The organism is Rhodobacter sp. 24-YEA-8 (genome assembly GCF_900105075.1).
Lineage (GTDB): Bacteria > Pseudomonadota > Alphaproteobacteria > Rhodobacterales > Rhodobacteraceae > Pseudogemmobacter.
In genome coordinates, this window is the sequence record NZ_FNSK01000001.1 from 1 (window position 1) to 220,717 (window position 220,717).

At 63.4% G+C, this 220,717-nt stretch carries 229 protein-coding genes, 1 tRNA gene, 5 pseudogenes and 1 riboswitch (1 of these 236 cut by a window edge); of the genes and pseudogenes, 111 read left to right on the plus strand and 124 right to left on the minus strand.

Features of this window, described 5'->3' with window-relative positions; genetic code table 11:
* A partial coding sequence (locus tag BLW25_RS00005; RefSeq protein ID WP_253188117.1) for a DNA translocase FtsK occupies window positions 1-993 on the plus strand: 993 nt, incomplete at its 5' end.
* A 121-nt stretch (window positions 994-1,114) separates the two neighbouring features.
* Here BLW25_RS00005 and BLW25_RS00010 read toward each other — a convergent pair.
* Window positions 1,115-1,540 carry a winged helix-turn-helix transcriptional regulator gene (locus BLW25_RS00010; RefSeq protein WP_216279302.1) on the minus strand — a complete coding sequence of 142 codons (426 nt, stop codon included), beginning with the start codon at window positions 1,538-1,540 and terminating at the stop codon, window positions 1,115-1,117.
* Window positions 1,541-1,639: 99 nt separating this feature from the next.
* Between BLW25_RS00010 and BLW25_RS00015 the strand changes: the two genes are divergently transcribed.
* Window positions 1,640-2,497: an SDR family oxidoreductase gene (locus tag BLW25_RS00015; RefSeq protein ID WP_092895217.1), complete on the plus strand. Its 858-nt coding sequence runs from the start codon at window positions 1,640-1,642 to the stop codon at window positions 2,495-2,497.
* Between the two features lie 106 nt (window positions 2,498-2,603).
* Complete coding sequence (locus BLW25_RS00020) at window positions 2,604-3,005, plus strand: nuclear transport factor 2 family protein (protein WP_092895219.1); 402 nt, start codon at window positions 2,604-2,606, stop codon at window positions 3,003-3,005.
* Between the two features lie 39 nt (window positions 3,006-3,044).
* Here BLW25_RS00020 and BLW25_RS00025 read toward each other — a convergent pair whose 3' ends face one another.
* Window positions 3,045-3,656: a class I SAM-dependent methyltransferase gene (locus tag BLW25_RS00025; RefSeq protein ID WP_092895221.1), complete on the minus strand. Its 612-nt coding sequence runs from the start codon at window positions 3,654-3,656 to the stop codon at window positions 3,045-3,047.
* Between the two features lie 596 nt (window positions 3,657-4,252).
* Between BLW25_RS00025 and BLW25_RS00030 the strand changes: the two genes are divergently transcribed.
* The gene (locus BLW25_RS00030; RefSeq protein WP_092895223.1) at window positions 4,253-4,867 is read left to right on the plus strand and encodes a LolA family protein; all 615 of its coding nucleotides are present in this window, start codon (window positions 4,253-4,255) and stop codon (window positions 4,865-4,867) included.
* A gap of 108 nt (window positions 4,868-4,975) precedes the next feature.
* On the opposite strand, the gene BLW25_RS00035 is transcribed toward BLW25_RS00030, so the two are convergent.
* Window positions 4,976-5,560, minus strand: a complete 585-nt coding sequence (locus tag BLW25_RS00035; RefSeq protein WP_092895225.1) for a transglycosylase SLT domain-containing protein — start codon at window positions 5,558-5,560, stop codon at window positions 4,976-4,978.
* Window positions 5,561-5,780: 220 nt separating this feature from the next.
* On the opposite strand from BLW25_RS00035, the gene hspQ reads away from it, so the two are divergent.
* The 7 genes from hspQ to BLW25_RS00075 all read left to right on the plus strand — a co-directional run bounded on the left by hspQ (window position 5,781) and on the right by BLW25_RS00075 (window position 12,846).
* Window positions 5,781-6,107, plus strand: a complete 327-nt coding sequence (hspQ, locus tag BLW25_RS00040) for a heat shock protein HspQ (protein ID WP_092895227.1) — start codon at window positions 5,781-5,783, stop codon at window positions 6,105-6,107.
* Window positions 6,108-6,764: 657 nt separating this feature from the next.
* Window positions 6,765-8,348, plus strand: coding sequence for a gamma-glutamyltransferase family protein (locus BLW25_RS00045; RefSeq protein WP_092895229.1), 1,584 nt, complete (start codon window positions 6,765-6,767; stop codon window positions 8,346-8,348).
* 1 nt (window position 8,349) lies between these two features.
* On the plus strand, window positions 8,350-8,802 hold the full coding sequence (locus BLW25_RS00050; protein ID WP_092895231.1) for a GAF domain-containing protein: 453 nt from the start codon (window positions 8,350-8,352) through the stop codon (window positions 8,800-8,802).
* A complete protein-coding gene (locus BLW25_RS24575; RefSeq protein ID WP_216279303.1) occupies window positions 8,802-9,572 on the plus strand; it encodes a GFA family protein in 771 nt (256 codons plus the stop codon). The genes BLW25_RS00050 and BLW25_RS24575 overlap by 1 nt, the downstream gene beginning before the upstream one ends.
* A gap of 4 nt (window positions 9,573-9,576) precedes the next feature.
* Window positions 9,577-10,473, plus strand: coding sequence for a homocysteine S-methyltransferase family protein (locus BLW25_RS00065; RefSeq protein ID WP_092895233.1), 897 nt, complete (start codon window positions 9,577-9,579; stop codon window positions 10,471-10,473).
* Window positions 10,470-11,135 (plus strand): RluA family pseudouridine synthase, encoded by a 666-nt coding sequence (locus tag BLW25_RS00070; protein ID WP_092895235.1) that lies wholly within the window; start codon window positions 10,470-10,472, stop codon window positions 11,133-11,135. The genes BLW25_RS00065 and BLW25_RS00070 overlap by 4 nt, the downstream gene beginning before the upstream one ends.
* A gap of 82 nt (window positions 11,136-11,217) precedes the next feature.
* Window positions 11,218-12,846 carry an FMN-binding glutamate synthase family protein gene (locus BLW25_RS00075; RefSeq protein ID WP_092895237.1) on the plus strand — a complete coding sequence of 543 codons (1,629 nt, stop codon included), beginning with the start codon at window positions 11,218-11,220 and terminating at the stop codon, window positions 12,844-12,846.
* Between the two features lie 99 nt (window positions 12,847-12,945).
* Here BLW25_RS00075 and BLW25_RS00080 read toward each other — a convergent pair whose 3' ends face one another.
* The 3 genes from BLW25_RS00080 to BLW25_RS24585 are packed head-to-tail and all read right to left on the minus strand — an operon-like array spanning window position 12,946 to window position 14,602.
* Window positions 12,946-13,485, minus strand: a complete 540-nt coding sequence (locus tag BLW25_RS00080) for an NADPH-dependent FMN reductase (protein WP_092895239.1) — start codon at window positions 13,483-13,485, stop codon at window positions 12,946-12,948.
* A gap of 20 nt (window positions 13,486-13,505) precedes the next feature.
* Entirely contained in the window at window positions 13,506-14,162 is a 657-nt protein-coding gene (locus BLW25_RS24580) for an LrgB family protein (protein WP_198836120.1), read from the minus strand.
* Window positions 14,163-14,209: 47 nt separating this feature from the next.
* Window positions 14,210-14,602 carry a CidA/LrgA family protein gene (locus BLW25_RS24585; protein ID WP_216279304.1) on the minus strand — a complete coding sequence of 131 codons (393 nt, stop codon included), beginning with the start codon at window positions 14,600-14,602 and terminating at the stop codon, window positions 14,210-14,212.
* Between the two features lie 246 nt (window positions 14,603-14,848).
* On the opposite strand from BLW25_RS24585, the gene smc reads away from it, so the two are divergent.
* Both smc and BLW25_RS00095 read left to right on the plus strand, forming a co-directional pair.
* Complete coding sequence (gene smc / locus BLW25_RS00090) at window positions 14,849-18,304, plus strand: chromosome segregation protein SMC (protein WP_092895243.1); 3,456 nt, start codon at window positions 14,849-14,851, stop codon at window positions 18,302-18,304.
* A complete protein-coding gene (locus tag BLW25_RS00095) occupies window positions 18,304-18,648 on the plus strand; it encodes a hypothetical protein (protein WP_092895245.1) in 345 nt (114 codons plus the stop codon). The genes smc and BLW25_RS00095 overlap by 1 nt, the downstream gene beginning before the upstream one ends.
* A 17-nt stretch (window positions 18,649-18,665) precedes the next feature.
* Here the strand turns inward: BLW25_RS00095 and BLW25_RS00100 are convergent, their stop codons facing one another.
* Genes BLW25_RS00100 through cbiB form a run of 4 tightly spaced genes read right to left on the minus strand, consistent with a single transcriptional unit; the run spans window position 18,666 to window position 22,264 of the window.
* Window positions 18,666-19,217: a hypothetical protein gene (locus tag BLW25_RS00100; protein WP_092895247.1), complete on the minus strand. Its 552-nt coding sequence runs from the start codon at window positions 19,215-19,217 to the stop codon at window positions 18,666-18,668.
* Entirely contained in the window at window positions 19,214-20,140 is a 927-nt protein-coding gene (locus tag BLW25_RS00105; RefSeq protein WP_171909433.1) for a glycosyltransferase family 2 protein, read from the minus strand. Before BLW25_RS00105 ends, BLW25_RS00100 begins: the two co-directional genes overlap by 4 nt.
* Window positions 20,137-21,354 (minus strand): lytic murein transglycosylase, encoded by a 1,218-nt coding sequence (locus tag BLW25_RS00110; protein WP_092895251.1) that lies wholly within the window; start codon window positions 21,352-21,354, stop codon window positions 20,137-20,139. Before BLW25_RS00110 ends, BLW25_RS00105 begins: the two co-directional genes overlap by 4 nt.
* 10 nt (window positions 21,355-21,364) lie before the next feature.
* Window positions 21,365-22,264: an adenosylcobinamide-phosphate synthase CbiB gene (gene cbiB, locus BLW25_RS00115; RefSeq protein ID WP_092895253.1), complete on the minus strand. Its 900-nt coding sequence runs from the start codon at window positions 22,262-22,264 to the stop codon at window positions 21,365-21,367.
* Window positions 22,265-22,468: 204 nt separating this feature from the next.
* Between cbiB and BLW25_RS00120 the strand changes: the two genes are divergently transcribed.
* The gene (locus tag BLW25_RS00120) at window positions 22,469-22,825 is read left to right on the plus strand and encodes a hypothetical protein (protein WP_092895255.1); all 357 of its coding nucleotides are present in this window, start codon (window positions 22,469-22,471) and stop codon (window positions 22,823-22,825) included.
* A gap of 108 nt (window positions 22,826-22,933) precedes the next feature.
* Here BLW25_RS00120 and BLW25_RS00125 read toward each other — a convergent pair whose 3' ends face one another.
* Window positions 22,934-23,467, minus strand: coding sequence for a L,D-transpeptidase family protein (locus BLW25_RS00125; protein WP_092895257.1), 534 nt, complete (start codon window positions 23,465-23,467; stop codon window positions 22,934-22,936).
* Window positions 23,464-24,645 carry a MalY/PatB family protein gene (locus BLW25_RS00130; protein ID WP_092895259.1) on the minus strand — a complete coding sequence of 394 codons (1,182 nt, stop codon included), beginning with the start codon at window positions 24,643-24,645 and terminating at the stop codon, window positions 23,464-23,466. The genes BLW25_RS00125 and BLW25_RS00130 overlap by 4 nt, the downstream gene beginning before the upstream one ends.
* Window positions 24,646-24,791: 146 nt before the next feature.
* Between BLW25_RS00130 and def (BLW25_RS00135) the strand changes: the two genes are divergently transcribed.
* Genes def (BLW25_RS00135) through fmt form a run of 3 tightly spaced genes read left to right on the plus strand, consistent with a single transcriptional unit; the run spans window position 24,792 to window position 26,720 of the window.
* On the plus strand, window positions 24,792-25,313 hold the full coding sequence (gene def, locus BLW25_RS00135) for a peptide deformylase (RefSeq protein ID WP_092895261.1): 522 nt from the start codon (window positions 24,792-24,794) through the stop codon (window positions 25,311-25,313).
* The gene (gene def, locus BLW25_RS00140; protein WP_092895263.1) at window positions 25,313-25,816 is read left to right on the plus strand and encodes a peptide deformylase; all 504 of its coding nucleotides are present in this window, start codon (window positions 25,313-25,315) and stop codon (window positions 25,814-25,816) included. The genes def (BLW25_RS00135) and def (BLW25_RS00140) overlap by 1 nt, the downstream gene beginning before the upstream one ends.
* Window positions 25,817-25,826: 10 nt before the next feature.
* Window positions 25,827-26,720 carry a methionyl-tRNA formyltransferase gene (fmt, locus tag BLW25_RS00145; protein ID WP_092895265.1) on the plus strand — a complete coding sequence of 298 codons (894 nt, stop codon included), beginning with the start codon at window positions 25,827-25,829 and terminating at the stop codon, window positions 26,718-26,720.
* Between the two features lie 179 nt (window positions 26,721-26,899).
* Here fmt and BLW25_RS00150 read toward each other — a convergent pair whose 3' ends face one another.
* Window positions 26,900-28,129 carry an MFS transporter gene (locus BLW25_RS00150; RefSeq protein ID WP_092901178.1) on the minus strand — a complete coding sequence of 410 codons (1,230 nt, stop codon included), beginning with the start codon at window positions 28,127-28,129 and terminating at the stop codon, window positions 26,900-26,902.
* A gap of 66 nt (window positions 28,130-28,195) precedes the next feature.
* A complete protein-coding gene (gene recO, locus BLW25_RS00155) occupies window positions 28,196-28,999 on the minus strand; it encodes a DNA repair protein RecO (protein WP_171909434.1) in 804 nt (267 codons plus the stop codon).
* Between the two features lie 133 nt (window positions 29,000-29,132).
* On the opposite strand from recO, the gene BLW25_RS00160 reads away from it, so the two are divergent.
* Window positions 29,133-29,366 (plus strand): GlsB/YeaQ/YmgE family stress response membrane protein, encoded by a 234-nt coding sequence (locus tag BLW25_RS00160; RefSeq protein WP_092895267.1) that lies wholly within the window; start codon window positions 29,133-29,135, stop codon window positions 29,364-29,366.
* A 17-nt stretch (window positions 29,367-29,383) separates the two neighbouring features.
* Here the strand turns inward: BLW25_RS00160 and BLW25_RS00165 are convergent, their stop codons facing one another.
* The 5 genes from BLW25_RS00165 to BLW25_RS00185 form a co-directional block, all read right to left on the minus strand.
* On the minus strand, window positions 29,384-29,896 hold the full coding sequence (locus tag BLW25_RS00165) for a TetR/AcrR family transcriptional regulator (RefSeq protein ID WP_092895269.1): 513 nt from the start codon (window positions 29,894-29,896) through the stop codon (window positions 29,384-29,386).
* 31 nt (window positions 29,897-29,927) lie between these two features.
* Entirely contained in the window at window positions 29,928-30,407 is a 480-nt protein-coding gene (rnhA, locus tag BLW25_RS00170; RefSeq protein WP_092895271.1) for a ribonuclease HI, read from the minus strand.
* 122 nt (window positions 30,408-30,529) lie between these two features.
* Window positions 30,530-31,492, minus strand: coding sequence for a 4-hydroxy-3-methylbut-2-enyl diphosphate reductase (gene ispH / locus BLW25_RS00175; protein WP_092895273.1), 963 nt, complete (start codon window positions 31,490-31,492; stop codon window positions 30,530-30,532).
* A 116-nt stretch (window positions 31,493-31,608) separates the two neighbouring features.
* The gene (locus BLW25_RS00180) at window positions 31,609-32,070 is read right to left on the minus strand and encodes a YqaA family protein (RefSeq protein ID WP_092895275.1); all 462 of its coding nucleotides are present in this window, start codon (window positions 32,068-32,070) and stop codon (window positions 31,609-31,611) included.
* Between the two features lie 140 nt (window positions 32,071-32,210).
* Window positions 32,211-32,786, minus strand: coding sequence for a LabA-like NYN domain-containing protein (locus BLW25_RS00185; RefSeq protein WP_092895277.1), 576 nt, complete (start codon window positions 32,784-32,786; stop codon window positions 32,211-32,213).
* A gap of 125 nt (window positions 32,787-32,911) precedes the next feature.
* Between BLW25_RS00185 and folK the strand changes: the two genes are divergently transcribed.
* The 8 genes from folK (at window position 32,912) to era (ending at window position 40,328) form a co-directional block, all read left to right on the plus strand.
* Window positions 32,912-33,508, plus strand: a complete 597-nt coding sequence (gene folK, locus BLW25_RS00190) for a 2-amino-4-hydroxy-6-hydroxymethyldihydropteridine diphosphokinase (RefSeq protein WP_092895279.1) — start codon at window positions 32,912-32,914, stop codon at window positions 33,506-33,508.
* Window positions 33,509-33,683: 175 nt separating this feature from the next.
* Entirely contained in the window at window positions 33,684-34,037 is a 354-nt protein-coding gene (gene rpoZ, locus BLW25_RS00195; RefSeq protein ID WP_092895281.1) for a DNA-directed RNA polymerase subunit omega, read from the plus strand.
* Between the two features lie 100 nt (window positions 34,038-34,137).
* Window positions 34,138-36,255, plus strand: coding sequence for a RelA/SpoT family protein (locus BLW25_RS00200; protein ID WP_092901183.1), 2,118 nt, complete (start codon window positions 34,138-34,140; stop codon window positions 36,253-36,255).
* 152 nt (window positions 36,256-36,407) lie between these two features.
* Window positions 36,408-37,160: a pyridoxine 5'-phosphate synthase gene (locus BLW25_RS00205; protein ID WP_092895283.1), complete on the plus strand. Its 753-nt coding sequence runs from the start codon at window positions 36,408-36,410 to the stop codon at window positions 37,158-37,160.
* A 114-nt stretch (window positions 37,161-37,274) separates the two neighbouring features.
* Window positions 37,275-37,676, plus strand: coding sequence for a holo-ACP synthase (acpS, locus tag BLW25_RS00210; protein ID WP_092901186.1), 402 nt, complete (start codon window positions 37,275-37,277; stop codon window positions 37,674-37,676).
* 208 nt (window positions 37,677-37,884) lie between these two features.
* Window positions 37,885-38,694 (plus strand): signal peptidase I, encoded by an 810-nt coding sequence (gene lepB, locus BLW25_RS00215; RefSeq protein ID WP_092895285.1) that lies wholly within the window; start codon window positions 37,885-37,887, stop codon window positions 38,692-38,694.
* Window positions 38,695-38,698: 4 nt separating this feature from the next.
* On the plus strand, window positions 38,699-39,388 hold the full coding sequence (gene rnc / locus BLW25_RS00220) for a ribonuclease III (RefSeq protein ID WP_092895287.1): 690 nt from the start codon (window positions 38,699-38,701) through the stop codon (window positions 39,386-39,388).
* A complete protein-coding gene (era, locus tag BLW25_RS00225) occupies window positions 39,381-40,328 on the plus strand; it encodes a GTPase Era (RefSeq protein WP_092895289.1) in 948 nt (315 codons plus the stop codon). The genes rnc and era overlap by 8 nt, the downstream gene beginning before the upstream one ends.
* Window positions 40,329-40,333: 5 nt before the next feature.
* Here the strand turns inward: era and BLW25_RS00230 are convergent, their stop codons facing one another.
* Window positions 40,334-40,528: a hypothetical protein gene (locus tag BLW25_RS00230; RefSeq protein ID WP_092895291.1), complete on the minus strand. Its 195-nt coding sequence runs from the start codon at window positions 40,526-40,528 to the stop codon at window positions 40,334-40,336.
* A gap of 88 nt (window positions 40,529-40,616) precedes the next feature.
* Between BLW25_RS00230 and BLW25_RS00235 the strand changes: the two genes are divergently transcribed.
* Window positions 40,617-40,952 carry a DUF1491 family protein gene (locus BLW25_RS00235; RefSeq protein ID WP_092895293.1) on the plus strand — a complete coding sequence of 112 codons (336 nt, stop codon included), beginning with the start codon at window positions 40,617-40,619 and terminating at the stop codon, window positions 40,950-40,952.
* Window positions 40,953-41,466: 514 nt separating this feature from the next.
* On the opposite strand, the gene BLW25_RS00240 is transcribed toward BLW25_RS00235, so the two are convergent.
* The 3 genes from BLW25_RS00240 to BLW25_RS00250 form a co-directional block, all read right to left on the minus strand.
* Window positions 41,467-43,140 carry an acyl-CoA dehydrogenase family protein gene (locus tag BLW25_RS00240; protein WP_092895295.1) on the minus strand — a complete coding sequence of 558 codons (1,674 nt, stop codon included), beginning with the start codon at window positions 43,138-43,140 and terminating at the stop codon, window positions 41,467-41,469.
* 127 nt (window positions 43,141-43,267) lie between these two features.
* Window positions 43,268-43,810 carry a DUF3859 domain-containing protein gene (locus BLW25_RS00245; RefSeq protein WP_171909435.1) on the minus strand — a complete coding sequence of 181 codons (543 nt, stop codon included), beginning with the start codon at window positions 43,808-43,810 and terminating at the stop codon, window positions 43,268-43,270.
* An 83-nt stretch (window positions 43,811-43,893) separates the two neighbouring features.
* Window positions 43,894-44,724, minus strand: a complete 831-nt coding sequence (locus BLW25_RS00250; RefSeq protein ID WP_092895299.1) for a protein-disulfide reductase DsbD domain-containing protein — start codon at window positions 44,722-44,724, stop codon at window positions 43,894-43,896.
* Window positions 44,725-44,940: 216 nt separating this feature from the next.
* Between BLW25_RS00250 and BLW25_RS00255 the strand changes: the two genes are divergently transcribed.
* The 7 genes from BLW25_RS00255 to BLW25_RS00285 all read left to right on the plus strand — a co-directional run bounded on the left by BLW25_RS00255 (window position 44,941) and on the right by BLW25_RS00285 (window position 51,929).
* Window positions 44,941-45,498, plus strand: a complete 558-nt coding sequence (locus tag BLW25_RS00255) for a YqgE/AlgH family protein (RefSeq protein ID WP_092895301.1) — start codon at window positions 44,941-44,943, stop codon at window positions 45,496-45,498.
* A 274-nt stretch (window positions 45,499-45,772) separates the two neighbouring features.
* On the plus strand, window positions 45,773-46,801 hold the full coding sequence (locus tag BLW25_RS00260) for a Hint domain-containing protein (RefSeq protein ID WP_253188120.1): 1,029 nt from the start codon (window positions 45,773-45,775) through the stop codon (window positions 46,799-46,801).
* 268 nt (window positions 46,802-47,069) lie between these two features.
* Complete coding sequence (gene rpsD, locus BLW25_RS00265; protein WP_092901189.1) at window positions 47,070-47,690, plus strand: 30S ribosomal protein S4; 621 nt, start codon at window positions 47,070-47,072, stop codon at window positions 47,688-47,690.
* 221 nt (window positions 47,691-47,911) lie between these two features.
* On the plus strand, window positions 47,912-48,442 hold the full coding sequence (locus tag BLW25_RS00270) for a TIGR00645 family protein (protein ID WP_092895305.1): 531 nt from the start codon (window positions 47,912-47,914) through the stop codon (window positions 48,440-48,442).
* A gap of 64 nt (window positions 48,443-48,506) precedes the next feature.
* The gene (gene hisC, locus BLW25_RS00275; protein WP_092895307.1) at window positions 48,507-49,592 is read left to right on the plus strand and encodes a histidinol-phosphate transaminase; all 1,086 of its coding nucleotides are present in this window, start codon (window positions 48,507-48,509) and stop codon (window positions 49,590-49,592) included.
* On the plus strand, window positions 49,589-50,614 hold the full coding sequence (locus BLW25_RS00280; protein ID WP_092895309.1) for a prephenate/arogenate dehydrogenase family protein: 1,026 nt from the start codon (window positions 49,589-49,591) through the stop codon (window positions 50,612-50,614). Before hisC ends, BLW25_RS00280 begins: the two co-directional genes overlap by 4 nt.
* Window positions 50,615-50,663: 49 nt before the next feature.
* Window positions 50,664-51,929, plus strand: coding sequence for an extensin-like domain-containing protein (locus tag BLW25_RS00285; RefSeq protein ID WP_253188122.1), 1,266 nt, complete (start codon window positions 50,664-50,666; stop codon window positions 51,927-51,929).
* 46 nt (window positions 51,930-51,975) lie between these two features.
* On the opposite strand, the gene BLW25_RS00290 is transcribed toward BLW25_RS00285, so the two are convergent.
* Complete coding sequence (locus BLW25_RS00290) at window positions 51,976-53,007, minus strand: DUF2125 domain-containing protein (RefSeq protein WP_092895311.1); 1,032 nt, start codon at window positions 53,005-53,007, stop codon at window positions 51,976-51,978.
* Between the two features lie 64 nt (window positions 53,008-53,071).
* On the opposite strand from BLW25_RS00290, the gene BLW25_RS00295 reads away from it, so the two are divergent.
* The 3 genes from BLW25_RS00295 to BLW25_RS00305 all read left to right on the plus strand — a co-directional run bounded on the left by BLW25_RS00295 (window position 53,072) and on the right by BLW25_RS00305 (window position 56,677).
* Window positions 53,072-53,629 (plus strand): gamma-glutamylcyclotransferase, encoded by a 558-nt coding sequence (locus tag BLW25_RS00295; protein ID WP_092895313.1) that lies wholly within the window; start codon window positions 53,072-53,074, stop codon window positions 53,627-53,629.
* Window positions 53,630-53,779: 150 nt separating this feature from the next.
* A complete protein-coding gene (locus BLW25_RS00300) occupies window positions 53,780-55,057 on the plus strand; it encodes a biopolymer transporter ExbB (protein WP_092895315.1) in 1,278 nt (425 codons plus the stop codon).
* Between the two features lie 3 nt (window positions 55,058-55,060).
* Window positions 55,061-56,677, plus strand: a complete 1,617-nt coding sequence (locus BLW25_RS00305; protein ID WP_092895317.1) for a peptidoglycan -binding protein — start codon at window positions 55,061-55,063, stop codon at window positions 56,675-56,677.
* Window positions 56,678-58,033: 1,356 nt separating this feature from the next.
* Here the strand turns inward: BLW25_RS00305 and clpA are convergent.
* Entirely contained in the window at window positions 58,034-60,352 is a 2,319-nt protein-coding gene (gene clpA / locus BLW25_RS00310) for an ATP-dependent Clp protease ATP-binding subunit ClpA (protein ID WP_092895319.1), read from the minus strand.
* Window positions 60,353-60,520: 168 nt separating this feature from the next.
* The gene (gloB, locus tag BLW25_RS00315; protein WP_092895321.1) at window positions 60,521-61,288 is read right to left on the minus strand and encodes a hydroxyacylglutathione hydrolase; all 768 of its coding nucleotides are present in this window, start codon (window positions 61,286-61,288) and stop codon (window positions 60,521-60,523) included.
* 112 nt (window positions 61,289-61,400) lie between these two features.
* On the opposite strand from gloB, the gene BLW25_RS00320 reads away from it, so the two are divergent.
* The 7 genes from BLW25_RS00320 to BLW25_RS00350 all read left to right on the plus strand — a co-directional run bounded on the left by BLW25_RS00320 (window position 61,401) and on the right by BLW25_RS00350 (window position 67,980).
* Complete coding sequence (locus BLW25_RS00320; RefSeq protein WP_253188124.1) at window positions 61,401-62,270, plus strand: class I SAM-dependent methyltransferase; 870 nt, start codon at window positions 61,401-61,403, stop codon at window positions 62,268-62,270.
* A 374-nt stretch (window positions 62,271-62,644) separates the two neighbouring features.
* Complete coding sequence (locus tag BLW25_RS00325; protein WP_092901196.1) at window positions 62,645-63,205, plus strand: F0F1 ATP synthase subunit delta; 561 nt, start codon at window positions 62,645-62,647, stop codon at window positions 63,203-63,205.
* Complete coding sequence (gene atpA / locus BLW25_RS00330) at window positions 63,205-64,743, plus strand: F0F1 ATP synthase subunit alpha (RefSeq protein WP_092895323.1); 1,539 nt, start codon at window positions 63,205-63,207, stop codon at window positions 64,741-64,743. Before BLW25_RS00325 ends, atpA begins: the two co-directional genes overlap by 1 nt.
* Before the next feature lie 21 nt (window positions 64,744-64,764).
* Window positions 64,765-65,637: a F0F1 ATP synthase subunit gamma gene (locus BLW25_RS00335; protein WP_092895325.1), complete on the plus strand. Its 873-nt coding sequence runs from the start codon at window positions 64,765-64,767 to the stop codon at window positions 65,635-65,637.
* A 21-nt stretch (window positions 65,638-65,658) separates the two neighbouring features.
* Complete coding sequence (gene atpD / locus BLW25_RS00340) at window positions 65,659-67,098, plus strand: F0F1 ATP synthase subunit beta (protein ID WP_092895327.1); 1,440 nt, start codon at window positions 65,659-65,661, stop codon at window positions 67,096-67,098.
* A gap of 9 nt (window positions 67,099-67,107) precedes the next feature.
* The gene (locus BLW25_RS00345; RefSeq protein ID WP_092895329.1) at window positions 67,108-67,509 is read left to right on the plus strand and encodes a F0F1 ATP synthase subunit epsilon; all 402 of its coding nucleotides are present in this window, start codon (window positions 67,108-67,110) and stop codon (window positions 67,507-67,509) included.
* A 123-nt stretch (window positions 67,510-67,632) separates the two neighbouring features.
* Complete coding sequence (locus BLW25_RS00350) at window positions 67,633-67,980, plus strand: H-type lectin domain-containing protein (protein ID WP_092895330.1); 348 nt, start codon at window positions 67,633-67,635, stop codon at window positions 67,978-67,980.
* Window positions 67,981-68,043: 63 nt separating this feature from the next.
* On the opposite strand, the gene BLW25_RS00355 is transcribed toward BLW25_RS00350, so the two are convergent.
* A complete protein-coding gene (locus BLW25_RS00355; RefSeq protein ID WP_092895331.1) occupies window positions 68,044-69,000 on the minus strand; it encodes a phosphatase PAP2 family protein in 957 nt (318 codons plus the stop codon).
* Window positions 69,001-69,105: 105 nt separating this feature from the next.
* Window positions 69,106-70,125, minus strand: a complete 1,020-nt coding sequence (locus tag BLW25_RS00360) for a ribose-phosphate pyrophosphokinase (RefSeq protein WP_092895332.1) — start codon at window positions 70,123-70,125, stop codon at window positions 69,106-69,108.
* Window positions 70,126-70,304: 179 nt separating this feature from the next.
* On the opposite strand from BLW25_RS00360, the gene BLW25_RS00365 reads away from it, so the two are divergent.
* Window positions 70,305-71,135, plus strand: coding sequence for an alpha/beta fold hydrolase (locus BLW25_RS00365; protein ID WP_092895334.1), 831 nt, complete (start codon window positions 70,305-70,307; stop codon window positions 71,133-71,135).
* Between the two features lie 15 nt (window positions 71,136-71,150).
* Here BLW25_RS00365 and BLW25_RS00370 read toward each other — a convergent pair whose 3' ends face one another.
* The 5 genes from BLW25_RS00370 to BLW25_RS00390 all read right to left on the minus strand — a co-directional run bounded on the left by BLW25_RS00370 (window position 71,151) and on the right by BLW25_RS00390 (window position 75,214).
* Entirely contained in the window at window positions 71,151-72,173 is a 1,023-nt protein-coding gene (locus tag BLW25_RS00370; RefSeq protein WP_092895336.1) for a threonine aldolase family protein, read from the minus strand.
* Window positions 72,173-72,625, minus strand: a complete 453-nt coding sequence (locus BLW25_RS00375; RefSeq protein WP_092895338.1) for a YcgN family cysteine cluster protein — start codon at window positions 72,623-72,625, stop codon at window positions 72,173-72,175. Before BLW25_RS00375 ends, BLW25_RS00370 begins: the two co-directional genes overlap by 1 nt.
* A 93-nt stretch (window positions 72,626-72,718) precedes the next feature.
* Window positions 72,719-73,642 (minus strand): bifunctional riboflavin kinase/FAD synthetase, encoded by a 924-nt coding sequence (locus BLW25_RS00380; protein ID WP_092895340.1) that lies wholly within the window; start codon window positions 73,640-73,642, stop codon window positions 72,719-72,721.
* A gap of 68 nt (window positions 73,643-73,710) precedes the next feature.
* Window positions 73,711-74,163, minus strand: a complete 453-nt coding sequence (locus BLW25_RS00385) for a MaoC family dehydratase (RefSeq protein ID WP_249496474.1) — start codon at window positions 74,161-74,163, stop codon at window positions 73,711-73,713.
* A gap of 145 nt (window positions 74,164-74,308) precedes the next feature.
* On the minus strand, window positions 74,309-75,214 hold the full coding sequence (locus BLW25_RS00390; protein ID WP_092895344.1) for a TIGR01459 family HAD-type hydrolase: 906 nt from the start codon (window positions 75,212-75,214) through the stop codon (window positions 74,309-74,311).
* A 221-nt stretch (window positions 75,215-75,435) separates the two neighbouring features.
* Between BLW25_RS00390 and purE the strand changes: the two genes are divergently transcribed.
* Window positions 75,436-75,930, plus strand: coding sequence for a 5-(carboxyamino)imidazole ribonucleotide mutase (gene purE / locus BLW25_RS00395; RefSeq protein WP_092895346.1), 495 nt, complete (start codon window positions 75,436-75,438; stop codon window positions 75,928-75,930).
* Entirely contained in the window at window positions 75,923-76,999 is a 1,077-nt protein-coding gene (locus BLW25_RS00400; RefSeq protein WP_092895348.1) for a 5-(carboxyamino)imidazole ribonucleotide synthase, read from the plus strand. The genes purE and BLW25_RS00400 overlap by 8 nt, the downstream gene beginning before the upstream one ends.
* Window positions 77,000-77,046: 47 nt before the next feature.
* Here the strand turns inward: BLW25_RS00400 and BLW25_RS00405 are convergent, their stop codons facing one another.
* Together BLW25_RS00405 and BLW25_RS00410 are read right to left on the minus strand one after the other, a co-directional pair.
* On the minus strand, window positions 77,047-77,763 hold the full coding sequence (locus BLW25_RS00405; protein ID WP_092895350.1) for an esterase/lipase family protein: 717 nt from the start codon (window positions 77,761-77,763) through the stop codon (window positions 77,047-77,049).
* Window positions 77,757-78,155 (minus strand): low affinity iron permease family protein, encoded by a 399-nt coding sequence (locus BLW25_RS00410; protein ID WP_216279305.1) that lies wholly within the window; start codon window positions 78,153-78,155, stop codon window positions 77,757-77,759. The genes BLW25_RS00405 and BLW25_RS00410 overlap by 7 nt, the downstream gene beginning before the upstream one ends.
* A 108-nt stretch (window positions 78,156-78,263) precedes the next feature.
* Between BLW25_RS00410 and BLW25_RS00415 the strand changes: the two genes are divergently transcribed.
* Window positions 78,264-78,767, plus strand: a complete 504-nt coding sequence (locus BLW25_RS00415; protein ID WP_092895354.1) for a GreA/GreB family elongation factor — start codon at window positions 78,264-78,266, stop codon at window positions 78,765-78,767.
* A 105-nt stretch (window positions 78,768-78,872) separates the two neighbouring features.
* Here BLW25_RS00415 and groL read toward each other — a convergent pair whose 3' ends face one another.
* On the minus strand, window positions 78,873-80,510 hold the full coding sequence (groL, locus tag BLW25_RS00420) for a chaperonin GroEL (RefSeq protein ID WP_092895356.1): 1,638 nt from the start codon (window positions 80,508-80,510) through the stop codon (window positions 78,873-78,875).
* Between the two features lie 89 nt (window positions 80,511-80,599).
* Window positions 80,600-80,887, minus strand: a complete 288-nt coding sequence (locus tag BLW25_RS00425; RefSeq protein ID WP_092895358.1) for a co-chaperone GroES — start codon at window positions 80,885-80,887, stop codon at window positions 80,600-80,602.
* Between the two features lie 292 nt (window positions 80,888-81,179).
* Here BLW25_RS00425 and BLW25_RS00430 point away from each other — a divergent pair, with 292 nt between their 5' ends.
* The 4 genes from BLW25_RS00430 (at window position 81,180) to BLW25_RS00445 (ending at window position 85,346) form a co-directional block, all read left to right on the plus strand.
* Window positions 81,180-82,190: a TraB/GumN family protein gene (locus BLW25_RS00430; protein ID WP_092895360.1), complete on the plus strand. Its 1,011-nt coding sequence runs from the start codon at window positions 81,180-81,182 to the stop codon at window positions 82,188-82,190.
* A gap of 206 nt (window positions 82,191-82,396) precedes the next feature.
* Entirely contained in the window at window positions 82,397-83,833 is a 1,437-nt protein-coding gene (locus tag BLW25_RS00435; RefSeq protein ID WP_092895362.1) for an NAD-dependent succinate-semialdehyde dehydrogenase, read from the plus strand.
* Window positions 83,834-83,956: 123 nt separating this feature from the next.
* The gene (locus BLW25_RS00440; RefSeq protein WP_092895364.1) at window positions 83,957-84,205 is read left to right on the plus strand and encodes a hypothetical protein; all 249 of its coding nucleotides are present in this window, start codon (window positions 83,957-83,959) and stop codon (window positions 84,203-84,205) included.
* Between the two features lie 220 nt (window positions 84,206-84,425).
* A complete protein-coding gene (locus BLW25_RS00445) occupies window positions 84,426-85,346 on the plus strand; it encodes a manganese-dependent inorganic pyrophosphatase (RefSeq protein ID WP_092895367.1) in 921 nt (306 codons plus the stop codon).
* A 56-nt stretch (window positions 85,347-85,402) separates the two neighbouring features.
* On the opposite strand, the gene BLW25_RS00450 is transcribed toward BLW25_RS00445, so the two are convergent.
* Window positions 85,403-86,644 carry an Hsp70 family protein gene (locus BLW25_RS00450; protein ID WP_092901199.1) on the minus strand — a complete coding sequence of 414 codons (1,242 nt, stop codon included), beginning with the start codon at window positions 86,642-86,644 and terminating at the stop codon, window positions 85,403-85,405.
* 91 nt (window positions 86,645-86,735) lie between these two features.
* Window positions 86,736-86,954, minus strand: a complete 219-nt coding sequence (locus tag BLW25_RS00455; RefSeq protein WP_092901202.1) for a YdcH family protein — start codon at window positions 86,952-86,954, stop codon at window positions 86,736-86,738.
* Between the two features lie 224 nt (window positions 86,955-87,178).
* On the opposite strand from BLW25_RS00455, the gene BLW25_RS00460 reads away from it, so the two are divergent.
* Together BLW25_RS00460 and BLW25_RS00465 are read left to right on the plus strand one after the other, a co-directional pair.
* Window positions 87,179-87,601 (plus strand): Hsp20 family protein, encoded by a 423-nt coding sequence (locus BLW25_RS00460; protein ID WP_092895369.1) that lies wholly within the window; start codon window positions 87,179-87,181, stop codon window positions 87,599-87,601.
* A 4-nt stretch (window positions 87,602-87,605) separates the two neighbouring features.
* Window positions 87,606-87,833 (plus strand): DUF1150 family protein, encoded by a 228-nt coding sequence (locus BLW25_RS00465; RefSeq protein ID WP_092895371.1) that lies wholly within the window; start codon window positions 87,606-87,608, stop codon window positions 87,831-87,833.
* 137 nt (window positions 87,834-87,970) lie between these two features.
* Here BLW25_RS00465 and BLW25_RS00470 read toward each other — a convergent pair whose 3' ends face one another.
* From BLW25_RS00470 to trxB, 3 genes are all read right to left on the minus strand, one after another.
* On the minus strand, window positions 87,971-89,677 hold the full coding sequence (locus tag BLW25_RS00470; protein ID WP_092895373.1) for a bifunctional sulfate adenylyltransferase/adenylylsulfate kinase: 1,707 nt from the start codon (window positions 89,675-89,677) through the stop codon (window positions 87,971-87,973).
* 43 nt (window positions 89,678-89,720) lie between these two features.
* On the minus strand, window positions 89,721-90,827 hold the full coding sequence (locus BLW25_RS00475; RefSeq protein WP_092901205.1) for a 2OG-Fe(II) oxygenase: 1,107 nt from the start codon (window positions 90,825-90,827) through the stop codon (window positions 89,721-89,723).
* A gap of 164 nt (window positions 90,828-90,991) precedes the next feature.
* A complete protein-coding gene (gene trxB, locus BLW25_RS00480) occupies window positions 90,992-91,933 on the minus strand; it encodes a thioredoxin-disulfide reductase (protein WP_092901208.1) in 942 nt (313 codons plus the stop codon).
* A gap of 254 nt (window positions 91,934-92,187) precedes the next feature.
* Here trxB and BLW25_RS00485 point away from each other — a divergent pair, with 254 nt between their 5' ends.
* Window positions 92,188-92,688, plus strand: coding sequence for an Lrp/AsnC family transcriptional regulator (locus tag BLW25_RS00485; protein ID WP_092895375.1), 501 nt, complete (start codon window positions 92,188-92,190; stop codon window positions 92,686-92,688).
* A 703-nt stretch (window positions 92,689-93,391) separates the two neighbouring features.
* On the opposite strand, the gene BLW25_RS00490 is transcribed toward BLW25_RS00485, so the two are convergent.
* From BLW25_RS00490 to lgt, 4 genes are all read right to left on the minus strand, one after another.
* Entirely contained in the window at window positions 93,392-93,631 is a 240-nt protein-coding gene (locus tag BLW25_RS00490; RefSeq protein ID WP_092895377.1) for a hypothetical protein, read from the minus strand.
* Between the two features lie 198 nt (window positions 93,632-93,829).
* Window positions 93,830-94,588, minus strand: a complete 759-nt coding sequence (pgeF, locus tag BLW25_RS00495) for a peptidoglycan editing factor PgeF (protein WP_092895379.1) — start codon at window positions 94,586-94,588, stop codon at window positions 93,830-93,832.
* On the minus strand, window positions 94,581-95,684 hold the full coding sequence (locus BLW25_RS00500) for a class I SAM-dependent methyltransferase (RefSeq protein ID WP_092901211.1): 1,104 nt from the start codon (window positions 95,682-95,684) through the stop codon (window positions 94,581-94,583). The genes pgeF and BLW25_RS00500 overlap by 8 nt, the downstream gene beginning before the upstream one ends.
* Window positions 95,681-96,586, minus strand: a complete 906-nt coding sequence (gene lgt, locus BLW25_RS00505) for a prolipoprotein diacylglyceryl transferase (protein ID WP_092895381.1) — start codon at window positions 96,584-96,586, stop codon at window positions 95,681-95,683. The genes BLW25_RS00500 and lgt overlap by 4 nt, the downstream gene beginning before the upstream one ends.
* Window positions 96,587-96,805: 219 nt before the next feature.
* Here lgt and BLW25_RS00510 point away from each other — a divergent pair, with 219 nt between their 5' ends.
* The gene (locus tag BLW25_RS00510) at window positions 96,806-97,066 is read left to right on the plus strand and encodes an accessory factor UbiK family protein (protein WP_092901214.1); all 261 of its coding nucleotides are present in this window, start codon (window positions 96,806-96,808) and stop codon (window positions 97,064-97,066) included.
* Between the two features lie 97 nt (window positions 97,067-97,163).
* Here BLW25_RS00510 and BLW25_RS00515 read toward each other — a convergent pair whose 3' ends face one another.
* A complete protein-coding gene (locus BLW25_RS00515; RefSeq protein WP_092895383.1) occupies window positions 97,164-97,625 on the minus strand; it encodes a hypothetical protein in 462 nt (153 codons plus the stop codon).
* A 213-nt stretch (window positions 97,626-97,838) separates the two neighbouring features.
* Between BLW25_RS00515 and BLW25_RS00520 the strand changes: the two genes are divergently transcribed.
* A complete protein-coding gene (locus BLW25_RS00520) occupies window positions 97,839-98,324 on the plus strand; it encodes a VOC family protein (protein WP_092895385.1) in 486 nt (161 codons plus the stop codon).
* Window positions 98,325-98,327: 3 nt separating this feature from the next.
* On the opposite strand, the gene BLW25_RS00525 is transcribed toward BLW25_RS00520, so the two are convergent.
* The 5 genes and pseudogenes from BLW25_RS00525 to BLW25_RS25450 all read right to left on the minus strand — a co-directional run.
* Window positions 98,328-99,179, minus strand: coding sequence for a TIGR02186 family protein (locus BLW25_RS00525; RefSeq protein ID WP_092895387.1), 852 nt, complete (start codon window positions 99,177-99,179; stop codon window positions 98,328-98,330).
* Window positions 99,176-100,096, minus strand: a complete 921-nt coding sequence (locus tag BLW25_RS00530) for a sulfite exporter TauE/SafE family protein (RefSeq protein WP_092895389.1) — start codon at window positions 100,094-100,096, stop codon at window positions 99,176-99,178. Before BLW25_RS00530 ends, BLW25_RS00525 begins: the two co-directional genes overlap by 4 nt.
* Before the next feature lie 85 nt (window positions 100,097-100,181).
* On the minus strand, window positions 100,182-100,376 hold the full coding sequence (locus tag BLW25_RS00535) for a phosphorylase family protein (protein ID WP_092895391.1): 195 nt from the start codon (window positions 100,374-100,376) through the stop codon (window positions 100,182-100,184).
* Window positions 100,377-100,400: 24 nt separating this feature from the next.
* Window positions 100,401-100,631 carry a nucleoside phosphorylase-I family protein gene (locus BLW25_RS00540; RefSeq protein WP_092895393.1) on the minus strand — a complete coding sequence of 77 codons (231 nt, stop codon included), beginning with the start codon at window positions 100,629-100,631 and terminating at the stop codon, window positions 100,401-100,403.
* An 86-nt stretch (window positions 100,632-100,717) separates the two neighbouring features.
* Window positions 100,718-101,377: pseudogene (locus BLW25_RS25450) on the minus strand (ABC transporter permease); the annotation flags it as partial.
* Window positions 101,378-101,473: 96 nt separating this feature from the next.
* Here BLW25_RS25450 and BLW25_RS00550 point away from each other — a divergent pair.
* Window positions 101,474-101,707: a hypothetical protein gene (locus tag BLW25_RS00550; RefSeq protein ID WP_092895397.1), complete on the plus strand. Its 234-nt coding sequence runs from the start codon at window positions 101,474-101,476 to the stop codon at window positions 101,705-101,707.
* 174 nt (window positions 101,708-101,881) lie between these two features.
* The gene (locus BLW25_RS25455) at window positions 101,882-102,160 is read left to right on the plus strand and encodes a hypothetical protein (protein WP_394328416.1); all 279 of its coding nucleotides are present in this window, start codon (window positions 101,882-101,884) and stop codon (window positions 102,158-102,160) included.
* Window positions 102,161-102,561: 401 nt separating this feature from the next.
* On the opposite strand, the pseudogene BLW25_RS25460 reads toward BLW25_RS25455, so the two are convergent.
* The 7 genes and pseudogenes from BLW25_RS25460 to BLW25_RS00580 form a co-directional block, all read right to left on the minus strand.
* Window positions 102,562-102,903, minus strand: a pseudogene (locus BLW25_RS25460) (ATP-binding cassette domain-containing protein); the annotation flags it as partial.
* Window positions 102,904-103,113: 210 nt separating this feature from the next.
* Window positions 103,114-103,815 carry a BMP family ABC transporter substrate-binding protein gene (locus tag BLW25_RS00560; protein WP_253188126.1) on the minus strand — a complete coding sequence of 234 codons (702 nt, stop codon included), beginning with the start codon at window positions 103,813-103,815 and terminating at the stop codon, window positions 103,114-103,116.
* A gap of 165 nt (window positions 103,816-103,980) precedes the next feature.
* On the minus strand, window positions 103,981-104,442 hold the full coding sequence (gene rimI / locus BLW25_RS00565; RefSeq protein WP_253188134.1) for a ribosomal protein S18-alanine N-acetyltransferase: 462 nt from the start codon (window positions 104,440-104,442) through the stop codon (window positions 103,981-103,983).
* Window positions 104,443-104,458: 16 nt separating this feature from the next.
* Window positions 104,459-105,193 carry a tRNA (adenosine(37)-N6)-threonylcarbamoyltransferase complex dimerization subunit type 1 TsaB gene (gene tsaB / locus BLW25_RS00570; protein WP_092895403.1) on the minus strand — a complete coding sequence of 245 codons (735 nt, stop codon included), beginning with the start codon at window positions 105,191-105,193 and terminating at the stop codon, window positions 104,459-104,461.
* A gap of 21 nt (window positions 105,194-105,214) precedes the next feature.
* Entirely contained in the window at window positions 105,215-105,778 is a 564-nt protein-coding gene (locus tag BLW25_RS00575; protein WP_092895405.1) for a NifU family protein, read from the minus strand.
* Between the two features lie 145 nt (window positions 105,779-105,923).
* A complete protein-coding gene (locus BLW25_RS24170; RefSeq protein ID WP_171909437.1) occupies window positions 105,924-106,088 on the minus strand; it encodes a hypothetical protein in 165 nt (54 codons plus the stop codon).
* Between the two features lie 149 nt (window positions 106,089-106,237).
* Window positions 106,238-106,660 (minus strand): diacylglycerol kinase, encoded by a 423-nt coding sequence (locus tag BLW25_RS00580; RefSeq protein WP_092895407.1) that lies wholly within the window; start codon window positions 106,658-106,660, stop codon window positions 106,238-106,240.
* Between the two features lie 165 nt (window positions 106,661-106,825).
* A riboswitch (yybP-ykoY riboswitch) is annotated at window positions 106,826-106,956 on the plus strand.
* Window positions 106,957-107,014: 58 nt separating this feature from the next.
* Here BLW25_RS00580 and BLW25_RS00585 point away from each other — a divergent pair.
* Entirely contained in the window at window positions 107,015-107,572 is a 558-nt protein-coding gene (locus tag BLW25_RS00585) for a manganese efflux pump MntP (RefSeq protein WP_092895409.1), read from the plus strand.
* Between the two features lie 97 nt (window positions 107,573-107,669).
* Here the strand turns inward: BLW25_RS00585 and BLW25_RS00590 are convergent, their stop codons facing one another.
* From BLW25_RS00590 to BLW25_RS00605, 4 genes are all read right to left on the minus strand, one after another.
* Window positions 107,670-109,544, minus strand: a complete 1,875-nt coding sequence (locus tag BLW25_RS00590) for a S1C family serine protease (RefSeq protein WP_092895411.1) — start codon at window positions 109,542-109,544, stop codon at window positions 107,670-107,672.
* A 178-nt stretch (window positions 109,545-109,722) separates the two neighbouring features.
* Window positions 109,723-110,178, minus strand: coding sequence for a universal stress protein (locus tag BLW25_RS00595; RefSeq protein ID WP_092895413.1), 456 nt, complete (start codon window positions 110,176-110,178; stop codon window positions 109,723-109,725).
* 108 nt (window positions 110,179-110,286) lie between these two features.
* Window positions 110,287-110,745, minus strand: a complete 459-nt coding sequence (locus tag BLW25_RS00600; RefSeq protein WP_092895415.1) for a PaaI family thioesterase — start codon at window positions 110,743-110,745, stop codon at window positions 110,287-110,289.
* Window positions 110,742-111,221 (minus strand): PaaI family thioesterase, encoded by a 480-nt coding sequence (locus tag BLW25_RS00605; protein WP_092895417.1) that lies wholly within the window; start codon window positions 111,219-111,221, stop codon window positions 110,742-110,744. The genes BLW25_RS00600 and BLW25_RS00605 overlap by 4 nt, the downstream gene beginning before the upstream one ends.
* A 166-nt stretch (window positions 111,222-111,387) precedes the next feature.
* Here BLW25_RS00605 and BLW25_RS00610 point away from each other — a divergent pair, with 166 nt between their 5' ends.
* On the plus strand, window positions 111,388-111,786 hold the full coding sequence (locus BLW25_RS00610; protein WP_092895419.1) for a MerR family transcriptional regulator: 399 nt from the start codon (window positions 111,388-111,390) through the stop codon (window positions 111,784-111,786).
* Between the two features lie 37 nt (window positions 111,787-111,823).
* Here the strand turns inward: BLW25_RS00610 and BLW25_RS00615 are convergent, their stop codons facing one another.
* Window positions 111,824-112,678, minus strand: a complete 855-nt coding sequence (locus BLW25_RS00615) for an alpha/beta hydrolase fold domain-containing protein (RefSeq protein ID WP_092895421.1) — start codon at window positions 112,676-112,678, stop codon at window positions 111,824-111,826.
* 381 nt (window positions 112,679-113,059) lie between these two features.
* Between BLW25_RS00615 and BLW25_RS00620 the strand changes: the two genes are divergently transcribed.
* From BLW25_RS00620 to BLW25_RS00645, 6 genes are all read left to right on the plus strand, one after another.
* Window positions 113,060-114,631, plus strand: a complete 1,572-nt coding sequence (locus tag BLW25_RS00620; protein ID WP_253188136.1) for a di-heme oxidoreductase family protein — start codon at window positions 113,060-113,062, stop codon at window positions 114,629-114,631.
* Window positions 114,631-115,641, plus strand: a complete 1,011-nt coding sequence (locus BLW25_RS00625; protein WP_092895423.1) for an imelysin family protein — start codon at window positions 114,631-114,633, stop codon at window positions 115,639-115,641. The genes BLW25_RS00620 and BLW25_RS00625 overlap by 1 nt, the downstream gene beginning before the upstream one ends.
* 5 nt (window positions 115,642-115,646) lie before the next feature.
* On the plus strand, window positions 115,647-116,705 hold the full coding sequence (locus BLW25_RS00630) for a DUF1513 domain-containing protein (protein ID WP_092895425.1): 1,059 nt from the start codon (window positions 115,647-115,649) through the stop codon (window positions 116,703-116,705).
* 487 nt (window positions 116,706-117,192) lie between these two features.
* The gene (exbB, locus tag BLW25_RS25185; RefSeq protein WP_171909438.1) at window positions 117,193-118,248 is read left to right on the plus strand and encodes a tonB-system energizer ExbB; all 1,056 of its coding nucleotides are present in this window, start codon (window positions 117,193-117,195) and stop codon (window positions 118,246-118,248) included.
* A 3-nt stretch (window positions 118,249-118,251) separates the two neighbouring features.
* Entirely contained in the window at window positions 118,252-118,707 is a 456-nt protein-coding gene (gene exbD, locus BLW25_RS00640; RefSeq protein ID WP_092895429.1) for a TonB system transport protein ExbD, read from the plus strand.
* Entirely contained in the window at window positions 118,704-119,570 is an 867-nt protein-coding gene (locus BLW25_RS00645; protein WP_092895431.1) for an energy transducer TonB family protein, read from the plus strand. The genes exbD and BLW25_RS00645 overlap by 4 nt, the downstream gene beginning before the upstream one ends.
* A 65-nt stretch (window positions 119,571-119,635) precedes the next feature.
* Here the strand turns inward: BLW25_RS00645 and BLW25_RS00650 are convergent, their stop codons facing one another.
* From BLW25_RS00650 to BLW25_RS00690, 9 genes and pseudogenes are all read right to left on the minus strand, one after another.
* Window positions 119,636-120,052 (minus strand): PaaI family thioesterase, encoded by a 417-nt coding sequence (locus BLW25_RS00650; RefSeq protein WP_092895433.1) that lies wholly within the window; start codon window positions 120,050-120,052, stop codon window positions 119,636-119,638.
* 545 nt (window positions 120,053-120,597) lie between these two features.
* Entirely contained in the window at window positions 120,598-120,918 is a 321-nt protein-coding gene (locus BLW25_RS00655; protein ID WP_092895435.1) for a Dabb family protein, read from the minus strand.
* Window positions 120,915-121,106 carry a hypothetical protein gene (locus BLW25_RS00660; RefSeq protein ID WP_092895436.1) on the minus strand — a complete coding sequence of 64 codons (192 nt, stop codon included), beginning with the start codon at window positions 121,104-121,106 and terminating at the stop codon, window positions 120,915-120,917. Before BLW25_RS00660 ends, BLW25_RS00655 begins: the two co-directional genes overlap by 4 nt.
* A gap of 67 nt (window positions 121,107-121,173) precedes the next feature.
* Window positions 121,174-121,638, minus strand: a complete 465-nt coding sequence (locus tag BLW25_RS25275; RefSeq protein WP_092895437.1) for a GMC family oxidoreductase N-terminal domain-containing protein — start codon at window positions 121,636-121,638, stop codon at window positions 121,174-121,176.
* Window positions 121,639-121,663: 25 nt separating this feature from the next.
* Window positions 121,664-122,077 (minus strand): annotated as a pseudogene (locus BLW25_RS25280) (GMC family oxidoreductase N-terminal domain-containing protein); the annotation flags it as partial.
* A 262-nt stretch (window positions 122,078-122,339) separates the two neighbouring features.
* On the minus strand, window positions 122,340-123,452 hold the full coding sequence (locus BLW25_RS00675) for an ABC transporter ATP-binding protein (protein WP_092895441.1): 1,113 nt from the start codon (window positions 123,450-123,452) through the stop codon (window positions 122,340-122,342).
* Window positions 123,453-123,456: 4 nt separating this feature from the next.
* Window positions 123,457-124,335, minus strand: coding sequence for a carbohydrate ABC transporter permease (locus BLW25_RS00680; protein ID WP_092895443.1), 879 nt, complete (start codon window positions 124,333-124,335; stop codon window positions 123,457-123,459).
* The gene (locus tag BLW25_RS00685) at window positions 124,332-125,228 is read right to left on the minus strand and encodes a carbohydrate ABC transporter permease (RefSeq protein ID WP_092895445.1); all 897 of its coding nucleotides are present in this window, start codon (window positions 125,226-125,228) and stop codon (window positions 124,332-124,334) included. The genes BLW25_RS00680 and BLW25_RS00685 overlap by 4 nt, the downstream gene beginning before the upstream one ends.
* Window positions 125,229-125,368: 140 nt before the next feature.
* Window positions 125,369-126,622: an ABC transporter substrate-binding protein gene (locus tag BLW25_RS00690; RefSeq protein WP_092895447.1), complete on the minus strand. Its 1,254-nt coding sequence runs from the start codon at window positions 126,620-126,622 to the stop codon at window positions 125,369-125,371.
* 258 nt (window positions 126,623-126,880) lie between these two features.
* Between BLW25_RS00690 and BLW25_RS00695 the strand changes: the two genes are divergently transcribed.
* Entirely contained in the window at window positions 126,881-127,939 is a 1,059-nt protein-coding gene (locus BLW25_RS00695; protein WP_216279306.1) for a LacI family transcriptional regulator, read from the plus strand.
* 312 nt (window positions 127,940-128,251) lie between these two features.
* On the opposite strand, the gene BLW25_RS25285 is transcribed toward BLW25_RS00695, so the two are convergent.
* Window positions 128,252-128,533 carry an enoyl-CoA hydratase/isomerase family protein gene (locus tag BLW25_RS25285; RefSeq protein ID WP_092895451.1) on the minus strand — a complete coding sequence of 94 codons (282 nt, stop codon included), beginning with the start codon at window positions 128,531-128,533 and terminating at the stop codon, window positions 128,252-128,254.
* Between the two features lie 555 nt (window positions 128,534-129,088).
* Here BLW25_RS25285 and BLW25_RS23830 point away from each other — a divergent pair.
* The gene (locus tag BLW25_RS23830) at window positions 129,089-129,577 is read left to right on the plus strand and encodes a hypothetical protein (protein WP_143040406.1); all 489 of its coding nucleotides are present in this window, start codon (window positions 129,089-129,091) and stop codon (window positions 129,575-129,577) included.
* Window positions 129,578-129,645: 68 nt separating this feature from the next.
* Here the strand turns inward: BLW25_RS23830 and BLW25_RS00710 are convergent, their stop codons facing one another.
* Entirely contained in the window at window positions 129,646-130,008 is a 363-nt protein-coding gene (locus BLW25_RS00710; RefSeq protein WP_092895455.1) for a hypothetical protein, read from the minus strand.
* A gap of 103 nt (window positions 130,009-130,111) precedes the next feature.
* On the opposite strand from BLW25_RS00710, the gene BLW25_RS00715 reads away from it, so the two are divergent.
* Entirely contained in the window at window positions 130,112-130,972 is an 861-nt protein-coding gene (locus BLW25_RS00715; protein WP_171909439.1) for a CHAD domain-containing protein, read from the plus strand.
* Window positions 130,973-130,979: 7 nt separating this feature from the next.
* Here the strand turns inward: BLW25_RS00715 and BLW25_RS00720 are convergent, their stop codons facing one another.
* Window positions 130,980-131,753, minus strand: coding sequence for an alpha/beta fold hydrolase (locus tag BLW25_RS00720; protein ID WP_092901220.1), 774 nt, complete (start codon window positions 131,751-131,753; stop codon window positions 130,980-130,982).
* Between the two features lie 95 nt (window positions 131,754-131,848).
* Between BLW25_RS00720 and BLW25_RS00725 the strand changes: the two genes are divergently transcribed.
* Entirely contained in the window at window positions 131,849-132,217 is a 369-nt protein-coding gene (locus tag BLW25_RS00725; RefSeq protein ID WP_092895459.1) for a hypothetical protein, read from the plus strand.
* On the opposite strand, the gene BLW25_RS00730 is transcribed toward BLW25_RS00725, so the two are convergent.
* The 6 genes from BLW25_RS00730 to BLW25_RS00755 form a co-directional block, all read right to left on the minus strand.
* On the minus strand, window positions 132,141-133,088 hold the full coding sequence (locus tag BLW25_RS00730; RefSeq protein WP_253188138.1) for a DUF817 domain-containing protein: 948 nt from the start codon (window positions 133,086-133,088) through the stop codon (window positions 132,141-132,143). The two genes, BLW25_RS00725 and BLW25_RS00730, sit on opposite strands and share 77 nt — an antisense overlap.
* Before the next feature lie 145 nt (window positions 133,089-133,233).
* Window positions 133,234-135,396 carry an esterase-like activity of phytase family protein gene (locus BLW25_RS00735; RefSeq protein ID WP_092895461.1) on the minus strand — a complete coding sequence of 721 codons (2,163 nt, stop codon included), beginning with the start codon at window positions 135,394-135,396 and terminating at the stop codon, window positions 133,234-133,236.
* Window positions 135,397-135,474: 78 nt separating this feature from the next.
* The gene (locus BLW25_RS00740) at window positions 135,475-136,518 is read right to left on the minus strand and encodes a magnesium transporter CorA family protein (RefSeq protein ID WP_092895463.1); all 1,044 of its coding nucleotides are present in this window, start codon (window positions 136,516-136,518) and stop codon (window positions 135,475-135,477) included.
* A 139-nt stretch (window positions 136,519-136,657) separates the two neighbouring features.
* Window positions 136,658-138,844: a 3-hydroxyacyl-CoA dehydrogenase NAD-binding domain-containing protein gene (locus BLW25_RS00745; RefSeq protein ID WP_092895465.1), complete on the minus strand. Its 2,187-nt coding sequence runs from the start codon at window positions 138,842-138,844 to the stop codon at window positions 136,658-136,660.
* Window positions 138,837-139,319, minus strand: a complete 483-nt coding sequence (locus BLW25_RS00750; RefSeq protein ID WP_092895467.1) for a cupin domain-containing protein — start codon at window positions 139,317-139,319, stop codon at window positions 138,837-138,839. Before BLW25_RS00750 ends, BLW25_RS00745 begins: the two co-directional genes overlap by 8 nt.
* Entirely contained in the window at window positions 139,319-140,530 is a 1,212-nt protein-coding gene (locus tag BLW25_RS00755; protein ID WP_092895469.1) for an acetyl-CoA C-acetyltransferase, read from the minus strand. The genes BLW25_RS00750 and BLW25_RS00755 overlap by 1 nt, the downstream gene beginning before the upstream one ends.
* Window positions 140,531-141,591: 1,061 nt before the next feature.
* Here BLW25_RS00755 and BLW25_RS00760 point away from each other — a divergent pair.
* A complete protein-coding gene (locus BLW25_RS00760) occupies window positions 141,592-142,455 on the plus strand; it encodes a hypothetical protein (RefSeq protein WP_143040407.1) in 864 nt (287 codons plus the stop codon).
* Entirely contained in the window at window positions 142,452-143,477 is a 1,026-nt protein-coding gene (locus tag BLW25_RS00765) for a GSCFA domain-containing protein (RefSeq protein WP_092895473.1), read from the plus strand. The genes BLW25_RS00760 and BLW25_RS00765 overlap by 4 nt, the downstream gene beginning before the upstream one ends.
* 65 nt (window positions 143,478-143,542) lie before the next feature.
* On the opposite strand, the pseudogene BLW25_RS00770 reads toward BLW25_RS00765, so the two are convergent.
* Window positions 143,543-144,712, minus strand: a pseudogene (locus tag BLW25_RS00770) (IS3 family transposase).
* 65 nt (window positions 144,713-144,777) lie between these two features.
* Window positions 144,778-144,993 carry a hypothetical protein gene (locus BLW25_RS00775; RefSeq protein WP_092895475.1) on the minus strand — a complete coding sequence of 72 codons (216 nt, stop codon included), beginning with the start codon at window positions 144,991-144,993 and terminating at the stop codon, window positions 144,778-144,780.
* A 144-nt stretch (window positions 144,994-145,137) separates the two neighbouring features.
* Between BLW25_RS00775 and BLW25_RS00780 the strand changes: the two genes are divergently transcribed.
* From BLW25_RS00780 to BLW25_RS00815, 9 genes are all read left to right on the plus strand, one after another.
* Window positions 145,138-145,308, plus strand: coding sequence for a hypothetical protein (locus tag BLW25_RS00780; protein WP_253188140.1), 171 nt, complete (start codon window positions 145,138-145,140; stop codon window positions 145,306-145,308).
* The gene (locus BLW25_RS00785; protein ID WP_092895477.1) at window positions 145,299-145,487 is read left to right on the plus strand and encodes a hypothetical protein; all 189 of its coding nucleotides are present in this window, start codon (window positions 145,299-145,301) and stop codon (window positions 145,485-145,487) included. Before BLW25_RS00780 ends, BLW25_RS00785 begins: the two co-directional genes overlap by 10 nt.
* Window positions 145,488-145,628: 141 nt before the next feature.
* Entirely contained in the window at window positions 145,629-147,821 is a 2,193-nt protein-coding gene (locus tag BLW25_RS00790) for a phage tail tape measure protein (RefSeq protein WP_092895479.1), read from the plus strand.
* Window positions 147,818-147,994 carry a hypothetical protein gene (locus BLW25_RS24175; RefSeq protein ID WP_171909440.1) on the plus strand — a complete coding sequence of 59 codons (177 nt, stop codon included), beginning with the start codon at window positions 147,818-147,820 and terminating at the stop codon, window positions 147,992-147,994. The genes BLW25_RS00790 and BLW25_RS24175 overlap by 4 nt, the downstream gene beginning before the upstream one ends.
* A gap of 325 nt (window positions 147,995-148,319) precedes the next feature.
* Complete coding sequence (locus tag BLW25_RS00795) at window positions 148,320-148,760, plus strand: hypothetical protein (RefSeq protein WP_092895481.1); 441 nt, start codon at window positions 148,320-148,322, stop codon at window positions 148,758-148,760.
* 63 nt (window positions 148,761-148,823) lie between these two features.
* Window positions 148,824-149,384 carry a hypothetical protein gene (locus tag BLW25_RS00800; RefSeq protein ID WP_092895483.1) on the plus strand — a complete coding sequence of 187 codons (561 nt, stop codon included), beginning with the start codon at window positions 148,824-148,826 and terminating at the stop codon, window positions 149,382-149,384.
* 159 nt (window positions 149,385-149,543) lie between these two features.
* On the plus strand, window positions 149,544-149,738 hold the full coding sequence (locus tag BLW25_RS00805) for a hypothetical protein (protein WP_092895485.1): 195 nt from the start codon (window positions 149,544-149,546) through the stop codon (window positions 149,736-149,738).
* A 246-nt stretch (window positions 149,739-149,984) separates the two neighbouring features.
* Window positions 149,985-150,287: a hypothetical protein gene (locus tag BLW25_RS00810; protein WP_092895487.1), complete on the plus strand. Its 303-nt coding sequence runs from the start codon at window positions 149,985-149,987 to the stop codon at window positions 150,285-150,287.
* Window positions 150,287-150,649, plus strand: a complete 363-nt coding sequence (locus BLW25_RS00815; RefSeq protein WP_092895489.1) for a hypothetical protein — start codon at window positions 150,287-150,289, stop codon at window positions 150,647-150,649. Before BLW25_RS00810 ends, BLW25_RS00815 begins: the two co-directional genes overlap by 1 nt.
* A gap of 394 nt (window positions 150,650-151,043) precedes the next feature.
* Here BLW25_RS00815 and BLW25_RS00820 read toward each other — a convergent pair.
* Window positions 151,044-151,118: transfer RNA gene (locus tag BLW25_RS00820), tRNA-Gln, on the minus strand.
* A 75-nt stretch (window positions 151,119-151,193) separates the two neighbouring features.
* Between BLW25_RS00820 and BLW25_RS00825 the strand changes: the two genes are divergently transcribed.
* Entirely contained in the window at window positions 151,194-152,381 is a 1,188-nt protein-coding gene (locus BLW25_RS00825) for a BaiN/RdsA family NAD(P)/FAD-dependent oxidoreductase (RefSeq protein ID WP_171909441.1), read from the plus strand.
* Between the two features lie 88 nt (window positions 152,382-152,469).
* On the opposite strand, the gene BLW25_RS00830 is transcribed toward BLW25_RS00825, so the two are convergent.
* The 3 genes from BLW25_RS00830 to BLW25_RS00840 form a co-directional block, all read right to left on the minus strand.
* Window positions 152,470-154,215, minus strand: a complete 1,746-nt coding sequence (locus tag BLW25_RS00830) for a KpsE/RkpR family capsule polysaccharide export protein (protein ID WP_092895493.1) — start codon at window positions 154,213-154,215, stop codon at window positions 152,470-152,472.
* A complete protein-coding gene (locus BLW25_RS00835) occupies window positions 154,202-154,852 on the minus strand; it encodes an ABC transporter ATP-binding protein (RefSeq protein WP_092895495.1) in 651 nt (216 codons plus the stop codon). Before BLW25_RS00835 ends, BLW25_RS00830 begins: the two co-directional genes overlap by 14 nt.
* Window positions 154,853-155,071: 219 nt before the next feature.
* Window positions 155,072-156,310 carry a Na+/H+ antiporter NhaA gene (locus tag BLW25_RS00840; protein WP_092895498.1) on the minus strand — a complete coding sequence of 413 codons (1,239 nt, stop codon included), beginning with the start codon at window positions 156,308-156,310 and terminating at the stop codon, window positions 155,072-155,074.
* Between the two features lie 192 nt (window positions 156,311-156,502).
* Here BLW25_RS00840 and BLW25_RS00845 point away from each other — a divergent pair, with 192 nt between their 5' ends.
* From BLW25_RS00845 to rpsI, 4 genes are all read left to right on the plus strand, one after another.
* Window positions 156,503-157,105 (plus strand): uracil-DNA glycosylase family protein, encoded by a 603-nt coding sequence (locus tag BLW25_RS00845; RefSeq protein WP_092901226.1) that lies wholly within the window; start codon window positions 156,503-156,505, stop codon window positions 157,103-157,105.
* Complete coding sequence (locus tag BLW25_RS00850; RefSeq protein ID WP_092895500.1) at window positions 157,102-157,908, plus strand: SseB family protein; 807 nt, start codon at window positions 157,102-157,104, stop codon at window positions 157,906-157,908. The genes BLW25_RS00845 and BLW25_RS00850 overlap by 4 nt, the downstream gene beginning before the upstream one ends.
* A gap of 154 nt (window positions 157,909-158,062) precedes the next feature.
* A complete protein-coding gene (rplM, locus tag BLW25_RS00855; protein ID WP_092895502.1) occupies window positions 158,063-158,527 on the plus strand; it encodes a 50S ribosomal protein L13 in 465 nt (154 codons plus the stop codon).
* A 5-nt stretch (window positions 158,528-158,532) separates the two neighbouring features.
* Window positions 158,533-159,036 (plus strand): 30S ribosomal protein S9, encoded by a 504-nt coding sequence (gene rpsI, locus BLW25_RS00860; protein WP_092895504.1) that lies wholly within the window; start codon window positions 158,533-158,535, stop codon window positions 159,034-159,036.
* 202 nt (window positions 159,037-159,238) lie between these two features.
* Here rpsI and BLW25_RS00865 read toward each other — a convergent pair whose 3' ends face one another.
* The 6 genes from BLW25_RS00865 to BLW25_RS00885 form a co-directional block, all read right to left on the minus strand.
* Window positions 159,239-159,943 carry a M48 family metalloprotease gene (locus BLW25_RS00865; RefSeq protein WP_092901229.1) on the minus strand — a complete coding sequence of 235 codons (705 nt, stop codon included), beginning with the start codon at window positions 159,941-159,943 and terminating at the stop codon, window positions 159,239-159,241.
* A gap of 41 nt (window positions 159,944-159,984) precedes the next feature.
* A complete protein-coding gene (locus BLW25_RS00870; RefSeq protein ID WP_092895506.1) occupies window positions 159,985-161,034 on the minus strand; it encodes an aromatic ring-hydroxylating oxygenase subunit alpha in 1,050 nt (349 codons plus the stop codon).
* 78 nt (window positions 161,035-161,112) lie between these two features.
* A complete protein-coding gene (locus BLW25_RS00875; RefSeq protein ID WP_092895508.1) occupies window positions 161,113-162,294 on the minus strand; it encodes a vWA domain-containing protein in 1,182 nt (393 codons plus the stop codon).
* A gap of 17 nt (window positions 162,295-162,311) precedes the next feature.
* Window positions 162,312-162,479 carry a hypothetical protein gene (locus tag BLW25_RS24180; protein WP_171909442.1) on the minus strand — a complete coding sequence of 56 codons (168 nt, stop codon included), beginning with the start codon at window positions 162,477-162,479 and terminating at the stop codon, window positions 162,312-162,314.
* Between the two features lie 57 nt (window positions 162,480-162,536).
* On the minus strand, window positions 162,537-163,916 hold the full coding sequence (locus BLW25_RS00880; protein WP_092895510.1) for a DUF2927 domain-containing protein: 1,380 nt from the start codon (window positions 163,914-163,916) through the stop codon (window positions 162,537-162,539).
* Between the two features lie 739 nt (window positions 163,917-164,655).
* Window positions 164,656-165,495, minus strand: a complete 840-nt coding sequence (locus BLW25_RS00885; protein WP_092895512.1) for an AAA family ATPase — start codon at window positions 165,493-165,495, stop codon at window positions 164,656-164,658.
* A gap of 183 nt (window positions 165,496-165,678) precedes the next feature.
* Between BLW25_RS00885 and dksA the strand changes: the two genes are divergently transcribed.
* Together dksA and BLW25_RS00895 are read left to right on the plus strand one after the other, a co-directional pair.
* On the plus strand, window positions 165,679-166,101 hold the full coding sequence (dksA, locus tag BLW25_RS00890; RefSeq protein ID WP_092901232.1) for an RNA polymerase-binding protein DksA: 423 nt from the start codon (window positions 165,679-165,681) through the stop codon (window positions 166,099-166,101).
* A 142-nt stretch (window positions 166,102-166,243) separates the two neighbouring features.
* Window positions 166,244-167,425: an FAD-dependent monooxygenase gene (locus BLW25_RS00895; RefSeq protein ID WP_092895514.1), complete on the plus strand. Its 1,182-nt coding sequence runs from the start codon at window positions 166,244-166,246 to the stop codon at window positions 167,423-167,425.
* 6 nt (window positions 167,426-167,431) lie between these two features.
* On the opposite strand, the gene xth is transcribed toward BLW25_RS00895, so the two are convergent.
* Complete coding sequence (xth, locus tag BLW25_RS00900; RefSeq protein WP_092895516.1) at window positions 167,432-168,211, minus strand: exodeoxyribonuclease III; 780 nt, start codon at window positions 168,209-168,211, stop codon at window positions 167,432-167,434.
* Between the two features lie 54 nt (window positions 168,212-168,265).
* A complete protein-coding gene (pheT, locus tag BLW25_RS00905) occupies window positions 168,266-170,686 on the minus strand; it encodes a phenylalanine--tRNA ligase subunit beta (protein ID WP_092895518.1) in 2,421 nt (806 codons plus the stop codon).
* A gap of 300 nt (window positions 170,687-170,986) precedes the next feature.
* On the opposite strand from pheT, the gene BLW25_RS00910 reads away from it, so the two are divergent.
* The 3 genes from BLW25_RS00910 (at window position 170,987) to BLW25_RS00920 (ending at window position 173,053) form a co-directional block, all read left to right on the plus strand.
* Window positions 170,987-171,703, plus strand: a complete 717-nt coding sequence (locus BLW25_RS00910; RefSeq protein ID WP_092895520.1) for a hypothetical protein — start codon at window positions 170,987-170,989, stop codon at window positions 171,701-171,703.
* Window positions 171,704-171,876: 173 nt separating this feature from the next.
* Window positions 171,877-172,650: a DUF6478 family protein gene (locus BLW25_RS00915; protein WP_092895522.1), complete on the plus strand. Its 774-nt coding sequence runs from the start codon at window positions 171,877-171,879 to the stop codon at window positions 172,648-172,650.
* A 10-nt stretch (window positions 172,651-172,660) separates the two neighbouring features.
* A complete protein-coding gene (locus tag BLW25_RS00920; RefSeq protein ID WP_092895524.1) occupies window positions 172,661-173,053 on the plus strand; it encodes a hypothetical protein in 393 nt (130 codons plus the stop codon).
* A gap of 117 nt (window positions 173,054-173,170) precedes the next feature.
* Here BLW25_RS00920 and BLW25_RS00925 read toward each other — a convergent pair whose 3' ends face one another.
* From BLW25_RS00925 to map, 3 genes are all read right to left on the minus strand, one after another.
* Window positions 173,171-174,655, minus strand: a complete 1,485-nt coding sequence (locus tag BLW25_RS00925) for an acetyl-CoA hydrolase/transferase family protein (RefSeq protein WP_092895526.1) — start codon at window positions 174,653-174,655, stop codon at window positions 173,171-173,173.
* A 134-nt stretch (window positions 174,656-174,789) separates the two neighbouring features.
* A complete protein-coding gene (locus tag BLW25_RS00930; RefSeq protein WP_092895528.1) occupies window positions 174,790-175,260 on the minus strand; it encodes a YbaK/EbsC family protein in 471 nt (156 codons plus the stop codon).
* Window positions 175,260-176,069, minus strand: coding sequence for a type I methionyl aminopeptidase (gene map, locus BLW25_RS00935; protein ID WP_092895530.1), 810 nt, complete (start codon window positions 176,067-176,069; stop codon window positions 175,260-175,262). Before map ends, BLW25_RS00930 begins: the two co-directional genes overlap by 1 nt.
* Window positions 176,070-176,273: 204 nt before the next feature.
* Here map and BLW25_RS00940 point away from each other — a divergent pair, with 204 nt between their 5' ends.
* From BLW25_RS00940 to BLW25_RS00950, 3 genes are read left to right on the plus strand one after another with little or no spacing between them, the layout of a single operon-like run.
* A complete protein-coding gene (locus BLW25_RS00940; protein ID WP_092901235.1) occupies window positions 176,274-176,993 on the plus strand; it encodes a competence/damage-inducible protein A in 720 nt (239 codons plus the stop codon).
* Window positions 176,990-177,697, plus strand: a complete 708-nt coding sequence (locus tag BLW25_RS00945; protein ID WP_092895532.1) for a GNAT family N-acetyltransferase — start codon at window positions 176,990-176,992, stop codon at window positions 177,695-177,697. Before BLW25_RS00940 ends, BLW25_RS00945 begins: the two co-directional genes overlap by 4 nt.
* A 55-nt stretch (window positions 177,698-177,752) precedes the next feature.
* Window positions 177,753-178,781, plus strand: coding sequence for an OmpA family protein (locus BLW25_RS00950; RefSeq protein WP_092895534.1), 1,029 nt, complete (start codon window positions 177,753-177,755; stop codon window positions 178,779-178,781).
* An 86-nt stretch (window positions 178,782-178,867) separates the two neighbouring features.
* On the opposite strand, the gene BLW25_RS00955 is transcribed toward BLW25_RS00950, so the two are convergent.
* Window positions 178,868-179,773: a LysR family transcriptional regulator gene (locus BLW25_RS00955; protein WP_092895536.1), complete on the minus strand. Its 906-nt coding sequence runs from the start codon at window positions 179,771-179,773 to the stop codon at window positions 178,868-178,870.
* A 479-nt stretch (window positions 179,774-180,252) separates the two neighbouring features.
* Here BLW25_RS00955 and BLW25_RS00960 point away from each other — a divergent pair, with 479 nt between their 5' ends.
* Together BLW25_RS00960 and BLW25_RS24185 are read left to right on the plus strand one after the other, a co-directional pair.
* Window positions 180,253-180,516 carry a penta-EF hand family protein gene (locus tag BLW25_RS00960; protein WP_143040408.1) on the plus strand — a complete coding sequence of 88 codons (264 nt, stop codon included), beginning with the start codon at window positions 180,253-180,255 and terminating at the stop codon, window positions 180,514-180,516.
* A gap of 798 nt (window positions 180,517-181,314) precedes the next feature.
* Complete coding sequence (locus BLW25_RS24185; protein ID WP_171909443.1) at window positions 181,315-181,746, plus strand: c-type cytochrome; 432 nt, start codon at window positions 181,315-181,317, stop codon at window positions 181,744-181,746.
* Between the two features lie 234 nt (window positions 181,747-181,980).
* Here BLW25_RS24185 and BLW25_RS24835 read toward each other — a convergent pair.
* The 4 genes and pseudogenes from BLW25_RS24835 to BLW25_RS24190 all read right to left on the minus strand — a co-directional run.
* Window positions 181,981-182,421 (minus strand): annotated as a pseudogene (locus BLW25_RS24835) (IS5/IS1182 family transposase); the annotation flags it as partial.
* A 91-nt stretch (window positions 182,422-182,512) separates the two neighbouring features.
* Entirely contained in the window at window positions 182,513-182,815 is a 303-nt protein-coding gene (locus BLW25_RS00970; RefSeq protein ID WP_092895542.1) for an I78 family peptidase inhibitor, read from the minus strand.
* Window positions 182,816-182,851: 36 nt separating this feature from the next.
* Window positions 182,852-183,157: an I78 family peptidase inhibitor gene (locus tag BLW25_RS00975; RefSeq protein ID WP_171909444.1), complete on the minus strand. Its 306-nt coding sequence runs from the start codon at window positions 183,155-183,157 to the stop codon at window positions 182,852-182,854.
* Window positions 183,158-183,185: 28 nt separating this feature from the next.
* Window positions 183,186-183,356 (minus strand): hypothetical protein, encoded by a 171-nt coding sequence (locus BLW25_RS24190; protein ID WP_171909445.1) that lies wholly within the window; start codon window positions 183,354-183,356, stop codon window positions 183,186-183,188.
* A gap of 132 nt (window positions 183,357-183,488) precedes the next feature.
* Here BLW25_RS24190 and BLW25_RS00980 point away from each other — a divergent pair, with 132 nt between their 5' ends.
* Window positions 183,489-184,619 (plus strand): S-(hydroxymethyl)glutathione dehydrogenase/class III alcohol dehydrogenase, encoded by a 1,131-nt coding sequence (locus tag BLW25_RS00980; protein WP_092895544.1) that lies wholly within the window; start codon window positions 183,489-183,491, stop codon window positions 184,617-184,619.
* Window positions 184,620-184,742: 123 nt separating this feature from the next.
* On the opposite strand, the gene BLW25_RS00985 is transcribed toward BLW25_RS00980, so the two are convergent.
* On the minus strand, window positions 184,743-185,660 hold the full coding sequence (locus BLW25_RS00985; protein ID WP_092895546.1) for an oxygen-dependent tRNA uridine(34) hydroxylase TrhO: 918 nt from the start codon (window positions 185,658-185,660) through the stop codon (window positions 184,743-184,745).
* Between the two features lie 96 nt (window positions 185,661-185,756).
* Between BLW25_RS00985 and pncA the strand changes: the two genes are divergently transcribed.
* From pncA to BLW25_RS01000, 3 genes are all read left to right on the plus strand, one after another.
* Complete coding sequence (gene pncA, locus BLW25_RS00990) at window positions 185,757-186,371, plus strand: bifunctional nicotinamidase/pyrazinamidase (protein WP_092895548.1); 615 nt, start codon at window positions 185,757-185,759, stop codon at window positions 186,369-186,371.
* Window positions 186,372-186,447: 76 nt separating this feature from the next.
* On the plus strand, window positions 186,448-187,740 hold the full coding sequence (gene pncB, locus BLW25_RS00995; protein WP_092895550.1) for a nicotinate phosphoribosyltransferase: 1,293 nt from the start codon (window positions 186,448-186,450) through the stop codon (window positions 187,738-187,740).
* A gap of 43 nt (window positions 187,741-187,783) precedes the next feature.
* Window positions 187,784-188,092, plus strand: a complete 309-nt coding sequence (locus BLW25_RS01000; protein ID WP_249496553.1) for a DUF2834 domain-containing protein — start codon at window positions 187,784-187,786, stop codon at window positions 188,090-188,092.
* Between the two features lie 165 nt (window positions 188,093-188,257).
* Here BLW25_RS01000 and BLW25_RS01005 read toward each other — a convergent pair whose 3' ends face one another.
* From BLW25_RS01005 to BLW25_RS01025, 5 genes are all read right to left on the minus strand, one after another.
* Complete coding sequence (locus tag BLW25_RS01005) at window positions 188,258-188,734, minus strand: GNAT family N-acetyltransferase (RefSeq protein WP_253188141.1); 477 nt, start codon at window positions 188,732-188,734, stop codon at window positions 188,258-188,260.
* Entirely contained in the window at window positions 188,727-189,149 is a 423-nt protein-coding gene (gene arfB, locus BLW25_RS01010) for an alternative ribosome rescue aminoacyl-tRNA hydrolase ArfB (RefSeq protein WP_092895552.1), read from the minus strand. Before arfB ends, BLW25_RS01005 begins: the two co-directional genes overlap by 8 nt.
* 251 nt (window positions 189,150-189,400) lie before the next feature.
* Window positions 189,401-190,021 carry a queuosine precursor transporter gene (locus BLW25_RS01015; protein ID WP_092895554.1) on the minus strand — a complete coding sequence of 207 codons (621 nt, stop codon included), beginning with the start codon at window positions 190,019-190,021 and terminating at the stop codon, window positions 189,401-189,403.
* 264 nt (window positions 190,022-190,285) lie between these two features.
* Window positions 190,286-191,206 (minus strand): penicillin-insensitive murein endopeptidase, encoded by a 921-nt coding sequence (gene mepA / locus BLW25_RS01020; protein ID WP_253188146.1) that lies wholly within the window; start codon window positions 191,204-191,206, stop codon window positions 190,286-190,288.
* Complete coding sequence (locus BLW25_RS01025; RefSeq protein WP_092895556.1) at window positions 191,203-192,681, minus strand: MFS transporter; 1,479 nt, start codon at window positions 192,679-192,681, stop codon at window positions 191,203-191,205. The genes mepA and BLW25_RS01025 overlap by 4 nt, the downstream gene beginning before the upstream one ends.
* A gap of 620 nt (window positions 192,682-193,301) precedes the next feature.
* Between BLW25_RS01025 and BLW25_RS01035 the strand changes: the two genes are divergently transcribed.
* Window positions 193,302-193,589, plus strand: coding sequence for a YggT family protein (locus BLW25_RS01035; RefSeq protein WP_092895560.1), 288 nt, complete (start codon window positions 193,302-193,304; stop codon window positions 193,587-193,589).
* Window positions 193,589-195,652: a DNA helicase RecQ gene (recQ, locus tag BLW25_RS01040; RefSeq protein ID WP_092895562.1), complete on the plus strand. Its 2,064-nt coding sequence runs from the start codon at window positions 193,589-193,591 to the stop codon at window positions 195,650-195,652. Before BLW25_RS01035 ends, recQ begins: the two co-directional genes overlap by 1 nt.
* Before the next feature lie 23 nt (window positions 195,653-195,675).
* On the opposite strand, the gene BLW25_RS01045 is transcribed toward recQ, so the two are convergent.
* From BLW25_RS01045 to BLW25_RS01065, 5 genes are all read right to left on the minus strand, one after another.
* Window positions 195,676-196,947, minus strand: coding sequence for a P-loop NTPase family protein (locus tag BLW25_RS01045; protein WP_092895564.1), 1,272 nt, complete (start codon window positions 196,945-196,947; stop codon window positions 195,676-195,678).
* A complete protein-coding gene (locus tag BLW25_RS01050; protein WP_171909446.1) occupies window positions 196,944-199,079 on the minus strand; it encodes a dynamin family protein in 2,136 nt (711 codons plus the stop codon). Before BLW25_RS01050 ends, BLW25_RS01045 begins: the two co-directional genes overlap by 4 nt.
* Before the next feature lie 328 nt (window positions 199,080-199,407).
* Entirely contained in the window at window positions 199,408-199,764 is a 357-nt protein-coding gene (locus BLW25_RS01055) for a hypothetical protein (protein WP_092895568.1), read from the minus strand.
* A 576-nt stretch (window positions 199,765-200,340) separates the two neighbouring features.
* Window positions 200,341-200,958 (minus strand): aminotransferase class IV, encoded by a 618-nt coding sequence (locus tag BLW25_RS01060; protein WP_092895570.1) that lies wholly within the window; start codon window positions 200,956-200,958, stop codon window positions 200,341-200,343.
* Window positions 200,916-202,073 (minus strand): aminodeoxychorismate synthase component I, encoded by a 1,158-nt coding sequence (locus BLW25_RS01065; protein ID WP_092895572.1) that lies wholly within the window; start codon window positions 202,071-202,073, stop codon window positions 200,916-200,918. Before BLW25_RS01065 ends, BLW25_RS01060 begins: the two co-directional genes overlap by 43 nt.
* 202 nt (window positions 202,074-202,275) lie before the next feature.
* On the opposite strand from BLW25_RS01065, the gene carB reads away from it, so the two are divergent.
* From carB to BLW25_RS01080, 3 genes are all read left to right on the plus strand, one after another.
* Complete coding sequence (gene carB, locus BLW25_RS01070) at window positions 202,276-205,605, plus strand: carbamoyl-phosphate synthase large subunit (protein ID WP_092895574.1); 3,330 nt, start codon at window positions 202,276-202,278, stop codon at window positions 205,603-205,605.
* 219 nt (window positions 205,606-205,824) lie between these two features.
* Entirely contained in the window at window positions 205,825-206,412 is a 588-nt protein-coding gene (locus tag BLW25_RS01075) for a PRC-barrel domain-containing protein (RefSeq protein WP_092895576.1), read from the plus strand.
* 299 nt (window positions 206,413-206,711) lie between these two features.
* The gene (locus BLW25_RS01080) at window positions 206,712-208,073 is read left to right on the plus strand and encodes a DEAD/DEAH box helicase (RefSeq protein WP_092901250.1); all 1,362 of its coding nucleotides are present in this window, start codon (window positions 206,712-206,714) and stop codon (window positions 208,071-208,073) included.
* 50 nt (window positions 208,074-208,123) lie between these two features.
* Here the strand turns inward: BLW25_RS01080 and BLW25_RS01085 are convergent, their stop codons facing one another.
* Window positions 208,124-208,576, minus strand: a complete 453-nt coding sequence (locus BLW25_RS01085) for a hypothetical protein (protein ID WP_092895578.1) — start codon at window positions 208,574-208,576, stop codon at window positions 208,124-208,126.
* Window positions 208,577-209,090: 514 nt separating this feature from the next.
* Here BLW25_RS01085 and BLW25_RS01090 point away from each other — a divergent pair.
* The gene (locus BLW25_RS01090) at window positions 209,091-209,672 is read left to right on the plus strand and encodes a thymidine kinase (protein ID WP_092901254.1); all 582 of its coding nucleotides are present in this window, start codon (window positions 209,091-209,093) and stop codon (window positions 209,670-209,672) included.
* A 54-nt stretch (window positions 209,673-209,726) separates the two neighbouring features.
* Here BLW25_RS01090 and BLW25_RS01095 read toward each other — a convergent pair whose 3' ends face one another.
* Window positions 209,727-210,656: a DMT family transporter gene (locus BLW25_RS01095; RefSeq protein ID WP_253188148.1), complete on the minus strand. Its 930-nt coding sequence runs from the start codon at window positions 210,654-210,656 to the stop codon at window positions 209,727-209,729.
* A 164-nt stretch (window positions 210,657-210,820) separates the two neighbouring features.
* Between BLW25_RS01095 and BLW25_RS01100 the strand changes: the two genes are divergently transcribed.
* Window positions 210,821-211,891: a hypothetical protein gene (locus BLW25_RS01100; RefSeq protein WP_143040410.1), complete on the plus strand. Its 1,071-nt coding sequence runs from the start codon at window positions 210,821-210,823 to the stop codon at window positions 211,889-211,891.
* Between the two features lie 60 nt (window positions 211,892-211,951).
* Here the strand turns inward: BLW25_RS01100 and BLW25_RS01105 are convergent, their stop codons facing one another.
* From BLW25_RS01105 to BLW25_RS01130, 6 genes are all read right to left on the minus strand, one after another.
* Window positions 211,952-213,223, minus strand: coding sequence for an SPOR domain-containing protein (locus BLW25_RS01105; RefSeq protein ID WP_092895582.1), 1,272 nt, complete (start codon window positions 213,221-213,223; stop codon window positions 211,952-211,954).
* A 146-nt stretch (window positions 213,224-213,369) separates the two neighbouring features.
* Complete coding sequence (gene upp / locus BLW25_RS01110) at window positions 213,370-214,005, minus strand: uracil phosphoribosyltransferase (RefSeq protein WP_171909593.1); 636 nt, start codon at window positions 214,003-214,005, stop codon at window positions 213,370-213,372.
* Between the two features lie 15 nt (window positions 214,006-214,020).
* Window positions 214,021-215,007 carry an adenosine deaminase gene (locus BLW25_RS01115; RefSeq protein ID WP_092901260.1) on the minus strand — a complete coding sequence of 329 codons (987 nt, stop codon included), beginning with the start codon at window positions 215,005-215,007 and terminating at the stop codon, window positions 214,021-214,023.
* 57 nt (window positions 215,008-215,064) lie between these two features.
* On the minus strand, window positions 215,065-216,261 hold the full coding sequence (locus BLW25_RS01120) for a phosphopentomutase (RefSeq protein ID WP_092895586.1): 1,197 nt from the start codon (window positions 216,259-216,261) through the stop codon (window positions 215,065-215,067).
* Window positions 216,262-217,617: a thymidine phosphorylase gene (locus BLW25_RS01125; protein ID WP_092895588.1), complete on the minus strand. Its 1,356-nt coding sequence runs from the start codon at window positions 217,615-217,617 to the stop codon at window positions 216,262-216,264.
* A gap of 1 nt (window position 217,618) precedes the next feature.
* A complete protein-coding gene (locus tag BLW25_RS01130) occupies window positions 217,619-218,038 on the minus strand; it encodes a cytidine deaminase (protein ID WP_092895590.1) in 420 nt (139 codons plus the stop codon).
* A 163-nt stretch (window positions 218,039-218,201) separates the two neighbouring features.
* Between BLW25_RS01130 and BLW25_RS01135 the strand changes: the two genes are divergently transcribed.
* On the plus strand, window positions 218,202-219,074 hold the full coding sequence (locus BLW25_RS01135; protein ID WP_092895592.1) for a 50S ribosomal protein L11 methyltransferase: 873 nt from the start codon (window positions 218,202-218,204) through the stop codon (window positions 219,072-219,074).
* Window positions 219,075-219,194: 120 nt separating this feature from the next.
* Window positions 219,195-219,554, plus strand: a complete 360-nt coding sequence (locus BLW25_RS01140; protein WP_092895594.1) for a hypothetical protein — start codon at window positions 219,195-219,197, stop codon at window positions 219,552-219,554.
* A 266-nt stretch (window positions 219,555-219,820) separates the two neighbouring features.
* Here BLW25_RS01140 and BLW25_RS01145 read toward each other — a convergent pair whose 3' ends face one another.
* Window positions 219,821-220,024, minus strand: coding sequence for a DUF1127 domain-containing protein (locus tag BLW25_RS01145; protein ID WP_092895596.1), 204 nt, complete (start codon window positions 220,022-220,024; stop codon window positions 219,821-219,823).
* A gap of 322 nt (window positions 220,025-220,346) precedes the next feature.
* Here BLW25_RS01145 and ruvC point away from each other — a divergent pair, with 322 nt between their 5' ends.
* Window positions 220,347-220,717 carry the 5' portion of a crossover junction endodeoxyribonuclease RuvC gene (gene ruvC, locus BLW25_RS01150; protein ID WP_092901263.1) on the plus strand. The gene runs 142 nt beyond the window's last position, so only the first 371 of its 513 coding nucleotides appear in the window; its start codon is at window positions 220,347-220,349; the stop codon falls past the right edge of the window.

A 220,717-nucleotide genomic window follows, 5' to 3' on the forward strand; every position in this document is an offset into this window, starting at 1 on the left:
CTCTACAAGCTGACGCCGGATGAATGCCGGCTGATCATGATCGACCCGAAGATGCTGGAACTGTCGGTCTATGACGGCATCCCGCATCTGCTCAGCCCTGTCGTGACCGATCCGAAAAAGGCGGTCGTCGCGCTGAAATGGGTCGTGGGCGAGATGGAAGAACGCTATCGCCGCATGTCGAAAATGGGCGTGCGCAACATCGAGGGCTATAATGGCCGCGTCCGTGAGGCGCTGGCCAAAGGCGAGATGTTCAAGCGCACCATCCAGACCGGCTTTGACGACGAGACCGGCGATCCGGTCTTCGAGACCGATGAATTCGCGCCGCAGCCCTTCCCCTATATCGTGGTTGTGGTAGATGAGATGGCCGACCTGATGATGGTGGCGGGCAAAGAGATCGAAGCCTGCATCCAGCGTCTGGCGCAGATGGCGCGGGCCTCTGGTATCCACCTGATCATGGCGACGCAGCGGCCTTCGGTTGACGTTATCACCGGCACGATCAAGGCGAACTTCCCGACCCGGATCTCCTTCCAGGTGACGTCGAAAATCGACAGCCGCACGATCCTTGGTGAGATGGGGGCCGAACAGCTGCTGGGCCAGGGCGACATGCTTTACATGGGCAATGGCCAGCGCATCTCGCGGATCCACGGGCCTTTCGTCTCGGATGAGGAAGTCGAGGAAATCGTTAACCACCTCAAGAGCTTTGGCCCGCCGTCTTATATGTCGGGCGTGGTGGAAGGTCCGGATGAGGACAGCGCGTCTGACATCGACCAGGTGCTGGGCCTTGGTGGCAATACCGATGGCGAGGATGCGCTTTACGATCAGGCGGTGGCGATTGTCGCGCGGGACCGCAAGTGCTCGACCTCTTACATCCAGCGCAAACTGGGCATCGGCTATAATAAGGCCGCGCGTCTGGTCGAGCAGATGGAAGAGAACAGCGTTGTGACCCCGGCAAACCATGTCGGCAAGCGCGAGATCCTGATCCCCGAGACCTGAACTCTGAGACCTGGCCGTTGAGACACGGGCCCCGGGCCATCCGGATCAGAGCGCCGCGCAACCCTGCGCGGCGTTCTGATTTTTTCACGGGGTCGCCTGTCTCAGTAAAACGCGCGCAGTGTTAAGCCCCGTGATCAGTGGCCTGGGTGCTGGCTGACAATGCCCGGTGTTCCTTGCCCCAGTCCGCCAGCATGAACACCACCTTCTCCAGTGCCTTGCCCGAGGGGGTCAGCTGATATCTGCCGCCTCTGCCGGCTTGCGCCACACCCTGTCTGGCCTGACCGTGCTGCGCGGGATCAGGCCGCGTGATCGCGCCATTGACCTCGAGTTCGCGCAGTTCGCGCGCGAGCATCCGGGGCGAGATCGTCGCCAGCAGCCGCTCGATATCGGCGAACCCTTTGGGGCCGCTCAGCAAGGTGCAGATGATCGCCAGTTTCCACTTGCCGCTCACCACATTCAGGGCGTCGCGGATCGCCATCACAAAGGCCTTCTTGCAGAGCTCGTTATCTTCCGGCTCCAGCTCCATCTGGTGGATCATCCTGTTCATCCCGTGGCTCCTCACATGCGCCGCACAACACTATACAAGTTGATAGTTCTTTGACCTTTTGCGGCCCCTATACCGGCGGGGCAGCAAAGGGAGTGTGTCATGATCCTGATCGGCGGTTCAACCGGCCAGCTTGGTAAAGAAGTTGTGGCCCAGCTGCTGCGCCGCGAGGCGAAGGGGCAGTTCGCTGTTCTGGCACGCGATCCGGAAAAGGCAAAAATCTATGCCGACCAGGGGATTGAGGTGCGCCTGGGGGATTTCGACAGTCCTGAAAGCCTCGGGCCGGCCTTTGCCGGGATCAGTCGCTTTCTGTTCATTTCGACCATGTCGCAGGATCGTGGCGCGCAGCAGAGCCGTGTCGTCGATGCGGCAAGGGCCGCGGGGATCCGTCACATCGTCTATACCGGTCTTGCGATCCGTGACATCGCGACCTCGGCTGTGCGCGACCTGATGGCCAGCCATTTCGAGACCGAGGACCGGATCCGCACCTCGGGGATGCAATGGACCTTTCTGCGCAACGGCATGTATGCCGAGGCGATTGCGCAGATCGCCGGGCCAAAGGCGCTGACCGATGGCCTTTCGCTGCCGGGCGGCGCGGGCCGGGTGCCCTATGCTTTGCGTGCCGAGATGGGCGAGGCGGCGGCGAACCTTCTGCTGGGCGAGGGGCATGAGGGCAAGACCTATAACATCACCGGCAGCGATGCCTGGAGCTATGCCGATATCGCAGCGGGCCTGCAGCGGCTGACTGGCCGTGCAATCGGTTATCAGGACATCCCGGAAGAGGCGCTGGCCGTCGGGATGCGCGCCGCCGGCATGCCCGATTTCGTGATCTGGCTGACGCTGGGCACGGTCAGGGATATCCGCGATGGCCAGTATGACATCGCGTCGCGCGATCTCGAGATCCTTTTGGGACGGGCGCCGAAATCGTTGGATCAGATGCTTGCATCGGTCTTTGCCTGACGCCCGCCCCGACCAGTCAGTGCCGTAACGAGTGACCAGTTTTCCGGATCGGGGGCCTGCTCCCGATCCACCCCCCCGTTTCCAGTTTGACAGGACAGAGGAAGCCATGACCCAGACCAAAGCACGCGCCGTCGTTGACCGGATGTTCACCGCCTTCAACGCGAAAGACCTGGACGGCGCCCTTGCCACCGTGTCGCAGGAAACGCTCTGGATCCATCACGGATCGCAGAAAATGCCCTCGGTCCGGTTCGAGGGCAAAGGCGGCGCTGCCAAATTCTTCGGCACCAGCTTTGCGGCGATGAAGATCGACTATTTCCGCCCGCTGACCTTTATCGAACAGGGCGACCAGGTCGTGGTTCTGGGCGAGGAGAGCTATGTCATGGACGGGATCGAGGGAAAATTGTCCAATAAATGGGTGCAGGTTTACACCGTCACCGATGGGCTGATCAGCAGGATGGAAGAATTCGCCACTTCGGCGGATCCGGCCGCTTACCTGGTCGTGAGCTGACGGCCCGGGCGGCCCCCCTTCTCCCCCGGGGGGGCTGCCTCACACCCGCTCCAGCACCAGCCAGGTCATGACACCCATAGGCGGCAGCGGCCGGCGTTCCACCAGTTTCAGGCGCGCATCCCCCAGCACCCGGGCAATCGGGAAATCGGCCTGCCAGCCCAGATGATGCTGCAGCGGCTGGATCAGACGTTCGGCGACTTTCAGCGCGCCTTTTTCGGCGGCAAAATGATTGGTGATCAGCACATGCGCGCCGGGACGGCAGACGCGGGCGATTTCTGACAAAGCGCGTTCGGGATCCGGCACGACCGAGAGCACATGCATCGCCGACACCGTATCGAAACTCGCGTCCGGGAAGTCGAGCGCCTGAGCATCCATCTGCCGCAGCGTGACATTTCTCAGCCCACGCTCTGCGACCCTGCTTTCGGCGCGGGCGAGCATTTCGGCGGAAAAATCAATGCCGGTGATTGTGACCCCCGGCCCGTAAAGCGGCAGGGCGAGACCGGTGCCGACCCCGACCTCCAGCACGTCGCCACCGCGTGCTGTGGCATGGGCGGCGGCGCGGTTGCGGCCCTCATGCAGCAGCTTCCCAAAGACGGAATCATAGACCGGCGCCCAGCGTTTATAGGAGGCGGTGACGGCGGCGGCTTTCATGCGGAGGACTCCTGGTTGGTCATGCCCGGTTTGTTATATGCGGCGGCCGCTGCGATCTGCTGAGGCAGGCCCGATGCCGCCCCATCATCCGCGCCGGCCTGGCGCCCGGTTTACAGTCGCGATTTCTGTCAGAGACTTGAGCAAGGTCAAGTGTGGTTTTACGCCATATGTCGCATCAGGGCGTAAGATCGCCGGTTTTGATAAAGCACTGAGTGCCCGGAATTATCGCGAAAAGTGCGGATCAAGTCCGGTTCCTGCGCCGCGGTGGCCTTCCGACCGCCAGATAAGGCTGCATTTTGCATTGGGAAAAGGACGCGTCGCCGCTGCCGCTGAGCGGCGTGCCGGTGCTGGCCCGCCGCCCGGGCCAGGTATCGGTGATCCAGGATCGGGCGGCACAGGTCGGAGACCGGTCGGACGGCGCATTTCCGCCGGCTGCTCACGCCACGCTATCTGCCAGCGCAATGTGATGCAGGCGCTGCCGTTCCGGTAAGGCGCGATGCCTCTCTCAGGCCGCGCCGCTCACAGCCCCGGCACAAAGCCGCGAGTATTGTTGCAGAGGGATTTCCGCAAGCCGGGCGGGCGGTTATACTGTTGTCATGGATCGTCGCACCGCATTTCTCGCCCCGCTCGCCCTTGCTCTGCCTGTCGTGATGGCCGGTCGGCCCGCACTTGCGGACAAGATCTCCCTCAACACGCTGTCGAAATACCTGAACGACCTGTCCACGGTTGAGACGGATTTCACCCAGATCAACGGCGACGGCTCTGTCTCGACGGGCAAGCTGTTCATCCGTCGCCCCGGCCGTGTGCGCTTTCAATATGCGCCGCCCGACCGGTCGCTGGTGCTTGCCAGCGGCGGCAATGTCGCGATCTTTGACGGCAAATCGAACTCCGCGCCCGAGCAATACCCGCTGCGCCGCACGCCGCTGAACCTTATCCTCGCGCAGAATATCGATCTGGGAAAGGCGCGGACGGTGATCGGTCATAAGGAGGACGGAACCTCAACCAGGGTGACCGCGCAGGACCCGGAACATCCGGAATATGGCACGATCGAGCTGGTCTTTACCGGCGGCCCGACCGAGCTGCGGCAATGGGTGATCACCGATGATCTCGGGCAGCAGACCACCGTGATCCTTGGCGAGATGAAGAAGGGCGGCAGGCTTGGCGACAGCCTCTTCTCGATCCCGGTCGAAATGAGCAAGCGCAAGGGCTGATCCGCCTATCGCAGCGGTGCCGGCTACAGAATGGAAAAAGGCGGGCAATGGCCCGCCTTTTCGTGTTTTTGCCTTGCTCCAGCCCGGTGTCTGACCCGGGTCCCGGGTTCAGCGGCGGCAATCCGCCAGCTGGGAGCGATACATTTCCGCACGAGTGCCAACCTTTCTGGCCACTTCAACCAGCCAGGGCTTGGCCAGATAGCTTTGCCGGGAATAGCCGGCGCGGCCCTCGTGATAGGCGAGATACTGGTTCTCGGCATCGGTTTTGGGAATGCCAAGCCGGCGGGCCGAGCCGTCCATATACCAGCCCATGAAATCGGTCGCGTCGCGGATATCGTCGCGTTTGCGCCGCCCGCCCTGGTCTTTGAGATATTCCTCCCAGGTGCCGTTGAGCGCCTGGCTGTAGCCATAGGCCGTGCTTTGCCGCCCCATCGGAATCACCCCGAGCGCCCAGCGATGCGGCGTCTGCGCATTGCCGATGAACTTCGATTCCTGGTGGATCGAGGCCATCTGCACATGGACGGGAATGCCCCATTTCCGTTCGGTAGCCTGCATGGCCCGCATATATTGCGGCCGCTCGCGGATGATCGCGCAAGCATTGTCGAGTTCGCGTGGCGCCGTGAAGCTCGCTTTTCCGCCCCCGCAGGAGGCCAGCAACAAAAGCAACAGCGCCGCACGGAGAAACCTGCTCATTTGCCCCTCGTGCATCTTGTTTTTTGCGACTATAGCGCAAGCCGCAACAGGTGGAAACCGGTTGGCAGGGGCCTCTGTTCAGTTCTGCGCGAGCAAAAAACGTGCGCGTTTAAAGCGAACTGTGAGGATACATTCCACAGACTGTTTCCCTTTGATTCGGTCTCACTGGTGGACAAGGGCGCGCTCCCGGCGTTAGGAACTTTTTGGGGGACTGTGACTGATGCTTAAGACACACGCCAAATATCATATCGGACAGGTGCTGATGCACCGCAAACACACCTTTCGCGGTGTGGTTTTCGACGTGGACGCGATGTTCTCCAATACCGATGAATGGTATGAGAATATTCCTGAGGAAAGCCGGCCTGATAAGGACCAGCCGTTCTATCATCTCCTCGCCGAGAATGATCAGAGCTATTACGTTGCCTATGTCTCGGAACAGAACCTGATTCCGGATGATACCGGCGAGCCGGTGGGCCATCCTGATCTCTGCGATCTGTTCGGCGATTTCGAGGATGGGCGCTATCCGTTGCAGTTCCAGCTGAACTGAACCGGGTCCGATCCGGCAGGAGCAGCCGGCTCTGAGGGTCTCCTGCCCTGTTCCCCTGAGATCGGGCCATTGTTACAAGCGGCTGCCATAACCTGCTGCAATCATCTTCGGCTTCGGTGCGCGCCGGACCGGGCTTCGACTGGTTCTTGATTCGCGCCATTATCAGCGACGTGGCATATGCCAGGCGAGGCAGAAGTAACCGTCTGGATACCACCGTGGGCTGCGAACAATAGGTGTTTTGCCGGGGTATTGTTTTAGCCTGGGTGGAAATGACGCGGTTTGGCCGCAATTTCCCCCTAAAACTGCCAGGTCCTGCACCCATAGATTGAGGTGTAGCTGCATAAGGCTTCACCCTGGTGCCGGGATCAACAGCCCCCACCCAGTTCCGGCACCGGGGTTCAATCTTCTCATGCGGCTCGCCACTTACTCTGTTCCCCCGCCGTGGCCGCTTGCATCCCCCGCAATCCGGCTGTTTCAGCGGATTGGCTTTGCCGCAACCCTCCCCTAAATTCGGCTCCGAACTTGCTGTGTGCGGCCTCTGCTCTGGCCCCGGCGGGATCGCTGTGGCACCGTGCCGTCAGCCATAAATCCGGAAACAGGGCCAGAAAGCCCGGGACGCCGGAGCCACCAGGCTGACAGGAGGTTACGAGGGGGACTATGCGCGATTTTGAAACACCCGGCCGCTCGGAAGTCATGGCTTTGAACGGCATGGCGGCGACATCGCATCCGCTGGCCTCGCAAACCGCCATTGCAGTCCTGCAGGCCGGCGGCAATGCGGTCGATGCTGCCATTGCGGCAGCCATGGTACAAAACATCGCCGAGCCGCAGATGTGCGGCCTTGGCGGCGATGCGTTCATCCTGCTCAAGCCTGCCGGTCAGGAAGACGTGCTGGCATTGAACGGATCGGGCCGCGCGCCGGCGGGATATTCCGCCGAAAAGTTGCGCGCAGCAGGGCATGACACCGTCCCGACCCATGGAATCGAGCCGGTCACGCTGCCGGGCGGCGTCGATGCGCTTTGCCGGCTGCATGCCGCGCATGGCCGCCTGTCTCTGGAAGAAATCCTCGCTCCTGCAATTGGTTACGCAGAAGACGGTATCCCTGTCGCGGCCCGCGCCGCGTTTGACTGGGCCGATGATATCAATATCCTCCGGGGCGATGCGCTGAAATTCTACAGCATTGATGGCCGCGCCCCGCGCCCCGGCCAGATCTTCCGCGCCCCCGGCCAGGCCGAGGTCATGCGCCGCATCGCCCGCGAAGGCCGCGCCGGGTTCTATGAGGGCGAGGTCGCAGAGGATATGATCGCCTCGTTGAACGCGCTTGGCGGCAGCCATACCGAGGCAGACCTTGCCGCAACCAGTGCAACCTGGGGGGAGCCGGTCGCAGGCCAGTATTCCGGCATTGAATTGCTCGAACATCCGCCCAATGGCCAGGGTGCGACGGCGATTCTGCTTCTGAAGATCCTGTCGCATTTCGACCTCGCCGCAATGGACCCGCTGGGACCCGCGCGCGCGCATATCGAGACCGAGGCGGCCAAGCTCGCCTATGATGCAAGGAACCGCTTTATCGCCGATCCCGCGCATATGGATCCGGCGCGGCTTGCCACTTTCCTCGACGATGATGCTGCCGCGCGTCTGGCCGGGCTGATCGACCCGAACCGCGCCATGGCCGACCCTGCGCGCCTGTCCGAAGCGGTGCATCGCGACACGATCTGCCTCTCGGTGGTGGATCGCGACAGGATGGCGATCTCGCTGATCTACTCGATTTTCTGGGGGTTTGGCGCGGGCCTTGCCTCGCGGAAATTCGGCATCAACTTTCAGAACCGCGGCGCGGGTTTCAGCCTGACCCCGGGTCATCCGAACGAGGCCGGGCCGGGCAAGCGGCCGATGCATACGATCATCCCCGGCATGCTGCGCCGCGAGGGGCGTGTGACCATGCCTTTTGGTGTGATGGGGGGCGCCTATCAGCCAACCGGCCATGCCCGCCTCATCACCAATCTCAGAGATTACGGAATGGAGCTGCAGCAGGCGATCGACGCGCCGCGCCTTTTTGCAGGGCCGGACGGGCTGGAGGTCGAGCGCGGCTATTCCGACGCCACCCGCGCGCGGCTGGCGGAACTGGGCCATAAGATCGTCGCGCCTGAACACCCGTTGGGCGGTGCTCAGGCCATTGTGATTGGCGAAGATGGTGTGCTGACCGGCGGATCGGATCCGCGCAAAGATGGCTGCGCTTTGGGGTATTGAGATGGATTACGAGACCGCGACGAAAGACATTCTTGCACTGACCCATGGCGAGACAGACAGCGTGGCGCTGATGGCGACGCTGGCCTGCGAGATCCATGCCCGCCATCCGCTGTCGGACTGGACCGGTTTCTACCGCGTGACCGGGCCGGAGCTGTTGAAGATCGGCCCCTATCAGGGCGGTCATGGCTGTCTTGTGATCCCGTTTTCGCGCGGCGTTTGCGGGGCTGCGGCGCGCACGGGCGAGGTGCAGAATGTTCCCGATGTCGATGCCTTCCCCGATCACATAGCCTGCGCCTCCTCGACGCGGTCTGAACTGGTGATCCCGGTTCGGAACGGGGCCGGGCGACTTCTTGGGGTGCTTGATCTCGACAGCAACACGCCAGCGGCCTTTACGCAGGCTGATGAAGACTGGCTGATCCCGCTTCTGGCGCAAGTTTTTGAAAGGGCAGAATAATGCGTGGGTCCTGCCATTGCGGTTCTGTGGTGTTCGAGGCCGATCCTCCGCTGCGCGGGGTGGTTGCCTGCCATTGCAGCCAGTGCCGCAAGGTTTCGGGCCATTACTGGTCGGCAAGCTCGGTGCCGCTGGAACGCTTTCACCTGATCGAAGACCGCGGGCTGGACTGGTATCGCTCCTCGCCTTCGGCAGAGCGCGGATTCTGTCGGGATTGCGGCGCCAGCCTGTTCTGGAAACCGACGGGGGAAGCGCGGATCTCCTTTGCTGCCGGGGCGCTTGACGGGCCGACCGGGTTGAAGACCATCGCCCATATCCATAAGGAAGATCGCGGCGATTATTACGAGCCGGAGGGCCCGCCCTGCGCCCCGCAGCCGGCAGAGGATTTGCACGGCGCCTGTCTTTGCGGCGCGAACACCTTCAGTGTTGCAGGCCCGATGGGGGATGTCGGCGCCTGCCATTGCGGCCAGTGCCGCAAGCTTTCGGGCCACTACTCTGCCAGTTTCTGGACCGAAGAAGACAGCGTAACCTGGACCGCGCGCGAGACCTGCGAATATGCGACCCCGGGCGGCGGGCGGCGTGGCTTCTGCCCGAAATGCGGCTCTTCTTTGTGGTTTCGCGCCAAAGATGGCAGCTTTTCGATGGAGGCCGGCGCCTTTGACCGCCCCACCGGGGGCCGGTTGACCGGGCATATTTTCATGGCCGAGGCGGGGGATTATTATACGCCCGACGACAATCTGCCGCAATGGCAGGGCTGGGAAGAGGAGGCCTGAGGCAATGGCAAAGATCACGCTGCTTGATGGCGGTATGGGCCAGGAGCTGATCGCGCGTTCCGGGGACGAGCCGACGCCGCTCTGGGCGACGCGGGTGATGATCGACCATCCTGGCCTCGTGAAGGCGATCCATGCCGATTACTTTGCGGCCGGGGCATCGGTTGCGACCACCAATACCTATTCCGTGTTGCGCGACCGGCTGCAGGGGTTCGGGCTGGAGCCCTGGTTCCAGGCGCTTCATGCCCGCGCTTTGTCCGAAGCGCATGAGGCCCGCGCCGAGGCCGGGCGCGGCATTATCGCGGGGTCAATGGGGCCGCTTGGCGCCAGCTACCGCCCCGATCTGACGCCGCCGGTGGCGGACTCGCGCGCTGCTTATGCGGAAAAGGTGCGGCTGCTGGCGCCCTATTGTGATGTGATCCTGCTGGAGACGATCTCCTCGTTGGGCCTCGCCGAAGGTGCTTTGGCCGGGGCGGCAGAGGGCGGGATCCCGGTCTGGCTCTCGGTTTCGGTCGACGATCATGACGGGGCGAAACTGCGCTCGGGCGAGGCAGTGGCGGATCTGGCGGTGCTGGTCGCGAAATACCGTCCGGCTGCGGTACTGGCGAATTGTTCGATCCCCGAGGCAATGGGGGCGGCGATGGATGTGATCCGGGGTTTTGGTCTGCCCTTTGGCGCCTATGCCAACGGCTTTACGCATATTTCCGGCAACTTCCTGAAGAATGCGCCGACGGTGAAGGAACTGACCCATCGTCACGATCTGAGCCCGGAGAAATACACCGCCTTCGTGCTGGACTGGATCGGCCAGGGCGCCACCATCGTCGGCGGCTGCTGCGAGGTCGGTCCCGCCCATATCCGCCACCTGGCCGGGGCCCTGCGCGCGGCGGGGCACGAGATCCTGTGACCGCCTCCGCCCTTCCCGATTTTGTTTATGACCCGCCGGATGTGGCGCTGTCGGTTCTTTATGAGGACCGGCAGATCCTGGTCGTCGATAAGCCTGCGGGGCTTTTATCGGTGCCCGGCAAGCTTGCCGGGCGCGAGGATTGCCTCGTCTCGCGGCTGCAGGCGGAATACTGGGATGCGCTGCTGGTGCACCGGCTGGACTGCGATACATCGGGCGTGATGATCTTCGCGCGCACCAAGATCGCCCAGGGGTTTCTGGGCCAGGAATTCGAAAAGCGCCGTGCGAAGAAGTCATATATCGCAAGGGTTTATGGCGATGTTGACGGTGAGGCAGGCCATATCGACCTGCCGCTCTCGGCTGATTGGCCGAACCGTCCGCGCCAGATGGTCAATCACGCTGACGGCCGCCCCGCCCAGACCGATTGGGAAGTGGTTGCCCGCGCCCCCGGCGAGACGCGGATGCGGCTCTGGCCCCGGACCGGGCGCAGCCATCAGCTCAGGGTGCATATGCTGGAACTGGGTCATCCGATCCTCGGCGACCCGATCTATGCTGTCGGCCCCGCCCGCGAGGCCCCGCGCCTGATGCTGCATGCGGAAACGCTGGGCCTGCACCATCCGGCCACCGGCGCCTGGATGGATTTCGCCGCCCCGGTTCCGTTCTGAAACGGGACCGCACAATTGTTCTGTTAACTCTATGTCAAAATCCGTGGCTAATGCTGCGGCAGTTACGCTTTCGGAGCCAGCGATGAACGCCAGTCCAGCCCTGTTTCAGGTTCGTTATGCCCTGCTGACCTGGCCCGCGATCCTTTTCCTGCCGCTTGTCGGGCTGTCATTTCTGGTCCCGTCCTGGCGCTGGGTGTTTCTGGCTCTGGCGGGTGTGGCGCTGACCCTCGCGCTGCTCGGGCTGCGTGATATCACGCAAAAGCGGCATGCGGTTTTGCGCAATTATCCTGTCGCGGCGCGGCTGCGCTTTTTGTTCGAGGGCATCCGCCCCGAGATCCGGCAGTATTTCTTTGAAGATGACAAGGACGGCACGCCCTTTGCCCGCGACAAGCGCGCCATCGTCTACCAGCGCGCCAAGAAAGAGCTGGAGACCCGGCCCTTCGGCACGCAATACGATGTTTATAAAGAACAATATGAATGGCTGCATCATTCGGTGGCGCCAAAGCCACCGGTCACGCATGAGGAATTGCGGGTTCTGATTGGCGGCAGCTGTGCAAAACCATATTCGGCGAGCCTGCTGAACATCTCGGCGATGAGCTATGGCTCTTTGTCGTCAAATGCGATCCTCGCGCTGAACAGGGGTGCGAAAGCAGGCGGGTTTTACCATGATACCGGCGAGGGGGGTGTCTCGCCCTATCACCGCGAAAACGGCGGCGATCTCGTGTGGGAGCTTGGCTCCGGTTATTTCGGGGCGCGCGGCGGCGATGGTACATTCGATCCGGTCCGCTTTGCCGAAGGGGCATCGGATCCGCAGATCCGGATGGTCGAGCTGAAGCTGAGCCAGGGCGCCAAGCCCGGTCATGGCGGCATGTTGCCGGCCGCGAAAATCACCCCCGAAATCGCGGCGATCCGTCATATTCCGATGGGGCAGGATTGTATCTCGCCGCCCTCGCATTCGGCCTTTTCGACACCGGTGGGGCTGCTGGAATTCATCGCGAGGATGCGGGAGCTGTCGGGGGGGAAACCGGCAGGGTTCAAGCTTTGTATCGGGCATCGCTGGGAATTCATGGCGATCTGCAAAGCGATGCTGGAAACCGGGATTGCCCCCGATTTCATCGTGATCGACGGCAAAGAGGGCGGCACGGGTGCGGCTCCGATGGAATTCATGGACCATATCGGGACGCCTTTGCGCGACGGGCTGAGCTTTGCCCATAATGCGCTTTTGGGCGTGGGGCTGAGGGATCGGGTGCGGCTGGGCGCGAGCGGCAAGATCGTCTCGGCCTTTGATATGGCGCGGGTGATGGCGCTGGGGGCCGACTGGTGCAATGCGGCGCGGGGCTTCATGTTTGCGGTCGGCTGTATCCAGGCCCAGAGCTGCCATACCGGCGCCTGCCCGACCGGAGTGGCAACCCAGGATCCGGCGCGGGCGCGGGCGATTGTGGTGCCGGATAAGGCGGCGCGGGTGACCTCGTTCCAGCGCGGCACATTGCATGCGCTGGCGGAACTGGTCGGTGCGGCGGGGCTGTCGCATCCGTCGGAACTGCGGCCGCATCATTTCCTGCGGCGCGCCGATGCGGATCGGGTGCGGTCCTTTGCCGAGCTTTACGACCAGCTGGAGCCGGGGCAATTGCTGGCCGATCCGCGCGCGGTCCCGGCTTTTGCCGAGGCCTGGGCGCTGTCCAGGGCGGATACATTCGCGCGGACGGGCTGAGCCGGGATCTGGGTCTGCTGTCAGGCGGGGGGCTGTCTGCCCCCCGGGAAGCGGCTTTGGCCGCTTCCTCCCCCCGAGGATATTTCAGGACAGATGAAATCAGCTGGCGGCGGCGCGAAGTTTGGCCATCAGCTGGTCGAGGACTTTCCGGTAGCGCGGGTCTTTGAGATGGCCTTCTTCGTCGAAAGCGTTCGAACTGTCTGCGACGAGAAGTTCGGGGCCAGTCAGGAGGCGCGGCTGGAACGGGGTCAGCATCAGGCGCAGCGCGAATTGCGACCGGTCGCCGCCGCCCCGGCCACCGGCGGCGGAAATGATGGCGACGGGCTTGTCTTCCCAGGGATTGCCTTTGATCCGGCTGACCCAGTCGAGGGCGTTTTTCAGCACTCCCGGCGGGGCCTTGTTATATTCCGGCGTCGAGATCACCACCGCATCCGCTTCGGCGATCTGGTCGTAAAGCCGGGTGACACCGGCGGGGTAGCCCTGAGTGCTTTCGAGATCGCCGTCATAAAGGGGCAGATTCAGGTCGGCCTCGAGCTGGCGGGCCGGGCCGAAGGCCGCGCGGGCCTCGCGCAGCAGCATCCGGTTGGTCGATCCCTGGCGGAGGGCTCCGGCAATGCCGAGAAGGGTGAGGCTGGTCATATCGGTCTCCGGAACAGGGATCAGACGAAAAGGCGCAAAAGGAGCGGGGCGAGGATCGCGGTCATCAGCGCGTTCAGCCCCATGCCGAGCCCGGCAAAGGCCCCGGCGGTCGGGTTGACATGGAAGGCGCGCGCCGTGCCGAACCCATGCGCCGCGAGGCCGGTGGCAAAGCCGCGTGCGCGCCAGTCGCGGATCCGCAGGGCATTCAGCAGGGGGGTCGCACAGGCCGCGCCGCAAAGCCCGGTCAGGAAGACCATCAGCGCTGCCTGGGTGGGAGAGCCGCCGCTTTGTTCGGCGATGCCAAGCGCCACGGCGGCGGTCGCGGATTTCGGCGCCAGGGCTGCAAGTAGCTCTGGCCCGACGCCGAAAGCATGGGCAATCAGCAGCGCGGTCAGGATCGCGGTGACCGAACCCGCCAGCAATGCGGTCAGGATCGGCAGCGCGGCGCGGCGCACCCGCGCGAGATTATCGTAAAGCGGCAGGGCAAGGCAGACCGTCGCCGGGCCCAGCAGGAAATGGACGAATTGCGCGCCCTCGAAATAGGTCTCGAAACTGGTTCCGGTCGCCAGCAGCACAAGCGACAGTGCCGCCATTGCGACAATGGCCGGGTTGAGGGCCGGCATCCGCCCGGTGTAATTGAACACCACGAGCCCGAAAGCATAGGCTGCCACCGTCATCGACAGCCACAAAAGCGGATCGCGGGCGAGATAGGTCCAGATATCGGTCACAGCATGCCCTCCTTGCTGTCTTCTTTGCCGCTGACATCTCCGGTCAGCCGCGCCACCAGCACGAAGGTCAGTGCCGCCACCGCAATCGCCGCCAGCGCCGAGATGACGATGGCCAGCAAAAGCGGCAATGTATTCCCCCCGAGGCTGCCAAGCTGCAGCATCGCCCCCACACCTGCCGGCACGAAGAGCAAAAGCAGATTGCCGAGGATTGTCCCCGCCATTGGCCGGATGACGTCGCGCAGCCGCTCGGAGGTGATCAGACCGGACAGCATCAGCGCCATGCCGAGCACCGGGCCCGGGATCGGCAGGTGGCTGGCCTGGGAGATGACTTCCCCGGTCAGCTGGCAGGCGAGGATTGCGAGGATTGCAATGATGGTGGGCGGGACCATGGATCTTGTTTCCGGGGTTGAGGAGCCTCCTCCCATGCTGCGATTTTGCGGGGGCGGGAACCAGTGGCGAAATGGGCAGGGCTGCTATGTTTCGGCGCATCGCCCTGTCGCTTTGGCCCGGGCGCGCGTCTTTTATGGGGATAACCCCGGGAAATCCGGCTTATCGCCGCGACACGCATTGACCTTGCCTGCTCAAATTCCGAGCATGTCCGGCCATAACAGAACAACGACTCGTGAGGGCGCGGCTTGCGCTTCAGTAAACTCAGGCTCAACGGTTTCAAAAGCTTTGTCGACCCCACGGATCTGGTGATCCATGAGGGGCTGACAGGCGTGGTCGGGCCAAATGGCTGCGGCAAATCCAATTTGCTGGAAGCGCTTCGCTGGGTGATGGGCGAGAACCGCCCGACCGCGATGCGCGGGTCGGGCATGGATGACGTGATCTTCAACGGCGCGGCGACCAGGGGCGCACGCAACTTTGCCGAAGTGTCGCTGGTTCTCGACAATGCCGACCGGCTGGCGCCTTCGGGGTTCAATGACAGCGATACGATCGAGATCGTGCGGCGTATCACCCGCGATGCGGGCTCGGCCTATAAGGCAAATTCGAAGGATGTGCGGGCGCGCGATGTGCAGATGCTGTTTGCCGATGCCTCGACGGGTTCGCACAGCCCGGCGCTGGTGCGGCAGGGCCAGATTTCCGAACTGATCAATGCGAAGCCGAAAGCGCGGCGCCGGGTGCTGGAAGAGGCGGCCGGGATTTCGGGTCTTTATGCCCGCCGTCATGAGGCGGAGCTGAAGCTGGCGGGGACCGAGACGAACCTGACCCGTGTCGATGACGTGCTGGAACAGCTGGCGCAACAGCTGTCGGTTCTGACCCGTCAGGCGCGCCAGGCCGCGCGTTACCGCGAGATTTCCGATGATCTGCGGCAATCGGAAGGGATGCTTTTATACCGGCGCTGGCGTGAGGCGGATCTGGCGCGGGGCGAAGCGGAAGGCGCGCTGCGCGACCGGCTGATCGCCCAGGGCCGTGCCGAGATGGCGGCGCGGGACGGCAGCAAGGCCCGTGAAGCGGCGGAAGAGGGTCTGCCCGCGCGGCGCGAAGAAGAGGCGGTGGCGGCGGCGATCCTGCAGCGGCTCATGTTGCAACGCGATGCGCTTGGCGATCAGGAGAGACAGGCGCTGGCCCGGATCGAGACGTTGCGCGGCCGGATCGGCCAGCTTGGCAATGATATCGAGCGCGAGGCGGGGCTGAACCGCGATGCGGGCGAGGTGATCCAGCGGCTGCAATGGGAAATCGACCAGATCGTTAAGGCGCATGAGGGCCATGACGAACGCCTTGCCGAGGCGGTCGAGGCGGCGCGCGAGGCGGGGGCGATCCTGACCGACCGCGAGACGCTGATGTCCGAGGCAACCGAGGATTCGGCGCGGCTGGCGGCACGGCATCAGTCGGCCACGCGGCTGGTGCAGGAAAGCCGGTCTGCGGTCGACCGCGCCGAGGCCGAGGCGCTGCGCGCCCGCGATGCGGTGGCGGGGGCCGAAGAAACCCTGGCCGGGGCCGGTGAGGCTTTCGAGGCCGCCGAAGAGGCGCGCGAGGCGGCGGCAGAGCTGACGGAACAGACCGAGGCCGCGCTGGAACTGGCCGAAGAGGCCCGCGCCGAGGCGCAATCGCGCGAGGCCGAGGCCCGCGCCGCGCGCTCGGGGGCCGAGGGCGAGGCCAATGCCCTGCGCGCCGAACGCGCGGCTCTGGCAAAGCTCGTTGATCGTGAGGCCCAGGCCGGGCATCAGCTTCTGGACCGTCTGGTGGTCGAGCCGGGATATGAAAAGGCGCTTGGAGCGGCTTTGTCGGATGACCTGCGCGCGCCGGAAATCGCGGCGGGAGAGCGCACCGGCTGGGGCCTGCTTGATCCCTATGTCACACCGCAGCCGCTGCCGGCGGGAGCGGCGGCTCTGGGCGCGCGCGTCGAGGCGCCGGCAGTGCTGGCGCGCCGTCTGGGCCAGATCGGCGTGGTCAGCCCTGAAGACGGGTTCCGGCTGCAGGCGGATCTGAAACCGGGCCAGCGTCTCGTCAGTCTCGAAGGGGATCTCTGGCGGTGGGACGGCTATCGTTCGGGTGCCGAGGATGCGCCCTCAGCCGCGGCGCTCAGGTTGCAGCAACTGAACCGGCTGCAACGGCTGAAACAGGATCTCGAAGAGGCGAGCGCCCGGGCCGAGGGCGCAGCTCAGGCGCATGAGGTGCTGCAGACCCGGCTCCAGGACCTGGCCCGCGCCGATCAGATGGCGCGGGAGGCCCGCCGTTCTGCCGATCAGCGCCTTGCCGAGGCCGACCGTGCGCTGTCGAAATCCGAGGCCGAGCGCACGCTTGCCACCGGTCGGCTTGAGGCGGCGCGGATCTCGGTCGCGCGCTATGAGGATGACGCTATGGGCGCCCGCGCGCGGCTGCGCGAGGCCGAGACCGCCATGGCCGGTCTGCCCGATCTCGACCAGGCCCGCGAGGCGGTTGAGACCACGCGGATGACGGTCGAGGCTGCGCGCATCACCATGATGACCCGGCGCTCGGGTCATGACGAACTGCGCCGCGAGGGCGAGGCGCGGGTGCGCCGCCGCCAGGAGGCGCAGAAGGAATTGTCCGGCTGGAACCACCGGCTTGAGACCGCCGGCAAGCGCAGCCAGGAGCTGACCGAGCGTCGCGCCGGGGCCGAGGAGGAGCTGGCCGAGGCCAGTGAGGTCCCCGAGGAAATCGCCGCCAGACGCGAAGAGCTCAGCGATGCGATCCTTGAGGCCGAAGCCCGCCGCAGCGAGGCCGCCAGCGCATTGATAGCGGCCGAAACCGCGCTGCGCGAAGCGCAGATCACCGAACGCGACGCCGAGCGCCTTGCCGGTGAGGCCCGCGAAACCCGCGCCCGCGCCGAGGCGCGTCTTGATGCCGCCCGCGAAGGCGTGGCCCATGCCGCCGAGCGTATCGCCGAAGAAGAAGACCGCACGCCGCAGGAATTGCTGGCCTCGCTGAAGACCGATCCCGAGAAGATGCCGGATGCGGATAGCCTCGACCAGGACGTTCAGCGCCTGAAGCGCCAGCGCGAGGCCCTTGGTGCCGTCAATCTGCGTGCCGAAGAGGATGCGAAGACGATTGATGCCGAATATCAACAGCTTGCGACCGAGAAAACCGATCTCGAAGAAGCTGTCCGCAAGCTCCGCGCCGGAATTCAGGGGCTGAACAAGGAAGGCCGCGAGCGCCTGCTGACCGCATTCGAACAGGTCAACAGCAATTTCTCAATGCTCTTCACCCATCTTTTCGGTGGCGGCGAGGCCCGCCTCGTGCTGGTCGAATCCGATGATCCGCTGGAAGCCGGGCTCGAAATCATGTGCCAGCCGCCGGGCAAGCGCCTTGCGACGCTGTCGCTCCTCTCCGGCGGCGAACAGACGCTGACCGCGCTTGCGCTGATTTTCGGGGTCTTTCTGGCCAACCCGGCGCCGATCTGCGTGCTCGACGAGGTCGACGCGCCGCTTGATGATGCGAACGTCACCCGCTTCTGCGATCTGATGGACGAGATGACCCGCCGCACCGAGACCCGCTTCCTCGTCATCACCCACCATGCGGTGACTATGGCGCGGATGGACCGGCTTTTCGGGGTCACCATGCAGGAACAGGGCGTCAGCCAGCTGGTCTCGGTCGATCTGCGCAAAGCCGAGGCTCTTGTCGCCTGATGCAGTCCCTTCTCGAAAAGGCAGGCTTTCCCGGCATCGAGGCCGATGGCGACACGATCTGGGCGCGGCTTTCGGCCACCGGCCCCGAATTTCGCGCTGATCCGGAAGGCGGGGCCTGGATACTGACACTTCTCTGGCCGGTGCGGCTGGACCCGAAAACGCTGGCCCAGTGGAACAGTCAGAACCCGGGCGCCTTTCTCGATCTCGCCGGCGGCGAGACCCGGCTGCGCATGGGGGCAGAGAGCACTGCCGATCTCGATATCTGGGCCAGAGCGGCTGAAGATATGGTCCAGACCTGTCTCAGCTTCCGCCGCGCCCAACGCGCGCGCGGCGAGGGGATGTAGGCCCCCGTCAGACCCGGTCAGCCGCGTGAGATCACACGGATCGCATCCCCCTGGCGCAAAACCCCGTCGCGCTCGATCGAGCACAGGATCCCGCGCAGCCTGAGCGCGCGATGTTCGGGCAGGTTCACCCAGGCCATGGCATCTTCGCCATAGCGTACTTTCCATTTCACACAGCCATCATTGAACACGTCCGACACCCGAAGCACCGCCGTCCCCGCCTCAAGCAGGGAGCCGACCGGCAGATTGGCCTCGGATGTGTCGAGATCGGCGACCACCGGATCGCCCGGATGGACCACGGCTTCCGGGTCGGGCCGCACCAGATCATACACCCGCGCCGGCAGGATCGAGACCTGGATCGCGGGATCGGGCGCACCATTTTCCAGCCGGAGCCAGGGCTCTTTCGACCAGCGCTCGCCGGGAATGCCGCCCGCAACGGTCAGGGTCAGGCTGTCCGGATGTTCGCGCAGATTGCGCCCGGGGCGGAAGGTCAGCTGCCGTGCAACCGTCTCTTCTTTCGGCGCAGCGGCCACATGGCCGACCGCCGCCATCAGGCTTTCCATCGGGGTCATGTCCCGCTCCCTTCCGATCCGCTTTCCGGCAGTTTCGCGACCCGGGCGCGCAGGTCAAGCCGTGCCTCGGTCAGACGCCCGGCCTTGCGCAGAAGATCTGTCCCCCGACCCGGCATCTGGGTCACCTGGTAGAAATCCGCGATCTGCCCGGGGTTGGCCGCCATCAGCCAGGCCTGCATTTCGGGCCGGTATTGATAGGCGCCGCGCGTCAGGCGGAAGGGCAGGGCCGAAAGCCAGTCCTCCCGGTCCTGGGCGTGGAAATGCAAAAGCTTCAGCCCGGGGTGAAACTCCGGCCCCGGCAGCCGCTCGCCACCGATAAAAGCTCCGTGGAGCCGCGGCGACAGCCCCGGCACGCCTGATCGGAAAAACACCTTGCCGGCGGAATGCGACAGCATCGCTTCGGGCAGGATTTCGGCATAATCACCCAGAGCCGGCCCGCGCAGCCCCTTATGACGCGGTTTCAGCGCGCCGCGAAAGACGCGGGCTGTATAGATGTCATCGGAAAGATCCGGTTCATGCAGCGCCTCGAAAGGTTCGATCCGGCACAAAATCTCTTTGGCGGGCAGGCTGCCCAGCACTTCGGCCACCGGCCGCACCGGCCAGATGAATTCGTCGACATCGATATGGCCGAGCCAGTCACTGCCGCACGCGCGGTAGACCATCCCGGCATTCTTCGCCTGGCGGTTCTGATGCCGGTCGGGTCGCCCGCCAAGCGCCTGCCAGTGCCCCGCGTCGCAGGCGACCAGCCGCACATGCGAAAGGCGCCGCGCTGCGATCGCCGCCAGCGCCGGGTCGTCAGGATCGTCAAAGCAAAGCGTGATCCGATCCGCGCCAAGATCCAGATGCCAGGCGAGAAAGGCGAGGATCTTTTCCTCGGGGGCTTTCACCGTGGCAACCAGCGCCCAGCTGGCGGTCTGTTTCACAGGAGATCCAGCAATTCCCGCGTCGGCCAGGCATCCGCCGGCAGGCCGAGGCGTTGTTGTTCCGCCTGGATCGCGCGCCGCGTGCCTGCGCCGAGCACCCCGTCAATCTTGCCGACATCATATCCAAGCGCCTGCAGCTTTTCCTGCAGCGCCTTCATATCCTCATCAGGCAGCAGCGGGTCGGGCGAGATGTTCAGCGCAGGCTCCGCCCCTTCGATCAGGGTGGCGAAATAGGCGGCGGTGGTCACATAGGTCAGGCTTTTGTTCCATTCCAGCAGGACCTGGAAATTCGGAAAGACCAGGAAAGCCGGGCCCTTGCGACCCTGAGGCAGCAAAAGCGAGGCCTCAAGTTCCGCCGGCAGCGTATTGCCGCGCCGGGGCGCCACGCCAAGCGCCGCCCATTGCGCGACGGGCAGGTCCTTGTCCAGCCCGCTCAGCGCCCAGTCGAAGGTCTCGGGCAGCACGACCTCGGTCAGCCAGGGCTCGCCCGCGCGCCAGCCGTGGTGTTTCAGCATATTCGCGCCCGACATCAGCGCATCCGGGACCGAGGTTTTCAACCGCACATGTCCGTCGCCATCGCCGTCAATGCCGCGTTCCAGAATATCCTTCGGCAGCATCTGCACCATGCCGATTTCGCCTGCCCAGGCCCCTGTCGTGTCGAGCGGCAGATCGCCATTCGCGAAAAGCTGCATCGCGGCAAAGGCCTGGGGGCGGAACATCTCGGGGCGCCGGCAATCCCAGGCGAGGGTGAGGATCGCGGCGCGGGTGTTGTAATTGCCCTGGAAGCGGCCGAAATCGGTTTCAAACCCCCAGATCGCCAGCATCACCCCGGGCGGAATGCCATAGGTGCTTTCGGCTTTCGCAAAAAGCGGCTGATGCGCGTCCCAGGCGAGCAAGGCATCGGGCAGGCGCTTGTCGCCGATCAGGCTCTGCGCGAATTCGAGGAAAGGTTTGCGAAACACACCCTGACGCTGATCGGCTCTGAGAACCTCGGGCTCGGCACGGGCATCTGCAAGCCAGCCCTCTATGGCCGCCTCAGGAAGACCCTCGGCCAGGGCTTCATCGCGCAGACCCGCAAGGAACCCGGGAAAGCTGCCACCGCAGGGCACTGCGGCTGTTGCCTCAGATGCTGGGGCCTCGGGGAGGGCGGGCGGAGTTTCTGCCCGGGCAGAAAAGGGGGCCAGCAATGCGGCTATGATCAGGGGTCTCAGCATGGGCGCGAAGCTAGACGAGCGCGGCCATGAGGGCAATTGCCAGCATCAGCCCCCAGGCCCGCCAAAGCGCGCGGCAGGCGGCGTCTATATCTTCGGGCCCGGCATCGCGGCGGCCCTCGGGCCAGACCCAGGGATACCAGCGCATTTCGCCATTATAGCTGCGTGGGCCGGAAAGTGCGACATTCAGAATGGGCGCGAGGGTGGATTCCGGCCAGCCGGCATTCGGGCTGCGATGCTGCGGCGCATCGCGCAGCACCGGGCGCGGATCCAGCCAGCCATGTGACAGCGCGAGTAACAAAGACGTCAGCCGCGCGGGGATGAGGTTCAGCAGGTCATCAAACCGCGCGGCGGCCCAGCCGAATTCGCGATGGCGCGGTGTCATATGGCCGATCATCGAATCGGCGGTATTTGTGATCTTGTAGATCAGAATGCCCGGCAGACCGGCGATAAGGAACCAGAAAACCGGCGCAATCACCCCGTCGGAGAGGTTCTCGGCCGCCGATTCAATCGCGGCGCGGGCGACGTCAGGCTCGCGCATATCGCTGGTGTCGCGCCCGACGATCATCGCAACCGCCCGCTTACCCTCGTCCAGCGAGCGGCGCAGCCCGTCGGCCACAGCCCGCACATGATCAACCAGCGAGCGCTGCGCGATCAGAATGGCGGCGATCACGGTCTCGATCGCGCCGTGATATGGCAGCCTGCCGATGAGCCAGCCCGCAAGACCCGCGCCTAGGACCAGGGCGGCCATCACCAGCGCTCCCTTGAGCCGCCGCGCGGTGCCTTCGTTGAACCGCCGGTCTGCAAGGCCGATCAGCCGGCCCATCAGCACCGCGGGATGCGGCAGGTGGCGCCAGATCCAGGCGGGCTCGCCAAAGGTGGCGTCGAGAATCATGGCAAGAACCAAAACCATGCCGGACCCCGTGCTGGTGGTTGCGAATCATCTGACAGGGAAGTGAACCGGATCGGCCCCGCGGGCAAGCGGGCATCGAGCGTCCCCGGCCTGCGGCATTGTCGCCACGAAGGCTTCATCTTTTTGTGGTAAAGTGCTGGCATGGTGAGAGGGGCTTGATTTCACGGGCTTTCGGGTTTGTGCTGGGCTCAGGAGGGGACGGACATGCTGGAATATCTGCCCAAGGAGTTGCGCGATCATCTCGATGCCGCCCGCAAGCGTCAGCAAAGGCGCAAATCGCGGATGCGGGTCGAACTTGGCGATCTGCTGGTCTACCCGGTGTTGCGGTTCTGGCAGGGCGGCTTTTCGCTTGACGCCGATCTGGTGCCGGCGCGGCTGCGGGGACTGGTCGACATTTATGACGGCCCGCGCCATGTGTTTCAGTGCCTGATCGTTGCCACGGAAATCGTCGATGGCGAACTGGTCTGCGACTTCAAGCGCCTGACCCCGGTAACAAATCGCCCGGCACTTGATTACTGGCGCGAAGATGAGGGGCCGGCGGGCTATTTGCCGTCCGCGTAAGGGGGTCTGCGCCCCAAACGCCCGAAGCATTGGGATCAGGAGGAAGATCGCATTCCTCCTGACTGAAATATTCCCGCTTCAGGCTTCGGCACCTGACCAGAGGCGCCATCACGGCCGGATCTCGACCATGGTTCCAACAGGCGTCGCCGCCCAGATTTCGCGCATTTCCGAATTGCTTATTGCGATGCAGCCTGCGGTCCAGTCAGTTGCGATAAGCGTGTCATCGGGCAGTATATTCGGCTGACCATGGATCATGATATCACCGCCGGGCGAATAGCCCCCGGCCCGTGCGCGGGCGCGGTCGGCAGGCTGCGGGTAATCGAGCCCGAGTGAGAGGTGATAGGCGGATTGTTCATTGCGGCGGTCGATGCGGAATTCACCTTCCGGTGTCCGGCCATCGCCCTCGCGCATCTTATCGCCGGTCGGTGAGAACCCAAGTGCGATGCGATAGACGCGGACCTCGCGCCCGTCCTGGATCAGCGCCATTCGCCTTGCGGCTTTTTCGATCACGATGCGCTCGATCTGGCCGGTCAGCGGTGCGGGCGGTGTGACGGGGCGCGGCGCGGGTTGCCAGAGCATCCAGGCCGCCAGCGCCAGCGCGCCGAGGCTGAAGAGCGTGAAAACCCGCGCCAGTCGCCTCATTGCAGATCGGCAAAGACGCCTTGCAGCCGGGTGATCGCCTCTTCGATCTGCACCCGCGGAGCGGCGATATTGAAGCGGATGAAATTCTCGCCGCCCTTGCCGAAGCTGTCACCGTGGTTGGTCGCGATGGCGGCCTGAGTCTCGACCCGCGCCAGCATTTCGGATTTGCTCAGCCCGGTGCCGGAAAAATCCACCCAGGAGAGGTAGGTGGCCTCCAGTGGCATGGATTTCAGCCCGGGGATCGCATTGACCGCCGCGTCAAACAGCTGCCGGTTGCCGTCGAGATAGGTCATCAGATCATCGACCCAGGCGGCCCCCTCGGGCGAGCAGGCGGCGGTCACCATATGCATCCCAAAACTATTGGGAGAAATGCCGATCGCACCCATGACGCTTGCGAACTTCTTCCGCAGGACCTCATCCGCGATGATGACATTGCCGATATGGGCGCCCGCGATATTGAAGGTCTTGGTCGTCGCGGTCAGCATCACCAGCCGGTCGCTGACATCGGGCGCGGCATTCGGCATCACGATATGGCGCTGACCGGGGTAGGTCAGGTCGAAATGGATCTCATCCGAGACGAGGATCAGGTCATGGCGTGTCGCGAAATCCGCAATCTCGCGCAGCTCGGCCGCAGTCCAGACCCTTCCGCCGGGGTTATGCGGTGAGCAGAGGATCAGCATGGTCTCGCGCCCGGTCAGCTGCGCATCCCAGGCGGCGATATCCAGCTCATAGCGGCCTGCGTTGTTGTTCAGCGCGCATTCCACCACCTCACGCCCCGAGGCGCGGATGGTGCGGGCGAAGGCGTGATAGACCGGCGTCATCAGAACGACGCCGTCGCCGGGCTGCGTGAAAGCCTGCAGGCAGAGGCCCACCGCGTTCACCAGGCCATGGGTGGTGAAAATATGCGAAGGGTCGGGCTTCCAGCCATGGCGGGTTTCCATCCACCAGGTCAGCGCCTCAAGATAGGGGCGTTCATCGCCGAAATAGCCGTAAATCCCGTGATCGAGCATGTTTTGCAGCGCGGTCTGCACGGCGGCTGGCGGGCGGAACTCCATATCCGCGACCCACATCGCGAGACCCCGGTCATGCGGGATGCCGTAAAGCGTCTCCATCATGTCCCATTTCACGCAATGGGAGCCGAAACGGTTGATGGGCGTATCGAAATCGGAGCGGGTCATGCGGGCGTCTTTCTGTACAATACCCCGAAATGGCTAGCCGCAGACGGGGGCCGGATCAAGCCGGGGGCAGGCGGTCCGCGCCCACCCTCACGCAGATATGCGCGAATCCCTTGCGCGAATGGGCGGGGATGACCTAAATCCCCCCCATGTTGCGCTCCATCCTGATCCATCCCGATCCCCGCCTGAAAAAGCTCTGCGATCCCGTGACCGAGGTCTCGGACGAGATCCGCAGGCTGGCCGATGACATGCTGGAAACCATGTATGATGCGCCGGGCGTTGGCCTTGCCGCGCCGCAGATTGGTGTGATGAAGCGGCTGCTGGTGATGGATTGCATCAAGGAGGGCACGCCCGAGCCGATGGCGCTGATCAACCCCGAGGTCATCTGGTCCTCGGAAGATCAGAACATCTATGAGGAAGGCTGCCTCTCGATTCCGGATCAATATGCCGAGGTGAAGCGCCCGGCACTGGTCACGGTGCGCTGGACCGGGCTGGATGGCAAAACCGATGAACGGACCTTTGACGGGCTCTGGGCCACCTGTGTCCAGCATGAGATCGACCATCTGAACGGCAGGCTCTTCATCGATTATCTCGGGCCGCTGAAGCGCCAGATGATCACCCGCAAGATGGAGAAACTGAAGCGCGAACGCGCGCGGTCGGTGGACGTCTGATGGCGGTTCGTGCCTGTGTGCCCTACCCGAACCCGGTGCTGAAGGCACCGGCGGCGGATGTGGCAGAGATCACCGATGAGGTCCGCGCCATCTGGCGCGATATGGTCGATACGATGGAGGCGATGCCGGGCTACGGCCTTGCCGCCGTGCAGATCGGGGTGTCTTTGCGGCTTGCCGTGGTCGATTGTTCCGAAGCGCGCGGCCAGGCGGTGCTGATGGCGAACCCCGAGGTGATCCATGCCTCGGTGCAGCCGCGCGACCATGAAGAGGCCTCGCCCAATCTTCCCGGGGTTTCGGCTAAGGTGACGCGGCCGCGTGCGGTGACGGTCAGGTTCCTGAATGCAGATGGCGAGATCGAAGAGCGTGATTTCGTGCATCTCTGGGCGACATCGGCGCAGCACCAGATCGACCATCTGGCGGGTAAGATGTATTTCGACCATCTCTCGCCCCTGAAACGGAAAATGCTGATCGCGAAGGCGGAGAAGATCCGCAAACGCGGCTGAGGAGACGCGGATGCGGGTGATTTTCATGGGCACGCCGGAGTTTTCGGTGCCGGTGCTCGAAGCGCTTCATGCGGGCCATGAGATTGTCGGCGTCTGGTCGCAGCCGCCCCGGCCCGCCGGGCGCGGCAAAGAGCTGCGCAAAACCCCGGTCCATGCCCGTGCCGAGGCGCTCGGGCTGACGGTCCATACCCCCGAAAAGCTGCGTGCGCCCGAAGATCAGGCCGTGTTTGCAGCACTTCAGGCCGATGTGGCGGTGGTGGTGGCTTACGGGCTGATCCTGCCCCAAGCGGTGCTGGACATGCCGGCGCGGGGGTGTCTGAACATCCATGCCTCGCTCTTGCCACGCTGGCGCGGCGCGGCACCGATTCAGCGCGCGATCATGGCGGGGGATGCGGCGACCGGCATCTGTATCATGCAGATGGAGGCGGGGCTTGATACCGGCCCGGTTCTGTTGCGCGAGGAAACCCGGATCGGCGCGGAGGAGACGGCCTCCGATCTGCATGACCGGCTGTCCGCGATGGGTGCGGCTGCGATGATCGCGGCGCTTGACCAGCTGGACGGGCTCGTGCCGGTGCGCCAGCCCGAAGAGGGCGTCAGTTACGCCGCGAAGATCGACAAGGCCGAAGCAAAGATCGACTGGACACGCCCCTGCTATGAGGTCGACCGTCAGATCCGTGGTCTCTCGCCCTTTCCGGGGGCCTGGACACAGGTGGGCGCGGAACGGGTGAAACTGCTGCGGTCCCGGATCAACGCCGGTGCGGGGGCACCCGGCGAGGTTCTGTCCGGCTTCACCATCGCCTGTGGTGAAGGGGCGGTGGCGGTAACCGAGGCGCAGCGCGAGGGCAAGAGGCCAATGCCTTCGGCCGAGGTGCTCAAAGGCCTCATCCTGCCGCCCCGTCTTTAAGGGCGGGGCCAGCCGCCGTCTGCAGAAGCAGGCGCGCCCGGGGGGATCAGGGGCAGATAAAAAAAGCCGATACTGCCTGCTGCGGTATCGAAGAGAGATGGCCCGGCTCCATCAGCCCCTCGAAGGCGCGCGGCTGGCCAGGGGCCCGGTTTTCGCAGCGAAAACCGCGCAAATTTCTTTTAAGAAATTTGATCCCCACCGCCGCGCGAGGGGCGTTCCACTCCCAGCCGCGGATGGAGTGCGCCTGCGATCCACCAGCAGCCAAGAAAGCCGAGACCCGCCACGACAAAGATCCCCGGAACCGGCGCGAAGAACAGGATGAGCCAGGCGATCCCGGGCGTCAGAATGCCCGATACATCGCGGAAACTGGCATAGACGGCCGCCATTTCGGTACGCTCAGAGGGTTTGACCGACATCAGAAAGGGCAGCCCGCCGACCACATCAAGAGTCACAAAGCAAAAACTTGCCGCGAGGCACAGTGCCACCGCGACCCAGGGCAGGACCGACAGCATCGCTGCCGCCAGCATCAGGCCGCCGCCCGCCAGAAAAGCCAGCCGCACCGAGCGGCGCACAGAGAACCGGCGCGCCGCGCGGTTGATGGCCGGTGCCAGGAACAGGAACGTGTTCGAGACCGACAATACGATGCCGCCGGTCTTGTCGCTCAGACCCGACTGGACGCAATAGATCGGCAGATAGACGATATAGACCCACCAGCCGCAGGACCGCATCACGGCGAAGGTCCAGCCGGCGATCAGCCTCGGCTGGCCCAGAAAGCGCGACAGAAACCCCAGCGGGTTGACCGCCGGCCGTCGCGCCCGCGAGATCTGGCGGCCATTGCCCAGCCTCAGCCACCAGAAGACCCCGATCAGCACCAGCGCAAAAAAGCCCGACAGCAGAAAGGGGGCCGGCGCCCATTGGTGATGCAGCCAGACCCCCAGCACCGGCCCCACCGCCCAGGGGATAGCGGCATAGGCCATCTGCACCCCCTGACTGTGCCCAAGCCGGGTGCGCTCGACATAATCCAGCACATAGGCGTTGAGACAGATGAACACTGTTGCGGTCGCCATCGCATTGCAGATCAGAGCGAGCGAGATTGTCAGCGGCGTGCCACTGACCGCCAGCGCTGTGCCGACAAGATAAAGCGCGGCCCCTCCGGTATAGGTCCAGCGGCGCGGCACGAAACGGGTCACTGCCGGCACCATCAACCCGCAAAACAGCGCGACAAATCCCGCCGCCAGATAGGCGACCGAGGTCATCTGCGCATCGCCAAGGCTCTGATAGACCGCCAGGGGCATGGCCGAGACCAGCATACCGCGGACAGCGGCCTCAAGCCCGGCAAGCAACGCGAAATGCTCAACCTTCGGCACCGGGCTGTGTTTGAGAGCAAGGGGAAGATCGTAATGGCCCATGCTGCCGACCACACTCCGAAAGAGAGGCGCGGTCTGCACCATTTGCGACAGAGCGTGTCGCGGGCATCAGGTGGCCGGTGGTGCCCCCGCCTCCGGGCGCGCCGTCTCTGTGCGGGCCAGAAGGTCAATGAGCCGGCCCCGCGCGGCAGGCAGGGCCGCCGGGCCAGGCGGCGCTTTGTCATCGGCGGGCCGGGGTCTGTCGTTCAGCAGTTCGCGCGTCAGGAAATGCCCGGTCAGCGCGAGGCCTGGCAGGATGTCGGCTTCGCCCGGCATGCCGCCTGCCGCCAGCGAGGCCGGCAGCGGCAGGAGGCGCGCCGCCCAGTCCCCCGCGCCCCGGGCCGAAACCGCGCGGCCGGTCCTCGGACTGACATAGGCCAGCCCCTCCGTCGCGCCGGTCACCGCACAGGAACCCAGATCCAGGCCATAGCCGGTCTCGCTCAGCAATCTGAGCTCCCACAAAAGATAATATGCGGGCCAGCCGGCATTGACCGGTCCGGTCCGTGTCATCTGATCCAGAAGATCCTGGGTCTCCTGCCACAAAGCGCCATTTGCCTCGCGCTCGGGCAGGCAGAGCTGCAACAGCGCCGTCACCGCGCCGAGGCCTTCCAGCGCGAGCCGGTCCGCCAGCACCGCGGCACGCGAGCGCAGCGGTTCGACACGAAAACTGCCCAGCTGGTCCTCAAGCCTTGCGGTCCATGTCAGGTCAAGCTCATTGCCGGGTTGCAGATGCGCGGCGAGGCGCCGGGACGCGCCGCCCCTGACCAGCCCGGAACACCGGCCATGTTCGCGCGCGAAAACGGTAAGAATGGCGGATGTTTCGCCATGCGGCCGCGCCGCCAGAACCAGAGCCTGATCATGCCATTCCATCATCGCCGGAGTTTCGCCTGTGGCCGGTCCGGGGACAAGAGGGGGCCGCCGGAGGCTTGCCCCGGAAATCAGGGGCACAGTCTTTCGTCAGGCGTACGGCGCCCCCATATGTTCAGGGACAGCAGAGGAGGGAAGGGTGCCGTTCATCGGACTTTTGATCATCGGGGTCGCGGCCGGGTTTCTGGCCACACGGGTCATGCGGTTGCAGACGGATGTGCCGACCACCATCGCGATCGGCGTATTCGGTGCCCTGATCGGTGGGTTTGCGCTGCGGTTTCTTATCTGGTCGCTGGGCGCCGCTGCGGGATTTGTGGGTGCATTTCTGGGGGCAATGGCGCTGATCTGGGCCTGGAAGACCTGGATGCGGTAAGGGGTGGGCGTCAGACCTTACCCGAGACGTTTCACCAGATCTTTCAGTCGCAGATCCCCGATCCCCCAGACGAGTTTCCCCTGCCAGGCGGCAAACAGGATCTGTGCTGCCTGACGCGCCTTTTCACCCTGGCCGATCCGCAAAGCCAGCTGCATCTCGACCTGGCAGCGCCAGGTTGTGGCGGCCTCCAGGGCCGCAGGGTCGCGCTGGCTCAGCAGGATGAGGCCGGCGATATGGACTGAACGACCCTCAGGCCCATCCTCCAGCGCTTTCAGAAGCGCCTGTGGCCCTTTGCCCTGGCTGGCCTGATCTGCGGCCTCAAGCCGGGCACCGATTTCTTCCCAGCCATTTCGTGCCGCCGCGCCCTGCAGCCTTTCGACCGAGCCAAAGCGCTGCGCCAGTGTTGACGCCGCGAGACCCGTCGCGCGCGACAGATTGCCGAAACTGATCGCCTTTTCGCCCCCCGTGGCAAAGAGCTGGCGGGTCGCTTTCAGGACTTCGGCGTCAGAGAGGAGCTTGCGGCGTGGCATGGGCCCAGCCTGCGCGAGGCAGAGGGCGCATTCAAGCCCTTTCCTGTGACCCTTTTGCGGCGGTTTTGTAAGGTGCCATACCTGCACGGGCCAGTTCATCCGCGCGCTCATTCTCGGCATGACCGGCATGGCCCTTGATCCATTGCCAGGTCACCTGATGCCGGGTCTGCGCCTGTTCCAGCCTTTGCCAGAGATCGGCATTCTTCACTGGCTTTTTATCAGCGGTCTTCCAGCCATTCCGCTTCCAGCCATGGATCCAGCTGGTCACACCGTTTTTCACATAGGCGCTGTCGGTGACCACGGTCAGCGCCGAGGGCCGGGTCAGGCTTTCCAGCGCGTGGATCGCCGCCAGCAGTTCCATGCGGTTATTGGTAGTATCCGCTTCGCCGCCAGAGAGCGTGCGCTCTTTCAGCACGGTGTCGCCATCGCGTGCGATCAGCAAAGCGCCCCAGCCACCGGGGCCAGGATTTCCGGAGCAGGCTCCGTCGGTAAAGGCGAAAAGATCAGGCATAAGCGGGTGATGTCACGGCGCGGGCTCTAGCGCAAGCGGGGTGCCGGGCGCGGCCAAAGATACCGCGAAGCCGCGCCGGACCTAAACAGACACGCCGGGCTCAGGCCCTCTGTGACCGGTGGTCAGGCTGCGGGCACACGCAGGATGCGCGGCACCTTGAATTCGATATTCTCGACGGCGGTTTCGACCATCTCGACTGTGACGTCAAAGCGGTCCCGGACAGCGTCGATCACCTCATTGATCAGGATTTCGGGCGCCGAGGCACCGGCGGTGACGCCGAGCGCGCGCGTCCCTTCCAGCGCACGCCAGTCGATATCGCCGGCACGCTGCACCAGTTGCGCATAGGAGCAGCCGGCGGCGCGGCCAACCTCAACCAGACGTTTCGAGTTCGACGAATTCGGCGCGCCCACGACCAGCAGCGCATCGATCTTTGGCGCGATCGCCTTCACCGCCGCCTGGCGATTGGTGGTGGCGTAGCAGATATCCTCATGCCCGGGTCCGGTGATGGCGGGGAAACGGGCGCGCAAGGCTTCGACAATCGCTGCCGTGTCATCGACGGAAAGCGTGGTCTGGGTGGCGAAGGCGAGCTTCGTCTCGTCGCGCACGGTCAGGGTCGCCACATCCTCGGGCGTCTCGACCAGCAGCACCTCGCCGCGGGGCAGCTGGCCCATGGTGCCGACGGTCTCGGGGTGGCCTTCATGGCCGATATAGATCAGCTGGAGGCCATTGGCGTGATGGCGCGCGGCCTCGCTATGGACCTTGGTGACCAGCGGGCAGGTGGCATCCACCGCGATCATCTGGCGGCTTGTTGCTTCTGCCGGCACCGATTTCGGCACGCCATGCGCAGAAAACACTACCGGCCGGTCATCGGGGCATTCACTCAGCTCTTCGACGAAAACCGCGCCTTTCGCGCGCAGCCCGTCGACCACATAGCGGTTATGGACGATCTCATGGCGGACATAGACCGGCGCCCCCCATTTCTGCAGCGCCATCTCGACGATCTGGATCGCCCGGTCGACACCGGCGCAGAAACCGCGCGGCGCGGCGAGGTAGAGCATCAGTGGCGGGCGGGTGGTCATGGGCATTTCCGGATATGGCGCAGCGGAATGGTCGGCGGACTGGCTTGGATGAGAGGTAGTGTCAAAGTGTCTCCGGGTCCAGTGCTGCAACTCCCCTCAGGCGCTCAGCCGCCAGAAAAACATCAGAGAAAAGCGCTGGAAAAGCTGTCGAACACCCCGGCCCCGATCAGCGCGAGCACCATATAGCGGGCGGTTTTCGCGATGGTGACCAAAGCGAGGAACAGCAGGGGATTGACCCGCATCAGCCCGGCCAGCGCCACGATCAGATCACCTCCGGGTGCCCAGCTGAGCAGCAAGGACCACAATCCCCAGCGGGAGAACCAGGCACGGGCGCGGATCAGCCCCTGATCGGTGAAGGGGAACCAGCGGCTGCCGCGCAGGCGCTCGCCCTGCAGGCCGCACCAATAGGTGACGCAAGAGCCGAGGATATTGGCGACAGACGCCACCAGCACCAGAAGAACCGGATCATGCCCCGCGCCTTGCAGGGCAATGAAAACCAGCTCGGAATTCATCGGCAGCGGAGTGGCGGCGATAAAGGCCGCCAGCGCGAGGCCGACCAGGCCAAGGGGCATCAGAAAATCCATAAGGCGCGCTCCTGGAGAGAAGCGCGCCCTGTGGCAAGTGCCAAATGCCCGGCCTGACGGCGCTTTCCTGGTATTTTCCCCGAGGGCTCAGGTCGGGAAAACAGGGCAGGGCCGCAGGCGGGTCAGATCAGAATGGCGGTTCAGCTTGCGCCGACACTGACCTCTTCACCATCAGCGGGGCGCGGCTCGCGCGGCGGCCGGCCGATCACATCGCGCAGTTCGTCAAGCTCGATGAAATTGTCAGCCTGACGGCGCAGCTCATCCGAGATCATCGGAGGCTGGCTGCGGATGGTCGAAACGACCGAGACGCGGACGCCCTGGCGCTGGAGGCTTTCGACCAGCGGCCGGAAATCCCCGTCACCCGAGAAGAGCACGATATGATCCAGCCGCGCCGCGAGTTCCATCGCGTCGACCGCCAGTTCGATATCCATATTGCCCTTCACCTTCCGGCGGCCCTGGCTGTCGGTATATTCCCGCGCCGGCTTGGTCCGCATGGTAAAGCCGTTATAGTGCAGCCAGTCCACCAGCGGACGTATGGGCGAGTATTCCTCGTTTTCCAGAAGTGCCGTGTAGTAAAATGCTCGCAGCAGCTTGCCCCGGCGCATGAACTCCATGCGCAGAAGCTTGTAGTCGATGTCGAAGCCAAGCGCCTTTGCAGCCGCGTAAAGATTCGATCCATCGATGAACAGCGCGAGCCGTTCGTCTTTATAAAACATTCTCATTCCCCTCGAACAATCACAGCAGTATCGAAAACGCCGCCAGCCAACCCCGATGAATCAATCGATCCGGCGCGGACTGAAAAGTGTTTTCGAGACGTGATGCGACTGGTAAACGATACGGTATGAAATTGATCGGCGACAAACCTGCAACCCCTGTTATTATCGCGCTCGGCGCAAACCTGCCATTCGCAGACATGTTTCCGGTGGAAACACTCCGGTCTGCCCTGACCGCAATCAGCGAGGATGCGTTAACGATTTCAGGGGCAAGCAGCTTCTGGAGTACCCCCTGTTTCCCCCGGGGGGCGGGGCCTGATTATGTCAATGCAATCATTTTGGCTCACGTGGATGTGCAGGCCAGTCCGGCCATGATTTTGACGATTTTGCACCGAATTGAGGCGAAATTCGGGCGGGAACGGCAGGAGAGATGGGGGGGGAGGACGCTGGATCTTGATTTGATTGCCTGGGGTGATTCGGTTCTTCCAGACGCGGAAACCCAGGACGCCTGGCGCAATCTTTCTGCCGCCGAACAGGCGCAGCGGGCGCCGGATCAGCTGATCCTGCCGCATCCGCGGATGCAGGATCGTGCCTTTGTTCTGGTGCCCATGGCCGAGATCCTGCCCGACTGGCGCCATCCTCTGCTGGGGCTGACCGTGCGCGAGATGCTGGCCGCCCTGCCGGAAGAAGACCGGGAGGCGGTGAAACGGATCGCAGTGACGTGAGAAGTGATCGGGTTTTCCTGTTGACAGCGCTTGTCAGCAAGGCGAAATCCGCCTAAATGTTCCTTTTCCGAGAGCCTGGCCCGTTCAGGTGTCTGTCCCTGTGTGGGCAAACATCCGAAGACGGTCAGTGCTGCGCCCGGGTTATGCCGGGCCCGAACCCTGGAGTGACTGACCCATGGCCCGTGTGACGGTCGAAGATTGCGTTGACAAGGTTCCGAACCGCTTTGAGCTGGTGCTGCTGGCGGCCCATCGTGCGCGTGAAATCGCCACCGGCGCGCCGCTGACTGTTGACCGCGACAATGACAAGAACCCGGTCGTGTCGCTGCGCGAGATCGCGGACGAGACCCAGTCGGCCGAAGTTCTGCGCGAGCGGATGATCGAATCGTTCCAGACCCAGATCGAGGTTGACGAGCCGGAAGAAGACCAGATGGCGCTTCTGATGGCGGGCGAGATCGACCGTCCGCAGCAAGACGATATGTCGGAAGAAAAACTGCTGCGCGCGCTCATGGAAGCCCAGGGCGAAAACTGAGTCTGAAAAGCGGTGGCTGAGCAGCTAACCTGAGCTGTCCTGATGCAGCAGGCGGGGCCACGGCCCCGCAGGCCTTCTGCGACGGATGCGCGAGGCGGTAATGATAGACGTAGAAGACCTTATCGCCCTTGTCCGTAACTACAATCCGCGCTCTGATGCCGATCTGATCCGCCGCGCCTATGCTTACGGCATCCGGATGCATGAGGGGCAATATCGCAAGTCCGGCGAGCCCTATTTCACCCATCCCGTCGCCGTCGCCGCCATTCTCACCGAGATGCGGCTGGATGATGACACGATCGTCACCGCGCTGTTGCATGACACGATCGAAGACACCCGCTCCACCTGGACCGAGATCGCCGACCAGTTCGGCCCCGATGTTGCCGAACTGGTCGATGGTGTCACCAAGCTGACCAATCTTCAGCTTTCCTCTGCCGAAAGCAAACAGGCCGAGAATTTCCGCAAGCTCTTTATGGCCATGTCCAAGGATCTGCGGGTGATCCTGGTCAAGCTCGCCGACCGTCTGCACAATATGCGCACGATCAAGTCGATGAAGCCGGAAAAGCAGGTGCAAAAAGCCCGCGAGACCATGGAAATCTTCGCGCCGCTGGCGGGCCGCATGGGCATGCAATGGATGCGCGAAGAGCTGGAGGATCTTTCTTTCCGCGTCATCAACCCCGATGCGCGCAATTCGATCATCCGCCGCTATGTGACCTTGCAGAAGAAAACCGGTGATGTGGTCCATAAGATCACCGCCGATATCCGGACCGAGCTTGACCGCGAGGGTCTTGAGGCCATGGTCTACGGGCGCGCCAAAAAGCCCTATTCGATCTGGCGCAAGATGCAGGAGAAGGATCTCGCCTTCTCGCAACTCTCGGACATTTATGGCTTCCGGGTGATCTGCGGCTCGGTCACGGATTGCTACCGCATCCTTGGCGTGATCCATCAGCGCTGGCGCGCGGTGCCGGGGCGGTTCAAGGATTACATCAGCCAGCCGAAATCCAACGGCTACCGCTCGATCCATACCACGGTCTCGGGGCGCGCGGCCTCTAAGGTCGAAGTGCAGATCCGCACCCGCGAGATGCATGAGGTCGCTGAATCCGGCGTTGCCGCGCATTGGTCCTACCGTGAGGGCGTGCTGGGCCGGAACCCCTTTGCCGTCGATCCCGCGAGCTGGATCAGCCAGATGACCGAGCGTCTGGACGAGGAAGACCACGACGAATTCCTCGAAAACGTCAAGCTCGAGATGTATTCCGATCAGGTCTTCTGCTTCACACCCAAGGGCGATGTGATCCAGCTGCCGCGCGGGGCGACGCCGCTCGATTACGCCTATGCGATCCATACCAGGATCGGCAATTCCACCGTTTCGGCCAAGGTCGATGGCATCCGCGTCCCGCTCTGGACCCGGCTGAAAAACGGGCAATCGGTCGAGATCATCACCGCCGAGGGCCAGCGCCCGCAACCGACCTGGGTGGATATCGTGACCACGGGCCGCGCCAAGGCGGCGATCCGGCGGTCCTTGCGCGAAGAAGACCGTGGCCGCTTTGTCAAACTCGGCCAGGAGCTGGCGCGGGCGGCATTCGAACATGTTGGCAAGAAGGCCAGCGAAAAGGCGATCCGCACGGCGGCAAAGCTGCTGGGCTATCCCGATGACAGCGAGCTGTTGTCGCGTGTGGGATCGGCCGAAATCACCGCGCGCCGCCTTGTCGAAGTGCTCTATCCTGAACTCGTGACCACCCGCGAGCCGCAGGTCGACAGCCAGCGCCCTGTGGTCGGGCTGGAAGATGACCAGGCCTTCCGCCGCGCACCCTGCTGCCAGCCGCTGCCGGGCGAGCGGATCGTCGGCATCACCTATCGCGGCAAGGGGGTTGTTGCCCATGCCATCGACTGCCCGGCGCTGGAGGAATTCGAAAGCCAGACCGAACGCTGGGTCGATCTGCAATGGATGACCGGCCGCCACGCGCCGATCCATTCGGTGACGCTGGAGCTGACGATTTCCAACGATGCGGGTATACTGGGTCGGGTCTGCACCCTGATCGGCGAACAGCGGGCCAATATCTCGGATCTGAAATTCACCGACCGCAAGCCGGATTTCTTCCGCCTGCTGGCCGAGGTCGATCTGCGGGATGTCGAACATCTCCATATGGTGATGACCGCGCTCGAGGCCGATACCGATGTGGCGCAGATCTCGCGCCACCGCGATCTGTCGCGTAAACCCTGACTCCATCTCGCCGCATTGCAGGCGGGCGAAAAAGTTCTTAACCTCCCGCGGATTGCCAGCCGGGCCTTTGGGCCGGCGCTGCTGGCCCGGGGCCAGGGCATCAGACCACAGGCGGACGGGGCGCGAATTCACGGCGGGGTTCAGGAGGGGTAATGGCAGCGCGCGACAGGCTGAGGCTCAGCATCAGTGTCGATCAGGTGGCGGTGCTGCGCAATGCGCGCGGCAATGACTGGCCCGATCCCCTGAGGGCCGCGCTGCTCGCCGAAGCTTCCGGCGCGGATGGCATCTCGGCGCGGTTGCGCGCGGATCGCCGCGATCTCTCGGAGGGCGATATCGAAGCGCTGGCCGCCGGGCTTGGTATCCCGCTGCATCTGAATGCCGCGCCGACGCCCGCGATGCTCGGGCTGCTGACGCGCTTGCGGCCCGCCTCCTGCTGCCTTGTTGCCGAGGCGCCGGATGGGAGCCGGGCCGATATCTGTCTCGATATTCTGGCCGACGAGCCGGGGCTGCGCGCTGCCATAAGCACCTTACGCGGGGCCGGAACCCGGCCGGCACTTCTGATCGGCCATGCGCGTGCAGAGATCGAGGCCGCCGCGCGCAGTGGGGCTCAGATCGTCGTGTTCCATACCGGCGCCTATTCCATCGCCCATGCCGAGGGGCGCCAGGACGAGGCAGATCGCGAGATCTGCGCGCTGCACGCGGCGGCAGTGCTTGCGACGGGGCTCGGGCTCGAGGCCCATGCGGCCCATGGCCTGACCTATGAGAATATCGACCCCGTTGCCGCGATCCCCGAATTGCGCGAGGTGCATATCGGCCATTTCCTGATCGGCGAGGCGGTCTATATCGGGCTCGGCCCCGCGATCGAGGAAATGCGACGCCGCATCGATGCCGCATGTCAGTGGTGACAGAACGGGCCGGGGCGCTTGCCTTGCCGGAACGGCTATCCGCTGCATATCGCCCATCTCGCCGTAGGGCGCCCGAAACCCGCGACGTCAAAGTAATGCTGAAATGAGACAATGATGATCCTTGGCATCGGCACAGACCTCGCCAATATCGAGCGCATCGGCCAGGTGCTGGAACGCCATGGCGACCGCTTTCGCAACCGGGTCTTTACCACCGGGGAACAGCAAAAAGCCGAAGCGCGGCGCGAAACCGTGGCCACCTATGCCAAACGCTGGGCCGCGAAAGAGGCCTGTTCCAAGGCGCTCGGCACCGGGCTGAGGATGGGGATCTCCTGGAAAGACATGGCGGTCTCGAATCTTGCCACCGGGCAGCCGGTGATGGCGGTGACCGGCTGGGCGGCAGAACGGCTCGCGCAGATGACGCCGCCGGGCCATGAGGCGCTGATCCATGTCACACTGACCGATGATCATCCCTGGGCGCAGGCCTTTGTCGTGATAGAGGCGCGGCCGCTGCGCTGAGTGGCCATGGCGCAAAGCTAAATCCAGAGGACGGTACAGAGGTCTACCTCCTGATCCAAATAGCCGCGCCCAAGGCGCAGGCCGGGCGCACAGGCCCCGTTTCCACCGTCTACACCTGCAATTGACCCCGGCAAAACCGGGCGCGGCTTGACAGGTCCGCCCCCCCGGCGCAAGAAGCGGCCCGGTACAGCGCGGAAGGCTAGTGAAGATGGCGAAGGCAAAGGGCGAGAGCGGCGGCATCGTCGAGACGATCAAAACCGTCTTCTGGGCATTGGTGATCGCAGGGCTGTTCCGGACGCTGTTCTTCCAGCCCTTCTGGATCCCGTCGGAATCGATGAAGAGCTCGCTCCTCGTGGGTGACTTCCTCTTCGTCAACAAAATGGCTTACGGCTATTCCAAATATTCCTGCCCCTTCGGTCTTTGCCCTTTTGAAGGCCGCATTCTCGGCTCTGATCCGTTGCGTGGCGATGTGGTCGTGTTCCGCAACCCCTATACCGGCGATGATTATATCAAGCGTCTGATCGGTCTGCCGGGCGACCGTGTCCAGATGAAGGATGGCCGCGTCCTGCTCAACGGCACCGAAGTGCCGCAGGTGCCGGACGGGATCTTTACCGAAATCTATGGCCCCCAGGGCCCGATGAAGAATTACCCGCAATGCGAGAATGGCGCGGTCGGCCTTAATGGCATCTGCGAAAAATCGCGCTCGATCGAGACATTGCCGACCGGCGATGGGGATGCGACCCGGTCCTATCCGGTGCTCAATATCAAGGATACGGCAGGGCTGCCTGATAACACCAATGTCTACACCGTTCCCGACGGGCATTATTTCTTCATGGGCGATAACCGCGACAACAGCCAGGATTCGCGCTTCCAGCCCGGCCTGCAGGGCGGTATCGGCATGGTGCCCGCAGAGTATCTGATCGGCCGCGCGGATCGCATCGTCTTCTCTTCTGCCGGCGCCAGCCTGTGGTATTTCTGGACCTGGCGGGCCGACCGCTTCTTCCTCGGGATCAACTGAGCCCATGCGGCTGTCTGCCGATCTCAGGGCTTTTCAGACCCGCATCGGGCATGAATTTGCGCGTGGCGAGCTGCTGGTGCGGGCGGTGACGCATCCCTCGATTGCCACGCCGACGCGGCCAGACAATCAGCGGCTGGAATTCCTGGGTGACCGGGTGCTTGGCCTTGTGATGTCCGAGGCGCTGCTTGCGGCCGATAAGGCCGCCAGCGAAGGCCAGCTTGCGCCGCGTTTCAATGCACTTGTGCGCAAGGAAACCTGCGCCGAGGTCGCGCGCGAGATCGGGCTTGGCGATGTGCTGCGGCTGGGCCGGTCCGAGATGCTTTCGGGCGGGCGCCGCAAAGAGGCTTTGCTGGGCGATGCCACCGAGGCGCTGATCGCCGCCGTCTATCTGGATGCGGGGTTCGACGCGGCGCGTGATCTCGTGCTCCGGCTCTGGGGCGGTCGTGTCGGCGCGGTTGAACCCGATGCGCGCGATCCGAAATCGGCGCTGCAGGAATGGGCCCAGGCGCGCGGCATGGCGCCGCCGAAATATACCGAGACCGGCCGCTCTGGCCCTGATCATCAGCCGCTGTTCACGGTCAGCGTTTTGCTGGACAATGGTGCGGGAGAGGTGGCGAAAGCCGGCTCGAAACGCGCGGCGGAACAAATTGCGGCAGCAGCGCTGCTGAAACGGCTGGAGGCCGGAAATGACTGAGATACCGGCTGTGACCGAACCCCAATCCGATGGCACCCGTGCCGGCTTTGTCGCGCTGATCGGCGAGCCTAATGCCGGCAAATCGACGCTGCTCAACCGTATGGTTGGCGCGAAGGTCTCCATCGTGACGCATAAGGTCCAGACCACGCGCACCCGCATTCGCGGCGTCTGCATGGAAGGCCAGACCCAGATCGTCTTTGTCGACACGCCCGGCCTTTTCCGTCCGCGGCGCCGGCTGGACCGCGCCATGGTGAAAGCCGCCTGGGGCGGCGCGGCGGATGCCGATGTCGTGGTTCTGCTGATCGAGGCACATCGCGGGCTGACCGAGGGCGCAAAGGCCATTATCGAACGGCTGGCTGGCGAGCTTCCGAAGGACCGCCCCGTGGCGCTGGCGATCAACAAGATCGACAAGGTGAAGGCAGAACGCCTCCTCGGTCTCGCCGAAGAAATGAACGGGGCCTTTCCTTTCGCGAAGACCTTCATGATCTCGGCCGAAAAGGGCTATGGGGTGCAGGATCTGCGCGAATGGCTGGCCGCAGAGCTGCCCGAAGGCGCCTGGTTCTACCCCGAAGATCAGCTGGCCGATCTGCCCTTGCGGATGATCGCCGCCGAGATGACGCGCGAAAAGCTGACGCTGCGGCTGCATGAGGAGCTCCCCTATCAGCTGACCGTCGAGACCGAGAAATGGGAGGACCGCAAGGACGGCTCCACCCGGATCGACCAGATCGTCTACGTGGCGCGCGATGGCCATAAGGGCATCGTGCTCGGCAATCGCGGCGAGACGATCAAAGCAATCGGTCAGGCGGCGCGTGCCGAAATCAAGGAATTCCTCGACCGCGAAGTGCATCTGTTCCTGCAGGTCAAGGTCCGACCGAACTGGCAGGAAGAGGCCGAGCGCTATTCCGAAATGGGGCTTGAGTTCAAAGACGGTGACGCCTGAGGGTCTCAGGCGCCGCGTCTGAACCCGCGTTTCAGTGCCGACCAGGCCAGCCAGATCACGCCACCGATGCCGATGGCCTTCGATGACCTGTCGAGAAGCCGGTCCTGCCCCAGCCCCTTTGGATCGCGTTTCATGGCGAATGCGGCGATAGCTGCGGTGATCAGGGCGAACACGGCCCCTCCCGGTGCGCGGTATTTCATTGTCTCGCCTCCCTCCGCCTGGCCTGTTAACAGGGATATAGGGCAGGAGAGGCATCCTGCCAGCAGGGGTTTGTGAAAGGCCCGCGAAATGACCAGGCTCACCGCCGAATTCTGGGTCCAGGCCTATCTGCGCCGGCTTAATCTTGCGGATATCCCGGCCTATGTGACGGCCAAAGGGGATGCGACGGCGGGGGCGGTGATGGTGAAACTCGCCACGCTGGACGGAGAGGCGCAGGCCTTTGAGCGCCGCACCGATCTGATGAGCGGCGGGCGCCAATGGATCACTTATGCCAGCGGTCCTGAACGTGATGTCGATGCGGCGCTGACCCGCGCCCGCGCCCGCGACCCCGACCTCTGGATCATCGAGATCGAGGACCGCGCCGGGCGGACATTGCTGGATGAGCCAGGCCTTGCCGGCGACTGACTCTCTGAATAGTCCCATGCCTCGTGGCCGCGCTCTTCGCTGATTTTGCGGTGAGGAGGCCATGATGGACATATGCAATTGCATAGACGGATTCAGGGCGAAGCGGTGGCGAAGATCCCTGTCGCTTCGGCGATGGTGGGGTGAGCAAGGCCGTGCTCTGTGCCTCGCCACAGGTGGGAATGAGGCAAGGCAGGTGCCAGACTACACGCCTGGAAGGAGAACCGCGCTTGCTGATCGCGATCACCCTGGCCCATAAAACAGCGCGCGCCAGATGCGCCATGATGACAAAGTGACAGAATTACAGGGCGAAGAGGTGCGGGAAGCCGCCGCCTCCATGGGCAAAGGATCGAGTGGATCCGGATCGGAAAAGCCAGACAGCGGCTGCGGGCAATCCGGCTCGGGACGCAGATATGGACCTGCTTCGCCGATCACAATCACGGCCCGCCCCTTCTGAAAACTGCCGCATATACAGGCCCGGCAGAAGACCGCACCCGGACACTGGCCCCAGAAGTTTCTAGTCCAGAAGGCGCCGCGCGATGACCTGGGCCTGGATCTCGGCAGCCCCTTCAAAGATGTTCAGGATCCGCGCGTCACACAGGATCCGCGAGATGCGGTATTCCAGCGCAAAGCCATTGCCGCCATGGATCTGCAGCGCGTTATCCGCCGCCGACCAGGCCACACGCGCGCCCAGAAGCTTCGCCATCCCTGCCTCAAGGTCACAGCGCTTGTCGTGATCCTTTTGCCAGGCCGCGAAATAGGTCAGCTGCCGCGCGATCATCACCTCGACCGCCATCATGGCGAGCTTGCCGCCAACACGCGGAAATTCAACCAGAGATTTTCCGAATTGCTTACGGTCTTCGGCATATTGCAGCCCGGTCTCCAGCGCCGATTGCGCCACGCCGATCGCGCGCGCCCCGGTCTGGATCCGCGCCGATTCAAAAGTCTGCATCAGCTGTTTGAAGCCCTGGCCGGGCTGGCCACCCAGCAGGTTTTCCGCCTTCACTTTGAACCCGTCAAAGCCCAGCTCATATTCCTTCATGCCGCGATAGCCGAGCACCTCGATCTCGCCGCCCGTCATGCCGGGCGTCGGGAAAGGGGCCTCATCGGTGCCCGGCGTCTTCTCGGCCAGAAACATCGACAGCCCGCGCCAGTCGGTGGTGTCGGGGTCGGTGCGCGCCAGCAGCGTCATCACATGGGTGCGCGCGGCATGGGTGATCCAGGTCTTGTTGCCGGTGATCTCCCAGCCTTCGTCCGTCCGGACGGAGCGGGTGCGCAAGGATCCCAGATCCGAGCCGGTATTCGGTTCGGTGAACACGGCGGTCGGCAGGATCTCTCCGCTGGCCAGTTTCGGCAGCCATTGTGCTTTCTGGTCCGGCGTGCCGCCGCAAAGGATCAGCTCTGCCGCGATTTCAGACCGTGTTCCCAGCGATCCGACCCCGATATAGCCGCGCGACAGTTCTTCTGAGACCACCACCATCGAGGCTTTCGACAGGCCGAAGCCGCCGAATTCCTCAGGGATCGTCAAGCCGAACACGCCCATTTCGGCCAGTTCCGCGATCACCTCCATCGGGATCAGCTCGTCCTTCAGGTGCCAGTCATGGGCGCGCGGGATCACCTTTTCATCGGCATAGCGGCGGAACTGGTCGCGGATCATCTCGAGTTCGTCATCAAGACCCGAGGCACCAAAGGTCGCCCGCGCCTTGTCTTCGCGCATCAGCGTGACCAGCCGCGCCCGCGCCGCCGGGCTATTGCCCTCAGCGGCGAGCATCAGCGCCTCGGCCCCCGGCTCATAGTCCAGGCCCAAATCCGAGAGCCGCGCGATCTCGGTCTGGCTCATCGGGATGCCGCCCCGGATCTGCGCGAGGTATTCGCCAAACCCGATCTGCAGGATCAGGGCCTCGATCTCGCCAAACCGGCCCTGGTCGCTCAGCCGCCCGGCCCAGGCATCCAGCTGGCGCAGCGCCTCGACATAGGTGGCCAGCCAGGACAGCGCATGCGCGGCATATTGATGGGTCTCGAGTGCGGATGCGCTGATCTTGCCGCCGGTGCTGACCTTTGCCCGCAGGGCCTCGCGCGCGTCGCTGAAAAGCCGGTCAAGCCCGGGCAGGCTCGCGGCGGTCAGTGCCTTCAGATCGGGAAGCAGGATCGCGGCAGAGGTCTGGGTGGCGGGCTGACCATCATGGGGCATGACTGGCTCCGATACTGGCTGAGATGAGGTCCGGTTGCGCCCGAATCCCTAGCGCCTTCGCAGTCGCAGCGCAATATCATTTCGCTATGATGCTGTAGTGGGTTCTAAAGTGTCGTGGTGAAATATGTCACGAGGTTGCACCACAGGCATTCGCGATATCCGGGCGCGCCTCGGCGGGGGCGACCTCGAATTCGACGCGGTAAAGCCGCGTGCCCTGATCCCAGGCTTCGAAAGCCCAGATGCCCGGGATCAGCTCGTCCTCTTCATCAAAGCGGAAGAAGCTGTTCACCTCGCCCGAATCGGTGATCGAGGTGACCCAGGTCTCGGGCTTTGCTCGGCCGGGGCGATAGATCCGGGCCTCGGCATTGGCGGTCACCTCGCCCGGGGCAGCGATTACGCGGATGCCGAAGGCAAGGCCGATGCTTGCGGGGACGATATTTTCGTCCGGCCAGTGAAATTCGATCCGGTCGCGCGGCACATGCAGCCAGCCGGCAATCGTGTCGGGGGCAGGGGCGCGGTCCATCGCTTTCAGAGCGCAGAAAATGCCCCATTCCACCGCTGCAACCCTGTCTGACAGCTGCGGCGCGGCAATGGTCTCGGCCCGCAGCCCCGACGGGAGGACGAGCAGCGCGGAAAACAAAAGGGCGGAGAGGCGCGGAAAACGGATCATGTTGGCAAAGGAACCTCGCATACAGAACCGGTGCAAGCCCTGTCACTGCGGCGCAGGCCTGGCATGTCGGAAATGACCGGCCTCTAGCCGCCGGGGCAGCCGCGCAGCTCGACCGCGCCGCTGTCGGAGATGACGGTGACGGTGACGCCCGAGCGGTCGAGTGCGAAAGGCTGACCCGTGGTCGGCACAAGATCGGCCACGGCCGTCAACACCTTGCCCTGGCGCGAGCTGACCGCCTGCGACACCCAGATCGTCTGGTCCGCGGTCTCGATGGCGACGGTCTCGGCTTTGCCCTGCACGGGCACGGCGATTGTGGCGGTCAGGCGCAGACCGTCCGAGATCGGCTCCACCGCACAGGTGATGGAGGAGAGCCCGGCCTCTTTGCCGGTCTTAGGCTGTTGCGCCAGCGCCGCGTCGATCAGCGGGTCGCGCTTGCCGGGCATCATCAGCCCGGCATTCAGCTCGACTTCAGCCGGCAGGCAGATGTCGCGGCAGATGCCCATATCAAGGGACACCTCAAGCCGGATCGGGCGGGTAGGATCTTTTGGAATAAGCTCGACCGGCAGAACCAGCTGTTCTTTATAACCAATGGATTGCATCCCGTTGGTATGGAACACGCTTGGCGCGGGCCAGTGGATGCGAACCGATTTCAGATTCTCTGACCCGGACCAGTCGAATTGCGGCGGGATGCCGGCCGAGCCGGGGCTGCGCCAATAGGTCTTCCATCCAGGCGCGAGATCAAGCCGCAGCGCCGCCATGCGGGTGCCCTGGGCCGTGGTCCAGCCATCAAGAACCGAGGCCTTCAGAACCTGGTCCTGCGATGTATCGCGCGCCAGAGCCGCAAAAGGCATGGCCGCAAAGGGCAGGGCGACAAGGCAGGCGGCGGCAAGCGCGAATGAGAGTTTCCTGGTCATGGCGCCCAAAATAGGCTGCGGCCGGGCGGTGTGAAATCACAACCTGGCGACGAGCCTGTGTCTGTGGCCAAAGCGCCGCAGTCGGCGACCGGGATGCCACAAGTGCGGCTTGATCCGACCGCCTCAGCCCCGCTCCTGCGGAATTTACAGCCCTGACCCGTGCTTTCCCTTGAGCGGCAGCGCTTTGCACCCCATCCTTAAGACCGGAGGTGTGCCATGGAACTTGCAGGCAAGGTTCTGATCGCCATGCCGGGGATGCAGGATCCCGGCTTTGCTCAGTCGGTCGTGCTGATCTGCGCCCATGGGCCGGAAAGCGCGATGGGGCTGATCATCAACAAGCCCTCGGCGGATCTGGATTTCAACAACCTGCTGAAACATCTGGGCATTGCGCCTACGGCTTCGGCCCGGCCCATCTCGGTCCGTCAGGGCGGGCCGGTCGAGCGCGGGCGCGGTTTCGTGCTGCATTCGCCCGACTGGCAGGGCGGCGAGACCCCGGTGATGGAGCTGCCGGGCGGCCTGCGGCTGTCGGTGTCGCTCGATATTCTCGAGGCGCTGGCGCGCGGTTCCGGGCCGGAGCAGGCGCTGCTGGCGCTTGGTTATGCGGGCTGGGGCGCGGGGCAGCTGGAAAGCGAGATCCTGAGGAATGACTGGCTCATTGCCGATGCCGGGCCAGAGCTGATCTTCGACCCGGTCGATGGCGGCAAATGGGGGCGGGCGATGCGGATGAACGGAATCGATCCGCTGACACTCTCGCCGGTTGCGGGCCGTGCGTGACTATGGCCGGGCAGGAACCCCTGCCACAGGTGAACGCGGGCGCATCGGAATCCGGCTGCGGGGGCCGCGCACCTGACCGGATCAGCTGCGGCCTTTCTGCCCAAAACTGACCGTCAGATTTCTGTAGCGTGACGATTCGCGCACTGCTATCCTGTTGCCATAAAACAAAAGAACGAGCAGGCAGACAGGTATGGCAACGGGCTCACGGGCTACGTTCGTCATTTCTTGGGCACAGACAGAAGCAGATGGCGATCAACCGGCCTTGCCGGCGCTGATGACGGCCGGGGTCTCATGGCGCTGGTCGGGTGAGGCGATGCGTGTGGACGCGCCGCGCGACATCCTGCTTTTGGAAAACGCCCTGGGGATGGCAGATATCAGGCAGCGTGCCTCCCGCATGATCGGGCGGCTCACGGGAATGCCGTCAGTGCCCGGACCGGTCCGGGCGCTGCGCGCCGCCCTGCATGGGGCCGAGGCGTCAGACGCGCCCAGCCTTGCGGGGCAGTGCTTCGTCGTTACCGATGGCGTAAGGTGCTGGACGGCCACCGTGGTGCAAGGTCAGGGCGATCTGTCGCCGGCCGATCCGGCAGGCTGGCTGCTTGCCTTTGCGGGTGCGATGCCGCCGAAGGATCGTGACCTCTGGCTGGTGCGCAGCCGGGTTTCACTGGAAACCTCACGTGCAAGGGGGGGCGTGATCTGTTTTACGGGCGGCACGCGTATCCTGACGCCCTCGGGCCAGGTCGCGGTTGAGACCCTGCGTCCCGGCGATCTGGTGATCACCCGCGACAATGGCGCGCAAGAGGTGATCTGGACCGGGCAGCGCCATATGTCGGGCGCACGGTTACATGCCATGCCGCATCTGCGACCGATCCGGATCTGCGATGGCGCGCTTGGAGACGGGGGCTTTGGCGAAGGCCGGCCTGATGGCGATCTGCTGGTCTCTCCGTCGCACCGGATCCTGATGCAGGGCCGCGTGGCGCAGGCGCTGTTTAATTGCGATGAGGTGCTGGTCAGAGCCCATGACCTGGTCGACGATCACCGTATTCGCGCAGATCTCGCGTTGCGCGAGGTGACTTACCACCATATTTTGCTTGGCCGGCATGAGGTCGTCTTTGCCAATGGTCTGGGCGCTGACAGTTTCCATCCCGGTGAGGCTGAACCGGCGGGGCTTGACCGCAATGATTATCGCAGCCTTTGTGCACTGTTGCCGGGGGTCGCAGAGGATCCGATGAGCTATGGCGGGTTTGCCCGCCGCGGTCTGACGCCAGCCGAAGCCGCGCTGTTTTTTCATGAGGCGCGCGGCTGAGAGACAAGCCTCTGCGAGATGCGAGGCCGAAAGACAGAGTTGAAAGACGGCGGGCAGAAAATGCGCAAGCCGTGCCCTTGACTCCCCCCTCACGGGATGTATAAGCCCGCCACGCTCCCGGGTTAACGCCCGGGGCTTTTCATTGGTGTTGGTGGCTTTCGCAAGAAAGACCCTGTCGCCCCCCGCCGCAAGGCATCCGCAAGGAAAAGGGGGAAAGGACAACGCCCTTCCCTGGCCCGGCAACGGGCGAAAATCGAAGGAGATCAGCGTGACCAAACGGACCGCTGCCAAGCATAAAATCGACCGCCGTATGGGCGAGAATATCTGGGGCCGCGCCAAGTCGCCGCTCAACAAGCGTGAATACGGCCCCGGCCAGCACGGCCAGCGCCGCAAGGGCAAGCTGTCGGACTTCGGCACCCAGCTGCGCGCCAAGCAGAAGCTGAAAGGCTACTATGGCGACCTGACCGAAAAGCAATTCCGCCGCATCTATGGTGAAGCCGAGCGCGTCACCGGCGATACCGGTGAGAACCTCGTTGGCCTGCTCGAGCGTCGCCTCGACGCGCTGGTCTACCGCGCGAAATTCGTGCCGACCATCTTCGCGGCACGTCAGTTCGTGAACCACGGCCATGTGCTGGTGAACGGCAAGGCAGTGAACATCGCGTCCTACCGCCTGCGTGAAGGCGATGTGGTCTCGGTGCGTGAAAAATCGCGCCAGCTCGCGATCATTGCCGAAGCCATCGCTCTGAGCGAGCGTGACGTTCCGGATTACATCGAGGTCGACAATCAGAAGCTGACCGCGAAACTGGTCCGCACCCCCAGCCTGTCGGACGTGCCCTATCCGGTCGTCATGGAGCCGAACCTGGTCGTCGAATATTACGCGAAAAACTGATCCCACAAGGATCGAAGATTTCGGAAAGGCCGCGCTTCTGTGCGGCCTTTATTTTTTGCCCGGCCTCCGGTCTTTGCCCGGATGCGGCAGCCGCCGGATCGGCGGGCGGGGGCGGCGCCCGCCCCGGGCGCTTGCGACAGTTCGCTCAGCCGGTTTCTTTGTGCTTCTCTTTACGCAAAGCCCCGCTAAGAAACCCGGATGCAAACAGGAGTTTCCGCCCAATGACCGCCCCGAATCCCATCGAGAAGGCCTTCGAGAAGACGCTTTTCGGCAGCCGGTGGCTGATGGCGCCGATGTATCTCGGCCTGGTGGTCAGCCTGATCATGCTGGTCTTCATCTTCGGCCGCGACATCGTCTATTATTTCCCCAAACTGATGACGATGAACTCAGAAGACGTCATCCTCGTCGCGCTGACCCTGATCGACCTCACCCTCGCCGCCAATCTGGTGCTGATCGTGATGTTCTCCGGCTATGAGAATTTCGTCTCGCGTCTGGATGTCGACAGCGAGGACCGGCCCGGCTGGATGGGCAAGGTCGATTTCGGCGGCCTCAAGATGAAGCTGATCGCCTCGATCGTCGCGATTTCGGGGATCTCGCTGCTCAAGCGTTTCATGGAAATCGGCGATGCCAAACCGCTCAATCCGACCGATCTTTACTGGATGGTCGTCATCCATGTGACTTTCGTGGTCTCGGGTGTGCTCATGGCGCTGATGGACTGGTTCCAGGCCAAATCCTATTCCAGCCGGAAATAAGCATCTCGCCTCTGGCTTTGCGTCCGGCCTGAGGCTAGAACCCGGACGACAGCAGGAGGGACAGATGTCCGAAGCGATCATTCCGCAACCGGGAATCCTAGATATCGCCCTTTACGAGGGCGGTAAGGCTTCGGTTGCGGGTGTGGCAAATGCCGTGAAGCTCTCGTCGAACGAGAATCCCTTCGGCGCGCCCGACCGGGCCAAAGATGCATTCCAGCGGGCGGTCCATACGCTGAACCGCTATCCCTCGACCGATCATGCGGCGCTGCGGACCGCGATTGCCGAAGTCCATGGCATTGATGCCGGCCGGGTCATCTGCGGCGCGGGGTCGGATGAGATCATCAATCTGCTGGTCCAGGCCTATGCCGGCCCGCGCGATGAGGTGATCTTTACCGAACATGGTTTCCTCATGTACCGCATCTGCGCGCTTGCGGCCGGGGCGACCCCGGTCGAAGTGCCGGAACGCGAGCGTATGACCGATGTGGATGCGATCCTGCGGGAATGCGGGCCGCGCACCAAGCTGGTTTTCATCGCAAATCCGAACAATCCCACCGGCACGATGATCGCACCGGCCGAGGTCGCGCGGCTGGCAGCCGGTCTTCCGGCAAGGGCGATCCTGGTGCTTGACGGTGCCTATGCCGAATATGTCGAGGAATTCGACGGTGGCCGCGCGCTGATCGAAGCGCGCTCGAATGTGGTGATGACCCGCACCTTCTCGAAGATCTACGGCCTTGGCGGGTTGCGGGTCGGCTGGGGCTATGGGCCGAAACATATCATCGATGTACTGAACCGTATCCGTCAGCCCTTCAACCTTTCGACCGCGCAGCTTGAGGCGGCCGAGGCCGCTGTCCGCGATCAGGACTGGGTTGCGAAATCGCGCAGCGAAAATGCCCGGATGCGGACCTGGCTTGCCGGTGCCCTGGCCGAGGCGGGCGTGCCCTCCGATGTTTCTGCCGCGAATTTCATCCTTGCGCGATTCGCCAGCGCCGATGAGGCCGAGGCCTGTGATGCCTGGCTGCAAAAGGAAGGCCTGATCGTACGCCGCGTCTCGGGCTATAAACTGCCCAATTGCCTGCGCATCACCGTTGGCGATGAGGCCAGCTGCCGCCGGGTGGCCCATGCGGTGAACCAGTTCAAGGCGCAGAAATGAGTGCAGGCGCGCCGGGCAGGTCTTCGCGCGCCGCTTTTCCGCGCATTGCCTTAATCGGGCTGGGGCTGATCGCCTCTTCCATGGCGCATGCGCTGCGGGCCAAAGGGCTTTGCGACGAGATCACCGGCTATGCCCGTTCCGCAGAAACCCGTGCCATCGCGCTGGAGCTGTTTTGCGACCGGGTGACGGACAGCGCGGCCGAGGCTGTCGCGGGGGCCGATCTGGTGGTGCTTGCGGTCCCGGTGGGAGTGATGGGCGAGATCGCGGCCGAGATCGCGCCGCATCTGAAACCGGGCGCGGTGGTTACCGATGTCGGCTCGGTCAAAGAGGCGGTGATTGAGGCGGTTGCGCCGCATATCCCTGCGGGCGTGCATTTCATCCCCGGCCATCCGCTGGCGGGAACCGAATATTCCGGGCCGCGATCCGGTTTCGCGACGCTGTTTGAAAACCGCTGGTGGCTGCTGACGCCGCTGGAAGGCCAGGCGCCCGGCCCGCTGGCCCGGTTGCGGGCGCTGCTCGAAGCCATCGGCGCCAATGTCGATGAGATGGAGCCGAAGCGCCATGATCTGGTTCTGGCCGTCGTCTCGCATACGCCGCATCTGATCGCCTTCACCATGGTGGGGGTCGCGGACCATCTCAGCCGTGTCACCCAGGAAGAGGTGATCAAATATTCCGCCTCCGGTTTCCGTGACTTTACCCGCATTGCGGCCTCGGACCCGACCATGTGGCGCGATGTCTTCCTGACCAATAAGGAAGCGGTGCTCGATATCCTCGGGCGTTTCACCGAAGAGCTGTTCATGCTTCAGCGCCAGATCCGCATGGGCGAGGGTGAGCAGCTTCATGCCTATTTCTCCCGCACCCGTGAAATCCGGCGTGGCATCATCGAGGCAGGTCAGGATACTTCGGCTCCGGATTTTGGACGGGCCGCGCGCCATAAGGGCGATGAGGCCGGTTCGGCGGATGCCGGTCTGACCGAGTCTGGCCCGGTGGAGAGTGACGCGCCGGACAGGGCCGGAGCCTGACCGCCATCTTGCGGGGGCAGGGACGGTTCCGTTCGGAGGGGAGACGATGATGAAGCCCAGGTTTGCGGCCCTTTTGCTGCTTTTCCCGCTGGCGATGACTCCGGCCCTTGCCGAGCCGATGAAGCGCTCGCCGCGCCCGCTGGCCAATCCTGTGCTTGCAGCCTCCACTCCTTCGGGTCCCGCGACGATATCCGCCCCTGTCACCGCGCTGATTGGTCCGGGCCTGCCTGCGCCCGCTGTGGCGGCGGCAAAGCCGGTGGTTCCGGCGCCGCCGGCCAATCCCCGGCTGGATGTGATCCGGCTCAGTTCCTCCAACAAAGTGGCTATGCCTGTTACAGGCCCGGACACTGGACCAGTCACCGGGCCTGTCATGGCCGAAGCCGCGCCGCATCTGCCCTCGATCGGAGAGATGCTGCCGGCGTCGATGCCGCTGCCGCAATCGGCTGCAAGTCCAGGCCCGGCGAGCGTCGCCCCGGCGGCAAAAGCAGCGCCGTCACCTGTTCCCGAGACGGCTGCGGTGGTCGCACCTGCGGCGGCTCCGCCGGCCCCCGGCCCGCGTCCCAAAGCCCGCCCGAAGGCGGTGGAAAAGCTGGCACAGACGAAATCCGCCCCAGCCCCTGAAACTGCTGCGCCCCCCCCGGTGACAGAGGCGAATGCGGCAGGGCTAATGACCTCGCAGCGGCCAAAGCAGCGGCCGGCCAAAATCATCGGCCTGGCTTCGGCGGCAATCCCCGTATCGGCCACCGTGCCAAAGGTGGTGCCCGAGAAAGACACCGGCAGGGGCAAGAAGAAATCGAAAGAGCCGGTCTCCGTCAAAGGCTCGGTTTGCGGCGTCGCCGCGATCAAGGGCGAGAAAATCGCGCCGATCACCTCGAAAGTTCAGGGCTGCGGCCTGCCGGACGGGGTGCGGGTCACCTCGGTTTCAGGCGTCCGGCTTTCGATGGCGGTGACCGTCGACTGTGGCACAGCCAAAGCGCTGAACACCTGGGTCGAGCGTGTCGCACAACCGGCCTATGGCAATCAGATCACCGAATTGCAGATCGCCGGCCACTATGTCTGCCGCCCCCGGAACAACAAAAAAGGGGCCAAAGTCTCTGAACACGGGCGTGGCAAGGCGGTGGATATCTCGGGCCTGCGGCTTGCTTCAGGCAAAGTGCTGCGGGTGCTGGGCGGGTTTGATCAGACGATGCGCAAGGCCCATAGGGGCGCCTGCGGCATCTTTGGCACCACGCTTGGCCCAGGCTCGGACGGCTATCACGAAGACCATATGCATTTCGATACCGCCAGCCATCGCAACGGCGCCTATTGCCGCTGAGGCGCCCGCAATTTCAGGCGTCCCAATTCTCAGGCGGGACCGGTCCTCAGCCCTGCGGTGCAGGCAGGGCGCCAAGTTTCGGCGCCGGACCCAGCGGCAGCGGCCCGAAATTCATCAGCCCGTCTTTCAGCACCAGATCCATCCTGACTTCCTGGGTTTCCGCATTCTGCTGGGCCATGCCTCGCAACATGCTGGACAGATACCCGGCCATATTCGGCGCGATCACGCCTGCCGCAACCAACAGGCGCGGCAGCTGTTCCCATCCCCGGACTGTCAGCGTGACGGTCCCGGCAGCAAAACCCTCGCTGTCGGGCGCGATATTGCCTGAAGTCACCAGCTGCAGCTCGCCCCAGGTCAGCGAGATATCGGTGATCCCGACCGACACAACCTGCGGATTTGTCGCACCGGCATGCCGGTCGAGCGGCGCCGTCAGGGTGACGATGGTGTTGAAGTGGAACCGGTCGATCTGGGCGGGCAGTGCGCTTTCAGGTGCCTGGGGCAGCTCGACCGCCGCCAGCGTGGCAAGGAATGCCGGATCCGGCCGGATCGCCGTCAGGGTCGCCCCGAGATGATAGCTGTTCGGCGCGTCTGCGGCCTCGATCCGCAGGCTCGAAGGGCCAAAACCCAGCGACAGGCCCGAATTCCGGGTCACATTCAGCGTTTCGGCCGAGAATGCCGCCAGCGCCAGCGGCAGATCCAGCGCAGGCGCCGCGCGCAGGCTGGCATGAAGTTTGCTGCCGTCGAGCTGAAACACCTGATCTCCCAGGGTGATCACCTGGCTGTCGGGCAGCCAGAAAACCAGATGCCAGGGCTTCCAGGTCATCGCATAGGCATAGGCCGCGCCGCCCTGATAGCGGATCATGCCCGAAGGATCGCTGTAAGCGATGCTCTCAGTTGAAAGGTCAAAGCGGCTTGGGAACCCGGTCAGGCCAAAGCCCGGCAGATCCAGCATTGCCCCCGAAGCGCGCTGATCCGCGATCAGCTGTTCGGTCTGACTGAGGATCACATAGCGCCCGGCAAACCACCAGCCGCACCAGAGTGTAAGGAATACCGCACCAATTCCGATCAGCCAGCGCATTGCTTGCCCCTTTTCCTGACAGCCCGTTTCAGTGTTTACAGGTTGAGACACAGGAGAGCCAGCCTTGCCCGAAGCCGACCCCGTCCTCACCGCCGACCCGCTCTGGATCTTTGGCTATGGCTCGCTGATCTGGAACCCGGAATTCCCGGTGGCCGAACGTCGGCTGGCCCGTGCGCGTGGCTGGCGCCGCAGTTTCTGTATGTGGTCGATCCATCATCGCGGCAGCGAGGAGAACCCGGGCCTCGTGCTGGCCCTGGATGCGGATGCGGCGGGCCATTGCGACGGCCTCGCCTTCCGCGTCGAGCCGGGCGAGGAAGCCACGACGCTTGCCGCTTTGCGCGAGCGCGAGCTGGTTTCCTCCGCCTATATCGAGGTCTCGGTACAGCTGGAGACTGCCGCGGGCGGGATCAGGGCGCTGGCCTATGTCGTCGACCGGCATCACGTGCAATATACCGGCGCCCTCGGGCTGGAAGAGCAGGCCGGGATCATCGCCCAGGCCCATGGCGGGCGCGGTCCGAACCGCGACTATCTCTGGTCGACGACGCAGCATCTGGCCGAGCTGGGCATTGCGGATCCCGAACTTGACTGGCTCTCGGACAGGGTGCGCCGCATCGCGGGATGAGGCAGAGCAGGGGAGCTGCCCCCTGCGTCTCATGTTACAACCGGAGGCTCCGGCGCTTAACACTTGCTGGCTGACATCAGGATTTCATTTGGCAGCGCGGCGCAACCTGCTAAGGTTGACAAAAGCAGTCAACCTGGCAGGCAGTTCTTCATGCAAAGACCCGAGGCAACGCCGGGTTCCCGGTCGCGCGAGGCGGTCGGCACGACCTTCAGCCAGCCGATCCGCGCCATTGTAACCATGTTGATCGTCTGCGCCCTGGTGGCAGTGGGCGTCTGGTTCATGCACAAACGTCTTGAAGACATCATGCTGATCAATCCCTGGCTGAACGGGATGATCGCTTTCGTCTTCATCCTGGGGGTGATCACCTGTTTCTGGCAGGTCTGGATCCTTGCGCAATCGGTCAGCTGGATCGAGAATTTTGTCCGCGAGACACCTGGCGTCGATGAGACCCAGGCGCCGTTGCTGCTGGCACCACTGGCCTCGCTTCTGAAATCACGGACCGGGCGGGGGCTTGCCATCTCATCCAGCTCCGGCCGGTCGATCCTTGATTCTGTTGCGCAAAGGGTGGACGAGGCGCGCGATATCACCAGATATCTGATCAACCTTCTGGTGTTCCTCGGGCTTCTCGGCACCTTCTGGGGGCTGGCCACCACGGTGCCTTCGGTGGTCGAAACCATTCGCAGCCTTTCGCCCAAAGAAGGCGAAAGCGGCATCGCGATTTTCGGCAAACTGATGCAGGGGCTTGAGGGCCAGCTGGGCGGCATGGGGACCGCGTTTTCCTCGTCACTGCTGGGTCTTGGTGGCTCGCTTGTGCTCGGCCTTCTCGAACTCTTCGCCGGCCATGGCCAGAACCGATTTTACCGCGAGCTGGAAGAATGGCTGTCTTCGATCACACGGATCGGTCTTGCAGAAGGCGATGCGGGTGGTGGCGATCAGTCGGCAGCTGTGATGGTGCTCGACCAGCTGGCCACGCAGATGGAGGGAATGCAGGCGCATTACATCCAGGCCGATCAGGCGCGGGCGGGGCTGCAGCAGCGGCTGGAGGGATTGTCTTTGGCCGTGGCACAGCTTGCGGCGGCGCAGCAGGCGGCGGCTCAGCAAGCGGAAGGTCAGGCTGCGCAACGGGCCGCAGAACGGGCCGCAGAACGAACCCGGCATGTCCCGGACGAAGAGACGCTGGCCCTTCTGCGCCGGATGGCCGAGGGGCAGGAGCGGCTTCTGGCGGCGCTGTCAAAGACCGGCCCTGCCGGCGAGGATCCCGAAAGCCGGATGCGACTGCGCTCGATCGATGTGCAGATGCTGCGGGTTCTCGAGGAAATCAGCGCCGGTCGGCAGGAGACCCTTGCCGATCTGCGCCATGATCTCGCGCAGCTGACGCTGGCGGTGCGGCAGCTTGCCCGTCAGCCTCAGCCCCCCGCGCGGAGCTGAGGCATGGCGCTCTCACGAAATCGTCGCGATTCCAGTCTGATCTGGCCGGGTTTCGTCGATGCGGTGACGACGCTTCTGATGGTGCTGATGTTCGTTCTCACCATTTTCACCGTCATGCAATCGGTGCTCCAGGAACAGATCACCGTCCGCGACAGCGAACTTTCCTCGCTGAACCAGCAGGTTTCGGCACTGTCCGAGGCGCTCGGGATGGAGCGGCGGCGGGTGGGCGAATTGCAGGGCGAGGTCGGCGGTCTCCAGGCCTCATTGACCTCGGCCCTTGCGCAGGGCGAGCGGCAGGCAGGCGTGATCACCGGTCTGCGCGCCGATCTTGCGGCACGTGAGGGCGAGCTGGCTTCGGCAACGGCGCGGATCACCGATTTCGAGACCCAGGTCGCGGCGCTGATCGCCGCGAGAACGCTCGCCGAGACCAGGGCGACCGCCAGCGCGGCAGAGGCAGCGGAAGTGAAGGAAGACCATGCCCGGCTGACGACCGAAGCGGATGCGATGCGCCTCGCTCTGGCGACGGCGCGCAGCGAGGTTGATGCCGTGACCGAAGCTGCGCGTCTTGATGCGGCACGGCGCGCGGCGCTCGAGGCGATGCTGGCAGAGATGAGGGCGTCGGAAACGGCCGATAAGGCAGCGCTTGAGGCAGCAAAGATCGAGCTCGGCGAGAAGGAAGCCGCGGCGCTCGTCGATGCGGCGGCGCTTGCGGCCCTGCGCCAGCGGCTGGAAGGGGCACAGACGGAACTGACCGCGATGACGCTGGCGCTGGAAGCGGAACGCAAGCGGGCGGAAGAGACGCTGACCCTGCTCGCCGCCGCCCGGACTGCGGCCGCAAGCGGTGCGGCAGCGCAAAGCGAAAAAGAGGCGGTTCTGTCGGCGGCGCAGACGGCCTTGCTGGCGGAACAGGAAAAGGTCCTGAAAGCCGCGCAGGAAATGGAGCTGTTGAACCAGCAGCTTGCAGAGTTGCGCAGCCAGCTCGGCGCGCTTCGGGCCGTGTTGGATGATGCCGAAACCGCGCGGGAGGCGTCACAGCTGCAGCTGGAATCGCTCGGCCAGGATCTGAATGCGGCGCTGGCTCAGGTCGCGGTCGAGCAGCGCGCCCGGGCCGAGCTGGAAGCGGCAGAGCGTCTCCGGCTCGAAGCGGCGAACCAGGATCTGGAGCGCTTCCGCTCGGAATTCTTCGGCCAGCTTTCCACGCTGCTCTCGGACCGCGAGGGCGTCCGGGTGGTCGGCGACCGCTTTGTGTTCTCTTCCGAAGTGCTGTTCCGGCCCGGCTCGGCCGACCTGTCCCCGGAAGGGCGCAGCCAGATCGCCGGTGTGGTCGCGATCCTGAACGAGATCCGCCAGCAGATCCCCGATGGGATCGACTGGATCATCCGCGTTGACGGCCATACCGATAACGTGCCGCTTTCCGGCGGCGGCGCGTTCCGCGACAACTGGGAACTCAGCCAGGCGCGGGCTCTGTCGGTGGTGCGGTTCATGCAGACCGATCTCGGCTTTCCGCCAGACCATCTTGCGGCGGCCGGGTTTGGCGAATTCCGCCCGGTGGTTCCCGGTGACAGCGAACAGGCGCGGGCGCAAAACCGCCGTATCGAGCTGAAACTGACAGAGCGCTGAACGGGTAGCTGCAAAGGCGCATGCCCGTGGCTGGCCTGACCCTCGCTTCTGTGTGCCCCGGGGCCAGAGGGGGGCGGCTATGGCATCAAGGATCATTCGCAGCTTTGTCGCTATTTTGCGGGCGATGGGAGAGAGCAGGCAGAACGGATCTTTCCGCCCTGATCCAGGGTGGCAGGAACGACAGGAGGTGGGCTGAAGCATCCCACAACGAAAGGATTGTTCGGCTCGCTCTGCAAATGCGCGCAGCCCCGCGGGCGGGTGGAAACTGCCCGTTGGCTGTGCCCGCCGCGCGCTCCTTCGATCCGGACAGCCTGCCTCCCCTGCGTCTGGCGATTGCTGCCATTCATGGCGGAAACGCCGGCCTTGAGTGTCGGGGGGGGGAAGGGGCGGGTCAGAAGATGCAGGCCGGATGTCGGGAGTGCCAGGGAACCGGTTTGCACTTTGCCCCTTGTGGCGATCTGGCAGACCACCTGCTGAGCATCTGACACGTGATCGACCCTGCGCGGATAATCTGCCCGGCGACGGCTCCGATCAGGCAAAACCGGCGAGGATCGCGCTGAACGGTGCGACGTCGTTTCCACACGTTCTCACGATGGGCGCAATCCGCCCGGGCCAGGCCTGTCGGGAGCGGTGGCGGGCCGAAGGCACCTTGGCCCATCTTGCCATCTCGCGACATGCTGATAATTTGCCGAGCTATTGCCAGGGTCAGGCTACTCGCCGGGGCGGCGCAGGCTCGGACCGCACATATTGGCACGCTGGTGTGGCACAGAAGCCGGTCATCTGGCTGCGGTTGCGGACCGGAAATTCACCTGCTCAGACGATCCGACATCCCGATCATGGGCGCGCGCCGGACGCAATTCGCGCGCAGCTGAACGCAGACTTACGCCTCACTGGCTGAGCCACGCTGCTGCCCGATATCGGCCAGATCCCGCCTTGGAGCGAACCTGCCTTCATCCATCGGCATCCGGAGGGACCCCAGATCTCTCCGACCGATGGCCGTGTCGGGATCAGCATCAGTCCGATCCATCACCCGCAAACGCGGTCAGGCGGGCGGTTCGTCCGGGGTTTCGGACGACTGGAGTAAAGGCGCCGCGTGACAGAGAGTCTGCCTGGTCAGACTGCGGGGGATCGGCCCCGCATCGGGTGGCAGGCTCTCTCGCATCAAGGCTGCCGCCTGTTCCGGACGAAGCACTTCACGTCATCAGGTATCCCGGAGAGTGCCGCCTGCGGTGAAAACAGCCCGTGAGGGAACAGATCCGCACGGATCCCGAACGGGCGGCGCGCTCCGTTTCGCGAAGCGTGTGGCCGGGCCGGCGCGCCAGACGAAAACCCCCGCCTGTGGCGGGGGTTTTTACGTCATTCGGCCGTCAGGAGCGGCGGTTTCGATCCGGTGATCCGGGGTTTGACCGGCTCCTGGATCTGCAGCTCAATGGCGCCGTCTTTCACCACCACTTTCACCACACCGCCTTTTTGCAGATCACCAAACAGCAGCTCTTCGGCCAGCGGCTTCTTGATATGCTCCTGGATCACGCGGCCCAGCGGGCGGGCGCCCATCTTGTCGTCATAGCCCTTATCGGCAAGCCATGCGGCAGCCTCGGAGGACAGTTCGATATGGACGCCGCGGTCGATAAGCTGCGCTTCCAGCTGGAGGACGAATTTCTCGACCACCTGCAGGATCACCTCTTTCGGCAGCGCGCCGAAGGCCACGACCGCATCGAGACGGTTGCGGAATTCGGGGGTGAAGGTGCGCTCCACCGCCGCCGTATCTTCGCCGGTGCGCTTTTCGCGGCCAAAGCCGATGGCGGCCTTGGCCATGTCCGAGGCGCCGGCATTCGAGGTCATGATCAGGATCACATTGCGGAAATCGACTGCCCTGCCGTTATGGTCGGTCAGCTTGCCGTGATCCATCACCTGCAACAGGATGTTGAAGACATCCGGATGCGCCTTTTCGATCTCATCAAGCAGCAGCACGCAATGCGGATGTTGGTCGACGCCATCGGTCAGCATGCCGCCCTGGTCGAAACCGACATAGCCCGGAGGCGCGCCGATCAGACGGGAGACCGCATGTTTCTCCATATATTCCGACATGTCGAAGCGCAGGAGTTCGACCCCCAGCGTATTCGCAAGCTGCTTTGCCACTTCGGTTTTGCCAACGCCGGTCGGGCCGGTGAAGAGATAATTTCCGATGGGCTTTTCAGGCTCGCGCAGACCGGCGCGTGCCAGTTTGATCGACGCAGACAGCGCCTCAATCGCCTTGTCCTGGCCGAAGACCAGCCGCTTCAGCGTCTTTTCCATATCGCGCAGCACTTCTGCATCGTCTTTCGAGACGTTTTTCGGCGGGATACGGGCGATCTTGGCCACCACGGCTTCGATCTCTTTCGTCCCGATCTGCTTGCGGCGTTTCGATTCCGACACGAGATGCTGCGCAGCTCCGGCTTCATCGATCACGTCGATCGCCGAATCCGGCAGTTTGCGGTCGTTGATATAGCGATGCGCCAGCTCGACCGCGGTTTTGATCGCGTCATTGGTATAGCGCAGGTCGTGATGCTCTTCGAAATGCGGCTTCAGCCCCATCAGGATCTTGATGGTGTCGGGAACCGAAGGCTCGTTCACGTCGATTTTCTGGAAGCGCCGGCTCAGCGCGCGGTCTTTCTCGAAATGCTGACGGAACTCCTTATAGGTCGTCGAGCCCATCGTCCGCAGTTTGCCGCCCTGCAAAGCAGGTTTCAGCAGGTTCGAGGCATCCATCGCGCCGCCCGAAGTCGCACCGGCGCCGATCACCGTATGGATCTCGTCGATGAAGAGGATCCCGTCGGGGTGATCTTCCATCTCTTTGACGACCGCCTTCAGGCGTTCCTCGAAATCGCCGCGATAGCGGGTGCCGGCCAGCAGCGCGCCCATATCGAGCGAGAAGATGGTGGCACCTGACAGCACCTCGGGAACTTCACCGCGCACGATTTTCCAGGCGAGGCCTTCGGCAATCGCGGTTTTGCCCACGCCGGGGTCACCGACCAGCAGCGGGTTGTTCTTGCGACGGCGGCACAGGACCTGGATCGCGCGCTCGACCTCGGCTTCGCGGCCGATCAGCGGATCGACCTCGCCCTTGCGCGCTTTGACGTTCAGATCGACGCAATATTTCGACAGCGCCGACTCTTTCGCCTCGCCAGCCTCGGCTTTCGGGGTTTCTTGCGGCTCATCGGCGCCCTGGATCGGGCGCGCCTCGCCGAAGGCGGGGTTCTTGGCCACGCCATGTGCGATGAAATTCACCGCATCATAACGGGTCATATCCTGTTCCTGCAGGAAATAGGCCGCGTTTGATTCACGTTCGGCAAAGATCGCGACCAGCACATTGGCGCCGGTCACTTCGGTGCGGCCCGAAGACTGCACATGGATCGCCGCGCGCTGGATCACGCGCTGGAAGGCGGCGGTCGGCACAGCTTCCGACCCTTCGACACTGGTGACCAGGGTCGAAAGATCCTCATCAACGAAATCGGTCAGCGTCTTGCGCAGCTCATCCAGATCGACCGAGCAGGCTTTCATCACCCGGGCGGCGTCGGGTTCATCAATCAGGGCCAGCAAAAGATGTTCAAGGGTTGCCAGTTCATGACGGCGGGCATTGGCCAGAGCCAGCGCACCATGAATGGCTTGTTCGAGCGTGGACGAGAATGACGGCACTGCCTGCTCCTGTTCCTCGGGGCCGGGGGGATTTTCAGGTCCTTTTCCGACCGTGGCCTCATATAGTTAAAGATCGGTTTTATTCAGCGTACTTCAAGCGCAATCTGATCCCCCCCGCGAATTCTGTCTTTGGATTGCAGGAATGTGATACCTCCCGCTGCAATTGGATCAGAACCTGTCCTTACGCGCTCGGATTTCGGCGAAAACCACGTCATCTGGGGCATCGGGCAGGCCCACCGCCTGTTTCAGCTGCGGCAGATGGGCGCGCAGAAACGGATTGGTGGCCAGCTCGTCGGAAAGGGTGGAGGGCATTGGCAGGCGACCTTCGCGGCGCAGCCCGGCCAGAGCTTCGATACGGGAGATAAGTGCGGAATTCTCTGGTTCAAGGGTCAGGGCAAAGCGCAGATTGCTGTCGAGGTAATCATGCCCCGATCCCACGAGCGTTTCGGGTGGCAAAGCCGCGAGTTTCGACAGGCTTTGCCACATCATGGGGGCTGTGCCTTCGAAAATGCGGCCGCAGCCCGCGGCCATCAGCGTGTCGGCGGTGAAAACAAATCCCGAAACCGGGAAATGATAGCTGACATGGCCCAGAGTATGGCCGGGGGTTTCGATCACGACCGCCTCTTCACTGCCCAGCCGGATATGGTCGCCTTCGCTCAGGGCGCGGTCGAGCGGCGGCAGGCGATGCACATCCTTTGCCGCACCCAGCACCTTTGCGCCGGTGGCCGCGACAATGCCGGGCACGCCGTCGATATGATCCCAGTCGTGATGGGTGAGAAGGATCTGGCCAAGGGTCCAGCCGCGTTCCGCCAGCGCGGCCAGAACAGGGCCGGGCTCGGGGGCGTCGATCAATGCGGTGTCTCCACTGGCGGCATCATGCAGCAGGAAGGCGAAATTGTCCTTGAGGCAGGGGATCGTTACCAGTTCGAGAGCCATAGCTTTTCCTTTTCCTGCCGTTAAGATGGGCGGTCTGTACCGCCCTGGGGCCAGTATCTGCTTCAGTTCACCTTTATCCGCCTCAGTTCACCAGAGGGAGCCAGCAACCGCAATGCACCTCGACGTGCAGGATCTGAGAGATTTCTATTACCGCACCCAGCTTGGGCGGGTGGCGCAGCGTGCGATCCGGGATCAGCTCGTGCGGATGTGGCCGGCAGGCGCCGGGCAGATGGCGGGGCAGACGGTTGCGGGCTTTGGCTTTGCGGTACCGCTGTTGCGCCCCTGGCTCGAAGAGGCGCGCCGGGTGATCGGGCTGATGCCGGGCCAGCAGGGCGTGATGCCCTGGCCTGCGGGAATGCCCAATGTCTCGGTCCTGTGCGAGGAATCCGCCTGGCCCATATCGACCGGGTTTGTCGACCGCCTGGTGCTGATGCATGGGCTGGAGACATCGGACCAGCCGCCATCGGTGCTGGAAGAGGCGCATCGCGTCCTTGGCCCTGGCGGGAGGGCGGTGTTTGTGGTGCCGAACCGTTCGGGTCTCTGGGCGCGGCGCGACGGGACGCCTTTTGGCTATGGCCGTCCCTATTCCGGCGCGCAGCTCGAGGCACAGCTGCGGCTGCATGGCTTCACGCCTGAACGCAGCGCGACCGTGCTGCATGCGCCACCAAGCCAGGCGCCCTTCTGGCTCAGGACCGCCGATCTGTGGGAACGGATGGGCCGCCGCCTGCCCTGGCTGTCCGGGGGGATCCTGATCATCGAGGCGACCAAGCAGGTCTATGCGCCGACACGGGGCGGGCTGAAGGCAGTGGTGACGCGGCCTCTGAAGGTGCTGGAAGGGGTGCGGGGCGGGCCGCCGCCGGAGCCTGCGCTGAACAATATCACCACCGGCAGGAATTCAGCTGCCAGGACCTCAACCGGAAGGACAGCGACGGGCAGGATCCAGGCCGCTCCGACCGCCGTAAAACTGCCTGGCCGCGACTGAACGGGGTGCTGCGGCTGAAGGCTTTGCCGGTCACCTGCGGCGCCGCCTGGTGCCCCGGCTTTTGACCCGATATTTGCCACTGTCGGGCGCTGATGTGATTCTGCCCGAACGGGTGGGCGAATGGGCGGGAATGCGTCAATCAGGCGCAGTGACCCGCTACAAAGAGTCGCAGCCCTGCGCCCCGCGCCCGACTGGCGTGATATCGGGGCCGAAACCCTCACGAAAGCGCGACTGACAAGGTTGCGGGGCTGGTCATGCTCTGTTAATGACGCCCGCGACAGCGGATACAAAGGTCTCCCTTTGTCCATGGCGCACGCACGATGGCGACGCCGGTGGTCGGGCAGGGTGAGACCGGATAGATGGGAAGGACGACCGTGGCGGAATCAGCTTCGATCTCTCAGGGCATTGCCGCGCGATATGCCACCGCGCTTTTCGATCTGGCGAAAGAAGGGGGCGCGCTGAAAGCCGTTGAGGCCGATGCCGCAGCGCTGACCGACGCCCTTGCTGCAGCCCCGGATCTGGGCGCGATGATCGCCTCGCCGGTGGTGACGCGTGACGACCAGGCGAAAGCCATTGCGGCCGTCGCGCAGGCAATGAAGCTCAATGAGCTGACCGCGAATACGCTGGGTCTGATGGCCGACAAGCGCCGCCTCTTCGTGCTGCCGCAATTCCTGACCGTGCTGCGCGAGCGCATCGCGGAAGAAAAAGGCGAAGTGACCGCCGAAGTGACCTCGGCTGTGGCTCTGACCACCGAGCAGGTCACCAAGCTGACCGCCACGCTGAAAGCCAAGGTCGGCAAGACCGTCAAACTGAACGCAACCGTCGATGAAAGCCTCATCGGCGGTCTTATCGTCAAGCTGGGCTCGACCATGATCGATACGTCGGTCAAGTCGAAGCTCGCTTCCCTGCAGAATGCTATGAAAGAGGTTGGGTGATGGGAATTCAGGCTGCTGAGATCTCTGCGATCCTGAAAGAGCAGATCAAGAACTTTGGCAAAGACGCCGAAGTGACCGAAATCGGTCGCGTGCTGTCCGTCGGTGACGGTATCGCCCGCGTTCACGGGCTGGACAATATCCAGGCCGGCGAGATGGTCGAATTCCCCGGCGGCATCCGCGGCATGGCGCTGAACCTCGAAGTCGACAACGTTGGTGTCGTTATCTTCGGTTCCGACCAGGACATCAAAGAAGGCGATACCGTCAAGCGCACCAAGTCCATTGTGGACGTGCCGGCTGGTAACGCTCTGCTCGGCCGTGTCGTTGACGGTCTCGGCAACCCGATCGACGGCAAAGGCCCGATCGCGGCATCCGAGCGCCGCGTGGCCGATGTCAAAGCCCCGGGCATCATTCCGCGTAAATCGGTGCATGAGCCGATGGCGACCGGCCTCAAGGCAATCGACGCGATGATCCCGGTTGGCCGTGGTCAGCGCGAACTGATCATCGGCGACCGTCAGACCGGTAAAACCGCTGTGGCGCTCGACACCATTCTGAACCAGAAGTCCTATAACGAGGCTGCTGGCGACGACGAGTCGAAGAAGCTTTACTGCATCTATGTGGCTATCGGTCAGAAGCGTTCGACCGTCGCTCAGCTGGTGAAGAAACTCGAAGAGACCGGCGCGCTGGCTTACACCATCGTTGTGGCCGCGACCGCTTCGGACCCGGCACCGCTGCAATACCTGGCGCCCTATTCGGCGACCGCTATGGCAGAATTCTTCCGCGACAATGGCCGCCATGCCCTGATCATCTATGATGATCTCTCCAAGCAGGCTGTGGCTTACCGTCAGATGTCGCTCCTGCTGCGCCGCCCGCCGGGCCGCGAAGCATACCCGGGCGACGTGTTCTACCTGCACTCCCGCCTGCTGGAGCGTTCGTCGAAACTGAACGAAGATTTCGGTTCGGGCTCGCTGACCGCACTGCCGGTCATTGAAACGCAAGGCGGCGACGTGTCGGCCTTCATCCCGACCAACGTGATCTCGATCACCGACGGCCAGATCTTCCTTGAGACCGAGCTCTTCTATCAGGGCATCCGTCCGGCCGTGAACACCGGTCTGTCGGTGTCCCGCGTGGGGTCGTCCGCTCAGACCAACTCGATGAAAACCGTGGCTGGCCCGGTGAAACTGTCGCTCGCTCAATACCGCGAGATGGCGGCTTTCGCTCAGTTCGGTTCGGACCTCGACGCTTCGACCCAGGCGCTCCTCAACCGCGGTGCACGCCTGACCGAACTGATGAAGCAGGCGCAATATTCGCCGCTGACCAATGCCGAAATCGTCGCCGTGATCTATGCGGGCACCGCCGGTTTCCTCGACAAGGTCGCCGTGAAAGACGTTGGTCGTTTCGAGGCTGGTCTGCTTGCTTACCTGCGCGGCCCGAAGAAAGAGATCCTCGACTGGCTGACCACGGCTGATCCGAAGATCAAAGGCGCAGACGAGACCAAGCTGAAAGACGCTATCGCGGCATTCGCCAAAGACTTCGCATAAGAGCCCTGAAGGAGAAGGCAAATGCCCAGCCTTAAGGACCTTAAAAACCGGATCAACAGCGTTAAGAACACGCGGAAGATCACCAAGGCGATGCAAATGGTCGCCGCTGCCAAACTGCGCCGTGCGCAGGAGGCAGCGGAAGCCGGTCGCCCCTATGCTGACCGGATGAGCGCGGTGATGACCTCGCTCGCCGCCGGCGTGGCCGGATCGGAAGGCGCCCCGCGCCTTCTGGCCGGCTCTGGCAAAGACCAGACCCACCTTCTGGTGGTGATGACGGCAGAGCGCGGGCTGTGCGGCGGGTTCAACTCGTCCATCGCCAAACTGGCGCGGACCCATGCCCAGGAGCTGACCGCTCAGGGCAAGACGGTGAAGATCCTCACCGTCGGCAAAAAAGGCCGCGAACAGCTGAAGCGCGACTGGGCCCATGCCTTTGTCGGCCATATCGACCTGTCGGATGTCAAACGCGTCGGCTATGCCAATGCGGCGGATATCGCGCGTCAGGCGACGGCCTATTTCGACAATGGCGAAGCCGATGTGGTCACGGTGTTCTTCTCGCGCTTCCAGTCGGTGATCAGCCAGATCCCGACCGCGCAGCAGATCATCCCGGCGAAATTCGAATCCGAGGCAGGGGCGGCATCGTCGCTCTATGATTACGAGCCTTCGGAAGAGACCATTCTCGCCGACCTGCTGCCGCGCAACATCGCGACCCAGATCTTCACCGCCCTCCTTGAAAACGGCGCCTCCGAGCAGGGCGCGCGGATGTCCGCAATGGACAACGCGACCCGCAACGCCGGCGACATGATCAACAAGCTGACCATCCAGTTCAACCGGAGCCGTCAGGCAGCGATCACCAAGGAACTTATCGAAATCATCTCGGGCGCTGAGGCGCTCTGACGAACCCGGAGTATTTGAACAATGGCAAAAGCACCGAAAGCTGCCGCCACGGGTAAGGTTACCCAGGTCATCGGCGCAGTTGTGGACGTTCAGTTCGAGGGCGCTCTGCCCGCCATTCTGAACGCAATCGAGACCGAGAATAACGGCAAACCGCTGGTTCTCGAAGTGGCTCAGCACCTTGGCGAGAACACCGTTCGCGCCGTGGCTATGGACGCGACCGAAGGTCTGGTCCGTGGCGCCCCGGTGAAAGACCTCGGCGCGCCGATCTCGGTTCCGGTCGGTAATGCGACGCTGGGCCGCATCCTGAACGTCATCGGCGAGCCGGTCGACGAAAAAGGCCCGGTCACCACCGAAGCCCGCCGCGCGATCCACGCTCCGGCACCGGATTTCGCGCAGCAATCGACCGCGACCGAGATCCTCGTGACCGGCATCAAGGTCATCGACCTGCTGGCACCTTACACCAAAGGCGGCAAGATCGGCCTCTTCGGCGGCGCCGGCGTGGGCAAGACCGTTCTGATCATGGAACTGATCAACAACATCGCGAAAGTGCACTCGGGTGTGTCCGTGTTCGCAGGCGTTGGTGAGCGGACCCGTGAAGGCAACGACCTTTACCACGAGATGATCGAATCCGGCGTTATCGTTCCGGACGATCTGGAAAAGTCGAAAATCGCCCTGGTTTACGGCCAGATGAACGAGCCTCCGGGCGCGCGTATGCGGATCGCTCTGTCGGGTCTGACCATCGCTGAGCAGTTCCGCGATGAGACCGGCGCAGACGTTCTGTTCTTCGTCGACAACATCTTCCGCTTCACCCAGGCTGGTTCGGAAGTGTCGGCTCTGCTCGGCCGTATCCCGTCCGCTGTGGGCTATCAGCCGACGCTGGCGACCGATATGGGCGCGATGCAGGAACGCATCACCTCGACCAAGAACGGCTCGATCACCTCGGTTCAGGCCGTTTACGTTCCGGCCGACGACCTTACCGACCCGGCACCTGCAACCTCGTTTGCCCACCTGGACGCGACCACGGTTCTTGACCGTTCGATCTCGGAAAAAGGCATCTACCCGGCTGTGGACCCGCTCGGCTCGACCTCGCGCCTGCTCGACCCGCTGGTTATCGGCGAAGAGCATTACAACGTCGCGACGAGCGTCCAGCGTGTTCTGCAGAAGTACAAGTCGCTGCAGGACATCATCGCCATCCTCGGCATGGACGAACTCAGCGAAGACGACAAGCTGACGGTGGCCCGCGCCCGTAAGATCGAGCGTTTCCTGTCGCAGCCCTTCGACGTGGCAAAGGTCTTCACCGGCGCTGACGGCAAGCAGGTTCCGCTGGAAGACACCATCGCCTCGTTCAAGGCAGTTGTGGCCGGTGAATATGACCACCTGCCGGAAGCGGCCTTCTACATGGTCGGCGGCATCGAAGAAGTGAAAGCCAAGGCTGCCAAACTCGCTGCGGCAGCGGCGTAAGGGGGCATCATGGCAGGCAATCTGCAATTCGACCTTGTAAGCCCCGAGCGGCGTCTCGCCTCGGTCCCGGCGACCGAAGTGCAGATCCCCGGCGCTGACGGCGATATGACGGCGATGGAGGGGCACAGCCCCACCATCACCACGCTGCGCCCCGGCATCCTGCGCGCGGTGACCTCGGAGGGCGTCAAGTCCTATATCGTCACCGGCGGCTTCGCGGATATCTCGCCCTCGGGCGTGACCGTGCTGGCGGAACGGGCAATCCCGGCGGAAGAAGCCAGCAGCACGATCCTTGAGGAGATCCTCGCCGAGGCACGTTCGCTCGCCGATGCTGCGTTGCCTGAAGACAAGGCCCAGGCCGAGAAGAACGTCTCGGATGTGGCAGCCTTGCGCGACGCGGTGCAGAAGCACTAACCACTCTGTTCTTCCGGAGCAGTGCAAAAAGACAGGAAAAGGCTCCTTCTGCGGAAGGAGCCTTTTCTTTTTCACCGGTTCTTTGCTTATAGTCCGGGCAGCTAATTCTACTTTCGGCAGATCATGCAACGCTTCAATACACCGATAGGGGTTCAACAGGGATCGAAGATCCTGTTCTCGGATTTTGCCGATGGCGGACGGATGTGGGTCGGCGAGGGAGAGCGGGACTCACGTCACCAAGTGACATTCACCGAGGCTTATCTGTCGCCCCCTGCCGTGATGATCGGCCTCTCGATGTGGGACATGGACAACCGCACCAATCTGCGCGCGCATATCGCAGCCGAAGAAGTGACAGAGACCGGCTTTCAGATCGTATTCCGCACCTGGGGCGACAGCCGTATCGCCAGGGTCAGAGCGGACTGGACCGCGATCGGCCAGCTGGCCGATTCCGAACTCTGGAATGTCGGCTGAGATCACCGGACGATATCAGCGGTCCGGTGATTTCGGGCTGCAGACCTCTTTCTTTTCACCAGATCATGGCCGCGTTGCGGGCTCGGGCAAAAGTCGGGCTGCAAGCCAGGCACAGGTCAGGAAGACAAAAGAACCGGCAATCAGATCGACCATATGATGCGCGCCATGGGAAAGGGTAGCGGGGACCATCAGGAGGCTCGCAGCCAGCAGTGGCAGGAAGAACATCGTCCCGCGCGTATACCATGCCACCATCCAGGCCATGACGATATGATAAGAGGGGAAGGCGACCATTCCCATGATGTCCTGTGCCCGGATCACAGGAGGACCCTCGCGTACGAGGCCCAGCAACACCTCACCGTAATGTGGAGTATAGATCAGCCCGATCTGGGCGGCGGCCTCGGCCTCCGGCTGGCTCCAGGCCGAGGGGCCGACACTTGGCCAGAGCCACCAGACCGTGATTGCCACGATCATTGTCAACATTCCAACCAACAGGAAGCGCTGCAACTGCGTCTCGCGCGCGAGAAAGCTCAGGAGAATGATCACGAAGATGATCTGCCCGAGCGAGCTGACGTAAAGAAGGCCCAACGCATGACCAAGCAACGGCCAGCCAGCGAGGGCATTGACGAAGCCCGCCCAGTCATAGCCAAGGGCGGCATCAACCGCCATCAGATCGAGGTCGATCATCGGGCGTGGCAGGGGGAACAAGGCATATATGAACAGAGTGACAAGGGCGGTAAACCCCATGAACAGTCCGACGCCGATGGCGGCCGTGCCAACCCGCTGTGCTCCGCTGCGGATCCGGGCGCAGGCGCCGACAACTATGATGCCGAAAGAGGCAAGGATGCCGGTGATAAAACCGCTCCATTCGACGATCCGGCCCATGGCAAGGATCAGCGCAAGGCAGCCTGTTCCAAGCGTGAGCACCAGCGTCAGAAGCAGCCATTCAGCCGGGCGCAACGCCTTCATGGCCCAGGCGGTCACCTGCCGGGGAAGAACGTGGATATCCGGTTTCGCAGTCACCAGTCGGTTCTCCGGCCTTGTCTCACGCGCAGATATCGCGCCAGATTAAGGCCGGAGCGGGGCAGAATTCCCTCGAAGTGGGGGCCGCCGCCCGGAAAACCGGCCTCAGCTGCGCGGATAAAGGCCCTCATAGATCGGAACCAGGGTCTCGGTCTCGAACAGGGACGAGACCGACATGCCGCCCCAGATGTTCAGGACAGCCTGGGCGAACATCGGTGCGGTCGGCACGATGCGGATATTGGGGCAGTTCAGCACGGCATCGGTCGGTGCGATGGAATCGGTGATCACCAGCGATTTCATCACCGATTTCGTCACCCGCTCGACCGCCGGTCCAGAGAGGACGCCATGAGTGATATAGGCATGAACCTCGGTTGCGCCGGCATTGATCAGCGTTTCGGCCGCTTTGCACAGGGTACCGGCGGTGTCGCAGATGTCATCGACGATGATGCATTTCTTGCCGCTGACATTGCCGATCACCGTCATCTCGGCGACTTCGCCTGCCTTTTCCCGGCGCTTGTCGACAATGGCGAGCGGTGCATTGATGCGCTTTGCGATCTCACGCGCGCGGGCCACGCCGCCGACATCGGGCGAGATGATCATCACATCATCCAGCTGGCCCTTGAAGTGATGCTCGATATCGAGCGAGAAAATCGGGCTGGCATAGAGGTTGTCGACCGGGATGTCGAAAAAGCCCTGGATCTGGGCGGCATGCAGATCAAGCGTCAGCACGCGGTCGACGCCGGCGGTCTGGATCAGGTTCGAGACCAGCTTGGCCGAGATCGGCGTGCGCGCCTTGGTGCGGCGGTCCTGGCGGGCATAGCCGAAATAGGGAATCACGGCGGTGATCCGCGCCGCCGAAGACCGGCGCAGCGCATCAACCATGATCAGAAGTTCCATCAGGTTGTCGTTCGCCGGGTTCGAGGTCGGCTGGATGACATACATATCCTCGCCGCGCACATTGTCGAATACTTCGACAAAGATCTCCTGGTCATTGAAGCGCTCGACCCTGGCGTCTACCAGGCTGATCGACATGCCGCGATGCATAGACATGCGGCGCGCGATGGATTTCGCGAGCGGAAGGTTGGCATTACCGGAAATAAGTTTCGGCTCGTTGATGGCGGCCATGATCTGGGGCTCCGTGTGGGCAGCGGAATCGGATGCGCGCGGGATAGCACCGAGGGAAGGCCGGGCAAAGGGGCGCGGCGTGCAATCCGGGGCTGCATATGGCCATGCTGTCACGAAAATGCCAAATGACGCATGTTCGCAACTGCGAACGGCCCATCTGAGACCGCAATGAGGATCCCATGACCCTGTCTGACCGGCGCGCTGACCCCATCCTGCACAGAATCGCTGGCCATGAAACGGCGGTGCGGCGCTTCGGATCGGGGGCGCGCCCGCTGCTGGCGCTGCATTGCAGCCTCGCGCATGGTGGTGCCTGGGCGGGGCTGGCACAGCTTTTGCCCCAGGTGACGGTCACGGCGCCCGACCTGCCGGGGCATGGGCAAAGCGCGCCGCCCGGGTCGGATCTGCACGGGCTCGCAACCGCGATCGCGGCAGAGCTTGCGGCAGAGATCGGGGGCGGGGCGCCGGTCGACCTGATCGGTCATAGTTTCGGGGGCACTGTCGCTTTGCGCCTCGCGCTGGAGCGTCCCGACCTTGTGCGCAGTCTGACCCTCGCCGAACCGGTGCTCTTCGCCGCGGCAAAGGGGACGCAGGCTTTTGCTGAGAACTTTACGGCGCATGAGCGGGTGACTGATCTGGGCGCGCAGGATATCGACGCGGCGGCGGTGCTGTTTCACAGGGCCTGGGGCGGTGGCATCCCCTTTGCCGCGCTGCCCGAACGTCAGCGCCGCTATATGGCAGATCGCATGTATCTGGTGTTCAATCTGAACCCGATCCTGATGGAGGATGCGGCGGGGATGCTCGCGCCGGACCGGCTCGAGGCCTTGCAGATCCCGGTCCTCCTCGCCGAGGGCAGCGAGAGCCCGGCCATCGTGCCGGCAATCCTGGATACGCTGGCGGCGCGCATCCAGGGTGCGCGGCGGATCCGGGTCGTGGGGGCTGGCCATATGCTGCCGCTGACCCATCCCGAGCAGATTGCACGCGCAATGCAAGATCTGCTGGCCGGCGGCTGAGGGCCGGCCGGCGCTTCAGATCAGGGCGAGAAACCGGTCCACATCGTCCGGCGTGGTGGACCAGCCGGTGACGAGCCGCGCGCCCTCGTAACCGGCGCCATCCTCAGAGTAATAGCTCGCCCCGGCAGTGCGGAGCCGGTCGTGCAGACCGCTCTCCCAGGTTGTGAACATCAGATTGGCCTCGACAGGCCCCCGCAGCGAGACGCCGGGCTTTGCAGTAAGCCCTGCGGCAAGCCGTGCCGCCATGCTGTTGGCATGGGCTGCAAGGTCGAGCCAGAGCCCATTCTCAAGCCAGGCCGACATCTGGGCCGCCAGAAAGCGGTGTTTCGACAGCAGATGCCCGCTGCGCTTGCGTCTGAGCTGGAATTCCCAGGCGCGCGACGGGTCGAACAGAACCACCGCCTCGACCCCCATACAGCCGTTCTTGGTGCCGCCCAGCGAGAGGATATCAACGCCCGCGCGCCAGCTCAGATCGGCGGGTGAGGCCCCGGTCGCCACCACCGCATTGGCAAAGCGCGCGCCATCGAGATGCACCGGCAACCCGAATTCACGCGCCACTGCACAAAGCGCCGCGGTCTCGGCGGCGCTGTAAACCGTACCGGCCTCGGTGACATTGGTCAGCGAGACCGCGCCGCGCTGAACGCTGTGCACGCCGCCCGTGCCATGGGCCGCGATCACGGCCCGCAGCGCGTCGGGTGACATGCGGCCATGCGCGCCGGGCACCGGCACCAGCTTGGCGCCATGGGTGAAAAACTCGGGCGCGCCGCATTCGTCCCGGGTGATATGGGCCAGCTCATGCGCGAAAATCGCGCTCCAGGGCGCGGCAAGCACCGCCAGGGACAGCGCATTTGCGGCGGTGCCGGTCGGGACCAGCGCAATTTCGGCCTCGGGCGCGTCGAACACCTCGCGGATCTGCGCGGTCAGCCGCGAGGTCAGCGGGTCATTGCCGTATCCGGGCGCCTGGCCCTCATTGGCGCGAACCAGCGCCGCCATGATCTGCGGCGCCACGCCGGAGCAATTGTCAGAGGCGAAATGCATCACTCTTCCTCGTCGAGCAGATAATCTTCCCAGTCTTCCTCGGGAACCGTCAGCTCGGATACGGTCTGGCCCCGGATCGTCGGGCCGAGCGTATGGGTGCTGTCCGGGTCGCCGGTGACCAGCGGATGCCAGTCGGGAAGCGGTTCGTTATAATAAAGGCGTTTATAGGCGCAGGTTTCGGGCATCCAATACGCGGACTTCGCCAGCGTTTTCGGCGTCAGGAATACGCATTCCGGCACATGTTTCTTGCGGTTGGTGTAATCCGAACACAGACAGGTCGCATTGTCGAACAAACGGCAGGCGACACGGGTAAAGACCAGCTCGCCCGTATCCTCGAATTCCAGCTTGTTCAGGCAGCATTTGCCGCAGCCGTCACAAAGCGCCTCCCATTCGGCAGGCGTCATCTTGGTGAGCGGGACGGTTTCCCAGAAACGGGGGCGCAGGCTGGACATAGGCGCTATTTGATCCCGCTCACCGCGAATGGAAAGGGGGGCGCAAAAATCTTTGCAGATTTTTGGGCCGGTTTCTGCACAGAAACCGGGGCGTCAGCCTGCAGCGAGCGCCGCCCGCGCCTGATCACAGTCCTGGTTCATCTGGGCAATCAGGGCCGGCAAACCGTCGAATTTCAGTTCGGGCCGCAGGAATTCCACGAGCGCCACTGAAAGGTGGCGGCCATAAAGGTCCCCTTTGAAATCCAGCAGATAGGTTTCAAGATTCGGCGCCACGCCGTTGAACATCGGCCGCACGCCGAGGCTTGCGGCCCCCATATAGCTGCCTTCCTGAGGGCCCGAAAGCACATCGACCCTGACCGCATAGACGCCGAAGCGTGGCAGATGCAGTCCGGTCAGATCCATATTCGCGGTTGGGAAGCCCAGTTCACGGCCCCGTTTCTCGCCATGGATCACCGCGCCCTCGATCCGGTGCAGGTGCCCCAGCATTGCCGCTGCATCGCCCGGTCGCCCCTCGCTCAGCGCATCGCGGATCGCGGTCGAAGAAATGCCGATCCCGCCCCGTTTCAGCAAAGGCGCGATGGTGGTGGTAAAGCCATATTTCTCGCCCAGCCGTTTCATGTCTTCGGCGCGGCCGGCGCGGCCCTTCCCGAAACAGAAATCCTCGCCGATCACCACATGGCTGATGCCAAGGCCCTCGGCCAGCACCTTATGCGCGAATTCCTCGGGCGTCAGTGCCGCGAGGCCTGCATTGAAGGGCAGCTGGAACAGATGTTCGACCCCGAGCTTTGCCAGCCGGTTCGCCCGCGCCTCGGCATTCATCAGCCGGAACGGGCCCGCATCACGCTGGAAGACCTGGCGGGGATGCGGCTCGAAGGTCACGATCCCCAGAGGCGCCGGCCCCCGGGCCAGGTCGATCACCGCCTGATGCCCAAGATGTACGCCATCGAAATTGCCAAGGGCGCAGGAGGTTCCACGGCCCGATGCGTCAAGCCAGTGCCAGTCCTGATGAATCTGCATTCTTCCCCGCAGGCGTTTCGGCCACGGCGCAGATCATCTGGCCTCAGATTGTCCTGCGTCAGGCCCGGTCAGTCGAATTTACGGCTTGGCGCCAGAACGACGGCCTCACCCTTCAGGACCGTTGTTTTACCGACAGATGCGGTGGTTTCAAGGGTAACCCGCCGTTTCGCGTGATCAATCGCCAGGACCGTCACTTCCGCGGTCACCATATCGCCCGGGCGGACGGGGGCCATGAACTTCAGGCTCTGGCCCAGATAGACGGTGCCATGGCCGGGAAGCTGTTCGCCGATCACCGCCGAGATGAGACCCGCCGTCAGCATGCCATGCGCGATGCGACCCTGGAAAATCGTGTCCCGGGCATAAGAATCATCCAGATGCACCGGGTTGCGGTCGGTCGAGACCTCGGCAAACAGTTCGATATCGCGGTCGGTGATCTGTTTCGTCAGGCTGCGGCGCATCCCGATTTCGAGATCCTCGATACAGATCGTGCCGCGCGGCTGATTATGGCTGTGGTCGAACATCATGGCTGATCCTGTGGGGACGAATCCTTTCCGTCAGCCACAGGATTAGCAGATGCTGCGGCGCAGAGCAATCTGCGACGCAAGTAATTTACGATTGATGGCTTGAAAACGGAATTAAATTACCGCCTCAATTCCTTGCGCGGGCTCAGGCCAATGCGGGAATCGCAAAAAGCGGCGCCTGTTGCTGCTCTGCGAGCCAGGCGTTCAGCCGCGCAGGGTCGGGATGCTGCGCATCGGTGCCGAATTCTTCGGCATGGATTCCGCCGGTGATGAACAGCGCGTCCAGATCCTCGGCCCCGGCGCCCCGGATATCGGTTGGCAGCCCGTCGCCGATGCAGAGGATGCGCATGTCGTCGCGCCCGGTCAGCGCGGCCAGCCGGCGGCGCGCCAGATCATAGATCGGCGGATGCGGCTTGCCGAAATACAGCGTCTCGCCGCCCATTTCCTCATAGGCCTGGGCCAGTGCACCGGCGCAATAGATCCGCCGGTCTCCCCAGTCGACAATGATATCGGGATTGGCACAGAGCATTTTGAGCCCGTTGGTCTTCGCCAGCAGCAGCTCGGCCCGGTAATTGGCGGGTGTCTCGGTCAGGTCATCCCTGAGACCGGTGCAGACGATGCCCTCGGCCTCGGCCAGCGGCACGAGGGTAATCGGGGCCTCAACCGCCGCCAGTCCGGCAAGATCGGCGGCAAAGGTGGTGAAAAAGGACATGTCCTTTTCCGCACCAATATGAAACACGCGCCGCCCGACCGCGCCGGTCAGGAGCCCGAACTGCGCCGCATCGCCCGAGGTGGCAATCTCGTCCCAGGCATCGCGCGGCACGCCGATCCGGTCGAGCTGCGCGATCACCGCCTCTTTGGGGCGCGGCGAATTGGTCAGAAGCAGCACGGTCACCCCGCTGGCCCGCGCGGCCTGCAGGGCTGTGACTGCGGCCGGGAAGGCCACTTCGCCATTATGCACGCAGCCCCAGAGATCGCAGAACAGCGCGTCGTAACTGCCGCTCACTTCGGCAAGAGACGGGATCAGGGTGGTCCGGGGCGGCAGAGACATGGAGCGCATCCTTTCAAAAGGCAGGTCAAGGCATAGGCGAGCCAGGCCAGAATGGCAAAGGCCACAATGCTGCCCGCAGCATCGTTGAGGGCGGGAGCGGCGGCTTACGCTTGCTCCTGTCGGAACATGCGCTATAGGACCGAAAGACACCGGCAGAGGGCCGGCTACCACGGGGCCGGCACCCACAGGGTCGGATCCCACAGGGCTGAAACGGGGGCGTCATGCCGGAAGACACCGTAACTGTCGGCATCATTATGGGGTCTCAGTCCGACTGGGCCACGATGAAAGAGGCCGCGCTGATCCTTGATGAGCTGGGGATCCCCTATGAGGCAAAGATCGTCTCGGCCCATCGCACGCCGGACCGGCTCTGGGATTACGGCAAGTCTGCCGTGTCGCGCGGGCTGAAAGTGATCATCGCAGGGGCAGGGGGCGCGGCGCATCTGCCGGGGATGATGGCGTCCAAGACCCGGGTGCCGGTGATCGGCGTGCCGGTGCAGACGAAAGCGCTTTCGGGGGTCGACAGCCTTTATTCGATTCTTCAGATGCCGAAGGGCTTTCCGGTCGCGACCATGGCCATAGGCGCAGCAGGCGCGGCCAATGCCGGGCTGATGGCGGCGGGGATCCTTGCCGTGTCAGATGCGGGTATTGCGGCGCGGCTTGACGCCTGGCGGGCGGCCCTTTCCGCCTCTATCCCCGAGGAGCCGAAAGATGACTGACGCGTTGAAGCCGCTGGAACCCGGCGCTGTAATCGGCATTCTGGGCGGTGGCCAGCTGGGACGGATGCTCTCGGTCGCGGCGAGCCGGCTGGGCTATGTCACCCATATTTACGAGCCGGGCGCGGCACCGGCAGGGCATGTGGCGGCCCGCGTCACCACGGCGCCCTATGAGGATCTCGATGCGCTGCGGGCTTTCGCCGAAAGCGTCGATGTCGTCACCTATGAATTCGAGAATGTGCCGACCGCCGCGCTGGATGCGATCGAAGAGGTGCGCCCGATCCGCCCCAATCGCCGGACACTGGCGATCAGCCAGGACCGGATCACCGAAAAGCAGTTTCTGACCGGCCTTGGCCTGAAGACCGCGCCTTTCGCGCAGGTCGACAGCCATGCCGATCTGGTCGGGGCCGTCGCGCGCCTTGGTGTGCCTTCGATCCTCAAGACCACACGCTTCGGCTATGACGGCAAGGGGCAGCTGCGGCTTGCGCCGGAAACCGACCTCGCCGCCGCCTGGGCGGGCATGGCGGGCGCGCCTTCGGTGCTGGAAGGTTTCGTATCCTTCGAGCGCGAGATTTCGGTGATCGCGGCGCGGGGCGCGGATGGTCAGGTCGCGGCCTTCGACCCGGGCGAGAATGTGCACAGTGAAGGCATCCTGCGGACCACGACGGTTCCGGCCCGCATCTCTCCGGCCCTGCGCAGCGATGCGGTGCTGATCGCAGCGCGGATCCTCAATGCGCTGGATTATGTCGGCGTGATGGGGGTGGAGCTGTTTGTCACCCGTGAAGGGCTGCTGGTGAACGAGATCGCGCCACGGGTGCATAATTCGGGCCACTGGACGCAGCAGGGCTGTGTGGTGGACCAGTTCGAACAGCATATCCGCGCGGTGGCCGGGCTGCCCCTCGGGGATGGCACCCGCTACAGCGATGTGGTGATGGAGAACCTGATCGGCGCCGATGTCGAACGCGTGCCGGAGCTTTTGCGTGAAAGCGGCGCGGCGGTGCATCTTTACGGCAAGGGTGCCTGGCGCCTGGGGCGCAAGATGGGCCATGTGAACCGTGTCGTGAAGGGCTGACCGATCTTTCCTGGTCTTATAGAGAGCCTCCGCCGGCAGCGTTCAGATCACGGGGAAGAGGCGGGCTCCGCGCGGGCGAACCGGCCATGGGTAAGGAAATGCAGCGTCTGGCGGATGACGCCGGGTGCGAACATCATCCAGGTATGGCTGACGGGAAGGGTGATGTGGTCGCTCATCCCTTCAAGCCTGGTGCTGGCGACGCTGACCTTGCCATCATCTTCGCCCGGGATCAGCGATGAGAACCAGGGGCTGACCGAGCGGCTTCCGGCAATGATCCCGAGCGGGTAATTGGCAGGCGGCAGCCGGTTCGGCCAGCTGTCCGGAGCGGTGCCGAGCGAAAGCCCCGCTGGCCCGTTCACCCAGCGAAACGGTGCAAGCGCGCCGAGCCGGTCAACGATTTCCGATCCGTGATTGGGCGGCGCCAGCATCACGACGCGGCCAGGCGGCGGCAGCGCGTTGCGGCTGAGCCAGTCGCGCAGCAGGATCCCCCCCATCGAATGGGTCACCGCATGAAGCGGCCGCCCCATCGCCAGCGCCGCGCCCAACTGGCGGTCGAGAAGCGCGGGCAGCGCGGCAACCGCCATCCTGGTCGAGGGATAGGCGATATTCACCACCTCATATCCCGCCGTCTTCAGCCGCAGCGCGATCGGCAGCAGCGAACGCTGTGACCTGGCAAGGCCATGGATCAGGGCCACTGTCTCATGGCGCGCGCGGCCGGGATCAGGCCGCAAAGCCGGCCGGGGCAGGCTGCCTTGCCTCAGCATTCAGGCGAATCCGTATCGCCCTCGCCCCGCGCCTGGCCCTCGCGCGCCGAGCGGGCAAGCGCGATAAACCGGCGGCGGAATTCGGCGATCTCGCGCTCGTCCAGCTCTTCCAGATCCATCAGCGCGTTATGGGCGCCCTGCGTCGCCCGGATCAGCTCGTCCAGCTTAAGCTGGATGGCCGCCGTGTCATGGTCCTGGCTGTTCTGGATCAGGAAGACCATCAGGAAGGTGATGATGCTGGTCGCGGTATTGGCGACCAGCTGCCAGGTGTCTGACCAGCCGAAAAACGGCCCCGTGACGCCCCAGATCAGCACGAAACCGGCGGCCATCAGCAGCGTGGCCGGGCGACCACAGGTTCGGGCGCAGCTTCGGGCGATGGTGGCATAGCTCATGGTGATCATTCCCCGGGCAACTGGTGACCGGGTCAATCTGGGGCAGAGGACGGCTCTGGACAAGATGCGTATTCCGGACGAGCCTTGCCTGGTTGGTGAGGGGACAGGATGAGCCGCGCATTTGTAAATGAAGACGCCGGAGCGGACCGGCCCGATCTGCCGGAGCTGCCGCTTTCAAAGCATCCGAATTATGTCACCCTGCGCGGGCTGGCGGATCTGGAGGCGCGTCTGGCCGCGCGGCTGCGCGACCTTGCGGCATTGCGGGCGCGGGCCGAGCGGCTCGACAAACTGCCCGAAGCAGCGGCAGAGCGCGATATCCGCTGGCTCGAGGCGCGGCTCGCTTCGGCGATCCCGGTCGACCCGGCTGCCCAAAGCACCGATGAGATGGCCTTTGGCCTGCAGGCCCGCGTTGCGGATGAGGCCGGCGCCGAAACCCTTTATGAGATCACCGGCGAGGATGAGGCGGACCCGGCGCAGGGCCGCATCGCCCCGCATTCGCCGCTCGCCCGCGCCCTGATCGGCGCGCGAGCGGGTGATGAGGTCACCTGGAGGCGCCCCGCCGGCGATCTGACCCTTGAGGTCCTGGAAATCCGGCGCCCTTCCGGGCCCTGACCTCCTTCTGACCCAGATATTCCCGCCGGAAGCAATCGCCGCGTCAGCGGTAAAGAAAAGGGCGGCCCGAGGGCCGCCCTTTCCGTATTTCCCATGAGGGATGGATCAGAAATCCATGCCGCCCATGCCGCCGCCCGGCATTGCCGGAGCAGCTGCTTTGTCAGCCGGCTTGTCAGCGATCATGGCTTCCGTGGTGATCAGGAGCGATGCGACCGAAGCTGCATTCTCCAGAGCGGTACGGGTCACTTTCGCCGGGTCGATCACGCCGAACGAGAACATGTCGCCATATTCTTCGGTCTGAGCGTTGAAGCCGAACGAGGTCGAGGAGGATTCGCGGATCTTGCCGGCAACAACTGCACCGTCAACGCCCGAGTTTTCCGAGATCTGACGCAGCGGAGCTTCCAGCGCGCGGCGGATGATGCCGACGCCCACGTCCTGATCCGAGTTCGCGCCTTTCAGGCCTTCGAGAACCTTGGTCGCCTGAACCAGAGCCACGCCACCGCCGACGATCACGCCTTCCTGCACAGCTGCGCGGGTTGCGTTCAGCGCGTCATCAACGCGGTCTTTGCGCTCTTTCACTTCGACTTCGGTCGCACCGCCGACGCGGATCACTGCAACGCCGCCAGCCAGTTTGGCCACGCGCTCTTGCAGTTTCTCTTTGTCGTAATCCGAAGTGGTTTCCTCGATCTGGGTGCGGATCTGGGCCACGCGGGCTTCGATCTCGGCTTTCTCGCCGGCACCGTCAACGATGGTGGTGTTGTCTTTGTTGATCGAGACTTTCTTGGCGCGGCCGAGCATGTCGATGCCGACATTTTCCAGCTTCATGCCCAGATCGTCCGAGATCACCTGGCCGCCGGTCAGGATCGCGATGTCCTGCAGCATGGCCTTGCGACGGTCACCGAAGCCCGGAGCTTTGACAGCAGCGATTTTCAGACCGCCACGCAGCTTGTTCACGACGAGGGTCGCGAGTGCTTCGCCTTCGACGTCTTCCGCGATGATGATCAGCGGCTTTTGCGACTGGATCACTGCTTCCAGCAGCGGGACCATCGGCTGCAGCGACGAGAGTTTTTTCTCGTGCAGCAGGATGTATGCGTCTTCGAGATCCGCAATCATCTTGTCAGCATTGGTGACGAAGTAGGGCGACAGGTAGCCGCGGTCGAACTGCATGCCTTCGACAACCTCAACCGAGGTCTCCAGGCCTTTGTTCTCTTCGACGGTGATCACGCCTTCGTTGCCGACTTTCTGCATCGCGTCAGCGATGAAGCGGCCGATGGTGGCCTCGCCGTTTGCCGAGATGGTGCCGACCTGTGCGACTTCGTCCGAGTCCTTGACCGGGCGCGAAGCTGCTTTGATCGCTTCGACGACCTTGGTGGTCGCGAGGTCGATACCGCGCTTCAGATCCATCGGGTTCAGGCCGGCTGCGACCGAACGCAGGCCTTCCTTGATGATGGCCTGCGCCAGCACGGTTGCGGTGGTGGTGCCGTCGCCTGCTTCGTCATTGGTGCGCTGAGCGACTTCCTTGACGAGCTGGGCGCCCATGTTTTCGAACTTGTCCGAAAGTTCGATCTCTTTTGCAACCGACACACCGTCCTTGGTGATGCGCGGAGCGCCGAACGACTTTTCGATCACGACGTTGCGGCCTTTCGGGCCCAGCGTCACTTTGACCGCGTCAGCGAGAACATTGACGCCGCGCAGCATGCGGTCACGAGCGTCGGTGGTGAATTTAACGTCCTTGGCAGCCATTATGCTGTCTCCTTGGATGCAGGTTTCAGGAAAAAGAAAGCGCGGCTCACGGTTCCGAAATCAGATCGGATGCCGGAGCCAGCCCGTCATCACGAGATGATGCCGAGGATGTCGCTTTCTTTCATGATGAGCAGTTCTTCACCGTCAACGGTGACTTCGGTGCCCGACCATTTGCCGAACAGCACGCGGTCGCCGGCTTTGACGGACGGTGCGATCAGCTCGCCCGAATCCTTGCGGGCACCTTCACCGGTCGAAACGATCTCGCCCTCAGCGGGCTTTTCTTTTGCGGTGTCCGGGATGATCAGCCCGCCCTTGGTTTTTTCCTCGGACTGGACGCGACGGACCAGAACGCGGTCATGCAGCGGTTTGAAAGCCATCTGGTAACACTCCCATGTATGCCAGGTTGTATCTGATCAGCACTCACCCTGGGGGAGTGCTAACGGAACAACAGGTAGGAAAACGCCTCCCCCCTGTCAACCGCTTCCTCTGGCTTTTTATGCGGGGTTTTATGCACGCAGAGGTGACAGTTCGGGCGGCCCCGGGAAACACTGGTGCAAACATTCGCGGGAACTGCCCGCGTCCTGCCTTGGTCTTGCCGCGCTGAAATGTCAGTCTGCCCTGATCCGCGCCGCCCGCGCCCATCTGCCGCCCATTTTGCCGGAGCCCGTCATGAAACATCTCGCCGCCGCAGCCTTTGCGCTATTCGGGCTTGCCTCGCAGGCTGCGGCCTATTGCGCCGGGACCAATCTGGTCGACCAGATGCTGCCCGGTGATCTGAAAGAGATTCGCGCCCGCGCCGATGCCGTCCCCTTTGCGCGCGGCAATTTCTGGATGGCAGAAAAGGATGGTCAGACGATGACCATAGTGGGCACCTATCATATTGATGACCCACGACATATGTCGGTTATGGCTGCGCTGACCGGGCGTATCGGCGAGGCCTCCGGGCTTTTGGTCGAGGCCGGTCCCGAAGAGGAAAATGCGCTGATGCAGGCGATGGGCAAAAACCCTTCGCTCATGTTCATCACCGAGGGGCCGAGCCTGCTGGAACGCCTGCCGCGCGACACCTGGCGCCGGCTTTCCGAGGCGCTTGAGGCGCGCGGTATTCCGGGGATATTCGCGGCCAAGTTCCAGCCCTGGTATGCCACGGTGGTGCTGGCGATCCCATCCTGCATGATTGCCGAACCCGATCTGAAGAACGGGCTCGACGCGCAGCTGATCGATGCGGCGGAAGAAGCCAATGTGCCGGTCCGGGCACTGGAGCCCTATGATACACTGTTCACGATCTTCGGCGGCCTCAGCGAGGAACAGTCGATTGCCATGGTTGAGGCTTCGCTGGCGATGGAGGGGCAATCCGAAGATATGGCGGTGACGATGGCCGACCTTTATTTCGAGGCAGATTCGCGGATGATCTGGGAGCTGAACCGGCTCTTCGCCTATAAACAGCCCGGCTATACCAGGCAACAGGTCGATGCCGAAATGGCGGTGATGGAGGATGTGATGATGATCCGCCGCAATCGCGCCTGGATCCCGGTGATCGAGGCGGCGGCGGCAAAGGGGCCATTGGTCGTGGCCTTTGGCGCGCTGCACCTCTCGGGCGAGGAAGGTGTGCTGAACCTGCTGGCCGAAAATGGCTGGATGATTTCCGAACTCGATCTGGCCGGGGCCGTATCACAGCCCTGATCCGCCGCTTTCTCTGCCAGAACAGGCGTCAGATTAGGGCAGGGCTCAAAGATATCCTGCGAATACCGGCTTTGCCCGGTCGACGCCGGGCGGTCACGGCGCTATTTCTTGCCTCGGGCCCACCGGCTGCCGCCGGGAGGAAACCGCTCCGGGGCCGGGCCATAGTCCCGGACCGGGCGGGATGATCAGATCCGAAGGATGTCGCCATGACGCGCAATACCGAAACGCTCCTTTTCATCGACGGCCAGTGGCGCGCGGGAACCGGGGGGCGGGTGATTCCCGTGATCAACCCGGCAACCGGCCGCCAGATCGGCACCGTGGCCCATGCAGCGCGCGAAGATCTCGACGCGGCGCTGGCAGCGGCAGAGCGCGGGTTCCGGATCTGGAAAGACACCGCCGCCTTTGAACGTGGCAAGCTGATGCGCAGGGCGGCCAGCCTGCTGCGCGAGCGCGCCGATGATATCGCCGTGCTGATGACACTGGAAAACGGCAAGCCGCTGGCGCAGTCAAAGGTCGAGATCGCCGGCGCCGCCGATGTCATCGACTGGTTCGCGGGCGAGGGCCAGCGCAGCTACGGCCAGGTGATTCCGTCGCGCGCGCCCGATGTGCTGCAATTCACCGTCAAGGGCCCGGTCGGGCCGGTGGCGGCTTTCACGCCGTGGAATTTCCCGCTTAACCAGGTGGTGCGCAAGCTTTCGGCCGCGCTGGCGGCAGGCTGTTCGATCATCGTGAAAGCGCCCGAGGAAACCCCGGCATCGCCGTCCGAGCTGATCCGCGTCTTCCAGGATGCCGGTGTGCCGGCAGGGGTGGTGAACCTTGTCTACGGCATTCCGGCCGAGATTTCCGAATATCTGATCCCGCATCCGGTGATCCGGAAGATCAGCTTCACCGGCTCGACCCCGGTCGGCAAGCAGCTTGCGGCCCTGGCCGGGCTGCATATGAAGCGCGCGACGATGGAGCTTGGCGGTCATGCGCCGGTGATCGTGGCGGGCGATGCCGATCTCGATCTCGCGGTGTCGCAGATCGCGATGCATAAGTTCAGGAATGCGGGCCAGGTCTGCGTCTCGCCGACCCGTTTCCTTGTGCATGACGATCTCCACGCGGCCTTTACCGAGAAATTCACCGATTACGCGGCAAAGCTGAAGGTTGGTGACGGCATGGATCCGGCCACCGAAATGGGCCCCCTGTCGAATGAACGCCGGGTTCCCGCGCTGGAGGCGCTGATCAATGATGCGGTGGAAAAAGGCGCGCGCCTGACCACCGGCGGGCGCCGGATCGGCAATGAGGGCTGGTTCTTCGAGCCGACCGTGCTGGCCGATGCCCCCCTGTCGGCCCGGATCATGAACGAAGAACCCTTCGGCCCGGTGGCGGTGATCAACCGCTTCTCGACCATCGACGAGGCGATTGCCGAGGCAAACCGGCTGCCCTTCGGCCTCGCCTCCTATGCCTATACCTCGGACACGGCCACCGCGACGCGGCTCGGGAATGAGATCGAGGCGGGGATGCTGACGATCAACCATCTCGGTCTCGCGCTGCCGGAAACGCCCTTTGGCGGCATGAAGGACAGCGGCTATGGCACCGAGGGCGGATCAGAGGCGATTGAGGCCTATCTCGAAACCCGTTTCGTGACCCGCAAAGGCTGACGCGGTCCGGGCCGCAGCCGCCGATTTTGCGCGTCATCATCGTGATCACTGGAGCCTCTCTCAGTCATATGGCAAAGCTGTCTGCGGCGGCGGATGTCGCAGGAATGAGAGAGGTAATTACAAGTGAAACGGTTTTTGACGATTCTGGTCGTGGCAGTTTTCGCGGCCGTCGCAATGGTTGGCTATAGATATGTATCCTGGGTGAAAAACTGGACCGGCGCGGATACGCCTTTCGACGAGGTCGGGATCGATCTGCACAAATATATGCCGGGTTTCGTTCAGGACTGGGGCTGCGCCCGGCTCTTTGATGAATTCGGAGATAAAACCCTGCCGCCACATGGCTGTCGCGGCAAAGGCGGCTGGCCGTCGTAAGAAAGAGCGGGGGCTCTGCCCCCGCACCCCCGGGATATTTAAGGACAGATGAAGAAAGCCCTTTTCATCTGTCACTAAATATCCCCGCCGGAGGCTTCCGCATCCTGTCAGAGACGCGCGGATTCCATATCGTCGCAGGAACAGCGGCCTCAGGTGACAAAAGTCTTCACCTTGCCTATAAGGCGCGGCGAAACTGAGCTCCTCCCGCAAGGAATCTGACATGACGATCAAGGTTTTTGGCCACAAATCCCCCGATACCGATTCCACCGGTTCGCCGATCATCTGGGCCTGGTATCTCTCGGAGATCAAAGGTGCCCCGGCGAAAGCGTATCTGCTGGGCGAGCCGAATACCGAAGCCGCTTTCGTGCTGAAGCACTGGGATCTCGCGAAGCCCGAGATTATTGCGGATGTGGCGGCGGGTGATAAGGTTGTGATCGTCGACACCAATAACCCGGCCGAGCTGCCGGCCTCGGTCAATGAGGCCTCGATCATCGGGATCATCGACCACCATATGCTGGTCGGCGGGCTGAAGACCAAAGCGCCGATCGACATCACCATCCGCCCGCTCGCCTGCACCGCCACGCTGATGCATGACCTGATCGGTGACGATCTGGCCCGCGCGCCGAAAGCGATCAGGGGCGCGATGCTGTCCTGTATTCTGTCAGACACGCTCGAATTCCGCTCGCCGACCACCACGCCGCATGACAGGGCTGTGGCCGAGAAACTTGCCGCCGATCTCGGCATCTCGATCCCTGAATATGCCAGCCAGTTGTTCGAGGCGAAATCGGATGTCTCCGAATTCTCTGATGAGGTTCTGCTGCGGATGGACAGCAAGGAATACAATATCGGAGGCAAAGAGTTGCGGGTCTCGGTGCTGGAAACCACCGCGCCGAAAGTGCTTCTGGACCGTAAAGCCAGCCTGATGGCCTCGATGCCGGCGGTGGCCGAGGCCGATGGCGCCGATCAGGTTCTGTTGTTCATCATCGACATTCTGAAAGAGGAAGCCACGCTTCTGGTGCCGAATGATCTGGTGAAGACCATTGCCGAAGCCTCGTTCGGTGCGAAAGTCGAGGGCGACACGGTCGTTCTGCCCGGGATCATGAGCCGCAAGAAGCAGATCCTGCCGTCGCTGAAGGTCTGAGCCGGGGCGTGTTCTGGCAAATGAAAGGGCGGCCCTTCAGGTCGCCCTTTTCGCATTCACGCGGCGGCGGCCAGCGCGAGGCCATCGACCACTGCGGTAAAGGCCTCGGATCGGTGAATGCGGGCCTCAGGCAGGATCTCTGTCGCGAGGTCGCTCACCAGCCGCATCAGGCTTGAGCCGCCGACAAGGATCACCGCGCCGATCTGATCCTCCTGCAGCCCGGACAGGCGCAGCGTCTCGCGGATCGCCTGATCCAGCGCCATGCGGTAATCGCGCAGCGCCAGATCCAGCGAGCCAAAGGAGATCGGCGCCGATAGCCCCGGCTCGACGAATCCCATCGCGATGCGGGTCTTTGCCTCGCCATTATTGGCCGCGATCTTGCCGCGCTCGACCGCGAAGGCCAGCTCGTGGCCGAGTTCTTCGCCCAGCACGGTGGCAAGTCGCTCCAGCCGTTTGCGATCCACTGCAAGGCGCAGCATCGAGGCCACTTCTCGTCTGGTTTCCGGCGTATAGAGGAAGGGGATCCGCGCCCAGGTCGCAAGATCGGAATAGATCGCATTCGGCACTGGCAAAAGCCCCGGCCCCATTTCGCGCCTGAGCTCACCCCCCTGGCCGAGACGCGGCATGACATGGGCGAGCGAGACGGAGTGGTCGAAATCGGTGCCGCCCAGCCGGATACCGTGGCTGGCGAGGATGTCGACGCGCCCGCCTGCCGCGCGGAAGACGGTGAAATCCGAGGTGCCGCCGCCGATATCAATGATCAGTCCGGTCTGATCGCCGATTTCCTGCTGGCAGGCCCAGGCGGCGGCTTCTGGTTCGGCGAGGAAGTCGACTTCGGTAAAGCCGGCGGCGCGGTAACAGCCATTCAGATCGGCAAGGGCCCGGGCGTCGCGACTAGGGTCGTTGGTGTGGAAATGCACCGGACGGCCCGAAAGCACGCGGTCCGGACATGCACCGAGGCTTTGGGCCACGCGGGCACGCAGCTCGGTCAGGAAGGCCGTGATGATATTGGCAAGGCTTTGTCTTTTGCCACCGATCATCCGGGTTTCATGCAGCAAGGGGGTTCCCAGCACAGATTTCAGCGCCCGCATATAGCGGCCTTCATCCCCCGCAATCAGCGCCTCTCCCGCCGCGCGGCCGATTCGCATCGCGCCGCCTCCTGGCGGGAAGAAGACGGCGGTGGGAAGGGTGTCGCAGCCCTCTTCAATGGCGATGCGCTGCACCTGGCCATCGGGTCCGGTTACCGCAACCGCTGTATTCGAGGTGCCGAAATCAACCGCGAGAACCTCTGCCTGCATCATCGCCGCCCGTCATGAAAGGGAATGGGGCGCGCGACGTAGCCCAAAGCCCGGACCGCCGCAAGCAGGGGGGGCAAATCGGCCGGCCGGATCAGGCGATGATATCCGGGATCAGCCGGTCTTCGATGGTGGCGATCTGGTCTTTCAGCGACAGTTTTTGCTTTTTCAGCCGCCGGATCGTCAGGATATCCGGACGCCCGTTCTGTTCCAGCGCATAGATCGCCTCGTCGAGGTCACGATGTTCCCGGCGCAGAACCCCGAGTTTCACGCGCAACATCTCATCAAAGCTCATTTCAGAGGGGGCATTCATGGCTGGACGCGGGTCTTTGCTGAAGGTTGTCACCGAATCATAGAGCGGATTGGTGATTCGGAGAAGCACTGCCCGGCGGAATGCGGAAATTTTCCCGTGTTGGCGGTGATTTGCCGGCCTTGCAGCCGGACAGGACGCGCCCCATATTCCATAATACCGGGGCAGGTCGCCGATGATGGGGCCAGCCGCCGCGAATTGTCGCTTTGTAAAAGGACAGTCCGGGAATGACGAAACTAAGCTTCGGGGCACACCCGTTCCTTCTGGGGTTTGAACAGCTTGAACGGCTGGTCGAACGCACTGCCAAAAGCGGTGAAGGATATCCCCCCTATAATATCGAGGCCGTGACCGAGAACGCTTACCGTATCACGCTGGCGGTGGCCGGATTTCGTGAGGAGGACCTGGCGATCACGGTCGAGGACCGGCAGCTGGTGATCCGCGGCCGGGTCTCGGATGGCGAAAACGGGCAGGAGCGTGTTTTCCTGCACCGCGGCATCGCATCCCGCGCTTTTCAGCGCAGTTTCGTGCTGGCGGATGGGGTGGAAGTTGCGGGTGCGCATATGGAGCATGGGCTCTTGCATGTCGATCTCAGGCGCCAGGTGCCGGAGACCGTCGTGCAGACGATCAGGATCGGGCAGAGAAAGGGGTAAGAAGATGAATACGCCGTTTGAAGGATTTCCCGAGGGCAAGAGCCGCATCGTCTATGTCAGGCCGGTCGCGGTGGAAGACCTGCCCGAGGAAGTGCGCGAGCAGGTCGGTGACGCGGGTGTGATCTATTCGGTCCATGCGGTGGATGGTCAGCGCCTTGCGCTGGTGGCGGATCGCGCATTGGCGTTCAACCTGGCGCGGGCACATGATTTCGCGCCGATGTCGGTGCATTGAGGCGCTGACCGCCTCACTGACCGGGCAATCGGCCTGAAAGGGCGATTGGGGCCGCAGGATCGGCTGTCGGTTACGCGCCATGGAAACGGCCGGAAAGGGGTGTCCTTTCCGGCCGTTCCTGTTTCCGGGGCGATGCCTCAGGCCCTGATCAGGCCCATTGCTTCGAGCTTCAGGATGACCTGATGTGCGCAATGATCGACCTCGGCACCTTCGGTGTTGACGCGCAGTTCGGGGGTTTCCGGCGCCTCATAGGGGTCGGAGATGCCGGTGAATTCCCTGATCTTGCCTTCCCGCGCCAGCTTGTAGAGGCCCTTGCGGTCGCGCTTTTCGCATTCCTCGATCGGGGTCGCGACATGAACCTCGATAAAGGCGCCAAAGGCCTCGATCATCTCGCGCACCGCGCGGCGGGTCGAAGTATAGGGCGCGATGGGCGCGCAGATTGCGATGCCGCCATTCTTGGTGATTTCCGAAGCGACATAGCCGATGCGCTTGATATTGATGTCGCGATGCTCTTTCGAGAAGCCGAGCTCGGACGAGAGATGCTTGCGCACCACATCGCCGTCCAGCAGCGTCACCGGGCGCCCGCCCATTTCCATCAGCTTGACCATAAGCGCATTGGCGATGGTCGATTTGCCCGAGCCGGACAGGCCGGTGAAGAACACCGTGAAGCCCTGTTTCGAACGCGGCGGCGAGGTGCGGCGCAGTTCTTTGACCACTTCGGGGAAAGAGAACCAGTCGGGGATCTCCAGCCCCTCGCGCAACCGGCGGCGCAGTTCTGTGCCCGAGATATCGAGGACGGTCGAACCTTCCGGCACTTCGTCGACGGGGTAATACTGGGATTTCTCCTGGACATAGACCATCTGTTTGAAATCGACCATTTCGATGCCGATTTCGGCCTGGTGCCGGGCGACCAGTTCCTGGGCGTCATAGGGGCCGTAGAAATCCTTGCCCTGGCTGTTTTTGCCCGGGCCGGCATGATCACGGCCGACGATGAAATGGGTCAGACCGTGGTTCTTGCGGATGATGGCATGCCAGAGCGCTTCACGCGGGCCAGCCATGCGCATCGCGAGGTTCAGGAGGCTCAGATGCGTGGTCGATTGCGGGTATTTGTCCAGCACCGCCTCGTAGCAGCGCACGCGGGTGAAATGGTCGACATCGCCTGGCCTGGTCATGCCGACAACCGGCTGGATCAGCAGATTGGCCTGTGCCTCGCGCGCGGCGCGGAAGGTCAGCTCCTGGTGGGCGCGGTGCAGCGGGTTGCGGGTCTGGAAGGCGACGATCTTGCGCCAGCCCATCTTGCGGAAGAAGGCGCGCAGTTCGTTCGGCGTGTCGCGGCGCGATTTGAAATCGTAATGCACCGGTTGCTGGATGCCGGTGATGGCGCCACCCAGACAGACCGCGCCTGCGATATTGTGCAGATAGTTCACTGCCGGATGCGCGAGGTCATTGGCGCCGAAGACCTTTACCGCCTCATTCGCCTTATCGGGCAACCATTTATCGGTCACGGAAAGGATCGCAAGGATCACACCTTCCTGGTCGCGCAGCGCGATGTCCTGGCCCGGCTCGACCCCTTCGGCGAATTTCTCGGACACATCCAGCGTGATCGGCATCGGGAACAGCGAGCCATCGGCGGTGCGCATCGTCTCGACCACGCTGTCATAATCGGCCTGGCCCATAAAGCCTTTCAGCGGGTAGAAACCGCCATTCATTAAAAGCTCGAGGTCACAGGTCTGGCGCGGGCTCAGATCCCAGGAGATCAGCGCCGCCGCCGCGTGCTTAAGTTTTTGCGCAGAATCGTAAGAGACGTAAAGCTCGGGGATCGGGGCAAGATTGGGGGACGACATTTGGGTCCTTCTTTCTTTGACGATCTGCGGGCGCGGTCAGGTTTTACCCCTGCGCCTGGGATGGGACGATGCTTGTCTTATTAGCTTCGCGGAGTTTGGCGGCCTCGTCATCATAGACGAAAGGCAGGAATGCATAGCGGCGCCCGCGTGTGACCGGCGAGACCCGGTGCAAAAGCGAGCAGGAAAATACGACCGCGCCCCCGGGCGGTGCCTTCAGCCCGTCGGGGCCATATTCGGGGAAGCTGACCTCACCGCCATCGAAATCGGAATTGAGATTGATCGAGATCGCAAACCGCCGATGCGCGGTGCCGGAGGTGGTATTGTCGCGATGCGGGCTGAAATGCCCTCCCTCGGCTGCATCATAGCAAGAGACGATATAGCGCTCCATCCGGGTGGCGATGAACTGATGCGCCTTTCGGATCTCGGGAAGAACGCGGCGGCTGATCGCCGTCTGGATGCGCCCGATCACCGCCTGATCGGTGATGTCGCAATCGCGGCGGCTTTTGAATTTCAGGTCATTGATGCCAACGGTCCTGGTGCCCACCTGCCGCATAGTGCCCGAAAGCTCGCCGCCCCAGGCTTCATAGGTGGCGATCAGCTCTTCGCAGAGATCGGGCTCAAACACGCGCGGCAGGCACAGGATCGGGGCCTGAAGCCGCATTCCGGCAAAACGGTCGGGGGCGGGCTGGTTTTCCAGGATGCCAAGGATGCGCTGAATATCCGATCCGTCCTGTTCAAAAGGCACGGTCGCAATCATTCGCATCGTCGGATCCATCAGCGCCCAGAGCGAGCGCAGACCGGCTCCGGACCGGCCCGTCTCACGAGGTGCGACGCCATAGAGCTTTGCGGCGGTCAGATCAGTGTCCCACAAAAAGCGGTAGCCAGGCAGGCGGTTTTGCAGACGCCCGTCCTGATCGCGCGGATCGGCACTGACCCCGAAAAACGCCGCGAAGCTGTCATCAAAGAGGTCCGTCCGCGCCAGCACAGCCTTGAGGCGGGAGGCGCAATGCGGGCTTGAAGTGCTACCGAAGAAGCACAAAAGCAGGTAGCGGCCGGCGGCGGTATCGATGGCATAGGCCGGTGATCCGGCAGAGGGCAGGGTGAACCAGGGCGCGGGTTCACCGGCAGTGATCTGAATATAGGAAAGCAAAAGCGGCCTTTGGTCAGCGAAGGGATTATGCACAATCTGCGGGTGAACCCCGGCAGTCTGGCCCGAAGCCTCGGGGTGACCAAATCACAAAAATTTGAACCAGCGTGAATATTTTCTGCCTGTCGCATCGGGGATGCGACAGGCGTGGCTCAGGACGCGCGTTGTCAGGGCTGTTCGGCCAGCCAGCGCTCGGCATCAAGCGCCGCCATACAACCCATGCCGGCCGAGGTTACGGCCTGACGGTAGACATGGTCGGTCAGGTCTCCTGCCGCGAAGACGCCGGGGATCGAGGTGCGGGTGGTGCCCGGCTCGACCTTCACATAGCCGCCGTGATGCAGTTCCAGCTGATTTGCGACCAGTTCGGACGAGGGCGCATGGCCGATGGCGACGAAAAAGCCCGCGACCGGCAGGTCATGCGTGGCACCGGTTTTCAGGTTCGAGACCCGCACCGCCTCGACGCCCAGCGGGCTTTCGCCCCCCAGAACCTCGGTCACTTCGCTGTCCCAGATCACCTCGACCTTCGGATGTCTGAACAGCCGGTCCTGCAGGATCTTTTCGGCGCGCAAACTGTCGCGGCGATGGATAAGCGTCACTTTCGAGGCGAAATTCGTCAGGAACAGCGCCTCTTCGACGGCTGTATTGCCGCCGCCGATCACCGCGACCTCTTTGCCCCGGTAGAAAAAGCCATCACAGGTCGCACAGGCCGAGACGCCAAAGCCCTTGAACTTCTCCTCTGACGGCAGGCCCAGCCATTTTGCCTGCGCCCCCGTCGCCAGGATCACGGCATCGGCGGTATAGGTGGTGCCGCTGTCTGCAACGGCGGTGAAGGGGCGGTTTTTCAGGTCAAGCGAGGTGATGTAATCGGCGATGATCTCGGCGCCCATCTCGCGGGCATGTTCCTCCATCTCGATCATCAGATTGGGGCCCTGGACGGTTTTCAGGCCGGGCCAGTTCTCGACTTCGGTGGTGATGGTCAGCTGGCCGCCAGGTTGCAGGCCCTGGATCAGCAAAGGCTGCAGCATCGCGCGTGCGGCATAGACCGCTGCCGTATAGCCCGCCGGGCCCGAGCCGATGATCAGAACTTTGGTATGCCGCGTCTCAGCCATGTCGGTCCTTCCCCGCCACCCGGTCGGGGCGGCCTGATGTCGCTTTCGGCGCGCGCCGTTCCGGCCGCGCCTGATCATGATGGATATAGACAAGGCAGGACCGGGCCGGAAGCCCCCCGGAAATCGCAGCAGCGAATTGCCGGTATGCAGCGCACGCCCCGCAATCCAGAGCGTGTTGGTGGCGTTATCATTGAAACATTGTTGCGCAAAAACGGGCAAAAGCCTATTGAGGCGACGGAACTAAGGAGTAACCCATGGCGAGCCACAAGCTTGACGAAACCGACCGGCAGATCCTGGCGGAGCTGCAGTCAGATGGTCGGATGACCAATGTCGAGCTGGCGAGCCGGGTGGGCATCTCTGCGCCGCCCTGTCTGCGGCGTGTGCGCACCCTTGAAGAACAGGGCTATATCAGCGGCTATCATGCCGATATCGATGCAAGGGCGCTTGGGTTCGAGGTCGCGGTCTTTGCCATGGTGCGGCTGTCCTCGCAGGCCGAAAGCGATCTCTCGGCCTTTGAAGAGCGCTGCCGCGCCTGGCCGCTGGTGCGCGAGTGCCATATGCTGAACGGCGAGATTGATTTCATCCTGAAATGCGTCTCGCCCGATCTCTCGACCTTCCAGACCTTCCTGACGACCGAACTGCTGACCGCGCCGAATGTGGCCAATGTCAAAACCAGCCTGGTGATCCGCAATGCCAAGGATGAGCCCGGCGTGCCCTTTGGGGTGCTTGAGGCGCGTCTGGCGCGCAATGCCTGAGACGGCCCCGTTCTGCTGTTGCGGACCGATATAATTTTCGCGGCCGCACAGGGAACCGGATGACGGGTATTCGTGTTGGATGAGTATCGCCAAGGGCGATACGGTCTGGTCATGAGTGCGCCATTACGGATGTGATATCAGCGAGTATGCCTGCAGGGGCCGGTCATCTGAACCGGCTCTGGCAGGAAGTGTTTCGAAACAGGAAACAGGCGCGGCATTTTTTTGCTGCGCGACGTGAACCGTCAGGGTGACGTGATCCCCGGGACCTCCTGGCAGTGAGGGCGAACCGGGTGCCGGATTAGACGGCGTCAGGGGAATTGCTGGGAATTGGTCCGCTGAAATGAAAAAACGGCCCCGTATTCTGTGCCAGAGGAGCACCGGGGCCGTTCTTACTCACCACGTCTCCCGTGTCGTGAGCGGCGACCGGGAGAGATCTGGAACAGCAAAGCGGTCAGCACCGTTTCGCGCTCCGGATCATAGTCAGGGACTTTGACCTGACGCTATTCGTGCGTCGGTTGAGCCCCATTGTCAAACATTTGCCGTTGTTAGCGGGGTGGGACCGAAAAAATCCGCCTGAATCCCTGGGATTGTTTCGAATTCGTTGCTGTCGAACCGCCGCAACTGCCGCAAATCAGACTTTCAGGTGGCATTCTGGCCGGTTTCTGACCGCCCCCTGCCGCCCCGATTCGTGCTTAACGCGAGGTCAGCGTGCCGCGATGCCACCCGCAGGGCCATTGCGGCGAAAAAGGGGGGTGGTCAGGCGATACGAGCCGCTGGTGATCACCTCAACCGGCTGCTTAGTCGCGACGGCTGATTTTGCGGCGCGCATCCAGGGAAAGGCCGGAAGCGGTTGGCCCGAGGCCGCAATCACGCTTTGCAGCCAGCGGCGTTGTGTCTTGGCTTTAGTGGTTTCGGACTTCGGCTGTACCATTTTGCCTGCCATGCTGCGTCTCCTCGATACTGCGCTCGGTTTATCGATGGCCGGGTCTGATGCCCTGGGTTTCATCGCGTCTTGCAGGCAGAATCGCCGAACATTGCGGCGTTGTTTTGGCCGATGGATCTGAAATTGTGGTCATTTCCAGGCGGGACGAAATGCGTCAAAATCGGGCGCATTGTTTCCGGATTGCTGTCGCTCGCCCGGTCAAAGCCGGATAGAGGCGATCAGCCGGCCATAATCAGCCTCGCCGGCATGGGTCGTGCGGCGGTAGGAAAAGAAGCGATCCGGGTCGCCATAAGTGCAGTGCCGTACCCATTCGGCATGGCCGATTCCGGCGCCGCGCAGCCGGTGCAACCCGTAGGCCGGCAGGTCGAACTGATAGCGCCCGTTCTGGCCATTGGCGAAGAAACGGCCATTTTCCGGATCTTCGGCGAGGAAATTCTGCAGGAAATCTTCCGTGACCTCATAGGCCGCCTGACTGATGGTCGGGCCGATGACCGCGCGGATCCGCGTGCGGCTGGCCCCGATGGCCTCCATCGCGTCAACAGTCGCCTCAAGCACGCCAGTCATGGCACCGCGCCAGCCGGCATGGGCCGCGCCAATCACGCCGCCCTCGGGGTCGGAAAACAGCACCGGCTGGCAATCCGCGGTCAGCACCGACAGCGCGACGCCTGGCAGACGGGTCACCATCGCATCGGCTCGCGGGCGTTCGACCGAGCCGCCGGGGGGCGCGGTCACTGTCACCACATCGGGGGAATGGACCTGATGCACCGAGAGCAGCCCATCGGCCCCGACCCCCATCGCCTCGGCCACGCGGGCACGATTGATCGCCACGATTTCCGCTTGGTCGGTGGAGCCGAAGCCGCAATTCAGCCCGGCGAAGATCCCCGAAGAGGCGCCGCCCTTGCGGGTGAAAAAGCCGTGACGCTGCGGGATCGCCCCGGAGGTGATGATTTCAAGCATCGTCTCTGCCTCCCCTGGCAGCGCTTTGGTCCATGGTGTTCCCGATCGGAAATCCCGCAGGGGGCGGCGATCCGGCCGGATGGATGGCAAGGGCTTTGAACAAGGTCCCCATTTCTGCGGGATCGGTCAAGCGGCGTGCGGCGGCAAGCGGGTCATTGCGTGCAGCAATCGGATGGGCGGCAAGTTGCTGAGCCCGGGCCCCGATGCCAAGCGCGGTCAAAAGCGCGCCCTGGGTCGTATAAGAGGCTGCGGCGGGCAAAGCCGCCCGGGCCAGCGCCGCGAAATCGACATGGGCGGTCAGATCGGCCTCGCCGGGTGTGGCAAAGGGGTCGACATAGGCATGGTCGCGCATGGCCTGGAATGTATCGCCAAGGCTCTGCCAGTCCCCGTAATCGACGATCAGCGCCAGCCCGCCATGGCGGCCGATGCGGCCCGAGATTTCAGCCATGATCGGAGCGGCGGCAGGGCAGATCTCGACGATGCGGCCTTCGGCGATATCCTGACGGTGATCAAGCGCGGCCAGCGGGCCGGGCGGCGCGCGGCCGGGGGTCAGCGCTTCATCCGAAAGGCCGACCATGGTTTCCGCCCAGCCGCCGCTCTGACGGGTGAACTGGCGGATCGGCAGCGCGTCAAAAAACTCATTGGCCAGAAGAAACAGCGGCGCCTCGGGCAGATCCTGCACCAGAGACAGCCAGCGCGGCTGATGCCCGGCAAGGGTCTTCGCCTGGATGCCGCGCAGGGTCGCGGAGGTCTCTACCAGCACCAGATCGGCGGCGGCGTGGAACCCCGGCACGCGGGCGGTGGCGCGCAGGACATCGGCCATCAGCGTGCCACGCCCCGGCCCGCATTCGGCCAGGGTAAAGCGCGCAGGCGCGCCCTGATCCAGCCAGGATTGCGCGAGGCACAGCCCCAGCAATTCCCCAAACATCTGGCTGATTTCGGGGGCGGTGGTGAAGTCTCCGGCCTGGCCGAAAGGGTCGCGGGTGGCGTAATAGCCAAAACGCGGATGCATGAGGCAGTCGGCCATATATTCGGCAAGGCTGACCGGTCCGCTGGCGCGGATGCGGGCGGCGATCAGCTCTGCCAGCGGCGTCACGGTGCGACCGTCTGCGCCCCGGATCTGCGCAGGGCAAACCACAACCCGATCAGGATCATCGGCAGCGACAAGGCCTGGCCCATGGTCAGCCCCCAGCCGTTGATATGGAAGGCAAGGCCCAGCAGATTGTCCGGCCCGACGAATTGCGCATCGGGCTGGCGGACGAATTCGACAAGGAACCGCGCAAGCCCATAGCCCGCGATGAACACGCCCATGATCCGGCCCGGAAAGCGCAGCCAGCCGCGTTTCCAGACCAGCCAGAAAATCAGGGCGCCGAGCAGCAGCCCTTCAAGCGCCGCCTCGTAAAGCTGGCTTGGATGGCGCGCGCAAAGGGTGATCACGCCGGGGCAGTTCTGTGCCGCCTCGCCGGGGAAGATTACGCCCCAGGGCAGATCGGTCTGCCGGCCCCAGAGCTCGGCATTGATGAAATTCGCAAGCCGCCCGAATAGCAGGCCCGGCGTCACGGCATAGGCGAAAAGATCCCCGACCGAGAGCGGCGCGAGGCCTTCGCGCCGGGCAAAGATCAGCCCGGCCACTGCGACCCCCAGGAACCCGCCATGGAAGGACATCCCGCCATCCCAGAGCCTGAGCGCGGCCATCGGATCGGCCATGAAATTCTCGGGCGAAAGATAGCGCCCGGGCTGGTAGAACAGCACATAGCCCAGCCGCCCGCCGATGATCACGCCAAGGATCACCCAGGTCAGCAGGCGCTCTACCTGTTCCGATGTCATCGGCGCGGTGCCCGGCGCCCAGAGCCGCGCGGTTTTCACGGCCTTTGTCACCAGAAACCAGCCCAGCAGCAGCCCGGCAATATAGGCGACCGCATACCAGCGCAGGGCGAAACTCATGCCGAACAGCTCGACCGAAAAAATGTCAGGGGAGAGATTCGGGAAAGGGATCATCCTGCGCTCCTGCTGGCGGCCGGGGCGCAACCGCCTGGCCCGAGATGCTTGTCATGTGACGCTTTTACGTGAGACGCTTGTCTTGCGGGCAGGGGATGAAGTCAACTGCAAGGGCCGCGCCGCAACCGGGGCCTCAACACTTGTGAACAGGCGTGCGGGCGCGCATATAGGGTCAAAGCGACCCGGACCCCCCGGGGCTGACGACAAGGGATGGCCGAGATGCAGAGCCGCAACAAATTCCTCGACGATATGAGCCAGCTCATGACCAATGCCATGGGCGTGGCCCAGGGCGCGCGGACCGAAGCCGAAACCGCGATGAAAAGCATGGTCGACCGCTGGATGGCCGGGCGCGACTTCGTCACCCGCGAGGAATTCGACGCGGTGCGGCTGATGGCGCAAAAGGCGCGCGAAGAGAATGAGGCGCTCTCGGCCCGGATCGCGGCGCTTGAGGCGGCATCGGGCGGCGTAAAGGCGAAGTAACCCCGGATTCCCCCTGAGCCTTTACCCACCGTCAGGTGTGGGAAATGTAAAAGGCACCGGATCGCTCCGGTGCCTTTGTTGTTTCGGGCAGGCGGCGTCAGGGGCGGATCTGATCCATCAGCGCGCGCCAGTCGAGATAGGCTTTTTCCTGATCGGGCAGCGGTGTCAGATCGCCGCCGGCCCTGATCAGCGTCGCAATCGTGCGCGCTTTCAGCTCTGGCTCTTCGCTGCAGGCGCGCGTGCTGTTGTCCAGAAGATCAAAGGCCGGCGTCTCGTATTTCGCGATGATCCCGTCGGTATCCAGCTTCAGTTCGCCATAGGCCAAAAGGTCGAAGCCGTCGGTCAGCAGCGAATGTTCCTCATCCGAAAGGCTCGCCTCCGGGCAGTTCTGGCTGAGGACGAGGGTGTTTTGCATATCTGAAAGCAGCTGGTCAGCCGCGACCGGATCCTGCGCGATCCCCGACATATCGGGCAGCGTGATATAGACTTTGCCATCGGCGAGCGCCGCCGTTGCGCCAAGGCCGAGTGTGACAGCGGCGGCCAGGAAGATGCGTTTCATCTGGGTAACCTCACAGAGTTGCCACCTGACTATTGCGCCGCGCCGGGGGATGCGAACAGGGCGGGTTTCCTGACCCGCCGGCTTTGCCCGCCGGTCTTTCTTCACAATTCAGCGATCCCTGCACAGATCCGGTGCGGGAATCGCTGTTTTAGCAGGGCCGGAGCATCTCTATCTGAGAGGGGAAACATTTTCGTGAGAAGGGAGAGCGATCTCATGACGACCCCGATCCATCCCGCGACCCGCGTGGGCCATGTGCATCTCAAGGTCTCGGATCTTGACCGTGCAATTGGCTTTTACTCCGGTGTTCTGGGCTTCGAAGTCACCCAACGTTACGGCACCCAGGCGGCATTCTTGTCGGCAGGCGGCTATCACCACCATATCGGGCTGAACACCTGGGAATCGCTTGGCGGCACGCGCCCGGGCCCGGGGACGGTGGGTCTCTACCATTCGGCCTTTCTCTATCCGGATCGCAAGGCGCTGGCCAATGCGCTCAAACGCCTGAGCGAGGCGGGCTATCCGCTGACCGGCGCTTCGGATCATGGGGTGAGCGAGGCGCTTTACCTGGATGACCCGGATGGCAATGGCGTGGAGCTTTACTGGGACCGCCCCGAGGCCGACTGGCCGCATGACGAGAAGGGCGGGCTGATGATGACCACCCGCCGCCTCGATACCGCGAAACTTCTGGCGGAGGCTGACTGAACCCTAGCGCCGGATCAGCCGGGTCGCGGCTGAAGCGGCCCAGCCGGCAAAGGCGGCAATCGCCAGCGACAGCAGGCCGTAAAACAATGGCTGCTCGCGCGAGAGGTTGAAGACCATACGTTCCAGCCCCTCTTTGCGCACCCGGATCCAGCGTTCGTGGTTGGCGATGACCTTGCCATCGCGCAAGAGGAACATCCGCACCCGGTAGACGCCTTCGGTCAGGTTCGAGGGCAATGTGAGATCGGCGCGAAACAGCGTCTGTTCTGACAGCTGGACACGGTTTTCCAGCATCCGGTAGCGCCCCTCATTGGTGCGCACCCGGATCATCGAGCGGATGAATTCGCCCTCGGCCAGAAGGATCGGGAAAAGCGGCATCGTATCCGGGTCGCCGCCCCGGGCGACCCAGGCCTCGGTCGCGGCATCGGCGGCTTCAAGATGCACCAGCTGGTCGATGGAGATCGCATGTTTGCGGTTCTCCTCGGCGCTCAGGATCTCGTCGAGCTTGCCGGTGGTGGCCACGGCGTAGAAGCTGGGCGCGCTGGAAATATTGACAGAGTCGCGGTTGATCCAGATGCCTGCGGTGCGTTCCTTGCGCCTGACGGTGACCGGGCCCGAGGGGCCCTCGGCGGTCACGATCACATCGAGCCGCCCCTGTGGCGCCGGCGCGTCGCGCCGGACGGCGCCATAGACGAGGATCTCGTCGCCATCGAAATTTGCGGTGATCGAGACGCGGTTCTGGCTCAGGCCCGAGACGATTGTCTCGGTCGGGGCGTCCTGTACCGCATCCGGCGCGGCGTCCTGCGCCAGAGCAGGGCCTGTGAGGATCAGCGCGGCGATCAGGGTAAGCCGCCTCATGGCAGCACCCCGGGCATCACCGAATACAGCTCGACCGGGCGGAGCAGCAGATCAACCGCAATCCTGAGCGCGACCGCAACGACGAGCAGCGACAAAAGGACCCGCAGCTGTTCGGCCTTGAGATAGACCCCGACACGGCTGCCGATCTGCGCCCCGATCACGCCGCCAAGGATCAGCACCAGCGCCAGCATCATATCGACGGTCTGCGAGGTGACCGAATGCATGATGGTGGTAAAGGCCGAGACGAAGATGATCTGGAAAAGCGAAGTGCCGATCACGACCTTGGTGGGCATCCCCAGCAGGTAAATCATCGCCGGCACCAGGATGAAGCCACCGCCCACCCCCATGATCGCGGCCAGAAAGCCGGTGAAAGCGCCGATTGCCATTGGCGGGATCACCGAAATATAAAGGCCCGAGGCGCGGAATTTCATCTTGAACGGCAGGCCATGCGCCCAGGAATGGGTATGGGCGCGGCGGATCTGCACTTTGCCGCCACGGGTGCGCAATAGGGCGCGCAGGCTTTCCTGCAACATCGTCGCCCCGATGAAGCCAAGGAAAACGACATAAGAGATCTGCACGAACAGATCGACCTGGCCCAGTGACTGCATCAGCGCAAAGACCCAGATCCCGATGGCCGAGCCGATGAAACCGCCCGCCAGCAGCACGGTTCCCATGCGGAAATCGACCGCTTTGCGCTTCATCTGCGCCAGCACACCCGAGACCGAAGAGGCCACGACCTGGTTCGCGCCGGTCGCCACCGCCACCGCAGGCGGCACGCCGATGAAGAACAACAGGGGGGTGATCAGAAAGCCGCCGCCAACCCCGAACATTCCCGAAAGAAAGCCCACGATGCCGCCGATCCCGAAGAGCAGGAAAATATTGACCGAGACCTCGGCGATGGGGAGGTAGAGCTGCATTGCAAAAGAGGCCAGGCCGGATCAGCAGGGGAAGTCCTGGCGCAGGTTTGCCCGCCTGCGCCAGGAAGTCAAACCGGCTTTCGCCTCACGCGGGATCACAAAGGTAACGGCGCGGGATCCGTTCCAGTTTTGCCGCACCTGTCGGGGCCATGGCCTTGATGTGATCGGAAAGGAGCATCTGATCCCCGGGCGGGATTTCGGGTCGCAGGCTGCCGGCGGCATTCGTCACGATCAGATCGGTTGCGACAGGATCGCGCAGGGTATTCAGGTCAGCGCGCATCGCGGCTGCGTTGCCGTTCTCTTCTCAATGCTCGCGCGCAAAGACCGCGACGCGGATACCCTCCGGCGTGCCAATATGGCGATGCGGCTTATGGCCCGAGACGGAGACATGCTGGAAGCCGGGCAGGTCGGCATAGGGGATTGCGGGGCCATCAACCGCATGGGCGAGATGGCCGAGGCCCGAGCCGAAGATCTGGCCGAAGTGGATCGGGACGTCGCCTGAACAGGCGCGGATGAAGTCGGTGGCAGTGGTCATGGCGGGTGTTCCGTGATGGCCGGGCAAGCCGGGGGCGCTTCGCCCCCCGGACCCCCGGAGGATATTTAAGGACAGATGAAAGAGGCTCAGCGTTCTTGCACATAGGGCTCGCCGCCGGCGCGGGCGGAGTGGCTTTGCAGATAAAGCCCGCGCGAGGGCGGTCAGGATGTAGGGCAGGGCATCTAGGATCGGACCGGGGACGCAGGTCAGGATGAGTGCCGTTACGATATCGGGGCGCAGCGCAGGGCCTGGAAAAAGCCGAAGAGAAGGCAGGCCCAGCGGGCGGCGACCGGGCGCCATTTCGCGAAGATCAGTGCGGCCAGCGCGATAGAGCCGCGCCCGACGGTCATGTCGCGCCCGAACCCGGCCCGAGGCGCGGCGGACATGTAAGTGCCGGCAAGGCCGCAAGGGATGCCGGTGACCATCAGCGCCGAATAACGCAGCAGTATGACCGAGACGCCCGCGGTATCGATGGCCGCCGGGTTTTCGCCCTACGCGCGCAGGCGGAGCCCGTAAAGGGTGCGATACATGAGCCATCAGGTCAACGGCGAGATGGCGAAGGCGAGATAGACGAGATCGGCATGGCCCGGGATGACTTCGGCATAGAAGGGGCCGATGCCGGGGAGGTCGCGCAGTGTATCGCTGAAGGGCAGGGTCACGGGGCTGAACCGCGCGTCTCCGGCCAGTTGCGGTATGCGCCCGCCCTGGCCGAAGACACCTCGCGCGCGGGAAAAGACGGTCAAGCCCGGGGATCCGGTTGAACCCTGTCAGGGCGGTTTCAGCCGGGAAACGCGCGCTGGACGGCTATTGTGCGCCAATGGCCCCCAAGCACATCGGCCAGCATGAACGTGAGTAAGCTGGCCGCGATACAGTTGAACACGATCGTGGTGATCACGATAGGACTGCCGCGTTTCGCCTGGAGCCAGGCGGAGATCGCGATCCAGGCGGCGCCAAATGCCGCCACAGCGGGCGAGGCGCCGAGCAGCGCCGGCGTCCAGCGCGGCCAGGGGATAGAGAGAGCCCGGCATGAAAACACGGTCGCAGCAAGGCCGGTGAAGATGGATCTCGTGGTGTAAAACAGCGTATGGCCTCAGCCGGAGGCGGTCATCAGCGCGCCTCTGCCGCTTGTTCCGGCTGGGTCTGCTCTGGGGTGCGGGCGGGGGCAATGCCAGCCACCAGTCAGCCGATTTCGCTCTCGGATGTGGCTGCAGGGTCGCCTTGCCCTGAACGCGCAGGGATATGATCTGTTTGTGGATGAATTCGATGGCGTCGATAACGACGCCGCGCGTGGTCATGCCGATCAGGAGGATAGCGGGATCCTGTTCGAACTCGCGGGCGATGGAGAGCTTTTGTTGCTTCCCGCCGGAAAAGCTTGTGGTGGCAAGGGTATGGATCGGCGGGCGGATATCCCGGCTCCGCATCTTGCGGGCCGTATTATCCCGGATCGCCTGACTGTCGGTGAGAATGCCGCGCGCCCAGGCCGATCTCGCAGGCGCGCCGGCTTTTGCCATCTGCGACGCGACCGGTGAGGGGCAGGTCCCGGCCCCTCAGGGTGAGGTGGCCGGAGACCTTTTCGCCGGGGCGGGTCATGTCGCCAAGAATTGACAGGAGTTCCGATCGCCCGTTGCCAGCCAAGCCTTTGATGCCGGGGATCTCGCCGGCGTCTTGCCGGTTTCCAGCAGCTCTTTGTGCCCGACCATCAGCTCGGCGAACCGGGCGGGGTGGTCCGCGGGGTGCGGAGCGTGGCGACAAGGCGGCCGCGCCGCATGACTGTGTAAGTGACGTCTATGATATGGCGCAGCTTACGGGTGATCAGGAGGAGGGGTCTGCCCTGATCGCGCACCCATTTGAGAATGCGGAAAGGAAGGTCGGCCTTTGCCAGGGGGAGGACGCCGGTCGGTTCATCGGGGAGCGGGATCTGGGCGCTGCGTCAGAGGGCTTTGAGGATCTCGACCCACTGCTGATGGCCGAGCGAGAAGCCTTCGATCAGCGCGTTGGCATGGACCTCAGGCCCGTATTCGCACGCGAGTGCAGCGAGGCTGTCGCGGGCAGGACGGAGCGAGCGGCGAAGCAGCGGGCCGTTTTTGGCGCCGGGGGCGGCATTTCCCAGGGTGGTGACGTTCTGCACCAGCTTGAAATGCTGGAAGACCATGTCGATGCCGGCGCGGATCGCGCTCATGCTGTCGGGGAGGGCGGTCGGTCGGCCATGGATCAGGATTTCGCCCTGATCGGGGCGATAAAAACCGTAAAGGATCGACAACAGCGTCGATTTTCCGGCGCCGGCTTTCGCCGATGATGCCGTGGATCATGCCTTTCGGGACGGAAAAACTGATCACGTCATTAGCGCGGACCAGGCCGAAGCTTTTCAAGATACAACGCAGGCCGATGGCCGGAGGATATGTGGCGGAGGCCGGGGGGGTAAGACCCCCGGGCCCCCCCATGTGGCGCCCGATTGCGTCGCCCGGCATCCGCCCTGGCCTGTTCAGAGTGGCGCGGCGGGGCAGGTATTGTCCGAACGGTAGTCATGGACTTTCAGATCGCCCGCGATGATTGTCGCCGCTGCGGCCTGAAAAGTGCCGGGCCCGGTCTGGCCGGCGGCGGCGAAGATAACATCGGCGCCCTGAGCTTTCGGGCCCTTGACCGGGTCGTTCCAGGCATCCGGAGGATCGCCGGTCTTAGGGGAGACGATTTTGATATCCGGGTTCACCGTCTTCGCCCCTTGAGTAAAGCCATAGCCGAAGGCCCGGATCAGCGCGACATACATGCCGCCGACAAAGCCCACCGTTCCGGTTTTCGAGGCCTGCGCCGCGAGCATTCCGGTCAGATCCGAACCCGCTTCCTCGCGGAAATTGATCGGGAGCACATTCGGGTTCAGCGCCGGATCGGCGCAGCCGTCAATGGTGACGATTCTCGTATCGGGGAAATCGCGGGCGATCTGATCTGGCATGCGCGCCCCCACCTGATTGGTGCCATTCTCGGCTATGCGGCGCAGCGAGTGTTCGCGCCGGGCCTCTTCGCGCATCTCCAGGTTCTGGCAGGTGCGACCGGTTTCGGCTTTCAGGCGCCCGGCGCCATTACAGGCGTCCTCGGTGAAGCTTTTGTCGAATTTGCCGCCGAGATCGAAGATCAGCGCGTGGTCTGCCAGGGAGGTGCTGGCGGCGATTCCGGTAACAGGCGCGGTCACTGCCGTTTCATGGGGCAAGGCGGGTTGCCGGGATCATGATTTTCTCCGGATTTTCTTTGGGCTTAAACAGCGCTTTTTGCGAAGAGCTTTCTTCGGTGCGACCGGAGCGCCGCCTGATTTTCGTCATCCCGGTACTGGGACCTGGCCCGGGCGCTTTCCCGGCCGTTACCTGGCCCTCGCCTGGTGGCAGGCGTCAGCCCCGCGTGCGAGAACCAGCGCATCGACGTGGTTTCCCCTGGGGCCGTGGTAATAGTTCCGGCGGCGGCCGGCCTCGTGGAAGCCGACGCGGGTGTAAAGGGCGATGGCCGGGGCATTATCGGCTGCGACCTCGAGAAACTGGGAGCTTGCGTTGCGGGCGCCGGCCTCGGCCAGAAAACGCGCGACGAGGCATTCGCCAAGACCCTGACGGCGGTGCCGGGGATGGACGGCCAATGTCAGAAGCTCGGCCTCGCCCGCAATGGCAGAGCCAATCAGGAAGCCCGCGGGCTCCTGTTCCCGCGCTTCGGTCAGAAGGAAGACATGTGGCCGGGAGAGAAGCCCCGCGATCTCCGCCGCGCTCCAGGGGCGTGGCATGGTGAAAGAGGCGGCATGGATCCGCGCGAGGCATTCGGCCAGGGCGGCTGGCATATCCGGGGCGCCGGCCTCAGACATCCGCATCAAGGGGGGCGCGATCCGTGGTCTCCGGGCGGTCGGCATCAAGTATCACCGGCGGCGGGTCAGAGGGTGGCGCTGCATCGGGGGGGCGGACATAAAGCGGTGCCGGGCGCGCGTTCTGTGCCAGGCCACAGGCAAATTTCCACACGGCAACCTGTGCCAGCCTGCCGGGAATATTCTCCAGCTCGCAGGTGAGGGCGCGGCCCGCGAAAGGCGCTGCGATTTCATCGGCGCGGTGGCCGGTGACCTGCATCCGCCCCGGCATCGCAAGGTCGGCGGGCGGGCAGGCGGGGTCGACCAGCCGGGGTGCGGCCTGGGCTGCGCCATAGCGGAAAGGCTGGACATAGGCCTCGCCGCGCGGGGCGGGGAGGCTCACAAGTTCGGCCGGATGCGAATGGGGATGGGCGGGGTCGCGCATCATCTCGAAACTGGTGACACCGGTCTGCGGCAGGTCAAGCCCAAGCGCCAGCCCGCGCGCGGCGGCGACCGCAATGCGTATTCCGGTGAAATTTCCCGGGCCAACCCCCACCGCCAGCGCGGCCAGATGCGCCCAGGGCAGGCCGGCCTCGGCGAGAAGCTCTTCGAGCATCGGCATCAGCCGCTCGGCCTGGCCCTTTTGCATCGGTTCAAAGCGGGTGAAGAGCCCCTGCGGTGTAACCAGAGCGGCCGCGCAATGCGCGGCCGATGTGTCGAAAGCCAACAGAGGAAAACGCGCCTCAGCCATCTGGGAAATGCCGGACGCGGATCAGGCCGCGACCGGGCGGACCTCGGTGACTTCCGGGATGTAATGGCGCAGCAGGTTCTCGATCCCCATTTTGAGGGTGAGGGTCGAAGAGGGGCAGCCGGCGCAGGCGCCCTGCATATGCAGGTAGACCACGCCCCGGTCAAAGCCGTGGAAGGTGATGTCGCCGCCATCCTGGGCCACTGCCGGGCGCACGCGCGTGTCCAGCAATTCCTTGATCTGGCTTACGATGCCCTCATCCGCGCTGTCGAAATTGGCAGCATGGCCGTCGCCAGGACCTTCGCCGTCGATCACGGCCTGGCCGGACTGGAAATGCTCCATGATCGCGCCAAGGATCTGCGGCTTGATATGGGGCCATTCGATCTGATCGGCCTTGGTGACGGTCACGAAATCAGACCCGAGGAATACCCCGGTCACGCCGCCCGCCGCAAAAATACGCCGCGCCAGCGGCGATTTGGCCGCCGCTTCGGCATTGGGGAAATCCGCGGTCCCAAGTTCAAGCACGGTCAGGCCGGGCAGGAATTTCAGCGTCGCCGGATTCGGAGTGGATTCGGTCTGGATGAACATGGTGCTTCTCCGACTGTATCAGCCGGATATGGGGCCGGCGGGACCACAAGTCAACTGCGCGCCCGCGTGTAAAAATCCTGCAGAGCGCGGAATGCGGCGCTGAGGGCGTGCCCGGTGCCGGACCGCCCGCATGGCCGCGCATATTTCAGGCGCGGTCCGAGCCGAAATAGGCATACATCTCGTCCAGCGCATTGAGGCGCGAAAGCTGCACCGGGGCCGGTTTCTGGCTGGGCGGGGTATAATAGGTCTGGGCCGGATCCTGCGGCACGAGGACCGCTTTCAGAATATCGACGGGGCGTTGCACAGACATGTCGTGCATCCTTTGGTAATTGTCGCCTCCCGCCGGAAATATAGGCCGATGCTGCGCTGCAGAAAACCCGCCGCTTCCGCAGGGCGGGGTTGCATCTGCGTCATGTCTTCCCCTGCGTCAGCCGCCAGATCGGTTCAGGCGGGGCCGGTTCAGATAAGGCCGGTCTGGCCGAGCACCACCCAGACAAGATAAAGCGCGGTCGCAATCAGCGTCGCCCCGACCGCGAGCGAGCCCAGATCCTTGGCATCGCGGGCAAATTCAGACCAGTCCGGGGACAGATGGTCGACCAGAACCTCAAGCGCGGTGTTCAGCGCCTCGACCGCGGTCAGCACCAGAAGGAAAATCGCAAAGCCGAGCAGCCTGGCGAGGTCCACCCCCCAGAGTGCGAGGCCGGCAAGCACGATCAGCCCGATGGTCAGTTCCTGGCGAAAGGCGCTTTCGCGCAAAAGCCGGCGGAACCCGGCGGCGGAATAGGTCGCTGCCGCCAGAAGGTGCGCCACCCCCGTTTTGCGCGATGGTTTCTGGTGCGGCGGCTTTATGGCGCCGCCCTGCGGTACCTGCTGGCTGGTCATAGGCAGTCGCCTTTCAATGTGACTTAGAGCCCCGGGGATTTCGTCGGATGCTGGCTTTTATGACCGGGATTGTCCACCCGCCGCGACGGCTATGGTGGCCCAGATGCAAATGAGTTTCATTGTAACATAATGATTTTACTTTACTTTTTATCGTGACGCACCTATCTGGCCCGCATCGGGGAGTAGCGACTGCCAGGTGATGGCAGGGGCGTATCAACACTCTCGCCCCTGGGGATGCCCGGGCGTGGTGCGTCCGGCCCGGGTCAACCGGGTCATGCAAGACCGTGCTCCGGGCTTCGGGCCCGTTCACAATCCCGGCGTCACGCTGCCGGATCCAAAGGACAGGAGACCCGCATGTCCCCCTTCACCATCGGCATTCTTGCCGTTTCAATGTCTGTTGATGCTTTTATCGCCTCGCTCGGGCGCGGCGCGGGGGAACAGCGGCCGGGGCTGATGCGCGCCGTGAAGACGGGTGCGATTTTCGGCGTGGTCGAGATGGTCACCCCGCTGATCGGCTGGGGGCTTGGCATGGCGGCGAGCACCTGGGTTCAGGCAGTGGATCACTGGATCGCCTTCGCGCTTCTGGGGGCGGTGGGCGCGCATATGCTGTTCCAGGCGCTGTCGCGCGCGAGAGATGAGGCGGCGCCCGCGCCTGGGCTGCGCGCGACCGTGCTGACGGCCATCGGTACTTCGATTGACGCGATGGCCGTGGGCGTGTCGCTGGCGCTGCTGGAGGCGAATATCTTTGTCATCGCCGCAGCCATCGGCTTCACCACGATGGTGATGAGCGCCTCGGGCGTCCTCGCCGGTCGCTGGCTCGGCCGCAGCTTTGGCCGGGTGATGGAGACATTTGGCGGCCTTGCTCTGATCGCGATGGGCGGGCTGATCCTTTTTGAACATCTGACGGGTTGAGTGCTGCCCGCGCCGGCACCGCGATTGAACTGATGTCTGTCAAAATGAAAACGGGCCCCGGGGGCCCGTTTTGCGCCTGGTCGCTGAGCCTTGCGGCTCAGCGGTAACACCGCACCGGCACCACGGCGGCAGCAAAGGCCTCGGGCAGCTCTGCCGACAGATCGCCGCGCACGCCTTCGCCCTGCGGCCGCGAGATGCGTTCCCTGGCAAGGAAGGTCAGGAGCGGCCCGGACGGCACCGCGAAATTCATATTCTGCGGCAGGGTACCGGTTTCCTCGAGCATGGCGATGTCATCGACGCGGCTTACCACCACCCCGATCACCGCGCCCTTTTTGTTCAGAAGCGGGCCGCCGGAATTGCCGGGCTGTACCGGCGCCGAGATCATCACCCGGTTCGACGAGCCATCCGCTCCGCGCAGGGCCGAGACATTGCCCGAGGTCACCGTCAGCCCCTGGTCGAGGCTGGTGGAATAGGGGTAGCCGAGCGTCGTGACCGTCTCGCCCAGTTTCGGAACCTCCAGCGCCGAGAGCTTCAGCCAGGCCCCGGTATCGACCGCGCCGCCCAGCACTGCCACATCCAGCGTGGTATCGGCGGCCAGCACTTCAAGCGCGGTGCCGTCGGCCATGCCGATGGCGGAACAGCCCTCGATCACATGGGCGGCGGTGACCAGCGTGGTCGGCGCGATATAGAAGCCGGTGCCCGAGCTTTTCAGCGTGCCATCGATCTTGGGGCGCGGGGTCTCGGCCACGGCTGCGACCTTTGGGCCACCGGCAGGCGTGGCGGGCTGTCCTTCGGGTGCACGGATCGGCGCCGGGCCGCCGGGTGCGGTGCCCAGTTCCGCCGGGCCGGAGGCAATGGCCGTGCCGGGATCGGGCGCATCGGGCAGAGCCGGGGCCGGGGTACCCAGCCCGCCAGGGGCTGGCCCTGCATCGGCGGTTGCGGTTCCGGGCGCCGGGGTACCAAGGATCCCGCTGGCCGGCGCATCGCTTGCGGGCGGCAGATCTTCGACCAGATCGCCCGGAATGTCTTTCGGCGGGGTCGGGTGCGAGGCTTCGGGCGGCATCGCGGGGATTGAGTCCGGCATGGTTGGCGAGGTCACGGCAGATTTGCCCGGGCGCTCCACCTGATCTTCAGCGCGCGGTGCGGCGGCTGCGGCTGCGGTGGGCGGCGCAGCCGCTGCGGTGCCGTTAATCACCTGGTCGATCACGCCGCCCGGGGTCCAGATCAGGGACGCCGCGCTGGCATTGCCGGTCACTGTGCTCCCGGCCAGCAGATTGACACGGAAATATCCATCTTCCGTGGTCACGAAATTCATCGTGCTCCACAGCCCGTCATGCAGGTCAGAGCGGATATAGGCGGTCATCTTATTGTCGAGATCGACCCAGCTGATCATCGTCTGGTCATTGGAGAACTGATAGGGCTTGGTGTCCGCCCGCGCCTTGCCGAGAAACCAGTCATGATCGGATTTCGCATCGGCCAGTTTACCTTCGCGGATGATCAGCGAGATGCTTTTGTCCTTTGAGAGATATTCCATCTCTTTGGCATCTTTGACCTCTTCGATCAGCCCGAACGGGAAGAGGTAAGAGGTATTGGCGATGCGCGAATAGTTCAGCTGCCAGTCATTCCTGACGCGTTCATCTTCCAGAAACATCACGAGATCTTTGATATCGCTGAACCGGGGCACCGTCTCGCGCCCCGCAGTGCGGGTCGCGTATTTCACAAAGGCCTCCTGGGACTGAGGGGTCCAGATCCCGTCAATCACGCCGAAGAAATCACCGGTCCAGGCCAGCGAGGCCTGGAGGGTCGCGGTGTCTTCGCGGCTCAGGGTCGCGGCATCGAAGGGCTGTTCCAGCCAGGACTGCGCGCGCGCCATCCCCGGCAGGTGAACAAACATCAGAACCGGCAGAAGGGCCGCGACCAGCAGAAACCGGAGGGAGATCGGGGCCCGGAGGGAAATCAAGGGCAAGCGCATCGCAAAGCACTCCGGCAACGGCTGAGGGGAGGTATTTTACGCCATGCTGCCCTGAAACCGGCGCGAAGCAAAGGCGTTTCGGCACCTTTCGCGGTCATGATCTCCTGATGTGATCACGCAGGGAGCAGCCTTTCCGGGGGCAGTTCTGTGCCTCAGGCCTGCAGGGTGCGCGAATCGCTCAGGTGATTTTTTCAAGCGTTTCTTTCGACATATCGCCGGGCACGATGGTGATCGGGGTCGGCAGGCTGCCCGAATTGCGGCTCATCGCGGTGACCAGCGGGCCCGGGCCGGATTTGTCGGTTCCTGCGCCCAGCACCAGGACGCCGGTTTCCGGATCTTCGCGCATCTGGGCAAGGATCTCGGTCACGGCATCGCCTTCGCGGATCACCAGTTCAGGGGTCACGCCCTGTTTGTCGCGCATCCATTTGGCAAAGACCTCGAAATGCGCCTCGATCCGCTCGCGCGCTTCGGCCCGCATCAGATCGGCAACGCCCATCCAATGCTGGAACTCCTCGGGCGGGATGATCGAAAGGATCGTCACACCGCCACCGGTATGGGCGGCCCGGAGCGCCGCGTATCGCATGGCATTGAGGCATTCGCGGCTGTCATCCAGCACAACCAGGAATTTCCGCATCCGATATTCTCCTGCTTGGATGGAGCAATTCTGGAACGGCAGCGGGGGAAATGGCAAGCGTCTCTGTCGTGATTGTCGGGTAAAGCCGGGATAAGGCCAGAGGGCGCCTCAGCCCTCGCGCATCAGGAAATGCCCGGTGCCCTGGGCAAAAAGCCGCTGGGCGTCCTCCTGCCAGGCTTCGACATGGACCGAGGCATAGCGGCGCCCTGAACGGTTGATGCGGGCGCGGGCAAAGGCATCGCGCGGCTGGCCCGGGCGCAGGTAATCCACCGTGATATCAATGGTTTTAGGCAAAGCGGGCAGGGTGTCGGCGGTAAGGGAAGCCGGCTGGATCCGGCCCTGGTGCAGCGCATTCCAGACAAGGCCGGTGATCGCGGTCACCTCAAGAAAGGCCGCCGTGACCCCGCCATGCAGCGCCGGGATCAGCGGATTGCCGATCAGATCATCGCGGTAGGGCAGGACGGCGGTCAGTTCTGCCCCGGCAGTGTCGAAACGGATGCCAAGAAAGCCCAGATAGGGGATCCGGGCCACGATTGTCTCAAGGAGAGGCGCATATTCACTGGTCATCGCGGATCATCCGGCAGGGTGCGGGCCACGTCGTCGCCCCGTTCGAAGGTAAAGGCGCCTGTGGCCATGGCGACCGGGCGCGTGCTGTCATCATCCCAGGCGGTGACGCGCACGAAGGCGACCGAACGGGTGACATGGTGGCATTCGGCGCGGGCGCGGATCGCCTGGCCCGGTGTTGCGGGGCGCATATAGTCGATCCGCAGATCCAGCGTCGCGGTCGAGCGCGGCCCGGCCGGATGCGCCATTACCGCCGCACCCGATGCTGTATCCATCAGCGCCGAAACCGCGCCGCCATGGATGACCCCGGTGGCCGGATCGCCGATCAGCCCTGCGTCCCAGGGCATCGAAATCACCGCTATTCCGCCGCCGATCTCTTCCATCCGGAGCCTCAGCGCCCTTGCATGAGGCAGCGCCTCGATAAATCGGCGCGCGATGGCGAGTGTGTCGGAAGCTGTGTGGGGGCCGGTCTCTTGCATGGCTCGTATCAAACCGCTCTGGCTGGGTGTTGCAAGAGCCGGGCGGCGCGTTCAGCCCCGGGATGACGCAGCGTCAGTGATTCTCATGGTGCCGTCGTGCCCCTGGCCGCGGAAGGCTTGCCAATTCGGCCCGGCGCACCCTACGATCTGCCGGGCGGAGGGCCTTATGCCGGATCAGATTCGGATCAGTTTCAAGGAGATGTGCGCGAAATTCGACGTCACGCCGCGCACGCTCCGCTATTACGAATATATCGAATTGCTGGCCCCGGAACGCGAGGGCCGCGCGCGGTTTTACACAGCGCGCGAGGTGGCGCGGATGAAGCTGATCCTGCGTGGGCGGCGGTTCGGCTTTTCGCTGGAAGAGATCCGGCAATGGCTGCTGATCTATGGTCACAAGGGCGAGCGGTCGCAGCTGGAGGCCTGGCTCGGCATGGCGGATCGTCAGCTGCTGGAACTGACGCGGCAGCGCGAGGCGCTGGACCGGACCATTTCAGATCTGCACGCCCTGCGCGAAACGGCGGTTGCGGAAATGGCGCGGGATGAAGGCGCAGACGCGGAAGACTGAGAGGGGCAGGGGGCGGGCGATATGGTCCCCCGGCCCATCACCCCCGGCCCCCCTCCGCAAGGCCGAGGGCCTTGCGCAACCAGTCGCGCGCGGGGTCTGCGGGCAGCCCGCCCAGAAAGCCGTGATCGAGCCCGTCGGCCAGCACCAGCCTGCCCTGTAATGCGCGTGCCAGGGCTTCGCCGTCGCGCAAAACCGGGTCGATGCCTGCGCCCAGGATGGTCAGGCCCGGAGGGAGGGGGAAGCCCGGTGCCAGCGGGTCATGGCGTGGATCCCCGGCAATCAGCGCCTGCGGATCCAGGTGGCGGTGATAGGAGGCCAGCGATTTCGGCCCCAGCCCATCGGACTCATGTGCTGCGTTTTCCGGAGCAGGCGGCATGCCCGGCCCGGCCCCCGGATAAAACAGCGTGACATCGGCAATGCGGGCGCGTTCCGCCGCTGTCAGCCCGGCAAAGGCCCAGAGCGCCACCAGGCCGCCCGCGCTGTCGCCCATCAGCCGCAGCTGTCGCGCGCCTGTCAGCTGCCGCCGCAGGCTTGCAACCGCATCCTGGGCCTGGGCGGGAAACGGATGTTCGGGCGCGAGGCGCCATGCGACCGAGATCACCTGCGCGCCGGTCTCCTGTGCGATCCAGGCGGTCACGATGCGATGGGTCCAGGGCGAGCCGGTTATAAAGCCACCACCATGAAAATAGACAATCGGCGCGGCCTCTTCCCCGGCGCCGGATGCCGGGGGCGTGAAGACCAGCCCGCCCGGGCAGCCCCCCTCCGGCGCGAGGTCATGCAGTGTCACAGCATCGGGCAGGACCGGCGCCAGCACATCTGGCCGCGTATCCCGCCAGGCCCGCAGCGCCGCAACCGGACCGTTGATCCAGTCAGGATCGGAATGTGTCGCCATGATCTGCCTTTCCTGGCCCCTGGCACGGCTGTGCCGAAGGCGTTACCGGGAACCTAGCACGCCCGCGCGTTTTCGACAGTCTGACTTTGCTGCAGGGCAGGGCATGTAAAACCGTGCAGTCACAGGGGCAGCGCGGTGGTGCGATGGAACGCCATAAGATTGCTGAGACCCGGCCCGCCGAAGTCTGGCCTGCCAGCGCGTCCCTGACGCAGGAGAACCTGCGCCCCGGTCTGAGCCGGGGGGCAGAGGTGGGGGGAAGACCCTCGACCGGAGCCGGACCAGGGCGCGACAGGCGGTCGTGCCCCCGCTGCAGGTCTGTTTTTTTCCGATTGAAAGACACGGGGAAAAGGATCAGGCAAGGAGGGCTCAGGGAAGTTTCTCATGTTACGCCTCCGGTTCGCGCCTGCCCTTATTCTCCTCCTGATGACCGCCGTCCCGCCCGCCCGCGCGCAGGAGGCGGCTGCGCCGGATCCGGGCGACCATCTGCAGGACGAAAGAAATCTGGACGACCGGCATCTGCCGGTGATTGCCCGCACCAAAGCCGAAACCGCCCGGATCGCCCGGGTCATCGCGCCCACCACCGATTTCACCAGACCCGAAGGGTTCGAACTGATGCAGGGCGGCGCCGCGACCGTGCGCGTCAGGCCCAATGCGGATGCGTTTTCCATCCTCTCGGGTAATATGCCCTTTGAGCGCGAGATGGATTTCAAGCTCGGCAATGCGCTGTTTCGCAAGACCTGGGTCTCGGCGCCGTCTTCGACAAAGGCGTCGGACGGGCTGGGGCCGCTTTACAATGCACGGGGGTGTCAGGATTGCCATCTGAAAGACGGGCGTGGCCATCCGCCCGCCACGGATGAAGAGGCGCGGGTTTCGATGTTTCTGCGCCTGTCTGTCCCCGGGGGCGAGGCGCCGATGGGGATTGCCGAATGGATCGCGACGCTGCCTGACCCGGTCTATGGCGGGCAGCTGCAGGATTTCGCGGTGCCCGGTCTGCCGGCCGAGGGCCGGATGGATATTGCCTGGGCCGAGACCCCGGTGACGCTGGCCGATGGCATGGTCGTGTCGCTGCGAAAGCCCGCTTACACCATCTCGAACCCTGGCTTTGGCGCTTTTCACAAGGATCTGATGATCTCGCCCCGTGTCGCGCCGCAGATGATCGGCCTTGGGCTGTTGGAGGCGATTCCGGCCGCCGATATCATTGCGCTGGCCGATCCTGACGATGCTGATGGCGACGGGATCTCGGGGCGTATCTCGATCGTGCCCTCGCAGGAATTCAATGTGCCGATGCTGGGGCGCTTTGGCCTCAAGGCTGGCACGCCGACCATCCGCCAGCAATCCGCCGATGCGTTTTCCGGTGATATGGGGCTGTCGACGCCGCTGGTCCCCGAGCCTTGGGGGGATTGCACACCGGCGCAGGCCGCCTGCCGCGAGGCGCCGCATGGCCAGGAGCCGGGCGTGCGGGACGGGCTGGAGGTCGATGCGCAAAGCCTTGATCTTGTGACCTTCTATTCGCGCAACCTCGCCGTCCCCGAGCGCCGGAATGTCGATAACCCCCAGGTCCTGCGTGGCAAAGAGGTGTTTTACGGGCTGAACTGCATCGGCTGCCACAACCCGAAATTCGTGACCAGCCGCCTGAAGGATCAGCCCGAGCAAAGCTTTCAGCTGATCTGGCCCTATACCGATCTTTTACTGCATGACATGGGCGAGGGGCTGGCCGATGACCGCCCCGAGGGCCGCGCCACCGGGCGTGAATGGCGCACGCCGCCGCTCTGGGGGATCGGGCTGACCGAACAGGTTTCCGGCCATACGAATTTCCTCCATGATGGCCGGGCGCGCTCGCTGCTCGAAGCCGTGCTCTGGCATGGCGGCGAGGCCGAGGCGCAGCGTGATGCCGTGATTGCGCTGCCGACCGAAGACCGTGAAGCCCTGATCGCCTTTCTGGAGAGCCTGTGATGTCGCGTTTTCGCCCTTTCGGTTTTGCTCTGGCCCTGATCTGTGGCGCCGGCCCCGCTCTGGCCGATCTGAGCCAGGCGGTCGATACCGTCATGCTGCCGGGTTTTGCCACTTTCGCCAAAGCGACCACCGCGCTTGAGGAACAGACCGAGAGCCATTTCGCCGAGAGCGGGGGCCAATGTGACCCGACCACCTTGCGACCTGCGTTCAACAAGGCGTTTGACGCGTGGATGGCGGTGTCCTGGCTGCATTTCGGCCCTTCGGAAGAAGGCGGAACGGCGCTGGCGATCCGGTTCTGGCCTGATCCGAAGGGCCTCGGCGCCAAGGCGCAACGCGGGCTTTTGCTGGGTGACCCGGCGAGTCTCGAGCCAGAGCTTTTCGCGAAACAATCGGTGGCGGCACGCGGGCTTACGGGGCTGGAGCGCCTGTTATACCCGGGCGAGCCGCCCGCGGCCGACCCCTGTCCGCTGCTCCGGGCCACGGTGAAAGACCTCGCGCGGCTGGCTTCGGTTCTGGATGCAGGCTGGACCGGGGATCAGGGCTTTGCGCAGCTGCTGCTGCGCGCGGGCAGTGATGGCAATACCCGGTTTCTCACCCGGAACGAGGCGCTTCAGGCCGTCTTTACCCAGCTGATGGGGGGGCTTGAATTCATTGCGGATCAACGGCTTGGCCGTCCGCTTGGCGAAGAAGACAAGCCGCGCCCGGAACGCGCCGAGGCCCGCGCCTCGGGACGGGCAACCCGCAACATCCTTTTGGAATTGCAGGCCATCCGCCGTCTGACGGCTGCGCTTGAACCCGATGCTGCCGGCACAATCGCTGCGATGGACCGGGCGATTGTCGCGGCTGGCAAGCTGGACGAGCCGGAGCTGGCGGGGGTCTCCGATCCCGAACGGCGCGAGAAGATCCTTGAGGTGCAGCGCCTAGTGCGCTCTGCCCGCGCCATCGCACTTTCCGAGATGGCACCGGCGCTGGGCGTCGGGCTTGGCTTCAATTCGCAGGATGGAGACTGACAGAAATGGCCACGCGGCGCGGATTTCTGGCGGGGCTGGCCTCGCTGTCGCTTCCCGGGCTTGGCTGGGCCGATGTGGGCAGCCCGGCCTGGCTTTCCGCCGGGAAAGAGGGCGAGGATTATGTTCTTCACGGGCTGCGATCCGATGGCGAAAGCCTGTTTTCCATCCCTTTGCCGGCGCGGGGACATGCTGCGGCGGCGCATCCGTCGCGGCCCGAAGCGGTGGCTTTTGCCCGCCGTCCCGGTGTCTTTGCCATCGTGCTGGACTGTTTCACCGGCGGCATCCGGCACCGGCTGACCCCGCCTGAAGGGCGGCAATTCAATGGCCATGGCGCTTTTTCCGCCGATGGGGCGCTCCTGATGACCTCGGAAGTCGTGGCCGAGGGATCGGAAGGGCGGATCGGGATCTGGGAGACGGAGACTTACCGCCGGATCGGCGAATGGCAGACCGGCGGCATCGGCCCGCATGATATGAAACGCCTCGCAGACGGGCGGCTGATCGTCGCGAATGGCGGTATTCAGACCGACCCTTCCGACCGCACCACGCTGAACCTTGAGACCATGCGCTCAAATCTGGCGCTGCTCTCACCTTCGGGCGAGATCCTGGAGATCGCCGAGCTGGAGCCCGATCTGCATCAGAATTCCCTGCGCCATCTTGCACTTGTGGGTGAGGGCGTCGCGGTCGCGTTGCAATGGCAGGGTGACCTCTCTGATCCGGTTCCGCTTTTGGCCCGCTGGGAGCCGGGCCGCGCGATCACCCTGTTTGAGGCCGCGCCGGAAGAGATCTACACCATGAAGGGCTATGCGGGATCGATCGCGGCCAATCAGGGGATGATTGCAATTTCCTCGCCCCGGGGGGGCGCAGTGATGGTGTTTGGCGAAGATGGCACACCGCTTGCCACGCATCGGCGGGCCGATATCTGTGGTCTTGCGGCGCTGGAACAGGGATTCGTCGCATCGGATGGCGGGGGCGGGATCTGGGCGCTTGACGGCGCCGGTGCCCCTCTGCGCGCGCTGCGACACCGCGCCACCTCATGGGACAATCACATGGTTCCGGTCGCCTGATTTGCCAGAGTTTTCAGCTTTGTGACGATCTTCGCTGCGCAGCGTCGGCTGCGAGGGGGACAGAGGGGGGATATACTTGACAATTCCACCTGGTATTCCTAAAGCCATTCCTGACCGATCAGGTCGGAATCTGCTGCCTCGCAAGTGCCCCTCTCTCGGAGTGCCAGCCAAACGGTAGCGGGCTGAACAGGTGGAATTCAGGTGGCGGCCCGGTGGGGCAAGGCAACCGACTGGTTCGGATCTCCCTTTCGGAATTCGGGTCTGAGGCTGCAGGACTTGCACTTCATGGGCCCGTCAGGGCGATTGTGGAACGGATTTCTCGGATGATCTTTCCAGGGCGAGACCAGATTGACCTGGTTCTGAAATCCACGGCCAGGGTGGCTGAAAAACCGATGGTGGCAAAGGCTGTGCGGAATTCGCATGATGCTTTGGTTGTGTCGGGCAGGCCGTCTTCACCCGTCCCCCTTTGCACGAAATGAGACTTCAAGTGGTTGAACCGATGCGCGCGGCACTTCTTTCCCTTCTGATCCTCTCCGGTGGCATGGCTGTCGCACAGGACAATACGGCGCCGGTTGTGCCCGATGCGGCGCCGGAGCAATCCGCCGCGCCGGTGACCGAAGGCAGTGAGGCCCCGCCCGTGGTGCCTGATGCCGCGCCCGATGCCCCGCTTGCGCCCGTGACTGAAGAGACCGGTGCCATCACAACGCCGGACACCGGTGCCGCGAGCCCGGCTGTCACGCCGGCAACCGGCGCTGAAACGACCACGACCCCGGCCGCTGACCCCGCCACCCCTGCTGCAACCGGCGAGGCGGTTCAGCCCGCCGCAGGCCCGGCCGAAGCCGCTTCAGCCCCGGCGGCGGCGCTGCCGGTGCATTCAGTCGAGCTCGAATCGCTCTTCTGGGATGCGCATGTCATCGTGCAGGCGGTGATGGTTGGTCTTGCGATTGCGGCTTTCGTGGCGCTGGTGATCCTGATCCACAAATTGTTTGAATTCGGCTTTGCCTTTGCCTCGATGCGCAAGACTGCGCGTCTGCTGGCCAGCGCCTCAAGCCTCCACGCGGTTGCCGAAGCGGTGGCCGGCCGCAAAGGCCCCTCGGTCGATATGATCCGCGCCGCGGATGAGGAGCTGCGTCTCGCCGAGGCCGAGCCCGCGCTGATCCCCGGCACGCGCGACCGTACAGATACCGCGATGTCCCGCATCGAGGCAGGCGCTGCTGCGCGGCTGCGCTCGGGTACCGGGATCCTGGCCTCCATCGGCTCGCTTTCGCCCTTTGTCGGGCTGTTCGGCACCGTGTTCGGGATCATGAACAGCTTTCTCGCCATCGCGCAGTCGAACACCACGAATCTTGCCGTCGTCGCGCCCGGCATCGCCGAAGCGCTGCTGGCGACCGCCATCGGCCTTGCTGCGGCGATCCCGGCGGTGCTGATCTATAACGTTCTGTCGCGGAAACTTGCAAAATACCGGTTGCAGCTGAATGACGTGGCCGCCGCTGCGGCCCGCCTGCAAAGCCGGTCGCTTGACCGCCTGAGCGCGAGGGTCTGATCCATGGGGACCTCTGTTGGTGGCGGATCAGAAGACGAAGATGCCGAAGTTTCGGAAATCAACGTCACGCCTTTTATCGACGTTATGCTGGTTCTGCTGATCGTCTTCATGGTGGCGGCGCCGCTGTCGACCGTCGATGTGCCGATCAATCTGCCGGGAAGCACCTCGACCCCGACGGAACGCCCGGACGAGCCGCTCTGGCTGTCTCTGGGGCTGGACCGGGTGTTGTCTTTGGGCAATGATCCGGTGCCGGGAGGAACTCTGGGGGCCGTGCTGGATGCCGCAACGGGCGGCAATCGCGAAACCACGATCTTTTTCCGTGCCGACAAGGACCTGCCTTACGGTGCAACGATGGAAATTCTCGATGAACTCCGGAATGCCGGTTATCTGAAAGTGGCGCTGGTGGGGCTGGAAGGCGCCCCCGCTGCCGCCGCTCCTGCGGAAGGATCTCAGCCATGACCCAGGAATTGCCCTCTTTCACCCGGGCCCGCTGCCCCGTTCTGCCCTCGCATGTCGGTGCGGGCAAGAGCCGGGCGATTGGCTGGCTGGCCTCGACCTCGATCGCGGCACTGCTGGTTTCGGCCATTGGTGCACTGGCGATGACCTGGGACAGCGCCGGCATGTCGGCCGGGGCGGAAGAGCAGGCGGTTCTTGTCATGTTGCCCCCGGCCCAGGCCATCGAGGCGATCTCTGAGCCGACCCCGGATGTCACCGATCAGATGGCGTCGGAAGAGATGCTGACGCCCGATCTGGAAGACGCGCCCGACACGCCCGAGCTGACCGAAGCCCCGGATGTGCCGGACGAGACGCCTGAGATCCAGGAGATCGTCGAGGATATGGCCCCCGAGGTCGACCAGGAGCCACCGCCAAAGCCGGTGGTCGAAGTGCCGAAGCCGAAGGAAAGACCGAAGAAGGAAGAAAAGCCGAAAGAGGTCAAAAAGGCCGAAAAGCCGAAAGAGCCCGCTAAGGAAAAGCCGAAGAAGAGAGCGACCGAAGAGCGGGCGGAGACCAAAGCGTCAAAGCAGCAGGCCTCCGCTGCCTCCTCTGCAGGCAGCGGCCAGGCGGCAGCCAAAAATTACGGCGCCTCGGTGATGAAAAAGGTGAACCGCACCCGTAAGAAATCCGGGGGGGATCGCGGCACGGCAGTTGTGTCCTTCACCATTGCGGATAATGGCAGCCTCGCCAAAGCGAGCATTTCCAGAAGTTCAGGCTCTGCTAAGCTGGATGATGTCGCGCTGGATCACATCCGCCGGTCGGCGCCGTTTGACCCGCCGCCTGCCGGTGCCGGGCGCACCTATTCCTTTAAATTCGAGGGGCGGTAGAACCCCGTCATCTTTGCCATGCAAGTCAGAACACCCGGCGCAGCAAAGCTCCGGGTGTTTTGCTGTCAGGGCTCCAGCACCATCTGGGTCTGGGTGATCTGCGCCGCAAGCTTTCCATCGCCGCGCAGGACCGAAGTCTGCCAGACCTGGGTTCGCCGCCCCTGATGGAGCGGCTCAGAGATGGCGCGCACGACCTCGTTCAGCACCAGAGGGCGGAAGAAATTCGTCTTGCTCTCGACGGTGGTGGTGCTTTGATCGGGGCGGATCGCGGTGACAGTGCCAAGCCCGCCGAGGATATCCGCCAGCGCCATGATCGCGCCGCCATGCAGCACGCCATTGCGGTTCAGAAGATCCGGCCGCACCGTCAGTTCGGCCTCGACCCGTGTGGCCGTGGCCGAGATCACCCGCAGGCCGATCATCCCGGCAAAAGCGGAAATATCGCTGGCCTCTGGCGGGGCGGGGGGCAGGTTAAGCTCTGTCATGATCCAGGATCCTGTGCGGCGCCTGCATCTGTGACAATGCGGGCGCTTTTGCCGTGCGGGGGGATACCAGCATGGCCGCCCGGAAGGGGCAAGGGGCCTCAGCCCGCGCCTGAGACCCGGATCACCGGGCCGATAAGCCCTGCATTCGACTGCCCGAGCATCGTGACGGACAGAGCCTGGATCGGCTATGGCGCAGGCACCTCCTCGCGAGTCTGGTCGCGCACCAGCGGCTGTGCCAGAAGACCAGTCTGATCCGCAGGCGGGAAGACTTAGGCAAGATGGGCAATGCTGTGCGCGGAGTGAATAGCCGTGGGCATGATGAAACCCGGCTGATGGCCGTTCATCCAGGTGCGAGAGGCAATGCCGCCTGGGTGAACGTCTGCCATTAAATGAGGTGAGAGATGTCAGGCGTGGCGGCAATCGCGGGAAGCGCTCCTGTCGCCGTCAGGATTGCCTGGGCGTTCCGCCTCCTGCGTGTGCAGCGCTGTGGAGGTGCGGTGATTGGCGGCAGCGCTCCGGCCCGCCGTTAGTCCTCGGAAGGGGGATCATGCGCCTGAACCGCAATCGAGGTCGAATACGAGGATGCCAGCGAGCCCGCCAGCCGCCGCCGCGACCAGCCGCGCGCCAAGGGCGCGGTGATCGGGATGGGCCTGATAGGCAGCCAGCGCCGCCCAGGTGTCGAAGTCGATGGTGAAGCCATGCAGATAGCCGCGCTCGATCTGTTCGGGGCTTTCCGAGCGCCCGGCATGGATCGCGCTGATCCCGGCAACCTGGTCGCGGATCGGATGCAAACCGGCGAACAGCGCGGCGATCTCTGCTTCGCTGACAGTCTCGCGAAACCGGATCAGGACGATATGGCGGATCATGGGGTAGCTCCTTGCAGTCCATGGGGGGCGAGAATCATGACGGCGGCTTTCACGGCGATCATGATGGTGGCAGCATTGTCGTTTGATAAGACCACGTGCGGCATCACCGTGTCATTGACCGCCCTGAGCGCCGTGATCCCGTCGAAGCCAGGCAGCGGGTTGATGATCGCCTCGGGGTCTGAACCCATGCGGCAGGCATGGTCAAAGTAATCCTGGTCGCCTGCGACCTCCGGCTCCTCGACCGGTATCCGGCGGTCAGAGGGGGCGCCGGAAGTACGGGCCTCTCAGGGGCGCGTTCAGCGGATCGGCTGAGGCCAACCTTGCCGAGCCGCACGCGCAGGAAGGCCGAATTCGGCGTGACGCTGCAATTGGGCATGTCCGCAACCCATCTCTCGATCCCCGAGCCGAGGCCCAGATGGAACGGAACATCGGGCGCGCGCCGCCGGTCTTGTAAAATGACGAGGCGACGGGGCCGCGTTGCGTCAGGATGAATTGCGGTCCGGCCAGGGCCGACCAGAGTGGTTCTGCACCGCGGTCATAGATATGCGGGCCGCTGCATTCCGCGATGACAAACAGGGCAGGATGATCCTGGAGATCCGCGCCGACAACGGGCTGATCCGGCAGAACCTGACTCCCGTGGCGCAGCAGATGACCGGCCGGGCCGATCCCGGAAAGCCACAACAGCCAGGGTGAGCCAATGGTGCCCGAACTGAGGACCACGTTGCGGTCTCTCCCCCACCGCGCGGTTGCGCCCGATCATCTGGCGCAGCACCTGAATCGCGGTTCGCAACGCGAGATTGGTTCGCCCCTGTGCCGGGCGCAGATAAGCGGTCGGGGTCGAAGACCGCCGCATATTCCATTGCTTCAGCTGATGATAGTCCACCCCGTTCTGGACTTCGCCGGTCACATCGGGGTTGAAGGGCATGCCCTTTTTGCCGCAGGCGCGCAACCAGGCCTCGCAGACCGGCAGGGGGGCGGTCAAACACGCCGATCTCCTCGGGGGCGAGCACGAAATAGCTTTTGGTCTGCCGCGCCCCTGGCCTGACAGAGCGCGGCGGCCATGGAACCGTAACCTTCCAAATTCTGACAGGCAAAAGACCAGCCGGGTGTCAGCCCCTTGATATGCCGCAAAGGCGCGAAATCGGCCTTGCGCTGGCACATAGGCACTGCGCCGCAGAATTTGGAATTGCCGCCGGGATGATCACAGTTGCCGGGGGTGAACCTGGCCCCGGCCGCATCAGTCCACATCTCACCCGGGGCGAAAACATCCGAGGCGAAAAATCGCCTCGGGGTCACGCGCTTTGGGGCGGTGTTTTAAAGCCTCGCCCGATCGAAGATCCGCAGCCGGGCTCCCTAGGGCGCCAGGGCTCTTGCGAGTATCGTGCCTCTGATACCGGCCCCGATGATGATGCTGACGGGGCTCATACCTGAATCCGGTCTCCGGTTTTCGGATCAAAGGCCACTGCTTTTTCCATATTCACCGCGAAGTCAAAGGCCTGATGGCCGTGGACATCCGCATCCGCACGCATCCGCGAAATCACATCTTTGCCCGAAAGGGTCATGGTCACGAAAGTGTCGGCACCGGCGGGCTCGGTCACGGTGACCATATTGCGCAAGGGCTGCACATTATGCGAATTGCGGTCGGCGCCTTCCGGGTCGGTGATCGCCTCGGGGCGGATGCCAAGAAGGATATCGCGCCCGTCCCAGGCCGCATAATTGCCCGAGGAAAACCCAAGGCGCAGTGGCTTGCCAGCGGAGTCGGTGATTTCGGCCCAGGCACGGCCCTGGTCCACCGCCAGTTTTGCCGGGATGATGTTCATCGCGGGCGAGCCCATGAAGGTCGCGACAAAGAGGTTCGCCGGGCTGTCATAGATCTCTTTCGGGGTGCCGAGCTGCTGCACATAGCCCTTGTTCATCACCGCGATCCGGGTCGAAAGCGTCATCGCCTCGATCTGGTCATGGGTGACATAGACGATGGTGCGATTCAGTTTGTGATGCAGCTTTTTGATCTCGGTCCGCATATCGACACGCAGTTTTGCGTCGAGGTTCGAGAGCGGCTCGTCAAAGAGGAACACATCCGGATCCCGCACCAGGGCGCGGCCCATGGCGACGCGCTGGCGCTGACCGCCGGAAAGTTGGCCGGGCTTGCGGTCGACGAGATGGTCGATCTGGAGGAGTTTCGCCACATCGGCCAGCGCGCGGTCGCGTTCGGGCTTTGGCGTCCCGTGCATCTCCAGCCCGAAGGTGATGTTCTGGCCGACCGTCATATTCGGGTAGAGCGCGTAAGACTGGAACACCATCGCGATATTGCGCTTTGACGGATGGACCCCGTTGACCACCCGGTCCCTGATCGCGATTTCGCCGCCCGAGATGCTTTCCAGCCCGGCGATCATGTTCAGGAGCGTTGACTTGCCGCAGCCCGAGGGGCCGACGAGGACGAGAAACTCGCCTTCCTGCACCTCAATGTCGACGCTGTGCAGCACCTTAACGGCGCCGTAGCTCTTGGTGACGTTTCTGATGTCGAGAAAGCCCATGGCATCAACCTTTGACAGAACCCGCCATCAGACCGCGCACGAAATAGCGGCCTGCGACGATATAGACGATGAGGGTGGGGATGGCGGCAAGGATCGCGGCGGCGAAATGGACGTTGTATTCCTTCACGCCGGTCGAGCTTTGCACGAGGTTGTTCAGCGCGACGGTCATCGGCTGGGAAGTCCCGCCGAAACTTGCACCGAACAGGAAGTCATTCCAGATATTGGTGAATTGCCAGATCACGCAGACCACCGCGATGGGACCGGAGACCGGCAGCATGATGCGCCAGAAGATGCGGAAAAACCCTGCGCCGTCGATCTGCGCCGCGCGCACCAGTTCCGTCGGGAAGGCGGCGTAATAGTTGCGGAAGTAAAGTGTCGAAAAGCCGAGGCCATAGACGACATGAACGAGGATCAACCCCTGAACGGAACCGGCCAGTCCCAGCATCCCCAGCACCCGCGCCATCGGGATCAGCACGATCTGGAACGGGATGAAGCAGGAAAACAGCATCAGCCCGAAGATGATCGTATCGCCCCTGAAGCGCCATTTCGTCAGGATATAGCCATTGATCGCGCCAAGAATGGTCGAGATCACGACCGCCGGCACCACCATCAGGATCGAGGTCAGGAAGTAGGGTTTCAGCCCTGTCGCCTGCACGCCGATCTGGGCAGTGGACCAGGCCGAGCGCCAGGGATCCAGCGTCCACACCTCTGGCAGCGACATCATATTGCCGCCTGTGATCTCGGACAGCGGTTTGACCGAATTGATCCCCATCACATAAAGCGGCAGCAGGTAAAACAGCGCGAACAAGAGCAGGATCAGATAGATGAAGGTGCGGGTGATGCGCCCGGTCGAGACGGCGGTGTCCTGGGTTGCGACGCTCATTCCTTCTTCTCCTTCAGTTCAGAATAGAGATAGGGGATCATGATCGCGGCTATGGTCATCAGCATGATCACGGCAGAAGACGCGCCAACCCCCATCTCTTTGCGGGTGAAGGTATAGGAATACATGAAGGTCGCGGGCATCTCGGTGGCGCGGCCGGGGCCGCCGCCGGTCAGGGCGATGACGAGGTCGTAGGATTTGATCGCGAGATGGGCGAGGATGACGAAGGCGGAGAGAAACGCCGGGCGCAAAAGCGGGATCACGATGCGGCGGTAAAGCTGCCAGTTCGAGGCGCCGTCGATCTGTGCGGCTTTCAGGATCTCATTATCGATGCCGCGCAGGCCGGCCAGAAACATCGCCATCACAAAGCCCGAACTCTGCCAGACCGCCGCGATCACGATCGTATAGATCGCCATGCTGTTCGACTTGATCCAGGTGAAGGAAAAGCTCTCCCAGCCCCATTGATGCATGACATGTTCAAGGCCGATGCCGGGGTCGAGGAACCATTTCCAGGCGGTGCCGGTGACGATGAAGGAAAGCGCCATCGGGTAGAGGTAGATCGGGCGCAAAACACCTTCGCCCCGGATCTTCTGGTCGAGAAAGATCGCCAGCATCAGGCCAATCGCCGTGCAGATCACGATGTAAAGCGTGGCGAAGATGGCGATGTTTTTCAGCGCGACATGCCAGTGCGGCAGTGAAAACAGCCGGACATAATTGGAAAAGCCGACGAAATCCCAGCTCGGCAGCATTTTCGAATTGGTGAAAGACAACACCACTGTGAAGAGGATGAAGCCGTAGACGAAAAACAAGGTCACCGCGACGGATGGGGCGAGAACCAGCTTTGGCAGCCAGTCCTGCAATCTCGTGCGGAAATCGGCCTCGGATGCAGATGCCATTTCCTCTCCCTTTCCCCGGTTGCGGGGCGGTCGCGCCAGGGGCGCGCCAAAAATTTACCTAAATTTTTGTGCAAATTCCTGTTCAGGAATTTGTAGCGCGGGCGTTGTCCGCCCGCACCGGGATCGAAACGCGGGCCTGATTACTGCGCGGCCGCGACGGCGTCTTTCAGGGCAGTGGCGGCAGAGGCACCATCGGTGTATTCGCCATTGAAGACGGCGGTGATCACGTCATAGGTCGCGTTTTTCACCGCAGCCGGCGCACCATAGCCATGCGCCATGGACCCGAACAGCGTGTTGTTGGTATTGGCTTCGGCGAGATCCCTGATGCCCTTCTTGCCGCAATCATCGAAATCGGTATCCGGCACATCAGTGCGCGCCGGGACCGAGCCCTTGACCACGTTGAAGGCTGACTGGAAGGTCGGGCTTTCAATGGCCGATGCCATCGCCAGCTGTGCCTTAACCTTTTCTTCGCCCTTTACCTTGAACATCGCGAACTGGTCGGCATTGAAGGTCACCGCGCCTTGCGTGCCGGGGAAGCGGATGCAGATAAAGCCCTCGCCCGGTTTTTGCCCGGCTTTCAGGAATTCGCCCTTGGCCCAGTCGCCCATGACCTGCATGCCCGCTTCGCCATTGATCACCATGGCCGACGCCAGGTTCCAGTCGCGGCCCGAGAAATTGTCATCGACATAGCTGCGCAGCTTGATCAGGTGATCGAACGCCGCCGCCATCTTCTCGCCGCCAAGCGCTTCGGGGTCGAGGTCGATAAAGGCCGCCTTGTAGAAATCGGTGCCCTGGGCCAGCACGAGGCTGTCGAAAATCGTCGCATCCTGCCAGGGCTGGCCACCATGGGCCAGAGGCGTGATGCCGTTTTCCTTCATCTTGTCGAGAACCGCGATCAGTTCATCCCAATTGGTCGGCTCACCCAGACCGGTCTTGTCCAGCGCCGCTTTCGAGATCCAGACCCAGTTGGTCGAATGCACATTGACCGGTGCCGCGATCCAGTGGCCGTCATATTTGGAAAACGCCTGGAGCGCCGCCGGGATCACCTTGTCCCAGCCCTCGGGGTCCGCGACCGCGTCGAGATTGCCGAGCACGCCCTGTTCGGCCCAGTCGGTGATGTCAAAGCCCAGCATCTGCACTGCGGTCGGCGGATCGCCTGCGGTCACACGCGCCGAAAGCGCGGTCATCGCCGCCTCGCCGCCGCCACCGGCAACCGGCATGTCGACCCAGCCGATGCCCTGCGTGGCAAGATCCTCTTTCAGCACGTTCAGCGCCGCCGCCTCACCGCCGGCGGTCCACCAGTGCAGCACTTCCACATCTTCTGCCGCCGCCATTGAGGCGAGGCCGAAGGTCAGTGCCAGCGCCGAGACCATCCCCTTTGTCATCTTCCTCATCGCATCCTCCCAGATGTTAAGCCCCTTGCGGGAACAGATTATTGAAACGTTACAATATGGCCGTCCGTCAATAGTTTCTTTCTGCCCCTGCTTATTGCTGCAATGCAGAAAAATAAGCGTGTTTTTTGCTATGACGCGGAAATAGCGCGAAGTTTCTCAGGTTCAGTTCTTCAGTTGTATCGTTGCATTTTTTTGTCATACTCCGGGCTCACGCCACAGCAACACGCAGCGGCGTGCCCGCCCCAGCCCCGCCCCGGAGTGAAGCCCCTGACCGACCGCCCGTCCATTCCTGCTGATCCGCTGCCGCGCCGCGCCGGTGCCCGGGCAAAAGCGCGCCCGACCCTGCGCACCATTGCGGCCGAGACCGGGCTGGCCGTCACCACCGTGTCGCGGGCGCTGGCGCTGGATCCGCAGATCAAAGCCTCGACGCGTGATCTGGTCCGTGCAGCGGCAGACCGGCTTGGCTATGTGCCTGACCGCGCGGCGCAAAGACTGCGCACCGGGCGCACGCGGGTAGTGCAGCTGGTGCTCAATCTCGACCATGAATTCCTCGGTTTCACCCATGAACTGATCGGCGGCCTGTCTGACGCGCTGGCCGGCACCGGCTATTCCGTGACGATCTTCCCCGATATCCTCGGCAGTGACCGGCTTTCCTCGGTTCGCCGTATCGTCGAGGCGCGGCTGGGCGATGGCGTCATTTTCAACCGGACCGAACCCTTTGACCCGAGGGTGCGCTACCTGCTGGAACAGGGCTTTCCCTTTGTCAGCCATGGCCGCACCGAGTTTTCCACCCCCCATCCCTGGGTCGATTACGACAACGAGGCCTTTGCCCGCATTGCGGTCGAGCGGCTGATCACCCGCGGCCGCAAGCGCCTGATGATCGTGCTGCCGCCGGCGAATTTCTCTTTCGCGCAGCATCTTCGCTGGGGGGCTGTGGCAGCGGCAAAGGCGGCGGGCATCAGCTGCGAGATTCCCGAAGCGATCAGCCTCGACACTTCTGCGGCCGAGACCATGGCCTGGCTGCGCCAGCGCCTGTCGCAGCCAGACCGCCCCGATGGCATTATCGGCGTGGGTGAGGTCTCGGCCATGGCCGCCCTGGCCGCGATCAGCGATTGCGGGCTGGTGCCCGGGCGCGAGATCGATGTCGTGGCCAAGCGCGCCTCGGCGATTTTCGATCTGATGCGTCCCCGGATCGACACGATGGTCGAAGACCTCCGCCTTGCGGGGCGCAGCATGGGCGAGATGCTGCTTCGCGCGATGGCGGGCGAGGAGCCGTCACGCCTTCAGGTCCTGCATCAGCCGCTGGTCGATTTCTGACTGCATAAGCGCACCCGGTTCACCCGCGTGCGGCAGATGGCATGACCACCGATTTCGGTTCGGGATATTCCTCAGGCCGTAGCGGTCGTTTTCGTGGCCCCGGTTTTGGCATGTCCGCCTTTGGCGTGGCGGCTGGCGAAGATGCCATGAGCGGGGGAGTAGCGCTCGAACTGTTTCGCGGGTCGTCACTGGCAGCGATTGCGGCAGAGCCCGGGGCCTCGCAATGCGCCCTGATTTTAGCCGCGACCTGCGCGGATCGTCTGTCTGGCGAGATCGGGCGCGGCGGTGCGGCGTTATGTACGATTTCTGTAATTAGCTCCTGGCTATGTGACGGCTCCAGGGTATCGCGCATCCGAAAAGTGATATTTCTTGCAGGGCCGGTTCCGACAACTGTCGCGCGAAATGCTGCGTTTCCGGCCTGCCCGGCGCCATGCCAATGCGGGTTTCCGGCAGGGCAATCATGGCGCCCGGCATTGGTACGCGGATCTCACAGGCGGCCTTCTGCTCCAGCCCGCCGCCAAAGGCATGCCCCTTCATCACGGCAATCGTCGGTCGCGCCAGTCGCACCAGCCGGTCGAAAAGCCGATGCCCAATTCACACCTAATGCCGGGCGAAATCCCCGAGGCTGAGCCCGCCCCAGCCGGTAATATTGGCGCCCGAGCAGAAGCGTTTTCGGTGTTGCGGTGACCAGCGCGAGGGGCGCCTCGCTTGTCCCGATGGCGTTGAGATGGGTGGCAAACTGCGCCAGCATATCGGCGCTGAAACAGATCGCCTTGCCGGAATGTCGAGCCGGATCCGGACTATCGGCCGATTGAGGGTCAGAGACACCGCGCTCTTGGCTGCCATCCCTTCGGCCTGGTGCCTGGGAGCAAAAACGGCATGCGTTTCGTGTTTTCCGCAACTTGGACCCGCCCTCTGCTCGTGGGGGATGTCGCGGGCGGGGTCTGTCTCTGACATTGCCACCTCGGGGAAGGACAGGACCGACATGTCGGCCCCCCGCCCTGGAAATTGATGATTTGCTGCGATGAAGGGCCATAGCCAAGGGCATATGAGGCGGAGCCGGTCAGGGGCATGCCGCCCACCGCACCTTGTGCATTCGCCCGGGGTACTGCCTGAGGCTGACCTTCTTCCAGCAGGATACGCGGCACCATGGCGGAAATGTCGAAACCGAGATTGGGGGTATGGCCACCCTTCAGATCCATCGCGGCGCGCGATGACTTTTTCGATGCCGTGTTCGGCTCGGGTAAAGCTCTCTCAGGAGCGCAGGGTCTGGCCGGAAATCGCCGCGACGGAATCGGTTTCCGTGGTCAGGCGCAGATGCGCATCCAGCACAACCAGATCGACCAGTTACCCCGGCACGCAGATATCATACGGGCGCATGGGCACGGCAGTGGCTCTCCGCGAAACCTGGGCGATCACCAGCCCGCCATTATTGCGGGTTGTGATCGCCTGTTGCCGACCGCCAGGATAGGCCCCCCGAATTCAAAGCTAAGGTTGCTATTTGTGTCGAAGTTTGTGGTGCGTAGCCACGAAAATCGAGATAAATGTTTGAAAAGTGCAACCAGATCTCGTCGCCAAAATCGGCGCGGCGGACAATCGGCCTGCTTGCGGCACGCGCATCCTTCGCGGATCGGCTGACAAAGGTGCCCAGCGCCACTTTGATCAGCCTGTCCCGCGCGCGCCAGTCGATCCAATGGACGCGAGACTTATCGCCAGCCGCGCTCAGGTGCAGCATATGTGCCCGGGCGGATGGCGCTCCTGCCCATGCGCGCACCTGGGGCACGCAGCACGGAATTCAGGCAACCGTGCGCCGGGAAGGCGCGATGGTTGCCCGAACGGCGCAGATTGTGGTTGGTGGCGAAAGTGACCCCGGCCGCGCGGGCCGCCCGGGCCATCTCTGCCGCATCAGCGACCGCCAGGGCATTGTCGCGATGTCTTTCATTTGTGGCCGAGAGACAGACCGCATCGGTCCGGGGATCAGCGAGCGCTGTGGCGAGGTCGGTATCGGCATGGGGGATTCCGTGGCGCACGGGACAATCGCAGCCGCGCCCGGCCGTGGTACTGACCATGCGCCGGATCTCGCCCCCGGACTTGCGGCATTGTTACAAAAACTTCACGCAGTCGATCCGCATCGCCGGGATATAAGGCGGGCATATGCCCCTGGGGATTGATGTGACTGAAGCTGCAACGCCCATGCCCGTCCTCTCGCCGGATACCAGCTGCGAGGACGCCCTTGGCCAGCTGATCATCGGCTGCTGCGCCGCGCTCGACCGCCAACTGGCGGTTTTTCTGGAAACCGAAGACGAAAGCGGCCCGCATAAGGCCCGTGTCGCGCTGCGCCGGCTGACGACGGCGCTGGATGCTTTCGCGCCGATCCTCAGGCGCAAACAGGCGGGGAAGGTGCGGTCAGCAGCAAAACGGCTGTTTCGTGCGCTTGGCGAAGTGCGCGATGCCGATGTCTTCCTGGCCTCGCATCCCGGGAACAGCGAAGCGCTCGGGCGCCGCACGCTGGAGATCCGCCGCAAGACCCGGAAGATGTTGCGCGACAGCAAGGCGGTCGGTTTCGCGCCTGGGCTTTTGAAGCTTTACGGCTCGCAAGAGCTGTTCAAACAGAACCGCCGCAGTCAGATCGTGCGGGCCGCGCCGGTGCGCCTGCTCGCCGCGCTGGTGATGGGGGATGCCTGGCGCGCCGCGCGCAGCCATGGCGATGACCCCGCGAAGATGGAAGAGGTCGCGCGGCATGATTTTCGCAAGGATCTTAAGACCCTGCGCTATCTGGGCGAGTTTTTTCAGGATTTCTGGCCGGCGGAAGGCTGGCAGCTGTTCCTTGCCCGGATGCAGGAATTGCAGGACGAGCTGGGCCTCCTGAATGACCTCGCCAATGCGCGGCAAAAGGGGCGCGAGGGCGAGCGCACAGAGGTCACGGCAGCGCTGAAACGCGCAACCGGGCTTTGGGCCGCGCTCAGCACGATGCCGCCGTTCTGGGTGCCGGTTGCGCCCCCGGCTGCGGCGGATCCGGAACCCGATCTCTGACCCGGGGTCAGGCGTTCAGGAAGACGCGGACCGTTTCTTCGAATTCACGCGGCTTTTCGGCATGGAGCCAATGGCCGGCGCCGGGCAGCTTTGCGAAACGCGCATGCGGAAACAGCGCGCGGATCGTTTCGCGATGTTCGGGGCGAACGTAATGGCTCTCGGCGCCGGTCAGGAACAGGGTCGGGCCGTCGAAATGGCCCTCCGTCCCCGGCCAGCCGATGATCTTTGGCATATCGCGTTCGAGGACATCGAGGTTGAGCCGCCATACCGGCCCGCCTGCCGCCTTGAGATCCAGAGATTGCAGGAAAAACGCCCGCAAGGCCGGGTCACCGACAAGCGCCTGGAGCCGCCGGTCGGCCTCGCCGCGTGAGGTAAGGCCGGTCAGATCCAGCCCTCGCATTGCGTGGATATGCGGGCTTTGATCGTGAGTATAAACGACCGGCGCAATATCGGCGACGATCAGGCGGCGGATCAGTGCGCCCTGCGTCAGCGCCAGCTGCATCGCCGCCTTGCCGCCCATCGAATGGCCCAGAAGATCGACCTTGCCGCCAAGGCTTTCAATCACTTCGGCAAGATCCCCTGCCATGGACGGGTAATCCTGGACCCCGGCGCGCGGGCTTTCGCCGTGGTTGCGCATGTCCACCGCCACCACATCGCGCCGGTCGGCCAGCCGGCGTGCAATCGCGCCCCAGTTGCGCGCCGAGCCAAACAGGCCATGCACAATCAGGAGCGGCACAGAGCCATCCGGGGCGGAAGCGGGGTGATGGACTGTTGCAAGCATGAACGTTTCCATATCGAAACGAATTGTCCCGAACCAGAGCTGTTGCGAAAACCGCCGGTAAAACGGATAGTTTCCGCAGATTGTGAGGACAGATCATGAGCGCGGTCACCATCCGCCAGATGGCCGGCAGGGTCGAAGAGCTGCTCGTCGAGCGGGTCGGCGCGCGTGGGCGCGATTTCGATCAGAAGCTGCGTCATGCCGGGCGCAGATTGCCGCGCCGCGTTCGCAAATCGGCAGCGGCGCTTGCCCAGGCGGCGGATATGACCCAAAACCCAAGGCTGCATGCGCAGATTGATGAGGGCTCTGTCGCCCGCGATTACGATATCTGTCTGCGCTACCTCTCACCGCTGGCGCGGGGAGAGGGGCGCCGGGGGCGCGGCAGTGTGCTTACCTCGATTGCCTTCTCGCTGATTGTGGTTGCAGCGGGGTTTGTGGGCTTTCTGTTGTGGCGCGGGCTGATCTGATCGCATCCCGGTTTGTGGCGCGGGGCAGCGGACGCCAGGGCGGGTAAAGCGCCTCGCGGCTGACCAGCGAGACCGTCACAAAGGCCACATAGAGCAACAGATACCAGGACCCGATCTTGGCAAAGCTGACGAGATGCTCCGGCCGCTGCCCGGCATAAAGCCAGGTGCCGGTCAGGGTACCGATATTCTCGGCAATCCAAAGCGCCAGTGATGACAGGAAGGCGGCAACCGGCAGCGGCATCCACCAGTCCCGGTCCGAGATGCGGAACCAGATCCGGGTGCGGCCGAACAAAAGCACCGTGGCGGCAAACAGGATGACACGGATATCGGGCAGGACGTGATGGCTGAAGAAATTCACATAGATCGCGCCCGCCAGTATCCAGGTCATCCAGAACCGTGGATAGGGGGCAAAGCGCATCTCAAAAATGCGGATCACCCGGACCATATAGCTGCCCACCGCCGCATACATGAAACCCGAGAACAGCGGCACGCCCATCAGCTTCAGCAGCCCCGCCTCGGGATAGGCCCATGACCCGGCGCCGACCTTGAACCATTCCATCGCGGTGCCGGTCAGGTGGAAGAGGAGGATAACACGCGCCTCGTCCCAGGTCTCGAGCCTGGTCCAGAGAAACAGGGCCTGGGTGGCAATCGCGAAGAGAAACAGGAAATCGTATCGCGCCAGCGCCCAGTCGGGGTGCCAGACCGCGCGGCTGACCAGGATTGCCACCAGCAACAACCCGCCAAACAGGCAGGCCCAACCCTGTTTCAGAACGAACATCACCAGCTCTGCGAGGCCATAGGGCAGGGCAGCGCGCACCCTTGTGCCCATACGGCGTTCAAGGCTGCGGGTGGTGCGGGGCTGCGGCGACATGATACCTGATACGAAAGGGCAGAACCGCCGCAGGATCCGCTGGCATAAGACCCTCTGCAAGGGGGGATTTCTGCCGCGCGGGCTGGCGCAGAACAGAAAAAGGCCGGGTGGAGCCCGGCCTTTTATCAGTGAAAGAAGCGGCTGATCAGAGCTTGCCGGCGTTCCAGAACAGGGTCTCGCCCGAACTGTCGTCGACGCCGTCATTATCGGTGACGATCCAGGCATTGCCCTCGTGATCGAATGCCAGACCCTCGACCTTGTCGACCACATAGCCATTGGTCAGCGATTTCAGCTCGGGGATCAGGTCGCGAACCTCTTCCTTGGCGATGACGGGCAGGGTCTCGCCCAGTTTCACCGGCTTCAGATCGGCCAGTTTCACGCGGAAGATCTTTTTCACCACCGCCGCATCGCCGATCAGATTGTCGCGTTCGATGACATAGGCATGATCGCCATGGACGGTCAGTTCCGACAGCCCCATCCAGCCCTCGCCCTTCGGCTCCAGCGGATATGCGACGGCGCTCCACTCTTTTGCGTCAAGGTCATAGGCCAGCAGCTTTACCTGACCCTTCGGATCATCGCCCCATTCGCGCTGCATCGCGACCCAGAGCACATTGCCGACTTTCGCGATCCCTTCGGCGCCGAAGCGGGTCTGATGCGCCAGCAATTCAACCGGCAGCGAGATCTCTTCCCTGATCTCGCCTTTCGCATTCACGCGCAGGATCGCATGAGGCACCAGTTTCTCGGCATTGCCCTCATTCGTCAGCCAGAACCCGCCTTCGCCATCCGAGGTCAGCCCTTCGATATCGAGCTTCTGCGCCGGCTGGCCGCCGCGCGTCACCACGGTCTGGGCGATGATCTTCGCGGGCTTTGAGGTGATGTCGATTTCGTAAATCGAGGGCATCGCGCTGTAGACACTGTCGGAGGCGGCAAAGAGACGGCCTTCGACGCCCTCAACCGAGGCCAGCGCACCAAGCGCACCCCAGCCGATCAGCGTCTCCGCCCCGGCAGAGGTCAGCATCGGATAGGCGGGCGCGGCATCGCTCAGCTCATAGATCATCACATGCGCCCGCGCGGCACCGTCTTCGCCCAGATCGGCCTCATTCGCGGTGACCAGCAGGTTGCGCGAAGGGATCGCCATGACGCCTTCGGGCGAGATGCCCGAGGGCAAAAGCTGGGTCAGTTTCGGGGCTGCAAGATCGGTTACATCATAGACCGCCGCGACCGACCCGCGTTCGGACAGCACGAAAAGATAGGGCGTGTCGCCGAAGCGGGCAAACTCCATGCCCTCCGGCTCGATCCCTTTGGCTTTCGAACGTTTCTCGGGGTAATGGCCGATCCCGATGATCGCATGTTCAAGGCTGTTGCCGGAATCCCAGACGATCGTGCCGTCCTTTTTCCAGATCGTGAATCCGCGCGAGCCGCCCTTCCAGTCGCCTTCGTTGGCGGTGGCGAAATGGTCATTGTCGATCCATTGCACGCCATCGGGTTCGCGCGGGATCGGGTCGGTTGTGGTGGTGAAATCCAGCTTGCCGTCGGTTTTTGTATCGACATTCTCCAGCACGACCTCGCCGGCAGAGAAATGCGAAGCGATCTGGCCGTCCGCGCCGATCACCACGATATGGTTGTTTTCCTGCAGCGTGACGACGATCTCACCGGCTGCATTGATATCGACGAATTCCGGTTCCGGATCTTCGCCGCCAACGTTCGCCAGGCCGGTCATGTCGATCTTTTGCAGATTCGCGCAATCGGGGGCGCCATCTTTCAGCGGCAGCTTCACCACATAGCCCGCCGGCATCTGCGGCAGCCCGCCATCGCCCAGGTCTTCGTCGCGCTCATTTTCGATCGCGACGGCGATAAAGCTTTCATCAGGGGCCACGGCGACCGAATCCGGCTGGCCGCCCAGATCGCAGGACCCGGTCTCGGTTGCCGTCGCAATATCGATGATCGCAAGACGGCCCGAAGGATTGGCATAGCTTTCCGAGGTATTGACGCCCACCACGGCCTTGTCGCCGATGATATAGGCTGTGGTCGGCTCGCCATGCAGGTCGATATTGCCAAGCGGTTTCGGGGCTTTGGCATCGGTGATGTCGATCAGGCCAACGCCGCCCAGCGGGCTGTCGGTATAGATCAGCGTGTTGCCGTCTTTCGAGACCGAGATGATCTCGGCCGAGGATTCGCGCGATTTGTCCTCGCCATCGGCCATATTGGCGATCACCGGGAAAGACGCGATGCGGTTGAAGCTCTGGGAGAGCGCCGGGCTGGCCAGCAGGGCGAAAACAGAAACTGCGGAAAGAAGGCGGGGGGACATGGCAGCACCTCAGGTCGTTGCGCCCTGTTCCCTAACCGTCGATTGCAACAGCGGGGTGAAGGTGGTTGTCGCCTTTCCTCAGAGCCATTTCTTCCAGCGGAAGAACAGCCAGGGCGCCACGGCCGAGACCACCATCATCACCAACGCCGCAGGATAGCCCCATTTCACCGCAAGTTCCGGCATATGTTCGAAATTCATGCCGTAGATGCTGGCGATCAGCGTCGGCGGCAGGAAGACGAACGCCACAACCGAGAAGACCTTGATGATGTCGGACTGGCGGATATTGATCACGCCCAGCGTCGCATCCAGCTGAAACCGCACTTTCTCTGCCTGAACCGCCGCCACTTCACGCAAGGACCGCACGTCATGGATCAGGCTTTTCAGCTGGTCGCGGTCGATGCCCTTAAGCGCCTCTTTCGCGGCCACAGCGCCGGGCACCGAAAGATAGCCCAGCACCCGCTGGATCGTCGAAAGGCTTTCATTGATCTTGCCGTTGCGGTCTTCGGCGGCGCCAATCCGGGTCACCACGCCCGACAGCGCATCGCTGGCTGCGTTGCGGCTGTCAAAGATCGTCTTTGACAGATCATCCAGCTGGCGGGCCTCGTTTTCCAGGATATCGGCAAGCCGGTCGACCATCGCCTCCATCAGCCCGAGCAGGGTCGCGATCCCGGTCGAACAGGGGGTGTCATGGCGCGCCGCCCAATCGGCGAAAAACGCGAAAGAACCGGGGCGGTGATAATGCACCGTCACCAGACGGGCGGGCTGCACCATGAAGGTCACCGGCCCGATCATGAGCTGCTTCATATCGGGCGAGGCGAGCACCTGGGCGGTCAGATACAGCACGCCATCCTCGACATAGATCCGCGACGATGGCTCGATTTCCTGCATATCCTCGCGGGTCGGGATGCCAAAGCCGAGCGCGTTCTCGATCAGGTCTTCCTCGGCATGGGTCGGCGCCTCGATGTCGATCCAGACCATATCGCGCAGGGCTGCAGTGGCGGCAGAGCTGTCCCCCGCCAGAACCGGCGTCTCGGGGCTGAGCCGGCCAAAGGTCGAAGGAATAAAGTTTTCCGGCGGGACGGAAGCCAGCCGCATGCCCTGGCTCTGGTAGCCTCTGATCATATCCGGACGTCCCTGTTTACTGCCAGCGCCCTGCGCCGGGATCAGCGGCGAGACTAGCGCCGCATCGTGGCAGAGAAAAGCCCGGGCCCGCCTTGCGGGTCCGGACTGTTGCTTCGGCTGTTTTGCGGGCCTGTGCGGGTCAGGCGGCCCTGGTTGCGCCCGGCTGGCCGTAAAAGGCCGTACCCTTTTCTGCCATCTCGCGCAGCAGGGCCGGGGCCTCGAAGCGGCGTCCGAATTGCGCAGTCAGCTCGCGGCAGATCTGCACGGCACGCGCCGCCCCGATAATGTCGAGCCAGCCGAATGGCCCGCCTGACCAGGGGGCAAACCCCCAGCCCAGGATCGCGCCGACATCGCCTTCGCGGATATCGGTCAGCACGCCTTCTTCCAGCGCCCGGACAGCCTCCAGCACCTGGGCCATCAACAGCCGGTGCTGCACATCGGCAAGCGAAAGCTGCACCTTGTCGGCGGGGTATTTCCTGGCCAGCCCTTCCCAGAGCCCCAGGCGTTCGCCTTTTTCGCTGTAATCGTAAAATCCGGCATTGGTCTTGCGGCCCAGCCGCCCCTGATCGGCCAGCCAGAAGATCACCCTGTCGACTGCCTCATCGGGGTAATCGGCGCCCATCGCGGCTTTGGTTGCTTTGGCGATCTTCACCCCAAGCTCGATCGAGGTCTCATCGACAAGCTGCAACGGCCCGAGCGGCATCCCCAGAAGTTTCGCGGCATTTTCGACCAGCGCCGGTTCGATGCCCTCGGCGACCATGCGGATGCCTTCGTTGATGTAAGGAATGATGCAGCGATTGGCGTAGAAGAAGCGCGCATCATTGACCACAATCGGCGTCTTGCGGAACTGGCGCACGAAATCGAGCGCTTTCGCCACCGCGCGGTCACCGGTTTTCTTGCCGCGAATGATCTCGACCAGCATCATCTTGTCGACAGGCGAGAAGAAATGAATGCCGATATAGTTTTCGGGCCGCGCGCTGGCGGCGGCCAGCCCGGTGATCGGCAGGGTCGAGGTATTGGTGGCGAGTATCACATCCGCACCCGCCGCCTCCTCGGCCAGTTTCGTGACACCGGCCTTGACTTTGGCGTCCTCGAATACCGCCTCGACGATCAGATCAACGCCGCGCAGCGCTGCGTAATCGGTGGTGGTGGTGATGCGCGACAGTACCTCGTCTTTTTGCGCGGGGCTGACCCTGCCGCGTTTGATCCCCTTGTCGAGCAGGCTCTCCGAATGCGCGCGGCCCCGATCTGCGGCCTCTTGCGTCGCGTCGATCAGCACAACCTCGATCCCTGCATTTGCGGCGACATAGGCGATGCCCGCGCCCATCATGCCCGCGCCCAGCACGCCCAGCCGTTTTACCGTCTGATCGGCGACTTTGGGCCGGTTCGCGCCCTTCTCAAGCGCCTCTTTATTGATGAACAAAGACCGGATCATCGCCGAGGAGGACGGGTTCATCAGCACAGAGGTAAACTGCCGCGCCTCGATCTTCAGGGCCTGGTCAAAGGGCACCAGCGATCCTTCATAGACCGCCGATAACAGCGCCTTCGCCGCCGGAAACACGCCTTGCGTCTTGCCATTCACCATGGCCGAGGCGCCGACAAAGGTCATGAACCCTGCCGGATGATAGGGCGCGCCGCCGGGGAATTTATACCCTTTGTCATCCCAGGGCTTCACCAGATCTGCGTCTTTCGCGGCCAGAACCCAGGCCTTTGCGGCCCCGATCAGATCATCCGCCGGCACGACCTCATCAATCAGCCCTGCCGCTTTCGCGCCTTTCGGATCCGAGAGCCTGCCTTCCAGCAGGATGGGTGCAGCCATCATCGCGCCAAGCTTCCGCGACACCCGCGTGGTGCCGCCGCCGCCGGGGAAAATGCCGACCTTGATCTCGGGCAGACCGATTTTCGCCTTCGGGTTATCAGCGGCAAAGATGCGATGGGTGGCCAGCGGCAGCTCCAGCCCGATGCCGAGCGCGGTGCCGGGCAGCGCCGCCACGATGGGTTTGGCCCCCTTCTTCGTCTTGAAATCCATGCCCGCGAGTTCGATCCTGCGCAGCACAGTATGCATCTGCATCACGCCGTCAAAGATCGCCCGGGCCCCCCCCGCCCGCATCCCCGCCAGCACATTCAGATCCATGCCGCCGGCGAAATCCTTCTTGCCCGAGGTGATCACCACCCCCTTCACGGCCGCGTCGGTCAGCGCCCGGTCGATCAGCGCATCAAGTTCGGCAAAGCCTGCCATCGACATGACATTCATCGATTTGCCGGGGGTATCCCAGGTGATGGTCGCCACGCCGTCCGCGTCGAGATCCCAGATGAAATCAGCCATTTTCCTCTCCCTCGGGCTGCCAGGGGCGCCCGTCCTTATGGGTGTAAACACAGGCGCCATCGGTGACAGTCAGCACCATGTCGACATCTGAACAGGTCACCACCTCTTCGCGCGCCTTCGCGCCGATGACGACGAACACCACCGGCGTATCGCCCCGGTTGATGAAGTGATGCCCGTCCGGCGCGCCAGCGGGAAAACCGGCGCAATCGCCCACGCGCATGATCTCTTCACCGTCATCGGTGATCATCACGCATTCGCCCGCCACCATCATGACGAACTCATCTTCCGTCCGGTGCCAGTGGCGTAAGCTCGACAGCGCCCCGGGTTTCAGCGTCACCAGATTGACGCCGAATTGCGTCAGCCCGGCGGCCTGCCCGAGCCGCAGGCTGGAGCGTCCCTCCATCATTTCAGCATAGGGCGGTGGGTAGAGGGAGCCGGTCCTGATCGGAACCTTTGTCAGATCGAGCTTTTTCATCAGACCCTCTCGATGATGGTGGCGGCGCCCATGCCGGATGCGATGCACAAAGTGGCAAGGCCGAGGGTCAGGTCGCGCCGCTCCATTTCATCCAGCAGGGTGCCGATGATGATCGCGCCCGAAGCGCCCAGCGGGTGCCCCATCGCGATTGCACCGCCATTAACGTTCACGCGATCGGGCGAGACGTTAAACGCCTGCATGAACCGCAAAACCACCGCGGCAAAGGCCTCATTGACCTCGAACAGGTCGATATCGCCGATTTTCAGGCCGGATTCTCTCAGGATTTTTTCCGTCACCGGCACAGGGCCGGTCAGCATGATCGTCGGGTCGGTGCCGATCTTCGCCGTCGCCCGGATCCGCGCGCGCGGCTTCAGCCCCTGTGCCCGGCCGAATTCGGCATTGCCGATCAGCACCGCCGCCGCGCCATCGACAATCCCCGATGAATTTCCGGCATGGTGGATATGGGTCACCCGCTCCAGTTCAGGGTATTTCATCAGGGCGACCCTGTCGAAGCCGGGCATCACCTCGCCGATGTCTCTGAAACTGGCTTTCAGCGCGCCCAGGGCCTCGGCGGTGGTGCCGGGGCGCATATATTCGTCATGATCGAGGATGGTGAGGCCGTTGATGTCACGGACCGGCACGATGGATTTCGCGAAACGCTGATCCGCCCAGGCCGCCGCCGCCCGGGCCTGGCTTTCTGCCGCCAGCTGGTCGGCCTGTTGCCGCGAAAAGCCGAATTTCGTCGCGATGATATCCGCCGAAATCCCCTGCGGCACGAAATGGGTTTTGAATGTCAGCGCCGGGTCCACCGCAATCGCGGCCCCGTCCGAGCCCATGGCGACCCGGCTCATCATTTCGACCCCGCCGGCGATATAGGCCTGTCCCGCACCTGCCTTCACCTGGTTGGCGGCAAGGTTCACCGCCTCCATGCCGCTGGCACAGAACCGGTTGATCGAGAGGCCGGGGATGGCCTCGTCCAGATCCGAGAGCAGCACCGCAGAGCGCGCCAGGCAGCCGCCCTGTTCCCCCACTTGCGTGACATTGCCCCAGATCACATCCTCGACCGCATGGCCTTGCAGCCCGTTACGGCTCTGCACCGCGTTCAGCATCTGCGCCGAAAGCGCGACCGAGGTGACCTCATGCAGCGCGCCATCCGGGCGCCCGCGCCCGCGCGGGCTGCGCAAGGCGTCATAGATATAAGCGTCAGTCATCGTCTTTCCTCCATCCGTCTCAGGCCGGACCTCTCACGGGCCGTCACAATCGCAGGGCGGGTCGCAGTCCGGTGTCGATTTCCGACCATGACAGCCACTTGCCCCGTCGGGGCCGGAAGGGGCAGGGATCGCTTTCGCAGCCATTCCGGCCTCGGTCTGATGTCGTTTTCCTGTTCATCTTCTTGTCTTTGGTGGATTTGCGCAATGATACCGCTGCGTCACGACAGTTCGTAAAACGCATGCGGAGGAGCGGCAGCGCGGACAAGAGTGCCCTGATTGCCGGCCCTCTGTGCGCGTATCTTCGGAGGCTTAAGGCCTGGGAAGAAGAGAAAGGGCCGGAGGTTGTGCCTTTCGGGACGAAGCAGAGGAAGGTGAAGCGGGGCGTGTAGCCCTGAAGAAGGTGCTGCTCTTCTTCGGTCTTCATCCTCCCTTCTTCCCCATATTTATACCCGTTACCCCCCGGTCCTATATCTCCATGCACCAGGCCAGAGAGTGGCTTATTTAGGATAACATGCTGATACAGAAATATTTTAGTTGAGAGATGTGGGGAATATGCGCGATCAAACTGATCTGTCCAGCTTACACCCTCTGCCTTACCTCTGTTATTTCTTTTCTCCCTTACATGAACCAGATTTTGCAGAGGGCAACCTGTGCTTGCAATGAAACGTCAGGGGCACCGGTTGGCACCGGTCGGCGCACCCTGGGATTTGCAAGACTCGTCTGATCGGATATGAATGGGGTGGGCAGCCGTCGCCGAATGAATACCTGGGGGCAGCAATACTGCAGGGCGGAATTTTGCCATATTACAGCGAAAGAGAATGGTTTTATTTGACGTAACAGGGGGTTGATAGAGTTACGTATAATGAGATGATTTCACTGCAGAACCGCTACAAGCTTTGCAAAAGGAAAGTGCCGACATGGTGCAGGTGACTGTTCCCCCTTCGGAAGTGGCATATGAAGTGGTTGATGTATCGGATCTGGGGGCAATGCTCCTGGCGCGATCCCCGAAAGTTCTGGGAGCGACGATAGAAATCGCTGTCCCCGGCACAGGACCTCAGCGGTTGCCGGTACGGGTTCTTGCGGCGCCGCGTGGGGATCTGACTGGCGTAGCGCTGGTGGTGGCGTTCCATGGCGGGGTCAACCGGGAAAAGATGAAGATTCCGGCATTTGACGGTCGCTTCATCCTGTCGGCTCCGGATCGGCGCGAGACGATTTTATTGTCGATTGCCGACCCGTCACTTGCGATGGCGGATGATCTCGCGGCCTGTTTTTTTGCCGGAAATCACCTTGGTGACACGCCCGCGCAGATTACTGCCGTGATACGGTCGGTCGCAGAAAGCATCAAACCCGAGCGGATCATCTTTGTCGGAGGATCCGCCGGCGGCCATCCAGCGCTTTTGCAGGCGAGCCGCTTCGAGGACAGCATCGCAGTCCTGTGTAACCCTTTGACCAACATATCAATCTATTATCAACCTACCGTTCGTCGCTATTATGAGATCTGCTGGCCCGACCTTTCCATCGAGGAGATCGAAAGCCGGATCATGACCGATGCCTCAATTGTTCTTGGGCCCAGGATGGCCGGAAAAGTGCTTTGGTTGCAAAATGCGACCGATCATCACATCACCAATCAGACCCTGCCAGCGCTGGCGAGGCTGAACAATCCGCAAAAGCTCATGTTCCTCAGCACCTTTCTGCCCGGCCTTGTCGGTCACAGCTTTGATCCGGCCCTCTGGGCGCTTTGGGTCAGGGCGGCGGTAGAAGCTCCGGACGCCAGTCTGGTCGGGATCGCAGGCTATTTTACGACGATGCAGGAACGGATTGCCGCGCCCGCTGCGGGCAGGGGTGGCAAGACAAAGCCGGCTGATCCGCGCCAGATTAATATCGCAGACCGCATTGCCGCCTGGGTAAAGGAGATCAGGGCATGAGCCACCCTTACTCGGATCTGCCGGAACGAGCCTATTGGCGCGCAGCCGTTGGGGGGCGTCATTACGCCGACCTTAAGGACCTGGCCGAGCCGATCCCTGTGCCCGAGGGTGCGCAGATTGCCACGGCAGGCAGTTGTTTTGCCCAACATATCGGACGCCATCTGCGCCTGCGCGGTCAGGGCTATCTGGACATGGAGCCCGCGCCTGATTTCCTGACTGAAGCAGAGGCCCGACAGAATGGGTATGGTCTGTTCACCTGCCGCTATGGCAATGTCTATACGGCCCGGCAGCTCTTGCAGCTGACGCAGGAGGCAATGGGCCTGCGGCAGCCGCTGGATATTGTCTGGCCATTGGGTCAGCGCCATGTCGATGCGCTGCGCCCTTCGGTTGATCCGGTCGGCCATGCGCAGGCGGCGGATGTGCTGGCGTTGCGGGCCATGCATCTGCGGGCGGTGCTCGATATGCTCAAAACGCTGGATGTGATGGTCTTCACGCTGGGCCTGACCGAGGCCTGGCGCGACCGCCGCGATGGCACGGTTTATCCGACTGCGCCCGGAACCGTGGCAGGAGTCTATGATCCGCAAATCCACGAATTCGTCAATTTCAGCTATGCAGATGTGCTCGCGGATCTGACCGAGTTCCGCAAGCTTTTGCACAGCATCAACCCGCGGGGGCAGATGATCCTGACGGTGTCGCCGGTGCCGCTGGCGGCGACGGCATCGGGCGGGCACGTACTTGTCGCGACCGGCCAGTCGAAGGCGACTTTGCGTGCTGTCGCGGGGGACCTTGCCCGCAGTCATGAGGATATCTTTTACTTTCCCTCCTACGAGATCATTTCCTCTCATCCAGCACGGGGGATGTTCTTCGAACCGGACCTGAGGAATGTAAACGATTTCGGTGTCAGTCTGGTCATGCAGCATTTCTTCGGCGCTTTGGGCGCGCAGCCGGGTGTGGTCAATGACACGTCAGCGCCAGACACTCCGATTTGCGACGAGAGCCGCCTTGACGTTTCTGCTCTTTGATGGCGCGCTGCACCCGGAGGTCATCTGGTAATCCTCCCCGTTTTAACGGGGCCCAGAAGTAGACTTCAGGCAGCCATCTTCAGTTGTCTCGAGCGGGTGTGATGCCGCCGATGCCCATGTTGGGGCGCTCATTGTTGTAAGTCCATAGCCAGTCGGTTGCGATCTCCTGCGCCTCCTCGATGGTTTCAAAGATGTATAGGTCCAGCCATTCATTGCGGACTGTCCTGTTGTAACGCTCGACATATATCGAGCCCGAACGCCATGCGTTCGAGTGAGGGCGAGATGGTTCTGCTGGGGCTGCCCGGGCTGGATGTGGTTCAGGGCGATGCCCTGCTTCTCGGCCCAGATCATCAGCGTGGAGCTGATGTATTCAGGGCCATTGTCGACCCTGATGGCTAGGGGCTTTCCGCGCCACTCGATGATCTGATTGAGGGACCGGACCACCCGCTCAGCCGGGAGCGAGAAGTCGACCTCAATGCCCAGCCCCTCACGGTTGAAGTCGTCCAGCACTTTCAGAAGCCGGAACTGGCGGCCGTCGGCCAAGCGGTCAGCCATGAAGTCCATTGACCAGACGGTATTCGGGGCCTTTGGGACACTGAGCGCATCGGGTTTGTCGCGCTTGATCCTCCGGCGGGGCTTGATCCGCAGGTTCAGTTCCAGCGCGCAATAGATCCGATGGATGCGCTTGTGATTCCACGGGTGCCCCTGGACGTTGCGCATATGCAGGAAACATAGCCCAAAGCCCCAGGTCCGGTGGGCCTTTGTCAGCCCTTCAAGAAGGTCTGCGATGAACTCGTTCTCGGCATCGCGCTTCGGGCTGTAGCGAAAGCAGGTCTCGCTGACGCCAAATGCCCGACAGGCCAGCGCGATGCTCACCCCCTTCGTCGCCACAGCCTTCTCGGCCAGCTCCCGGCGTTGAGCTGGCCGCGTCATTTTTTTCCAAGCGCTTCCTTGAGCAGTTCGGCCTGCATGCTCAGGTCGGCAAACATGCGCTTCAGCCGCCGGTTCTCGTCTTCAAGCGCCTTCATCTGGCTCATCATCGACGCATCCATGCCGCCATACTTCGAGCGCCATTTGTAAAAGCTCGCTGTGCTGATCCCGTTGTTCGCTACAATCGATCCCCCGGATCGATTGTGAACGCTCCAACCCCGGCAAAGTTCAGGCACGGCCACGCCGCTCTCGGCCTGACGAAGCACAGCCATGATCTGCGGCTCGGTGAAACGGCTCTTTCTCATTCGAATCTCCTCAGCTCACGCTACGAGAAAATTCTACTTATGCAGCCCCTTAACCATGGGGAGGATTACCCGTCGATCTCGATGACAAGCTCACCTGATGCGCGGAGTTGTTGAGCCCAAGCGCGACGGAAGAAGGTTTTGCCGTGTCCAAATCCCGCCTCGATCGAGATAACCTTTGAGTCGTCAATGGATTTGATCAGGCTCGTGACGGTATCCCCAATAGCCGCAAAGCCGAGACCATCGTCTTTCCAGGGGGCTGCCGCACCTTCAAGGTCTTTCATCTGCTTCGCTCCTGCCAGTCAGAAGGCAACGTTAGGTGTCGCCGGGATTTTCGCAAGCAGAGGACAAGCAGATATCTTCTCGCGGAGACCTCTCTGGGGCTCTCACGACCCGGCGTGGTCTTCCATAGCACCCGGAAGTGGTTCGTGACCCAGTGCGAACGGGCGGGCGTCCCGGAGCATTTCACCGCGTCTATCGTCGGCCACCAGTCGGCAAGGTCGGAGAACCGCATGACCTACGGCATCTATTCCGCCGGGATCAGCGACGAGCAGAAGCGGGAGATCGTGGAACGGGTGGGCCTGCTGCCATGCCATTGATACCTGACATTGATGCTTTCGAGGAACGGGCCGCGATCATGCAATATGATGGCGGCCTTTCTCGTTCCTTGGCCGAAGATCGGGCGGCTCAGGCGCAGGGCTTTCGGGATGCTGAGCATTTCCGCGAGATTCTGGCAGACTATGTCGTGACGCGCAGGCTGGGGGGCGGAAATGACTGAAACAGCGCAGCAATGGCCGGATTGACGCGGCGGTGGCCTCTGCAATGGCAGTATCCCGCGCCGTGACCGCCCATAACAAGAAATCCCGCTATGACGACCCGGACGTTCTGGGCCTGACCACGATTTAATGAGGTAATGAGTATGTCCGACGCCGATATGATGGGGCTGATTATCAAGCTGGAAGCGCAGACGCGCAACTTGCAACGCGACTTTGCCCGCGCCAATGCCATTCAGGCGCGGGCATCGCGCCAAATGGAACAGAAGGCAAAGCAATCTGCCGATCAGATCGCCAAGACCTATGAGGGCATGGGTTCGCGCATCGGTGCGGTGTTCAAGACAAGGATGGCCGGGATTGCCGGAACTGTCGCGGGCATCGGCGTTGCGGGTGGCGCAGCGGCTATCCAGCGGCAGGTGGGTGCCCTGGCTGATCTTGGTAACGAGGCCAAACGCGCCGGGATTGGTGTTGAAGCCTTTCAGGAATGGAAGTTCGTCGCGGAACAGAACCGCATCGGAATTGATGCCCTGACCGATGGGTTCAAGGAACTGCATATCCGGGCGGGCGAGTTCTTCCTTGATGGCACCGGGGCCGGTGCCGAGGCGTTCAAGAAATTGGGCTATTCCGCCGAGGAGCTGAAAGAGAAGCTGAAAGACCCCTCTGACCTGATGGTGGAAATCCTCGGGCGCCTTGGGAAGCTGGATCAGGCCAGCCAGTCCTTCCTTCTGGAAGAAATCTTTGGCGGTGCCGGTGGCGAACAGTTTTCTGCCCTTCTCGGGCAGGGTGAAGCCGCCTTGCGCCAGACCATGCAGCGCGCCCGCGAAACCGGCAGCGTCATGGACGAACAGCTTATCCGCAAGGCGCAAGACCTTGACCGGCGCTGGAACGAACTGACCACGACTGTCGGGAACTGGTTCAAGGGTTTTGCTGTCGGTGCTGCCGATACCGTGGCCGGGCTTGTCGGTATCAGGTCCGAGGTTGACGCCCTTTTGCAAGATGAAGGCCGCGCCCGCACGATCCTTGGCAACGAGGTTTACAACCGGATTCAGGAATCCAAACGGCTGAGCGAGGATCAGAAGCGCGCAATCGGTGATCTGGCCGGGGCGATGCAAAGCACGATCCCGGTGGCGCGGCAGATGGCATCCGTCTTTACCGGGATTGCCGCCACTATGCGCGAGAGCAACCCGCAACTGGCTTCCGATCTGGATGCGCCCGCTGGCAATATGGAAGCCTTGGTGTTCCAGTTTGAAAACGGGATGATTGAGGCCGACGAATTTCAGGCCAAGATGGGTGATCTGATCGCAGACGCCCGCACCTCCACCGCTGAACTGACCAAGATTGATGATGTTGGCTTTGCCACGGTGATTGGTGGCCTTGAAAAGCTGGCCGAAATGCTTGGCTTTGTAGCGCAGAAAGGGCGCGAGGCGCGGGCTTCACTGCCTGCGGGCGTCACCACCGGAACGCCTATCCAAGGCGGCGCGGATGCGAACATGCCGCCGACCTTTGATAGCTACATGCCGACCAGCCCGAGGCCCGGCGCACGTCCTGAGAACTGGCAGGCCGATATGGATGGCGATGGCATCCCCGATGCCCTGCAAGACGACAAGGGCGCGAAGGGTGGCAAAGGCGGCGGCGGGCGTTCGCAGGGTGAGTTTGCCCGTGCTGTCGAAAGCCTGAACCGGGAACGCGCTGCGCTGGAAGCTGAAGCTGTCGCGCTGATCGCGGCCAAAGAGGCAGGCACCGAATACGGTGATGCTCTGGAATACGCCCGGACCCGTGCGGAACTTCTGAACGCGGCGCAGCAGGCCGGAAAGCAGATCACGCCCGAACTGACCGCCGAGATTGACCGGCTGGCGCAGGCGCAGGTTCAGGCCGGGAACGCCGCCGACAAGGCAGCCAAAGACCTTGAACAGGTTCAGGAACGCGGGAAGCGTGGTGCCGAGGCGCTGACCGATGTCTTTATGTCGGTGCTGGATGGCAGCATGTCCGCCGAGGAAGCGTTAGGTCAGCTTCTCTTGCAGATGGCGAAAGTTCAGGCACAGAAGGCGCTTATGGGCATGTTTGAGGGAACCGGCGTGGCTGATTTTGTCGGTGGCCTTCTCGGGTTCGCAGATGGCGGCTTCACCGGGGCCGGTGGCAAATATGAACCAGCTGGCGTGGTCCATAAGGGCGAGTATGTGTTTTCCGCCGAGACGGTGAAACGCCTCGGGGCTGACAACCTTGATAGACTCCACCAGAGCGCCCATAAAGGCTATGCCAGCGGCGGGCTGGTGGGGGTGATGGCGGAAAGATTGCAAGGGCCTCTGGTGAGTCTCTGCGCGAGTCTGCGGGGGCATTGACACCGGCTATCACCATCAACAGCCCGATCACGGTAAACGGCAGCGCCGGAACGCCCGAGCAGAACGCCGATCTGGCGAAGCAGGTGGCGCGGGAAACCGAAGCCGGGATGCGGGCGCTGATCCAGACTGAGCTGGTTCGGCAGATGCGCCCGGGTGGGATGCTGCGCGGCTGATCTGACCGGGGAAGGGAAGCGGGCGCAGCCCGCGACCACCCGGGGATAGCATGGAATAAAACTGCACGTTACGTATATTATATGTATCTTGTTAAGTTCAGATAACACTTAAAACGTATACTCTATACGGGCAGTTTTATTCCATCCTCTCCCCGGTCCGAGACAGGGTTGCGCGCCCTGAAAACAGAACTGCGTAACGGGCACAATTATTCCATTCTCGCTTCCGGCGCGGGATTCGGTAACGTGCATTTTTATTCCATATACACGTTTACAAGTATGACTGTTCGACCTAGATTCTTTGCAGTCCCTGTCCTGTGAGGTTTCCATGTCCTTCATGCTTCAACTGCCCGATGAACGCGGCGAACAGCTTCGGTTGATCGCTGCGGCGAAAAATACGACCATTCCCGAACTGATCGGTGCCCTTGTCCGGGCCGAGATCGAGGCGGGCACCATCCCGGCCAATGTGCCAGGCATCGACGTTGCCACCACCGGCCCGGAAATCACCATCCGCGCCGCCAATGGTTTTGAGGCGACCATTCCGACCAGCGAAGGCCCGACCCTTGCCGACCTGTTGAAACAGTCCGGTCCTGCCGATCTGGAACGCAAGAAGCGCTGGATTGAGGGGCTGGCGAAGCTGACCGGCGTCAAGGTGAAGCGGATGGGCGCTGGCATGAAGCTGGTTTCACCGATCACCGGCAAAGAATACCCACTGGCCTTCGGTGTGGCGGCTGATCTGGGCGGCCAGATCGAGCGCACCGTCCAATAAGAACAGGGGCCGCCGCGCCAACGGTGAACCCCTGTAAAGCCTTCTTATCGCTAGGAAGATCATATGCGGAATCCCGCTGAATCACAAGATGAAGATGATGATGGCCCTATCTGGGAACCCGTCAAGCTGACCCCCTATGACCGCCGCCGGATCGAGTTGCGCGACCTTGAAGCGAAGCGCGATGCTATCCAGTCGAAAGCGGAATTAACCGGCGACGACCAGCGGCAGTTGGCGTTACTCGCCCCGCTGATCGACAAGGCGCAGGCCCGCTTTGACCGCGAGGGCAAGCGGGCGCTTGATGATACGTTCCGCAAGCGGCGCGGCATTGATGAATGGCGGGCTGGTGCAGGCCGAGACGAATACAACGCCGCCCGGCGCAGCCGCGAGACGCCGAACGCCGATCTGTCTGACCTCACGCCGGATCAGAAGAAGCGCCGGAAGCTGGATCAGGTTGCGGATAATCGCTGGATGAAGCGCTGCCGGGATAATGGCTGGCCCGAGCCGCGTATTCAGGCTGAGCTTATGGTCCGCGTCCGCCAGCGCGAGGAAGATCGAGCCGAGAAAGTGACTGAGGATGCGACCGAAGCAGCGATGCGCGACAACCCGACTTTCGGCATGTTCTGACCTGAACCTTAGCCAATTAGCTAAACAGCTATCCCGCCAGAAGTAAGTAAGCACTTACTAACGCATTGATAACAAACACATATGTTCGCTTTCCGGCTTGACCCGGAATCGTGCGCTGTCCTAGATTCATGCTATCGAGCAAATCAGGAGCGCCGACCGATGCCAACTTTCATCCCCGATCAGACCTTTGACCGCCTCATGGCCGATCTTTCCGGCGCGTTCATGGCTGCCGCGACCAGCGCCGGCACCGACCTTCACGACAAGCTGATTGAGGCGCTGGCCTGCGCCGATCTGCTGCTGGAGTCCTGCCGGGCCGATTACATGGATGAAGTCGCGGTGAAGCGGGCGGCGTGAAGTTGCTCTTATTTTAGTTGTAAAAATGCAACAAAAGACCCCAGAATACAGGAAGAAACACGCCTGAAAGCCGAGCCAAATCAAAGGCTTGTGCGATTTATATGAAAATAATCCGTAAGCATGGAAATATCCATGATATACGGATCTTCCGACAACCTGCCGGACACTAGAAATCAGACTTCGAGCCCTGATTAACCTCTAGTGTTAAACACAAATGCGCATTGACGCAAGCACTAAGGATTTAAAATGAACGAGACGACCCCGGCGGCAATGCCTGTGACGATCACTATGGAGCATTTCCATGAAATGCTGGAGGCCTATATCCACTTCGCGGGCAAGGGCGATACAACCCACCTTCTTCTTGATGCAGCGCGCCACGTCGCTTTTGTGAATGAGCCGCTCCACCCGCTTGCTCGTCACAACGTCAAACAAGTTCTGGAAGCAATCCCTGCGTATGACGCGCTGATGCGCGAAGGTTCTACCTATGCCAACGCCGCCCGGTTGATCCGCGAGAAGCTGACACCTGTCGTTGATGGGGAGGCAGCATAATGGCTTTTTCTCTCGCCGCCATTGAAGAAAGCAGCGCGAACTGGCTGGACCGCCAGCGTGAGGCCATCGCAGCTCTTAACTCTGCACGGGCGCAGATGGACCTTGCCAAGGCAAAGCATGGGGCTGCAAGGGTGAAGCTGAAAGCGGCGCGGCTTGCCAACCGCGAAGCCCAGATGCCGGTTTATCACCCCGACGACCAGCACAAGCTGAAACAGTTGAAAGCTCTGCTGGCGCTTCGGGATGCGGAACTGAAAGCAATCCGCTGCGATGCCAAGGTTCGCCGCGCCGTGACCCGTCACGATGCAGCGCGGCTGCACTGGCAGCGCGTGGAGAAGGGCGAAGGCTTCTCGCTGGCTGCCTGACCTGCACCACGACCACCAAAGCGGGCGCACCACCAGCGCCCGCTTTTCTTGCCCGCCTCATGAGAACTTCACCGGCTGCGCGGGTAAAACCAGATAGAGGGCTGACGCGCCTTGGCTGCGAAGGGGCTGCCGAAAGCGTTGCGGTTAGTCGGTGAGTGCGCAGGTTCAGAACACCTAACAACCCCGACAAGGCACGGTGGCGCGACTCCTGCCACGCGGTGCCGGGTAACCCTTACTTAGCAAATGGGATGGGCGGGGCCGCAAGCCTCGCCCTTTCTGCATGTCGAACGAGTCGCTAAAGTGCTGAATGCACCATGTGGAACACCCACATGACTGTAACACATGACGCGAGAGGCGTCTTGCTAAGTCTTTGATTTTATGGGAATAAAACGATTGGCTGGGGCGCCAGGATTCGAACCTGGGAATGGCGGTACCAAAAACCGCTGCCTTACCACTTGGCGACGCCCCAACCGTGAGCGGGTGTTTAGCGAAGGCTCTTGCAGGCTGCAAGAGGGGATATGAAGGAAATTTGGCAGGAGTTTGTATGGCGGGGATCTGGGATGTCATCGTGCTTGGCGCCGGGGCGGCGGGGATGCTTGCGGCTGTTGAGGCGGGACGGCGCGGGCGGCGGGTGCTTGTGATCGAACATAGCGCGAATCCGGGCGAGAAGATCCGCATTTCGGGTGGCGGGCGCTGCAATTTCACCAATACCGGCATCGGGGTCGGGAATTACCTCGGGGCCAATCCACGTTTCGCGCTTTCGGCGCTCAAGCGGTTCAGCCAGTGGGATGTGGTGTCGCGATTCGATCAGGCCGGGATCGCCTGGCATGAAAAGACACTTGGGCAGCTTTTCTGCGACGGATCGGCGAAACAGGTCGTGGCCTGGCTGGTCGGGGAAATGCGCGAGGCCGGGGTCGAGCTCTGGCTTGCGACGGAACCCGGAGAGGTGAGCCGGTCGGGCGATGGCTTTCGCGTGGCCACGCCGCGCGGGGTGCAGGAGACGCGGTCGCTTGTGCTGGCCACCGGGGGCAAATCGATCCCGAAAATGGGAGCCAGCCCCTGGGGATACCGGGTGGCGGAAAGCCTCGGGCTCAGGGTGACGGATACGCGTCCGGCCCTGGTGCCGCTGACATTTGCGGAACAGGAACTGGCCTGGATCTCGCCGCTGGCCGGGGTCTCGGCGCCGGTGCAGATCAGCTGCCGGGGCGGGCGATTCGATGAGGCAATGCTCTTTACCCATCGCGGGCTGTCGGGGCCGGCTGTCTTGCAGATCTCGAGCTATTGGCGCGAGGGCGACCGGATCTCGGTCGATCTTCTGCCGGGGCGGGCGCGGGACGCAGGCTTTGCCGCATTGCTGAAGGCCGCGAAACGCAAGGGCGGGAGGGGCACGCTGACCCAGGCGCTGAGCCCGGTGCTGCCGGAGCGGCTGGCAAAACATCTGGGCCAGGCAGAGCCGGGGCCTCTGGCGGAAATGGCGGATGCAAAGCTCGACCAGCTGGCGGCGGGGTTGCATGACTGGCAACTGGTGCCGGTGGGCTCAGAAGGGTATCGCACGGCGGAGGTCACGCTGGGCGGTGTCGATACCGACGGGTTGGACGCAAAGACCATGGAGGCGAAGGCGGTGCCGGGCCTTTATGTGGTGGGCGAGCTGGTGGATATCACCGGCTGGCTTGGCGGGTATAATTTCCAATGGGCCTGGTCTTCGGGCTGGGCGGCGGGGCAGGTGGCCTGAGGGGCACCGGCAGCCAGAGCAGATTGAAAAAGGGCGACCCGAAGGCCGCCCTTTTTTCTGTTGTTGAAAGGTCAGGACCAGTGAAGGATCAGGACGAGACCTGTTCGCGCAGGATCGCCACCGTCATCGAGATCATCAGATAGATGCCGATCAGAATCAGCAGCGTCACAAGGGTATTCTCGAAGACGCGCGGATAGGTCGGCACATCGGGCGGCACTGGTGCCACCGAGATCGACAGATAGCGGGTCTGGCTGTTCGCGGCGATCCGTGCGGTTTCCTTGGCCTGCAGCGACTGCGCCAGCAACATCTGCCGCGTCTCGACCTCGGCCTGGGCAAGCCGCAGCTGGCCCTGGATCTGCGCCAGAGAGCTCTCGCCGCCCTGGCCTTCGGTCAGCCGGGTGCGCAATGTCGCGATCTCGGCCTCTAGCGTGATGATCCGACGCTTGACCGGCTCCAGCCGGGCGGCGTTGGGGTTCGGGTTCGCCTCCATCTGCGCCAGCGACAGGCGTTCCTGGATCAGCTGATTGTCCAGCGTGCCGATCTGCGTGGTCAGCAGCGTCAGCTCGGTCTCGGAATTGAGAACCTTGAACTGTTCCTGCAGCGTGATGACTTTCTGCTGCGCTTCGAGCAGCTTGACCTCGGCATCCGTATAACCTTCGTCCGAAGACTGCATCGCGTCTTCGCGCAGGCGGTGGGTGAGCTGGTCGACCTGTTCCTCGGCATAGGAAATCAGTTGCTTCGACCATTCGACCGATAGCTGCGGATCCGGGGCAATCGCTTCCATCCGGATGATGCCCTCGGACGGGTCATAGGAAATCAGGATGTGGGATTTATAAAGCTTATATGCATCTTCCAGCGAGGCCTCGGGCGGCAGACGCAGAATCGGGTCGATCGCCGCGCCCATAAAAGCCTCGCGGAACCCGACATCGCCTTCCAGCCGCATCATCGCCTCGCGCGATTGCAGATAGCCCTGCACCGCGATGGAATCCTGCGAGGTTGCCAGCGACGTGCCCTGCAACATGCCGCCAAGCGCCCCTCCGGCCTGCGGGCTTTCCGCCTTATGCACCGCGAATTCCGATTTGGTGCCATATTGCCGCGTCGCGACCGACGAGAAATACCAGCCCGCGATCAGCGTCGGCAGCAGGACGAAAATGAACATCCGCACGAAGAGAAGCGCCAGCTTGCGGCGCCGGCGTTTGGCGATGTCCTGTTGCATGCGCAGGATCTCGGCGGCGTGATTCACCTCGATCCGCTGTTCGGTCGAGGGCACCTGGATCGGCTTGATGGTCTGGGGCAGTTGCACGCCGTCGCCGGGCAGGGGCGAGAGCGCCCGCCCGGTTCCGCCGCCCGCCTTGCCGCCGCCACCTTCGCCGGCCGCAGCAACCGCGGTGCCGGGTTCGGCCGCGACCATATCCAGCATCGAGCCGCGCTCAAACGGGTTGATCCCGGCGGCGCGCAGCAGGCGCACCGCATCGTGATCCGAGGTCGCGGGCAAGTTGTGGCTTTGCGCAAGGCGGCGGGCGGTGCGCAGCTGGCGCCCGGTCAGCCCTTCCTTGCGGATCGCTGCCAGCTCATGCGCTATCGGATGATTCGCCTCCGTCCCGGCGGAGGGCTCTGGTTCCTGAGGGCTGCCAGCGTTCCCGGCCCTGGCCCCGGATGCGACCGGGCCACCTGCCGTTTCGAATTTCTGATCGCCGAATCCGTCTTCGGGATTGTCGAACAGCATCTCGCCCGGCGTCGCTGTGGCAACGAGCACGGGCGCGGGACGCGGGGCCGGTGGCGCAGGCGTCTCCTGGCGGCGAATGTTGAACCGCGCGGCCTTAAGCATAGTCATAGAGGCGTTTCGCTTCTTCGAGAGTGTCGAACATATAAAGCTGCCCATTGCGCAGCACCGCCGCCTGGCGGCAGAATTTTTCCAGCGTTTGCGCCGAATGCGACACGATGACAACCGTCGCGTTCTTCAGTCTTTCGCGCAGGATGCCACCGGCTTTGCGGTTGAATTCCACATCCCCGGTCGAGGGCATGCCCTCGTCGATCAGGTAGATGTCGAATTCCAGCGCCAGCAGGAGCGAGAAGTTGAAGCGCGATTTCATCCCCGAGGAATAGGTCGCATAGGGCATGCGGAAATAATCGCCAAGATCACAGACCCAGCGGCAAAAGCTTTCGACATAATCGGGGTCGAGCCCGTAGAGCCGGGCAATGTAGCGGCTGTTTTCCAGCGCCGACATCTTGCCCGAGACCCCGCCCATGAAGCCCAGCGGAAACGAGACGCGGCTGGTTTTGGTGATGCGGCCATCATCGGGTTTCTCCAGCCCGGCCATCATCTGGATCAGGGTGGTCTTGCCGGTGCCATTCGGGGCGAGGATCCCCAGAGAGCGGCCCTGTTCGACCCGGAAAGAGGCGCGGTCAAGGATCACCTTGCGCCTTGTGCCGGTCCAGAAGGATTTGGAAACACTGTCGAACTCGATCATATTGTAACCTGCTCCGGGCTATTGGCCCTTTGTCCTTCCGTCTTACGGCCTCTGACGCCCGGGGGGCGGCAGAGCTATCCACAGACCAGGTGGATAATCCGGCATTTGTGTTAACGCGTTCTGATCAGTGTCGCTGCACATTCTGGCTGCATTATGTCTGCAGCGACAGTCCTGTGACACAGAATTGTGAGCCCCGCGATTTTACGGGGGACGGACGGGTCACGGCGTCGGGGCAGAGGGGGCCGGACCCCGGCGCAGGAGGCCCCGCGCGACGAGCACGGCAATCGGGCCGGCAAGCAGGCTGATCGCCATGCCCATCCGCGCCGCCTCCCGCATGGCGCCGCCGGGCAGACTGGCCTCGATCGCAACGGCGGGTACGGTGAAGCCGATTGAAAGCAGCATGACCGACAACACCAGGTCCCGCACCCGGAGCCCGCGCGGCAGGCGCGAGCCGAAGATCGCCGCCAGCGCAAGAACCACCAGCGCCATCCCCAGCGGTCTTCCGAGCCAGAGCGCGCCAAGCATCACCAGCGTGGTCGGCGCAAAGGCGGCGAGATCGACGCCCCCCCGGATCAGGCCAAAGAGGAAGAGAATGAGAATGACCGGCCATACGAGAAGCCGGATAAGCCGGTTCAGCGGGTCATGCAGGAAACTTTCGGCCTCGGCGAAAAGGCCAAAGCTGCGGTCGGCATGGGCGATGGCCGGCAGGAGCGGCAAAAGCCCGAGCGTCGCCGGCAGGCCTGCGGCAGCGACCCCGAACCAGCAGAAGGCGCCCGCAATCACATAGGGCCAGAGCGCCGCCGCCGCGCGCCGCTCGCGCTCGGAGGCGCCCGCGCCGGGGCTGCGGCCGAAGAAACGGTACACCACCAGTGCCGAAGCCAGCGTAACCAGGAGCCACATCAGGCGCGGCGAGAAGGCAAGATTGCTGAGCCCAAGGATCACCAGCGCGAGGATATCGGTGGCAATCGCCAGAAGCATCACCAGATGCAGCGCCGGACGCCGGCCAAAAACCATGCGGCCAAAAAGGCAGACCAGCAGCGTATCGCTGCCCAGGGGCGCCTGCCATCCGCCACCGCTCACTGCTTCTTCTGCGGTTTCGATCAGCGCAGACAGGATCAGCCAGCCCGCGCCGGCTCCGATCAGCCCGCCCGCGGTCATGCCCAGCGGCAGGATCGCGCGCCGCCCCGACAAAGAGCCACGCTCCAGCGTCATCGCTTCCCAGAGTTCTTTGCCGATCAGGAAGAAGAACAGCGCCATCAGAATATCGGCGACGATCATGAAAGGCGTCAGGCTGACCGAACCGGCCCAGACCCAGCCGGGCAGCACCAGATCTGCAATCCGCCATTCGATGAAATCGTAATAGCTGCCCGGATCCAGGTTGACCCAGAATGTCGCCAGCCCGGCACCGGCAAGAAGGGCCAGGGCAAAGATGCGGATATGGGGCGAGATTCTATACATGGCGGCAGGACTTCAGGCAGCTGACCCTACCGGATTAGCCATGCCCGTCCCGGCCCGCAACCGTGGCGCCCCCGATCCCCCCGGCCTGTTGCATGCTTGCCCTCTTACAGGCAGAGCCTGCGCCCGGTGCTGTGCTGCGGGTTTACCCCGGCCCGGCTGGCAAAAGAAAAACACACTGCCTATCTTCATCCGATGGATCTGACCGATGAAATCCGGGCCTGCCGCCTTTGTGAGGCACGGTTCCAGGCGACCGCCACCGCGCATGAACCGCGACCGGTCGTCTGGTTCCGGCCTGCGCCGGCCGGGCAGGGGGCGCGGCTGCTGATTGCGGGCCAGGCGCCGGGCGCGCGGGTGCATCTTTCGGGGCGCCCTTTTACCGATCCGAGCGGCGACAGGCTGCGCGCCTGGACCGGGCTGGAGGAGGCGCAGTTCTACGATCTTTCGCGCATCGCCATTGTGCCGATGGGCTTCTGCTTTCCGGGATATGATGCGAAAGGGGCCGATCTGCCACCACCTGCAATTTGTGCCCGGACCTGGCGGGCGCGCGCGATTGCCGGTCTTCCCGATCTGCGGCTTACCCTGCTGGTCGGGGGTGCTGCGATCCGCTGGCATCTCGGCGCGCGTGATGTCACCGCCACTGTCCGCGCCTGGCGCGATTTCGGGGCGCGCGGGATCTTTCCCTTGCCCCATCCCTCCTGGCGCAATACGGGATGGCTGAAACGCAACCCCTGGTTCGGGGACGAGCTGTTGCCGGAGCTGCGCGCCCGGATCCGCAGCGTGATGGAGATGCCATGAGCGAGTCCACGCTTCCCAGTCTGCTTGACGAGGCCCATGCGGCGCTCAGCGCCGATTCCGGCAATGAGGCGGCGCTTCTGCGCTTCTATGACCGGCTCGCGGATGGCGAGCTGTACCTTTTGCTGGAGCGTGAGGCGGCAGGAGAGACACTGGACCCGAAGGTGTTCGAACTGGAATCCGGCCCCGTCGTTCTGGTCTTCGACCGCGAGGAGCGGCTGGCGGATTTCACCGGCGGTATTGCGCCCTGGGCGGCACTGCCGGGGCGGGTGATCGCGGGGCTGTTGCGCGGCCAGGGGATCGGGCTGGGCGTCAATCTGAGTGTCGCGCCATCCGAGATGCTTTTGCCTCCCGAAGCCATGGACTGGCTGTCCGAGGCGCTGGCCCCCGCCCCGGAGGAAACGCTTGGCCGCCCGGCACGGTTCTTTGCCCCGGCTGTTCCGGCGGGGCTGAGCCTGGCGCTCCAGGACAAATTTGCCTCGGCACGCGGGCTGGCCCGGGCCGCGCTTCTGACCGGCGTAGAATATGATGACGGGCGGCGTGGCCATCTTCTGGCCTTCATCGGCGCGACACCCGAGGCAGAGCCGGCACTGGCCCGGGCGGTGCAGGAGGCGCTGGTTTTCTCGGGCCTCGACGCGGCGGCGCTGGATGTTGCCTTTTTCGGGCCGGATGACAGGGCGCTGACCGCCCTTGCGGCTGAGGCGCAGCGGTTCGACCTTCCCGAACCCGAAGTTCCGGTCGCGCAAGAGCGCCCGGTCCCCGCCGGGCCCGGCATGAACCCGGAAAAACCGCCTTATCTGCGCTGACTTATGGGGTATTTTGGAACCCCATAAATCAATACATTGATTTTATTGTATTTTATATGAAATCGTCCGCTTGACCACATCCGTTTCATCAGCGATAAGCCCCCATCCGAATTCGCGGGGGGATTCCCCGCCTCTATCCTTGATGGAACCACCGATGAAAACCTTCACCGCTACCCCGGCGGATATCGAGAAGAAGTGGATCCTGATCGACGCAGAGGGCGTCGTTCTGGGTCGCCTCGCCACGATCGTCGCCAATATCCTGCGCGGCAAGAACAAGCCGACCTTCACGCCCCACATGGACATGGGTGACAATGTCATCGTGATCAATGCGGACAAGGTCCAGCTGACCGGCAACAAGCGCGAAGACAAGCGCTACTACTGGCACACCGGCCACCCGGGCGGCATCAAGTCGCGCACCGTGCGCGAAGTGCTGGAAGGCAACCACCCCGAGCGCGTCGTGATCAAAGCTGTCGAGCGTATGATCACCCGCAACAGCCTGGGCCGTCAGCAAATGTCGAACCTGCGCGTCTATGCCGGCGCAGAGCATGCCCATGAAGCTCAGCAGCCGACCGTCCTCGACGTCAAGCCGCTGAACCCGAAGAACACCCGGAGCGCGTGATTTAAATGGCCGATATCAAGTCTCTCGACGATCTGAAGGCCGCTGTGGGCACCGCTGCTCCGGCCGCCGCTGCCGAGGCTGCTGTGCGCGCCCCGGTTCGTGACAAGCTGAACCGCTCCTATGCGACCGGCAAGCGTAAGGATGCGGTTGCCCGCGTCTGGATCAAACCGGGTTCGGGCAAGTTCCTGATCCGCAACAACAAGGGCGAGTATATCGATTACACCGCCTATTTCGCGCGCCCGGTGCTGCAGATGATCCTGCGTCAGCCCTTCCAGGTCGCGAATGTCGAAGGTCAGTATGACGTGATGGCGACTGTCGCCGGCGGCGGCCTTTCGGGCCAGGCCGGTGCCGTGAAGCACGGCATCTCGAAAGCGCTGCAGCTGTTCGAGCCGTCGCTCCGTGGCGCCCTGAAAGCAGCAGGCTTCCTGACCCGCGACAGCCGCGTTGTGGAACGCAAGAAATACGGCAAGGCCAAAGCCCGCCGCTCGTTCCAGTTCTCGAAGCGCTGATCCGTTTCACAATATACGAAAGGCGCGGGGGGAAACCTCCGCGCCTTTTGCGTTCAGCCGCCGCTCCTGGCTGGCTGCAGAAGCCTCCGGCGGGGATATTTAAGGACAGATGAAAAGCCTTTGCTGATTTCATCTGTCCTCAAATATCCCGGGGTGAGCGGCGAAGCCGCGAGGGGCAGAGCCCCTCCCTTTGCGCCGCTATTCAACGGGGGGCGGGCAAAGCAGGCCGGGTCCAGCGCGCCTCATTGGCCTCTATGGCCGCAATGCGGTCGGCGGTTTTCGGGTGGCTGCGCAGCCAGACCGGAACGTCGCCTCCGCCTCCGCCGGTCAGGGTCTCGAGCTTGCGGAACAGGCTGATCTGCGGCCCGGAGCCGTAACCTGCGCGGATCATCAGGGCGGTGGCCCAGGCATCAGCTTCGAATTCATCGCGCCGCGACAGCCTGGCCATCAGCGTGCGTGACAGCATATTGGCGATCATGCCGCCAATGCCGGGAAGAAATCGGTTAAGGACGCCTGCGAGCAGGATGCCGACCGCATTCTGACCGGTGAAATCGATCATGCGCCGCCGCGTATGGCCATGTGCCACATGGCCAAGCTCATGCGCGATCACCGAAGCCAGTTCTTCGGGCGTCACATGGCCCTGTTGCTTTTTCGTCAGAAACCCCCGCGTCAGGAAAATGCGGCCATCATGTGCGGCAAGTCCGTTCACGGGTTCGATGTCGAGGAGGTTCACTTTGACCTCTGGCAGGTCGAGGGCCCGGGCAAGCCGCGCCGCAACCGCCTGGATCTCCGGATCATCCAGCGGGCGGGATTGCTGATCCAGCATCCGTTTCGAGCGCCAGACCGAAAAGCGCATCATCAGGAAGCCATAAGCGATCAGCAGAAGAAAGGGCATGAGGCGCAGGATCATGCGCTGAATATAGGGCAGTGCGGCGGTTTGAACAGGCCTCAGACGTCAAGTGCCTGCACGATCCGCTCCTGGAAATACTGCACGCCCCGTTCGTGGCGACCTGAAAGCGGGCCGGAAGTATAGGCGCCGGCGGCGTAATTGCGATGGGTTTCCACACAGACCTGATAATCTTCGCGCACCACCGCAAGCGTGCCCTGTACCGATTTCTGCCGCGCCTCCTCGGCCGCGGGCGCAGTATCCGCAAAGAAGAAATGGTAATGCTGATCGGTATGCCCGACCGAGGTGGGGTTGATCCGGCTGACATTCATGCCACCATCAAACAGCGACAGCGTCCAGTTCGGCCACATCCAGAGCCATTTGCCCCGGTAGAACAGCCCGTCTTTCGGCGGCGCGGTCATCTTCACATAGCCTTTATGGGCGGTGGTGGCGAAGGCCTCGAAATCTATCGCCGCGAAGAAACCCGGATGCGTGCCGGGGATATGGTAGCCTTCGACGAAATTGTCGGTATAGACCTTCCAGTTCGCGTCGAAACTGACGGTTGCAGTGTCAGTGGCCTGGTAACTCTCCATCGGCTCATCTGCCAGCTCTTCGGGCAGATCGCCCAGCTGGTCCTGCAGGCTTTCCACCGGATCAATCGCGGCAAAGAGCAGCCCGCGCCATTGCGCAAGCGAGACCGGCTCCAGTGGCCAGTCCTCGGGGATGATAGCGGGGTCTTTGCCATACCAGGGCGCCTGAACCAGCCGGCCTGTGTCGGCAAAGGACCATTTGTGATAGGGGCAGACGATCAGCCCGCATTTGCCGGCTCCGTCCGCCAGGAGCTTTGCTCCGCGATGGCGGCAGACGTTTCTGAACCCCCTCAGCACCCCGTCCCGCCCGCGGATCGCAAAGACCGGTATGCCGGCAATGTCGATCGCGAGATATTGCCCGCTCTGAGCTAAGTCCGAGGCCGGACCCATCAGCTGCCAGGAGCGGTTGAAGATCCTGGCGCGCTCCTCCTGAAACACCTCGGGCCGGATATAGAGACCAGGATCGAGGTTCAGATATTGCTGGCCTGGAAGGACGTCATCATGGCGGGTATCGGCTGGCATCTGCTTGCCTCCATTCGTGCCATTACGGGCATTTGTACGAATGTGCCAGATTAATCCCGCGCCTGGCAAGAGGCGCGCTCAGCGCAGCGCTTTCACGCCGCGTGTGATGCCGTCCAGGGTCATAGGCACCATGCGGCCCTCGAAAATGGCATCAATCATCCGGGTGGACTGGCTGTAACTCCATTGTCCTTCGGGCACCGGGTTGATCCAGAGGTGATGCGGCCATTGTTCGGTCGCGCGGGTCAGCCAGGTCTGTCCGGATTCGCGGTTCCAATGTTCATTGGCACCGCCTGGATGGCTGATCTCATAGGGTGACATGGCGGCATCGCCGACAAAGATCGCGCGCCAGTCAGGCCCGTGGCTGCGCAGAATATCCCAGGTGGGCGTCTGGTCCGTCCAGCGGCGCTGATTGTCTTTCCAGACGCCCTCATAAAGGCAGTTGTGGAAATACCAGGTCTCGAGATGGCGGAATTCGGATTTTGCGGCTGAGAACAGCTCTTCCAGCACCTTCACATGCGGGTCCATTGAACCGCCGATATCCAGAAACAGAAGAACCTTGACCGCATTGCGGCGCTCAGGCCGCGTCTGTACATCCAGCCAGCCCTGTTTCGCCGTGGCGCGGATGGTGCCGGCAAGGTCTAGTTCTTCCACCGCGCCGTCCCGCGCCCAGCGGCGCAGCGCGCGCAAGGCCAGCTTGATATTGCGCGACCCGATTTCGGCCTTGTCATCAAGATTGCGGAATTCGCGCTTATCCCAGACCTTGACCGCACGGCGATGGCGGCTCTCATTCTGGCCGATACGGATGCCTTCGGGATTGTAGCCATAGGCGCCGAAAGGCGAGGTGCCGGCGGTGCCGATCCATTTATTACCGCCCTGGTGACGGCCCTTCTGTTCTTCCAGCCGCTGGCGCAGTGTTTCCATCAGCTTGTCAAAACCGCCAAGCGCCTGGATTTCTGCCTTTTCCGTATCCGAGAGGAATTTCTCGGCCAGCTTTTCCAGCCAGTCGCCGGGCAGGTCCAGCACTTCGATCACCGCCTCATCCGTGATCTGGTCGAGGCCGCCAAAGGCCTGGGCAAAGGCGCGGTCATAGCGGTCGAGATGACGCTCATCCTTGATCAGGGTGATCCGACCGAGATGGTAAAAGGCGTCGATATCATTGGTGGCAAGCCCGGCTTCCAGCGCCTCGAGAAAGGCGAGGAATTCGCGCGGGCTGACCGGCACGCCTTCGCGGCGCAGCGATTCGAAAAAGGGCAGGAACATCGCGCCGCCCTCCGGTGTCAGCTGTAGAGACGCAGAAGGATGACCTGCGCAAAAAGGCCGGTCACCCCCAGCAAAAGCCCGATCCCAAAGGCATATTGCGCCATATCTGCCGCTTTACCGCCCAGCTGGCGGGCGCGGACCGCGCCGATCACTGCCCCCAGAAGGAAGCCCCCGATTGCCAGCATTGTATTCGCCCCCGTCCTGCCTGTCTGGGCCGGTCGGGGGCTGTGTCAGCCCGGCGATCAGCCGCGGAAGAGGCCGCGCAGCCCGAGCGCGCTGATTTCACGCGTCCGCGCCCGGATATTGGCCTCAGAGCCGAAGCCATAGCGCGCAAGCGGCTGGCTGTCCACTCGCAGCCGGTCGGCCTCGGCCTTGCGGCCCAGCATGTCGAGCGCCTCGGCGCGGATCAGCTGGGTCGTGGCCAGCAGCCCGTGGTTCTGTGACTGACGGATCACCGGAATGGCGCGTTCGGTGAAGCGCAGTGCCTGGTCGGGCTGACCATTGGCCAGCGACAGCGCGGCCAGCTGCATGTCGACATGCGCGACATAGACGGCCCCGGCCGGCTGGGTCCGCCAGATTGCGGCGGCTTTGGTGAATTCCGACACGGCCGCGACGCGATCCGATCCGACCAGAAGCCGCGCATTGGCGAAATAGGCAAAGGCGAGGCGGCTGTCTTTCCAGCCCTGGGCATGGGCCATCGCAATCGCCTTTTCGGCGGCGGTTTTGCGGCGCGCCTGGCCATAGCCCGGGTCCAGCGCAACAGCGATAAACTCCTTCCAGGCCGGGGGCGTGATCGACGTATCCTGGGTCAGCGGCCCGCCGGTTCCGAAGATTGCCGGCATCTGGGCGGCAACCTCGGCCTTCGACATGCCGGAGCGCAGCTTCGGCGAATACCAGGCGCGCAGGATCTTCATGTCGAAATCGGTCAGCACGGCCTGGAAATTATCGTCGTTAAAGACCGAATCGGTCAGCCGGTACATGTCGTTCAGGGGGCCCATGGCCTGGGCCAGTTCCTCATGCAGGCAGTCGCGGACTTCTTGCGGGCTGGCATCCGAGGGCGCGAAGATCCCGACGGTCCTGCGCTCGGTCACACGGGTCCAGTCGACGCGGTAGGTGCCGCGATTGGCCTGGTACTCCGCGAGGCTGGAAACGTTGGGGACCACGAAACAGGCGGCATTCGGAGCGGCGCGGCTGAGTTCGCGGCGGGTGCTGAATTCGATGGTGACAGAAGCCGGTTCCGAGGCGCTCACACGGCGCACATCGATGCCGGCCTCGCTGCGGAACCGCTGCAGCAGGCGGTCGAGATCGGCGCCGGCGGTGGCGGGAACATTGCCCGTGAGGGCCACGGTGACCGGCCCTTCAAAGCGGCTGAAATACGGAAGCTCGCGCCCGCTTTCCAGCCGGAAGCCAAGCCCGAGGAAGGCGGCTGTCATATCGGCGGGGCTGTGACGCACCGAGGCAACCGGCGCCAGACCCGCAACGGGGTCTACGAAAGCCGGAGCCGAAAGGACACTGGCTTCGGTGGCCGGAACCAGCCGTCCCTTGGTTACGTCGGCATTTGGCGCGGGTGCGCAGGCGGTAAGGGCCGCCAGGGAGGCGGCAAGCAGCGGAATGTGTCGCATTGAGTGGCAGCTCGATCTTTGCGTGCGGGGGTTTGCCCCCGGCAGTTGCATTGGCCTCCGGCCAGGCCAGCACGCGATGCCCCCGCATCACATGCTGGCCCGAGCCGATGGTGGTCCGTGACGAGCGCATCCGACGGCGCGGTAACGGGGGGGCGAGCAGACATATGGGTGCCCCCCGGAACCGCGTCGTTCACAGCCGTCCCGGGGACCTTCCGGGCAGCGACGCGCGAAATCTCTGACGGCAGGGCGATCCGGGCAGGGATGCGCTGGCGGTCAGAGAATGCTGGTGAAGTGGGATGAAATGCGGCAGGGCCCGCCGGTTGCGACCGGTTGAGCCAGGCATTGTCCGGGCCGCCGGAAAGTCCGGTCGCGGTCAGAACGATGTCCATTGTTGCCGACATAAGGGTTGAGACTCCATCACCAAAGCTTCTGTGTTTCTATTCAACACAATCCCTTTGTCGTGATCGGGGCCTGTATGTGTCAATTGCGCGGAATCTGCGTGTTCAGCGGGTCACCAGCCATCGCGGTCACTTTTGCTTCAGGAACCAGATATGGCCTGAATTAATCACGTAATATTTCAATATGTTTCAGAAATTGCGATACCGTGATGTGATTGTGGCAAGATCGTGTCCTAATCGGGGCAAAGTTGCCCGAATCGTCCGTCCCGCAGGATGCAACACAGGGGCAGGATTCGGGCAAAAGCAATTCGGGGTTGATCCCCTGTCGCGCGATCCGGGGCTCAACGATTCCCCCGAGACATGAAGGCCAGCCGCTCGAAAAGCTGCACATCCTGTTCGTTCTTCAAAAGCGCACCATGCAGTTTCGGAAGCAGATGCCGGGGGTCGCGTGCGAGGTCTTCGGGCGCGAGGTCTTCCGCGAGGATCAGCTTCAGCCAGTCCAGCACCTCCGAGGTGGAGGGCTTTTTCTTCAGCCCCGATGTCTCGCGGATGGCAAAAAACTCGGTCAGGGCGGCGGTGAGCAGGTTTTCCTTAATATCGGGGAAATGGACACGGATGATCGCGGCCAGGGTCTCGGCATCGGGAAAGCGGATATAGTGAAAGAAGCAGCGGCGCAGAAAGGCGTCGGGCAGCTCTTTCTCGTTGTTCGAGGTGATGATCACCACCGGGCGCTGCCGGGCCTTCACCGTCGCGCCGGTTTCATAGACATGGAACTCCATCCGGTCGAGTTCCTGCAGCAGGTCATTGGGGAATTCGATATCGGCCTTGTCGATCTCATCGATCAGCAACACGACCCGCTCGGGCGCGTCGAAAGCCTGCCAGAGTTTCCCGCGCCGGATGTAATTCTGCACGTCATGGACCCGCGCATCGCCGAGCTGGCTGTCTCTGAGCCGGCTGACCGCGTCATATTCATAAAGCCCCTGCTGGGCGCGGGTGGTCGATTTCACATGCCATTCGATCAGCTCCATTCCGAGGCTGGCCGAGACCTGACGCGCGAGCTCGGTCTTGCCGGTCCCGGGCTCTCCCTTGACCAGCAGCGGGCGGCCCAGAACCACCGCCGCATTCACCGCCACCGCGAGGTCAGGGGCCGCGATATATCCTGTGGTTGACTGGAATTTCATGTGTTCACACGCCCTTGCCGGATTGGGTGCCCAATGGGCCTCGCGGACCCTATCGGGGCGGCGAATTTATCGCAACTGCTAGTGACATTGCTGCCCACATGGGCTAAATGCCGCGCCAACGGGAGTGCGCATATGACAGAAGCCCACCTGTCGGCGCCCGCCGGCGACAAGGAGAGATCTGCGATGAAGGCCGAAGTTTTCCTGCCCGACGATTACCGCCCCGCCGAGGGCGAGCCCTTTATGAATGATCGTCAGCTGGAATATTTCCGTCGCAAGCTGATCATCTGGAAGCAGGAACTTCTTGGCCAGTCCGCCGAGACCCTGGGCAACCTGACCGAAAGCGGTCGCAATGTGCCTGATCTCGCTGACCGGGCCTCGGAAGAGACCGACCGCGCGCTGGAACTGCGCACCCGTGACCGGCAGCGCAAGCTGATCTCGAAGATCGACTCGGCTCTGCGGCGGATCGAGAACAATGAATATGGCTATTGCGAAATGACCGGCGAGCCGATCAGCCTCAAGCGGCTGGATGCGCGGCCGATCGCGACCATGACGCTCGAGGCACAGGAAAAGCATGAGCGCCGTGAAAAGGTACATCGCGACGACTGAGAGCTGTCAAAGGCCCGTTCCGGGACTGCTGCAACTGCGGCAAGGCTTGCAACCCGGCCGCTGACACAGGAAAAGAAAGCCGGGCTTTTGCCCGGCTTTGTCATTGCCGGCGGGCTGACCGGTTTCTCAGGATCAGGACAGAATGGCGCTCAAAGACCAGGCGGTGACCATACTCGGGGCGGGGGTTGCGGGTCTTGCGCTGGCGCGTGCACTGGCGCTGAAAGGCGCGCGGGTGATCGTGATGGAACAGGCCGATGCCATCCGCGAGGTCGGCGCCGGTCTGCAGATAAGCCCGAATGGCGCGCGGGTTTTGCAGGCGCTTGGCCTTGGCCCGGCGCTGGAGGCTGCGTCGAGCCGCGCCGAGGCGGTCGAGCTGTGCGATGGCTATGACGGCAGCCTGGTGACGCGGCTCGATGTGGCGCGGCTCCGCCCTGATCAGGGCTGGCATTTCCTGCACCGCGCCGATCTGATCTCGCTTCTGCTCGATGGCGCCAAAGCCGCCGGCGCAGAGTTGCGGCTGTTGCAAAAGGTGCGACGCGTCGATCTCAGCGGGGCGCAGCCCGTGGTTGAGACCTGCACCGGTGCGCTGGAGCCCGCCTCGATCCTGATTGGGGCCGATGGGCTGCAATCCCATACCCGTGCCGCGCTGAATGGTGAGGCGAAGCCGGTTTTCACCAGGCAGGTCGCCTGGCGCTGTCTTGTGCCCTGCGATCCTGCCGAGCCGAAGGTCGCCGAGGTCCATATGGGGCCCGGGCGGCATCTCGTCAGCTATCCGCTGCGCGGCGGCACGATGCGCAATATCGTCGCCGTCGAAGAGCGCGAGCGCTGGACCGAAGAGGGCTGGTCGATCCGCGATGATACGATGGAACTGCGGCTGGCCTTTGCAGATTTCAGCCCGCGGGTGAAGGGCTGGCTTGATCAGGCCGGGGATGTCTGGCTCTGGGGGCTCTTCCGCCATCCGGTCGCGAAGACCTGGGTCAGGGTTCTGCCCGAAGGTGCGGTGGCGCTCCTTGGCGATGCAGCGCATCCGACTTTGCCCTTCCTTGCCCAGGGCGCGAATATGGCGCTGGAGGATGTCTGGACGCTGGCGGCGATCCTGGAGCGCCACGGCACGGCCGGTCTGGTTGCCTATCAGGTGGCGCGGGCGCGGCGCACACAGCGCATCGTGACGGCGGCCAGTCGCAATGCGCGCGCTTATCACCTTTCGGGCCCGTTGCGGGCGGTGGCGCATCTGGGGCTGCGGCTTGGGGGCCGCATCGCGCCAGGCGCCGCGCTGTCGCGGTTCAACTGGCTTTACGATTACGATGTGACGAAGATCGGCTGAGATCGCTTACGCGGACAGACGCACCCAGACCGGCACATGGTCTGACGGCTTGTCGCCGGCACGCACATCCTTGTCGATGCCGGTTTCTTCCAGCAGATCTGCCGCCTGGGGCGTCATCAGCACATGGTCGATGCGGATCCCGTTGCCGCGCTCCCAGGAATTGGCCTGATAATCCCAGAACGTATAGACACCCGGGCGCGGGTCGCGGGTACGGATCGCCTCGGTCAGGCCGAGGTTCAGCAGCCTGCGGAACGCCGCGCGCGATTGCGGCAGGAAAAGCGCATCTTCCAGCCAGGCCTCGGGCTTTGCGGCATCCTCGGCCTGTGGGATCACATTGTAATCGCCTAAGAAAAGCGTCGGTTCTTCCAGCGCCAGCAGGGCGCGCGCGCGGGCCTCAAGCCGTTCCATCCAGGCGAGTTTATACTCATATTTCGGCCCCGGCGCCGGGTTGCCGTTCGGCAGATAAAGCCCGCAGACCCGGATCACATGCGGGCCCTCAACCGTTGCCTCGATCCAGCGCGCCTGTTCGTCGCTGTCATCCCCCGGCAGACCCCGTGTCACATCGGAAAGCGGGTATTTCGACAGGATCGCCACCCCGTTGAAGCTTTTCTGGCCATGGGTTTCGACCTGATAGCCCATCTCCTCGAACAACTCGCGCGGGAATCCCTCATCGACGGATTTGATCTCTTGCAGGCAGACCACATCCGGTTCTGCCTCGCGCAGCCAGCGCGGCAGCGCTTCGATCCGGGCCTTGATGCCGTTGATGTTGAAGGTGGCGATCTTCATGGCATTCTCCCGCGAGGATGGCGGCGCGAGGAGAGGCCCCCGCGCCGGAAAGGGTTACGAGCGCAGCGCGCCGCCGGTCGCTTTGGTGACCTTTTCGATGACCTTTGCCGAGACCGCTTCGATATCTGCATCGGTCAGCGTGGCGGCGGTGGGTTGCAGCCGCACGGTCAGCCCGAGCGATTTTTTGCCCGCGCCCATTTGTGCCTCGGCCTTGTCACCGGTGAAGTGGTCAAAGACGCGGACAGATTCGATCAGCGCCTTATCGGCACCCTGCGCGGCGTTGACGGCCACCAGTGCTTCGGTCTTTGCATCGACCACGAAGGCGAAATCGCGCTCGACCGCCTGAAGATCGCTGATCACCAGCGCCGGGCGGGTCGGTGTCTTCACCTTGGGCGCCGGGATATTGGCGATCTGCACGGTAAAGCCGACCGCAGGGCCCTTGACCCCCATCGCGGCCAGAACGCGCGGATGGATCTCGCCGTAAGTCGCAAGCGTATTCGGTCCAAGACCAATCACGCCCGATCGGCCGGGATGCCACCAGGCATCGACCTTGCGGGTGATCTGCACCTTGGCGGGCGCGCCAAGCGTGGCCAGTACCGCCTCGACATCGGCTTTCGCATCGAACAGATCAACCGGGCGGCGCGAGGCCCAAGGATCGCGCGGGGCCGAGGCACCGACCAGAAGCCCCGAGGCCAGCAGAACCTGTTCGCCCGGCTCACCGCCGGAGAAAACCGGGCCAACCTCGAAAAGCGCCATATCCTGGAAGCCGCGCGCCTGATTGCGCGCCGCAGCCGCCAGCAACCCCGGCAGCAGATCGGGGCGCAGATGGCTCATCTCGGACGAGATCGGATTGTCGACCTTTACCGCATCCGTGCCACCGCCGAACAAAGCCGCCGAAGCGCCGTCGATAAAGCTGTAGGTCACGCATTCATTATAGCCGAGACCGGCAATCTGGCGCCGCGCGGCTTTCTCGCGGATTTGCATCGGCGTGAGGATCGGCTTCGGCACGCCCGGGAGCGCGCGGGTCAAAGGCGCGCCGACCAGTTTCGTCAGGCTCGCGATCCGCGCGACTTCCTCGACCAGATCCGCCTCGCCCTGGACGTCGGGGCGCCAGGAGGGGGGGGCGGCCATCAGCCCGTCCATCGTGAAGCCAAGGGCTTCCAGCGTGCGGACCTGTTCGGCCTCGGGGATCTCCATGCCGACAAGGCTGATCAGCCGTGCCGGATCCAGCCGGTAAGCGCGGGCGGTGTCGATGGCGGCGCCATCGGTCACGACATGGCTGGCTTCGCCGCCGCACAGATCCAGCACCATCTGCGTCGCCAGTTCCAGCCCCGGCAGGGTGAAAGCCGGGTCAACGCCGCGCTCGAACCGATAACGCGCATCCGAGTTGATCTTGAGCGCGCGCCCGGTGGCGGCGACGGTGATCGCATCCCAGAAGGCGGATTCCAGAAAGACCGTGGTGGTCGCATCGGTGCAGCCCGAGTCTTCGCCGCCCATGATCCCGGCAAGGCTTTCCGGCCCGCGCGCATCTGCGATGACCATATCACCGGCGCGCAGGGTATAGGTCTTGCCGTCCAGCGCCAGCAGGGTCTCGCCGGCATCCGCCGGGCGGATATGCAGCTCGCTTCCCTCCATCCGGTCGACGTCAAAGACATGCAGCGGGCGGTTCAGTGCGAAGGTGAAATAGTTGGTGATATCGACCAGCGCCGAAATGGGGCGCAGCCCGATGGCCTTCAGGCGGTTTTGCAGCCAGGCGGGCGAGGGTCCGTTCGTCACCCCCCGGATCACGCGACCCGCGAAATGTGGCGCGGCTTTGGTCTTCAGCGCAGGTTCGATCCGCACTGTCACCGGGCTGTCGAACGTGCCGGCAACAGCAGCGATTTCCAAGGGTTTCAGCTGGCCAAGCCCCCGCGCGGCCAGATCGCGCGCCACACCCCGGATGCCAAGCGCGTCGGGGCGGTTCGGGGTGATCTTGATCTCGATCACCGGGTCATTGACGCCCTTATAGTCGATATAGCGCGCACCCAGCGGCGCATCCGAGGGCAGTTCGATAATGCCGTCATGATCGTCCGACAGTTCCAGCTCGCGTTCGGAACACAGCATCCCGTTTGAATCGACGCCGCGGATATTGCCGGGTTTCAGATCGACCCCGGTGCCGGGCACATGGGTGCCCACCGGCGCGAAAACGCCCACCAGCCCGGTTTTCGCATTGGGTGCGCCGCAAACGACCTGGACCTCGACCGGTTCTGACCCCGGCCCGCCCGGATAGGTCGCCACGCGGCAGACCCGCAGCCGGTCGGCATTGGGGTGCTGCACCGCCTCGATCACGCGGCAGATACGGAAGGCTCCGAGCCGTGCCGCCGGGTCTTCGATCTCCTCGACCTCAAGCCCCAGATCGGTCAGCGCATCAGCGATTTCCGTGACGGAAGCGCCGGTTTCCAGATGGTCTTTGAGCCAGGAGAGGGTGAATTTCATCGTCAGGTTCCGCTGAGGCGAGGCTATAGGGCAGCCGGTGGTGTCGCAGGTGGGCAGTCGCTTGTATCCGCAAAGGGCATTAGCGCAACGGCGCTCAAAGGGAAAGGCGGCAGCGGCATTTGCCCTTTATCGGGCGGCATGGATGGCCCAGCCGGCAAGCCGGGCGCCCCGACAGAATGCTTGCCCGAAAGGGCCGGGCAATTTAACCATCACCGGATCGTTACGCGCCCGAAAACGTGCCGGAATCCATGAAAGACAGTATAACAGGCGGCGGGCCGGGCAGTGTGAAGGAAAAGTGCTTTGTATGACGCGCCTCTGATTTCAACGTCGACGTTTTCCCTGATTAAGCAATTTGCGGCCCCGACCAGATCCGGGGCCAGACCTGAGGCCAGATCCGGGGGCAAAGGCCCGCGCCTTTTCGTCTGGCTTGCCTGTGCCGCGCTGCTCTCGGCCTGTGTCGCGCCCGGTGGCACGGGCGGCGGCGGGACCGGCAAAGGCGGCGCGATGAGCTTTATCGGCGGAGAGATCCGGATCGAGCCACCCGCCGGCTACTGCATCCATCCCGGCGCCAGCAGCGATTCGTCCGATGGCGCGGTGGTGCTGATCGGTGAATGTGCGGCCAAAGGGGCTGTGATCCCCGCCGTGATCAGTGTCACCATCGGCGGCGAGGGATCGGCCGCGATCCTGCAATCGGGCGCCAAAGCGCTGTCGGATTATTTCATGTCGCGCCCCGGTCGCGCCGCCCTTGCACGGGATGGCAACCCGGCCTCGGTCGTCGTGCGCCAGACCGCGCTGTCGGGAGGGGCGCTGGTCATGCGGATGTTTGACCGCCAGGTGGGGGAATACTGGCGCGCGGTGCTGGGGCTGCGGGGGCGTCTGGTCTCGGTCTCGGTCATGGCGCCCGAGACGAGCAGCCTGTCCCCGGAACAAAGCCGCATGTTGCTGGAAAAATCCATCACCTCGATCCGTGCCGCCAATGGCTCGACGGTGAAAAGGCCAGCGGTTGCGGCACCCTGAGAGGCGCGCCGGGGATCAGGCCCGCAGCGGGGCGATGTTTTCTGCTGCAACACCCGACCCGGCCTGCTAACCAGGGCATGGGCCAGGCATGGGCCAGGGACTGTTCCGGCGGGCGGGTTACAATGCGGCATCCGGCCCCGGAAATTTCGGCCAGACAGACGGAACGGAAAGCAATGGCAGGGCGACTGAGAGAGAAACTTGACCGGCTCATCTTCCGCCGGGCGCTGGCGCGCTGGTCGGAAAACGCCGGCGAAGCCTCAACCACTCCGCTTGACCGTCTGCGCAGCCTGCGCGGCTATGCCCGCCAGACCCGACGCGAGATCGACCGCGTGCTGTTCGAGGCCGATTACCGCCTGAACCTGCCGCTGATCGGCGCAGGGGCCTTCCGCCGCCTGCCGGGCACTGACTGGGCCTGGCGCCCGGATCTGTGGAAAGGCCCGATCCCTGTCCCCGGCATGACGGCGGTCGACGGCAAATCGCTGATCTGCGAGGGTGCCACGCTGTTCCATGACTGCCGTCGTTCGGAACTGACCGTCCGCCAGCTGCGCAATACCCGGGAAGAGGATATGGCGCCTTTCGGTTTGCGCATGGATGTATTCCGCTTTGACGGCAGCTTCCTGTCGCTGGTGCTTGATCTGCCCGATGCGGCGGCCCAGGGGTTGCGGCTGCGTCACCTGATCCGGCTTGACGCTGTCATCGGGGTGGAAAAGCCGCTCGAAATCTTTGCGCGGCTCAATATCCGCCATGGGCCAAATGTCGAACAGGTGGTGCGCGAGCTGCCGCTGAACGGCGAAGAGGCCTTTGTCGAATTCGACCTCGCCTATACGAGGGTCAATGAGAAACGGATCGAAAAGCTCTGGATCGACCTGATCTTCGAAAGGCCCGAAATGAACCAGGTGACGCTGCGCGATCTGACGATCAGCCGGCGCCCCAGGGCTGAACTGTAAGGAACTGACCATGCCGGACGCTGTCACCCTGACCCGCACCCGCATCCGCGCCGGAGCCTGGGAGGGAATCCTCTCGGGTGCTGGCGACATGGCCCCGGCCCTTGAGGTCACGCTGGATGGCGCCCTGCAACCCGGCGTCACCGTCACCCCGATCCCCGCCCGCCCCGGTGATTACGCGGTGAAAGTGCCGGTCCGGTCCGAGGTGCTGTCAGAAGGCGTCCAGACCTTCCTGATCCGGCGCAAAGGGGACCCGGCCGAACCGGTACTGGCCCATTTCACCATCATCACCGGCGTCGCGATGGAAGACGATCTGCGCGCCGAATTCGATCTCCTGCGCGCCGAGCTCGACATGCTCAAACGCGCCTTCCGCCGCCATTGCGTGGAAACCGCCGGCCAGAGCTGACTTCCGGCAGATCGCCTGAAACCGGAATATGGCGAGGGTGGAGACGCGCCCTGGCCTTCTGACGTAAATTCTCCCTGGCGGGAGGCGTTTGGTCCCCTGAAAAGGGGGGCGAAACAGTCACATCCGCCCGGTATTTCTGAGCCGGACATGCCAGGACAAAGCCTCTTCCAGAATATGCGGCGTATGGCCGCCAAAGCTCAGCGCCCGCTCATAGTAATCCGCAAGGCCCGCACGCCAGTCGGGATGGGCACAATTGGCGATGATCCGCACCGCCCGTTCGCGCGGGGCCAGCCCGCGCAGATCCGCAAGCCCCTGTTCTGTCACCAGAATATCCACGTCATGTTCGGTGTGGTCGACATGGCTGACCATCGGCACCACCGAGGAAATCGCGCCCGCTTTCGCAATCGACTTGGTCACAAAGACCGAAAGCATGGAATTACGCGCGAAATCCCCCGATCCCCCGATCCCGTTCATCATATTCGTTCCCATCACATGGGTCGAATTCACATTGCCGTAAATGTCGAATTCCAGCGCGGTATTGATCGCGATCAGTCCCAGCCGGCGCACCACTTCGGGATGGTTCGAGATCTCCTGCGGGCGCAGGATCAGCTTTGGCTTATAACGGTCGAACTGCGCCATCACCCGCGCATTGCATTCAGCTGACAGCGTGATCGACGAGCCCGAGGCGAAACTCAGCTTGCCCGCATCCATCAGATCGAAAGTGCTGTCCTGCAACACTTCGGAATACATCCGCATGTCTTCAAACGGGCTGTCGATCAGCCCATGCAACACCGCATTCGCAATCGTCCCGATCCCGGCCTGCAAGGGCGCGAGCCGTTTCGTCAGCCGCCCCGCCGCCATTTCGCCCTCGAAAAACCGGATCAGATGGCCGGCAATCGCCCGCGTCTCATCGTCAGGCGCCGAAATCGCCGCCGCCGAATCCTGCTTCTCGGTGATCACAATTGCTGCGATCTTCTCGGGTGGAATGGCGATCCAGGGTGTGCCGATCCGGCTGTCCACCGTCACCACCGGAATCGGCATCCGGTTCGGCGCATAGGTCGGGATAAAGACATCATGCAGCCCTTCGAAGCCCAGCGGCTGTGAAAGGTTGATCTCGACAATCACCTTATCCGCCAGAATGGCGAAGGACGCGGAATTGCCGATCGAGGTCGTGGGAATGATGCCGCCATCCGAAGTGATCGCCACCGCCTCGATCACCGCCACATCAACGCCCGGGATCTGGCCGCGCCTCAGTTGTTCAACGGTTTCGGACAGATGCTGGTCGATGAACATGACCTCGCCTTGATTGATCGCCCGGCGCAGGCCCGGATCCGACTGGAAGGGCATACGCCGCGCCGTCACTTTCGCCTCTGCCAGGATCTTGTCGAGGTCATGGCCGAGGCTCGCCCCGGTCAGCAGCGTGATCTTCAGCGGGTCGGTCTTTGCCAGTTCCGCCAGCGCCAATGGCACCGCCATAGCCTCACCCGCGCGGGTAAAGCCCGACATGCCGACCACCATCCCGTCCCGGATCAGGCTTGCAGCCTCAGCGGCTGAGACCACCTTGTCGCGCAACGCCCCGTGACGGATCCGGTCCTCATACATGGCAGTGCTCCTGTAGCATCATGGCTGGCTGACCCCTGCTAGGGGCTGCGCACCTGTCACGCAACTTTTGTATGCAAAAGTATGCGAAGACCTGGTATGCGTAAAATGCATATGTATGCCAATAAATGCATACCTCAGGCGATCAGAGCCGCCGCTTTGCCGCCGCTCACTGTCAGGGCATCCCCGGGGGCAATCCCCAGCAACAGCCCGCGCTGGCCGGCATTGATCCAGACCTTTTCCGCTGTCGAGACCGTCACTTCCAACGCAACCGGCACCGCTTTGCGCTGTCCGAAAGGCGATATGCCACCGGTATGATAGCCGGTCAGCTTCTCGGCCTTTGCCGGCAGCATCATCGCCGCCTGTTTGGCCCCGAAAGCCGCCGCCACCTTCTTCATCGACAGGCTTGCATCCGACGGGATCACACAGCAGGCAGGCCTGCCGTCAACCTGGACCATCAGGCATTTCAGCGCCAGATGCGGGTCAAGGCCAAGTGCTTCAGCCGCCGCCATGCCGATCTTTTCCGCTCCCGGATCATAGTTATACGGGTGGAGCGTGAATGCCACACCGGCGCGCGTCAGCTGATCGGTGCCCCGTGTCGCTGCCATCAGTCCCAGGTCTTGAAAAAAGTGCCTGCGGGCGAGAGGGTAAAGATCTCGCAGCCGGTGGCGGTCACCCCGATCGAATGTTCATATTGCGCCGAAAGCGATTTGTCGCGCGTCACGGCAGTCCAGTCATCGGCCAGAGTTTTGGTCTCGGGGCGGCCCAGATTGACCATCGGTTCGATGGTAAAGAACATGCCCTCTTCGAGGATGATCTTATCGGCGCTGCGGGTGTGGTAATGCAGCACATTTGGCGGCGCATGGAACACCAGCCCCAGCCCGTGGCCGCAGAAATCGCGCACCACCGACATGCGCTGCGCCTCGACATGGGTCTGGATCGCGCGGCCGATATCGCCAAAGCTCGCGCCGGGCTTCACCTCGGCAATGCCGCGCATCAGGCTTTCATGGGTGACCTCGATCAGCCGCTCGGCCTTGCGGGGCATTTTGCCGGCCGCATACATCCGGCTGCTGTCGCCATACCAGCCATCGACAATCACCGTCACGTCGATATTGGTGATATCGCCTTCGGCCAGCACCTTCGGCCCCGGGATTCCGTGACAGACGACATGGTTGATCGAAATGCACGAAGCGTGCTGATAGCCCTTATAGCCGATGGTCGCTGAAATCAGCCCGCGCCGACTGATCTCCTCGCGGATGAAATCGTCGATGGACGCCGTGGTCACCCCCGGCTGCACCAGAGGCGCAACCATGTCGAGGATCTCGGCCACCTGCCGGCCCGCCGCACGCATCCCCGCAAAATCCGCCTCTTCATAGATGCGAATACCGTCTTTCGTGATCCGTCCGCGCGTGTCCATCGCCCCTCGCTTTCTGTTGCCCTAAATAGGCAAGCAGCCAGAAAAACACCAGAGCAAGCCCGGCGCCTTTCATCTGTCCGTAAATATCCTCCGGGAGGAAGACCATTGGCTCGCCATCGGTTCAGGGATCGATGGTCTCCCGGGGGTGGAAAACCCCCACCGCCGCGCTATACCTTTATGCGCAACGCATCTGATGAGGCGACCATGGCTAATCCCAAAGCCGCAATGCTGGTGATCGGGGACGAGATCCTCTCCGGCCGTACCCGCGATTCCAATCTCTGGCATCTGGCGGGCGAACTGACCCGCGCCGGCATCGACCTGACCGAGGCCCGTGTGGTCGGCGACGCGCATGCCTCCATCGTCGCAGCGGTCCGGGCGCTCTCAAAGACGCATGACTATGTCTTTACCTCGGGCGGCATCGGTCCGACCCATGACGATATCACCGCCGATGCGGTGGCCGAGGCCATGGGGGCCGCGATCTCGCACCGCGCGGATGCGATGGCGCTGCTCAGGGCGCATTACGACCGCCAGAGCCTTCCCTTCAACGAGGCCCGCCAGCGCATGGCCCGCATCCCGGATGGCGCGACGCTGATCGACAATCCGATCTCGGTCGCGCCCGGTTTCATCCTCGGCAATGTCCATGTGATGGCAGGGGTGCCGAATATCTTCGAATCCATGCTGGCATCGGTCATTCCGCGCCTCACAGGCGGGGCGCCGCTTTTGTCGCAAAACCTGCGCGTCATGCGTGGCGAGGGCGAGATTGCCGGCGAGTTCGGGCGCCTTGCGGAAGATTATCCCGATCTCAGCATGGGCTCTTACCCGTTCCAGCAGAACGGCGCCTTCGGCACCAATCTGGTGATCCGTGGCACCGATCCGGGGCGACTTGATCAGGCGATGATGCGTCTTGTGGGGATGTTCGGATGAACTGGCCGGGAAAACTCATAGCCGAGGTGATGGAGGCCACCTGGCCGCCCTTTGCCACCCGTGATCTGGGGCCTTTCCGCCTGCGCGACGGGGCAGGGGGCGGCAAACGCGTCTCGGCGGCCACCGTGCATGGGTCCTGGGACGAGGCGGCGCTCATCGCTGCCGAGGCCGCGATAGCCGAGCCGCTTTTCACGATTTACGAGGGTGACGCAGCCCTTGATGCCGCGCTTGAGGCACGGGGCTATGAGGTGATTGATCCGGTGGTGATCTATGCTGCCCCGGTCGCGGATCTGCAAATGGATCTGCCGCCGCTGGCCGCTTTCCCGCATTGGCCGCCGCTGGAGACCGCGCGCGAAATCTGGGAACAGGGCGGGATCGGCCCGGCCCGGATCCGGGTGATGGAGCGTGTGACCGGCGCGAAGACCGCGATTCTCGCGCGTCACAGCGACCGCCCGGCCGGCGCCTGTTTCGTGGCGCTTTCCGGGCATCATGCGATGATCCATGCGATCGAGATCGCGCCCCATATGCGCCGCCAGGGCGCAGGCGCCAGTCTTCTGGCTGCGGCGGCAAACTGGGCCGCAGATGCGGGAGGCCATTCGCTCAGCCTGGCGGTAACAGAGCAGAACACCGCCGCCCGCGCGCTTTATGATCGCGCCGGCATGACGATTGTGGGAAAATACCATTACCGGATCCGGAAGGCCTGACATCAGGCGCTCCGGTCCGGCCTGACAGAGGTCGTTACAGGGGTTTCCGTTCGCCGTGACCTTCCGCTTGCCCCTGCCGGCCCTTGTGCTGGTTCTTGTTCCTGCGCTGCCCTTCGCCGTGCCGCAGCCTTTGCGCGCGGCAGAGCCGTTCCTGCCGCTGTTCTCTTTCCCTGTGGCAGGCGCCACTGCGCTGCCTGCTGTCTATGACAGCTATGATCTGCCAGTTGCGCCCTGGCGGAATGACGAGCTGACGGTGGAGACCTTCGAGGGTCAGGTCGACCGCCGCGCCTGGCAGCTGGAAAGCGCGGGCGCCTCGCCCCTGGAATTGCTGGCACCGTTGCGCGACCAGCTTCTGGCCCTGGGCTACGAGGTTGTGCTGGATTGCGAGGCGCGCAGATGCGGCGGCTTTGATTTCCGCTTCGCGACCGAGGTGCTGCCAGAGCCGGGGATGCATGTCGATCTCAACGAATTCCGCTTTCTCTCTGCCCGGCGGGGCGGTGATGCTGTGGGGCTGATGGTCAGCCGTTCGGCCAGCGCGGGATTTGTGCAGATGATATCAGTCGGACCCGAGGCGCTGCCGGCGCCAATTCCGGGTATCGGGGGCCCGGGCAATTCGGAGCCTGGTATGTCGGGCACGGGTCCCGGCCGGACGGATGCTGTGGCAGTTCCCCTGAGCAAACCCGTGACGCCTGCCGCCCCCGGGGCTGAGACGGACGGGCAGTCGCAGCTGGATGCCGGTCTGCCCTTTGCGCTGGACGATCTGGTATTCGAGACCGGCTCCGCCGCGCTCAGCGATCGCGACTATGCCTCGCTCACGCTGGTTGCAGCCTGGTTGCAGGCCGATCCGGCCCGGCGTCTCATCCTGGTCGGGCATACCGATCTCTCGGGCGCGCTTGGTGCCAATGTCGCGCTGTCGAAGCGGCGGGCCGAGGCGGTGCGTCAGGCCCTGATCACTGATTTCGGCATTCCGGCGGCCCGGATGACCGCCGAAGGGGCCGGCCCGCTTGCGCCGCGCGCCAGCAATGCGAATGATGAGGGACGCCAGAAAAACAGAAGGGTCGAGGCCATTCCGGCCCCGACCTGAGTCTGGCTTCCCGATAAGGCGCATAGCGGGAAAGCGAAATTTCACGGGCCGGGGCAGTCAGCCGCCCCGGGGTTACCTTTGCGTTGTCACCACTTATCCGGCCCTTTGTCGATAAAGCGGCGCGCGAGGAAGTCGATGAAGGCGCGCACTTTCGGCTGGGTGAAGCGGCCCGGCGGGTAGACGGCATAGATGCCCAGAACTTCGGTCGGCAGGCCGGGAATGGCCTCTTCGACCTGACCCTGACGCATTGCATCCGCATAAAGGAACGAGGGCAGATAGGCGATCCCCAGCCCCGCCAGCGCGGCATTCAGCAGGCTCTGCCCGTCATTCACCGTCAGCCAGCCATTCGAGCGCACCTGGCGGCGTTCCCCCGAGGGCGCGGTGAGTTTCCACACATTGCCATTGGCCTGGTTGGAATAATGCAAAAGCTTGTGTTCGTTCAGATCGTCGATTTTCATCGGGCGACCATAGCGCTGGAAGTAGCTCGGCGAGGCGATCATGCGCTTGGTGGTCTCGGTCAGTTTGCGGGCGCGCAGGGAGCTGTCTTCCAGCTCACCCACCCGGATCGCCATGTCGAAACCTTCAGAGATCAGCTCTACATACCGGTTGTTGAGCACCATATTCACGGTGATATCGGGGTATTCCAGCAGGAAATCCCCCAGGATAGGCGAAAGCAGGTTCACCCCGAAATCGGTCGCAACCGAAATCCTGAGCAGCCCCGAAGGTGCCGATTGCATCGAGGTCACCAGCGCATCCGCTTCGCCCGCGTCATTCAGCACGCGGCGGGCGCGGTCGTAATAGGCAAGGCCAATCTCGGTCGGTGAGACGCGTCTGGTGGTCCGGTTCAGCAGCCGCGCACCAAGCCGTGCCTCAAGCGAGGAGACATGTTTCGAGACGGCGGATTTCGAGATCCCCATCTTCTTGGCCGCATCTGTGAATCCGCCCTGATCCACAACGGTGGCAAAAGCTTCCATCTCGGTCAGTCGATCCATCGGGTTCCTCGGCAGCAGAATTGAGGGCAGAAAACTGGGGTAGCGACGCAGCCATCGTGCCCGGAGGTCCGGGCTGCGCGGTCAGCGCATCTTTGCCCGGGAAAGCCCCTCCAGATCCTGGGCCTGCCCTCTCTTTGCCCCCCAATTCGGGCGGGATCGGGGCAGAGACGCGTCCTATCCGGGGAATTTGCGGGGATCGTTGATGGCACGGAAACGGCGGCCCCGGCTCGGATCGCCGGATTGCCTGACCTCATCTGAGAGGCAGGGTCTTGCGCAAAGCGTGGGCGGGCCCTGGCGGGAAAAGGGGCGCAAAGCCGCTCCAGGCGGGGAAAACCCGCGTGCAGGGGCGGTTTCAGCGGGCGATCCCCGCCGTTTGGCGGCGGCTCTTTACCCTGCCGCGATCCTGCCCAGATTGGACGACGGGGCCGGTGATGCCGCGCCCCGTCGGACTGAAACGGAAATACCGAAAGGATGACCAGATGAAACGCCCGATGAAACGCATGGCTCTTCTCGCAATGTCCCTTGGCCTTTTTGCAGGTGCGGCGGTCGCCCAGACCGCGCTGCCCATGATCGAGGACCTGGATGCCAGCGGCGACTGGTCGCATGCCGAGCTGCAATCTGTCTGGCCCGATCTGACCGCTGAGGGCTTCGCTGCCATCGATACCGATGCCAATGGCGCGGTCTCGCCGGAGGAATTGCAGGCCGCAGTTGATGCAGGCCTCGTGCAGCTGCCGGCACAGTAAGGCGGCAGATACACAGCAGACAGGGGGGTGGCGTCCGTGCCGCCCCCCAAAACTCGCCTTTTCCCTTTCCGGCGCGTGAAAGCGTAGTCGCCAGCCGCAGGGCCCGAACAATGGCACGCTGATCAGCGGCGCGTGTCGCGTCCGGCCCGGTGGCCCCATCCGCCTCCCCCGACCAGGTATCGCGACTCCACCAGATATCTTGCCACATCAGACCCGGCATCCCAGGTCCCTGACCTCGCAATATGAGCGCCGCACTTCGCTCCCCGTCAGCCGATCTGCGTCGCGCAGCACATGCAGGCCAATCGCGGAACGAAGGCCAGGATTGTGCGGCACCACCCTGATGGCAAGGATCACCGCTTCAGTCTCTGCAAGGTTCGTGGACATGAACCGGAAGATGTCGCGCCGCGAGAGGCCGGGCGGGTCAGGCAGGGGGCGAAACCATGCGATCCGCCCGTGGGGCTCTTTCTTTTACGGCACCCGTTTCGCGCTGTGCCGCTGGCCGCCGACCTCACCCCGTTGCTATGTCACCTCCGCCAGCGAAATTCGCTCTGGCAGAGAGGGGGGGCGAAGCGCCGGTTATGGAAACAGCCGTCTGAGCCCATTTCCGCGACCCCGGTGAAGCCCGCCCCTCCGGCAAGGGTGGCGGCGGTGGCAATCATTTCGGTGCCGCCCTGCGTCTACCCGCGCGCGCGCAGGCAGGTTCACGCTGCTGTGAAGCAGGCCGGGATCACCCCGCTATCGCCGTGCCCGGTCACATGCTTAACTCCGCCCATCCATGTCCAGCACCGGAGCCAGACCATGAGACCCGTCACCGCCGCGCTTTCCGCCTCAATCCTGCTTGCTACCGCTGCCTTTGCTGCCGAACCGAGCCAGCCCGAAGCCATTGAACGCGCAAAGCTGATGAAAGAAATCGGCCTGACCACGAAGATCCTTGGCGAGATGGCCAGCGGTAAAGCGCCCTATGATGCCGTAGCCGCCGACGCCGCCAAAACCGTCCTGATCGCCGCAGCAGGCCGGATCGACACGGTTTTCGCAACCGCAGGCGCAGAGGACCCGGCCTCCGAGGCTCTCCCTTCGATCTGGACCAGCTGGGAAGATTTCACCGGGAAATCCGCCGGTTTCGGGCAGGCGGCCGGAGCGCTGGACACCAGCTCGGCGGAGACGATCAAGACCGGTATGGCCACGATCGGCGCCAGCTGCAAAGCCTGTCATTCGGTCTTTCGCGAATAATCCGCTTTGGCCTCTTGCCCTGAAAAAACCGCGTCGCATCGCTCTGGAGCGGCTTCTCTGGTTTAGCAGACCGCTGAACAACTCCGCTATGCGGACCTGTTTCCCTTGAGCAGGGCACGATGACGCCGGCTGTCCTGGTCAGGCCGAAAGGCTCCCTGATCCTCTTCCGGCACTGCCGTGATCTTGCATAACCGGGCTGCCGGTCAGGTCTGCCGTCGATGGCGGAGGGCCGGGAGCTTCGGACCGGTCAGGGGAGGAGGTACATGGCGGATCGCCCGGATCGTCGCCTGCGTCGGAGGTCGCCCGTGCCTTCGCGCGGGTACCATCGACCGGCAAGGGATCGTCTGACAGAAGTGGTGCCGCTTCACGATGTGACAGAATCGTGGCCATGACCCGACGGGACATGGCCGTGACCAGCTGCCGGTCCAGGTTTTTCGTACGCACAGTTGGGACTTGGACGGTGTTGCCGACGCGACCCAGCGAAACAGCAGGTTGCAATCCATCTGCTCCATGAGTTGCCGCCCGGAGCGGATCGGTCGTTTGGAAGGGCGACCTCTCCTGCGCAGAGCAGGTCGAATTCAGCTTCCGGCCAGTGCAGCGAATGCTGTACCGGGATGCGCTCCCCGGGGCGATGTCGCTGAGCAACGATCCCGTCGCCGCGTCCGATCCACGCATCGCCACCTCTGTCTGTGCAGGGGTGGCGATGGACCATGGTATTCGAGGGGCGGCGAGGAAAGGGTTTTCAGCTTCCTTTTAAGGCGCGGCGTCAGGCGCAGTGCATGGCGGTGATCTTTCCCGCCGCGTCCAGTTGGACATTCAGCCGCGTCGAGATGTAATCCATCGTCACCGCCTGGCCCGGCGAAATCACCCGCATCGGATCGCGGCGCCCCGCAAGGCTCGCGAGCACGGCCTGATCCTGACCGATCAGATGGCCGACGGCACGGGCGCCGCAAGTGTCATTGGCAGGCTCGGGCAGGCTTGGAGCGATATCCGCCGGGGGCGCAGGGACGCAGGCGCTCAGGGCAAGTCCCGCACAAAGCGGCAGCAGAGTCAGACGTAACAGGGTCATTGCTTTCTTCCTTCTCTCTGGCAAAGGGGAATGGTGTCAGCCGCAGGTGAGGCTGGTGATGTGATCCTGCGCATTCAGCGCGACATTCAGGCGCGCGGGGTTGAAATCTTCGGTGACCATATCACCGGGGCGGATCAGGCGCAGCGGGCCATCCACCTCGTCCCCGGGCAGCGAGGTTGCCGGGCCGCCGGTCAGATGCGCCATGCGATCCGCGCCGCAAAGCGCCGGATCCGCGACCTTGCGCGGGGCCGGGCTGCTTCCGCCTCCGCCGCCTCCGGCACAGCCCGCAAGGCCAAAGCCCGCGAGCATCATCAGTCCAAATCCAAAGGCGCGGCTTCGCATCATCTTCCTCCCGGCAGTGTCGGTGGATCTAATCATATTCCGCCGGGGTTATGATCCCCTGATCGACGACATACGCAGTGATCCGCTGAGGCTTGCCATCGCCGTGACCGACGATGCCGCGTGGCGGGATGATCCCTGAAGGCAGGCCATTTTTCGCGCCGATCCCTTGCGAGGCGGCAGGTATCTGGGCGGCAGTCACGCCGGGCAGGCTCCGCGCAACAGAGAGGCTGCGGCAAAGCGGGAAACCAGAGAAAACATGTCTCTTCCTGCGTTGCTTTCCGTGCCCGTCTGCCCCAGGTTACGCGCGATTGTTAAGGGAGAAACATCAGCCATGCGTACCCGTGCCGCCGTCGCTCTTGCTGCAGGCAAACCGCTTGAAATCATGGAAGTGAACCTGGAAGGCCCGAAGCGGGGCGAGGTTCTGGTGGAGATCAAGGCCACGGGGCTTTGCCATACCGACGAATTCACCCGTTCCGGCGCGGATCCGGAGGGGATCTTCCCCTGTATCCTCGGCCATGAGGGGGCCGGGATCGTGATCGAGGTCGGCGAGGGCGTGACGACGCTGAAGCCCGGCGATCATGTGATCCCGCTTTACACGCCGGAATGCCGGGAATGCTATTCCTGCCTGTCGGGCAAGACCAATCTCTGCACCGCGATCCGCAATACGCAAGGCCAGGGGCTGATGCCCGACGGCACCACGCGCTTCTCGCTGCTCGATGGCACGCCGGTCTATCATTACATGGGCTGCTCGACCTTTGCGAACCATACGGTGATGCCGGAGATCGCGCTGGCCAAGGTCCGCGATGACGCGCCGTTCGACAAGATCTGCTATATCGGCTGCGGCGTGACCACCGGCATCGGCGCGGTGATCAATACCGCAGGCGTCGAGATCGGCTCGACCGCGGCGGTGTTTGGCCTTGGCGGCATCGGGCTGAACGTGATCCAGGGCCTCAGGATGGCGGGCGCAGATATGATCATCGGCGTCGATCTGAATGACGATAAAGAGGAAATGGCGCGCAAATTCGGCATGACGCATTTCGTGAATCCCTCGAAGATCGAAGGCAGCGTGGTGCAGGAGATCGTCAATCTGACGAAGCGCGGCGCGGATCATCTTGGCGGTGTCGATTATTCGTTCGATGCGACCGGCAATGTTAAAGTGATGCGCGACGCGCTGGAATGCTCGCATCGCGGCTGGGGTGTTTCCGTGATCATCGGCGTGGCGCCGGCGGGGGCCGAGATCTCGACACGGCCGTTCCAGCTGGTGACGGGACGGGTCTGGAAAGGCACCGCATTCGGCGGCGCGAAAGGCCGCCGCGATGTGCCGAAATTCGTCGACTGGTACATGGATGGCAAGATCGAGATCGACCCGATGATCACCCATCAGCTGAAGCTGGAAGAGATCAACCATGGTTTCGATCTGATGCATGAGGGCAAGTCGATCCGGGCGGTCGTGGTCTATTAAGGACAACCGGCCAGAGACCGCCCGCCCTTTCGGGCGCGGTGGGCTAAGGCAGAAATATTCCAGGCAAAAGGAAAGGGGCGCGTTGCGCCCCTTTTCTGTGCCCGGACCCGAAAGGGGGCAGGATCAGGCGTCGGACGGGTTGCCGCCCAGATGCCTTTCGCCGCGCGCATTTGCCAGGCGCATCTGTTTTTCGCGCTCGCGGAAACGGGCGCGATCATCGGGGCTGTATTCCGAGACGCAGGCCGGGCAGCAAACGCCTTCTTCATAGGAGGGGTGCCGGCGATCTGCGGCCGAAACCGGGCGGCGGCAGGCGCCACAGCTGTGGTAATCGCCGGGAACAAGGCCATGGCCGACCGAGACGCGGCCATCAAAGACATAGCATTCGCCCTGCCAGAGCGAGGTTTCCTCGGGGGTCTCTTCAAGATATTTCAGGATGCCGCCTTTCAGGTGGAACACATCCTCCACCCCTTGCGAGATCAGGTAATTGGTGGATTTCTCGCAGCGGATGCCGCCGGTGCAGAACATCGCAATCCGCTTGTTGTGAAAACGGTCACGGTTCGCCTCCCACCAGGCGGGGAAGTCGCGGAAGCTTTTCGTGCCGGGGTCGATGGCGCCCTGGAACGTGCCGATGCCCACCTCGTAATCATTCCGGGTGTCGATCACGGCGACATCGGGGGCGGTGATCATCTCGTTCCATTCGGCGGGCGAGAGGTAATGGCCGACAGAGGCGCGCGGATCGACGCCTTCGACGCCCATGGTGACGATCTCGCGCTTCAGCTTCACCTTCATGCGGCCGAAGGGCATCTCCTCCGACTGCGCTTCTTTCCAGTCGAGATCCGCGCAGCCGGGCAGGGCGCGCAGATGCGCCAGCACGGCGTCGATGCCCGCACGCGGGCCGGCGATGGTGCCATTCACCCCTTCGGTTGCAAGCAAAAGCGAGCCCCTGACGCCTTCGCGCGCGCAAAGATCCAGCAGGGCCTCGCGCAGGGCTGCAGGGTCGGGGAAGCTTGTGAAGTGATAGAGGGCTGCGATGGTGATCATAGGCGCGAAATGGACCTCTGGAGGCGCGAAATCAAGCGGATTGGTTGACGCAGGCGCCCGCCCGCGTGAGGGTGACCAAAATCCGGAGGGCCTGAGATGCGCGAAACCGATGCGGCGCTGATCGTCATTGATGTTCAGAATGACTTCTGCCCCGGCGGCGCATTGGCGGTCGAAGGCGGTCATGAGATCATCGCCGGGATCAATGCGCTGATGCCGGAATTTGGCTGCGTGGTGCTGACCCAGGACTGGCATCCGGCGGATCACAGCTCTTTCGCCGACAACCATCCGGGTGCAGCGCCGTTTACGGTGACGGAGATGCCCTACGGTCCGCAGGTTCTCTGGCCGCGCCATTGCGTGATCGGATCGAACGGCGCGGCGTTTCATCCTGACCTCGCGACCGACCCGGCGCAGCTGATCCTCAGAAAGGGGTTTCGCGCCGGGATCGACAGCTATTCGGCCTTTTTCGAGAATGACCGGGAAACCGCGACCGGACTCGAACCCTGGCTCCGCGCGCGCGGGATCACGACTTTGGTGCTGGCGGGCCTCGCCACTGATTTCTGTGTGGCCTATTCGGCGCTGGATGCGGTGCGGCTCGGGTTCCGGGTCGAATTGCGCGAGGATCTCAGCCGCGCGATTGATCTGGACGGCTCGCTGGAAGAGGCGCGGGCGCAAATGACCGATGCGGGCGTCGTGATGGTGGATCCGCGCTGATATTTCCTGACAGGAATGCTGGACAGTGACGCGGGGGGTTGCTTTAACCGCTTCACTGCCCGGAGGAGGCTGAGACATGGTCGATATCGCAACGCGCGTGCACAATCACAACTGGAAGATTGACCCGATTGTCCGGTCTTTGCTGGACACCGATTTCTACAAGTTGTTGATGTGTCAGTCGATTTACCGGAATCGCCCGGATACGAATGTCACCTTCTCGCTGATCAACCGCACGAAGTCGGTGCGCCTTGCCGATCTGATCGACGAGGGCGAGCTGCGCGAGCAGCTTGATCATGTGCGTTCGCTGAGCCTGCGCCGCGGTGAAAGCACCTGGCTGCGCGGCAATACCTTTTACGGCAAGCGTCAGATGTTCCGCCCGGATTTCATGGAATGGTTCGAGGGGCTGAAACTGCCGCCCTATTACCTGGAAAAGCGCGACGGCCAGTATGAGCTGACCTTTGAGGGCAAATGGCCCGAAGTCATGCTCTGGGAGATCCCGGCGCTGGCGGTGATCATGGAGCTGCGCTCGCGCGCTGTGCTGAAGGATATGCACAAATTCGAGCTCCAGGTGCTTTACGCCCGCGCCATGACCCGGCTTTGGGAAAAGGTCGAACGGCTCCGGGCGATCCCGGGGCTGAAAATGGCCGATTTCGGCACACGCCGGCGGCACAGCTATCTCTGGCAGGACTGGTGCGTCCAAGCGCTGCAGGAGGGGCTGGGAGAGGCCTTTACCGGCACCTCGAATTGCCTGATCGCGATGAAGCGCGATATCGAGGCGATCGGCACCAACGCGCATGAGCTGCCGATGGTCTATGCGGCGCTGGCGAAGGATGATGCGGAACTGGCACAGGCGCCCTATCAGGTTCTGGCCGACTGGCATGACGAACATGACGGCAATCTCAGGATGATCCTGCCCGACACATTCGGGACCGAGGGTTTCCTGAAGCGCGCGCCTGACTGGCTGGCGGGCTGGACCGGCATCCGGATTGACAGCGGCGACCCGGCGGCGGCGGCAGAGCGTGCGATCCAGTGGTGGAAAGAGCGCGGCGAAGACCCGCGCGAAAAGCTGGTGATCTTCTCGGACGGGCTGGATGTGGCGATGATCGAAAAGCTGCATATGCAATTCCAGGGCCGGGTGAAGGTCTCCTTCGGCTGGGGCACCAATCTGACCAATGACTTCCGCGGCTTTGTGCCAAATGACGCGCTGGCGCCGTTCAGCCTTGTCTGCAAGGCGATTTCGGCCAATGGGCGCCCGACGGTGAAGCTGTCCGACAACCCGAACAAGGCGATGGGGCCTGCGGCGGAAATCGCGCGTTACAAGCGCGTCTTCGCGGTTGGCGACCAGCAGGCGCAAGAGGTTCTGGTCTGATCAGGCGCATCCCCGGGATCAGGGGCAGAGCGGGAGTATTTCTGTGACGGTCAGGCATTTCTATCTGGCGATGGCGGTCATCGGCACGTTGGTGCCCTGGCTGTTCTTCGGCTCGTTCTTTGCTCTGAACGGTCTCGATATCCCGCTCTTCCTGCAATCGCTTTTCGCGAACGGTGCTGCAGCGGGTTTTTCCATCGACGTGCTTTTGTCGATCCTCGTCTTCTGGGTCTGGTCCTGGCGGGATGCTGCGCGCAACAGGATCCGGCATTGGTGGCTGGTGCTGCCCGCAAGCTTCTTCGTGGGCCTGTCTCTGTCGCTGCCGCTTTACCTCTGGCTGCGCGAGCGGGAGTGACGCGGGGCGCGCGCGCGGTGACGGCGGGCAAGCCGATCTCGCGTCGCATATGGCCCGTCGGTCTGCCGCAGCAGCGGCCTCCGATACGCCGGACCGGAAACGGGCCAAGGTGCATTTTCCGCAGAGGCCCGTGATCGCACCAGGATATGTGCGCCCGTCACGCGGTCAGAGCGGCTTTTCGAACCAGACCCTGTGGAAGCCGTCTTCTTCGCCCCGGCGCGTCTCGATATAGCCAAGCTTCGGGTAAATTGCGATATTCTCTACCATTTTCTCGTTGGTATAGAGCGAAACGGCCCGGAGCCCCAGGCGGCGCGCTTCTGCTTCGCAATGATTAATCAGGGCCCTGCCGATGCCACGCCCTGCGGCGGCGGGCAGCACAGCGACATTTTCCAGCAGCATCACATCCCCTTGCGGGGCAAAGACGATGAAGCCCGTAAGATCGCTGCCATCTTCTGCGATCCAGACCTGATCGGCGGCGATCTGACCGCGGTAATCCGCCAGCAACGGCGCAGGCCGGCGCCCGATCAGCGGGATATATCTGGAATAGGCCTGTTCGGCACAGGCAAGAATGGCGGCTTCGTCGCAGGCCCTTGCCCGACGGATCATCGGCGCCTTCCGTTTATCGGCGCGGATATCAGTCATCGTCGCCCACTTTGCCCCGCATCGATTTGACCTCACCGCGCGCGGATTTGGACGCGAGCCTGCGCTGCTGGCTGCCCCAGGTGGCTTTGGTCGCGATGCGGCGCTTCGGGACGACCAGAGCCTGACGGATCAGCTCAATCAGCCGCTCGCGGGCGATCTCGCGGTTGCGGGCCTGGCTGCGGGTCTCGTCGACCTGGATGACCAGCGCGCCTTCCAGCGTCCATTTCCGCCCGGCGAGGCGTTTCAGCCTGGTTTTGACCGGGCCTGTCAGATGCGGCGAGCGTTCGGCCTCGAATCGCAGCTCGACTGCGGTCGAGACCTTGTTGACATTCTGCCCGCCGGGACCGGAGGCCCGCATGAAGCTCTCCGAGAGCTCCCAGTCGGCGATAGAGATGGTTTCGGTGACATGTAACATGGGAAAATGGGGCGCAAAGCAGAGAAAGGGCCGCCTGATCGGCGACCCTTTCCGAGTTCCAAGGAGATGGGCCAGTTAGGAATTGAAGGCCCAATCAGTCGTTCGTCTTGCTGAGGGGCTGCCCTCAGAAAACACCCCTCCTGACTGTCTTGACACCTCTCTCCAATATCACTCTAGACACTGGATCACCTCCTTTCGAAAAGTTTCCGATAAGGTGATGCTGGCACAGATTTGGTATCGATCAAGTAAATTTACGCAAATCTAGCGGTCACTTTGCTGATTATGATGCGGAAAGGCACCAGTGCGACCAGGGCAAGCGCAATTTTTACGCACCAGTCCCCAATCGCGAGAGAGACCCAGAACGGAGCAGCCGGTCCAAAGCCCAGTAGCGGGGAGGGCGCGGCGGCCCAGGAGACATCGACGCCTGGCTCGAGGAAGGTGAAGACGGCGGAAAAGGCGATGGAGAAGAAGATCACCGTGTCGATGCTGGATGAGATCAGCGACGAGATCAGCGGCGCCTGCCACCAGGGACGGTTGCGCAGCGCGGTAAAGATCGAGACATCGGTCATCTGCGCGACGAGATAGGCCAGTGCCGAGCCGATGGCGACGCGCAGCGTGACCAGGGGGCCGGACTCGCCTATGATCTGTGTGCCGATCAGCGAGCAGACGAGGCCGGTCAGAAACCCTGCCAGCACCACGATCCGCGCGGCGCGCGGGCCCTGAAAGCGGTTGACCAGATCTCCGACAAGAAAGGCGAAGGGGTAGGTAAAGGCACCCCAGGTCAGGAAATCCCCAAAGGGAAACTGCACGAGGATGTTTGAGGCCAGCACGATGGCGGCCATGGCAAGAATGCCAGGCAGAAGGCGGGTCATGGATTTGTTTTCCGTTTTGACAAGGTAGCGGAGACTTGGCCCCCACCTGCGCGGGGGACGGCGCTCATTACGCCTGTCCCGCCTGTCCGTCAATCGCGCGGATGCCTGCTGCGCGGGCATCGGGGGGCGCTGCCCCTCGCCTCCTTCGGAGCCCCCCGGGATATTTAGAGACAGATGAAAGAAGGGCTGCTTTTCATCTGTCCTTAAATATCCCCGCCGGAGGCCTTCCCGGGGCCGCATGCGGCTCCGGGAAGATCTGTTGCTTCAGTTCGAGTCGAGCACGGCCTGGCACTGGCGCGGCAGGTCGGCCATGGTGAACTGGCGCGGGTGTTTCTTCTTCGGCGGGTCTTCTTCGTCCGGGTCCTTCTTGCCGGGCTGTTGCTTCGGTGGGTTCAGATAATCGGTGACCCACCAGTTCAGCGTTTCGTCACAGCCATTGCCGCCTTTGGAGAGTTCGGCGACGCCGGGTGTCTGGGTCTCGCAGGCGGTGGCGCCCGCCGGGCATTTCAGCCGCACGTGGAAATGGGTGTCATGGCCTGCCACCGGGCGCAGCTTTTGCAGCCAGGCGGTGTCGGATTTCTTCGCGGTCTTGCAGATTTCCAGCTTGATCGCGGCGGCGACGAAGATCCGGTCGACCCGCGGATCCGAGGCCGCGACCTTCAGCAGGTTCTGCGCCGCTGGCCCCCAGGCGCGGGTGACCGATTTCTGATCGGCCGAACGCATCGGGATCGAGGACAGGCTCTCGCGCTCAGCGACCGAGAGGTCGAGCCGTTTCGGCGCGAGCCACCAGATATCGGCATCCAGCCCGATCTGATGGCTGGCATGCCCCGTGATCATCGGACCGCCCCTCGGCTGGCTGATATCGCCGATATAGAGACCTTTGCCCCAACCGATCTGGCTTGCGGCATAGGACAGGTCCATCAGGAATTCGACCATCACCGGCTGGCCCCAGTTGCGGTTTCTGGACAGGCGCATCGACTGCCAGTGCGGGCCGTTTTCCGGCATTTTCAGGAGCCCCGCCGCGCAGCCTTTCGCATAGGATCCGATCGGCATCGGATCCTGATTCGAAGGTGTCTTCCAGGCGCCGAGCAGATCCTTGGCCAGCTGCTGCGAGGCTGCCGGAAGCGGCGTGGTCAGGCCTGCACAAAGTGCCGCGAGCAGGGGGAGGGCACGCAGTTTCATCATGACTGTTCACCTTTGGCATTGACGAAGGCCAGCAGCACCAGCCCGAGCAGGAAAAGCGCGATCAGCGGCAGGCCGATCCCGATACGTTGCGAGCCCGAGATCATGCTGACCAGCGCGATGGCCGAGGGGGCGATGAAGCTCGCGACCTTGCCCGAAAGCGCGAAGAGGCCGAAGGCTTCGGTGGCGCGGTCGGGGGTGGTGTGGCGCAGCATCATGGTGCGCGATGCCGCCTGGACCACGCCGCCCGCGCCGCCGATCAGCGCGCCGCAGACCATGAAGATGCGGTCGGATTCATTGGATGCGGAATCCAGCGCGATGCCCCAGATCTGGTCGCGGGTCAGGCCCAGCAGCACAAGGCAAACCAGCGTCAGCACCAGAACCGCCACTGCGATCACCGGCTTGGGCCCGAAAGCGCGGTCGGCGCGGCCGCCTGCCCAGGAACAGGCCACGGCTGCCACTGCGCCGACGATGCCGAAAATGCCGATCTGCCCGACGCTCCAGCCCAGAACGCCCGAGGCATAGACCCCGCCAAAGGCATAAAGCGCGTTCAGCGCGTCGCGGTACAAAAGCGAGGAGCCGAGATAGGCGCTCAGGCTGCGGCGGAACCGCAGCGAGGCAATCAGATCCTTCAGTTCAGTCAGCGCGCGTCCCAGTTGCAGTGGCCGGCTGACGGTTTTCGGTTCTTTGACCCAAAGGAAGAAGGGAATCATGAAGACCATGAACCAGATGGCGGTGAAGGGGCCGACGATGCGGGTGCCGATCATTGTTTCACTGTCTTCGCCGAGGATCGGCCGGATGCCAAGATAGGTGCGCGGCCCGGCCTCGGCCGTTTCGATTGCGCTGAGTTCCGGCCCGGCGAGGCTGTCATCCTCGACCAGAGGCTGGCCGGCTTCGCCGATTGCGCCGGCATATTCGCCGCCTTCGTCCTGTGGGGCGGTGATGAAAAGGCCCAACATCAGGACCAGTGCGATCAGCCCGCCCAGATAGCCAAAGGCAAAACCATAGCCCGAAATCGCGCCGAGATCCTCGTGATCCGACAAGGACGGCATCAGCGCATTGGTGAAGATGGTGGCGAATTCCATCCCGATAAAGCCCATGCCGAAGAACACGACCGCCCACCACAGGATGCCTATCTCGCCGCCCGGCGCCACCCACCACAGCGCCCAGGCGCCGATCACGTAGAAGGACGAGAAGATCCAGACCCAGATCAGCCGCCGTCCGGTGGAATCGGCAATGGCGCCAAGGATCGGCGCCAGAAGCGCGATGATGATCGAGGTTGCGGCGATGCCCCAGCCCCAGAAGCTCTGGGCGGCGGCTTTGGCGGCCTCTTCGTCGAGACCGGTGCCCATGTAATAGCCGCGCGCCACCTCGGCGAAATAGGGGCCGAAGATGAATGTCAGCAGGAGCGTGCTATAGGGCTGGCTGGCCCAGTCAAAGAAATACCAGCCCCAGATCCGTTTCTTTGCACTGACCATCACACGCCCTCTGTTTCGGTCATCAGTGAATCGCGAAACGGCCCCGGGCGCAAGCGCTCAGGCCGGCATCGGCGGCCAGGGGCGGGTGACATCGGCGTGTGACCAGGCCGTGATTCAGGCGGGAAGCGGCAGGCTTCAGGTCGGCAAGCCAGGCGCTTCGGCCATGGTTCAGCTCAGGCCAGGGGGCGATATCCGGGGGCAGGCAGAGATGGCCGGAGAGATGGGTGGCAAAGGGCGCGAGTGCCGGTTGTCGCCGTGCTCTGGCGATCACGAGGGCCATGCCCATCCGAGGGCCATGCCCATCCAGGGATAGATCGTGTTCTCCGTATGGCGCCCGGCTCTGAACTGTGCGTGATCGTGCGCGCCGCGGGGGGATCCGGACCTGAGGAAAAGGATGCCTCCACGCGCGCAGCAGCGCTCCGGCTGCATCCGTTAACCGGGGCTTCACCGCTGTCCTGTCACCATTGGGGAGAGGCAGACTTGCGGCACTGAAGGCCTGGGGCCCGACGGATCTGGCGCCAGACAGAGCGGGCGCATGACAGACTGGCGTCAGCCCGCTTTGACTTGCCCTGAGACCCGGCTCGCGCTACCTGTTCCAAAGCTGGCATGATGAGGAAAAGATGAAGTCCGTTTTCGATATCCTGATGCTTCTCCTCGGTGTGGCGCAATTTGTGGTGCTCGCCCATGTCATTCTCAGCTGGCTGATCAATTTTCAGGTACTGAATATCCGCCAGCCGCTGGTGGCCCAGATCTGGTACAGCCTGAACCGCCTGCTCGAGCCGGTTTACAACCGCGTCCGCAGCATTCTGCCATCGATGCAGGGCATTGATTTCGCGCCGCTGGTGGTCCTGCTGGTGATCATCGGGCTTCGGATGATCCTTCTCAACAACCAATACGCCTTCATGTGATGCGCGACAGCGCCCCCCTCTCTCCCGCCGCTCTGCTGGCGGAGATATTCGGATTCCAGGGCTTCCGCCCCGGTCAGGCCGAGATTGTAGAGGCGGTGACGGCCGGGCTGAACACGCTGGCGATCATGCCGACGGGTGGCGGGAAATCGCTGTGTTTCCAGCTGCCCGCTCTGTGCCGCGACGGCGTGACCGTGGTGATCTCGCCGCTGATCGCCCTGATGCGTGACCAGGTCCGGGGTTTGCGCGAGGCGGGGGTCGAGGCTGGCGCGCTGACCTCTGGCAATACCGACGAGGAAACCGAAGAGGTCTTTCAGGCGCTGGATGAGGGGCGGCTGAAGCTTCTCTATATGGCGCCGGAACGGCTGGCGGCGGGGGCGACCTCCGCGCTGCTCCGCCGGATCAATGTGACGCTGATCGCGGTCGATGAGGCGCATTGCGTCAGCCAGTGGGGCCATGATTTCCGCCCTGATTATCTGCGTATCGGGGAGCTGAGGCGTGCGCTGAATGTGCCGCTGGCCGCCTTCACCGCCACGGCAGATGAGGAAACCCGGGCCGAAATCGTGCAGCGCCTGTTCGATGGCGCGCAGCCCGAGACGTTTCTGCGCGGCTTTGACCGCCCGAATATCCATCTGTCCTTTGCCGCCAAAGACGGCCCGCGCGAACAGATCCTGCGTTATGCGGCCGCACGGCGCGGTCAGTCCGGCATTGTCTATTGCGGCACCCGCGCCAAGACCGAGACGCTTGCCCAGGCGCTTCGCGAGGCCGGTCATGCCGCGCTGCATTACCATGGCGGCATGGAGGCGGGTGACCGCCGCCATGTCGAGACCCGGTTCCAGCGCGATGACGGGCTGATCGTGGTGGCGACGGTGGCCTTCGGGATGGGGATCGACAAGCCCGATATCCGCTGGGTCGCCCATGCCGATCTGCCGAAATCCATCGAATCCTATTATCAGGAGATCGGTCGCGCCGGGCGCGATGGCGCGCCCGCCGAGGCGCTGACGCTTTATGGCGCCGATGATATCCGCTACCGCCGCACCCAGATCGACGAGGGCGCAGCGCCGCCCGAGCGCAAGGCCGCCGATCATGGCCGGCTGAATGCGCTTTTGGGTCTGGCCGAGGCGCTGGCCTGCCGCCGTCAGGTCCTGCTGGCCTATTTCGGCGAGGAAAGCGGGCCTTGCGGCAATTGTGATCTCTGCACCACGCCGCCGGCGGTGTTTGATGGAACAGAACCTGTCCGTAAGGCGCTTTCCGCCGTGCTCAGGACCGGCGAAAGCTATGGTGCGGGCCATCTGATCGACATTCTCACCGGCACATCGACGGAAAAGGTCCGCGCGCGCGGGCATCAGGATCTGCCGACCTTCGGTGTCGGGCGCGAGCTGTCGAAACCGGCCTGGAATTCGGTCTTCCTCCAGATGATGGGGCGCGATCTGCTAAGGCCGGATTTTGAACGCCACGGCGCGTTGAGAATGACCGATTCCGCCCGCCCGGTGCTGCGCGGAGATGTCGAAATCCAGCTCCGCCGCCCCGATATCCGCGCGCCTAAATCGGTGGTCAAGGCGCTGGTGGCCGAAGAAGACGCGCCGATCCTTTCGGCGCTGAAGGCCAAACGCCGGGCGCTGGCCGAGGCGGCAGGCGTGCCGGCCTATGTGATTTTCGCCGACCGCACCCTGATCGAGATGGCCGAGAAACGGCCCGAGACGCTGGATCAGATGGCGCAGATTTCCGGGGTTGGTGCGAAAAAACTGGAAAGCTACGGGCTGGCTTTCCTGCAGGTGATCGCGTCGGGGATGCAGGCGCCGCATCCGGCGCGGATGGCGCTGGCGGGGCAGGCGGCGGGCGCGGTCTATGACCTTCTGGCCGAGGCGCAGCTGCGGCTCGCGCGGGGCGAGGACGGGATCGGCAAACATCTTTCCTGCAATGCCACAACCTTGCGCCAGATTGCCGAACGCCGCCCGTCAAGCCTGACCGAACTGGAGCGGGTTCAGGGCATGGGACAGCAAAAGGCCGAGCGTTTCGGCCCGGCCTTTCTTGATATCCTGCATCGGGCTGCCGGCCAGCGCTGAGGCCTCACGACCGGTGCTGCGGCTCAGCCGGTCACCCGCCTGTCGCCGCCAAGCTGGCCGATCGCCACCTGCGCCATACCCTGGTTCATGACCGCCGCATCGGCGAGCATAAAGACCGCGCCGGCGCCGTTCCTGACCTGGATCAGCAGCCGCCGTTTTGCGGTCGAGAGGCTGAAGAAGCTGACCGGACCCCCCTCTGCCGTCAGCCGCGCATCTTGCAGCTGCTTCAGCATCACGCGGCAGAAATCGGCAAGCTGTGCCAGGGTTTCCGCATCGCCTGCAAGCAGGGTATGTCCTGCGCCATCTTCATGCAGCAGGCCCGCCTGCAAGATCCCGGGCCGGGCGGGCGGGGCTGTTTTGGCAACTGGTGCAACCGGTTCGGGGTCTGGCTGAACCTCAACCCGGGCCCCGACCTCCGTATCGGACCCGGCATCGGCAAGGATCGTTTCGTCAGCTTTCGTCACTTCCACGACAAATGGCGGGTCTTCCTCAGTTTCCGCCACGAACCTGGCCTCAAAACCGGGGGCGGTCCGGGTTTCCACCGGCTTCTCGCGTGGCTCGCGGTCATAGACGGTGCGGGCGGGTTGGCCGGCGAAGCCGCGCAGCAGCGCCGCAAGGGGCGCGCCGCCGGTTGCCTGCCATTCTGCTTCGGACCCGGCAGATGCCGCGATTTTGCGGCGGTCGCCAAAGAGAAAGAACCGATGCCCGAAAAGGGCAGCGGTCTCGCGCTCCATCCGCTCCATCAGCCGGCCACGATCCTTATCCGTGCGCAGCTTGTCGCCACGCGACACGATCAGGATGGAACGGTCGGGCCGGGTCTCGCCCAGGGTTTCGACAATTGCCTTTTCCGTCAGCCGCCAGGCCTGCGAGCCGATGGTGACCCAGATCATCACATCGGCCGATTGCACGAGGTCGATCTGATCCCCGGTCAGCTCTTCGGCCCTGGTCATCGGCAATTCGATCAGCTCGATTCCGGACAGATGCGGCTGATCGAGCCAGAGACGGATGAAGTCGGCCCCATGAAACAACTCTGGCGTGCCGGGGAGGGCGGCGCGGATCTCGCGGCCATCGCGCCCGGAGGCCTCGATCCCGGGGATCTCGCGCCACCCGGCGACCAGCACCGGACGCGCGCTTTGCCCGATATTGTCCGGCAGCATCTGGTCGCGCATCAGCGCATTCATCACGGTGGATTTTCCGGCGCTGACTTCACCGCAGATCACCACGCGCAAGGGCGAGCCACTGCCTGCGGCCGCGCGTTTTTCCTGCAAAAGGGCGGTCAGATCTGTCATTTTCATGCGGCAGCCCCAAGCTCCGGACGCTTCAGCCCGGTTTCCAGCGCGGCAAGCGCGGTCAGGCGGTGCTCCAGCGCCTCTATTTTGCTTTGCAGGCGCTGCAAGACGGCCTTCCGGCCTTCGGGGGTCAGCGCAATACGTTCCATATCTGTCTTGTCCTGTTGCAGCCGGATCGCGTTTTCCGACAGGATCGCGTCGAACATCCTGAGCATCACACGGATCCGCGATATGCCCGCACTGGCGCGCTCCAGCTGCGCCTCATTATAGGCCGCGAGAATTTTCTCGACCGAAGGCCGCAGCTCTTCGGTGGTCAGCATACGCAAAGCGCCCAGCGATTTGTCGACATTCAGCGAAGGTTTGCGCCAGAAGGCCCAGCTGCGGTCAAGGATCATGCCGACGCGCAGGTTACGTTTCGCGAAGGTCAGGGTCGAGGTGAAACTGTAGCAGGGCAGACCTTCCAGCGTTATCTCGGCGGTCGGATTCCCGGAGGTCCGGTCCTGGAATTTCGAACCAATTGCCTGGCGGCAGGCCTGGACACAGCTTTGCAGCGCGGCATCCGTGCCACTGCGCGAGCCGATATAGCATTGGCGCACTTCGGCCTCGAGCGCGGATTGAAGCGGCAGCAGGTCGAAATCCAGCGTTGTACTGGCATCGCCTTGCCGATCATCACCGAAAAGCCGGTCCTCGAACGCAGCTTTCTGGCGATCGACATAATCGCCGATCGCATCCATGAGGCGCGCTTCAAGCCCGGTCCAGGATTTCGACACCACCTGTTCGATCTGCGCATCCGCAGCGTCGACGAGGCCCTCTAGCCGGTTGCGCAGATCTCGGATGCCCGAGATTTCGCAACCCACATCACGGGCCGCAGCTCTGGCGATATCGCTGCGCAGGCTTTCCATCTGCACCCGCAAAGCGTCGCGTTCGCGGTTATCTATGAACCGGGCCGCATTCAGCTCGGCCCGGATATCACCGCGCAACTGGTTGAGCTGTTGGCTGCCCACACCGCTGTCCAGCGTGGCCGAGAGTGTGTCTTTCAGCCGGTTCAGCCCCGAGGCGAACATCAGCCGGTCTTTGCGGTCACGCGGCAGGCGGCCACAGGTTTCGCGGATATATTGCGCAAGCTCGTCGCTGTCGGCGGCCTCGCGGAGGTGATCGGCCTCTTCGTCGTCGCGCAGCACCAGATCGGCAAGCCAGGCCGATCCCGCAACGATACGAAAGTCGATCTCCGGGATCGCGGCGCGCAGCCGGCATTCGACATCGGCGATGACGCGCGGCACCTGGATGCTGTAATCATCGAGCTCGTCGATGCGATTTATGAAGATCACCACATCCTTGTCGTCCTGGCGCGCAAGGATCCGGATCAGCGCTACGTCAATATCGGTCAGCGGCTGATGCGCCGAAAGCACCATGATGAAGACATCGGATTTGTCGAGGCTGCGGCAGGTCAGCTCGTCACGCAGAAGGAATGGGTCATTCACCCCGGGGGTGTCCGTGATGATGGCCGGCACGTCGAATTCCGGCAAGCGTATGTAAATAATGGCGCTTTTTGTCAGCGCGGCATAGCGGCCAAGCGCTTCTCGGTCGAGCCCGTCATCGCTTCCCGGGCCCGCGCAGACATAGCGCTTCAGCAGATCTGCCGAAAGGTAGTCATGGTCATGTCTGCTGCCAAGCAACGCATGGTAATGGCGCCCGAGCCGGCGCTGCGCGCGTTCGCGCATCTCTTCGCTCTGGCGCCGCAGCAGGTCGCTGTCAAAGCCCGGCAACAGGTCTTCGGTCAGCTGGCGGATGGCAGAGCCGCTGTCGATGATGTCCTGCCAGTCGGCTTCGTCGAAGAATTCGAAACGCGCGCCCGAGGCCGGGTCCGAGGCGATATTGACGCGGATATTGGTGACCACCGATGTCCAGGGATTGATATCAGAGGGCAGGAAATCATGCTGATGCAAAAGGGCGTTGAGGAAGGTGGATTTCCCGGCCTTGACCTGACCGATCACCGCGATGCGGGCGGTCCAGTCTTCAAGCCGGTTGCGCAAGGGGGCAAAATTCGGCCTGGTTTTCGGATCGACCAGGTGGTCGGCCCTGTCGAGCCCGTCGCGCAAAAAGGCGAGCTCCTGCCGCAGTTGCGGAGCGATTTTCACGACGGCCTCCTTCCGGCCGGGATTCCGGCCACGCTGACAGGAAAAACGGCCAGCACCGGGCAAATATCTCGCCAGCGCTGACAGTCCGCTGCCCCGGCCGCGCGCCGGGACAAAGGGGGGGTACTGGCCCTTTCGGGCCGTTCTGGCCGCACTACTCGTTACCCCTGTCCGATTGCTTCGCGTCACAGCCGGACAGATATGCTTAATGGTGGCTGGGTTATGGCCGTCTGAGGGCCAAGTCTGGGCTTTGAACATCCCCCGGAGCGGCCCGGTCTTCTGGCGTTACGTGACGCCAGAAGACAGAAGACGCAGGAAGACCGGGCCTGCATCAGACCTTCAGCTTGCCTTCGACTTTTTTCACCGAGATGCGGGCGAGGCCCAGGTTCGCACTGCTGCGGTCCAGCGCAACGTAAACGAAGACGCTAGGGTTCGAGGCCAGCGGGCGGATCAGGTGCAGCTGGGTGCCAAGCGTGATCAGGATGTCTTCGATATGATCATCGAGGCCCAGTGCGGCCATCGCAGCGTTCTTTGCGCGCACCACTTCGGTGTTTGCGGCGCCAGCGGCTTCGAGGTCGAATTTGATGCCGCTCGACTCGCTTGCCAGCATCAGGCCGGTTTCGCTGTCAACGAGACAGGCGCCGATAAAGCCGGCGATTTTCTTCAGCTCAGAGATATTGGTCGACATTTTGAATGATATCCTTTTTTTGCACGATGGATCATTTTTGAATTCAACATTTGTTTGAATATTGACCTGATTGGATCCATTTTGAGAAAGTGCGGTAATGATTTTGGCGCAATTATGTCTATTTTTGAATTTTGGATTTTTGGAATTAATAAATATGTATATGAATCATGTAATTAGTTATTTTGTACCTTCTCGGGTTGATGAATTATGAGGTCTTTTGCCTCTGGTTGTTTTCGTGTCATTTGATAACAATTGCCGACTCTGTGGTTGTAAATATCGGAGAATTTATCGGCTTAATTCAATTGATGGTTGTGGGATTTCGGGCTGGCTCTGCAACAACGGTGGCCGGCATTTTTTTCGAAGTGAAGGGGTGGTCATCGCCTGATTGTATCGCTTCGATATGTAAATCAACCGTGCCGTGATTTAATCAATTAAGAGCTGATATGCGCTCCGGCTTGGTAAGCAGAAGGACGCGTTGAGCCAGACGGGCAGCGGATCCGGGAGCGGCCAGGGTCCGGAAAAGCGCGGCCCATTCAAGAGGGCAGCCTGGCTGCGGCGCCCGGACGCACGGGCGGGTCACGCCCTGGCGCGGTACTCGGCCGGAATCAGCCCCCGCAGCGCATTGCCGACCCAAAGCCGCACGACTCCCAGGTCTTCGGGTCGCAGGATCTCTTCGGGGCAGGCCAGCTCGCTGCGCAGGACACCCGGCAGCAGGCCAGAGCTCAGCGGTGGTGTGCGCAGCCCGGCGCCACGGTCGAAAAATACCGTGGTGATCGTGCCCTCGCTGACCTCGCCGCGCTCGTTCAGAAACAGCGCCTCGTCGATCCCGGCGGGCAATGCCGCCCGGGCCGCATCATGGATCGCGCGGCGCGAGGATTTCACCGAAAGCCAGGGGTCATCCGAAGCCAGCCGCAGGTCAGCGACGCTGACGCTCCAATACGGTTTCGCAGCGGGGAGGGGATGGGTTTCCCAGAGCAGCCGCCCGGCTGCATCCAGGGTCAGCCGCAGGCGGGCGGCGGTTGCCGGGCCCGCAGGCGCCGCAGGTTCCGGCCGCGCCCAGCCAAGCGCCAGCGCGCTGCGCTGCAGCCGCGCCAGATGCAGCGGCCAGCGCGGCGCGGTGGCCCCGGTCCAGAGCACCGTCTCGATCAGCGTCAGTCCCGGCTCACCGCCGCATTGACGAAGCGCGCTTTCCATAGCGCCTCCTCCCATTCGCCGGCCTCAGTCGAGCCATGCACCACGCCGCCGCCGACATTCATCCTGATTTCACTGTCATCCACGGTCAGCGTGCGGATCGCGACCGAGAAATCTGCGCTTCCATCGGGGGCCATCCAGCCAATCGCGCCACAATAGGCATCGCGCGCGAAGGGCTCGACCTCGCGGATGACCTCCATCGCGCGGATCTTCGGCGCGCCGGTGACCGACCCGCAGGGGAACAAGGCGCGGATCAGGTCAGGCAGGCTGGCAGGCTGCGCAAGCTGGCCCTGCACCTCGGACACCATCTGATGCACGGTCGCGTAATGTTCGACGGTGTAAAGTTCGGGCACTTTCACGCTGCCGATCTGCGAGATCCGGCTGATATCATTCCTCAGCAGGTCGACGATCATCAGATTCTCGGCCCGGTCCTTGGGGCTGGAGCGCAGCTCCTGTGCAAGGTCCGCGTCGCGGGCGGGGTCGGCGTCGCGGGGGCGGGTGCCTTTCATCGGGCGGGTGGTGATCCGGCCATCGGCATTAAGGCGGAAGAACAGTTCGGGGCTGCGCGAGACCAGCGCCGGCTCGCCCGCCAGATCGACAAAGGCGCCATGCCCGACCGGGCCAGAGCGCCGCAAACGGCCGTAAAGCCCCTCGGGCGTGCCCGAAAGCAGGCGCGAGACCAACGGAAAGGTCAGATTGGCCTGGTAGATATCGCCGGCCGCGATCAGCTCCAGCACCCGGGCAATCGCACGGTTGTAGTCTTCGCGCGAGATCACCGGCTCGGGCGCGGAAATACGGGTCGCCCCGGCTTCCTCCGCCATCCTCGCCAGAATCGGTGCGGGGTCACAGGGGCCGGCAAAGGACGCGAGATGCACCAGCGGCAGGCGGCGATCCCCGGGCATCAGTGGCAGGAGCCGATCCTCGAACGCATATCCCGCCTCATACGAGATATAGCCCGCAATCCAGGCCCCGGCCCGGCGCGCCTCTTCGGCCTCGCGCAAAACCGCCTCAACTTCATCGGGGTTGCGCGCGATTTTCACCGACAACGCATCATCAAACAGCGCCGGGCGCTCGCCCGGGCCGTGTTCGAAAAAAATCTGACGTCTGCTGCTTTGCATAATGGGCTCAGGAATAGGGGCTGGCGGAGGACTGCGCCAGCCGGAATAACGGGTGGGATCCTTTGCGGCGGGCGGAGGAGACCGGCGGGGTGAGCGCGCGTGCTCTGGCGCGGGTGTCGGTTTGCCCTTGCGCCCATGCCGCGCCCCTCTATAACCCCGGAAAATTTAGCGACAGCCAGCCCAAAAACCTGAGGTTCCCGACATGCCGAAGCGGACAGATATCCACTCGATCATGATTATCGGCGCTGGTCCTATCGTGATCGGCCAGGCCTGCGAATTCGACTATTCCGGTGCCCAGGCCTGCAAAGCGCTGCGCGAAGAGGGCTATCGGGTCATCCTTGTGAACTCGAACCCGGCGACGATCATGACCGATCCGGGTCTGGCGGATGCCACCTATATCGAGCCGATCACCCCCGAAGTCGTGGCGAAGATCATCGAGAAAGAGCGCCCCGATGCGATTCTGCCGACCATGGGCGGCCAGACCGGTCTGAACACCGCGCTGGCGCTGGCGGATCTGGGGGTGCTGGACAAGTTCAATGTAGAACTGATCGGCGCGAAACGCGAAGCCATTGAAATGGCAGAAGACCGCAAGCTGTTCCGCGAGGCGATGGACCGGCTGGGGATCGAGAACCCGAAGGCAACCATCGTCGCCGCGCCGAAGCTTCCCAATGGCAAATACGACATCGCGGCTGGTGTGGCGAAAGCCATGGGCGATCTGGAACATATCGGCCTGCCGGCGATCATCCGCCCCGCTTTCACGCTTGGTGGCACCGGCGGCGGCGTCGCCTATAACCGCGATGATTACGAGGCGATTGTGAAATCGGGCCTTGAGGCCTCGCCGATGGCGCAGGTTCTGGTCGATGAATCGCTGCTCGGCTGGAAGGAATACGAGATGGAGGTCGTCCGCGACAAAGCGGATAACGCCATCATCGTCTGCTCCATCGAAAATATCGACCCGATGGGTGTCCATACCGGCGATTCGATCACCGTGGCGCCCGCGCTGACGCTGACCGACAAAGAATACCAGATCATGCGCAACGGCTCGATTGCCGTCCTGCGCGAGATCGGGGTCGAGACCGGCGGGTCGAACGTGCAATGGGCGATCAACCCGGTTGATGGCCGTATGGTCGTGATCGAGATGAACCCGCGTGTGTCGCGGTCCTCGGCGCTGGCCTCGAAAGCGACCGGCTTCCCGATTGCGAAAATCGCCGCGAAACTGGCGGTGGGCTATACGCTTGACGAGCTGGATAACGACATCACCAAGGTGACGCCCGCATCCTTCGAGCCGACCATCGACTATGTGGTCACCAAGATCCCGCGTTTCGCGTTCGAGAAATTTCCGGGTTCCGAGCCGCTGCTGACCACCGCGATGAAATCGGTCGGCGAGGTGATGGCGATTGGCCGCACCATCCACGAATCGCTGCAAAAGGCGCTGGCTTCGCTGGAAACCGGCCTGACCGGGTTCGACGAGATCGAGATTGCCGGCGCACCGGATCGCGCCGCGATTTCCAAGGCGCTGAGCGTCGCCACCCCCGACCGCCTGCGCGTGATCGCCCAGGCGATGCGCGAGGGGCTGACCAATGACGAGATCCAGGCGATCACGTCTTTCGATCCCTGGTTCCTTGCGCGGATCCGCGAAATCATTGATCAGGAGCATGAAATCCGCACCCATGGGCTGCCGTCGACGGCCGAAGGGCTGCGCGCGCTCAAGATCATGGGCTTTACCGATGCGCGTCTGGCGCGGCTGACGGGCCAGGCAGAATCCTCGGTGCGTCGCGCGCGTCGCGGTCTCGGCGTTACCGCCGTTTTCAAGCGGATCGACACCTGTGCGGCGGAATTCGAGGCGCAGACGCCTTACATGTATTCCACCTATGAGATGCCCGCGATGGGCGATGTGGAATGTGAATCGCGGCCTTCGGCGGCGAAAAAGGTGGTTATCCTCGGTGGCGGTCCGAACCGGATCGGCCAGGGGATCGAGTTCGATTATTGCTGCTGCCATGCCTGTTTCGCGCTGACCGAGGCCGGCTATGAGACCATCATGGTCAACTGCAACCCGGAAACGGTATCTACGGATTACGACACCTCGGACCGGCTCTATTTCGAGCCGCTGACACTGGAACATGTGCTGGAGATTCTGCGGGTCGAGCAGGAGAATGGCACCCTGCACGGCGTGATCGTGCAATTCGGCGGCCAGACGCCCTTGAAACTGGCGAATGCGCTGGAAGAAGAGGGCATCCCGATCCTCGGCACCACGCCGGATGCGATTGACCTTGCCGAAGACCGTGAACGCTTCCAGGCATTGCTGAATGATCTCGGGCTGAAACAGCCGGTCAATGGCATCGCCCACAGCCGCGACGAGGCTTTCGACATCGCGGCCCGCGTTGGTTATCCGCTGGTGATCCGCCCGTCTTACGTGCTTGGTGGCCGCGCGATGGAGATCGTGCGCGACGATGCGCAGCTGGAGCGTTACATCGCGACCGCCGTGCAGGTCTCAGGCACCTCGCCCGTGCTGCTGGACAGCTATCTCTCGGGCGCGGTCGAGGTCGATGTTGATGCGCTCTCGGATGGCGAATCGGTCCATGTCGCCGGAATCATGGAACATATCGAAGAGGCTGGCGTCCATTCGGGCGATTCTGCCTGCTGCCTGCCGCCCCACCAGCTCTCCGCCGAGACCGTGGCCGAGCTGAAGAAACAAACCGTGCAGATGGCGCTGGCATTGCAGGTTGTCGGCCTGATGAACGTGCAGTTCGCCATCAAGGATGATGTGATCTACGTGCTTGAGGTCAACCCGCGCGCCTCGCGGACGGTGCCTTTCGTGGCCAAGGCCACCGATTCGGCGATTGCCTCGATCGCGGCGCGGCTGATGGCAGGCGAGAAGCTCTCGGCCTTCCCCGAGCGCGCACCTTACGCGGCGGATGTCGGCCCGGACAGCTCGCTGCCGCTGGCGGATGCGATGACGCTGGCCGACCCGATCACGCCCTGGTATTCGGTGAAAGAGGCAGTGCTGCCCTTCGCCCGCTTCCCCGGTGTTGACCCGCTCCTCGGGCCGGAAATGCGCTCGACCGGCGAGGTCATGGGCTGGGACCGGACCTTTGCCCTCGCCTTCCTCAAGGCGCAGATGGGCGCGGGAATGGTGTTGCCCGAGACGGGGCGCGTGTTCCTTTCGGTCAAGGATGCCGACAAGTCTGAGGCGCTGGCCTCGGCGGCGCGCGACCTGATCTCGATGGGCTTTTCCATCGTCGCCACGCGCGGCACGGCCTCCTGGCTGAAAGCTGAGGGGATCGAGGCGGAATCGGTCAGCAAGGTCTATGAAGGCCGCCCGAATATCGTCGACCGGCTGAAAAACGAAGACATCGCGCTGGTGATGAACACGACCGAGGGCACCCAGTCCATCGCCGACAGCCGCGACATCCGCCGCGTGGCGCTGATGGACCGCATCCCGTATTTCACCACGGCTGCGGCCTCGGTGGCCGCTGTCGCCGCGATGAAGGCGCGTGGCGAGGGCTACGGGGTCAGAACGCTTCAGGGCTGAGCCCGCCCGACTTTCACTCATCCGACAAAAGCCGCCCTCCGGGGCGGCTTTTTCGTCATGATTTCCAACAATCATGTGACCTGGCGGTTTCCCCCCATGTTTTTCTGACGATTCCGGCGGGGCTTCGCCACTCTTTCGGGGCGCATGGACCCATTCCGCATCCGGCCCGTTATCCCCGCGTCCACTGAACGTGAGGCTAACGAACCAAAGGAGTGAACCATGAAACGGATCCCCCCCTTCGCCGCCCCGCCGGTTATCGCGCTTGCCGCTTCGCTGATGCTCGGCACGGCGGCCCTGGCGCAGGATGCCACAACTGATCCGGCGCAGACGATGCCGGAAGCCGGAACCGTCGATGAGACCGGCGCCCCCGCAGATCCCATGATCGAAGGGCAACCCGAGGCCACCCCGGCAGCGCCTGACCCGGCGACCGCCGATGTGCCCCCTTTGCCCGATGCGACCGCAGCCCCCGCCGAACTGCCTGCAACTAACACTTTCACCGTGCCCGAAGGCTATAGCGTGGTCAGCGACTGGACGACCGTGACCGCCGATCAGCTTATGGGCGCCACGCTTTATGCGGCGGATGGCTCGAATATGGGGTCGGTTGCCGACCTTGTCCTCAGCACCGAAGGACCGGTTCAGGGCGTCGTCGCCGATGTCGGCGGCTTCCTTGGTATCGGCACCCATCGCGTCAATCTGGGTCATGACCAGGTCACCCTCTACCGCAACGAGAGCGGCACGGTGATCGCGGCGACCACGCTTGGCGCCGAGGCGCTGAAAGCGCTCCCCGCCTGGGAGCCTGCCCAGTAAGCGCCCCCACAACCCGATCACCTGTCGGGCGGGCTCAGGGCCTGACGGGTGTATGATCAGGATCATTTCTACGCCCAGGATCCTGGTCGGGACGGCCCGCACTCAGCTGCGGGCCGTTCTGTCTTGACTTTTGAGTGTGATAAGCTCATTTCTCTGCGGTCCGTCAGCCCGTGCCGCGTGAGCACTGAAAGGCCCGGACGACAGGTTCCCACCATCACGCAGGGGCGCCGATGGCGCGCACGGCATCCGGAATTCTCCGGGGGCGAGGGCCGCTGTCTTCCTTGACGTATGGAATGAACATGACGACTTTTGCAGATCTCGGCCTTTCGCCGAAACTCCTCGCCGCGCTGGAAAAAACCCAGCTGAAGGCGCCGACCCCCATTCAGGCCCAGGCCATCCCGCATATCATGGCTGGAAAGGATCTGATGGGCCTTGCCCAGACCGGTACCGGCAAGACCGCCGCTTTCGGCCTGCCGCTTCTGCACCGCATCCTTGACCTTGGTCATCCGCCGGGGCCTAAGAACATTCGCGCCCTGATCCTTGTGCCGACGCGGGAGCTGGCGACGCAGATCAAGGACAATATCACCATGTTCACCCAGGGAACTGCGGTGAAGGTGGTGATCGTGGTCGGCGGTGCGTCGATCAACAAACAGGCCCAGGCACTGGTGCGCGGCGCCGATGTGCTGGTCGCGACGCCTGGCCGGCTGATCGATCTGCTTGGGCGTGGTGATGTCAGCCTTGAAAAATGCGGCTATCTCGTCCTGGACGAGGCCGATCATATGCTTGACATGGGCTTTATCCATTCGCTGCGCCAGATCGCGAAACATATTCCGGTGCGGCGCCAGACGATGATGTTCTCGGCGACGATGCCTAAGGATATCAATGAGATCGCCGAAACCTATCTGCGTGACCCGGTCAAGGTACAGGTCGCACCGCCGGGCAAACCGGCCGAAAAGGTCACCCAGGGGGTGCATTTTATTCCCAATGGCGACAAGGCGAAGCTGCTTGAGGAATATCTGAAAAAGCACCCGGGCGAACAGGCGCTTGTCTTTTCGCGAACCAAGCACGGCGCCGATAAACTGGCCAAGGTGCTGGGCGGCTGGGGCTTCAGAGTGGGCGCGATTCATGGCAATCGCAGCCAGAACCAGCGCGACCGCATCCTGACCGAGTTCAAATCCGGCGCGGTCGATGTGCTGGTCGCAACCGATGTCGCGGCGCGCGGCATCGATATTCCGACCGTACGGCACGTCTATAACTACGATCTGCCGAATGTTGCTGATAACTATGTGCACCGGATCGGGCGGACGGCGCGGGCCGGGGCCAGCGGCTCTTCGATCAGCTTCTGCTCGCCTGCCGAGATGGGCGAGCTGGCCGATATCGAAAAGCTTCTGAAAAAGTCGCTGCCGATCCTGGGGGGCGCTGCCTGGGGCGCCGATGCCATCGCAGCCGCGCCGAAGCCGGGGCAGAATCGCGGGCAGAATCAGGCACGTGGCCAGAACCGCGGCGGGCAGAAAGCAGGGTCGAAACCGCTGCCGCCGAAAGCGTCGCGTCCGGGTGCCGGCAAGCCGCAGGGCGGACGGCCCGGTGCGGCGAAACCGTCCGCAGCACGTCCGCAGGGCGGGGCACAGGCCCCATCGCGCCGGCCCAAACCGCGCGGATAATCGCGCGGGCCCGGCCCGGGGCGCGCGCGCAAGTCAGGGCATGAGGCGGTTCAGCCCGCCTCATCCTCAAGGTTCAGCTTCATCTGCAACAGCACATGCTGGATCGCGATGGTCTCCCGCAGGAGCCGTTTCGATTCGTTGATGCTGATTTTCCCGTCGGCAATCGCCAGGTTGTATTCGCTCATCAACATTGCGAAGCGCTGCGCGAGGGCCACAACATCCTGGTTGATGCCCGAGGTTTCCGGCTCTTTGCGGTCACTGTCATAGGCGAGCGTAATGCCGCGCAGATCGGCCAGCGCCGAGGTGACATGCGGGAAACGCGCGGCGGCTTCAAGCTGGGCCACCACATCGACCGGCATGAAACGGTCCTCATGCTCGTCACTGTCGGAATAATAGCGCCCCAATGTGGCTTTGGATTTTCCGGTCAGCGCGCAGGCGGCCTCGATGCCCACATCCTTGACCAGGGTTTCAGTGTGTTTTTTCAGATATCTCGCCACAGACATGACCAACCTCATTCAGATCCGGGATGCGGCGCAGGGCGGTCTGGCGCGGCGATCCGGGGGCAGCAGCGCTAAATAATTCAATCTTTTCCTGTTAATCTCACTGCAAGCCTTTGTCACCGATAAAGGAGAAACCGGAGAGCGTGGGTCTTTGCGAGCGTCCGGAACGCCGCAGAGCTTCGACATTCTGCCGGTGCGGGTGGGGGCTGTCTGAGTTTTCCGGCTTCAGGCAGATGCGGGTGGCAGCCCGCAGGCCGGACGGGAGGTAACGCGTGAAGCAGGCCCTCGCCTGCGGGTAATTGGTGGCTGAATGGCCCTCCAGCTTCGCGCAGGCGCGGCCCCATATCCGAGGGCGGCCGATGGCAGGATCAGTGCGGGAGGCACATTCGGTGGCAACAGGTCCACCAGACCGCAAAGCGGGCGCAGTAACAGAGCAATCTTTCAGGCCCGGCGCGCTGCTGGCCCGGATCCGCCGGCGGGCTTGACAGGGCCCGGGCCAAAGGGGCAGGGCATGAGCATGGCCAAGCTCTATTTTCACTATTCGACGATGAATGCGGGCAAATCGACCCTGCTGTTGCAGGCGGCCTATAACTATCAGGAAGGCGGCATGTCGCCCTATCTGATCACCGCGCAGATGGATGGCCGGGCGGGCGTGGGCCGTATCGCAAGCCGCATCGGCATCGGGATGGATGCGGATGTTTTCGGACCGGAAGATGATCTCTTCGCGATGATCACGGCGCGGCAGGCGCGCGGCCAGGTCGATTGCGTCTTTATCGACGAGGCGCAGTTCCTGTCGCGGGCGCAGGTCTGGCGGCTCGCCCAGGCGGTGGATGATCTGGGCGTGCCGGTGATGTGCTATGGGCTCCGGGTCGATTTCCGGGGCGATCTTTTTCCCGGCTCGGCGGCATTGCTGGCCTGGGCAGATGAAATGCGCGAGGTGCGCACGATCTGCCATTGCGGCCGCAAGGCGACGATGGTGGTGCGCAAGGGGGCCCATGGCGAGGTGCTGATCGATGGTGACCAGGTGGTGATCGGCGGCAATGAGACCTATCAGAGCCTCTGCCGCCGCCACTGGCGCGAGGCGGTCAACGACCGCTGAGCGAAAAAATTCCTGAGAAGGAATTTTTCACCGAATTCCTCTGAAGGAATTCGATCACCGCTCCTGATCCCGCGCGCGCAGGGCGATGATCGTGCCGGCGAGAATGATCAGCACAATGCCGATCCAGGCGAGGGCTCCGAGGCGCTCGCCCCAGATCGCCCATCCCCAGAGCGCGGAAGTCGGCAGGACCATATATTCCACCACACTGACCCGGCCCGCATCTGCCAGAAGATAGGCTCTGGTGCAAAGCCCGACCCCGATCGCGGAAAAACTGGCATGGAGCAGCATCCAGGACAGGTATTCACCATCCGGCCAGACCGCGCCGCGCAACAGAAAACCATCGCTGCCTTCGGGTACTGCTTGCGGCCAGATCGCCAGCACTGTCAGCCCCGCCAGCCCAAGAAGGCCCAGGCTCACGAAGAACCCTGCCAGCAGCGTGCTGGCACTTTCTTCGGCGCACCAGCGCCGTGTGGCGATATTGGCCATGGCATAAACCGCGCCTGCCAGGGCCGGCACAAGGCCGATGAGCCCCGCCCCGGCCAGCGCGCGGGGGCCAAGCACCAGCACGACGCCCAGAAACCCCATAGCCACCGCCACCAGCCGCACCGGTCCGATCCGCTCGCCATAAACCAGGCGCGAAATCAGCAATACAAAGATCGGCGCGGTGAAAAGCCCCGCTGCCGCCACCGCAACCGGCATGAAGGCCAGAGCACCGAAGTAAATCATGATCGCAATGCCTTGCAGCAAAGCCCGCGCCGCCACTGCCTTTACATTGCGCGGTCGAAGCCGCAGGCCCAGAAAGGGCGCCACCAGCCCCATCATCAGCAAAGCAAGGCAGCTGCGCGTCGCATGGAACTGCCAGAGCCCGGTGGTCCCGGCCACCGCCTGCACATAATTATCGCTGAAGCCGACCATCGCGGCATAAATCAGGGTCAGCCCAACCGCCATCAGCGTGCGGTCGGGTGCCATCACAGAGACAGTCATCGGCTTCCTCATCCCATTCCCTTTCCTGTGAAGCCCGGCTGCGCAACCTCTGCGCGTCTGAATGCGACATTCACCGCCTGCCTGGTGCCTCCGGGGGCATCCGATACCTGCCCATTCCGATGCAGGGCGTTGTGGCGCAGGCGCGGGGCGGCTAAGGTCAGGAGATGAAAAGACGAACGGGCAGTTCTTTGGCACCAGGGTCAGGCACCGCGCTGAGCAAATTCCAGCGACTGGAATCGCTCGGCCTGTGGCGCGATACCGAAGATGGTCAGCGCCGCGAGGTAGTGGTGCTGATGGGGGAGGCGACGCTGGTGCTCAGCGATCCGCGCTCGGGAACGCCGCTCAGCCATTGGTCTCTGCCGGCCGTCAGGCGGGTCAATCCGGGCCAGCAGCCGCCGCTGTTCTCGCCCGGGGAAGACAGCCCGGAATCGGTCGAGATCGACGATGAGACCATGCTCGCCGCGCTGAAAATGGTGAATTCGGCGGTTCGCGCAGATTCGCCGCATCCCGGGCGGCTGCGTTTCGCGCTGATCGGCGGTGCGGTGATCGGGCTTCTCGGCCTTGTGACGCTGGTTCTGCCACGCATCCTTGTGTCCCACACGGTCGCCGTGGTGCCGCCGTCGAAACAGGTCGAGATCGGCATGCGGGCCCTCGATGATGTGATCCGCCTGACGGGGGCGCCCTGTGCGGGAGAGCTGGGGCTGCCCGCGCTTGCCGAACTGTCGGACCGTGTTTTCGGGGCCGAGAATACGCCGATCCTCTATGTCCTGCCCGAGGGTCTGGCGCGCCCGGCGCATCTGCCAGGCGGCGTAATCCTGCTCCCGGGGTCGCTGATTGAAGAGGATGCGCCTGACGCGCTTGCCGGGGCGGCGCTGGCCGAGGGGATCAAGGCCGGGATCGCCGATCCGATGCGCGGCATTCTGGATCATGCCGGGCTGAAAGCTACCTTTGACCTGCTGGTTTCGGGCGAGCTGCCGGTCACCGCACTGGAAGGCTTTGGCGAGGCGTTCATCCGCGATGAGCATGAGCTGCCGGCGCTGTCGCGCCTCCAGTCCGCCTTCGAGACCGCCCAGGTGCCGCTGACGCCCTATGCCAGCTGGCTGGCGGCCAATGGCGTGATCCCGGCGGAAAAGGCAGCTGAACTGATCGCCGCCGACCCGTTCCAGGGCCGGATCTCAAGCCCGCTGATGCCCGATGATGACTGGATCGCGCTGCAATCGGTCTGCAGCGGCTGAGGCCGCATCAGTATAGGCCCGCCGGCACCGCCCAGGCGGGCCGGCAGGTCCGATCCGGCCTTACTGCACGATCACCGCATCGCCAAAACCCGCGCCCCGCACCTGTGACAGCGCGGCGCGGGCCTCGCCTGTACTGGCGAAGGGGCCGGCATAGACCACCTGGAGTGCCCCGCCCCGGATCGTCGAGCGCGACACGGGCAGGCCCAGGCCTTTGAGCCGCCCCGCCGTGCCCTCGGCATTGGCGGTGACGCCGAATGTCCCCACCTGAACAAAGATCCGACCGCCGGCCGCAGGTGCAGCCGCCGGTTTTGCAACGGTCACCGTAGATTTCGATGAGTTCGAGATGGATGGGGCAGCCAGCAATGCCACGCTTTGCGCACCATCGGCCGCGGTGGTCACGATCGCGGGCTCCATCCGCGTGCTGCCATCGCTGCGGCGCACCTTCACCATGGTCTCGCGACCGGCGCCGTCATGCAGCTCTGCGGGGGTTGATCTGGTCCAGACCGTCTCCTGATCTGCGATGCCTTTCGCGGTCTGCTGGCCGCGCCGCGGGTTCAGCCGATCATCCTCCCAGGCAGGTTTATAGCCCGGCGGCGGGGTCGGAACAGCGCTTGCAGTCGCCGCCTGGCGGGTGGTCACGGTGATGGTCTGTCCGGTCGCCACCGCCGTGGCGGTGCCTGCCCAGCTGTCGGTGCCGCCGGTGACAAGGCGGGGAAAGCTCGCGCCGTCAAGCGAGCCATCGCCTCTGGTACAAAGCGTCCTGGTGCCGCCGCCCTCGACGCGGAATTTCTGCGCAACCGGGGCCGAGCCGGGGCAGGCGAGCCGATGGCCTTCAGCCCCGGTCCCGGTGACGATGCGCGGTGCGGCGGCGGGGGCTTTGGCGGCGGCAAAGCTGGTCGCAGCCGTTCTACCGGCAGGCGCAGAAGCCACAGCGGCCGGTTTCTTGCCGGCAGCCTCAAAGGCGCTCTGCATCGGTGCCGGTAGCGGCAATGGTGCACCCGGATTACGGGGCGGGGAGAAGGTCGTGCCGGCAGATTTCCCTGCCGGCACGGCTGCGGGCGCTGCCGCTGCGGGTGCCGCTTCGGCGGTCTCTGTCGGCCTCCCCGAGGGGGCATAGCCGCAAAGCTGTTTGCGGTCGCGCGCGACGCGCGGCACCCAGGTCGCGCGCCCGCTATTGCCTGCCCGCAGAAAGACGCAACCGCGGCTGTCGACATATTGTTGGCCTTTATACCCTGCCGGCGGCAGTTCCGCCGGGCCGCGCAGATCGGCAAATGCTGGTGCAGCGAAACAAACCGCCGCCAGAAAGGCGACGGGCAGGATCTTGGCAGACATCAGGGTACTCCCAGGGCAGCGGAAGGGACAGCTGAGCCGATTTTTAAGGGTTTCTGCGGGTGAGTAAAGCCATAGCCCACCAGACCGGCGACCGATTGCGACGCAGATCAGCCCCTTTCTGCGCGCCCTTGTTTACCCCGGCAGGGTCATTTCGTGCCGAACATCCGGTCCCCGGCATCGCCAAGCCCGGGCACGATATAGCCGTGATCGTCAAGTTGCCGGTCAACCGCCGCCGTGACGATGGGCACATCGGGATGCGCCTCTTTCATCTTGGCAATCCCCTCGGGCGAGGCCAGCAGGCACAGGAAGCGGATATTCTTCGCGCCCGACTGTTTCAGCAGATCCACCGCCGCCGCCGAGGAATTGCCGGTCGCCAGCATCGGATCGACGACGATAGAGATGCGCTCTTCCATATGTTCGGGCAATTTGCAGTAATATTGCACCGGCTGCAGCGTCTCAGGGTCGCGATACATGCCGATAAAACCGACACGCGCGGCGGGAATCAGCTCGAGGATACCGTCAAGCAGCCCGTTCCCGGCGCGCAGAATCGAGATCAGGGCAAGCTTCTTGCCTTCGATCGCCGGGGCATCCATCGTCTCGATCGGCGTCTCGATGCGGCGGGTCGTCATCGGCAGGCCACGCGTCACCTCATAGGCCAGCAACAGGCTGATCTCGCGCAGCAATTTGCGGAAACTCGCAGTCGAGGTGTCCTTGTCGCGCATGATGGTAAGCTTGTGCTGAACCAGCGGATGGGTGACGACCGTCAGGTGGTTCGGGGTCAGAATATCCGACATGGCTCAGGCCTCCAACTTTTTGGCTAATCTCTTCTTCGTATCCGCATCACAGAAAGCGGCGTCAAGCGCCTGGAGGCCAAGTTTGCGGAACTGCCCCTCATCCCAGTCGAAAGCGCGGTGCAATTCTTCATATTCGCGCGCCATGCTGCTGTGAAAAAACGGCGGGTCATCGGTCGAGATCGTCACTTTTACGCCGCGCCGGTCCAGCTCGCTGATGGGATGATGGCGCATTTCCGGGTAAAGCCCGAACGCGATATTCGAGAGCGGGCAGACCTCCAATACGGTGCCCTGTTCCGCCAGTTCATCCACCAGCGCGAGATCTTCGATGGCGCGCACGCCATGCCCGATCCGCGCAGGTCTCAGCGCGCGCAGCGTATCGCGGATCGCCTCCGGGCCGCGCCATTCGCCGGCATGGACGCTCAGGCACAGCCCGGCCTCACGCGCGCAGTCAAAGCCCCAGGCGAAATCACCGGGGGCGAGCACGCTCTCATCACCCCCCATGCCAAAGCCGGTGAGGAAGTCCCCTGCCACCTCTGCCGCCGCCAGCGCCGCGCGTTTCGCACGCTCCGGCCCGAAATGCCGGATCGCGGTGGCGATGCCACGGAACGTGACGCCAAACCCGGCTTCGGCGGCGGCGGCTGCCTCGCGGATTGCCGCGATGTAATCAGCGAATGCCGCCGCATCGCCACCGCCACAAAGATCGGGCGAGATGAAAATCTCACTATAGATCACCCCCGAAGCGGCGCTCTGCTCCGCCACGGCAAGCATCAGCCGGTGGTAATCCCCGGGCTGGCGCAACACCGAAGCCGCCGCCTCACAGACCTTCAGGAAATGCGGAAAATCGCGCCAGGCATAGCCACCATCCGCGCCAAAAATCCCGGAAATATCCTCGCGCTTTTCCGCGGCCAGCCCCCGGATGAAAGAGGCCGGCGCCGCGCCTTCCAGATGCAGATGCAACTCCACCTTAGGCAGCTCTGCAAATTCGCTCATATTCATCTGTCCTTAAATATCCCGGGGGTTCCGGGGGCTGGCCCCCGGCCCAACGCCTCACAAAAACGACCGCCCCGGCCCGGGCAATGCCACTCCCAGATGCGCCGCCACACTTGCCCCCACATCCGTAAAGGCCCGGAGCCCGATCCCGCGCCGACCCGCGCCATAGCCCAGCACCGGCACCCGTTCGCGGGTATGTTCCGTGCCGGGCCAGGTCGGGTCATTGCCGTGATCGGCGGTAAAGATCGCCAGATCTCCGGGCCCAAGCCGGTCGAGAAAGCGGGGCAGGGCGGCGTCAAAGCTTTCCAGCGCCCGCGCATAGCCCGCCACATCGCGGGGATGGCCGTAAAGCGTATCGAATTCAACGAAATTCGCGAACACCAGGGCGCCGTCTTCGGCCTCGCGTGCCAGCCGGACCAGATGGTCAAAGAGATCGGCATCGGACTGGCCCTTCCAGAGCTTTCCGATCCCCCGCATCGAGAAGATGTCGCCGATCTTGCCGATCCCGTGCACCATGCCGCCCGCGGCCATCACATGTTCCGGCAGCGTCGGGGCCGGGGGCAGATGGGCATAGTCACGCCGGTTCGCGGTGCGGTGAAACGCATCGCAATCTCCGGTAAAGGGCCGCGCGATGACCCGGCCAACGCGGCGCGCATGCAGATAGGGCGCCAGCGCTGCACAGAGGGCCAGAAGCCGGTCCAGCCCGAACCAGTCCTCATGCGCCGCGATCTGGAACACGCTGTCGGCCGAAGTATAGCAGATCGGCCAGCCGCTGCGTTTATGGTCTTCGCAAAAGCGCCGGATCACCGGCAGGCCCGAGGCATGGCAGTTCCCCAGGATCCCTTCGGTCCCGGCCAGACGACAGACCTCGGCCACCAGATCCGGCGGAAAGGCGGGGGTCTCATCGGGGAAAAGCGTCCAGTCCCAGGGCACAGGCACACCTGCGAGCTCCCAATGGCCCGAAGGCGTGTCCTTGCCGTTCGAGACTTCCTCAGCCGCGCCCCAAAGGCCCTCGGGCGTGGCCGCGAGCCCTGGCGCCGCCTCGCGCGAGGCCAGCCGGATCGCAGCACCAAGCCCCAGCCGGTCAAGATTCGGGAGGGAAAGCGGGCCTTTACGGCCCTGATCCGCCGCCCCTGCCGCACAGGCGCGGGCGATATGGAGGAGCGTATTCGCGCCTTCATCGCCAAAATCCGCCGCATCAGGGGCCCCGCCACAGCCGACGGAATCCAGCACGATCAGAAAGGCGCGCGCCATTCAGCCGATCCTTTTCAACACAAGCGGCCCGTCCCCTGGCGTGCAGCCGCCGGCCATGCCATCCTGCGCAAAGCCCGCCGGATCCGAGATCCGGTAGGCGCGCTGCACGGCGGCCACCGCCGCCTCGGCGCTTTCGATGCTGCTGGCATGGACCATGGCCAGCGGCGCGCCATCCGCCACATCTTCGCCCGGTGCGGCCAGATCGGAAAGCCCGACCGAAGGGTTGATCCGCGCCCCTTCATGCGTTCTGCCGCCGCCAAGCGCCACGACCACATGGCCAAGCGCCTCGCCGTCAACCGCGGTGATGATACCGCCATCTGCCAGACCTGCGGGGGGCGGGACCTCCATCACCACCGGGGCCGAGGGCAGGCGGTCCGGCCAGCGTTCGACGAAATCCGATGGCCCGCCCTGGGCTGCGACCATTCGGCCAAAGATCTCGGCCGCCCGGCCGGAATCCAGGGCTGTAAGGATCTTCGCGGCCCCCGCCTGCGCATCCGGGGTCAGCCCCGCCAGCGCCAGCGCCTCGCCACCCAGATCGCCGGCCAGAAGCCGCAGGTCGGAATTGACCGAAGTACCGGTCAGCGTCTCCATCACCTCGATCACTTCCAGCGCATTGCCGGCGGCGGTCGCAAGCGGCTGATCCATATCGGTGATCAGTGCCCGCGCCTGACAACCTGCGCCCTGCGCCACTCGCACCAGGGCGCGCGCCAGCTTTTCGGCATCCGCAAGCGTCTTCATGAACGCCCCAGAGCCGCATTTCACGTCAAGCACCAGCGCTCCGACCCCCGCCGCGAGCTTTTTCGACAGGATCGAGGCGGTTATCAGGTCGATGCTTTCGACCGTGCCGGTGACAGCGCGGATTGCGTAAAGCCGGCGATCCGCCGGGGCCAGCGCCTCTCCCGCCGCGACGATCGCGCAGCCGATCCGCGAGACCTGAAGCTGCATTTCAGCTTCGGGCAGTGCGGTGCGCAGCCCCGGGATCGCCTCGAGCTTATCGAGCGTGCCGCCGGTAAAGCCAAGCCCGCGCCCCGAGACCATCGGAACCCAGGCGTCACAGGCGGCCAGCGCCGGCGCCAGCAAAAGCGAAATGCAATCGCCGATGCCGCCCGTCGAATGCTTGTCCACCACCGGACCAGGCAGCGACCAGCGCAACCGGCGCCCGCTGTCACGCATCCCTTCCATCAGCGCGACGCGCCCTTCATCCGACAGGCCGCGCAAAAGCACCGCCATCGCGAAAGCCCCCGCCTGGGCATCCGAGACCGCGCCGCTGGCAAGCCCGAGCGCGAAGCCGCGCAGGTCTTCCTCATCGGGGGTATTGCCGTCGCGGATGGTCGCGATGACACGGGCGGGCTCCATCTCAGGCGGCCCCGCCGCTTTCGGCGCGGGTCATATGTGCTGCGCCGAAAGCGCCGGGCAACAGCTCGGCCACGGTCATGTTCAGGGTCTTGCCCTCGGTGGTGGCGAGTGTCACGACCATATCAGGGGCGGCGAATTCGGCGATTTTCTGACGGCAGCCACCGCAGCAGGGCACCGGTTCGGGGCTGTCGGCGATGACCAGGAGGCCGGCGATCCGGCGCTCTCCGGCGGCGCACATGGCGGCAATGGCGCCGGCCTCTGCGCAGGTGCCTTCGGGATAGGCGATGTTCTCGACATTGACGCCGGTAAAGACGGCGCCGCTGGTCGTGCGCAGCGCCACCCCGACCTTAAAGCCCGAATAGGGCGCATAGGCATGATCGCGGATGCGGGTTGCGGGCGCGCGCAGGCTCTCATTCGGCATCGGTTACTCCGGGATATGCCGGCCAACCCTGGCGCGAAGGGGCGGGCGCCGCAAGCGTGCTGATCGGACCGGCGCCGAGGACGGCACAGCCTGCCCATGGCAGGTTGACCCTGACGGGGGCGGGGTCTAGGACCAGATCAACCCCAGATCCGGAGAAAACACCATGCCAACCTGGTCCGCTCTGACCACGCTTACCGGCGAAGAGGCCGCCCGCGCGCTTGGCGAGGCGATCGAGGATCAGGAGCCCGAGCCCTATGGCGTCGGCGTTTTCGAGGTCGAGGACGGGTCCGGCCTCTGGGAGGTGGGTGCCTATTATACCGAGGCCCCTGATGACATCGTGCTGGATATTCTCGCCGCCGCCTATGGCGCGAAAAGCTTCCTGATTTCCGAACTCCCCGAGGTTGACTGGGTCGCGAAAGTTCAGCGCGAGCTGCATCCGGTCGATGCCGGGCGCTTCTTCGTGTTTGGCAGCCATGACGCAGATAAGGTGCCCGAGGGGCGCGTCGCGTTGCAGATCGAGGCGACCATGGCCTTTGGCACCGGCCATCACGGCACCACGCTGGGCTGCCTTCTGGCGTTCGACAAGCTTTACGAGGAGGGCTACCGCCCCGCCAAAGTCGCCGATATCGGCGCGGGCACGGCGGTGCTGGCAATGGCTGCGGCGAAAATGCTGCCCGATGCGCTGGTGATTGCCTCGGATATCGACCCGGTGGCGGTGGATGTCGCCAAAGCCAATGTGGCGATCAATGATCTGGAGGGCCGCATTGAATGCGTCGAGGCCGCCGGGTTCGACCACCGCAGGCTGCGCGACGAAGCGCCCTGGGACCTGGTCTTTGCCAATATCCTGAAAGGGCCGCTGGTCGAACTGGCACCGATCATGTCGAAAATGACAAAGCCGGGATCGAAGGTGATTCTTTCCGGCCTGCTGGTCGTTCAGGCGGAAAGCATCATTGAAAGTTACGTGGCTTCCCAGTTTCGTTTGCAAGACAGAAACGATCTGGGTGAATGGTCGGCATTGATCATGGAGCGTGTGTAAGCACCTGAAAATGCAAATAAAAACTGCATTGATTTGACGGCCTTCGGGGCGATTGCCCCAATTCCGCCATATTTAAACCGCATGAATTCCTTATGGCGGGGGCCATGGGAGTAGTTGGTCATGACTTTGACTGACCCGAATTACAAAACGTTCTCCGGGCGTCTGCGCCGGATCGAAAAGGCCCATAGCAAGGGCTATGGTTTCGAGGCCAAAGGCACGATGGGCCGGTCGTCGACCTGGCGGCGGGAGCGTTCATTTGGCAAGACGATCCGTGCAATACTGGTCCTGCTCATGATCGGCTGGATCATGAAGGGCGCCATCTATTTTTACGTTGGCGACGAGGTTTATGAGCAACGCGTGGCAGGTCTGGCGACCGGCAGCGATTTCGACCCGATCGCCGCGAGAATCATGTTCGCCGATCCGGTAACAAAGCTGGTGGCCTCTTTCCTGGGCGAGGTTTTCCCGGAAAAGCGCCAGTAACCCGGACCTCGCGGCGGCGCGGCCAGGGTCTGCGCGGGCTGGTCGCTGTCGTCTGATCCTGCGCCTACTGTTCAGCGCGAAACCGCCCCGGCCGATGCCGCGTGGCGGTTTTCTCATTCGGGGTTCAGACCGGCGAGGAGACAGAAAATCGAAGCCTTTAGATCATCAAAGCCCTGAAAAGCAGAAGGACCGCCTGCGACTTCTGTCGCGAGACGGTCCCTTACTTGTCCTGTGACCCGTTCGGTCAGGGAGACTGAGGCGTTACCTCAGCGACCCAGCATCTCGATGTCACCGCGGCATAGGCCGATATCGTCAAGCTCGCGATCCGAGAGCTTCGACAGGGCCTTCCGGGTGACGCGTGCGTCGTTCCAGGCTTTGAAGGCAGCAAAAATGCCGCCAAAGCCGTTAACGGCGCGATACGTCGTGATGGCGCCGAACGGCGCAGGGCGGCTCGTTTCGATGGCGGCCATGGGACTGTTTCCTTATCTTTTTAAACTGACTGTTTTCCGGGCGATCATCGCCTCGTGCAGCCAGATAAACGTGCTGCAGGTGCAAAGCAAGCCATGCACCAGCAAGCCTGCAATGCAGTTCTTGCATGCCTCAGGTCACAAATTTGCCTTGATCCGCCCTGGTCTGATGCTGCAGGTGCAGCATCCTGTCGGCGATATGGTGCCGGGTGTCGCTTTCAGCCCCGAAGCCGGGTCTGTGCCAGGGAATGCGGGCGGAAAGAACGCGATTGGCGGATGTTCTCTTTTCGTGCTAGTACGGTTCAAAAGCAAAAAGAGGGCAGTCATGCGCGTAATCGGCATTGATCCGGGGCTCAGGAACCTTGGCTGGGGGGTGATTGATGTCGCGGGATCGCGTCTGACCCATGTCGCGAATGGCATCTGCCATTCAGATGCAACGACCGGAGACCTCGCGCGCCGCCTCGCCTCGCTGCATTTCCAGCTGACCCGGGTGTTTCAGGACTGGCAGCCGGGAACGGCGGCAGTCGAACATACCTTTGTCAACAAGGATGCGGTGGCGACGCTGAAACTTGGCCAGGCGCGGGGGATCGCATTGCTGGTTCCGGCGCAATTCGGGCTGGAGGTCGGGGAATATGCGCCAAATGCGGTGAAAAAAACAGTGGTCGGCGTGGGCCATGCCGCTAAACAACAGGTGGA

Bases quoted from the DNA above. Each gene is read 5' to 3' on its own strand.
- BLW25_RS00010 (WP_216279302.1), bottom strand. From the start codon at position 1,540: ATGAACAGGATGATCCACCAGATGGAGCTGGAGCCGGAAGATAACGAG.
- BLW25_RS00015 (WP_092895217.1), top strand. From the start codon at position 1,640: ATGATCCTGATCGGCGGTTCAACCGGCCAGCTTGGTAAAGAAGTTGTG.
- BLW25_RS00020 (WP_092895219.1), top strand. From the start codon at position 2,604: ATGACCCAGACCAAAGCACGCGCCGTCGTTGACCGGATGTTCACCGCC.
- BLW25_RS00025 (WP_092895221.1), bottom strand. From the start codon at position 3,656: ATGAAAGCCGCCGCCGTCACCGCCTCCTATAAACGCTGGGCGCCGGTC.
- BLW25_RS00030 (WP_092895223.1), top strand. From the start codon at position 4,253: ATGGATCGTCGCACCGCATTTCTCGCCCCGCTCGCCCTTGCTCTGCCT.
- BLW25_RS00035 (WP_092895225.1), bottom strand. From the start codon at position 5,560: ATGAGCAGGTTTCTCCGTGCGGCGCTGTTGCTTTTGTTGCTGGCCTCC.
- hspQ (WP_092895227.1), top strand. From the start codon at position 5,781: ATGCTTAAGACACACGCCAAATATCATATCGGACAGGTGCTGATGCAC.
- BLW25_RS00045 (WP_092895229.1), top strand. From the start codon at position 6,765: ATGCGCGATTTTGAAACACCCGGCCGCTCGGAAGTCATGGCTTTGAAC.
- BLW25_RS00050 (WP_092895231.1), top strand. From the start codon at position 8,350: ATGGATTACGAGACCGCGACGAAAGACATTCTTGCACTGACCCATGGC.
- BLW25_RS24575 (WP_216279303.1), top strand. From the start codon at position 8,802: ATGCGTGGGTCCTGCCATTGCGGTTCTGTGGTGTTCGAGGCCGATCCT.
- BLW25_RS00065 (WP_092895233.1), top strand. From the start codon at position 9,577: ATGGCAAAGATCACGCTGCTTGATGGCGGTATGGGCCAGGAGCTGATC.
- BLW25_RS00075 (WP_092895237.1), top strand. From the start codon at position 11,218: ATGAACGCCAGTCCAGCCCTGTTTCAGGTTCGTTATGCCCTGCTGACC.
- BLW25_RS00080 (WP_092895239.1), bottom strand. From the start codon at position 13,485: ATGACCAGCCTCACCCTTCTCGGCATTGCCGGAGCCCTCCGCCAGGGA.
- BLW25_RS24580 (WP_198836120.1), bottom strand. From the start codon at position 14,162: ATGACGGTGGCAGCCTATGCTTTCGGGCTCGTGGTGTTCAATTACACC.
- BLW25_RS24585 (WP_216279304.1), bottom strand. From the start codon at position 14,602: ATGGTCCCGCCCACCATCATTGCAATCCTCGCAATCCTCGCCTGCCAG.
- BLW25_RS00095 (WP_092895245.1), top strand. From the start codon at position 18,304: ATGCAGTCCCTTCTCGAAAAGGCAGGCTTTCCCGGCATCGAGGCCGAT.
- BLW25_RS00100 (WP_092895247.1), bottom strand. From the start codon at position 19,217: ATGACCCCGATGGAAAGCCTGATGGCGGCGGTCGGCCATGTGGCCGCT.
- BLW25_RS00110 (WP_092895251.1), bottom strand. From the start codon at position 21,354: ATGCTGAGACCCCTGATCATAGCCGCATTGCTGGCCCCCTTTTCTGCC.
- cbiB (WP_092895253.1), bottom strand. From the start codon at position 22,264: ATGGTTTTGGTTCTTGCCATGATTCTCGACGCCACCTTTGGCGAGCCC.
- BLW25_RS00120 (WP_092895255.1), top strand. From the start codon at position 22,469: ATGCTGGAATATCTGCCCAAGGAGTTGCGCGATCATCTCGATGCCGCC.
- BLW25_RS00125 (WP_092895257.1), bottom strand. From the start codon at position 23,467: ATGAGGCGACTGGCGCGGGTTTTCACGCTCTTCAGCCTCGGCGCGCTG.
- BLW25_RS00130 (WP_092895259.1), bottom strand. From the start codon at position 24,645: ATGACCCGCTCCGATTTCGATACGCCCATCAACCGTTTCGGCTCCCAT.
- def (WP_092895261.1), top strand. From the start codon at position 24,792: ATGTTGCGCTCCATCCTGATCCATCCCGATCCCCGCCTGAAAAAGCTC.
- def (WP_092895263.1), top strand. From the start codon at position 25,313: ATGGCGGTTCGTGCCTGTGTGCCCTACCCGAACCCGGTGCTGAAGGCA.
- fmt (WP_092895265.1), top strand. From the start codon at position 25,827: ATGCGGGTGATTTTCATGGGCACGCCGGAGTTTTCGGTGCCGGTGCTC.
- BLW25_RS00150 (WP_092901178.1), bottom strand. From the start codon at position 28,129: ATGGGCCATTACGATCTTCCCCTTGCTCTCAAACACAGCCCGGTGCCG.
- recO (WP_171909434.1), bottom strand. From the start codon at position 28,999: ATGATGGAATGGCATGATCAGGCTCTGGTTCTGGCGGCGCGGCCGCAT.
- BLW25_RS00165 (WP_092895269.1), bottom strand. From the start codon at position 29,896: ATGCCACGCCGCAAGCTCCTCTCTGACGCCGAAGTCCTGAAAGCGACC.
- rnhA (WP_092895271.1), bottom strand. From the start codon at position 30,407: ATGCCTGATCTTTTCGCCTTTACCGACGGAGCCTGCTCCGGAAATCCT.
- ispH (WP_092895273.1), bottom strand. From the start codon at position 31,492: ATGCCCATGACCACCCGCCCGCCACTGATGCTCTACCTCGCCGCGCCG.
- BLW25_RS00180 (WP_092895275.1), bottom strand. From the start codon at position 32,070: ATGGATTTTCTGATGCCCCTTGGCCTGGTCGGCCTCGCGCTGGCGGCC.
- BLW25_RS00185 (WP_092895277.1), bottom strand. From the start codon at position 32,786: ATGTTTTATAAAGACGAACGGCTCGCGCTGTTCATCGATGGATCGAAT.
- folK (WP_092895279.1), top strand. From the start codon at position 32,912: ATGAAATTGATCGGCGACAAACCTGCAACCCCTGTTATTATCGCGCTC.
- rpoZ (WP_092895281.1), top strand. From the start codon at position 33,684: ATGGCCCGTGTGACGGTCGAAGATTGCGTTGACAAGGTTCCGAACCGC.
- BLW25_RS00200 (WP_092901183.1), top strand. From the start codon at position 34,138: ATGATAGACGTAGAAGACCTTATCGCCCTTGTCCGTAACTACAATCCG.
- BLW25_RS00205 (WP_092895283.1), top strand. From the start codon at position 36,408: ATGGCAGCGCGCGACAGGCTGAGGCTCAGCATCAGTGTCGATCAGGTG.
- acpS (WP_092901186.1), top strand. From the start codon at position 37,275: ATGATCCTTGGCATCGGCACAGACCTCGCCAATATCGAGCGCATCGGC.
- lepB (WP_092895285.1), top strand. From the start codon at position 37,885: ATGGCGAAGGCAAAGGGCGAGAGCGGCGGCATCGTCGAGACGATCAAA.
- rnc (WP_092895287.1), top strand. From the start codon at position 38,699: ATGCGGCTGTCTGCCGATCTCAGGGCTTTTCAGACCCGCATCGGGCAT.
- era (WP_092895289.1), top strand. From the start codon at position 39,381: ATGACTGAGATACCGGCTGTGACCGAACCCCAATCCGATGGCACCCGT.
- BLW25_RS00230 (WP_092895291.1), bottom strand. From the start codon at position 40,528: ATGAAATACCGCGCACCGGGAGGGGCCGTGTTCGCCCTGATCACCGCA.
- BLW25_RS00235 (WP_092895293.1), top strand. From the start codon at position 40,617: ATGACCAGGCTCACCGCCGAATTCTGGGTCCAGGCCTATCTGCGCCGG.
- BLW25_RS00240 (WP_092895295.1), bottom strand. From the start codon at position 43,140: ATGCCCCATGATGGTCAGCCCGCCACCCAGACCTCTGCCGCGATCCTG.
- BLW25_RS00245 (WP_171909435.1), bottom strand. From the start codon at position 43,810: ATGATCCGTTTTCCGCGCCTCTCCGCCCTTTTGTTTTCCGCGCTGCTC.
- BLW25_RS00250 (WP_092895299.1), bottom strand. From the start codon at position 44,724: ATGACCAGGAAACTCTCATTCGCGCTTGCCGCCGCCTGCCTTGTCGCC.
- BLW25_RS00255 (WP_092895301.1), top strand. From the start codon at position 44,941: ATGGAACTTGCAGGCAAGGTTCTGATCGCCATGCCGGGGATGCAGGAT.
- BLW25_RS00260 (WP_253188120.1), top strand. From the start codon at position 45,773: ATGACGGCCGGGGTCTCATGGCGCTGGTCGGGTGAGGCGATGCGTGTG.
- BLW25_RS00270 (WP_092895305.1), top strand. From the start codon at position 47,912: ATGACCGCCCCGAATCCCATCGAGAAGGCCTTCGAGAAGACGCTTTTC.
- hisC (WP_092895307.1), top strand. From the start codon at position 48,507: ATGTCCGAAGCGATCATTCCGCAACCGGGAATCCTAGATATCGCCCTT.
- BLW25_RS00280 (WP_092895309.1), top strand. From the start codon at position 49,589: ATGAGTGCAGGCGCGCCGGGCAGGTCTTCGCGCGCCGCTTTTCCGCGC.
- BLW25_RS00285 (WP_253188122.1), top strand. From the start codon at position 50,664: ATGAAGCCCAGGTTTGCGGCCCTTTTGCTGCTTTTCCCGCTGGCGATG.
- BLW25_RS00290 (WP_092895311.1), bottom strand. From the start codon at position 53,007: ATGCGCTGGCTGATCGGAATTGGTGCGGTATTCCTTACACTCTGGTGC.
- BLW25_RS00300 (WP_092895315.1), top strand. From the start codon at position 53,780: ATGCAAAGACCCGAGGCAACGCCGGGTTCCCGGTCGCGCGAGGCGGTC.
- BLW25_RS00305 (WP_092895317.1), top strand. From the start codon at position 55,061: ATGGCGCTCTCACGAAATCGTCGCGATTCCAGTCTGATCTGGCCGGGT.
- gloB (WP_092895321.1), bottom strand. From the start codon at position 61,288: ATGGCTCTCGAACTGGTAACGATCCCCTGCCTCAAGGACAATTTCGCC.
- BLW25_RS00320 (WP_253188124.1), top strand. From the start codon at position 61,401: ATGCACCTCGACGTGCAGGATCTGAGAGATTTCTATTACCGCACCCAG.
- atpA (WP_092895323.1), top strand. From the start codon at position 63,205: ATGGGAATTCAGGCTGCTGAGATCTCTGCGATCCTGAAAGAGCAGATC.
- BLW25_RS00335 (WP_092895325.1), top strand. From the start codon at position 64,765: ATGCCCAGCCTTAAGGACCTTAAAAACCGGATCAACAGCGTTAAGAAC.
- atpD (WP_092895327.1), top strand. From the start codon at position 65,659: ATGGCAAAAGCACCGAAAGCTGCCGCCACGGGTAAGGTTACCCAGGTC.
- BLW25_RS00345 (WP_092895329.1), top strand. From the start codon at position 67,108: ATGGCAGGCAATCTGCAATTCGACCTTGTAAGCCCCGAGCGGCGTCTC.
- BLW25_RS00350 (WP_092895330.1), top strand. From the start codon at position 67,633: ATGCAACGCTTCAATACACCGATAGGGGTTCAACAGGGATCGAAGATC.
- BLW25_RS00360 (WP_092895332.1), bottom strand. From the start codon at position 70,125: ATGGCCGCCATCAACGAGCCGAAACTTATTTCCGGTAATGCCAACCTT.
- BLW25_RS00365 (WP_092895334.1), top strand. From the start codon at position 70,305: ATGACCCTGTCTGACCGGCGCGCTGACCCCATCCTGCACAGAATCGCT.
- BLW25_RS00370 (WP_092895336.1), bottom strand. From the start codon at position 72,173: ATGCATTTCGCCTCTGACAATTGCTCCGGCGTGGCGCCGCAGATCATG.
- BLW25_RS00375 (WP_092895338.1), bottom strand. From the start codon at position 72,625: ATGTCCAGCCTGCGCCCCCGTTTCTGGGAAACCGTCCCGCTCACCAAG.
- BLW25_RS00380 (WP_092895340.1), bottom strand. From the start codon at position 73,642: ATGCAGATTCATCAGGACTGGCACTGGCTTGACGCATCGGGCCGTGGA.
- BLW25_RS00385 (WP_249496474.1), bottom strand. From the start codon at position 74,163: ATGTTCGACCACAGCCATAATCAGCCGCGCGGCACGATCTGTATCGAG.
- BLW25_RS00390 (WP_092895344.1), bottom strand. From the start codon at position 75,214: ATGTCTCTGCCGCCCCGGACCACCCTGATCCCGTCTCTTGCCGAAGTG.
- purE (WP_092895346.1), top strand. From the start codon at position 75,436: ATGCCGGAAGACACCGTAACTGTCGGCATCATTATGGGGTCTCAGTCC.
- BLW25_RS00400 (WP_092895348.1), top strand. From the start codon at position 75,923: ATGACTGACGCGTTGAAGCCGCTGGAACCCGGCGCTGTAATCGGCATT.
- BLW25_RS00405 (WP_092895350.1), bottom strand. From the start codon at position 77,763: ATGCTGAGGCAAGGCAGCCTGCCCCGGCCGGCTTTGCGGCCTGATCCC.
- BLW25_RS00410 (WP_216279305.1), bottom strand. From the start codon at position 78,155: ATGAGCTATGCCACCATCGCCCGAAGCTGCGCCCGAACCTGTGGTCGC.
- BLW25_RS00415 (WP_092895354.1), top strand. From the start codon at position 78,264: ATGAGCCGCGCATTTGTAAATGAAGACGCCGGAGCGGACCGGCCCGAT.
- groL (WP_092895356.1), bottom strand. From the start codon at position 80,510: ATGGCTGCCAAGGACGTTAAATTCACCACCGACGCTCGTGACCGCATG.
- BLW25_RS00425 (WP_092895358.1), bottom strand. From the start codon at position 80,887: ATGGCTTTCAAACCGCTGCATGACCGCGTTCTGGTCCGTCGCGTCCAG.
- BLW25_RS00430 (WP_092895360.1), top strand. From the start codon at position 81,180: ATGAAACATCTCGCCGCCGCAGCCTTTGCGCTATTCGGGCTTGCCTCG.
- BLW25_RS00435 (WP_092895362.1), top strand. From the start codon at position 82,397: ATGACGCGCAATACCGAAACGCTCCTTTTCATCGACGGCCAGTGGCGC.
- BLW25_RS00445 (WP_092895367.1), top strand. From the start codon at position 84,426: ATGACGATCAAGGTTTTTGGCCACAAATCCCCCGATACCGATTCCACC.
- BLW25_RS00450 (WP_092901199.1), bottom strand. From the start codon at position 86,644: ATGCAGGCAGAGGTTCTCGCGGTTGATTTCGGCACCTCGAATACAGCG.
- BLW25_RS00455 (WP_092901202.1), bottom strand. From the start codon at position 86,954: ATGAATGCCCCCTCTGAAATGAGCTTTGATGAGATGTTGCGCGTGAAA.
- BLW25_RS00460 (WP_092895369.1), top strand. From the start codon at position 87,179: ATGACGAAACTAAGCTTCGGGGCACACCCGTTCCTTCTGGGGTTTGAA.
- BLW25_RS00465 (WP_092895371.1), top strand. From the start codon at position 87,606: ATGAATACGCCGTTTGAAGGATTTCCCGAGGGCAAGAGCCGCATCGTC.
- BLW25_RS00470 (WP_092895373.1), bottom strand. From the start codon at position 89,677: ATGTCGTCCCCCAATCTTGCCCCGATCCCCGAGCTTTACGTCTCTTAC.
- trxB (WP_092901208.1), bottom strand. From the start codon at position 91,933: ATGGCTGAGACGCGGCATACCAAAGTTCTGATCATCGGCTCGGGCCCG.
- BLW25_RS00485 (WP_092895375.1), top strand. From the start codon at position 92,188: ATGGCGAGCCACAAGCTTGACGAAACCGACCGGCAGATCCTGGCGGAG.
- BLW25_RS00490 (WP_092895377.1), bottom strand. From the start codon at position 93,631: ATGGCAGGCAAAATGGTACAGCCGAAGTCCGAAACCACTAAAGCCAAG.
- pgeF (WP_092895379.1), bottom strand. From the start codon at position 94,588: ATGCTTGAAATCATCACCTCCGGGGCGATCCCGCAGCGTCACGGCTTT.
- lgt (WP_092895381.1), bottom strand. From the start codon at position 96,586: ATGATCCCTTTCCCGAATCTCTCCCCTGACATTTTTTCGGTCGAGCTG.
- BLW25_RS00510 (WP_092901214.1), top strand. From the start codon at position 96,806: ATGCAGAGCCGCAACAAATTCCTCGACGATATGAGCCAGCTCATGACC.
- BLW25_RS00515 (WP_092895383.1), bottom strand. From the start codon at position 97,625: ATGAAACGCATCTTCCTGGCCGCCGCTGTCACACTCGGCCTTGGCGCA.
- BLW25_RS00520 (WP_092895385.1), top strand. From the start codon at position 97,839: ATGACGACCCCGATCCATCCCGCGACCCGCGTGGGCCATGTGCATCTC.
- BLW25_RS00525 (WP_092895387.1), bottom strand. From the start codon at position 99,179: ATGAGGCGGCTTACCCTGATCGCCGCGCTGATCCTCACAGGCCCTGCT.
- BLW25_RS00530 (WP_092895389.1), bottom strand. From the start codon at position 100,096: ATGCAGCTCTACCTCCCCATCGCCGAGGTCTCGGTCAATATTTTCCTG.
- BLW25_RS00535 (WP_092895391.1), bottom strand. From the start codon at position 100,376: ATGCGCGCTGACCTGAATACCCTGCGCGATCCTGTCGCAACCGATCTG.
- BLW25_RS00540 (WP_092895393.1), bottom strand. From the start codon at position 100,631: ATGACCACTGCCACCGACTTCATCCGCGCCTGTTCAGGCGACGTCCCG.
- BLW25_RS00550 (WP_092895397.1), top strand. From the start codon at position 101,474: ATGAACGTGAGTAAGCTGGCCGCGATACAGTTGAACACGATCGTGGTG.
- rimI (WP_253188134.1), bottom strand. From the start codon at position 104,442: ATGCCAGCCGCCCTGGCCGAATGCCTCGCGCGGATCCATGCCGCCTCT.
- tsaB (WP_092895403.1), bottom strand. From the start codon at position 105,193: ATGGCTGAGGCGCGTTTTCCTCTGTTGGCTTTCGACACATCGGCCGCG.
- BLW25_RS00575 (WP_092895405.1), bottom strand. From the start codon at position 105,778: ATGTTCATCCAGACCGAATCCACTCCGAATCCGGCGACGCTGAAATTC.
- BLW25_RS24170 (WP_171909437.1), bottom strand. From the start codon at position 106,088: ATGTCTGTGCAACGCCCCGTCGATATTCTGAAAGCGGTCCTCGTGCCG.
- BLW25_RS00580 (WP_092895407.1), bottom strand. From the start codon at position 106,660: ATGACCAGCCAGCAGGTACCGCAGGGCGGCGCCATAAAGCCGCCGCAC.
- BLW25_RS00585 (WP_092895409.1), top strand. From the start codon at position 107,015: ATGTCCCCCTTCACCATCGGCATTCTTGCCGTTTCAATGTCTGTTGAT.
- BLW25_RS00590 (WP_092895411.1), bottom strand. From the start codon at position 109,544: ATGCGCTTGCCCTTGATTTCCCTCCGGGCCCCGATCTCCCTCCGGTTT.
- BLW25_RS00595 (WP_092895413.1), bottom strand. From the start codon at position 110,178: ATGCGGAAATTCCTGGTTGTGCTGGATGACAGCCGCGAATGCCTCAAT.
- BLW25_RS00600 (WP_092895415.1), bottom strand. From the start codon at position 110,745: ATGACCAGTGAATATGCGCCTCTCCTTGAGACAATCGTGGCCCGGATC.
- BLW25_RS00605 (WP_092895417.1), bottom strand. From the start codon at position 111,221: ATGCAAGAGACCGGCCCCCACACAGCTTCCGACACACTCGCCATCGCG.
- BLW25_RS00610 (WP_092895419.1), top strand. From the start codon at position 111,388: ATGCCGGATCAGATTCGGATCAGTTTCAAGGAGATGTGCGCGAAATTC.
- BLW25_RS00615 (WP_092895421.1), bottom strand. From the start codon at position 112,678: ATGGCGACACATTCCGATCCTGACTGGATCAACGGTCCGGTTGCGGCG.
- BLW25_RS00620 (WP_253188136.1), top strand. From the start codon at position 113,060: ATGTTACGCCTCCGGTTCGCGCCTGCCCTTATTCTCCTCCTGATGACC.
- BLW25_RS00625 (WP_092895423.1), top strand. From the start codon at position 114,631: ATGTCGCGTTTTCGCCCTTTCGGTTTTGCTCTGGCCCTGATCTGTGGC.
- BLW25_RS00630 (WP_092895425.1), top strand. From the start codon at position 115,647: ATGGCCACGCGGCGCGGATTTCTGGCGGGGCTGGCCTCGCTGTCGCTT.
- exbD (WP_092895429.1), top strand. From the start codon at position 118,252: ATGGGGACCTCTGTTGGTGGCGGATCAGAAGACGAAGATGCCGAAGTT.
- BLW25_RS00645 (WP_092895431.1), top strand. From the start codon at position 118,704: ATGACCCAGGAATTGCCCTCTTTCACCCGGGCCCGCTGCCCCGTTCTG.
- BLW25_RS00650 (WP_092895433.1), bottom strand. From the start codon at position 120,052: ATGACAGAGCTTAACCTGCCCCCCGCCCCGCCAGAGGCCAGCGATATT.
- BLW25_RS00655 (WP_092895435.1), bottom strand. From the start codon at position 120,918: ATGATCCGCCATATCGTCCTGATCCGGTTTCGCGAGACTGTCAGCGAA.
- BLW25_RS00660 (WP_092895436.1), bottom strand. From the start codon at position 121,106: ATGGGTTCAGACCCCGAGGCGATCATCAACCCGCTGCCTGGCTTCGAC.
- BLW25_RS00675 (WP_092895441.1), bottom strand. From the start codon at position 123,452: ATGGGCTTTCTCGACATCAGAAACGTCACCAAGAGCTACGGCGCCGTT.
- BLW25_RS00680 (WP_092895443.1), bottom strand. From the start codon at position 124,335: ATGAGCGTCGCAACCCAGGACACCGCCGTCTCGACCGGGCGCATCACC.
- BLW25_RS00685 (WP_092895445.1), bottom strand. From the start codon at position 125,228: ATGGCATCTGCATCCGAGGCCGATTTCCGCACGAGATTGCAGGACTGG.
- BLW25_RS00690 (WP_092895447.1), bottom strand. From the start codon at position 126,622: ATGAGGAAGATGACAAAGGGGATGGTCTCGGCGCTGGCACTGACCTTC.
- BLW25_RS23830 (WP_143040406.1), top strand. From the start codon at position 129,089: ATGGCGGAAATGTCGAAACCGAGATTGGGGGTATGGCCACCCTTCAGA.
- BLW25_RS00710 (WP_092895455.1), bottom strand. From the start codon at position 130,008: ATGGTCAGTACCACGGCCGGGCGCGGCTGCGATTGTCCCGTGCGCCAC.
- BLW25_RS00720 (WP_092901220.1), bottom strand. From the start codon at position 131,753: ATGCTTGCAACAGTCCATCACCCCGCTTCCGCCCCGGATGGCTCTGTG.
- BLW25_RS00725 (WP_092895459.1), top strand. From the start codon at position 131,849: ATGAGCGCGGTCACCATCCGCCAGATGGCCGGCAGGGTCGAAGAGCTG.
- BLW25_RS00730 (WP_253188138.1), bottom strand. From the start codon at position 133,088: ATGTCGCCGCAGCCCCGCACCACCCGCAGCCTTGAACGCCGTATGGGC.
- BLW25_RS00735 (WP_092895461.1), bottom strand. From the start codon at position 135,396: ATGTCCCCCCGCCTTCTTTCCGCAGTTTCTGTTTTCGCCCTGCTGGCC.
- BLW25_RS00740 (WP_092895463.1), bottom strand. From the start codon at position 136,518: ATGATCAGAGGCTACCAGAGCCAGGGCATGCGGCTGGCTTCCGTCCCG.
- BLW25_RS00745 (WP_092895465.1), bottom strand. From the start codon at position 138,844: ATGGCTGATTTCATCTGGGATCTCGACGCGGACGGCGTGGCGACCATC.
- BLW25_RS00750 (WP_092895467.1), bottom strand. From the start codon at position 139,319: ATGAAAAAGCTCGATCTGACAAAGGTTCCGATCAGGACCGGCTCCCTC.
- BLW25_RS00755 (WP_092895469.1), bottom strand. From the start codon at position 140,530: ATGACTGACGCTTATATCTATGACGCCTTGCGCAGCCCGCGCGGGCGC.
- BLW25_RS00765 (WP_092895473.1), top strand. From the start codon at position 142,452: ATGAGCCACCCTTACTCGGATCTGCCGGAACGAGCCTATTGGCGCGCA.
- BLW25_RS00775 (WP_092895475.1), bottom strand. From the start codon at position 144,993: ATGAAAGACCTTGAAGGTGCGGCAGCCCCCTGGAAAGACGATGGTCTC.
- BLW25_RS00785 (WP_092895477.1), top strand. From the start codon at position 145,299: ATGCCATTGATACCTGACATTGATGCTTTCGAGGAACGGGCCGCGATC.
- BLW25_RS00790 (WP_092895479.1), top strand. From the start codon at position 145,629: ATGTCCGACGCCGATATGATGGGGCTGATTATCAAGCTGGAAGCGCAG.
- BLW25_RS00795 (WP_092895481.1), top strand. From the start codon at position 148,320: ATGTCCTTCATGCTTCAACTGCCCGATGAACGCGGCGAACAGCTTCGG.
- BLW25_RS00800 (WP_092895483.1), top strand. From the start codon at position 148,824: ATGCGGAATCCCGCTGAATCACAAGATGAAGATGATGATGGCCCTATC.
- BLW25_RS00805 (WP_092895485.1), top strand. From the start codon at position 149,544: ATGCCAACTTTCATCCCCGATCAGACCTTTGACCGCCTCATGGCCGAT.
- BLW25_RS00810 (WP_092895487.1), top strand. From the start codon at position 149,985: ATGAACGAGACGACCCCGGCGGCAATGCCTGTGACGATCACTATGGAG.
- BLW25_RS00815 (WP_092895489.1), top strand. From the start codon at position 150,287: ATGGCTTTTTCTCTCGCCGCCATTGAAGAAAGCAGCGCGAACTGGCTG.
- BLW25_RS00825 (WP_171909441.1), top strand. From the start codon at position 151,194: ATGGCGGGGATCTGGGATGTCATCGTGCTTGGCGCCGGGGCGGCGGGG.
- BLW25_RS00830 (WP_092895493.1), bottom strand. From the start codon at position 154,215: ATGACTATGCTTAAGGCCGCGCGGTTCAACATTCGCCGCCAGGAGACG.
- BLW25_RS00835 (WP_092895495.1), bottom strand. From the start codon at position 154,852: ATGATCGAGTTCGACAGTGTTTCCAAATCCTTCTGGACCGGCACAAGG.
- BLW25_RS00840 (WP_092895498.1), bottom strand. From the start codon at position 156,310: ATGTATAGAATCTCGCCCCATATCCGCATCTTTGCCCTGGCCCTTCTT.
- BLW25_RS00845 (WP_092901226.1), top strand. From the start codon at position 156,503: ATGGATCTGACCGATGAAATCCGGGCCTGCCGCCTTTGTGAGGCACGG.
- BLW25_RS00850 (WP_092895500.1), top strand. From the start codon at position 157,102: ATGAGCGAGTCCACGCTTCCCAGTCTGCTTGACGAGGCCCATGCGGCG.
- rplM (WP_092895502.1), top strand. From the start codon at position 158,063: ATGAAAACCTTCACCGCTACCCCGGCGGATATCGAGAAGAAGTGGATC.
- rpsI (WP_092895504.1), top strand. From the start codon at position 158,533: ATGGCCGATATCAAGTCTCTCGACGATCTGAAGGCCGCTGTGGGCACC.
- BLW25_RS00870 (WP_092895506.1), bottom strand. From the start codon at position 161,034: ATGCCAGCCGATACCCGCCATGATGACGTCCTTCCAGGCCAGCAATAT.
- BLW25_RS00875 (WP_092895508.1), bottom strand. From the start codon at position 162,294: ATGTTCCTGCCCTTTTTCGAATCGCTGCGCCGCGAAGGCGTGCCGGTC.
- BLW25_RS24180 (WP_171909442.1), bottom strand. From the start codon at position 162,479: ATGCTGGCAATCGGGGGCTTCCTTCTGGGGGCAGTGATCGGCGCGGTC.
- BLW25_RS00880 (WP_092895510.1), bottom strand. From the start codon at position 163,916: ATGCGACACATTCCGCTGCTTGCCGCCTCCCTGGCGGCCCTTACCGCC.
- BLW25_RS00885 (WP_092895512.1), bottom strand. From the start codon at position 165,495: ATGAAATTCCAGTCAACCACAGGATATATCGCGGCCCCTGACCTCGCG.
- dksA (WP_092901232.1), top strand. From the start codon at position 165,679: ATGAAGGCCGAAGTTTTCCTGCCCGACGATTACCGCCCCGCCGAGGGC.
- BLW25_RS00895 (WP_092895514.1), top strand. From the start codon at position 166,244: ATGGCGCTCAAAGACCAGGCGGTGACCATACTCGGGGCGGGGGTTGCG.
- xth (WP_092895516.1), bottom strand. From the start codon at position 168,211: ATGAAGATCGCCACCTTCAACATCAACGGCATCAAGGCCCGGATCGAA.
- pheT (WP_092895518.1), bottom strand. From the start codon at position 170,686: ATGAAATTCACCCTCTCCTGGCTCAAAGACCATCTGGAAACCGGCGCT.
- BLW25_RS00915 (WP_092895522.1), top strand. From the start codon at position 171,877: ATGGCAGGGCGACTGAGAGAGAAACTTGACCGGCTCATCTTCCGCCGG.
- BLW25_RS00920 (WP_092895524.1), top strand. From the start codon at position 172,661: ATGCCGGACGCTGTCACCCTGACCCGCACCCGCATCCGCGCCGGAGCC.
- BLW25_RS00925 (WP_092895526.1), bottom strand. From the start codon at position 174,655: ATGTATGAGGACCGGATCCGTCACGGGGCGTTGCGCGACAAGGTGGTC.
- BLW25_RS00930 (WP_092895528.1), bottom strand. From the start codon at position 175,260: ATGGCAGCGACACGGGGCACCGATCAGCTGACGCGCGCCGGTGTGGCA.
- map (WP_092895530.1), bottom strand. From the start codon at position 176,069: ATGGACACGCGCGGACGGATCACGAAAGACGGTATTCGCATCTATGAA.
- BLW25_RS00940 (WP_092901235.1), top strand. From the start codon at position 176,274: ATGGCTAATCCCAAAGCCGCAATGCTGGTGATCGGGGACGAGATCCTC.
- BLW25_RS00945 (WP_092895532.1), top strand. From the start codon at position 176,990: ATGAACTGGCCGGGAAAACTCATAGCCGAGGTGATGGAGGCCACCTGG.
- BLW25_RS00955 (WP_092895536.1), bottom strand. From the start codon at position 179,773: ATGGATCGACTGACCGAGATGGAAGCTTTTGCCACCGTTGTGGATCAG.
- BLW25_RS00960 (WP_143040408.1), top strand. From the start codon at position 180,253: ATGAAACGCCCGATGAAACGCATGGCTCTTCTCGCAATGTCCCTTGGC.
- BLW25_RS24185 (WP_171909443.1), top strand. From the start codon at position 181,315: ATGAGACCCGTCACCGCCGCGCTTTCCGCCTCAATCCTGCTTGCTACC.
- BLW25_RS00970 (WP_092895542.1), bottom strand. From the start codon at position 182,815: ATGACCCTGTTACGTCTGACTCTGCTGCCGCTTTGTGCGGGACTTGCC.
- BLW25_RS00975 (WP_171909444.1), bottom strand. From the start codon at position 183,157: ATGCGAAGCCGCGCCTTTGGATTTGGACTGATGATGCTCGCGGGCTTT.
- BLW25_RS00980 (WP_092895544.1), top strand. From the start codon at position 183,489: ATGCGTACCCGTGCCGCCGTCGCTCTTGCTGCAGGCAAACCGCTTGAA.
- BLW25_RS00985 (WP_092895546.1), bottom strand. From the start codon at position 185,660: ATGATCACCATCGCAGCCCTCTATCACTTCACAAGCTTCCCCGACCCT.
- pncA (WP_092895548.1), top strand. From the start codon at position 185,757: ATGCGCGAAACCGATGCGGCGCTGATCGTCATTGATGTTCAGAATGAC.
- pncB (WP_092895550.1), top strand. From the start codon at position 186,448: ATGGTCGATATCGCAACGCGCGTGCACAATCACAACTGGAAGATTGAC.
- BLW25_RS01005 (WP_253188141.1), bottom strand. From the start codon at position 188,734: ATGACTGATATCCGCGCCGATAAACGGAAGGCGCCGATGATCCGTCGG.
- arfB (WP_092895552.1), bottom strand. From the start codon at position 189,149: ATGTTACATGTCACCGAAACCATCTCTATCGCCGACTGGGAGCTCTCG.
- BLW25_RS01015 (WP_092895554.1), bottom strand. From the start codon at position 190,021: ATGACCCGCCTTCTGCCTGGCATTCTTGCCATGGCCGCCATCGTGCTG.
- mepA (WP_253188146.1), bottom strand. From the start codon at position 191,206: ATGATGAAACTGCGTGCCCTCCCCCTGCTCGCGGCACTTTGTGCAGGC.
- BLW25_RS01025 (WP_092895556.1), bottom strand. From the start codon at position 192,681: ATGGTCAGTGCAAAGAAACGGATCTGGGGCTGGTATTTCTTTGACTGG.
- BLW25_RS01035 (WP_092895560.1), top strand. From the start codon at position 193,302: ATGAAGTCCGTTTTCGATATCCTGATGCTTCTCCTCGGTGTGGCGCAA.
- recQ (WP_092895562.1), top strand. From the start codon at position 193,589: ATGCGCGACAGCGCCCCCCTCTCTCCCGCCGCTCTGCTGGCGGAGATA.
- BLW25_RS01045 (WP_092895564.1), bottom strand. From the start codon at position 196,947: ATGAAAATGACAGATCTGACCGCCCTTTTGCAGGAAAAACGCGCGGCC.
- BLW25_RS01055 (WP_092895568.1), bottom strand. From the start codon at position 199,764: ATGTCGACCAATATCTCTGAGCTGAAGAAAATCGCCGGCTTTATCGGC.
- BLW25_RS01060 (WP_092895570.1), bottom strand. From the start codon at position 200,958: ATGGAAAGCGCGCTTCGTCAATGCGGCGGTGAGCCGGGACTGACGCTG.
- BLW25_RS01065 (WP_092895572.1), bottom strand. From the start codon at position 202,073: ATGCAAAGCAGCAGACGTCAGATTTTTTTCGAACACGGCCCGGGCGAG.
- carB (WP_092895574.1), top strand. From the start codon at position 202,276: ATGCCGAAGCGGACAGATATCCACTCGATCATGATTATCGGCGCTGGT.
- BLW25_RS01075 (WP_092895576.1), top strand. From the start codon at position 205,825: ATGAAACGGATCCCCCCCTTCGCCGCCCCGCCGGTTATCGCGCTTGCC.
- BLW25_RS01080 (WP_092901250.1), top strand. From the start codon at position 206,712: ATGACGACTTTTGCAGATCTCGGCCTTTCGCCGAAACTCCTCGCCGCG.
- BLW25_RS01085 (WP_092895578.1), bottom strand. From the start codon at position 208,576: ATGTCTGTGGCGAGATATCTGAAAAAACACACTGAAACCCTGGTCAAG.
- BLW25_RS01090 (WP_092901254.1), top strand. From the start codon at position 209,091: ATGGCCAAGCTCTATTTTCACTATTCGACGATGAATGCGGGCAAATCG.
- BLW25_RS01095 (WP_253188148.1), bottom strand. From the start codon at position 210,656: ATGACTGTCTCTGTGATGGCACCCGACCGCACGCTGATGGCGGTTGGG.
- BLW25_RS01100 (WP_143040410.1), top strand. From the start codon at position 210,821: ATGAAAAGACGAACGGGCAGTTCTTTGGCACCAGGGTCAGGCACCGCG.
- BLW25_RS01105 (WP_092895582.1), bottom strand. From the start codon at position 213,223: ATGTCTGCCAAGATCCTGCCCGTCGCCTTTCTGGCGGCGGTTTGTTTC.
- BLW25_RS01115 (WP_092901260.1), bottom strand. From the start codon at position 215,007: ATGAGCGAATTTGCAGAGCTGCCTAAGGTGGAGTTGCATCTGCATCTG.
- BLW25_RS01120 (WP_092895586.1), bottom strand. From the start codon at position 216,261: ATGGCGCGCGCCTTTCTGATCGTGCTGGATTCCGTCGGCTGTGGCGGG.
- BLW25_RS01125 (WP_092895588.1), bottom strand. From the start codon at position 217,617: ATGGAGCCCGCCCGTGTCATCGCGACCATCCGCGACGGCAATACCCCC.
- BLW25_RS01130 (WP_092895590.1), bottom strand. From the start codon at position 218,038: ATGCCGAATGAGAGCCTGCGCGCGCCCGCAACCCGCATCCGCGATCAT.
- BLW25_RS01135 (WP_092895592.1), top strand. From the start codon at position 218,202: ATGCCAACCTGGTCCGCTCTGACCACGCTTACCGGCGAAGAGGCCGCC.
- BLW25_RS01140 (WP_092895594.1), top strand. From the start codon at position 219,195: ATGACTTTGACTGACCCGAATTACAAAACGTTCTCCGGGCGTCTGCGC.
- BLW25_RS01145 (WP_092895596.1), bottom strand. From the start codon at position 220,024: ATGGCCGCCATCGAAACGAGCCGCCCTGCGCCGTTCGGCGCCATCACG.